Raw genomic sequence first — 230,686 nt, 5'->3', positions numbered from 1 at the left:
GGTGGAAGTCGAACTTGCCCGTCTTCTGGTCGTAGATCGTCACACCCGTGACGTCGGAGGGCAGCAGGTCGGGCGTGAACTGGATGCGCTGCTGCGTGCCCTGGACGCTGGCGGCGATCGCGCGCGCGAGCGACGTCTTGCCGGTGCCCGGGGCGTCCTCGAGGAGGACGTGGCCCTCGGACAGCATGCACGTCAGCACGAGGCGCACGACGTGCGGCTTGCCGAGCACGGCCTGCCCGACGTTGCCGACGAGACGGTCGAAGGTCTGAGCGAACCAGGCGGCCTGCTCGGGGGTCATCGTGGTCATGTCACTGCTCTCTCGTGATGCTGTCGTGCGCTCGTCGCGCCGTGGGTCGTGAGGATGGGGGGTCACCAGGGGACGGGGGTCACCCAGCTCTGCTGGCCTGCGCCCTCCATGCGGACGCGGACCTGGTTGCCGGCATAGCCGTACCAGCAGCCGAGGTCGCTCGTGGTCCCGCTGCCCTCGAGCGTGAAGGGCTCACGGAAGCCGCCACCGACGAGCGTCCAGGACCCGCCCTCGAAGTCCTCGCAGACGAAGACGTAGTTGCCCCGGGGCAGGTCGGTGTACTTCACGCGGAAGTAGTTCATGCCGCTCCCAGCGCTCGAGCCGTGGACCACCCGGAGGTCCGGGTTGGGCGGCGGCGGGCACGCATCCGTCTTGCCGGTGTCGCCGGACCATGAGCTCCAGCCAGCGCTGTTGTGGGCGCGCGCCTGGAGCGTGTAGGTCTTCCCGCACGCGCTCGGCACGCCGACGTTCGACGTCCCGTTGCCCGAGTTGTTCGCATCCCCCGAGAGCTGCCACTGGACCTGGTCGATGGCGTCGCCGCCGTTGCCGTTCTTCGCGATGGTGAAGTGGCCGTCGTTGCCGTTGCGCACCCAGCGGACCGTCGGGGCGTCCGGGATGGTGTACGGCTTCACGGAGCCGGACGGCGCGGTCCAGGCCGAGCACCCGGCCGCGTTGCACGCGCGGACGTCGAACGCGTAGGTCGTGCCGTTCGACAGCCCGGTGAACGTGTACGTGGTGTCCGTCGTCTTGCGCGTGGTGGAGCTGTTCGCGCGCACGTCGTACGTCACGGCGTTGCCGTTCGCGTCGGCGGCCCCGAACGACACCCGCGCCTTGCCGCTCGTGTCACCGGAGATCAGGGACGCCGACGGCCGGCCGGGGGTGCCCGGCTTGCCGTACGGGATGACGTCGTTCGACCGACCGCTGGCACCGCTCTTCCCGGCCTTGTTCTCCGCGACGACGGTGTACGAGTAGCTGGACTCGTTGTCGCGACCGGTGTCCGTGTACGAGGTCTTGCCCGAGACGGCGATGGGCGAGCCGTCGGGAGAGCCGTTGCGGTGGCGCTGGAGGTGGTAGGTCTTCACCGCGTCGCCGTTCTCGAACGGCGCGGACCACGTGACCGCGACGACGCCTCCGTTGACCGCGCTCTCCGTGCGCGCGGCATGAGGCGCGGCGGGCGTGTCGGGGACCCCCGCGGGGATCATCGCCGTGGAGAGGTCGCCCCACTCTGAAGGCTCGGGGGCGTCGTTCACGGCCTGGACCTGGACCTGGTACGAGGTGCCGTTCTTCAGCCCGGTCCACTCGTAGGTGGTGCCCGCGACGCACGTCTTGTCGGTGCCGCCGCCCGCGGTGATGCGCAGGTTGACGCACTTGATGGCGGACCGGTCGGTGTAGGTCGCGTTCTCCCACGTGACGGTGAGGGACTCGTCGCCGAACTCGAGGGTCGGGGCGGCGGGCGGGTCGGGCTTCTCGTCGGGGCGCGCGACGGCCGAGGGCGGGGACGCGGGGCCGTCGTCGACGGCGTTGGTCGCGAACACGGTGAACGTGTACTCGACGTCGTTGGTCAGCCCGTCCAGGGTGCAGGTCGTGGTCCCGCACTGCTTCTCGTAGCCGTTCTGGGAGCGCACGGTGTACCCGGTGATCTCGGCGCCGTTGTTGTTCGGCGGGTCCCAGGACAGCACGACGGTCTTCGACCGGACCTCCTCGACCTGCGGCGTCGGCGGGGCCTCGGGCTTGCCGAGCACGGTGATCTGGATGCGGCCCTCGACCTCGCGGTCGGGGTCCTTCGTCGCGTCCTGCACCCGGTAGCGCACCACCATGACCCCCACGAAGTCGGGCTGAGGGGTCACGGTGACGTCGGAGCCGGCGAACGACACGGACTGGCTCGCTCCCGTCTCGACGATCGCGTCGAGGATCGTGAGCGGGGTGTCGGGGAACGGGTTGGAGTCGTTGGCCAGGACGTCGACCGTGGTCGGCTTGCCCTGGTGGGCGTCGTCCACCGTGTCGTCGTTCGCGCGCACCAACGGCTTGGTGGACGCCACCACGGTCAGCGCCGCGGAGCCGTCGACCGGCGGGTGGTTGGTGTCCGTCACGGTGAGCGGGACCTCGACGACCGTGCCCTTGGGGGTGTCCGGTGCGGCCTGGGCGTGCAGGGTCGCGCCCTCGAGCGTGAGCGTGATGCCGGGCGCCTGACCGGTCACCTGGAAGGTCAGCGGGTCGCCGTCGGCGTCGGTGGCGAACCGGGCGAGATCGACCGACGCCTCCTCCCCCGCCGCGACGTCGAGCGTCGGCGTGCCGATCATCTCCGGGGCCAAGTTCTCGGGCGGCAGCACGGTGATCGGGAGGGTGAGCAGCGCGGTGTTGCCCTCGGGGTCGTCCGGCCCGGAGCCGTCGGTCACCTCGAACGTCACCGCGGCCGGACCGACGTACCCCTCGTTCGGCGTGTAGGTGATCTGGGTGGCGGACGGCACCGCGCGCGACCCCTCGAGCGCGGTCACGGTGTCCTCGGTGGTCAGCCGCGGGGTGCGGCCCTCGACCACGAGGACGTAGTCGGTGATGTCGATCTCCAGCGATTCACCGGAGGTGACCTCCAGCGGGGTGATGCCCGGGCGCAGCGTCGGGACCTGGTCCAGCATGCCCGGGACCTTGACGAACGCCCTGGCGCTGAGCCCGTCGGTGTCGGTCACCGTGTAGGTGACGATCTGCCGCCTCTCGGTCAGGACGACCTCGAGCCCGCCGTCCTCCGTCACCGTCACGCCGGTGGCGTCGGTGGAGACCTCCAGCTCGGTCGCGACCCCGTCCGGGTCGTCGTCGTTGTCCAGCACCGGGACCGGGACGCTCGTCCGGCCGAGGATGCTCTCGACGGGCACGGCGTCGTCGCGTGCGACCGGGGGCAGCAGGGGCGCGTCCGCGGCCACGTTCACGGTGATCGCTCCCGTGGCGCGCGCGCCGTACGTGTCCTGGATGCCGTAGTAGAACGTGTACGCGCCCTCGTCGGCCGGGGACGTGATGACGACACGGTCGCCCACGACCTCGGGCTCCATGCCCTCGGAGTCCTCCAGCTCGGACGGCACCAGGCCGACCTGGTCCCCGTCGGGGTCGGTGTCGTTGACCAGTGCGGCGACGGCCACCGGGCGGCCCGGACGGACCGTGATCTCGTCGTCGACCGCGACAGGAGGCTGGTTGGTCTCGGCCGGGCGCGAGATGCCGACCCGCACGGTCCCGGTCGCCGTCGCGCCGCGCGCGTCGAGCACCGAGTACGTGAACGTGTCCAGCCCCGTCGAGCTCTTCGACGCGCGGTACTCCAGGCTCCCGTCGACCACGCTCGCCGTGCCCTTGCCCGCGGGAGAGGCGACCCCGGTCAGCTGCACCGAGTCGCCGTCGGGGTCCACGCCGTCGAGGGGGACGGCCACCCGGACCGACGAACCTGCCAGGACGCGAGCCTCCACGTCGCGCGGCACGGGGGCGGCGTTGTCCTCGCCGTCGCGGATGCGGATCGTGACCTGGGCGGAGTCCTCCTGCCCGTTCGCGTCGCGCACGCGGTAGATCGCGTAGGCCGTGCCGGCCGCCGATCCGGCCTTGAACCGCAGGGTGTCCTCGGAGACGAACGCCTCGCCCAGCGTCGGGTCGACGTCCTGCTCCAGCTCCGGCTGCAGGAACAGCTCGAGACCGTCCGGGTGCGTGTCGTTCTTCAGCACGGGGATCGTCACGACGTCCCCGGCGTGCACGGTCACCTCGTCGGCCGCCGCCCGCGGGGGCCGCAGCTCCGACGGAGCCGGCACAGGAACCACCCGCACCTGCCCGGTCGACGTCTGCGCCCCGTTCGACACGGTGTACTCGACCGTCACGGGGCCGTCCAACGCCCGCAGCTCGGTGATCCGCAGCATCTGGTGGGCCAGCACCGCGACCGACACGCCCGCGTCGTCGGGCACCGTCACCGACTGCACGACGAGCACCCCGCCCGCCGGGTCGGTGTCGTTCGCGAGCACGTCGACGAGCGTCTTCCCGCCGGTGGGGAGCAGCGCCGTGTCGGCCACCACGACCGGGGCACCGCCGCCCTCGGGGGGCATCACCACGTCGACCCGGACCAGCCCCGCCGTGACGTTCGGCCCGTCCGTCACCTCGTACGTCAGGTCGTAGGACCGCGGCTCGTTCGACAGGAAGGTGAACGTCCCCGCGTCGTAGTTCGCCGTGATCTCGGCGGGCGCGGACTCCGACACCGTCGCGAGCCGCAGCGCGTCCGAGTTCGGGTCGGTGTCGTTGCGCAGCGGCTCGACCGTCACCGGCTGACCGGCGAGCACGACGACGTGGTCGCTCACCGCGACCGGAGGCCCGTCACCCGCGATCACGTCGACGAGCAGCTTGCCCTCCGCGATGCCGCCCTGACCGTCAGCGACCGCGAGCGTCACGACCTTGCGACCGGTCGACCCGCCGCCGTCGCGGAACTCCACCGACCCGTCCGGCCTGAAGCGGACGTCGTCGCCCGCCACCGTCGCCTCCGCCGACGCGAGGTACAGGTCGTCGCCGTCGGGGTCCTTGAAGAACGGCAGCACCTTGATCGTGGCCGCACCACCCTGCCCGACCTTGAGCACCGGGTCACCGGTCTGCTGCGGCGGCTCGTTCTCCGTCATCGGCGAGACCTTCAAGGACACCGCCGCCTCCGCGACACCACCCCGACCGTCGGACACGGCATACCGGAAGTCGAACGTCCCGGCGGCGTCGGGCGGCACCACGACCTGCAGCGCCGCACCGCCCAGCACCTGCTGGACCTCGACGCCCTCGGGCCCCTCACCCGTCACCGTCGCCGTCATGACGTCACCGTCCGGGTCGACGTCGTTCGCGAGGACCGGCAGGATGGTCGAGCGCCCCGGGCGCGCCCCGAGCACGTCGTCCTTCGGCTGCGGCGGCTTGTTCGGCTGCGACCGGTCCGCGATGAACTGGTCCACCTGCTCCGGGTTGGTCAGCTCGGCGTCGGACTCCTCGCCCTCGGCCTCCTCCGGGATGACGACGTCCCAGTCGTCGACCTTCTCGTACTCGTCGGCGGCCATCCACAGCGTCCCGGCCGCCAGGTCGTTGAGCACGATCACGTGCCGGTTCACCCGGTACTCCAGGCGCGCCTGCGGGTCCACGCCCTCCAGCCGCATGTCCAGGTCGCGATCCGTCCCGGCGCAGTCGCGGACCACCTGCGCCGTCGTCGACCACGCCGCGTACGTGCACCCGTCGAGCTGCGCGGGCGCGTTCGCGACACCCTCCGCACGACGCACCTGCGCGTCCCCGCCGCCGAGGGGCTGCGTCACCAGACCGGTCGCCGTCGCCACCACGACGTTCTCCGACGCCTTCGACGCCTGCTGCAGCACAGCGCCGTCCGCGCCGTCGAGCGTGACCGTCTTCCCGCCGGGCAGGACCAGCTGACCGCCCGAGCGGTCCAGCACGACCGGCTCGTCGCCCACCGTCGTCACCGCGACCTCGGCGCTCGCCGCGACGGGCAGCGACGACGTCGTCGGCTCGCCCTCGGGGACACCCCCGACCGTCCGGACCGTGACCAGCTCGCCGCTCGCCGGATCCGCCACGTAGACCGTGCCGTCACGCGAGACCGCCAGCGCGCCGTCACCGTCCAGGTCGGCGACCGGCTCCGTCTCCCCCGGGTCGAACGACGTCGCACCGCCGAAGGGCAGCACCCACAGCAGGCCTTCCTCACCGTCGAGGATCGCCGTCGTGCCGCCACCCGACGCCACGTCTGCGCCCGCCGGGAGCCGGATCTGCCCGTCGAGCGTCAGGTGCGCCACGTCGATCGGCGCCGCGGCCGACGCGCCGTCGTCGTCGAGCAGCACCTGCTCCGCGTCCTGCTGCACGTCGAACGACGCCGAGCCCGCCACCAACGACCCGTCCATGGCCTGGGACTCGTAGTTGAAGCGTCCGAGCAGCCCGGCCGACGTCTTCGTCACCCACACGCCCGAGTCGTTGAGCTCCACGTCGGCCGTGGCCTCGCCCTCGTAGAACCACGCGAGCCCGACCAGCGCCGTCGAGAACACCGACACCGTCGTCACCGACGCCACGGTTCGTCGATTGTGGTTCAGGCGCGCCAGAAAGCCCACTGGTCCTCCGAGATCGGGTCGGTGGCGACCGGTTTCCGTCGTGTCCCCCGCCGCTCCGTGTCGCCGGGCCCCGCACCGATCGCGCACACGAGGATAGCGTCCTCCTGTGTCGGTTTCGTCACTGCTTCATGGGGAGATGTCCCCCGTCCGGTGATCGGGCACCGGCCGCGACGAAACGTCCGGGGCACGCCGACGGGCACCACGGAGGGCATGTTCGCAGGTCATCGGTGCCTATGGCAACAGTCGCGGTGGAGCGGCCGTCCCTCCCGCTGCGGACGGAGCGCCACCGCGATCTCACCCGGCGGAGACGGCCTCGAGCAGTGCCTGCCGCCTCGACCGATCAGGCGGCGCGGTCCGCGAGCGCCTCCGCGAAGGACCGGAGCGCGTCGATGACGGGCCCGGCCGGCAGGCCGTCGAGCTCGCCCGCCGCGTCGCGGGCCCAGCGCACGGCCAGCGCGCGCGTCTCCGCGACCACCTCGTGCCGGCGCAGGGCGGCCACGGCGTCGGCGAGCGCGGCGTCGTCGGACAGGTCGGAGTCGAGGAGCTCGACGAGCGCGACGTCCGCCGGATCGGCCGAGCCGTCCGCGACCCGCGCCCGCAGCAGGAGGACGGGCATCGTCGGGACCTTCTCGCGGAGGTCGGTGCCGGGCGTCTTGCCCGACTCGTCGCCGGTCGACGCGAGGTCGAGGACGTCGTCCGCGAGCTGGAACGCGACCCCGAGTCGCTCCCCGTAGGCCGCGACGGTGTCGACCGTGCGCGCGTCGCACCCCGCGAACATCGAGCCGAGGCGGGCCGACGTGGACAGCAGCGACGCCGTCTTGTCGGCGAGCACCTGGAGGTAGTGCGCGACGGGGTCCTCGCCCTCGCCCGGTCCGACCGTCTCGTGGAGCTGGCCGAGGCACAGGCGCTCGAACGTGCGGGCCTGGATGAGCACGGCCTCGGGACCGAGCGCCGCGACCGTCGAGGCCGCGCGCGCGAAGAGCAGGTCGCCGACCATGATCGCCACGGAGTTGCCGAAGACGGCGTGCGCCGCGGGCGCACCGCGCCGCACGTCCGCGGAGTCCATGACGTCGTCGTGGTACAGCGACGCGAGGTGCGTGAGCTCCACCACGACGGCGGCCTCCACCACCTCGGACCGGTCCCCGTCGCCGAGCTCCGCCGCGAGCAGCGTGAGCAGCGGCCGCAGCCGCTTGCCGCCAGCGTTGACGAGGTGGCGCGACGCCGTGTCGGCGAGCGGGTCGGCGTGCGCGACGGCGTCCCGCAGCCGGGTCTCCACACCCGCGAGCCGCTGCGTGAGGAGGGCGGCGAGCTCGGGGTCCGAGATCGGGATGGCGGTGGTCGTCACGGGGGTCGTCCGCGCGGGCGGCCCGGGAGGAGCGGAGGTCACGGGACGAACTTAACCGCCTCGGCCGCCAGATCGAGAACCGGGGACGGGAACACGCCCAGGACCAGCACCCCGAGCGCGCACAGGGCGATCGCCACGGTGGTCGGTCCGTTCGACCGGACGACCGTCACGCCGACGCCACCGTCGGCCTCGGTGCCCTCGTCGGCCGGGGGCGTGAAGAACATGAGGACGATGATCCGGACGTAGAAGAACACGGCGACCGCGGAGGCGAGCACGCCGACGACGGCGAGCACCCACGTCGACCCGCCGCCCTGCCCGTCCGGTCCGGCGATCGCCGCGCCGAAGGCCGTGAACTTGGCGATGAAGCCCGCGGTGAGCGGGATGCCGGCCATGGAGAGGAGGAACAGCCCGAACGTCCCGGCGAGCCACGGGCTGCGCCGTCCCAGCCCCGCCCACTGCGCGAGGTGCGTCGCCTCGCCGAGGACGGCACCGGCGTCGGGCACGGGAGCACCGGACGGGTTGTCGGGGACGTCCACGGGCTCCCCGCCCGACGCCGGGGCGTCACCGCCCGCGGTGAGCTCGCCCGCCGCTGCGGTCGTCCCGGCCCCCACGCCCGCCGGCACCTCGGCCGGCACTCCGGTCGGCACGGCCACGGGCGACGGGGCCTTCTCCCGCACGAGCGTGACGACGGCGAACGCGCCGACCGTCGCGAGGCCGTAGGCGAAGAGGTAGAACACGGTCGCGCGCAGCGAGAGCTGCGAGAACCCGACCACGCCGACGAGGATGAACCCCGCGTGCGCGATCGACGAGTACGCGAGGAGCCGCTTGACGTCCGTCTGCACGGCGCCGACGGCGGTCCCGATCACCATGGTGAGCAGGGCCACGACCCACAGTGCGACGAAGAGGTCCTGGCGCAGCTCGGGCGCGCCGACCTCGAGCCCGATCGCGACGGAGTAGAGCACGCGCAGCAGCGCGCCGAACGCAGCAGCCTTGGTGCACGCGGCCATGAAGCCCGTGATCGGCGTCGGGGCGCCCTGGTAGACGTCGGGCGTCCACGCGTGGAACGGCGCCGCGCCCACCTTGAAGAGCAGGCCCGCGAGGATGAGCAGCATCCCGGTGAGCACGAGGCCCGGCATGTCGGCGACCGGGCTGCTCCCCGTGGCGAGCGCCAGCTGGATCTCCCCGAGGTCGACCGACCCGGCGTAGCCGTAGATCAGGGCGACGCCGAAGACGAGGAGCGCGGACGCGAACGACCCGAGGAGGAAGTACTTGAACGACGCCTCCTGGGACAGCAGCCGCCGACGCCGCGCCATCGCGGAGAGCACGTAGAGCGGCAGCGAGAGCACCTCGAGCGCGACGAACATCACGAGGAGGTTGCCCGTCGCGGGGAAGATCATCATGCCGCCGACGGCGAACAGCACGAGCGGGTAGACCTCGGTCTGCTCGAGACCCTGGCGGCGCGCGAGGTCCTCGTACGGCGAGCCGGGCACGGCCGCGGCGGTGGGAGCGAACGCGTCCTGCCCGGTCGACGTCCGGTCGGCGATGACGAGCAGCGCGAGGAACGCCAGCAGGACCACCGTGCCCTGGACCGCGAGGCCGAAGTGGTCGATCACCATCGACCCGCCGAGCACCCGCACGCCGGGCATGCCCGACCCGGTGCCCTGCACCGCCGGGTCGCGCCACAGCACGACGATCGCCGCGAACGCCGCCGCGGTGGCGAGCAGCGCGAGCACGACCTGCGTCGTGCGGCGCACGCGCGCCGGGACGAAGGCCTCGACGAGGACGCCGAGCACGCCGGCGCCGAGCACCACGAGGATCGGGACGAGGTAGACCCAGTCGACCGTGGGGGCCACGAAGGAGTCGGTCACGACTCGCTCCCTTCTGCGGTGGTGCGCGTCGCGACGGCGACGGCGGTGTCGGTGGCCCCGGCAGCCGCGGCGTCAGCCGTCGGCTCGGAGGCGAACGGGTCGGTGCGCGGCGGGTCTTCGACGCCGGCGGGCGCGAGGTCGGACAGCGTGACCTCGGCCGGCTCGTCCACGAGGTCGAGCGCCGGCGCCGGGTAGAGGCCGAGCACGAGCAGCAGGGCGATCAACGGGGCGGCGACCCACTTCTCGCGCCCGTTGAGGTCCGGGAGCTGCTCGAGGCCCTCGCGCGTCTGCCCGGTGAACACCTTCTGGTACGTGAGGAGCACGTAGAGCGCGGCGAGGACGACGCCGAGCACCGCGACGAGCGCCGCCCACGGGCTCCGGGCGAACGTGCCGAGGAGCACCATGATCTCGCTGACGAACGTCGACAGGCCCGGCAGCGACAGCGCCGAGAGACCCGCGACGAGGAACGTCCCGGCGAGGACAGGCACGACCTTCTGCAGCCCGCCGTAGTCGGTGAGCCGCTGCGACCGCTCGGGGTGCCGTGCGATCAGGAACCCGGCGAGCAGGAACAGCGCGCCCGTCGAGATGCCGTGGTTGACCATGTAGAGCGACGACCCGGCGACGCTCGTCGTGGTGAACGCGAAGATGCCGAGCACGATGAACCCGAAGTGCGACACCGACGTGTAGGCGATGAGCCGCATGACGTCGCTCTGCCCGATCGCCATGAGCGCGCCGTAGAGGATCGACACGACGGCGAGGACGATGACGACCGGTGCCGCCCACGCGCTCGCGCTCGGGAAGAGCGGGAGGCACAGCGTGAGCATCCCGAAGGTGCCGACCTTGTCGAGCACGCCCACGAGCAGCGTCGACGTGCCCGCCGGGGCGTGCTGCGCGGCGTCGGGCAGCCACGTGTGGACCGGGAACAGCGGCGCCTTGATCGCGAAGGCGAGGAAGAAGCCGAGGAACAGCAGTCGCTCGGTCGTCTCCGGCATCGGGTTCGCGGCGAACGTCTCGACGAGGTTCGCCGTGAGGAACGCGTCGTCGGGACGGAGGCCGGTCGCCTGGTCGACCGGCACCTGCACGTACAGCGCGATGACCGCCGCGAGCATGATGAGCCCGCCCGCGAGCGAGAAGAGCAGGAACTTCACGGCCGCGTACCGCCGCCGGGCCCCCACCCCGAACCCGCCGATCATGAAGTAGACCGGGATGAGCATCGCCTCGAAGAGGACGTAGAAGAGGAACACGTCGCGCGCGACGAACACCGCGACCATGAACGCCTCGAGCAGGAGCACGAGGGCGAGGTAGTGGCGCAGGCGGCGCACGTCGCCCTCCTGCTCCTTCCACGCGGCCCCGACGACGAGGGGCACGAGCACGACGGCGAGCGCGACGAGCGCGAGCGCGACCCCGTCGGCGCCGACCGCGTAGCTCGCACCGATCTGCGGGATCCACGCGTACGTCTCGGCGAGCTGGACCGTGCCGGACGCCGCGGTGTCGAACGCGGTGAACGCGCCGACGAGCAGCGCGACCTCGACGAGCGCCGCGCCGAGCGCGATGCCCCGCACGGCGCGCAGGGCGCCGGAGCCGACGCCGCGCGTGCGGGCGGCGCCGGTGAGCCAGACCGCGGCGGCGCCGACGACGGGCCACGCGACGAGGAGGGTGAGCCAGGGGAAGCCGTTCATCATGAGTCTCCTCAGCTCGCGGTGCCGGTGGTGAGGGCGAGGACGACGGCGGCGATGACGACGAGGCCGCCGAGCATGGTCGCGCCGTAGGAGCGGACGTAGCCGTTCTGCCAGCCGCGCAACCACTCGCCGATCCTTCCGACGAGGCCCGCGAGGCCGAGCCACCCGCCGTCGACCATCTCCTTGTCCGAGTACACGAGCGACCGGGTCAGGTACTGGCCGGGGCGCATGAACACGGTCTCGTTGACGTCGTCCTGGTAGAGGTCCCGACGGGCCGCGCGCGTGAGGACCGTGCCACGCGGGGCGCGGACCGGGACGAGCGAGACGACGTACTGCCGCCACGCGAGCGCCAGGCCCGCGAGGACGAGGAGCAGCGTGAGCGCGATGAGCGACCACACCGGCAGCACCGGCTCGTGGTGCTCGGCGTGCCCCGTCACCGGCTCGAGCCAGTCGACGAACCGCGAGCCCGCGGCGAGGAACCATCCGAGCCCGACCGAGCCCACGGCGAGGACGATCATCGGCCAGGTCATGAGGCGCGGCGACTCGTGCGGGTGCCGCACCGGGCCGTCCTGCGCCCCGAGGCCGTCGACGTCGCCGCGACCGTCGTTCCAGCGCCGACGTCCGAGGAACGTCATGAAGAACAGGCGCGACATGTAGAACGCGGTGATCCCGGCGCCGATCAGCGCCGCGCCGCCGAACACCCAGGCACGCCAGGGCGCGCCGTCGACGGGAACGAACGCGGCCTCGATGATCTTGTCCTTGCTCCAGAAGCCCGAGAACGGCGGGATGCCGAGGATCGCGAGCCAGCCCATCATGAACGTGATCCACGTGACCTTCATGAACCGCGAGAGGCCGCCGAACCGGCGCATGTCGACCTGGTCGCCCATGCCGTGCATGACCGAGCCGGCGCCGAGGAACATGCCCGCCTTGAAGAAGCCGTGGGTCACGAGGTGGAAGATCGCGAACGCGTAGCCGATCGGCCCGAGCCCCGCGGCGAGGATCATGTAGCCGATCTGCGACATCGTCGAGGCGGCGAGCGCCTTCTTGATGTCGTCCTTCGCGCAGCCGACGACCGCCCCGAAGATCAGCGTCACCGCGCCGACGACCACCACGACGAGCTGCGCGGTGGGCGCGCCCTCGAAGACCGGTGCGGACCGGACGACGAGGTAGACGCCCGCCGTGACCATGGTGGCCGCGTGGATCAGGGCGGAGACCGGCGTCGGGCCGGCCATCGCGTCGCCGAGCCAGGCCTGGAGCGGGAACTGCGCCGACTTGCCGCACGCGGCGAGCAGGAGCGCGAGGCCGGTCGCGGTGAGGAGCGCGGTCGACGCCTCCGGCACCTGCTCGAAGACCGTCGTGAAGTCCACCGCACCGAACGTCGCGAACATGAGCATGAGCGCGACGATGAGCCCGATGTCGCCCACCCGGTTCATGACGAACGCCTTCTTGGCGGCCACCGCGTAGTCGCGGCGGTGGTTCCAGAACCCGATGAGGAGGTACGACGCGAGGCCCACGCCCTCCCACCCGACGAACAGCAGTAGGTAGGAGTCGGCGAGGACGAGCACGAGCATCGCCGCGACGAACAGGTTGAGGTAGGCGAAGAACCGGCGCCGGTCGACGTCGTGCTCCATGTACGCGACCGCGTACACGTGGATGAGCGTGCCGACGAAGGTCACGAGCAGCACGAACGTCATCGACAGCGGGTCGATCCGCAGGCCGGCCGCGACGTCGAGGCCGCCGGCGGCGATCCAGTCGAAGAGCCGGTAGTCCACGACCCGCTCGTCCACGGGGAGCGAGAGCATCGACAGGAAGACCCACGCGCCGACCAGGAACGCGGCACCGGACATGGCCACGCCGAACCACGCTCCCCACCGGTCGCTGCGGCGGCCGGCGAGCAGGAGGACCGCCGCGCCGAGCAGCGGGAGCACGATCAGCAGCGGCGCGGCGAGGAACGGGCCGGGGACGACCGTGCTGGCGGGCACGACCGTCGTCTCGAGGGGCAGGAGCATCGTCATCGGTGCCGACCTCTCAGCTCTTCAGGAGGTTGACGTCGTCGACCGATGCCGACCGACGCGTACGGAAGATGGACACGATGATCGCGAGGCCCACGACGACCTCGGCGGCGGCGACGACCATGACGAAGAACGCGAGCACCTGCCCCGTGACGTCGCCGTGGATGCGCGCGAACGTCACGAGCGCGAGGTTCGTCGCGTTGAGCATGAGCTCGATGCCCATGAACACGATGATCGCGTTGCGCCGCAGGAGCACCGTCGCGGCGCCGATCGAGAACAGGATCGTCGCGAGCACGAGGTAGTTCGTGATCTCCATCAGGCCTCATCTCCGAGGGTGCGGGTCCGGCCGGGGTCGTCGGCTCCCGAGACGTCGCCGGCAGGCGGTGCGTCGGCGGGCTCGGCCTGGACCGTCCGCTCGTTCGCGTCGCCCGCGCGCAGCGCCGGCAGGGCCCGGTGCGGCTCGTGCTCGACCAGCACCTCGCGCTCGGCGGCGAGGATGGTCCCCGCCGATCGCTCCTGGCCGCGGATGCGAAGGATGCGGGAGACCGACTCCTCGATCGGGCGCCCCGCGGGGTCGAGCGCCGGGGTGTCCATCGCGTTGTTCTGCGCGTAGACGCCCGGAGCGGCGAGCGGCGTGAGGCGACCGCCCGACGGGAGCGCGGCGACCTTCGCGTCCGCCTGCTCGCGCTGACCCACCCTCGGCACGAGGCGCCGGCGGTGCGTGAGCACGAGGGCCGAGACGGCCGCGGTGACCAGCAGGATGCCGACGACCTCCATCGCGAACACGTAGTCGGCGAACAGGACGCGGGCCAGGGCCACGGGGTTCGTCGCCTCGTTAGCGGCCGCGAGACCGACCGCAGGCGGGAACGTCGCCTGCGTGACCACGCCGACGAGGACGGCGCCCAGCCCGAGCCCGAGGAGCACGCCGATCCAGCGCTGCCCGCGGATCGTCTCGACGAGCGAGTCCGACGCGTCGACGCCCACGAGCATGAGGACGAAGAGGAACAGCATCATCACGGCGCCCGTGTACACGACGACCTGCACGACCCCGAGGAACGACGCCTCCTGGGCGATGTAGAGGATCGCGAGGTCGACCATGACGAACATGACCGCGATCGCCGCGTGGACCGCCTTGCGCGCGAACAGCAGCGAGAGCGCCGCCAGGACCATGAGGGGGGCGAGGACCCAGAACAGGGCCGCCTCGCCCGCGCTCGCGGTCATCGGGCCGCCTTCCGGTGACGGTCGGCGTGCTCGACACGGCGGACCTCGGGCGACGGGCCGGGCGGCTCGGGCGGGAGCGTCGGGTCGTCCGGACGGTGCTCGCGCACCCAGGCCACCTGCTCGGCCACCGGGCCGCTCACCTCCCCGCGGTAGTACTCCGTGTCGGTCGTGCCCGGGACCATCGGGTGCGGCGCGGCGAGCATCCCCTGCTCCAGCGGCGCGAGGAGGTCCTCCTTCTCCCAGATCATCCCCTCGCGCGTCGGGCCGGCGAGCTCGTACTCGTTCGTCATCGTCAGCGCCCGCGTGGGGCACGCCTCGATGCAGAGCCCGCAGAAGATGCAGCGCAGGTAGTTGATCTGGTAGACGCTGCCGTAGCGCTCGCCCGGCGACCTGTGCGCGCCGTCGGGAAGGTCGGCGTTGTCGGCGCCCTCGACGTAGATCGCGTCGGCGGGGCACGCCCATGCGCACAGCTCGCAGCCGATGCACTTCTCCAGGCCGTCCGCGTAGCGGTTGAGCTGGTGCCGCCCGTGGTAGCGCGGCTTCGGCGCGTGCTTCGTGCGCGGGTACTGCTCGGTGACCGTCGGGCGGAACATCGACGAGAACGTCACGCCGAAGCCCGCGACGGGCGCGAGGGCCTCGCGCAGGCCGGAGGCCTGCGGCCGCAGGGGCCGGTACTCCCCCGGTGCTGCGGACTGCTGCTGGTCGTCAGCCACGGTCGACCTCCTTGTCGTGGGGCGTGCCGGTGCCGGAGGCCGTGCCGGCGGGCGAGCGGGCGTCGTCGGGCGAGCGGGCGTCGTCGGGCACCAGGGCACGACGGCGCGGGGACGGCGGGAGCGACTGGCCCGGGAGCGGCGGGACGGGGAACCCCCCGGCGAACGCGTCGAACGGCTCGGCGGCACCGCGAGCGCCCGACGCCGCCGGGCGCCCGGTCCCGGCAGGTCCCGGTGGCGCCTTCTTCTCGGGCCAGAACCACGTGAGCGCGACGACCACGAGCGCGAGCCCCACGCCGACCCCGATCACCGTGCGCGTGTCGACGTCGCCGAACTGGCGCACGCCCTGCACGACGGACAGGAGCACGACCCAGCCGAGCGCGGCAGGGATGAGCACCTTCCAGCCGAACGTCATGAACTGGTCGTAGCGCATCCGCAGGAGCGTGCCGCGGACCCAGACGAACACGAACATGAAGGCCCACATCTTCACGAGGAACCAGAGGATCGGCCACCAGCCCTCGTTGAACATGCCGTCGTTGATCGCCGACAGCGGCCACGGCGCGCGCCAGCCGCCGAAGAACAGCGTCGTCGCGATCGCCGAGACGTTGATCATGTTGATGTACTCCGCGAGGAAGAACCACGCGAACTTCATCGACGAGTACTCGGTCATGTAGCCGGACACGAGCTCGCCCTCGGCCTCGGGGAGGTCGAACGGCAGGCGGTTCGTCTCGCCGATCATCGAGATGATGTAGATGACGAACGCCGGCAGGAGCGGCAGCGCCCACCACAGCGGCGTCTGGGAGTCGACGATCTGCGACGTCGACATCGACCCCGCCATGATGAACACCGAGACCAGCGACAGGCCCATCGCGAGCTCGTAGCTGATGACCTGCGCCGTCGAGCGCACCGAGCCGAGCAGCGGGTACGTCGATCCCGACGACCAGCCGCCGAGCACGATCCCGTACACGCCGAGCGCGGCGCACGCGAGGATGTACAGCACCGCGACGGGGAAGTCCGTGAGCTGCGCCGGTGTCACGAAGTCCGTGAACGGGATGCGCACCTCGGGTCCGAACGGGATGACGGCGAACACGAGCAGCGAGCAGAACACCGAGATCATCGGTGCGAGCAGGTAGACGAACTTGTCCGCGGCCTTGACGGTGATGTCCTCCTTGAGCAGGAGCTTCATCGCGTCGGCGAGCGACTGCAGCAGGCCGAAGGGGCCGTGCCAGTTCGGGCCCGGACGCACCTGCATGCGCGCCACGACCTTGCGCTCGAACCAGATCGCGACCAGCACGCTCGTGAGCAGGAACACGATGATGAGCACGGCCTTGACCAGATAGGTCCAGCCGTTGTCCTGCGAGAAGTCGGCCGCGATGCCGGGCACGCCGGGTGTCTCGAACCTCATGCCCGCTCCCCTCCCTCGGTGCGACGTGTCGTGCCAGGGTCGTCGGCGGGCGCGAGCGTCACGACGTCGCCCGGCACCGCGCCGAGCGTCGCGTGCACCTGCGACCCCGCGGACCGCAGCGGGACCCACACGACGTGGTCGACCATCTCGGTCACGACGACGGGCAGGGTGATCGCCCCGCGGTCCGTGGCGACCCGGACGAGCTCGCCGTCGAACACGTCGACGGCCGCCGCGGTGGTCGCGGACATCCGGGCGACGGGCCGCTTCGCCGTCCCGGCGAGGTAGCGCTCGCCGTCCTGGCCGCGACCGTCGTCGAGCAGCAGGCGCCAGCTCGCGAGCACCGCGGTGCCGGGAGCGACGGCGGGCGGCTCGGCGGCGGGGACGTCCGGGGCGGCGACGCGCTGCCCGTCCCACGCGTCGAGCCGGCCGAGCTCGGCGCGCACGGCGTCCGCCGTCGGCAGGCCGAGGCTGACGCCTGCGGCGTCGGCGAGGGCGTCGAGCACGCGGTGGTCCGTCATGGCGGTCGACGCGAGCGCCGCGGGGAACGGCCGCAGCCTCCCCTCCCAGCTCCAGAACGACCCCGCCCGCTCGACGGGCGGCGCGACCGGCAGCACGATGTCGGCCAGCTCCGTGACCGCCGAGCGGCGCACCTCGAGGCTCACGACGACGTCCGCCGCCTCGAGCGCGCGGCGCGCGTGCGCCGGGTCGGGCAGGTCGGCGAGCTCGAGCCCGCCGACGAGCACGCCCGAGAGCTGGCCGACCGACAGCGCGTCGAGCATCTCGGTGACGTCGCGACCGGTCGTGGCGGGCACGTCCGCGGCGTCGACGCCCCAGAGGCGTGCCACGTCCGCCCGGGCGGCCGCGTCGGTCACCGGTCGAGCACCGGGGAGGAGGTTCGGCAGCGTGCCGACCTCGACACCGCCGCGCTCGCCCGCACGGCGCGGCACCCAGGCGAGCCGGGCCCCCGTCGCGGAGGCGGCGCGCAGGACGGCGCTGTAGCCGCCGGGGGTCGCGGCGAGCCGCTCCCCCACGAGGATCACGGCACCGGGGGCGCGCAGGGCGTCGCTCGCCTCGGCGAGCGCGTCCTCCGCGCCGGCCGCCTCGTCGAGCGTGCGGACCCGGTCGCCCGCGGCGAGGCCGTCGAGCCACTCGGCCTCCGTCCCGGGCGCGGCGGGCAGCAGCGTGCCCTCCATGCGCTCGAGACCTCGCGACGCGTACGGCGCGAGCGAGAACACCCGCACGCGGTGCTGGACCGCGCCCTTGCGCAGCCGCAGGAACGTGACGCCCGCCTCCTCCTCGGCCTCCAGGCCGACGAGCAGGACCGCGGGGGCCTTCTCCAGCTCGGTGAAGGTCACGCCGATCCCGTGCCCGGCGACGGCGTGCGCGAGGAAGTCCGCCTCCTCGGCGCTGTGGGCGCGGGCGCGGTGGTCGACGTCGTTCGTCCGGAGCAGCACGCGCGCGACCTTGGCGTAGGCGTACGCGTCCTCGACCGTCAGCCGGCCGCCCGGCAGGACCCCGACGCCGCCCGCGTCGCGCGCCGCGACGAGGGCCTGCGCCGCGACCTCGAGCGCCTCGGCCCACGACGCCGGCCGCAGCTCGCCGCGAGTGACGGTGCCGTCGGGCGCCACCTCGCGGTCGCGCACGAGCGGGTGCGTCAGACGGTCGGGCGCCGACTGCCACGTGAACGCGAAGCGGTCCTTGTCGGTGATCCACTCCTCGTTGACCAGCGGGTCGTCGCCCGCGAGCCGCCGCAGCACGACACCGCGTCGGTGGTCCACGCGGATCGCGCTGCCGCACGCGTCGTGCTCGCCGACCGACGGGGTCGAGACGAGGTCGAACGGGCGCGAGCGGAACCGGTACGCGGCGCCCGTGAGCGCGCCGACCGGGCAGATCTGGACGGTGTTGCCCGAGAAGTACGACGCGAACGGCTGCCCCGACTCGTCCTCGAGCGCGAGCCCGACCGGACGGTCGCCGGGCATCTCGCCCGCAGGCGGCGCGAAGTCCAGGACGGCCTCGTCGAACCGACCGATCTGCTGCGCGGCCCCGCGCTTCTGGAGGTCGATGAACACGTCGCCCGCGATCTCCTTCGAGAAGCGCGTGCACCGCTGGCACAGGACGCACCGCTCCCGGTCGAGCAGGATCGTCGTCGACACCGAGATCGGCTTGGGGAACGTGCGCTTGACGTCCACGAACCGGCTCGTCGCGCGCCCGTTGCTCATCGCCTGGTTCTGCAGGGGGCACTCGCCGCCCTTGTCGCACACCGGGCAGTCGAGCGGGTGGTTGATGAGCAGCATCTCCATGATGCCGTGCTGCGCCTTGTCCGCGACGGGGCTCGTGCGCTGCGTCTTCACCACCATGCCCGGCGTGACCTCGAGCGTGCACGACGCCTGCGGCTTCGGCATGGGCCGCAGGTTGCCCTCGCGGTCCGGCGTCGCGACCTCGACGAGGCACTGGCGGCACGCGCCGGCCGGGGCCAGCAGCGGGTGGTCGCAGAACCGCGGGATCTGGATCCCGATCTGCTCCGCGGCGCGGATGACGAGCGTGCCCTTCGGCACGGCCATCTCGATGTCGTCGATCGTGAACGACACCTGGTCCGCGGGCGGGGCCGGCGGCTGTGCCCCCGCGGCCGGCTGTGCCGTGCCGGCGCCGGAGGTGGCCGGGGTGGTCGTCGTCATCAGTGCACTCCTGCCGTCAGGGCGCGCGCGGCGGCCGGTCGGGGCGTGTAGTCGAACAGCGCCGCGGCGGACGGGTCGAACGGGCAGCCGTGCCCGGTGATGTGCGCCTCGTACTCGTCGCGGAACAGCTCGATGCTGCTCGTCACCGGCGACGTCGCGCCGTCGCCCAGGGCGCAGAACGCGCGGCCCAGGATGTTGTCGCACGTGTCGAGCAGCAGGTCGAGGTCACCCGGGGTCCCCTGCCCCGCCTCGATGCGGGCCAGCACCTGCTTCATCCAGTACGTCCCCTCGCGGCACGGCGTGCACTTGCCGCACGACTCGTGCGCGTAGAAGTCCGTCCACCGGCTCACTGCCCGCACGACGCACGTGGTCTCGTCGAAGAGCTGCAGCGCGCGCGTGCCGAGCATCGAGCCCGCCTTCGCGACCGACTCGTAGTCCAGCGGGGTGTCGAGGTGCGCGTCCGTGAACAGCGGCGTCGACGACCCGCCGGGCGTCCAGAACTTCAGCGCCTTGCCGCCGCGCATCCCGCCCGCCATGTCGAGCAGCTCGCGCAACGTGATGCCCAGCGGCGCCTCGTACTGCCCCGGTCGGGTCACGTGGCCCGACAGCGAGAACAGCCCGTACCCCGCCGAGCGCTCCGTGCCCATCGACGTGAACCAGTCCGCACCGCGCGCCACGATCGACGGCACGCTCGCGATCGACTCCACGTTGTTCACCACGGTCGGGCGCGCGTACAGGCCCGCGACCGCCGGGAACGGCGGCTTGAGCCGCGGCTGCCCGCGCAGGCCCTCGAGCGAGTCGAGCAGCGCCGTCTCCTCGCCGCAGATGTACGCCCCCGCACCCGCGTGCACCGTGACGTCGAGGTCGAACCCCGACCCGAGGACGTCCTTGCCGAGGAACCCCGCCTCGTAGGCCTCCTCGACCGCGCGCAGCAGGCGCCGGTACACGTGCAGCACCTCGCCGCGCACGTAGATGAACGCGTGGTCGCAGCCGATCGCGTACGACGTGATCGCCACGCCCTCCACGAGCGCCTGCGGGCTCGCCATCATGAGCGGGATGTCCTTGCACGTCCCCGGCTCGGACTCGTCCGCGTTGACGACCAGGTAGCGCGGGCCGCCGTCGGGCGCGGGCAGGAAGCCCCACTTCATCCCCGTCGGGAACCCCGCACCGCCACGTCCGCGCAGGCCCGAGGCCTTGACCGTCTCGACGATCGCCGCCGGCTCCTGGGCCAGCGCCGCACGCAGCCCGTCGTAACCGCCGCGGTCCGTGTACGACGCGAGCGTCCACGACCGGTCCGCGTCCCACGTGTCCGACAGGACCGGCGTCAGCGGGTCGGGTCGTGGTGTGCCGTTCTGCTCGCTCATGCGTCCGTCCCCTTCGACGCGTCGGGCTTCGCCTCGGGCGTGCCGGGCTTGCCGCCCGGGTCGACGTCGGCGTCGGTCGTGGGTGCGCGCTCGGCGCTGGACTGCTCCTCGCCTGGCTCGGGTGAGCCGGCGTCGCCTCCGGCGGGGGAGGCGGCGTCGGGGCTCGGGCTACCATCCGCGCCGCTCGTTCCTCGCGGCGCTCCCGCCAGGCCCGCCACGCCCTTCGCCTCCGACGCCGCCTCCCCCACCTCCGCGTCCGTCTCGCCACCGGTCGTGGGTTCCGTCGTGGCCGACGGCGGGGTGGAGACTTCGGCGGTCGGCTCGTCTGCCGAGGTAGAGCCCTGGTCCGCCGAGGTAGAGCCCTGGTCGGAGGTGGGGGCGGTCCAGCCGTTCTCGCGGGCCAGGCGCAGGCCCGCGAGGGTGGGCTCGCCCGCGCCGACGCCCTCGTCGGCGCGCCCGTCGGAGAAGCCCGCGAGGACACGGCTCATCTGCTTGAACGAGCAGACGCTCGCGGCGCCGCGGGTCGGGGCGACCTGCTCGCCCGCGCGCAGGCGGTCGACGACGTCCGTCGCGGTCTGCGGGGTCTGGTTGTCGAAGAACTCCCAGTTGACCATCATGACCGGCGCGTAGTCGCACGCCGCGTTGCACTCGACGCGCTCGAGCGTGATGGCGCCGTCGTCGGTGGTCTCGTCGTGGCCGACGCCGAGGTGCTCGGAGAGCTCGTCGAAGATCGCGTCGCCGCCCATGATCGCGCAGAGGGTGTTGGTGCACACGCCGACGGTGTAGGTGCCGTTGGGGTGGCGCTTGTACTGGGTGTAGAACGTCGCGACGGCCGAGACCTCGGCGGCCGTGAGGTCGAGCTGCTCGGCGCAGAACAGGATGCCGTCGCGCGAGACGTAGCCGTCCTCGGACTGCACGAGGTGCAGCATCGGCAGGAGCGCCGAGCGGGCCTGCGGGTAGCGCGCGACGATCTGCGCGGCGTCCGCCGCGAGGCGCGCGTGCGTCTCGGAGTCGTAGCCCGGGCGCGAGCGGGGACCGCCCGCGGGCGACCCGTTCGTCGCGGGTCCGGCGTCGATCGTCATCGGTCCACCCCTCCCAGCACCGGGTCCAGGGACGCGACGGCGACGACGACGTCGGCGACCTGGCCGCCCTCGCACATCGCCGCCACGGCCTGGAGGTTGTTGAACGACGGGTCGCGGAAGTGCGCCCGGTAGGGGCGCGTCCCGCCGTCGGACACGAGGTGCACGCCGAGCTCGCCGCGCGGGTGCTCCACCGTCTGCCATGCCTGGCCCACAGGGACCCGGAAGCCCTCCGTGACCAGCTTGAAGTGGTGGATCAGGGCCTCCATCGAGGTGCCCATGATCTCCTTGATGTGCTCGAGCGAGTTGCCCTGGCCGTCGGAGCCGATCGCGAGCTGCGCGGGCCACGCGATCTTGCGGTCGCCGACCATCACCGGCTGTCCTGTGGTCGCCTCGAGACGCTCGAGGCACTGCTCGACGATGCGCAGCGACTGGTAGCACTCCTCGATCCGCAGCACCACGCGGTCGTAGCAGTCCGCGCCCTGCGACGTCGGGACGTCGAAGTCGTACGTCTCGTAGCCGCAGTACGGGTCCGACTTGCGCACGTCGTACGGCAGGCCCGTCGACCGCAGGACCGGTCCGGTGATGCCGAGAGCCATGCAGCCCGCGAGGCTCAGGTGCCCGACGTCGACGAGGCGGCCCTTGAAGATCGGGTTCGCCAGCATGAGGTCGCCGAGCTGGGCCAGGTAGCGACGGATCAGCGGCTCCGCCTCGCGCACCTGGTCCACGATGTCGGACGGCACGTCCTGCGCGACGCCGCCCGGGCGCACGTACGCGTGGTTCATGCGCAGGCCCGTGATCGCCTCGAAGATCTTGAGGATCTCCTCGCGCGCCGTGAACGCGACCGTCATGACGGTCGTGGCGCCCATCTCGTTGCCGCCCGTGCCGAGGCACACGAGGTGCGACGCGATGCGGTTGAGCTCCATGACGAGCACGCGGATCACGCTCGCGCGCTCGGGCACGTAGTGCGTGATGCCGAGGAGCTTCTCCACGGCGAGGCAGTACGCCGTCTCCTGGAAGAACGGCGCGAGGTAGTCCATGCGCGTGCAGAACGTGACGCCCTGCGTCCACGTCCGGAACTCCATGTTCTTCTCGATGCCCGTGTGCAGGTAGCCGATGCCGCACCGCGCCTCGGTGACGGTCTCGCCGTCGATCTCGAGCATCAGGCGCAGCACGCCGTGCGTCGACGGGTGCTGCGGACCCATGTTGACGACGATGCGCTCCTCGCCGAGCGCGGCCGCGGCGACCGCGCTCTCGGCGATCTCCGCCCAGTCGCCGCCCGACGCCTCGAAGCTCGGGACGCCCTGCTCGAAGTCGCCCACGGGCGGTCGCGTCGAACGGGGTGTCGCGTGCGGGCCCGAAGAGGGAGCCCCGGTGGTGTGCGTGCTCACGAGTACGACCTCCTCGTGTCCGGCGGGGGGACGGTCGCGCCCTTGTACTCGACCGGGATCCCGCCGAGCGGGTAGTCCTTGCGCTGCGGGTGGCCGGGCCAGTCGTCGGGCATCTCGATGCGCGCGAGCGACGGGTGCCCGTCGAAGACGATCCCGAAGAAGTCCCACGTCTCGCGCTCGTGCCAGTCGTTCGTCGGGTAGACGGACGTGGTCGACGGGACGTGCGGGTCGGCGTCGGGCACGGCGACCTCGAGGCGAAGTCGCCGACCGTGCGTGATCGACGTCAGGTGGTAGACCGCGTGGAGCTCGCGGCCCACGTCGTGCAGGAAGTGCACGCCGCTCACACCGAGGCTCAGCTCGAAGCGCAGGTCCTGGTCGTCCCGCAGCGCGCGGCACACCTCGACGAGGTGGTCGCGGTGCACGTGGATCGTCAGCTCGGCGTGCTCGCCGGGCGGGTCGACGCTCACGTACTCGACCGCGTCCTCGATCGACGTCCCGCGCTCGGCGAGGGCCTCGTCCAGCACGTCGACGACGTCGTCGAACCACCCCCCGTACGGGCGCGGCGTCGCGCCGGGCATGGCGACGGGCTGCACGAGGCCGCCGTAGCCCGACGTGTCGCCCGAGCCCTGCGCGCCGAACATGCCCGACCGCACCTCGACCACGTCGAGCGTGTGCGGCGCCTCGGCGCCGGTGACGAGCTCGCCCGCGCGCGGTCCCTGCACCTCCTCCGGCTGCGGGACCGGCTTCGCGCCGCCGCCCGGGTCCGTCGTCGCGCTCACCGGAGCAGCCCCTTCATCTGGAACGTCGGCGTGGCCTCGAGCGCGGCCGCCTCGGCGGCGCGCGCCGCCTCCTTGCGGTTCGCGCCCAGGGGCTCGTCGCCGATCTGCTCGTGCAGCGCGAGGATCGCGTTGATGAGCATCTCCGGTCGCGGCGGGCACCCGGGCAGGTAGATGTCGACCGGGACGACATGGTCGACGCCCTGCACGATCGCGTAGTTGTTGAACATCCCGCCGCTCGACGCGCACACGCCCATCGACAGGACCCACTTGGGCTCGCTCATCTGGTCGTAGACCTGGCGCACGACGGGCGCCATCTTCTGGCTCACTCGACCGGCGACGATCATGAGGTCCGCCTGGCGCGGTGACGCGCGGAAGACCTCCATGCCGAAGCGCGACAGGTCGAAGCGCGAGGCGCCCGCGGCCATCATCTCGATCGCGCAGCACGCGAGCCCGAACGTCACGGGCCACAGCGAGGCCTTGCGGAAGTACCCGGCGAGGTCCTCGATGGTCGTGAGCAAGAAGCCTGAAGGAGCTTCCTCGATCCCCATGGTTGTTCTCCTAGCCCCTCGTCGGTCGCGCGTGCGGCTCGTGCCGCGGACAGGTGCAGATGGTCGGTGTCAGTCCCACTCGAGGCCCCCGCGGCGCCACTCGTAGACGAACGGGACGGTGATGAGCGCGAGGAACGCGAGCATCGCGACGAGCCCGAACGTCGCGAGCGTCGCGAAGTCGACGGCCCAGGGGTAGAGGAAGACGACCTCGATGTCGAAGACGATGAACGTCATCGCCACGAGGTAGTACTTGATCGGGAAGCGCCCGCCACCGATGGCGTGGGGGGTGGGCTCGATGCCGCACTCGTAGGCGTCCAGCTTGGCGCGGTTGTAGCGCTTGGGGCCGATCACGGCGCTCGCGGCGACGCCGCCGAGAGCGAGCACTGCGGCCACGCCCATGAGGACGAGAAGCGGCACGTACGGGTTGGTCATCGCGTACTCCTCGAGTGGGGGCTCGGGATCCCCGGACGACGCCGTCCGGGGTCACGGTCAGGTGGTGCGCACGCCGGCACCTTTGCCGGCCCACCAGGTCTGGTCATGACGATGGCACCACCCTCGTCAGCCCCGCGATGACGCGGTCGACCCAGTCGCCGCCGCGGGGCTCGTAGCAGTCGGACAACAGCTTGAGGACGAACCGCATGACGACCGGGCGGGGCAGCCCGTAGCGCGTGCAGATCCGCATGATCTCGGGGTGCTCGATGAGCTTCACGAAGTACCGGCCGAGCGTGTAGTAGCCGCCGAGCTCGCGGCGCATGACCTTCGGGTACGTCTGGAGCGCGCGCTCGCGCCCCGCGTCGGTGGCCCGTGCCCGGGACTGCGCCACGACGTCCGCCGCCGTGCGCGCGGCCTGCATCGCGTACGCGATGCCCTCCCCGTTGAACGGGCTGACCATGCCGCCCGAGTCCCCGACGAGCAGCACGCCGCGCGTGTACAGCGGCGTGCGGTTGAACCCCATGGGCAGCGCCGCGCCGCGCACCGGGCCGATCTGGTTCTCCTCGGTGAGCTCCCACTCGGCGGGCGCGTTGCGCATCCACGTCGCGAACAGGTCCTTGTAGTCGACGTTCGCCGCGGACTGCCGCGCCGGCGACGAGTTCACCGACCCGAGGCCGACGTTGGCCGTGCCGTCCCCGAGCGCGAAGATCCACCCGTAGCCGGGCAGCAGCGCCGACCTGTTCGGTGCGCCCTCCCAGAGCTCGAGGTGGGACTCCATCCACGCGTCGTCATGACGAGGAGTCCGGAAGTACGTGCGGACCGCGACGCCCATCGGGCGGTCCTCGCGACGGCTCAGCCCGAGCGCGAGCGCGAACCGCGACGAGACGCCGTCGGCCGCGATGACCACGGGCGCGCGGTACGTGACCTCGTCGCCTGCGCGGCGGCCCTTGTCGTCCACCGGCCGCGCGGTGACGCCGACGACGCGGCCGGTCCGCTCGTCGAGCACCGGACCGGTCACCGCGGTGCGCTCGAGGAGCTTGGCCCCCGTGCGCTGTGCGTGCTCGGCGAGCGTGCGGTCGAACGAGTGGCGGGCGCGGGCCATTCCGTAGCTCGGGTACGACGCGAGGTCGGGCCACGCGAGCTCCCACGAGCGCCCGCTCGCGACGACGCGCAGGCCCTCGTTGCGGATCCAGCCGTCCTCCGCGCGCGTCGGGACGCCCATGCGCACGAGCTCGGCGACCGCGCGGGGCGTGAGCCCGTCGCCGCAGATCTTGTCGCGCGGGAACGCGGACTTCTCGAGCAGCAGCACGTTGAGGCCGGCGGCGGCGCAGTAGTGGGCCGCCGTCGAGCCCGCGGGGCCCGCACCCACGACGATGACGTCGGCGTCGTCGCGTCCTGCGCCCACGTCCTCACCCCTTCGCCGCTCGTCGGAACACCCTCCGGTGCTCGCGCACCTCACCGTCACCCGTCGTCGAGCACGGTGCACCCACAGTCCTTGTGAAGTCGGTCACAATGGACAACCGTCACTCTAGTCACTCGTGCCGCGCGATGTGTAGCAAGGAGACCCTTCCTCCGCTCACCCGGGACCTTCGCGGGGCATCCGGGACCTCCGTCCTCGCCGGTACGGCAGGATGGCCGCGTGCCCTCCACCTCTCCGCACGTCGCCGCCGTGGCCTCGAGCCCGGACCACGAGTTCAGCAAGCAGGTCAGCGCCTCCGTCCGTGTCGTCGCAGGTCACGGGGTCGTCGGCGACACGCACGCAGGGGTCACCGTCCAGCACCGCAGCCGCGTGCGCGCCGACCCCACGCAGCCGAACCTCCGCCAGGTGCACCTCATCCACGCCGAGCTGTTCGACGAGCTCGCCGCCGCGGGGTTCGACGTCTCCCCCGGCGACCTCGGGGAGAACGTCACGACGCGCGGCGTCGACCTGCTCGGCCTGCCGCGGGGCACGCGGCTCGCGATCGGGCCCGAGGTCGTCCTCGAGGTCACCGGTCTGCGCAACCCGTGCCAGCAGATCAACGACTTCCAGGCCGGGCTGCTCAAGCAGGTCGTCGTGCCCGACGGCGCGGGTGGCGTCGTGCGCAAGGCCGGCGTCATGACCGTGGTCGAGCAGGGCGGGACGATCACGGCGGGGGACGACGTCGTCGTGCACCTCCCGGACGCGCCGCACGAGGCGCTCGCACCCGTCTGACCGGCCCGCACCCGTCTGACCGGACCGAGCCGTCTGACCGGACCGAGCCGGCTCCACGGCCCGAGCCGGCTGTACGGACCGACCGGCGGCGCCCGCCGGACGGACCGGGCGGCTACGCGGCGGGACGCGTCCCGCGGTGCAGCGCGACGATCCCCGCGGAGAGGTTGCGGTAGGCCACGCCCTCCCAGCCGGCGCGCAGCAGCAGCCGGCCCAGACCCCGCTGGTCCGGCCACGCCGCGATGGACTCCGCGAGGTACTCGTACGAGCCGCCCTCGCGCGTCACGGCCGCGGCGATGCGCGGCAGCGCCTGCACGAGGTACTCCTGGTAGAGCACACGGAACGGCTCCCACGTCGGCGTGGAGAACTCGCAGATCACGACACGACCCCCGGGGCGCACGACACGCAGCATCTCGCGCAGCGCGCCCTCGGTGTCGACGACGTTGCGCAGCCCGAACGAGATCGTCACCGCGTCGAACGTCGCGTCGGCGAACGGCAGGTGCGTGGCGTCGCCCGCGACGAACGGCAGGTCGGGCCGGCGCTCCTTGCCGACCTGGAGCATGCCCAGCGAGAAGTCGCACGGCACGACGTGCACGCCGTCGTCGGCGAACGGCTCGGACGACGTCCCCGTCCCGGCCGCGAGGTCGAGCACCTTCTCGCCGGGGAGCGCCCCGAGGGCGCGCACCGTCGCGCGCCGCCAGGAACGGTCCTGCCCGAACGACATGATGTCGTTCGTCAGGTCGTAGCGGCGGGCGATGCCGTCGAACATCGACGCGACCTCGGCGGGCTTCTTGTCCAGGCTGGCGCGGGGCATGGGCCCATGGTTCCACGAGCCGCGTGCTGCGCCGCACCGACCGGGCGCGCTTACGCTGGGTGGCGATGACTGCAGAACCGTCGACGGCCCCGGCCGCCCAGCCCCACCCGCTCGTCGTCCGGACGAGCCGGATCGACGACCTCCCCGGCGGCCCCGCCGCGCTCGTCGACCTCCTGCCCGACGCGCGTCCCCTCAGCTGGGTGCGCCGGGGCGACGGGATCGTGGGCTGGGGCGAGGCCCTGCGCCTCGAGACGTGGGGGCCGGGACGGTTCGCCGACGCCGAGGCGGCGTGGCACGAGACCCTCGCGCGCGCCGTCGTGCGTGACGAGGTCGGTCTGCCGGGCACCGGCCCGGTCGCGTTCGGCACGTTCGCGTTCGACGACTCCGCGCCCGGGGACGACGCGCACGAGCCGCTGCGCGCGGGCGGCGTGCTCGTCGTCCCGCGCGTCGTCGTCGGGCGCCGCGACGGCACGACGTGGCTCACGACGGTCGACACCGCGGGCTCGCTGTCGTCCTCCCCCGCGGCGGCGCTGGCCCGCACGCCCCGCACGCCCGTCACGCCGCCGGGCGAGGTCACCTGGCACGACGGCGCCCTGCGCGCCGACGACTGGGCCGCCGTCGTCGCCGAGGGGGTCGAGCGCATCCGCGCCGGGGCGCTCGAGAAGGTCGTGCTCGCGCGCGACGTCGTGGCCCGCACGAGCGCGCCGGTCGACCCCCGCTGGCTGCTCGCGCGCCTCGCCACGGCGTACGAGGCGTGCTGGACGTTCTCGGTCGACGGCATGGTCGGCGCGACGCCCGAGCTGCTCGTCCGCAGCGAGAAGGGCCTCGTCACGTCGCGCGTCCTCGCGGGGACGATCCGCCGGGCCGGGCTGTCCGACGACGACGCGCTCCTGCGCGCCGCGCAGCTCGCCCGGTCCTCCAAGGACCTCGAGGAGCACGAGTACGCGGTCGCGTCCGTCGCGCAGGCGCTCGCGCCCTTCTGCTCGTCGATGAACGTCCCCGACACGCCGTTCGTGCTGCACCTGCCCAACGTCATGCACCTCGCGTCCGACGTCACGGGCGTCCTCGCGCGCGGTGGCGAGGCCGCCGCGCCGACGAGCCTCGCGCTCGCGGCGGCGCTGCACCCGTCCGCCGCGGTGTGCGGCACGCCGACGGAGGCCGCGCGCGACCTCATCCGGGAGATCGAGGGCATGGACCGCTCGCGGTACGCCGGCCCCGTGGGCTGGCTCGGCGCCGACGGCGACGGCGAGTGGGGCATCGCGCTGCGCTCGGCCGAGCTCTCCGCGTCGGACCCCCGGGACGTGCGGCTCTTCGCGGGCTGCGGCATCGTCGCGGCGTCCGACCCGGCGTCCGAGCTCGCGGAGTCCGAGGCCAAGCTCGAGCCGCTGCGGTACGCGCTCGGCTCCTGAGGTCCGACGGACGCCGCCCCGTCGTGGGCGAGCCGGCGGATGTGGGGAACGTCACCACCACGACCATCTGACCGGGCACCGGACGCCTCTGTCCAGGGGGCTCGGGCCGCTGCTAGGTTCGCGCAGGTGTCCGAATCCTCCCTTCCTTCCGGCCCGTCCGTCACGGATGCCGGCCCCACCGGCGTCCTCGTCCGTCGTGCCACGGTCACGGACCGCGACGCCGTCTGGCCGCTCGTCCCGGAGCTCCGGTCCGCGCCCGACCGGAGGGCGTTCGACCGGTCGTACGGCCCCCTGCTCGGTGCGCTCGACACCTGGTTCGCCGTCGCCGAGCTGCCGGACGAGGGCGTCGTCGGGTACGTCCTGGCGAACCGGTACCTGAGCTTCGCCGCGAACGGCGACGTGTGCCGCGTCGAGGAGGTCGCGGTCGCCCCCGCGCACCGGCGGCGCGGCGTGGGCCGCGCCCTGCTGGCGTCCGCGGAGGACTGGGCCATCGAGGCCGGCGCGCACCAGGCGGCGATCGCGACGGCGGTGTGCCAGGAGTTCTCGACGGCTCGCGGCTACACGCAGACCGCAGGGTTCTTCACCAAGCCGCTCACGCCGCGCGGCTCTGCTCCCGACGCCGCGACGCCGGACGGGGAGCCGTCCGACGAGGCGGGCTGGGCCGGACCCGACGTCCCGGCCGACGGCACGGCCCACCCGGCCTGACGCCGGGCACGCCGAAGGCCGGCACGGAGCGATCCGTGCCGGCCGGGCGGGGCGCGCGGGGGGACGTCCGCGGCGCCCGCGGATCCCGTCGCGCCGGATGGGAGGACGGCGCGACGGGAAAGACGGCGGTGGGTCAGCCCTGCCCGCCGAAGAACCAGTCGAACGGGTTCGGGACGTTGCCCGGGTCGCTGGGGTCGGTCTCCTGACCCTGCTCGCCCTGCTGGCCGTCCTGCCCCTCGGGCACCTGGCCCTGGCCGTCCTGGCCCTCGGGGAGCTGGCCCTCCGGGGCCTGGCCCTGACCGGACCCGTCCGTGGTCTCCTGGTCGGCGGGGCGCGTCGCGAGGGTGACCTCGACCTCGACGGTCTTGCCGTCGCGGACGACGGTGAGCGCCGCGTTCGCACCGGCCGCGCGCTCGCGGACGAACGCGGTGAGGGACTCGGCGCCGCCCACGGCGTCACCGTCGATCGCGACGATCACGTCACCGTTCTCGATGCCCGCCTCCGCGGCGGGCGACCCCTCGGTGACCTCGGCGACCTGCGCGCCGCGGCGCGTCACGCCGTCGGCCGTCGCGGTCGCGTCCGAGAGGGAGACGCCGAGGAACGCGTGCTCCGCGGTGCCGTTCTCGACGAGCTGCTCGCCGATCGTCTTCGCGAGGTTCACGGGGATCGCGAAGCCCAGGCCGATCGAGCCGGACTGGCTCCCGCCGCTCGACAGCGTCGCGATGGACGACGTGATGCCGATGACCTTGCCCTGCGCGTCGAACAGCGGACCGCCCGAGTTGCCGGGGTTGATCGCGGCGTCGATCTGGATGGCGTTGGTCACGACCGACGTGCCGCCCTCGGAGCCGGACGCGGAGACCGGGCGGTCCACAGCCGACACGATGCCGGTCGTCGCGGTGTTCGCAAGACCGAGCGGGTTGCCGACCGCGAGGACGGACTCGCCGACGCTCACGTCGTCGGAGTCGCCGAGCGTCGCGGGCTGCAGGTCGTCCGGGGCGTCCTTGATCTGCACGACGGCGAGGTCCGTCGCCGGGTCGAGCCCGACGATCGTCGCCTCGAACAGGCGGCCGTCGCTGAGGGTCACCTGGACGGTGTCGTCGACGGCACCGGCGACCACGTGGTTGTTGGTCACGACGTGGCCCTGGTCGTCGATGATGACGCCCGAGCCCTCGCCGCCGCCGGACTGCGTCTGGACCTGGATCGCGACGACCGACGGCGCGACGGCCTGCGTCACGGCCTCCCAGTCGGGGTTCTGCGAGGACGAGCTCGAGACGGGCGCCGTCGTGGACTCCTCCTGCTGCTGCCCGACCTGGGAGAGCGAGCCGCTCGGCGAGGCGTCGTCGTCGACCGCGAGGACGAGCCCGGCGGTGCCGAGGCTCGCGACGACGGCGGCCGCGGCGGCGGCGCTCACGACGGGCACCCAGGTGCGACGGCGCTCCGCGCGCGGGCCGGCGGGCTCGCCCTGTACGGGCGGGGCCGGGGGCGGCGGCACGGCACCGTGCCCGCCCGCCGCGGCGCCTGCAGGGTGGTGCCCGGCCGGGGCGCCCGCGGCCTGGGCCGGGCGGGCGTACGGGTTCGCGGGTGCCTGCTGCGGCGCGGCCGGCTGGGCGAAGTGGACGTGCTGGACGTGCTGGGGCGCCGCGAGCGGTGCGGTCGACTGCGTCTGCGGGTGCTCGACGGGCTGCATGGGTGCGGTGGGGGTGTCGTTCGACATGGTGGGCCTCCTCGGTTCTGCCCACTACTTCACACCCTCGGCCTTGAACGACCCTTGAGCCTGCCTGGGAGTTGTCTGCGAATCCTGGAGCTCCGGTCCCGCCGACCGTTCGGCGGTCGATGCGGTCGTCGGCGGTCCGCGTCCGCGGTCGGCACCTCGAGACGCCGATCGGCGCACGACGTGCCGAACCGTCACCGGTCGTGCGAGATCCTCGGTGGGTCAGCCGGCGAGCGCCTGCGCGACGGCGGCCCGCACCGCCGCGCCGAGCGCGGCGGCCTCTGCACGGCGGTCCGTGCGCGGGACGCGGATCTCGAGCACCTGCACGCCGTGGCTCGGCGCGGCGAGCGCGTGTCGCAGGGACGCGACGTCGGGCACGAACTGGTGGTCCACGCCGTACCCGGAGCACAGGTGCGCGAGGTTCGCCCCGTGCGGGGTCGCGAAGACCCGTTCGAACGTCGCGCCGGCGGCCGTCGACGCCTCCCCCAGCGCCCCGGGTTCGAGGCCCGCGAAGATCGACCCGCCGTCGTCGTTGACGACGACGAGCTGGAGGTCCACGTGCGGCTCGTGCGGCCCGCGCAGGAGGCCGCCCACGTCGTGCAGGAAGGTCAGGTCGCCGAGCAGGGCACGCGTGCGCCGTCCGCGCCGGGCCTCGGCGAGCGCGACCCCGACCGCGGTCGAGACGGTCCCGTCGATCCCCGCGAGGCCCCGGTTCGCGACGACGCGCAGCACCCCGCGTCCGGCGCCCGCCGCCGCGTCGGCGCGCTCGTCCGCGGCGTCCGCCACGAGGTCGGTGCCGAGCACGAGGTCCAGGTCGCGCACCGGGTTGGAGGAGCCGACGACGAGCACGTCGCCGGCTCCGCACGCCCCCGCCACGGCGCGGGCGACGGCCGGGCCGGTCGGGCGGTCCCCGGCCGTCACGGCGTCGACGGCGCGTGCGGCCGCCGTCGCTGCCGCCCGCCACCGTGCCAGCCAGCGCAGGTCGGCCGCCCCGGCGTCGGTGTCGGCACCGACGTCGGCAACGTCACGAGCGCCGCCGACCGTGTCGGCATCGTCGGCGGCGGCGGGTCCCTCGTGCGCCGGCACGAGCCACGACGACGGCACGGCGGGGAGCACGGACCGGGCGGCGCGGGCGGCGTCGGGCCACGGCGCACCCGCGGGCGCGACGACGGTGACGGACACGTCGTCGCGACCGAGCAGCCGCTGGACCGGGCGCGTGAGGGTGGGGCGCCCGAGCACCACGACGTGCTCGACGTCGTCCGCGAGCTCGGCCACGCCGAGCACGAGCGACGCCGCCGGCACGGCGTTCGGTCCACCGACGGCACCCGACGAGGGCTCCGCGAGCAGCGGCCAGCCACGCGCCTCGGCGAGCTCACGCGCGACCGGGCCGGCGCCGTCGCCGGCGACGACCACGGTCCTCCCGGCGGGCCACCCCTGCCGGGGAGCAGAGACCAGCGCCGGGACGACCCCTGCGCCACGGACGCCGGTCGCCCGAGGGTCGACGTCGGCGACGCCGAGCGCGGCGACCGGGACGAGCGGCTCGCGGTACGCGAGGTCGAGGTGCACGGGACCGGGGACGCCCGTGCGGGCACCGGTCGCCGCGGCGAGGGCGCGCGTCGTCGCGGCGAGCAGGTCGCGCACCTCGCCGTCCCGGCCGTCGGGGGCCGGCTGGTCGACGACGAGGCGCACCGCCGACCCGAAGATCCCCACCTGGTCGGTGGTCTGGTTGGCGCCCGTACCGCGGAGCTCGTGCGGCCGGTCCGCGGTGAGCAGCACGAGGGGGACGCCCGCGTGGTGCGCCTCGAGCACCGCGGGATGGAGGTTCGCGACGGCGGTCCCGGAGGTCGTGACGAGGGCCACCGGCCGGGGCACGCTCGCCCCGCCGGCCGCGTCGACCGGTTCGCTCCCCCGGGCGAGGCCCAGGGCGAGGAACCCGGCGGTCCGCTCGTCGACGCGAACGTGGAGCGTCAGCAGGCCGGCGTCGGCCGCCGCGGCGACCGCGTACGCGAGGGGCGCGGAGCGCGACCCGGGCGCGAGCACGACGTCGCGCACGCCCTCGGCGACGAGGCGCGCCACGAGCGCGCACGCGGCTCGCACGGCGGGCGGTTGCTGAGCGGTCGGCTGCCGGGCGGATCCCGCACTCGCCGCTGCGCCGCCCGCCGATGCGCCGCTCATCGCCGGGCCGCCGGGGCGTTGGCGGGCCCGAGCGCGGCGACCCGGGCGAGCCGGTCGCGCCAGCGGCGGTCGGTGTCGTCGTCGGGCACGGTCGCGGCGAGCCGGTCGGGCGCGGGCTCCGGTCGCGCGACGCGCAGCACGCCGTCGACCGGGAGGAACGGGGTGTCGGTGACGTCGTCGGCGAGGAGCTGGACCGTGGCGAGCCCGCACGCGTACGGCAGCGCGGGCAGCGCGGCCGCGAGCGCGACGCCTGCCGCGATCCCGACGGACGACTCGAGCGCCGACGAGACGACCACGGGGAGACCGAATTGCTCGGCGAGCTCGAGGCAGGCTCGGACGCCGCCGAGCGGCTGGACCTTGAGCACGACGACGTCGGCCGCGTCGGCGCGGACGACCGCGAGCGGGTCCTCGGCGCGCCGGACCGACTCGTCGGCGGCGACGGGCACGGCGGTGTCCCCGTGCTGCCCGCGCCGGACGGCGGCGAGACCGGCGACGTCCGCGCACGGCTGCTCGACGTACTCGAGGCCGCCTGCGGCCCGTTCGAGGTGCGGCAGACGGCGCAGCGCGTCGTCGGCGTCCCAGGCGCCGTTCGCGTCGATGCGCACCCGGCCGCCGGGACCGAGCGCGTCGCGCACGGCCTCGAGCCGCGCGACCTCGTCCGCGAGCGGTTCGAGGGCGCCGTCGGGCCCGCGCTGGGCGACCTTCACCTTGGCGGTGCGGCAGCCGCCGGACGCGGCGACGATCTCGCGCGCGCGGTCCGGACCTACCGCGGGGACGGTGACGTTCACCGGGACCGTGTCGCGCACCGGGGCGGGCCAGCCGTCGTCGGCGGCCTCGAGGGCAGCGCGGAGCCACGCGGCGGACTCCGCGTCGTCGTAGTCCCAGAACGGCGAGAACTCGCCCCACCCGGCGCCGCCCCGCAGGAGCACGCCGTCGCGTGCGTCGAGGCCGCGGAAGCGGGTGGTCAGGCGGGTGCGGTAGACGACGGCGGGGCGGGGGTCGGGCACGTTCCCAGGCTATGCCACCGCCCGTCGTCGCCCACGGCGGGGGCACGTCCGGCCTGCCGAACGTCACGGACGTCGGCGCAACAACGAGCGCTGTCCGCAATGGTTCGCCGATCAGAACTATAGAGGAGACGCGGACACACGCCTCACCCTCTTATGTCGCCAATCGTTCGGATTCTCGTACAATTGGGGCCATGGTCATCTCCGTGGCTGACGCAGCACGGGCACTCGACGTCTCCGAACGCCGAGTACTCGCCATGCTGCACTCTGGCGAGCTCAAGGGCGAGAAGATCGGCGGACGCTGGGTCGTCAGCCCGCACTCGCTGCGCCACCCCAAGCCGGCCGGGCGTCCCATGAGTCCTCGTAACGCATGGGCGCTCATCTTGAGGACAGATGATTGGCTCGACGCCCAAGCTGCATGGAAGCTCAACAACCGGATGACCCACCTGCGGGATCGCGACGATCCCGCGCTGGTACTCGCCGCGTGGTTGCGTTCGCGCGGCGAGCGACTCGAGATGTCCGCGCCTCACCCCGTCAAGCTGCTCGACGACATGCGTGTCGTGCCCAGTGGCGTCAGCGATCCGCGCTCCCAGATGGCCGTGTCCGATCTGGTCGAGGTCTACGTCCACCAGGACGAAGCCGAGGCCGTCAAGGCTGACCACTGGCTAGTACCCGCACGCGGCAGACCGAACGCCATCCTGCACGTCACTCCCTTCCTCCCACCCAACCCGGTGCCCATCGCACTCGTCATCGCCGATCTGGTGGACAACGGGTCGGAGCGGGACATCCGTCAGGCACGCGAGCTAGCAAGGAACCACCTGTGACCGCCATCGTGCTGCCGGAGATGCTGCCAGCGCAGACTGCCTCATGGCTGGGCCTGTTCGATCTTGCAGACCGCATGCCAGATGGCTGGACACTCGTGGGCGGACAGATGGTCCAGCTGCACTGCTTCGAACGTGGCTTCTCACCGGTGCGCACCACCACCGACGTCGACACGGTCGTGCACGTCCGCGAACAGCCCGAAGCCCTGCGGTCCGTCACCCAGGCGCTGTCGGAGATCGGGTTCGTCACCGACCGAGCCATGTCCGTCAACGACATCAACCATCGGTGGCGACGCGACGAAGCGGTGATCGACGTCCTCATTCCCCGCTTCCTCGGTCCCGTCGCCTCAGTCCGGACCGACATTCATGGTGCCCCCGGGCTCGAGACACCAGGCGCTCAGAAGCAGATCGACCGCAGCGAGCAGATCACCGTCGTCATCGACGACCGGTCCGCGACCATCAACCGGCCGACGATCGTCGGCTCACTGATCGGCAAGGCGTCTGCACTCCTGCTCCACGGCGATGTCCGGCGGCACCTCGAGGACTTCGTCGTCATGGCGGTCCTCGTCCAGCCTGAGGACTTCACGAAGGGCGCCGAGCTGAACCAGCTCGACATCGAGCGGCTGTCGAATGCCATCGGCCGCCTGCGCCGCGATCACCCGACGATCATCGCGCTCGTCGACGGCGGGGCGGTTGCGCTCGACCGCCTGTCCACGTACCTGTCGCGTGGACCGCGGCCCACCCAGCCGGCTCAGCGCAGTATCCCCGCATGGGCGACCCCCACGACGAAGCAGACCTGGGTCGCGCCTCCTCGGACGTCGTAGCGCGCGACGTCCAGCGGTTCGGCCATGTGCTGGGACTCAGACCGACGGCCGTCAGCTGATGCGCTCGGACGGCGAACACAATGTCCAGTCCCGCTCCTGCCTGCGCGGGAGCATGAAGACGCGCCCTAACGTTGCTCGCCGTCGTCGCCCAGCAGGTCGACGACGAGCCGCACGGCGAGGCCCCGGACGTCGCGGCCCTCGCTCAGCGCGCTCACCGCGGCGCCGTCGACGACGGCCACGAGGAGCGCGGGGTTCACGCCGTGCACGCCCAGCAGCGTGAGGAGGTGGGCGACGGCGGCGTCGAGCTGGTGGCGCCCCTCGGCGTACGCGTGCGCGAGGGCCGGATAGCGACCCGCGCCGACGAGGTGCTCGTAGAACCCCCGCACCTCGGCCTCGCCGCCGGGTGGCAGGACGGCGTCGACGACAGCGTCGGCACCGGCGGAGCCCGCGAGACGCCCGGACGCGGTCCGCCGGACGGCGCGCGCCGCGGCGTCGCGCGCGTGGTCGGCCCAGCCTTCGACGATGACCCGCCCCGCGGCGCCGATGAGGTCGTCGAGACCGGTGAAGTAGTAGGTCGTCGCGGCGAGCGGGACCTGGGCACGGGCGGCGACCGCGCGGTGCGTCACGGCCGCGGGCCCCTCGCGCAGGATGAGGTCGGCGGCCGCACGCACGATCGCGTCGCGGCGCGCGGTGCCGCGCGCCTGCCGACGCGGTTCGGCGCGCACGCCCTCGGAGGGCGCGGGCTCGGTCGACGTCTCGGGCATCAGTGACCCCCACCGGACAGGTTGAGCCCGACCACGCCCGCGACGATCAGCACGAGGGAGATGACCTTGAGGACCGTGACGGGCTCGTCGAACAGGACGACGGCGAGGATAGCGGTCAGGGCGGCCCCGATCCCCACCCACACACCGTAGGCGACGCCCACGGGCAGGGTCTTGAGGGCGTAGCTCAGCCCGACCATGCTGAGCACGAGCAGGGCGACGAACGAGACGCTGGGCCAGAGCTTGCTGAGCCCCTCCGACGCCTTGAGGCTGAGGGCCCACCCGGCCTCGAGCATGCCGGACAGGATGAGGACGATCCAAGCGAGCGCCATGAGGACTCTCCGAGGTTCGGCGCACCGGGTGGCAGGTCCCGCCGTCGCGCGCTATCTGGTACTACCGTACCACTATTGTCCGCGCACGGCCCGGACCACGGCGGCCACCGCATCGTCGCGCACCCTCGCGGTGCCGACCACGACGCCGAACCGCTCACCGGGCACCGCGCCCGTCGCGCTCAGTGCGAGCGCCGGGACCCTTGCCCCGGCCAGGACCCGGACGGCCTCGTCCTCGGCCGCGCGCGACGCGAGCTCCACCACCACGTGCAGTCCGGCGTCCACGCCGCGCACGCGCAGGTCCGGCACGTGCGCGCCGAGCGCCTCGAGCAGGACTGCGCGCCGTCGGCGGTAGACCGTCCGGACACGGCGCAGGTGACGGCCGTAGGCCCCGCTGCGCAGCAGGTCCGCGAGCGCCGCCTGCTCGGGGACCGAGCAGCCCAGGTCGGCCCGCGTCTTCGCCTCGACGAGCGGCCCGACGAGCTGCGGCGGCGCCAGCACCCAGCCCAGGCGCAGAGCCGGCGAGAGCATCTTCGACACCGAGCCGAGCAGCACGACCCGGTCAGGGTCCATCGCCTGGAGAGCCGCGACGGGACGCCGGTCGTACCGGAGCTCGGCGTCGTAGTCGTCCTCGAGCACGTACCGGCCCCCGGCCGCCGCCCAGGAGAGCAGCTCCCGGCGTCGGTCCGGTGCGAGCACGACCCCGAGCGGGAACTGGTGCGCCGGCGTGACGAGCACCGCGCTCGCGTCCGGGAGCAGGTCCGCGCGCAGGCCGTCGTCGTCGACGGGGACAGGGTCGACGCCGAGCCCCGCCGCGAGGAGCAGGTCGACTGCTCCCGGTGACGAGGGGTCCTCGACGGCGACGCGCGCGGCGGGCATCGTCCCGCTGCGCGGCGCCGCGAGCGGGCCGGCGAGCAGTCCGGCGAGCAGCGTGAGGCCCTGCGCCACGCCGCTCACCACGACGACGTCGTGCGCCTCGGCCCGCGCGCCCCTCGCCTGCCGGAGGTGGTTCGCGACCGCTTCGCGCAGCGCGAGGAGCCCCTGCGGGTCCGGGTAGCCGAGGTCCGCGTCGGGGAGGCCCGCCGTCGCGGACCGCACAGCGCGCGCCCAGGCCGTGCGAGGGAAGAGCGCCGGGTCGGGCGTCCCCACGCTCGGCGGCCGGGCGGGGCGGGGCGTCGGCATCGCCGCCGGTGTCGGCGCCGGCGTCGCCCCCGGTCCCGTCGGCACGCCGGTGCCCAGAACCGCCGCCACCTCGACCCCGGCACGCGGTCTGCTCACGAGGAGCCCGTCGCCCACGAGCAGGTCGAGCGCCGCCGTGACCGTGCCGCGCGCGACGCCCAGCGCCGTCGCGGCGTCCCGGCTCGAGGGCAGCACCGCTCCGGGGCCCACCCTGCCGTCGATGATCGCGGCCCGCAGCCCGTCCTCGATCCACCGCCCGAGGGCGCCGTCGGGCCGTGGTCCCAGCAGGAGCAGCAAGGCCTCGGGAGGGAGCCGGTCCGTCATCTGGCCCAGTCAACCAGGCGCAAACTGGCTCTGTCTCCTGGACCAACGGATCCCTAGCGTCGGAGGGTGACCACTTCCGCTCGTCCCGCACCGGCAGCGCTCCGCCCGACCCGCCTCACCGACGACGGCCCCTCCCCCGCGGGTGCCGCAGGCCTGTGCGCGGCGGGCATGCTCATCGTCGGCGCGTCGTTCGTCGCGTCGGGCGCCCTCGCCGACTTCCCGCTGCTCGGCGGCCAGGCCGTGCGCTACGCGCTGGCCGCCCTCGTCCTCCTCGGTGTCCTCGCCGGGCGGCGGGTCCCGTGGGTGTGGCCCACCGCACGGCAGGCGGGACGGCTCGCGGCGCTCTCGGCCACCGGGCTCGTCGCCTTCAGCGTGCTCGTCGTGCGCGGCGCCGACCGGGCCGACCCGTCGCTCGTCGGCGCCGTCGTCGGGGCGACGCCCGTCGTCCTCGCCGTCGCCGCGGCGCTCCGCGCGCGGCGTGTCGACGCGCGCACCGGGCTCGCGGCCCTCGCCGTGACCGCGGGCGTCGTGCTCGTCGAGGGTCCGGGTGCGGTCGACCTCGTCGGGCTGGGCCTCGCCGTCGGCGCGCTCGCGTGCGAGGTCTGCTTCTCGCTCCTCGCTCTCCCGCTCCTGTCCACCCTCGGCCCGCTGCGGGTCTCCGCGTTCGCGTGCGTGCTCGCCGTCCCGCAGCTCGCGCTGGGCGGTCTGCTGCTCCCGGGGCCCTTCCTCACGATGCCGACCGCGACCGAGACGGCAGCTCTCGCCTACCTCGCCGTCGTCGTCACGGCCGTCGCCTTCCTCCTGTGGTACTCGGGGCTCGCTCGGCTGGGCGCGGCGCGCGCGGGCCTCTTCGCCGGGCTCATGCCGGTCGCCGCCCTCGCGGCGTCCGTCGGGCTCGGCGTCGAGACCGCGACCTGGCACGCCGTCGCGGGGGTGCTCACGGTCGGTGCCGGGCTCGCGCTGGGCCTCGCCCCGCGCCGTCGTGCACCGCACGAGCACGCGTCCGACCGGGCGCCTCGACGAGCGCCGACCGGATACCGTGGCGGTCGTGAGCAGCCCCACCAGCCCGAGCAGCGATGACCACCCCACGCCGGCCGCGGACCCCGCGACGGCGGCCGCAGGACGGACGCCCGTGCCGCGCCGCGTGTCCGAGACCTTCGACCCTCTCGCCTGGCGCGACGTCGCCGGCTTCGACGGTCTGACGGACATCACCTACCACCGCGGGGTCGAGCGGGCACCTGCCGGTGCCGACGGCACGCCCGGCGAGGTCGTGCGCGACCTGCCCGTCGTGCGCGTCGCGTTCGACCGCCCCGAGGTGCGCAACGCGTTCCGCCCGCACACCGTCGACGAGCTCTACCGCGTCCTCGACCACGCGCGCATGACGTCCGACGTCGGCACCGTCCTGCTCACGGGCAACGGCCCGTCCCCCAAGGACGGCGGCTGGGCGTTCTGCTCGGGCGGCGACCAGCGCATCCGCGGCCGGTCCGGCTACCAGTACACGACCGCGGTCGAGAGCGTGTCCGGCGGCGAGGTCCTGGGCGAGACGGCCGACGCGGTCGACCCGGCGCGCGCCGGCAGGCTCCACATCCTCGAGGTGCAGCGCCTGATCCGGACGATGCCCAAGGTCGTCGTCGCGGTCGTCAACGGCTGGGCCGCGGGCGGCGGGCACTCCCTGCACGTCGTGGCGGACCTGTCGATCGCGAGCCGCGAGCACGCGCGGTTCAAGCAGACCGACGCGAACGTGGGCTCGTTCGACGGCGGTTACGGGTCGGCCTACCTCGCGCGGCAGGTCGGGCAGAAGCGGGCGCGCGAGATCTTCTTCCTCGCGCGCGAGTACTCGGCGCAGGACGCGTACGCGTGGGGCGCGGTCAACGAGGTCGCGGACCACGCGGACCTCGAGGCGCTCGCGCTCGAGTACGCGCGGACGATCGCGACGAAGTCGCCGCAGGCGATCCGGATGCTGAAGTTCGCGTTCAACCTCGCGGACGACGGCCTCATGGGCCAGCAGGTGTTCGCGGGCGAGGCCACGCGCCTCGCCTACATGACGGACGAGGCCGTCGAGGGCCGGGACGCGTTCCTCGAGCGCCGCGACCCGGACTGGGGCCGGTTCGGCTACGCCTTCTGACCCGGCTCCGGGAAGACCTGTCAGCGCATCACGGGTCCGCGGACCGGCACGGTGCTGACAGGTCGAGGGCTGCGGGTCACTGGCCGAGCATGCCCGTGAGCATCTCGATGATGCCGCGGCCCACGAACGCCGCGGCGACGGCGAGCCCGAAGAGCAGGCCGACGGAGACGACGACGGGGACGGCCGAGCGCGCGGCGCCGGGTTCGTCACGCTGCGAGCGCGGAGCGTACGACGGCGGCGCCGGGGTCACGGAGGGGCCCTCACCGGGGGTGCGGGCCGACGACGGGTGGGTGGGGTTCGGGACGACGGTTGCCATGACTCCACGGTGCCGTCCGGGACCCTCCGGGCGCGTCGGCCCGACGGAGGCTCCTGGTCGACGCGTGCTCCTCCCGCGGGGGGAGCGGTCGTCCGCCCGAAGGAGGACGGTCAGCCGATCGCCCAGCTCCCGCTGCCGATCGGTACCAGCTCGATCCACGTCGTGCCGGGCTCGAGCTCCACGGGCGCCCCGTCGGCACCGGTGAGGACGAGCGGCGCGTCGACGGCTCCCTTCGACCAGGTGGCGACGACCTGCTTGCCGCCGCTCGCCACGACGGCGTCCCCCGAACCGACGAGCTGTGTCTCCGGGACCGGCGCCCCCGCAGGGTCCGTGAACCGCGTGTCGACCATCGTCGCGGAGACCAGCACGACGTTCGTCGCGGCGAGCCGTGCGCCGTCGGCCGAGACGGCGGGCTCGTCGCCCTCGCTCCGCAGGTACGCGCCCTGCTCCCCTGCCCACTCCCACACCGCCCTGCTCGCGAACGTCAGCTCGACGTCCAGCCGCGCGGCCGGTGCACCCGCGACCGTCGCCGTGCCACGGCCGGGCTCACGCGCGTGGACGAGCTGCGCCGGGGGCGGCGAGGTGCGCTCGTCGTCCGCCTGCTCCCAGAGGTCCGCGACCCGGCCGTAGACGTTGTGCGGGGCCCGACGGGCGCGGGTCGTCTCGAAGCCGTCGTCGCCGTCGTCCATGACGACGGACTGGATCCCCGCCGCGTCCACCGCGTCCGTGAACGGTTCCTGCCCGCCCGTGTACACGAGGACGCCGTGCAGCGGCGCGACGATCGCGGGGTCCATCGGACGGACCGAGCGGACCGGCCCGACGAGCTCGGGCGTCTGCGAGTGGTAGACCGCGACGAACCGCGTGATCCCGCCCTCGACGACCTCTTCCCAGACGACATCGGCCGACTCGAGCCCGGTCTGGGGGCGTGCCTGGGGTGCGTTCTCGATCTTCACGGCGAGGGCGGGCCGCACCGCGACCTCCTCGACGGCGACGCCCGTGAGCGGCCACACGACCGGCACCACGGGGTCGGGCGGGCCGCCCTTCGCGACGGACGTGTCCGCGTCGACGGTCGCGGTGACGGGCGCGGCGGGCTCGCGGCCCCCGCACGCGGCGAGCGTCAGTGCCGTGACGAGCACGAGAGCGCCGCCGAGGGCGCGGCTCCGGCGACCACCCGGGCGTGCCCGTGGTCCGCGTCGCCCCTGTGGTCCTCCAGCGAGCATCCGCACCGTCGCCCCTCTCGTCGCTCGCCGGACCCCGTCGTCCGCCGTCGTCCCCGTCGCTCTCGCGCGTCTCCCCGGCTGGTTCCCGGACACACTACGTCGCGACCTACCCTGATCGGGTGACCCGCGCCGTCGTCCCCGCAGACCTCGAAGGCCTCGTCCGGGCCGTCGGGGCGGCGCTCGACGGCGACGGCCCGCCCGTCGCGCCCGTGCCGGTGCTCGCGGACGCCGACCCCGGCGACGCCGCGCTCGTGCTGCGCACCTCGGGGTCGACCGGCGCCGCGCGCGAGGTCGTGCTGTCGGCGCGCGCGCTGCGCGCCTCGGGCGACGGCACGCACGCGCGCCTCGGCGGCCCGGGCCACTGGCTGCTCACCCTTCCCGCCACGCACGTCGCCGGGGTCCAGGTCGTCGCCCGCGCGCACGCCGGGCACGGGCTGACCGCGGCGCCGCCCGGCGCACCGTTCACGGCCGACGGCTTCGCCGCGCTCGTCCGCCGCGCGCCGCGCGACGGCCGGCGCTACGTCTCCCTGGTCCCCACCCAGCTCCACCGCCTCGTCGCGGCGGCGGAGTCGGGGACCGACGGCGGCGCGCGCGGGCTCGACGCCCTGTGCTCGCTCGACGCGGTCCTGCTCGGTGGCGCCGCGACACCGACCGCGCTGCTGCGCCGGGCCCGTGCCGCCGGCGCGCGCGTCGTGACGACCTACGGGATGACGGAGACGTGCGGCGGCTGCGTGTACGACGGCGTGCCGCTCGCGGGCGTGCGCGCCCGCCTCGCCGGGGGGTCCGGTGTCGTGGAGCTCGCCGGTCCCGTCCTCGCGGACGGCTACCTCGGGGACGACGCGGCGACGGCGACGGCCTTCCGGACCGACCCCGACGGGTCGCGGTGGTTCCGCACGAGCGACCTCGGCCGGATCACCGGCGACGACCAGCCCCACCTGACGGTGCTCGGGCGCGCCGACGACGTCGTCGTCACGGGCGGCGTCAACGTCGCCCCGGCGGCCGTGGAGGACGTGGTCGCAGGCGTCGAGGGCGTCGGTGAGGTGTGCGTCGTCGGCGTGCCGGACCCCGAGTGGGGGCAGGCGGTCGTCGCCGTCGTGACGCTGCGGGGGCAGGCGCCGTCCGGTCGCCCCGGCGCCCGTCCCTCCGACGCCCCGTCCGCCCGCTCGTCCGAGGCTCCCCCCGACCTCCCTGGCGCGATCCGCCGTCGCGTCGCGGATAGGCTGGGACGGGCCGCTGCACCGCGCCGCGTCCTCGTCGTGACGGACCTGCCCCGAAGAGGCCCCGGCAAGGTGGACCGGGCCGCGGTGGCGCGGCTCGCCGTCGGGCACGACGGCGCCTGAGCACGAGCCGCACGACCGATCGGAGCACCATGGCCAGTCCCGCCGAGTGGGTCGCGGGCGCACGCCTGCGCACCCTCCCCGCCGCCGCGACCCCGGTGATCGTCGGCTCGGGCGCCGCGGCGCAGGTCGACGGGTTCGCCTTCTGGCCGGCGCTGCTCGCGCTGGGCGTCGCGCTCGCGCTCCAGGTCGGCGTGAACTACGCGAACGACTACTCGGACGGGATCCGCGGGACGGACGTCGAGCGCGTCGGGCCGATGCGCCTCACGGCCACCGGAGCGGCGCGACCGAGCGAGGTGCGCGCCGCGGCGTTCACCGCGTTCGGCGTCGCGGCGGTGCTCGGCCTCCTGCTCTGCACGGTCTCGGGGCACTGGTGGCTCATCGCGGTGGGCGCCCTCGCGATCCTCGCCGGCTGGTACTACACGGGAGGCCGCAACCCGTACGGCTACCGGGGCCTCGGCGAGGTGGGCGTGTTCGTCTTCTTCGGGCTCGTCGCCACGCTCGGCACGACGTACACGCAGGCGGACGTCGTGACGTGGCCCGCCGTCGTGGGCGCGGTCGCCGTGGGCCTGCTGGCGTGCGCGCTGCTCATGGTGAACAACCTGCGCGACATCCCCACCGACGTCGTCGCGGGCAAGCGCACGCTGGCCGTCCGCCTCGGCGACTGGCGCGCGCGGCGTGTGTTCGTGCTGATGATCTGGGTGCCGCTGCTGCTCGCGGTCGTGTGCGCGCTCGCCTCGGCGTGGACGCTGCTGACGCTCGTGCTGCTCCTGCCGGCGGTCCTGCTCACCCTGCCCGTGATCGCCGGCGCGCGCGGCCCGCTGCTCGTGCCGGTCCTCGCGGGGACGGGCCTGTTCGAGCTCTCGTACGGGGTGCTGCTCGGCGTCGGGCTCGCCCTGTAGCGACCGGCCGCGCCGGGCCCCCGGCGGATCAGCGCGATCAGCGCGTCGGGTGCCCCTCAGGCCCGTCGGCCGCGTCGATCGCCGCATCCTCCACCGCGGCGTCGTCCTCGATGTCGCGCGAGAACCGCTCGCCCGTCCGCGCGCGGCGCTCGGCCCGCTCCGCGAGATAGCGCGACGCCGCCTCGCGAGGACGGTTCAGCGTGAGGTACGACAGCATGAGCGCGACGACCGCCGCGACCAGCACGAGCAGCCAGCCGCGCATCCCGGCGAGCCAGAGCGCGCCGAGAGCCGCCGCGAACAGCAGGAGGCGCAGGACGGAGTAGACGAGGACGGGCACTCCTCCAGGGTACGGCCCGTAGGCTGGAGGCATGCTTCGCGTGCTGCTGCCCCTCATCGCCGTCGGTCTCGCGGTCTACGCGCTCGTCGACCTCGCCTCGAGCGACGACGAGGACCGCGGCGGGATCCCCAAGGGCCTGTGGGTGGTCCTCATCGTGCTCCTCCCGTTCGTCGGTCCGATCGCCTGGATCCTCGTCAAGCGGTCGCACCGCTCCGTCCCCCGCTACGGCACGGGCGGGCGTCCCGGCGCGGGGTCGACGACGCCCGCACGGCGCCGTCGCAACGCACCGCTCGCGCCCGACGACGACCCCGAGTTCCTCTGGCGCCTCGAGCAGCAGCAGCGCCGTCAGGGCAAGGACGCGTCCGGCACGCCCGAGGCCTCCGGGACCACGGACGGCCCCGGGGCGGACGACGCTCCGGCCTTCGGTACCCCGCCGGCAGCGGGAACCGGCCCGGGCTCGGACGGCCCGAGCCACGGCGTGGACGACGACGCGTCCGGCACCGACCGGGACGAGGACACCGACCAGACGGGCACCGGGCCCGAGCGCGACGGGCCGGGCAGCCGCTGAGAGACACCGCGCCCGACCGCGGACCCCGCACACCGGCTCGTCCGGCGGCCCGCCAGGCCGTCGGCGCGCCAGCACGCGACCGCCTCTCTGCGCGGAGGACGCTGCGGGGAGGCGTCAGTCGCCCGGGTTGAGACCCGAGTACGAGTGCTTGCCGTTGAACAGCAGGTTGACGCCCGTGAAGTTGAACAGCACGCACGCGTACCCGACGACCACGAAGTACGCGGCACGACGGCCGGACCAGCCGCGCGTCGTGCGCGCGTGCAGGTAGGCCGCGTAGACGACCCAGACGACGAAGCTCCAGACCTCCTTGGGGTCCCAGCCCCAGTAGCGGCCCCAGGCGTGCTCGGCCCAGATGGCGCCGCCGATGATCGTGAAGGTCCACAGCACGAACGCCACGGCGTTGAGGCGGAAGCTCAGGCCCTCGAGCTGCGTCGGCGTCTGCGTCGAGTCGAGCCAGCGCCAGCCGCGCCGACCGAGGATCGGGCTGCCCGCGTCGCGCGAGTCGCGCAGGAGCTGCAGGACCGACGTGAGGAACGCGACGGTGAAGATGCCCGTGGCGATGATCGCGACGCCCACGTGGATGACGAGCCAGTACGACTGGAGCGCGGGCTGCACGCCCGTGGCGACGACGAAGAACGCGTTCTGCGCGAGGACGAGGAAGAGCACCGCGAGGCCCGTGACGAACGAGCCGAGGAACCGCACGTCCCGCTTGAGCGAGACGACGAGAAACACGGTGAGCGCGACGAAGCTGCCGACGAGCGTGAACTCGTACATGTTGGCCCACGGCGTGCGGCCGGCCGCGATGCCCCGCGTGACGATCGCCGCGAGCAGCAGCGCCGTGCCGAGCCACGTCACCGAGATGCCGATGTTGGCGGCCTTGCGCGAGACCGGCGCGGGCCCGTCGACGCCACCGTCACCCGCCGGGGCGTCGAGCGGCGCGCCGTCGAGGTCGTCCCCCGGCCCGTACGGCGAGGTGGCCGCGCTCGTGCCCGACGCCGCGGTCCCCCCGGTCGCCGCGAGCGCCTCGGTCCGCTCCGGCGCCGTCGCGCCGTCGCGCTGCCTGACCCGCTCCGCCGCCCGCCCGTCGGCCCGCTCGTCGTCGCGGGCGCCCGCGAGGCGCGCGAGGTCGATCGCGAACGCCACGAGCGCGACGGTCAGCGCGGTCGCCGCCGCCCACACGAGGTCCTGGCTCAGCTCGGCCACGGTCATCGGTCAGCCTTTCGTGCGCGGCCCGTGGCGCGCGCGGTCGTCGCGGTCCCCCGGGCGTCGGAGGACGAGGTCCCGCGCGAGCGCGCCGGACCGGAGGTGAGGTCGCCCTCACTCGATGGTGCCACGCCCGGGAGCGCGGCGAGAAGCGAGTCCACCTCGTTCTGGAGCCCGGCGTCGTCGCCGCGCGCGAGCCCGGCGACCCGGACGACGGTCCGCTCCCGGGGCGTGCCCGGGACCGACCCGGCGTCGTCGGGGACGGGCTCGCGCCAGGCACGCACCCACACGCGACGGCGCGGCGTGAACAGCGACACGGCGAGGCCGCCCAGCGCGCCGAGCGCGAAGACGAGCACCCAGGTGAGCGACGGGTCGTGGCGCAGGTCGAGCGCGACGTAGCGCGGCAGGGACTCGAACGTGATCGAGCCCAGGCCGTCGGGCAGCTCGACCGTCTCCCCCGGGGCGACGAGCACCTTGACGCGCTCGCCGTCGGCGTCGACGGACGGCTCGAGGTCCTCGGTGTCGAGGCGGTACACGTTCTGCGGCAGGCCCTCGTCGAGTCCCAGGTCGCCGCGGTACACCTCGAGCACGAGGAGCGGGTTGATCGGCTGCGGGTAGACCGAGCTCGCCGTCGTGCCGTCCGCGCTCAGCTCGGCCGTCGGCAGGAACGACCCGACGAGCCCGATCTGGTCGAGCCCGGGCGACACGTCCGGGACCTTGATCACGCCGCGCGACGTGTACATCGTGTCCTCGGGCAGGAACGGCACCCGGCCGGCGAACGCGACCTCGCCCTCGGCGTCGCGCACGGTGACCTCGGGCGCGTAGCCGTTGCCCTGGAGGTAGATCTTGGCCCCGCCCGCGGTGAGCGGGTGGTTGACCTTGATGGTCTCGTCGTGGCTCTGCCCGTCCGGGTCCCGCACGGTGACGAACGCGGTGAAGTCGCGCGACTGGGCGAACGCGACGGCGTCGGCGGCGAACTCGGCCTCGAACCGGTCGAGCGTCATGGAGAACGGGACGAGCGACGACGGCCGGAACCACGCGCCGTTCTCGAACGTGTCGTAGTCCACGACGGCGTTCGCGAAGCCGCGGTCCTCGGTGACGATCGCCTGCCCGCGGTAGTGCAGGAGCTGGCCGAGGGCGACGGCGACGAGCAGCCCGAGGAGCGACAGGTGGAACAGGAGGTTGCCCGTCTCGCGCACGTAGCCGCGCTCCGCGGCCACGGTCCGCGCGGCCGGCCGCGCCGACCGCTTGCCGACGGCGGGCGCCGCCTCCTCCGCACTCGTCTCGACCCGGAACGTCGGCAGCCACCGGACGCGCCCGCGCAGGTGCCCCGCAGCGGCCGCCACGACCTCGTCCGGCGACGCGTCGGTCGTGGCGCTCCCCTGCGCGGGAAACCGGTCGAAGCGGCGCGGCGTGCGCGGCGGGCGGCTGCGCAGCGCCTGGAGGTGGGCCTTCGTCCGCGGCAGGATGCAGCCGACGAGCGACACGAACAGCAGGATGTAGATCGCGGAGAACCAGACCGACGCGTAGACGTCGAAGAACCCGAGGCGGTCGAGCCACTCGCCCGTCGTCGGGTTGTCCTGGAGGTAGCGCAGCACGGCCGCCGGGTCCTGGGGGCGCTGCGGCAGGACCGAACCCGGCACCGCCGCGACGGCGAGGAGCATGAGCAGCATGAGCGCGACGCGCATGCTCGTCAGCTGGCGCCACGTCCAGCGCAGCGTCCCGACGAGCCCGAGCCTCGGGACGTTCGGCCCCGTCGCACCCGCCGCACCCGTCGCGTCACCGGCGCCCGCGCCAGACGCGGCCGACGCCTCGGGGCCGCCCTCGGCGAACGCGTCGTGGATGCCCTCGGGCCGGTACCTCGGCTCGGTCTTCTCGTCGCTCATCACACCACCGTCACGAATCCGCCGATCCAGCCCTGCAGCGCCGTCGTCACCGTGCCCCACAGGCCCGTGACGAGCGCGAGGCCGATGAGCACGAGGAGCGCACCACCCACGCGCATGACCGCGAGGCGGTGGCGGCGCAGGAAGCCCAGCATCCGCTGCGAGCTCTGCAGACCGAGCGCGATGAGGAGGAACGGCAGCCCGAGCCCGAGGCAGTACGCGACCCCGAGGACCGCACCGCGGCCCGCGGACGCCTCGTTGAGCGACAGGACCTGGACGGCGGCGAGGGTCGGGCCGAGGCACGGGGTCCAGCCCAGACCGAACACGATGCCGAGGAGCGGCGCGCCCCACAGCCCCGCCTGCGGGCTGAGGTGCAGGCGGCGCTCGCGCTGGAGGAACGGCACGGCGCCCATGAAGGCGAAGCCCATGAGGATCACGACGACGCCGAGCACGCGCGTGATGACGTCCTCCCAGCGCACGAGGTGCACGCCGACCGCTCCGGCGGCGACCATGAGCGTGACGAACACGACCGTGAAGCCGGCGACGAACAGACCGACGCCGGCGAGCACACGGCCACGGCTGGGGGCGACGACGGCGACGCGCGAGCCCGCGGTCCCCGCGTTCGCCGCGGCCATGCCGCTGACGTACCCGACATAGCCGGGCACGAGCGGGAGCACGCACGGCGAAGCGAAGGAGACCAGCCCGGCCAGGATCGCGACGGGGATCGCGAGGAGCATCGACCCGCTGAACACCGTGGTCGAGAACGTGTCGCCGACGTCGGCGGCGAGCGACGTGCCGAGAGGCACGGCCGACGCGAGCGACGAGAGTGAAGACACGGTCAGCCGGCCGCCTCGCCCGCGGACCCGTCCGGGTCCTCGGCGAGCACGTCGTCGACGAGCGCGCCGAGCGTCGTGCCCTCCACGAGGCCGACGACGCGCGCGGCGACCCGCCCCTCGCGGTCGAGCACCACGGTCGAGGGCACGGCCTGCAGCGGCACCGTGCCCGAGAGCGCCGCGACGACCTCGCCGCTGCGGTCGTCGATCGAGGGATAGGGCACCTCGAACGTGCGCTGGAACGCCTGCGCCGCTCCGGCCTCGTCGGTCGTGTTGATCCCGACGACACGGACGCCGTCGGCCTCGCGCTCCTTCGCGAGCTCCACGAGGTCCGGGGCCTCGGCACGGCACGGCGCGCACGCCGCGTACCAGGTGTTGAGCACCACGACGTCACCGAGCCACGTGCTGGTGTCGACGGCCTCGCCCTCGTAGTCCGTGCCCGTGAGGGTGACGGGCTCGCCCCGGTCGTCGGCCTCCCACGTGCGCACGGACCCGTCGCCGGAGACGTAGCCCTGACCCACGACGTCGGTCGTCGCGCCCGAGTCCTGGGCGCACGCGGACAGGGTCACGGCGGCGACCACGGCGAGCCCGGTCGCCGCGAGGGCGCGCACGCGAGGACGGGCGGTCACGACGGCATCACGGGTCGAACTGTCGCGCCCGAACCTGAGCGGAGGCTGAGAGACGGCCCGGTAAAAGGGGCACAACGGGCGTCCTGGCGGCGCAGCATGACCGACGTCACGCCCCGGCGACCTGGGACGCCCCCGGGAGGAGGTCCGCGACGGGCTCGGAGTAGTGGATCCCCACGAGACGGTCGTCCTCGAACGTGAGCGACGTGAGCGACGCGAGCGCGCACTCGCGCTTGCGCGGGTCGTGCCACAGCCGCCGGTTCTCGTAGCTGAGCCGCGTGAGCCAGACCGGCAGCTGGTGGCTCACGAGCAGGGCCTCGTGGCCTGCCGCCTTGTCGCGCGCGTCCGCGACGGCGGCGCGCATGCGCGCGACCTGCTCGACGTACGGCTCGCCCCACGACGGACGGAGCGGGTTCCAGAGGTACCGCCAGTGCTGGGGGTGGCGCAGCGACCCGTCGCCGACGCCGAACGTCATGCCCTCGAAGTGGTTCGCGGCCTCGATGAGCCGCTCGTCGGTGCCGAGCTCGACGCCGAACGCCTCCGCGGCGGGTGTCGCCGTCTCCTGGGCCCGCTGGAGCGGGGAGGCGACGACGACGGTGAGGTCGGCGCGCGGCCGGGACGCGCCGTCGGGCCCGGGCTCGCCCGCGAGGTGGGCGGCGACGCGCCGGGCCATCTCGTGCCCGCGCTCGGACAGGTGGTAGCCGCTGATGCGGCCGTACAGGATGCCGTCAGGGTTGTGGACCTCGCCGTGACGCAGCAGATGGACGGTGGTGGAGACCATGGGTCCAGTATCGGCGATGGCCGGCCCGGTGGGCCGCCACCGGGTGTCAGGCGTCGTCGTCCGCCTTGCACGCCTGGGCGACCGCGGCCATCGCCTCGCCGAGCGCGCGGAACTGCTCGGGCGTCAGGACGTCCACCATGTAGCGGCGCACGGCCGCGACGTGCGCCGGGGCGGCTGCCACGAGGGCGTCGTAGCCCTCCGGTGTCATGGCGCAGTTCACCCCGCGCCGGTCACCGACGCTGGCCGACCGGCGCACGAGGCCCCGCGCCTCCATGCGCGCGACCGTGTGGGTGACCCGGCTCCGGGAGCGCGCGAGACCGTCGGCGAGGGCGGACATGCGCAGCGTGTGGTCCGGGCTCTCGGAGAGCCGGACGAGGAGCTCGTACTCGTTGAGCGAGACCGAGGAGCGCTCCTCGTGGTCGCGGCTGAGCGCCTCGATGAAGCGCACGGTGCCGTCGAGGTAGGCGCGCCACTGCGCCTGCTGCTGGGCGTCGAGCCAGCGCGGCTCGCGCCCTGTGGCGGCGGTGCTGGAGACGTGCTGGCTGCTCATGCGTTCCTCGGGCTGTGCATCCGGTCCTCGGGTGGTTCGGCGGGGCGTCCTGACAATTCTTCCATCCACCGGGAATAGACGTGCACAGGGTCGCGTTGATATCCGCGACTGTGGTTGAATCTTCAACCAATGGACTTCCTCGCGGAACCCTGCGAGGCACTGCACGACCGATCTGAAGGAGCCACCATGGCCACGCCGCTGCCCACCGGCCTCACCGCCGGCACCTACGCCATCGACGCCTCGCACTCGCAGGCCGCCTTCACCGTCCGCCACGCCGGCATCTCGAAGGTCCGCGGGACCCTCGCGATCACCGGTGGGACGATCGCGGTCGGCGACGACCTCGACTCCTCGACGGTCTCCGCCGAGCTCGACGCCGCCTCCGTCAGCACCGGCGACGCGAACCGCGACAACCACCTGCGCAGCGCCGACTTCTGGGACGCGGAGAACAAGCCGACGTGGACCTTCGCGTCGCGCAGCATCCAGGGCGACGGCGACGACTACGTCATCACCGGCGACCTCACCATCAACGGCGTGACCAAGCCGGTCGAGCTCGAGGCCGAGTTCGCGGGCACCGCGACCGACCCGTTCGGCAACGCGCGCGCCGGGTTCGAGGCGAAGACCGAGATCTCCCGCAAGGAGTTCGACCTCACGTGGAACGCCGCGCTCGAGACGGGCGGCGTGCTCGTCGGCGACAAGATCAAGATCACGCTCGACGTCTCGGCCATCAAGCAGGCCTGACGCCGAACCCCGGCCACCCCGGCCGGGCACCCGTCGCCCTCCGGCAGGGGCGGCGCTCCGAGAGGCCGCGTGCACGAGCACGCGGCCTCTCGCCGTGCCCGCCCTCCGCAGGTCGGCGCGCGCCCGGAGCGACGTCACCGGTCGCGGTTCACTCCCTGGCCTCGGCGAGCGCTCGCGCCTGCGAGTGGAACGCGAGGATCTGCAGCTCGCTGCCCACGTCCACCCCGCGCACGTCGACGTCCGCCGGGACCTGGAGCGCGCGCGGCGCGAAGTTGAGGATCTCCTTGACGCCCGCGGCGACGACGCGGTCCGTCACGGCCTGCGCGTGCGCGGCAGGCGTCGCGAGGACGACGATCGTCACGCGCTCGCGGGCCACGACGTCCTCGAGCGCGTCCACGTGCTCGACGACGATCCCCGCCGCGCGCGTCCCGACCACCTGGGGCGAGGCGTCCAGCAGGGCCGCGACGTGGAAGCCGCGCTGCTCGTAGCCCGAGTAGTTCGCGAGCGCGTGCCCGAGGTTGCCGATCCCGACGATCGCGATCCGGTGCTCGTCGACGAGCCCGAGCGCCTCGGTGATGTACTGCGCCAACGAGTCCACGTCGTACCCGACACCGCGCGTGCCGAACGACCCGAGGAACGACAGGTCCTTGCGCAGCTGCGCCGGACCGACGCCCGACAGCTCCGCGAGCTCCACCGACGACGTCGTCGTCACGCCGCGCGCGACGAGGTCGCGCAGCGCGCGCAGGTAGGAGGGGAGCCGCGCCACCGTGGCGCTCGGGATCCCCGGGACCGTCACCTCACCGACAAACTGCTCAGCCACCTGCCACCACCGTCGTCCCGGGACCGTCCTCGTCGACGGTCGCTCGTGCGTACCCGGTGCCGATCATCCCAGGTCGGGGCGCCCGCCCGAAATCCGTCCCACCGCGCGCGCGAGGCGACGCGCGTCCACGCGCCAGAACCCCTGCTGCACCCCGGCCACCGTGACGACCGGGACGTACTCGCCGTACTGCTCGCGCACGGCCGGGTCCGTCGCCGGGTCGTCGAGGTCCACCTCCGCCCACGCCACGCCCGCGTCGTCGCAGACCTGCACGACGACGGCCCGCGCGTCGTCGCACAGGTGGCACCCGGCGCGGCCGTAGAGCAGCACGGGCGGCGGGACGGGGCGGGGCGCGCCGGACGGCTCCGACGGGCCGGCAGGACCGGACGACTGGGCGGCGCTCACCGTCCCAGGGTAGGGGCACGCCCGCCGGGCGCCGATAGAGTGGACGACATGCCGACGTCCCCCGGGCAGCCGCCCGCCCGCCGCACGGCGGCGTTCTTCGACGTCGACAACACGATCATCCGGGGCGCGTCCTCGTTCCACCTCGCGCAGGCGCTGTACCGCCGCGAGTTCTTCTCCACGACGGACCTCGTCCGGTTCGCCGCGCACCAGGCGCGCTACCTCGTCCTCGGCGAGAGCCGCAAGCAGATCGACCGCATCCGGTCCCGCGCGCTCGACCTCATCGCCGGGCGGTCCGTCGCCGAGATCACCGCGATCGGCGAGGAGGTGTACGACACCGTCCTCTCCCTGCGCATCTACCCCGGCACGCGCCGCCTCCTCGACGAGCACCTCGCCGCGGGCGACCAGGTGTGGCTCGTCTCCGCGACCCCCGTCGAGATCGGGGAGCTCATCGCGCGCCGGCTCGGCACCACCGGGGCCCTCGGGACCGTCGCGGAGCACGAGGACGGCTTCTACACCGGCCGGCTCGTCGGCGACCTCATGCACGGGCGCGCGAAGGCCGACGCCGTGCGGGCCCTCGCCGAGCGGGAGGGCATCGACCTCGAGGCCTCGTACGCCTACGGCGACTCGCTCAACGACGTCGCGATGATGAACGCGGTCGGCCACCCGTGCCCGATCAACCCCGACGCGCGGCTGCGTCGCCACGCGCAGGACGTCGGGTGGCCCATCCGCGAGTTCCGCGGCCGACGACGTCGCGTCGCCCGCAGCGGCGTCCGCACCGCGAGCTGGGCCGGCGCCGTGTGGGCGGGGGCGCTCGTGCTGCGGTCCGTGCGGCGCGCCGTCGACCGGCGGATCGCGCGTCTCTAGCGGGACGGCCTGCGGAACGCAGCGAGCCCGGCCACCCCTCGTCGGGGTGCCGGGCTCGGCGGTCGGTGCGCGTCAGGACGCGCGCGACGTCACTTCTTGTTACGACGCTGGTGGCGCGTCTTGCGAAGCAGCTTGCGGTGCTTCTTCTTGGCCATCCGCTTGCGGCGCTTCTTGATGACGGAGCCCATACGGTCCTCGCAATGCTTGGTCGGTGCTGGTCGGCAGCTGGTCGGCGGGTCGGCGGCCGGCGACGGAACGGTCCGAACCGGTCGAGCGACTGCCGCGTGGTCCACGGTTGATCAGGTTTCGTGGACCACGAGCCGACCAACACGAGAGAAATCCGCCCCTTAGCCTACCTGCTCGCGCCGGTGGCCTCGAACGCGGGGCCGACGGGGGCGAGCGGACGTCAGTCGAAGTGCGGGTCGAGGCCGAGGTGGGGGAAGACGGCGCGCCGGGTCGCGAGCACGGCACGGTCGACGGCGTCGTCCGGGTCGAACCCTGCGGCCCAGGGGCGCCAGGCGACGTCGGGGCCGAACGACGGCGGTGCGTCGTACCCCGCGACGTCGGCGACGAGCTCGCGCCACGCCGCCGGCAGCTCGCGGTCGGCCGCCACGGGGGCGTGGACCACCTCCCCCACGACCGCCGACCACACGAGGGGCACGACGCGCGCGATCGCGTAGCCGCCGCCCCCCAGCGCGAGCCACCGCCCGTCCGTCAGCTCGTGCGCGAGCCCGTGCATCCGGGCGGCCGCCGTGCGCTGCGCGGCGACGGACACGTCGAGGTCGGACAGGGGGTCGTCGCCATGGGCGTCGCAGCCGTGCTGGGTGACGAGCACGTCGGGGCGGAACGCGCGCAGCACCGGCGGCACGACGGCGTCGACCGCGCGCAGCCACCGGGCGCCGTCGGTCCGGCGCGGCAGCGCCACGTTGACGGCGCTGCCCTCGGCACCCGGGCCGCCGACGTCGGTCGGGTGGCCGGTCCCCGGGAACAGGGTCGCCCCGCTCTGGTGCACGGACACGGTGAGCACGTCCGGGTCGTCCCAGAACACCTCCTCCACGCCGTCCCCGTGGTGCGCGTCGAGGTCGACGTACGCGACGCGCCCGACACCCTGCGCGCGCAGGCGACGGATCGCGACCGCGGCGTCGTTGTACACGCAGAACCCCGAGGCCGCGCCGGGCTTCGCGTGGTGCATGCCACCGGCGATGTTGACGGCGTGCCGGGCGGCGCCGGAGGCGATCGCGTCGGCCGCGGCGCACGAGCCCCCGACGATCCGCGCCGCCGCCTCGTGCATCCCCGGGAAGACCGGGTCGTCCTCCGTGCCGAGCCCGCGGTGCGGGTCGGTGGTGCCGTGGTCCGACGCCGCCCGGACCGCGGCGACGTACGCGGCGTCGTGGACGAGCGCGAGCACGGCGTCGTCGGCCGGCGCCGGGCCGACCACGTCGACCTCCGCGCCGTCGAGGAGGCCCAGGTCGCGCACGAGCCGCATCGTCAGGTCGAGCCGCGTCGGTGCCATGGGGTGGCCGGGACCGAAGTCGTACCCGAGGAGCTCCGGCCCCCAGGCGACGTGCGCACGGCGGGGTCCGGCGTCGTCGACCGCCTCGGCGGCACGTGAGGGCGGCGTCGGGTCGCTGCTGGGCATGGCTCACGGTATCGCCCGGTGGGGCGACATGACGCGCCCCGGGCCGCATGGCAGAGTTGCGCTCGTGGTGCGACCGAAGCCTGGGTGGGGGGACCGATGCCGTCAGGGCTGAACGGTCGCCTCTTCAAGGGGCGCGAGATCGTCGACCGCCTCGCCCGCCAGTCCCCCGCCCGGCTCGCCGTGACGGTCTTCGCGGCGGTCATCGCACTGTTCACGGCCCTCCTGCTCGCGCCGTGGGCGACGGCGTCGGGCCGCTCGGCGCCGTTCGTCGACGCGCTCTTCACGGCGACGTCCGCGGTGTGCGTGACCGGCCTCGTGGTGGTGCCGACGGGCACGTACTGGTCGTTCTACGGCCAGGTCGTCATCCTCGTCGGGATCAAGGTCGGCGGTCTCGGCGTCATGACCCTCGCGTCGATCCTCGGCATGGCGGTCTCGCGCCGCATCGGCCTCACGCAGAAGCTCCTCACCGCGTCGGAGACGAAGACGACGCGGCTCGGCGAGGTCGGCTCGCTCGTGCGGGTCGTCATCATCACGTCGACGTCGCTCGAGCTGCTCATCGCGCTCCTGCTGCTGCCCCGGTTCATCGTCCTCGAGGAGACGTTCGGCGAGGCGGCGTGGCACGGGATCTTCTACGGCATCTCGGCGTTCAACAACGCGGGCTTCGTCCCCACCGAGCACGGCCTCATGCCGTACGTCGGGGACTGGATGCTGTGCCTGCCGATCATCCTCGGGGTCTTCATCGGCTCGCTCGGCTTCCCCGTGATCCTCAACGTCATGCGCAACCGCCGCCGCGCGGGGAAGTGGAGCCTGCACACCAAGCTCACGCTGACCATGAGCGCCGCCCTCGTGGTCGTCGGCACGGTGCTGTTCGCGGCGCTCGAGTGGGGGAACAAGGGGACGCTCGGCCCGCTCTCCGTCGGGGAGAAGCTGCTCGCGTCCCTCTTCGCCGGCGTCATGCCCCGCTCGGGCGGGTTCTCGACCGTCGACACCGCCGAGATGCACGAGGCGAGCTGGCTCATCACCGACGCGCTGATGTTCGTCGGCGGCGGGTCGGCGTCCACCGCGGGCGGCATCAAGGTCACGACGCTCGCCGTCATGCTCATCGCCATCGTGTCCGAGGCCCGGGGCGACCGGGACATGGAGGCCTACGGCCGGCGCATCCCGCGGGACACGCTGCGCCTCGCCGTCGCGGTGTCGTTCGTCGGTGCGACGGCGGTGCTCCTGTCGAGCCTGCTCCTGCTGGAGATCACGGGCGCGTCGCTCGACGTCATCCTCTTCGAGACGATCTCCGCCTTCGCGACCGTCGGCCTCAGCACCGGGATCACGCCGACCCTCCCCGACGCCGGGAAGTACGTCCTCGTCGCCCTGATGTTCATCGGTCGTACCGGGACCATGACGTTCGCCGCCGCGCTCGCGCTGCGGGACCGGCGCCGCATCGTGCGCTACCCCGAGGAGCGTCCGATCATCGGCTGACGCTCCCTGCCGTGCAGGCCCTACGCTTCGACGACGACTCCACACCCAGGAAGGCCGTACTCGTGACCGACCCCCTCTTCCCGGCGACCGACAAGGACCGGACCCCGGTCGACCCGGTCGCCCGGCGCATCGTCGAGCGCGGTCGTGCCGAGCGCGCCCGCCGCGACGAGGCGAAGGTGCCGCGCAAGGACGCGGGCGTGCTCGTCATCGGCCTGGGCCGGTTCGGGTCGGCGATCGCCGCGACCCTCGACCGGCTCGGCCAGGACGTGCTCGCCGTGGAGCGGGACGAGGACCTCGTCGCGCAGTGGAGCGGCCAGATCCCGCTGGTCGAGGCGGACGCGTCGAACCCCGTCGCGCTCGAGCAGCTCGGGGCGCGCGACTTCCCGGTCGCGGTCGTGGGCGTCGGGACGTCGCTGGAGGCGAGCGTGCTCATCACGGGCAACCTCGTCGACCTGGGGACGCCGCAGATCTGGGCCAAGGCGATCTCCGCGGAGCACGGCCGCATCCTCCAGCGCATCGGTGCGCACCACGTCGTCTTCCCCGAGGCGGACGCGGGGGCGCGCGTCGCGCACCTCGTCTCCGGCAAGCTCCTCGACTACATCGAGGTCGAGGACGGCTTCACGATCGTCAAGATGCGCCCGCCGAAGGAGGTGCAGGGCTTCACCCTCGCCCAGTCCAAGGTGCGCGAGCGCTACGGCGTCACCGTGATCGGCGTGAAGTCTCCCGGCGAGGAGTTCCTCTACGCCACGCCCGAGACCCGCATCAGCGCGAACGACCTGCTCATCGTGTCCGGCCACGCCGAGCTGCTCGAGAGGTTCGCCGCGCGCCCGTGACGGACGGTCAGCGGGCGCCGACGCCGAGGTGCCCGAGGACCTCCGTCAGCGCCCCCGGGAGGGTCGCGCGTCCCGCTACCCACTCGTCGTAGGCCAGATAGAAGGCGGCGATCCCGACCTCGGACCACAGCGCGGCCTCGAGCGGCGCGACGCCCGGCAGCGCCCGTCGGAGCGAGTCCGCGACGAGGTCCCGCATCCGGGCCCGCTTCGCGAGGTCGCGCTCCACGAGCTCGGCGGACCCCGCGATCACCTGCGCCCGGGCCACTGCCTCGGCGCGGGTCGTCGGCCATCGGTCCGCCAGGGCGCGCAGGGCGCGCACCAGCACGTCCCGCGCCGGTTCGTCCGGGGACGCTGCCGCGAGGACGTCGTCGACCACGCCGAGGATCGCCCCCTCGTGCCCGAAGACGAGGTCCGACTTCACGGCGACGTACCGGTGCACCGTGCGCCGCGCGACGCCGGCCGCGTCGGCGATGTCGGCGACGGTCACGGCGTCGTAGCCCCGCTCGAGGAACAGCCGCCACGCGGCGTCGGCCACGTCCTCGCGGCTGCGGGCGAGCTTGCGGGCGCGCAGCGAACCGGGTTCCGCGCCGTCGGTCTGGGCCATGGAGGCATGGTGGCACAGAGAGACATGTGACACTCTGTGCCACATGTCACACGATGCCACTTCGCAGTCGTCCGTTCCCGTGGTCCTCACCGGAGGGACGAGCGGCGTCGGCCTCCGCACCGCCGAGCGCCTCGTGCGAGCGGGCCACCACGTCGTCCTCACCGGCACGCGCTCCAGCGGGGTCGCCCGCGCCGCCGAGGCCACCGGTGCGACGGGAGTCGTCCTCGACCTCGCGTCCCCGGCCTCGGTCGACCGCGCGGCGGACGAGATCCTCTCGCGCACGGGCGACCACCTCGGGGCCGTCCTCCTCAACGCCGGCACCCAGGTGTCCGCGCCGACGACCACGCCCGACGGGCTCGAGATCACCATCGCGGTCAACCACGTCGGCCACGTCCAGCTCTGGGAGCGTCTGCACGCGGCGGCCCGCGTGGACCGTCTGGTCGTCACGTCGTCCGGGACGCACGACCCGGCGCAGCGCACCGGGATGCCCGAGCCGCTCCCTGTCGTCCTGGACGACCTGGTGCGGCCGCCGGCGCCCGGCATCACCGAGTCCCTGCGGCGCTACCCCACGTCGAAGCTCGCGAACGTCCTCACCGCGTACGAGATCGCGCGCCGTTCGCCGGGCACCACCGTCGTCGCGTACGACCCCGGCCTCATGCCCGGCACGGGCCTGGTGCGGAACCAGCCGACCTGGTTCCGCGCGGTGTGGCGCGGCGTCGGCCCGCTGCTCGCCGTCCTCCCGCGCGTCACGACGCCCGCCGCGTCCTCTCGGCACCTCGCCGCGCTCGCCGACGGCAGCCGGCACGTCCCGACCGGTGCGTACGTCAGCGGCGGCCGGGTCGTGGCGTCCTCCGCCGCGAGCCACGACGAGGAGGTCGCCCGGCGCCTCTACGACGACACCCTCGCGCTCGTCGAGCGCCGTCGCGCAGCCGTCGCCTGACGCCCACGAGACCCGGCCCGCACCCCCGAGGGGGTACGGACCGGGCAGGGACCCGGGCGGCGCCGGCACGCCGCCCGGGGGTCTGTGGCGGATCGGGTCAGCCGCAGTCGACGGCGTCGAACGCGACCGTCGAGGTCGAGGTCACCTCCTCGCCGTCGACCGTCGCGCTGCCCGTCACCGTGACGGTGCCCGCGGGGGCGGACGCCGCGCGCACCGCGAACGACTGGTACGCCGCCCGCCCGGGTGCGACGTCGGCGAACGTCCTCTGGCCGTACGGAGTCGACAGGGTCACGTCGACGGGCACGTCCACGACGCCGCCCGAGGTGTTCGTCGCGCGCACGGCCACGTAGGCCTTCCCGGCGAGGCATCGCGGCGACGCCTCGACCACGAGGTCGAGCGACGGCTCCGTGCCGAGCGCCGGCAGGACCACCTGCCCCCGCACCTCCTCGTTGCCCGCCGCGTCGGTCGCCGCGAACTCGATGACCTGCTCCTCCTCGGTGAGCGCGCGCGTGAACGGCTCCGAGTAGGTGCCCCAGAACGTGCCGGGGCCCTCCCACTGGACCTTGTCCACGCCCGAGCCCGCGTCGGTTGCCGCGAGCGTGATCTCGACGCTCGTGCCGAGGTCGCGCACCGTCGCGGTCGTGACGGGCGCGACGGTGTCCACGCGCAGGTCGCGCGAGCCCTCGCCGACGTTGCCCGCGGCGTCGGTCGCCCGCACCGCGACCGCGTGCTCGCCGTCGTCGAGCGTGAACGGGCCGTCGTAGGCGGCCCACCCGCCGTCGTCGACGGAGACCTCCACGACCGGGCTGGCGTCGCGGTTGTCCGTCGCGACGACCGTGACCGTCGGGGCGCCCACGTACCAGCCCGACGTCGCGGGGCCCGGCTGGGCGGAGACGACGACCGTCGGCGGCGTGGTGTCCTCGCCCGTGTCGGGCGCGAGGACGAACACCGTGGCCTCGGCCGCGAGGTCGGTCCCCTCGACGTCGCCCGCCACGAAGAACAGGCCGTCGGGCTCGGCGTAGTCCGCCGGGTCGACCGCCTCCCACGTCACGGGCACGCGGCTGTCCTTCGACGCGTCGTCGTACTCGGCGGTCACGGTCGCCGGCAGCACCGGCGCCGTGCCCGCGAGCGTCACGACGCTCACGTAGTCGACCGTCGCGATCTGGCCCGGGTCGCCGTCGCGCACGTGCACGGTGCCGCTCACGGGCTCGACGAGCTCGGGCGACGTGCCGGTCACGTCGAACGCACCGGGCGCGGCCACGTCGTCGGCCGTGACGTCCTCCCAGTCGACGTCCACGGTCTCGACCCGCCCGTCGGTGAAGATCGCGTCGATCTCCGCCGGAAGGTCCGGCAGCACGCCGACGTCGGTCGGGACGTGGACGGGCGAGTGGTCGATCGGACCGTTGGGGTCGACGGGGTCCGGCTCCTCGACGCCGCCCGTGCCCCACAGCTCCCACTCCGAGACCCCGACGGCGGAGAAGCTCGTCCCGGTCGTGCCGGGCAGCGCCTGGAACGTCGCCCGGACGCGCGTCGTCGTCACCGCGTCGAACGTCGTCTCGTTGGTCTCCAGGCGCGCCGTCGGGAAGCCGCTGGGGTTCGGCAGGTCGACGAACGCCCCGGTGCCCTCGTCCCAGTACTGGATGGTCCAGGACGCCGGGACGCGCACGTTGTCGCCGTTGGGGTCGGTGCCGTCGGACCAGAACCGCAGGACCGAGCGGTCCACGGTGACCGGCGCGGGCCACGAGTACTCGAGCCACTGCGTCGCGGGGCGGTCCCCGCTCCACGTCGCCCACGTCGCGTCGTGCGCGCCGCCCTGGCTCACGCCCGCGCCGTCGTTGACGGCCTCGACCTTGTTCCACGACGCCGTGTAGCTCGCCTCGGGCGTCCCGAGGAGCGCCACGTTCGACGGCTCGGCCTCCGCCGCGGCGACGAGCACGTCGCCGTTCTCGCCTGTCGCGGCGACGGCGCCCACGCTCGCGCCCGTCACCGCGAGGGCGAGGGCCGCGACCGTGGCGACCACGCGGCGTCGGGCACGCGCAGGGTGGCCGCGCTCGCCCTGAGCGTCCAGCGGGATCAGCACGGTGCCGTCTGTCTCTCGCCCTGAGATGCTGCGTCGCGCGCTCATGCCAGCCTCGCCTTCCCCGCCGTGACCAGGACCCTCTGCCCGTCGCGGCGGCTCAGGAGGCCGTCCGCCGTGAACTGCTCCACCGTGCGTTGGACCTTCGCGAGGAAGGCCGCGCGGTCCGCGAACCCGCCGTCGCCCCACACCACGTCGAGGAACGACGTGCCGTTCGCGCGCTGCGCGTTCGTGACCCCGCTGTCCAGGCCCGCGAAGACGACGCGCGGCTCGGACCGCTCGACGTACATGTGGTACTGGGTGTCGTCGCCCGACCACGCGGGCTCGAACGTGGTGGTGCCGAGCCGGAAGTACCCGTCACCGAGGTCCGTGAACGCGCCCTCGAGCGTGCCGTCGAGGCCCATGTGGGCGTAGAGCGACAGCTTCAGGTACTCCCGCGAGGCGCTGCGCGCGAGCAGCACGGTCGGGCCGTGCTCGATGCTCTGGATCGCCGGGTTGTCGATCGTCGGCACCGCGCGGATGCTCAGCGGCATGTCGATCTCGACGACGTCGCCGGGCAGCCACGAGCGCGAGACGCTCACGTAGGTCCCGGGCACCGCGTCGAGGTCCTGCACCGCGCCGTTGACCCGCACCGTGAAGCCCTTGCGCACCCAGCCGGGCACGCGCAGGCGCAGGTCGAGCTGGCCCGACCCGGTCACCGTGAGCCGGCTCGACCCGACCTTCGGGTACTGCGTCTCCTGGACGACCTCGAAGCCCTTCTCCTCCCACGCGAGCGTCGAGGCGAGGTACAGGTTGACGTACAGCGCGCTGCCGTCAACCGTGCGGAAGTAGATCGAGTCCCGGTACTTCACGTGGTTCTCGAGGCCGGTCCCGCCGCAGCACGTCCCCGTGTTCCCGTACTCGCGGCGGGTGCCGGGGTTGACGCCGTACATGTACGTGACGTCGGGGTTGGTGTCCGACTGCGTGTTCTTCTTCGAGCCGACGATCTGGTTGAGCAGGCCGCGCTCGTAGTACTCCATGTACTTCGGGTCGAGCGTGTGGAAGAACAGCAGGCGGCTGAGCTTGAGCATGTTGTACGTGCCGCACGTCTCGGCGTTGCGCGCGCCGATGTCGCCCGCGACCGTGTTCGGCGGGCCGAAGAGCTCACCCTCGCCGTGGCCGCCGTGCGCGTACGTGCGCCCGGGGACGACCATGCCCCAGAACCCCTCGACGGCGTCGAGGTACCGCTGCTCGCCCGTGAGGTCGTGGACCTTGAGGTAGCCGGGGAACTGCGGGATGTGCTGGTTCGCGTGCTTGCCGTTGAGCGTGTCCGTGCCCGCGGCGCTCGCATCGACGAGCGTGTTGAGGTCGAACAGGCGGGCCGTGGCGACGTACGTGTCGTCGCCGGTGACGGCCGCGAGGTCGGCGAGCACCTCGTTCATGCCGCCGTACTCACCCGCGATGTAGATGCCCCACATGCGGTCGAGCTGCGCCTGCGGCAGCACGGAGAGCCGGCTGTGCACCCAGTCCGCCATCGAGGTCGCGATCTCGAGCGCCTGGTCCGAGCCCGCGAGGCGGTAGGCCTCCAGGAGCCCCGCCATGATCTTGTGGCACGTGTAGTACGGCGCCCAGATCTCGCCGTACGGCGCGTACTTCTCGAGCTGGCTGAACTGCCACTCGCCGTAGGCGGCGAGGAAGCCCGGGTGGCTGAACCGCCCCATGGCCGCGAGCGCCGTCTGGACCTCGCCGAGGCCGGCGACGATCTGGTCCACCTTGTCCTGGAACACGGTCTCCCCCGTGCTCGCGAACGCGAGCGACACCATGGACAGGAAGTGCCCGCCGTAGTGGCCGCGCAGGAGGTTGGCGGTCTGGGTGTTCGCGCGGCCCGGGTAGTCGTCGGGTCCCCACGCCTGCTCGTTGGCGTGGCCGAAGCCCTCCCAGCCGCCGGGCGCGCTCGCGCCCTTCGTGTCGAGCCCCGCGTTGCGCCGGAAGACCGCGAGGACGCGGTCGACCGGGTACACGCGGGCGAGGTGCAGCATCTGGTCCTGGGACCGGGTCGCGACGCTCGGCGCGAGCGTCACGTCGGACATCGAGAACGGCTCGGCGGCCCAGCCGTCGAGGGTGGTCGACCGGTCGAGGGACCGCAGGAAGCCGCGGCTCACGGGTGGCCTCGTCGGGACGAACGCGGCGGGGACGGCCGGTGGTGCGGCGGCGGCGCCCCCGGCGAGGGCGACCGCACCGGCGGTCGCGCCGGCGGCCAGCGCGCCGAGCCGCAGGACGGACCGGCGCGAATAGGTCGAGTCGTGCACAGGCATGTCTGCTTCGCTCCTTCTCACTCGTCGTCGAGTGGTGGAAGCGTCGTCGGCGGCAAGGAGGGAAGTCCCGCGTTCCGACGCTCGTGCAGGGTCTGGGGTGCGAGGTGCAGGCCGCGCGCCGAGGGAGAGGGGCTTCCCCTCTCCCTCGGCGCGACCGCTCGACCTCGCGAGGATCAGGCGCAGTCGAGAGCCTCGACCGGCGCCTCGAGCGTGGTCGTCACCTCCTTGCCGTCGAGGGTCGCGACACCGGCCACGGTGACGGTCCCGGCAGGGACGCTCGTCGCGCGGACCGCGAACGACTGGTACGCCGCCCTGCCGGCCGCGACGTCGGCGAACGCCTTCGTCCCGTACGGCGTCGTGAGGGTCAGGTCGACGGGCACGGCCTCGCCGTTCGTCGCGCGCACGGCGACGTACGCCTTGCCCGCGAGGCACCGCGGCGAGACGTCCACCGCGAGGTCGAGCTCGGGCGCGGGCGGCTCGTCGCCGTACGCGGCGAGGAGCGCGGCCTGCTCGGCGGCCGTGATCGGCAGGACGGTCCCGTGGCGCGGGCTGCTCGGCAGGTCCGCGTCGACGGACGTCCACACGCCCGAGTCGAGGTCGGTGGACTCGAGCGGGAGGTATCCCTGGCCGCCGTGGTAGCTGGGCTGGTCGACGAAGAGGTACCACTTCTCCTCGGTGTTCGACTTGAACACCGTCGGCCCCTCGCCCGCCGTGAGCGTTCCGCCCCACGGGTTCGGCTGGCCGTACCCGATCTTCTCGGCGACGAGGTCCCAGTCGGTCGAGCGCAGGTCCGTCGACTTCTCGAGGCGCGGGATCATGTACGCCTCGTCCTTGGTGAACCGGTAGTACGTGCCCTCGTGCTCGACGATCGAGGAGTCGATCATGCCGAGGCCGTCGCCGCGCTTCTCGTCGATCCACACCTGCGGCTCGCTGAACGTCACGAAGTCGCGCGTCGTGGCGTACATCATGCGCTGGTAGCTCGTCGCGATCCGGCGTCCGGTGGTGTCCGTCGTCGGGTACAGCGCCGAGGCCCAGTAGACGATGTACTCGCCGCGCTGCGCGTCGTAGAACGCCTCGGGCGCCCAGGTGTTGCCGGCGTACTCGCTCGAGACCGTCACCATGCGCTGCTCGGACCAGTTCACGAGGTCCGTCGACTCCCAGATCATGAGGGCGCGCGATCCGCGCTCCTGGGCGTTGGCGAAGTTGTTGCCGCCGTAGATGCGGAGGTCGGTCGCGAGCAGGAAGAACCGGTCGCCCTCGGGCGAGCGGATGATGAACGGGTCGCGCAGGCCCTTCTCGCCGAGCTCCGACGTGAGGACCGGCTCGGCGTCGTTGAGCTCGACCCAGTCGAGCGGGTCGTTGCCGTCGCTCACGCTGAAGTAGACCGACTCGCCGTCGGGCGTGCTCTCGCCCTCGAAGTACGGGAAGAAGTAGCCCTCGTAGTCGGCGGCGGCGGGCAGCGGCCGGACGGTCGCGTCGTACGTGTGCGTGGCCGTCGCGCCGTCCTTGGACGCCGTGACGGTGAGCTGCACGACGGCGGCCTCCTCGCCGTGCGCGGGACGCGTCACCTCGCCCGTGGGCGAGATCGTGGCGGGGTCCGACGTGACCCACGTGAGCGACGAACCGTTCGCTCCGGTCGCGGGGAGCGTGAGGTTGCCGCGCACGTCGTCGAGGTGCGGGACCCTCACGTGCTCGGCGTCCCACTGCGCCGCCTCGGCAGGCAGGAGCTGCGCGAGGACCGTGACCTCGAACGTCGCGGTGCGCGCGACCGCGCCGCGCGTCACGGCGGCGGTCAGGGTGACCGTCGCGTCGTCCTCGCCCGCCGCGGGGCGCGTGACCGTGCCGGTCGCCGAGACGACCGCGGGGTCGGACGACGTCCACCTGACGAGCGAGCCCTGCGGGCCCGCCGCCGGCAGCGCGAGGTCGGCGGTGACGGCGCTCGTGTCGCCGAGGTCGAGCGCCGCGAGGTCGGCGTCGGCGGCGGCCGTCGACGTCTCGAGCGCGAGCTCGGCCGCCTCGGCAGCCGTGACGGCGCGGTCGTAGAGCCGGAAGTCGCGGACCTGGCCCTTGAGGTACCGGTCACCGGAGTACAGCGAGCGCCCGACGTAGTTCGCCGTCGTCTGACCGCCGCCGATCTGGCCCGGGTCGGTCGTGACGTTGGTGGCCTGCTTGACCTGGACGCCGTCCTCGTAGAGCGTCGCCGTCGTGCCGGTGAGCGCCCAGGTGAGGGTCTTCCACACGCCGCGCGTCAGGTTGGATCCCTTGGTGACGGTCTGCTCGGTGGACCAGTTGCCCGTCGCGATCGAGGTCCGGTACGCGTTCCCGGTCGTGAAGAGGTAGCCGTTGCCGGCCGTCCCGCTCGAGTTGCCGAGCCCGTAGACGAAGTACGGCGTGGCCTGCGTGGTGTCGACCAGCACGTCGAGGCTCACCGTCGCGTCGGTGAGGCCCGCGAGGAGGTGGTCGGGCAGGTCGACGTAGTCGTCCGTGCCGTCGAGCGCGAGACCGTCGGGGGTCGCCGTCGCGCCGTGCACCGTCGCGGGGCCGAACGTCGAGCCCGCGGCGAGGTTCGCCGTCGTGCCGCCGGTGGTGCTGGCCGCGTCGAGCGGGTACCAGGCGACGAGCCCGTCGTCGTCAGCGCTCACTGCCCCGACGGTCGCGGTGGCGACGGGCGACGCCGTGGCGCCGGCCGTGCCGAGCATCGTCGCGGTGAGCGCGCCCACCAGCCCGACGGCGATCCCCGCCGCCCGCCGACGCCGACGCTCGGGTCGGCGTGTCCTGACTTCTCTCATGGTCGTCCTTCTCCTCGTCGAGATGAAGCGTGAAGCGCCTGCCTGCCGAGGTAGAACCCTGGTCCGCGAGATAGAGCCCTGGTCTCCTACCAGGGCTCTATCTCGCGAACTGCGGTTCTATCTCGCGGTGGTCAGCCGCACGTGGCGGCGTCGTATGCGACCTCGTGCTCCGTCGTGACGGGCTGCGGACCGTCGGGGGTGTCGAGGACCGCGGTGCCCGTGGCCGTCGCCGTGCCCGCCCCTACCGACGTCGCCCGCACCGCGAACGACTGGTAGGCCGCCTTCCCCGGCGCGACGTCGGCGAACGTCTTCGCCCCGAACGGCGTCGCGAGCGTGACGTCGGCGGGCACGTCGCCCGCGTTCGTCGCGCGGACCGCGAGGTAGGCCTTGCCCGCGAGGCACCGGGGGGTGGCCTCGACGGTCAGCTCGACCTCGGGCTGCGGCGCGACGTCGACCGGTTCCACGCTCTCGAGCGTGGGCGTGACCTTCTGGATGAGGCCGTCCTCGCCGAACGTGAGGCGGTCGATCGTCGTCTCGCGGTTGGTGCCGTTGCCGCCGGGGATCGCGAAGCGGTGGTACGCGATGTACCAGTCGTCCGTGCCCTCGACGTTGAGGATCGAGCTGTGCCCGGTCCCGAGGATCCCCTGCGACGCGTCCTTCTCGAGGATGACGCCGCGGTAGGTCCACGGGCCGTCCATGCTCGTCGCGGTCGCGTACCCGACGCGGTAGTTCGGCGACCCGGTGTCGTCGATCGAGTAGGTGAGGTGGTAGATCCCGTCGCGGAAGTTGACGAACAGGCCCTCACGGAAGTCCGTCAGCCCCGGGATGCGACGCAGCGTGTCCTGCTCGATCGACGTCATGTCGTCGGACAGCTCGGCCATGACCGGGCCGTTCGACGGGCCGCCGTTGCCCCACAGGAGCCAGTACTTCCCGGTCTGCGGGTCGTGGAAGGCCGCCGGGTCGATGGCCTGACCCGACGCGATCGACTCGCCGTTGGTGATCATCGCCGTGGGCTCCGCGGTGAACGGTCCCTCGGGGTTGTCGGCCACCGCGACGCCGATGGTCTTGCGGTTGTACGTCGGGTTGTGGCCCGAGAAGTAGAAGTAGTACTTCCCGTCCCGCTCGATGATCGTCGGCGCCCACGCGTTGCCGGTCGCCCACGGGACGTTCCCGTTCGCGCCGTCGAGCGTGAGGAACGGCTCCTCCGAGCGCTCCCAGTCGACGAGGTTCTTCGACGTCCAGACGTAGAAGTCCTTGCCGCCCCAGCCGGGCGTGCCGTCGGTGGTCGCGTACAGGTAGAACGTGTCGCCGAACTGCGCGATGTTCGGGTCGGCGTACCGGCCCGGCAGCACCGGGCTGTTCATCTCCTTCGCCTGGACCGTCCACGTGCGCGACGACCCGTCCGGTCCGGTCACCGTGTACTCGACCGGCTCCGAGAAGTCCTGCGCGGAGCCGTTGGCCGGCGAGACCGTGGCCCGGGACGAGAGGGCGAGCACGGGCGAGAGCGCCGTGAGGTCCGTCCCCGGCTCGACCGGGAGCGTGACCGTGGAGCTCGCGCCGTCGACGATCGCCGGGACCTTCAGCTCCTCGAGCTCCGCGCCCGTGACGGCCGTGTGGTCGGCACCGAGCTGGAACACCTCGTCGGCGGTCAGCGCGCGGTCGTAGACGCGGAAGTCGCGCACCGAGCCCTTGAGGTAGCGGTCGCCCGAGTACACCGAGCGGCCGATGTAGTTCGCGAGCGTCTGGCCACCCCCGATGTCCTTCGGGTCGATCGTCACGCCGGTCTGGCGCCCGACCTCGACGCCGTCCTCGTAGAGCACCGCGGTCGTGCCCTCGAGCGTGTACGTGAGGTGCTTCCAGACGCCGCGCTGCAGGTCGGCGTTCTTGCTCACCGTCTGCTCCGTGGTCCAGTTGCCCGTGGCGATCGAGGTGCGGTAGGCGTTGCCGGTCGTGAAGAGGTAGCCGTTGCCGGCCGTCCCGCTCGTGTTGCCGAGGCCGTAGATGAAGTACGGCGTGGCCTGGTCCGTGGCGATCTTCACGTCGAGGCTCACGGTGACGTCCGTGAGGCCGGCCAGCAGGTGGTCGGGCAGGTCGACGTAGTCGTTCGTCCCGTCGAGCGTCACGCCCTCGCCGGTCCCGGAGAAGACCGCGCCGCCCGTGAGCGTCGCCGCGCCGATCGTGGCGTCGGGCGCCGAGTTGGCCGCCGTCGTGCCGCTCGTCTCGTCGAGCGCGTAGCGCACCACGAGCCCCGGGACGTCGGAGGTCACCTCGACCGCGACGTACGCGGTGCGCGACCCGTCGGCGGTCGTCGCGGTGACCATCGCGTGGCCCTCGCCGACGCCGGTCACGACGCCCTCGGCCGAGACCGTGGCGACGGACTCGTCGTCGGACGCCCACGTGACGGCGCGGGCCGTCGCGTTGGCCGGGGTGACGGTGGCGGTCAGCTGCCGCGTCCCGCCGGTGCCCACCTGGACCGACGCCGGGGTGACGGTCAGGCCCTCGACCGGCACGACGTCGTCGGTCACGGTGACGACCGCGCGGGCACGGACGCTCACCCCGCCGCCGAGAGCGCCTTCGACGACGAACTCACCCTCCTGCGCGTAGGACGCGGGGTCGACCGCGTCCCACGTGACGTCGGCCGGACCGGAGGTCCCGTCGGCGAAGCGCGCGGTGACCTGGGCGGGCAGCACGGGCGCGGAGCCCGTCTGCACGGTGACCGCGACGTCCTCGACGGACTCGACGAACGCGTCGGGCTGGTACGTCCTGAGCAGGCGGTCGTACTCGGCCTGCGTCACGGGGAGCACCGTGCCGTGGCGCGGGCGCGACGGCATCTCGTAGTCGGTCGACATGGTCCACTCGGCGGCGTCGAGCGACGTCGACTCGAACGGCACGTAGCCGCGGCCGCCGAACTCGTCGATGAAGAGGTACCACTTGTCCTCGGTGTTCGACCGGAAGATCGTCGGCCCCTCGCCCTGGTTGATGCCCGGGCCGGTCGAGTTCGCCTTGCCGATGCAGTCGGTGACGTAGTCCCAGTCGGTCGAGAGCAGCTCGTCGGACTTCTCCGCGAGGATGAACTTCGAGCAGGGCGTCGTCGAGGTGTTGTTCCGCTCGTCCTTCGTGAAGCGGTAGAACGTGCCGTCGTCGTCCTGCGCGACGGTCGAGTCGATGACGGAGTAGCCCGGGTCGACCCAGACCTTCGCCTCGGAGAACGTCACGAAGTCGCGCGTCGTCGCGTACATCATGCGGTTGTAGCTGTTGCCGGTGTGGCCCGGGTCGTCCTCGGCGTAGAGCTTCGAGGCCCAGAAGACGACGTACGCGCCGATGCTCTCGTCGTAGTACGCCTCCGGCGCCCACGTGTTGCCCGCGGTGTCCGGAGAGACCTCCACGAGCCGCTGGTCGGTCCAGTTCACGAGGTCCGTGGACTCCCACACCATGATCGACTTCGAACCCTGCCGCTGCGCGGCGTCCCAGCCGTTGCCGTCGTAGATCCGCAGGTCCGTCGCGATCTGGTAGAACTTGTCGCCCTCGGGCGAGCGGATGATGAACGGGTCGCGCAGGCCCTTCTCCCCCAGCTCGGACGTCAGGACCGGCTGGTTGTCGTTGAGGTTCTGGTAGTTGAGCGGGTCGTTGCCCTGGCTCAGGCCGAAGTACACCTGCTCGCCGGTGGCCGTGCCCTCGCCGACGAAGTACGAGAAGAGGTAGCCCTCGAGCTCCTCCTGCTCGGGCAGCGGCGGGACCGTCGCACCGAGCTCGCGCGTCGCGGTCGCCGTGCCGACCGTGACGGTCGCCGTGAGCGTCACGGACTGCGCGTCCTCGCCGTGCGCGGGCCGCGTCACCTCGCCCGTCGGCGTGATCGTGCCCGACGACGACTCCCAGCTCACGCTCGCACCGTGCAGCCCGGTCGTGGGCAGGGTGAGGTTGCCGCGCACGTCGTCGAGGTTCGGGACCTCGAGCGCCGCGGCCGCGGCGTCGGCCTTCGCCTGGTCGCCGTCGCCCGGGAGGACGGTGACCTCGAACGTGCGGGTCTCGGTCGCGCCGCGCAGGGCGGCGGTGGCGGTGAGCGTCGCGGTCGCCGGCTCCTCGCCCGCGGCCGGACGGGTCACCGTGCCGTCGGCCGCGACGACGCCGTCGTCCGAGGTGGTCCACGTGACGGCCGTGCCGCCGACACCCTTCGTCGGGAGGTCGAGGTCGGTCACGACGGCGCTCGTGTCGCCGAGGTCGAGGGCCGCGGCGTCGGCGGTGACGGCGTCCTGCGCGGCGTCGGCGGAGATGTCGGCGACCTCCTGCGCGGTGAGCGCGCGGTCGTAGAGCCGGAAGTCCTTCATGCGGCCCGTGAACAGGTTGTCGGCCGCGTAGGCGGACTTCCCGAGGGCGTTGGCCGTCGTGCTGCCGCCGCCGATCGCGCCGGGCGTGATCGTCACCGCGGTGTTCTGACCGACCTGCGCGCCGTCCTCGTAGAGGCGGGCGGTGCCGCCGCCGAGCGTGTAGGTGACCGTCTTCCAGACGCCGCGGGCCAGCGCGCCCGCGGGGGCCTTCGCGGTGTTCTGCTCACGACCCCAGGCGAGGTCGGAGATCGTCGCGCGGTAGTTCGCGTTGCCGGTCGAGAACAGGTAGCCGTTTCCGGACTGCGGCGTCCCGACGGCCGGGTTGCCGAGGGTGTAGAAGAAGTAGTTGCCGGTCAGCGCCGGGTCGATCCACACGTCCGCGCTGACGGTCACGGCGTCCAGGCCTGCGAGCAGGTCGTCCGGGAGATCGACGTGGTTCGCACCGCCGAACGTCAACCCCTGACCCTCGCGCCAGCCGCCTCCCGACCCGGCGAGCGTCGCGTCGAGCCCGTTGCCCGACGCGTCGTGCGCGACGGTGCCCTCGGTCTCGTCGAGCGGGAGCCACAGCTGGAGGCCGTCGGTCGTCGGCTCGGCGAGCGCTGCGGTCGACGCGGGTTCGAGGGCGGCCGGCGCTGCGGTGGCTGCCGCGGCGGGCGCGAGCGGTCCCACCAGGGCGAGCCCGAGCAGCGCGGCGAGCGCACGCCGTCCGGCACGCGTGTCGGACGGACGCGTGCCGGACGTGCGCGGGTGCAGGGTGGTCGCGGACCGGTGACCGGCCGGCGGCGTGTCGGACGAGCCGGCGGTCCCTCCCGACGTCGTTCGAGAGCTGTCTGGTACGTGGCGTGAGGTCATCGATGACTCCTCGTCGTCGTGCCCCGGCGGCACCGCCGGGCGGCACGTCCGTCGTCGGACGCGCGCGTGTGAACGCTAACATGTGAGCGCAAACATGAATAGGGTGAGCCCTGAGGCGATCACGTTCGAACGTCCCCGCCAGCTCCCGTCCGCCGAGGTAGAACCTGCGGTCGCGAGGTAGAACCCGGCGGGTTCTACCTCGCGGCCTGCGGCTCTACCTCGCGGTCAGCAGGTGGTCGCGTCGTACGCGACGTCGAACGTCGTCGTGACGGGCTGCGGTCCGCCCGGGCCCTCGAGCACCGCGGTGCCCGTGACCGTCGCCGTTCCCGCGGCCACCGACGACGCGCGCACCGCGAACGACTGGTACGCCGCCTTGCCGGGCGCGACGGCGGTGAACGTCCTCGTCCCGGACGGCGTCGCCAGCGTCACGTCCGCCGGCACGTCGCCCGCGTTCATCGCGCGCACCGCGACGTACGCCTTCCCGGCGAGGCACCGCGGCGTCGCCTCGACCGTCAGCTCGACCTCGGGCTCCGGCACCACGTCCCCGGGCACGATCTCCACGGTGTAGGTGGTCGACGTCGTGTGGTCCTGCGCCACGCCGACGACCTCGACGGTCCGGCCGGTCCCGTCGGCCGGGAGCGGCACGACGCGGCCGGCGGTGTCGTCGATCAGCACGCCGTCGACGCGGACGAGGCCGCTCGGCAGGTGCGGGTCGGCGTCGAGCACGACGCTCGTCGTGCCCCCGGGAACCGTCAGGGTGTAGTTCGTCGTCGCCGGGTCGAACGCGGGGGCTAGCGTCCCGGTGTCGAACCCGAGCGCGGACAGCCCCGGCGTCGTGTCGTACGACGCCGCGCGGTCGACCCGGACGCCGAACACGCCGCCCGCCCACCCGCCGGTCGCCTGGAAGCGCACGGTGACGACGGGGATGCGCTCGCCGTCGTCGTCCAGCACGTACTCCCCGGCGCTGTCGACCTTCCATCGCGTGTCCTCGCCGATCTCGAGGTACTTCGCGGGGAGCTGCGTCGAGTCGACGTAGAACCCGTCCTCGTCCTCGTTCGGGGCGCCGTCGACGACCCTGACAGTCTTCAGCCTCTCGTCGTTCACGTACACGTCGAACGTGCGGCCCGCGTCGCCCCCGTAGTACGTGACCCCGAGGTGGTTCGCCGCGGAGTCGGGGTCGATCACGAGGTCGTAGCTGAACCAGCCCGTCCCGTCGGCGTGCCGGAACTGGCGCCCGGAGAACGCCCCGACCGACGACCCGCTCTGCTTCAGGTTCTTCGCGTTCTCGAAGTTGTTGTTGTCGAAGCTGGTCAGCTCGTCGACCGTGCGGTCGGCGTCGCGCAGCTGCTGCTTGGCGCGCAGGATGCGCTCCTGCGACGCCGCGGAGTCCGGCTCGTCGAGGTTGAGGTAGAGCCCGTACGTCACGTCCCAGTTGGTGTGATGGGGCGTGAAGACGAGGCCGTCCCCGTCGGCGGTGTTGCGCAGGCGGAACTGGACCCGCCCGTCGGCGGCGTCCTCGACGCGCACGAGGTTCTCCGTGATGCGTTCCTTCCACTCGTCCGCGCCCATGCCGGCCGCGGTGACGGTGGTCTGCGCGTCCTCGTCGCGCGTGGACGAGCGCACGAGGATGCCCGTGCCCTGCCACGCGGGCTCCGGGATCTCGCCCAGGTTCGCGGAGAGCACGACCGGCCCGTAGCGGAACGCGACGAAGTACGGGTCGTCCGGGGTGTCGACGACGGACACCTCCATCGGCATCGTGTACCGGATCTGGTCGCCCGCCGCGACGGGCAGCACGACGTACCCGCGCGACACCGTCGGCTCGACCGCGGCGCCGTTCACCTCGAGCGACACGTCGCCCGCGGCCCACGACGGCACGCGCAGCCGCAGCGTCGTCCCCTCGGCGACCGCGCCGCCGTCGAGCGCCGCGACCCGGAACGTCACGGTGTCGTCGTTCGGCAGGTTCGCCTCTTGCTCCACGCGCAGGTTCTGCGCCGCGTGGTCGAACGTCGAGGAGAAGAACATGTTGACCCACACGGAGCCCTGGCCCGTGAAGTAGACCGAGTCGCCGAGCTTGGAGAAGTTCTCCATGCCGGTCCCGGTGCAGCACCAGAACTCGGTGAAGGGCAGGTTGAAGACCTTGTGGTAGCCCGAGCCCATGGGGTTGAAGTAGGTCGTCGTGCCCGTCTCGGGGTTCTGCGACGACAGGATCGTGTTGATGAACGCGTTCTCGTAGTAGTCCGCGTACCGCACGTCCTTGCTCAGCTTGAACAGCTCGCGCGACAGCTTGAGCATGTTGTACTCGTTGCACGTCTCGGCCGTCTCGGCGTTGCGTGCGTCGCCCTGCTCGTCAGCGCGCTCGTGCAGCGAGCCGGGCTCGTGGAAGTGCTCCGCCTGGCTGTTCGCCCCCGTCACGTAGGTGTGGTCGTTCACGACGATGTCGAAGAAGTTCTCCGCCGCCGCGAGGTACATCGGCAGCTCGTCCTTCTCCGCCTGTGTGAGCAGCGCGTAGTACTCGGGGTTCTGCGTGAAGACGCGGTAGCGCTTGAGCGCGCCGAGGAGCTTGGGGATCTGCGTGTTGGCGTGCTTGCCCGGCAGCACGTCCTGGCCCGCGGCGAGCTGGCGGAAGAGCGCCACCTCGTCGAACGCCTCCGCAGCCTCCTTGATCCGCACGTCGCCCGTGGTCTCGAAGAGCTCGTAGAGCGCCTCGTTCATGCCGCCGTACTCGGTGCGCAGCATGACGTCCGTGCTCGGCAGCCTCGACACGCGACCCTGCACGTACAGCCCGAAGTCGGTCGCGACCGCGAGCGCCTCGTCCCCGACGGGGCCGTCGACGTGCTCGGCGACGTCGAGCAGGCCGGCGAGCACCTTGTGCAGGTTGTACCAGGGCACGATGACGTTCTCGTCCGACGACCCGGTGCCCTGCACCTCGTCGAGGATCGACTCGCGGAAGGCAGACACGTAGCCCGCCGAGCCCGGGTGCGCCGCGGCGTACGCGTCCTGGACGCGCGAGAGCCCGCCCACGCCCTGCTCGATCTCCGCGAAGAGCGCGTCCTTCGTCGCCTGGTCCGGGGTCGACGACCACGACATCGCGAGCGCCGACAGGTAGTGACCGAACGCGTGACCGCGGAAGTTCACCGCGTTGCTGCGCTCCCAGCCGCCGTACCCGGCGGCCGTCGTCGGGGTCAGCCCGCCGACCTTGTAGAACTCGTAGAGGAACGTCTCGGAGTCGAGGCTGAGCAGGTACTCGTGCTCCTTCGACGCCGCGTTCTGCAGGAAGTCGTCGGAGAGCAGGACCGACGGCAGCGTCGTGTCCTCGAGGGGCGTCTCGTCCACGAGGGCGGGGACGAGGACGTCGAAGGTGCGGGTCACAGGATCTCCGTCGAGGTAGCGAACGGTCGCGGTCAGCGTCACGTGGGCGTCGTCCTCGCCGAGGGCCGGGCGGTTCACGGCGCCGTCGGTCGCGACGACCTCGGGGTCGGACGACCGCCACGTCACCGTCGAGCCGCGCGACCCGGTGTCCGGCAGGACGAGCGCGACGGTCGCGCGCTCGGGCAGCGTCAGTCCGTCGGCGTCGTCGCGCGCGACGGCGTCGCGGTCGATCACCTGTCCGGACTCCTCGTAGAGGCCGACGACGTCCGCGAGGTTCGCGACGCCGTCGTACAGCCGGTACTGGTCGAGCGCCGCCCGGAGGTAGCCGCCGTTGTACTGCGGGCCGTTGAAGCCGATGGTCTTGGGCAGCGCCGGGTCGGAGCCGAGCACGCCGGTCGCGTCACCGCCGATCGCGTTGGCCACCGTGGACGGCACCTTCTCCCCGTTGCGGTAGAACGCGACGTCCTTCGTCGCGTGGTCGTACGTGACGACGACGTGGGTCCACTCGTCCACCGGGAAGAACGACGCGCGGTCGGAGCTCGCGACGCGCACCTTGTACGGCTGGCCGCTCGCGGGGCCGACCGACAGGGCGAGCGGCACCGTGTCGGACTCGGACGACAGGTACCAGCCGTCCGAGTTGTAGGCGCGCTTGTTCCACGTGACGAGGTGCTCGCCTGCGAGCCTCCCGCTCGGCTCGATCCAGAACGACAGCGTGAGGTCCTCGGGCTGCAGCTCGGTGGACGTGCCGAGGTCGAGGTACGTGCTCCCGGTCAGGCGCAGGGCCTGGGACCCGGGGACCACACCGTCCACGTACTCGAAGCCGGCGGGCGCGGACCCGGCGTGGCCGCGCAACGACACGGGGTGCGCGAGCGGGCCGGAGTCGGCGACGTCGCCCTCGAACGCGAGGTCGAGGACGGGGTCGGACAGCGCCGGCTCGACCGCGACGGCGGTCGGCGCCCAGGTGGTCAGGGCCAGCGCGGTGGCGGCGGCGACGGCGGCGAGCCGCGCCGGCCCACCGGGTCGACGGCGCACGCCGTCGGTCGTTCTCGGATGCATCGTTGCTCCTCGGGTCACGCGCGGGCTGCGGTGCCCGGCGACGTCGTGCGGTCGGGGTGGTGACCCTCGTGGCCTGTCGGACCGGCCACGAGGGAAGCGGGCTGCCAGGTCGAGCCCTGGGCCGCCACCGCCGTGGCGACCTGGCGGTCGAGCGGGCGGGGCGGCGTCGGATGCGAAGGGCGTAGAGCCGCGCGCGGAGACCGCCGGCCGAACGCCCGAGGTGACGGCGCGGCAGCCCGAGCACCGAGGCCGCCCCGCCCGCGGAGGCGGGGCGGCCGTCGGTACCCGGGCTCTACCTCACGGTGTTCAGCCGCAGTCGAGCGCGTCGTAGGCGACGTCGACGCTCGACGTGACCTCGTCGCCGTCGACCACGGCCGTGCCCGTCACGGTCGCCGAACCGGCCGGGACGGAGACCGCGCGCGTCGCGAACGACTGGTACGCGTTCTTGCCCGGCGCGACGTCCGCGACCGCCCTGGTGCCGAACGGCGTGGCGAGCGTGACGTCCACGGGGACGTCCTCGCCGTTCGTGGCCCGCACCGCGACGTACGCCTTGCCCGCGAGGCAGCGCGCCTGCGCGGTGACGTCGAGGTCCAGCTCCGGAGCGGCCTGCTCCGCGTGGAGCCGGACGAACGTGATCGAGTACGCGGGGAACTCGTACGAGAAGTCCTCCCCCACGCCGGTGATCGTCCGCTCGACGGGCACCAGGAGCTCGGGGTCCGCCTTGGTGTTGGTGTCCGACGGCGAGCCCACCATCTCGGTGACGGTCGCCTCGTCCGAGATGCCGGCCGAGCCTGCCAGCCCGTCCACGTGGACCTGCGTGCGCGCCGCGGTCGCGGTCGGGTTGACGACCTTGACCACCACGTCGCCGGTGTCCTCGTCACGCGTGACGACCTGGTACAGCGACTTGGTGGTCGCCTGCTCGTAGGTCATCTGCAGCTCGCCGTCGAGGTAGAGCTCGATGGTCGAGCCCTCGACGACGACCTTGATCCGGTACGCCTGGCCGGCCTCGATGCTGTGGTTCTCGACCGCCTTCACCTCTCCGGCGCTGCCGCCCGAGGCCCGCTGGAGGGCCTGGCGCGTGTTGTTCCACCCGCCGAGGTTCCACCAGTAGTAGTCGTTCGGCCCGCCGGCGGCGAAGCCGACGAGGAAGCCCTCGGACCCCGCGCTCTTGCGGGCGTCGAGCTCGAGCGTGTAGCTCGACCAGTCCTTCGCGTAGGCGCCCTCGACGATCGAGCGCGCGTCGGTGACGTTCGTCGCCGACTGGACGTAGGCGCCGTCCTGCGCGGCCCACGTGCCCGCCTGCGGCTCCCACCGGTCCGCACCGGCCTCGAAGTCGTCGGAGAACAGGACGTCGCCGGAGGCGTTGTCCGTGACCCGCACGTTGTCGTACTGCGCTGCCGTGTTCCACGTGGACAGGAAGACGCCGCCGTCGAGCGTCGAGCTCGCCGGCGCAGGTCCGGAGTGCGTGCTGGGCACGACCTGGTCCCCGACGTTCGCGGAGAACATCTGCTGGACGTGGTAGTTGACCGAGCCCCACGACTCGTCGTTGTCGAACCAGATCGCGTCCGGCGACCACTGCACGTACGACTCGTTGGCGAGCAGCGGCGCGTACGACGCGAGCCGGACGACGTCGGAGTTGCGCTCGAGGCCCGTCATGAACGCCGCCTCGGACAGCGCGTTGGCGAACGTGTTGCCGCGCGACGCGTACTCGCCGAGGAACACCGCCGGGCCCTCGCGGTCGTAGGTGTCGTACCGCTCGTCGTTCTCGAGGAACCACTGGGGGTCGTTGTAGTAGTGCTCGTCGACCAGGTCGACGCCCTGCTGGCGGTTGAACTCCCAGAGCTCGTCGAAGCGCGTGCCGGTGTCGTCGGGGCCGGAGTTGGAGATGATCTCGATGTCCGGGTAGGCCGCCGCGATCGCGTCGCGGAAGGCCGGGAAGTTCGCCTCGAACGTCTTCGTGTTCTCCTCGTTGCCGAGCCCGATGTACTTGAGGCCGAACGGCTCCGGGTGGCCGAGCTCGGCGCGCACGGCGCCCCACTCGGTCGTGACGTCGCCGTTGGCGAACTCGATGAGGTCGACCGTGTCCTGCACCCAGCGCTGGATCTGCGCGGGGTCGGTCATCTCGGGGATGGTGCTGCCGCAGCCGTTGGCCCCGACCGACACGACGGGGAGCGGCGTCGCGCCGAGGTCCTCGGCGAACAGGAAGTACTCGAGGTAGCCGATGCCGTACGACTGGTTGTAGCCCCAGAAGTTCCAGTTGGTCGCGCGCTCCTCGACCGGACCGATGGTCTCCTTCCACTGGTACGTGCGGCGACGGTCCGTGAAGCCCGACTCCTCGTACGTCCGGAACGTGCCGACGTTCGTCACGCACCCGCCGGGGAAGCGCAGGAACTGCGGGTCGAGCGCCTCGATCTTCTCCGCGAGGTCCTTGCGCAGCACCGACGGCCCGTTGACCGGGCCGACCCACGTGTCCTGCGGGAAGAGCGACACCTGGTCGACGGCGAGCGTGCCGGCGGCGCCGGAGAGCAGCGCGAGACGGCCGGCGTTGGTCGTCCCGGTCGCGTCGAGCGTCAGCTCGTACTTCTTCCACGTGTTCGAGCCGTCGACGGCGACCTGACCGGTCGCGTAGGCGGTCGTCCCGGCCTCGTCCTCGACGCGCACCGTGAGGGTCTGCGCCGTGGCCGAGCGCGCCCAGACGGAGAAGTCGTACGACTCCCCCACCTCGACGAACAGGCCCGTGTTGTAGCCCGCGTTGCGCACGCCGGCGCCGGCCGCCGTGGTGGTGAGGTTGAGGTAGTTCCGGTTCGTGGCGTTGAGGCGACCGGCGTCGTTCACGACCTGCGTGGTCGCGGTGGCCCCGCCGCGGTTCGCGGCGCTCCACGCGGTGAGCCCGGTGAAGGACGCGTTGTCCTGGTTGGTGAACTCGAAGGACCGGTTGCGCACGAGCTCGGCGTAGAGGCCGCCGTCCGCGGCGTAGTTGATGTCCTCGTAGAAGATGCCGTAGAGCTCGTCGCTCATCTCGGTCCGCTCACCGGCGAGGTCGACCGTGAGCTCGTGGTCGGCGCTCGACGTCGGCGTGAGCGTCAGCTTCGTCGCCTGCGCGCGCGGGCCGAGGACGAGCGCGCCGTCCGAGGCGCGCACGCCGACGTGCTGGTCCGGATCGGCGGCGCTGCGCAGCCACACCGTGCCGCCGCCCGCGTCGGTGATCCGCAGCGCTACGGCGTCCGTGCCCGCGCCCCCGAGGGAGAGGCGGGGCTCCTCGTCGCCCGTCACGACGACGGGACGGTCGCCGACCGCGAGCGTCACCGGGGACGTGCCCTCGGGGGCGCCGTCCACCGGCGTGGCGTCGAGCGCGACGGTCGTGGCGGGTCGCTCGTCGTCGAGCGCGAGCCCGTCGTCGGTGGCGACCAGGTACCGGGCGTCACCCGGTCCGGAGAGCGTGAACGCGCCGTCGGGCACCTGGTCCGTGCCCTCCGCCGCTGCCAGCGCCACGTGGTCGAAGACCGCGGTGTGCGACGTGCCGTCCTGCGCCGCCAGGGCGTAGAGCCCGACCTGCGTCGTCGGGAAGTCGACGTCGACGGAGCCCGCCGGCTGCCACGCCGTGCCGTCCCAGTACGACGTCGTGATCGTGTCGCCCGCGCGCTGCATGCGCAGCGTCTCGCCCGTGGAACCGGGCCGGTCGGTGAACGAGGCGGCGGCGAACACGCCGCCGGACTCGACGTCGTTCTCGATCGCGCGGCCGGACGGCGACAGGTCGCCGACGAAGGTCAGGCCGGAGCGGACGTAGTTGTCCATGTCCTGCCACGCGATGAGGCCCGCGCCCTGGTAGACGCGGTCGACCGGCGCCTCGACGTGCGTGACGACCGTGAAGTCGCCGTCGGGCACGTCGAGCATGACGACGTTCTGGGCGGTGTTGTTGGTCTGCCACGTGTCGCCCGGCTGCGACCGGAGGGTGAGCGCACCGTCGGCGACGGTGAGCGCCTCGGGCACCGGGTTCACGACGGTCCAGTCGGCGCCGAGCTCGGCGCCGTCGAACGTGTCGATCCACGCGCCGTCGGGCAGGTCGGGTTCCGCGGCGGACGCGGGCAGCGACGACGCGAGCGCGACCGTGCCGACGAGCCCGCCGGTGAGCGTCGCGGCGAGCGTGCGTCGCCATCGCCTCGCTCGGGTGTCCAGGGGTGCCTCAGGGTGATCCATGGCCTTCCTCTCCTCGTTGAGAGACGCGGTCCGTGCCATCCGTGTGAGCGTTAACAGGCTCGCGCTCACCGTAGTGTGAGCGCTCACATCTGACAAGGGTCCTCGTCGGGGACGTCGCGGGGCACAGGTGTGCCCTCGCGACCCGGGGTGCCGGCCCCGTCCAGCGCTGCGGTGCCCCCGGGCGACCGGGGGGTCAGACGGGCGCGGGCACCGGGTCGTCCCCCGCGCGCCGGCACCGGCCGACGCACGACGGGACGCACCCGGCGCCCACGCTCACCGCCGTCTGACGACGAGCACGCGCTGCAGGATCACGAAGATCAGGAGCAGCACGCCGATGACGATCTTGGTCCACCAGGAGGACAGCGTGCCCTCGAAGGTGATGATCGTCTGGATCAGGCCGAGCACGAGCACGCCGAGGACGGACCCGAGCACGAAGCCGGTCCCGCCCGTGAGGAGCGTGCCGCCGATGACGACGGCGGCGATCGCGTCGAGCTCCATGCCGACCCCGGTGAGCGAGTAGCCCGACCGGGAGAACATCGCGAACAACAGGCCACCGATGCCGGCGCACGTGCCGCTCACCACGTACACGAGCACCTTCGTGCGGGCGACGGGAAGACCCATGAGCATCGCCGACTGCTCGCCGCCGCCGATCGCGTAGACCGTGCGGCCGAACTGCGTGTAGTGCAGGACGAAGAAGGCGATCGCCACCACGACGAGGGCGATGACGACGGCCGTCGTGATCCGCCAGCCGTCGCCGAACTCCTGGCTCCAGCTCGAGAGCGCGACGAACGACTCGTCCGTGATGGGGATCGACTGGAGGCTGATGACGTAGCACAGGCCGCGTGCGAGGAACATCGCGGCCAGTGTCGCGATGAAGGGTTGGATCTCGAACACGTGGACCATGAGGCCGACCACGAGGCCCAGCACGGTGCCGATCAGCACGGAGATCGCGATGACGACCGCGACGGGCCAGCCGCTCTGCAGGAGCGTCGCCGTCGTGATGCCCGACAGAGCGACGACCGCGCCCACGGACAGGTCGATGCCGCCCGTGAGGATCACGAAGGTCATGCCGACGGCGAGCACGATGAGGAACGAGTTGTTGATGAACAGGTTCGAGATCACGCGCGCCGAGAGGAAGTTCTCGTACCGGCTGCCGCCCACGACGAGCATGAGGACGAGGACGACGAGCGTCCCGAGGACGGGCAGGTAGCGCCGGTCCAGGCGGAACCGGCCGAGTCGCGCTGCCATGGTCGGGCTGCCTCCGCGGCGGGCCGGACCGGCACCGCGGGGGCCGGGCGACGAGGTCGGAGCAGGAGTCTGGACGGCGGCCATCAGGCACCCACCTCCGCGGCGACGGCCGCGTTCGGCGCGGCCCGACGACGGCGGGCTGCGAGCTTGTCACGGACCACCGGGGACTGCGCGAGGCACACCGCGATGACCACGACGGCCTTGAACAGCGGCGTCACGGACGGGGAGATGCCGAGCAGCGTGACGGTGAAGGTCAGCGTCTGGATGATGAGGACGCCGACGAGCGTCCCCGAGAGCGAGAACTTGCCGCCCGCCAGCGAGGTGCCCCCGATGACGACGGCGAGGATCGCGTCGAGCTCGATGAACAGACCGGCGTTGTTCGCGTCGGCCGCCATGGTGCCCGACGAGATCATCAGCCCCGCGAGTCCCGCGAAGAGCGAGCACACCGCGTAGACCGTCCAGATGATGCTGCGCGACCGCACGCCCGCGAGGCGGCTCGCGGCCGGGTTGATACCGACGGACTCGATGAGCATCCCGAGCGCGGTGCGCCGCGTGAGCACGGCCACCGCGGCGAAGACCGCGCCGGCGACGAGCACCGCGACCGGCAGCCCGAGCCAGAAGCCCGAGCCGAGCGTCTTGAACGGCGCGCTCGTCACGGTCGTGATCTGCCCGCCCGTGATGAGCATCGCGATGCCACGGCCGGCCATCATGAGGACGAGCGTCGCGATGATGGGCTGGATGCCGACGACCGCGACGAGGAACCCGTTCCACAGCCCGAGGACGAACGACAGCACGAGGGCGAGCCCCATGGCGACGAGCACGGTCGTGACGCTGCCCGGGTCGGGCGACGAGGCGATGAAGGTCAGCGCGACCGCTCCCGAGATCGCGACGACCGCGCCGACCGAGAGGTCGATGCCGCGCGTGGCGATGACGAGCGTCATGCCGAGGGCGACGAGCAGCAGCGGCGCGCCGTTCTTCAGCAGGAGGACGAGCGAGCCCTCCAGGTGGCCGTCCCGCACGCCGATCGAGAGGAAGCTCGGCCGGTTGATCGTGTTGGCCACCAGCAGCGCGGCCAGCGCGGCCAGCGGCCAGAACAGCCGGTGCTGGGTGACGCGGCGCCAGGTGGGCGTCGTGGCGGTCATGAGTCGGACCCTCCGCTCGCGATGAGCTCGACGACGTCCTCGACCGTGACGTCGTCGTCGTTGGTGATCTCCGCGACCTTCCTCCGGTCGCGCAGGACGGCGATGCGGTGGCTGAGCCGCAGCACCTCCTCGAGCTCGGCCGAGATGAACACGACCGACATGCCCTCGCTCGCGAGCTGCGCCACGAGCTTCTGGATCTCGGCCTTCGCGCCGACATCGATGCCGCGCGTCGGCTCGTCGAGGATGAGCAGCCTCGGCGCCGTCGCCAGCCAGCGCGCCAGCAGGACCTTCTGCTGGTTGCCGCCGGACAGGTTCTTGATGAGCGCGTCGGGGTTGGCGGGCCGGATGGACAGCGCCTCCATGTACTTCGTCACGAGCTCGTCGGCCTGGCGGGTGGGCACCCGGCGCAGCCACCCGCGCTCGGCCTGGATGCCCAGGATGATGTTCTCGCGGATCGTCAGGTCCCCGACGATGCCCTCGGCCTTGCGGTGCTCGGACGAGAACGCGATCTTGCGCTGCATCGCCGCGCGCGGCGTGCGCAGGCGTACCGGCGAGCCCTCGACGACCGTCTGCCCGGAGTCCGCGTGGTCCGCACCGGCGAGGAGCCGCGCGAGCTCGGTGCGGCCCGAGCCGAGCAGGCCCGCGAGCCCGACGACCTCGCCCGGGTAGACGTCGAGGTCGAACGGCTGGACGGACCCCTTGCGGCCGAGGCCCACGGCCTGGACGAAGGGGGTGACGTCGGCGTTGTCGGCGACCGAGCGCTTGGGCGTCTCCTCGAGCGCGGACAGCACCTCGAGGGACGTCCCGATCATCTTCGACACGAGCTCGAGCCGCGGGAGCTCGGCGGTGCGGTACTCGCCGACGAGCTTGCCGTTGCGCAGCACCGTCATGCGGTCGGAGATCTCGTAGACCTGCTCGAGGAAGTGGGAGACGAAGAGGATCGCCACGCCGTCGTCCCGCAGGCGCCGGACGACCGCGAAGAGCTGGGCGACCTCGTCCGCGTCGAGGCTCGACGTCGGCTCGTCGAGGATGAGCACCTTGACGTCGACCACGAGGGCGCGGCAGATGGCGACGAGCTGCTGCACGGCGAGGGAGTGCGACGAGAGGGACGACGCGGGGTCGATGTCGAGGTTGAGCCGAGCGAGCATGTCGCCGGCGCGACGTCGGGTCGTGCGCCAGTCGATGGCCCCGAACCGGCGCGCCTCGTGGCCGAGCATGATGTTCTCGGCGACGGAGAGGTTCTCGCAGAGGTTGACCTCCTGGTACACCGGCGAGACGCCCGCGGACTGGGCCTCGCCCGGTCCGGAGAACGTGTGCTCGACGCCGTCGACGACGATGCGCCCGGAGTCGATGGAGTAGACGCCGGTGAGCGCCTTGATGAGCGTGGACTTGCCGGCGCCGTTCTCGCCCATGAGGGCGTGCACCTCGCCGGCGCGCAGGGTGAGGTCCACGCCGTCGAGCGCCTTGACGCCGGGGAACTCGATGGAGATCCCGGTCATCTCGACGACGGGCGGACCGTCCGGGCTGGGGGTTGTCATCGCTGACCTTCCGTGCGGTCGACGGCGGCCGGTCGACGTCGACCGGCCGTGCCTGGTGGGGCGGCAGCGCGCCGGGGCCTCGGTGGGCGCCCGGCGCGCGGCCGGTCCTCGGGGTGGGGGAACGCTACCGCGCTCTCCCCGGGGCGGGAACCCCGCAGCGTTCCGCGGGCTCCGTCAGGATCAGTACTCGCGGGTCGGCAGGGCCTCGATCGCCTGCTCCTGCGTGAAGGACTGGTCCTCGACCACGATGCGCTTCTCGACCTCCTCGCCGGCGACGACCTTCTTGATGATCTCGGCGAGGTCCGGGCCGAGCAGCGGGTTGCACTCGACGATGAAGTTGATCTTGCCGTCGGCGAGGGCCTGCATGCCGTCCTTGACCGCGTCGATCGTCACGATCTTGATGTCCTCGCCCGGGACCAGGCCTGCGGCCTCGATGGCCTCGATCGCGCCGAGCCCCATGTCGTCGTTGTGCGCGTAGACGAGGTCGATGTCGTCGTGCGCCTGGAGGAAGCCCTCCATGACCGTCTTGCCCTCGGCGCGCGTGAAGTTGCCGGTCTGGGAGTCGATGATCGTCACGTTGGGGTTGTCGGCCGTGGCGTCCTCGAAGCCGGTCTTGCGGTCGATCGCCGGGGCGGCGCCGGTCGTGCCCTGGAGCTCGACGACGTTGATCGGCTCGGTGGCGAGGTTCTCGGAGACCCACTCGCCGGCCATCTCGCCCTCGAGGATGAAGTCCGACCCGATGAACGACTCGTAGAGCGTCTCGTCCTCGGAGTCCACCGCGCGGTCGGTGAGGACCACGGGGATGCCGGCCTGCTTGGCCTCCTCGAGCACCGCGTCCCAGCCGGACTCGACGACCGGGGAGAACGCGATGACGTCGACGCCCTGCGCGATGTAGGACCGGATCGCCTGGATCTGGTTCTCCTGCTTCTGCTGCGCGTCGGAGAACTTCAGGTCGAACCCGTTCTCCGCCGTCAGGGTGTCCTGGATGGACTTGGTGTTCGCCGCGCGCCAGCCGGACTCGGCACCGACCTGCGAGAAGCCGACGGTGATCGTGTCGCCACCGCCGCCGTCGCTGTTCGCCGTGCCGCCGTCGCCCGAGTCGCTGCCGCTGCTGCACGCCGCGAGGGCGAGGACCGCCGCGCCGGCGAGGATCCCGGTCAGGCGCGTGCGCGCCTTCGTCGTGCTGAACATGCTCTCCTCCTTGAGATGCGGCCCCCGGCGCCGTGCCGAGGTCCCGTTCTGGTCGTGCCAGCCCGTCGTCGGACTGTTTACTCTTGTTCGTACGTGTTCAGATGTGTCCTTGTCTAGCGGTGTCACAGCACTCACCGCAACCCGGCGCGCGGCCCGTCGGACCGCCCCGCGCACGCATGTGAGCGCTAACACCCCCCTGGGCTGAGATGTTAGCGCTCACACGTCGTCGAGCGAAAGTCATTCCGGTCACGGTTGGATCACGACCACGGCCAGGGGCGCCCGACATGCCGTCGCACGGCTCGAGGTTCACCCGATCGGCGCCGCCCGGGGCCAGCCGTCGTCGGTCCAGCCGAGCTCGTGCAGGGCGAGCCGGAAGTCGCCGCCCTCCCGCTCGTCGTAGTAGTGGAACGCGAGCACGGCGTCCCCGGCACCGTCGGAGACCGACTGCCCGCCCGGTCCGATCGCCCACCCGTCCGACGCGAGGAGCTCCGTCCCGCCACCGAGCGCCATGTCCTCGCCCGCGGCGTCGAGGAACGGTCCCGAGACGTCGCGCGACCGCCCGACCGCGATCCGGTACGTCGAGTCCGTCCCGCGGCAGCACGAGTCCCACGACACGAAGAGGTAGTACCAGCCGTCCCGCTCGAGCAGCGCCGGCGCCTCGATCGCGTTGTCGGGGACACCCGACCGCGACGCGACGGTCACGGGCTCCGCGCCCTCGGCGGGCTTGCCGCTCGGCCACTCGATCGGCACGGCCTGGATGCCGCCCCAGAACGAGCCGAAGAACAACCACGGGTCGCCGTCCGCGTCCTCGACCACCGTCGGGTCGATCGCGTTGAAGTCGTCCTCCCCCGGCCGCGACCGCACGACGACGCCCTGGTCCGTCCACCCGTAGCCCGGGTCCGCGGGGTCGATCGTCGACCCCGTCGCGACCCCGATCGCCGAGTCGTTCGAGCCGAACGTCGACGCGGAGTAGTAGAGGTACCACGTGCCGTCGTGCTCGACGACCTCCGGCGCCCAGTAGTTCCCGACGCCGTCGATCTCGTCGCGCACCCACTGCGGGTCCCCGCTCGCGTCCCACGCGGTGCCGGCGTCCACCCACGTGCGCCCCGCGTCGTCGGACCGGCGGACCTGCGGCGCGCCGAAGCCCACACGCACGTCGCCGGTCGAGTACACGAACCACGGCTCGCCGTCCTCGCCGGCGACGAGCGCCGGGTCGTGCACCCGCACGTCCCCCGTGGCGGGGATCGCCGTCCCCGTCACCGGCTCCCACGGCCGCACGACGACGAGCACGGCGCCGACCGCCACCACGACGAGCGCGACGATCGCCGCGACGACGACCGTCGCGGGTCGCCGACGACGACGCGCGCCCGGCGTCGCGGCGTCGGTGCCGTCGGTGCCGACCGGTGCGGCGTCGGCGCTCGTCCCCTTGGTCATGCGCGCGCCAGCCGCAGCACGGACCAGGAGACGGCGGGCAGCTCGGCGCGGGCGCGGTCGTCCGCGACCTTCGCCGACGTGTTGACGACCGGGACGACGCTCGTCGCGTCGTCGGCGGTCGCCTGCCACGTGTGGTCCGGGTTGGACAGCGTGAGCGCCTCGACGAGGCGCAGGCCCGGGAACCCGCGCAGGTCGACGTCGAGGTCGACCGCGCGCGTGGTCGAGCGGTTGACCGCGAACAGCACGACGTCGCCGGTCTCGGGGTCGTGCGTCGCCACGGCGTCGAGCACGGGGACGTCGCCGAAGCGCGCAGTCTCCTCCGCAGGCGACTGCACGGCCACGCGCAGCACCTCGCCCGCCGCGTGGCGCGCGGTGAGCGCGAACGGGTGGAACGTCGTCTGGCGCCACGACCGGCCGCCGGGCTCGGTCATGATCGGCGCGATGACGTTGACGAGCTGCGCGAGCGACGCGGCGTGCACGCGGTCCGTGTTGCGCAGGAGCGAGACGAGGAGGTTGCCCACGACGACCGCGTCGGCCACGTTGTAGCGGTCCTCGAGCAGGACGGGCGCGACGGGCCAGTCGTCGCCCGACGGCGGCTTCGACTCGGCGCGCTTCTGGTACCAGACGTTCCACTCGTCGAACGAGATGTTGATCCGCTTGGTGTGCTTGCCGGCAGCGCGCACCTGGTCGGCGGTCGCGGCGACGGACTCCACGAAGTGGTCCATGTCCACGGCCGACGCCAGGAAGGACGCGAGGTCGCCGTCCTCCTCCCAGTAGTACGCGTGGGCCGAGACGTGGTCGACGTGCTCGTACGCCTCGGTGAGCACGACCCGCTCCCACTCGCCGAACGTCGGCATGTCGGAGCTCGACGAGCCGCAGACCACGAGCTCGACGCCCGGGTCCATCATGCGCATCGCCCGCGCGGTCTCGGCCGCGAGGCGCCCGTACTCCTGCGGCGTCTTGTGGCCGATCTGCCACGGGCCGTCCATCTCGTTGCCGAGGCACCACATCCGGATCCGGTACGGGTCCTCGACGCCGTTGGCGCGACGGCGGTCCGACCAGAACGAGCCGCCCGGGACGTTGCAGTACTCGAGCAGGTCGAGCGCCTCCTGGACGCCGCGCGTGCCGAGGTTCACGGCCATCATCGGCTCGACGTCGGCCTTCGCGGCCCACCGCATGAACTCGTCGACGCCGACGGTGTTCGGGTCGCTCGAGTGCCACGCGAGGTCGAGCCGCGTCGGGCGCGCGTCGACCGGGCCGACGCCGTCCTCCCACCGGTAGCCCGAGACGAAGTTCCCGCCCGGGTAGCGCACGGTCGTCACACCGAGCTCGCGCGTGAGGTCGAGGACGTCGCCGCGAAAACCGTCGGCGTCGGCGGTGGGGTGGCCCGGGTCGTGGATGCCCGTGTAGACGCAGCGGCCGAGGTGCTCGACGAACGAGCCGAAGGTCCGGGGGCGGACGGGCCCGACGACGAAGGCGGGGTCGAGCGTGACGGTGGCGGCGTGCATGGGGTCCTCCGGGACGGTGCGGTCGCGACGGTCGGTCGCGGTGGTCGGTCGTGACGGCCCGTCGTGACGGCCCGTCGTGGTCGGGTGCTGGGTCAGGGGTCGAGACGGAGAAGACGCACGCCGTGGGCGGGCACCTCCACGTCGACGAGATGGTCGCCGCCGGTGGCGGCGCTCGGGGGGACGAGCGGGACGCGCTCACCGGTCCAGACGTCCACGAGGACCGGCCGCGCGCCGTCGGACGGACGCGCGCCGTCGTGCGCCCCGGCCGCGCCGGCGCGCGGGCCGACGGCGAGCCCCGCGGAGGCCGCCGGCACGGTGACGCGGCGCGGCGACGACGCGGTCGAGAAGATCCCGGCCCAGCGCACGCCGTCGAGCGTGCGGTCGCCCGCGGCGCCCCAGACGACCGTGTCACCCTCGCGGAGCAGCTCGCGGCCGCCGGTGGACCGGTTCAGCACGTCGAGGACGTCGGTGCGGGTGAGGTCGGCGATCGTCGCCGCGTCGGACGCGGGCAGGTGTCCCCCGACGAACAGCGGCGAGCGCGCGAGGCACCACAGCGAGAGCATCGTGCGGCGCTCCGCCTCGGTGAGGAGGCTGTCGCGGGGCTCTCCCCGCTCGGCGCGCACGCCGATCCGCCCGAGCGGGAGCATGTCGGCGTCGGCCCACGCGCCGGGCCGCTGGTGCGGCGCCCAGCGCGCCAGGCGCGCGAACTGGGACTCGACGTCGTCCCACCGGTCCCACAGGTCGTCGCTCACGCGCCACAGGTCGGCGTGCCGGCGCAGGTGGTCGAGGTGCGCGACGGACAGCGAGGTGCCGGGCGAGAGCGACAGGACGACCTCTCGACCGTGCCGGTCCTCCGCGCGGGCGACCGCGGCGGCGAGGGCCTCGACGGCGTCGGTGTGGTACGGCGCGAGCATGTCGTCGACCTTGAGGAAGTCCACGCCCCACCCGACGACGCGGTCGACCTGGGCGTCGAGCCAGGCTCGCGCCCCGGGGTGGGCGAGGTCCAGGCCGTAGTTGTCGTCGTTCCACGAGCACGTGCTCGACCGGTCGGCGATCTCGCCCGTGCGGTACGGCGTGCCCGGGACGGGGAGGTCGGCGCCGACGGCGCGCCGTGGGATCCCGCGCAGGAGGTGGACCCCGAACCGCAGGCCGAGGTCGTGGACCTGGCGCGCGAGCGGCGCGAAGCCCGCGCCGTCGGCCGCCGACGGGAACCGTGCGGGGACCGGACGCTGGACGCCGAGCTCGTCGAGCAGGACGGGTGCTCCGGGGTTGTAGCCGCCCGCGCGCGCCGTCGGCTCGTACCACTGGATGTCGACGACGACCGTCGACCAGCCGGCACCCGCCATGTGCTCGGCGAGGAAGCGCGCGTTGTCGAGGACCTCCGCCTCGGTCACGGTGGTGCCGAAGCTGTCCCAGGAGTTCCACCCCATGGGGGGCGTCAAGGACGCGGTGCGGTGCATGCGTGGGGCCCCTCTCGGGTGAACGGCCGCCTCTCCACGATGACCGAGGCGACTTCTACAACGATGTAGATCGAGATGGTGCAGGTCCGGACCTCGGTTCGTCAAGCCCGGGTACCGTGAACGAGGACGCGGCTTCTACATCGTTGCAAATCCGTGACGGCGCGCGCTTGACCGTGCGGCGACCGGTGTGCAACCGTGCTCCCCATCGAGATTTTTCATCGATGTAAACGAGAGGTCGACGACGACGTCCGTGGCGGAACGCTCCGCCCCACCGACAGTCGCTCCCTGCGACCACAGGACCGAGAGGAACCGTGATGAGGAAGTCACGACTCATGGCCGGCGTCATGGCCGGGATCATCGTCGCGAGCACGGCGGCGTGCGGCAGCGGCTCCGGCGGGGACGACGGGCTCACGTTCATGTTCCGCGGCGGGCCCGACGAGAAGGCGGCGTACGAGGCCGCGATCGCGAAGTTCACCGAGGAGACCGGCGTCGAGGTGAAGATGATCGTCACCGACGCGGACCAGTACGCGACCAAGCTCCAGGCAGCCGTCTCGGGCAACAACGTGCCCGACGTCTTCTACGTCGAGCAGGCGACGCTCCAGTCGTACGTCGGCTCCGGCGTGCTCATGGACATCACCGACCAGGTCGAGGAGCAGGGCGTCGACCTCGACAACATCTGGGAGTACGGCGTCGACTCCTACCGGTTCGACGGCACGCTCCAGGGCACGCCTGACGGCCGGCTCTACGGCCTGCCCAAGGACGTCGGCCCGTTCGCGTTCGGGTACAACAAGACGATGCTCGAGGCCGCGGGCATCCCGCTGCCCGACAAGGACGTCCCCCTGACGTGGGACGAGTTCGTCGCGATCAGCAAGCAGCTGACCACGGACACGGACGGCGACGGCGCGGTCGACCAGTGGGGCACCGGCCTCAACGTGCAGTGGAACCTGCAGTCGATGGTGTGGAGCAACGGCGGCGACTGGACGAACGAGGACCGCACCGAGGTCACCGTCGACACCCCCGAGTTCGCCGAGGCGCTCCAGGCGTTCGCCGACCTCACCAACGTCGAGGGCGTCACGCCGTCGGCGTCCGACGCCGCGACGCTCGACACCTACCAGCGCTGGATGGCGGGCGAGATCGGCTTCTTCCCCGTCGGCCCCTGGGACGTCAGCGTCTACAACGACCTCGAGTTCGAGTACGACCTCATCCCCTGGCCGTCGATGGGCGGCGAGGAGAGCGCCACGTGGATCGGCTCGCTCGGCATCGGTGTGTCCGCGACGACGTCGGACGCCGAGAACGCGGTGAAGCTCGCGACCTACCTGTCGACGGACCCCGACGCACAGCAGACGCTCGTCGACGCGAACATCCAGGTCCCCAACCTCAAGGACATGGCGCAGGAGTGGGCCGCCGCACCCGACGCGCAGCCGGCGAACCGCCAGGAGTTCCTCGACATCGTCGAGGACTACGGCCGCGCGATGCCCGCCGCCTTCACGTACGGCGCGGAGTGGTACGACGAGCTGTGGGTCAACATCCAGCCCGTGCTCGACGGTGAGCAGAAGGCCGCCGACTACCTCGCCGAGACGCAGCCGAAGATGCAGACGCTGCTCGACGAGTCGAACGCCAACGCCGAGCAGGCCGCGGCCGGGAGCTGACCTCGTCGGTCACGGTCGTCGGGCAGACTGCCCGACGACCGTGCCGCCGACGACCGGCCGTGCCGGCCGCGCCCCGGCACGGTCCGGGCTCACCCGCACCAGCACCGAGAGGAACCCCCCGATGACGCAGATCGCGGACGTCACCGACGACGCCACGAGCCCGCCCGGCGTGACACCGCCGTCCCCGGCGCTGCGCAGCGCGAAGCAGCGCCGGCACCTGCACCGCACGGAGCACCGCTGGGCCATGGCGTTCGTCGCCGCGCCCGTGCTCGGCTTCCTGGCCTTCACGCTGTACCCGCTCTGCTTCGCGGTCTACGCGTCCTTCACGAGCTGGAACGGTCTCGGGCCCATGCGGTTCGTCGGGCTCGAGAACTACTCGACGCTCCTCACCGACGAGTACTTCCACAAGAGCCTGTTCAACACGTTCTTCTACATGATCGGCATCCCGATCGGGATCGTCCTCGCGCTGATGCTGGCCATCGCGCTGAACCGGCGCCTGCCCGGTCGGACGTTCTTCCGCACGGTGTACTACGTGCCCGTGATCTCGTCGCTCGCCGCGATCGCGATCGTGTGGCAGTTCGCCTACAACGGCGACTTCGGCCTCATCAACCAGGTGCTGTCGTGGTTCGGGATCGACGGTCCCGACTGGCTCCAGAACACCGCGACCGTCAAGCCCGCGATCATCATCATGGCCGTCTGGAAGGGCCTCGGGTACTCGATGCTGCTGTACCTGGCGGCGATCCAGTCGGTGCCCGCGTCGCTCTACGAGGCGGCCGCGCTCGACGGCGCCAACGGGTTCCAGAAGTTCCGTTCCATCACGCTCCCGATGGTCCGGCCCGTGACGTTCTTCATCGTCGTCACGAACGTCATCGGCGGCGCCCAGCTCTTCACCGAGGTCAACATCATGACCCCGAACGGCGGCCCGGAGTTCAGCTCCGCGACCGTGGTCTGGTACATCGTGCGCAAGGCGTTCAAGTACCAGCAGATGGGCTACGCGACCGCCATGGCCGTCGTCCTCGGGCTGATCATCCTCGTCATCACGCTCATCCAGTTCCGCCTCAACCGGCGCAACAGCTTCAGCATCGACTGAGGGCAGGAGACCACACCATGAGCACCCCCCTCGCCGGTGGCACCACGCGCTACCGCGTCACCAACATCGTCCTGCTCGTCGTCCTGAGCATCTTCGCCGTCGTGATGATCGCGCCGCTGCTGTGGATGTTCACCACGTCGATCAAGACCAAGGCCGAGGTCTTCGCGCTGCCGCCCGTGTGGTGGCCGTCGGACCCGCAGTGGGACACCTACGTCCGGATGTGGTCGGACGCGCCGATCCTCTCCGGCTTCAAGAACAGCATCATCGTGTCCGTCACGGCCACGGTCGTCGGGTCGTTCACGTCGGCGCTCGCGGCGTTCGCACTCGCGAAGATGCGCCTGCCGGGGAAGAACGCGATCTTCATCGCGCTGCTCACCGGCATCATGATCCCCTTCCCGACGGTCATGATCCCGCAGTTCGTCATGTTCTCCCGGCTGCACTGGGTGGACACCCTGCTGCCGCTCATCGTGCCGCTGCTCTTCGGCAACATCGTCATGATCTTCTTCCTGCGGCAGTACCTCCAGTCGGTCCCGGACTCGCTCGTCGAAGCGGCCAAGCTCGACGGCGCGTCGTACTTCCAGGTCTTCCGCGTCATGATCATGCCGATGATCCGGCCGGCGATCGCCGCGCAGTTCATCCTCTGGTTCATGACGGTCTGGAACGACTACCTCGCGCCGATCCTCTACCTGAACTCCCCGGAGAAGCAGACCATCCAGGTGGTCATCGCCAACCTCAACGTCGAGTTCGCCACGCAACGCGACTACCCGCTGATCATGGGCGCGTCGTTCGTCGCGCTCCTGCCGATCCTCCTCGTGTTCCTGGTGTTCCAGCGCCAGATCATCGAGTCCGTCGCGCTCACCGGGTCGAAGGGCTGAGCGTGCCGGCCCCGACCACCCCGACCGCGTCGGGTACGGCGTCGGGCGCGCCTTCCCTCGGCGCACCCGACGCCCCCCGGCCCGTCTCGCCGGAGACCCCCCACGCCCCGGACACCACGGCGTGGGGCGCGCGCCACGCGCACGACCCGACGGCCGTCGTCGACGACGAGGGCACCTACTGGCTGTTCTCGACCGACGCGTCCGCCGACGGTCCGGTCCCCGGTGGCGTCCAGGTCCGCCGCTCGACCGACCTCGTCACGTGGGAGTTCCACGGCTGGGCGCTGGCCGGTGTCCCGGGCCCGGCGGCGGCGTGGTCCGGCGCGGCAGGGCTGTGGGCGCCCGAGGTCGTGCGCGCCGACGACGAGTGGCGCATGTACTACTCGGCGTCGAGCTTCGGCTCGCGCCGGTCCGCGATCGGTCTCGCGACGGCCCCGCACCCTGCCGGTCCGTGGACCGACTGGGGCGTCGTCGTCGCGAGCGAGCACGTCCCCGCGCCGGAAGGGCTCGAGCACCCGAACGCCATCGACGCGAACGTCGTGACCGAGGCGGACGGGAGCCAGTGGCTCGTGTACGGGTCGTTCTTCGCCGGCATCCACGCCCTCCCGCTCGACCCCGAGACGGGCTTCGTCGTCGACGAGCCCGCGCCCGGCACCCTGCACGACGCCCCCGGCACGCTCCTCGCGCGTCGCCCGCGGTCGGTCGACGGCGCGATCGAGGGCGCGTTCGTCCTCCCCCGCCCCGGCGGCGGCTGGGCGATGCTCGTCAGCTACGGGTCGCTGTTCTCCACCTACCACCTGCGCGTCGCGGTGGCCGACGCCGTCACCGGCCCCTATCGCGACCGCACCGGTCACGACCTGCGCGACCTCGACCCCCCGCCCGACGAGGTCGGCACGGCCGTCCTCGCGGGCCACCGGTTCCCCGGTGGTCCGGGTGTCCTCGCCCCGGGCCACGCGTCCGTCCTCACGGAACCGGACCACCAGGTCCTCGTGCACCACGTGCGCGACGCCCAGGACCCGGCGCAGCACCGCGTCGAGGTGCGCCGGCTCGTGTGGACGCACGACGGCTGGCCCCTCGTCGCGCCGCAGCCCTGGGCCGGTCCGGACCGCGAGGTCGACGACACCGCGCTCTGGCCCACGAGCGTCGACGTGCTCGACGGCACGTGGGAGCTCCTGCACCTGGCCGACCGCCCGGACGCCGTGCAGGACGCCCGGCCCGGCCGCCTCGACGTCGCCCCCGGCTCGGCACGCGCCCTCGGTCACGGCCGCTTCACCTGGACGACGACGGCCGGCACCCCGGTCTCGGCCGTCGCCTTCCCCTCGTGGGACGCCGTGCGGGCACGTCCCGCACCGTCCGTCGTCGCGATCGGGTCCGACGGCCGCGTGGTCGCGGGCACGCGCACCGACGCCTCCGGCCCTGGGACCATCGAGACATGACCGACGCGCCCTCGACCCGGCTCCGCGCCACGGACCCCGACGACACGCAGCGCCGGCCCGCGCCCGACGAGCGCCGACCCTCCGGCGACGAGGTGCCCGGCTGGGCCGGGCGCGTCATGACGGTCCTGCGGTTCGTCACGCAGCTCGTCGCGATCAACCTGCTCATGCTCGCCGGGACCGCCGCCGGGCTCGTCGTCGCCGGGTTCGCCCCGGCGCTGCACGCCGGCGGGATGCTCCTCGCCCGCCTGGTCGACGGCGACCCGTCCGACCACCTGTGGCGCGACTTCTGGAGCGGCTGGGCGGGTTCGTGGCAGCGGACCGTGCTGCTCGGGCTCCCGATCGTCGCCGCAGCGCTCGTCCTGCTGCTCGACGCCCAGGTGCTGCGCGTCATGGACGGACCTGCCGCTGCCGCGCTCCGCACCGGAGGCGTCGTCGTCACGCTGTGGGTCGTCGTCGTGACGGCGTACCTCCCCGCCGTGACCCGCCGCTACGACGAGCCGTGGTCCCCGACCTGGCGCTTCCTCGTCCTGTCCCCCGCGATCGGACCGCTCGTCGCCGTCGCGATGCTCGTGACGTGCGCCGTCGTCGTGGTGGTGCTGATCTACCTTCCCGTGCTCGGCCCGCTGCTGTGCCTCAGCGTCCCCGTCCTCGCGACGGGCCTGCTCGCCGACGGCCGCCTCGACCGCCTTGACCAAGAGACGACCGCCGCGAGCACCGAGTAGCCCACGACTCGTCCGGACGACGTCCCTCCGGCTCCCTTCGGGTCTCCGCCAGAGGGCAGAGCGCGGCTTCGCAGGGCTCTTGAAACTGTGCAACATGGGCGCATGGACCTCTTCAACACCGAGCGTCGCGTCGTGGAAACAGCAGAAGCGCTCGCGGGGCGGCTGGGTGACGATCCCCACCACACCGTCGCTGCGGCCGCAATGGACACCGCCGGCCGGATCCACACCGCGGTGAACGTCTACCACTTCACTGGAGGGCCTTGTGCCGAGCTCGCCGTGCTCGCTGCCGCCGCCACGGCTGACGCCGGTCCGCTGATCACCATCGCTGCCGCAGGGGACCGGGGACGCGGACTGATCCCGCCCTGCGGGCGGTGCCGTCAGGTGCTCCTCGACCTCCACCCGGACGTCCTCGTCGCCGTCCCCACGCCGACGGGCCCGCAGGTACGGCCGATCCGCGCGCTCCTTCCGGACACCTACTTCTTCCCGGATGCCGATGCCCGACGCCTCGTCCGCTTCAACAAGCGCCACTACGATGCGATCGCCTCGGGTCGCAAGACGGTCACGATCCGCTACGACGACCCGATCGCGGTCGGAGCGGCTCTCTTCGTGTTCGAGGACGACGCAGAACATCGAACCCTTGAGGGCACCGTGACCGGTGTCGAACCGCATCGGCTCGACCGACTCACACCCGAACACGCCAGGCTCCAACCGGGAACGACGATGACCGAGCTCCGGGAGAGCCTCATGAGTTATTACCCCGAGATGCCGCCGACCGCGGAGATCCACGTCGTGACCTTCAGCCTTGACCCGGGTGCCGCGCTACCTTCTGTCACCTGAGCAGCGGGCCGCGCCCTTCGGTGACGCGACATCGTCGATCCGTCACGCTGAAGTCTTGGGTGGCCACTCGTCACGGCGTCGCTTGCGGCGAAGCAGCACGAGACGGACCCCCGACACCAGCGCGATCCCGCTCGACGCTCCGGCGACGGCCGGCACGACGGAGCCCTCGGTGCCGACGGCGATCAGCGTCCACCCGGCAACCGCGAGGACCAGGGATGCGGCGCACAGCCACCACAGGCCTCGCGCGCTCTCCGGCCAGCCTCCCGCCATCCGCCCACAGTAGGCGCAGTGCCTTTGACGCGCTCCGCTCAGGCGATCCAGGCGTCGAGGGCGTCGCGGCCTCTCGGCGCTGCAGCGTGCGAGGTCCCTCCGCCCCGGCTCGTCAGCCGGCGATCTGCTCGCGGACGGGTTCGACGGTCTCGACGCGGCCCTCCTGGACGGCGACGATCTTCTCGCCGCCGCCGGCGGGCACGTCGCCGGTCGACTCGCGGCCGACGATCGACGAGTCGGGGACGACGCGACGGAACGGCGCCGGTTCGCCCGCGCCCCGTGCGTCGATCCGCGCGACGAGGAGCTCGACGGCGCGCGCGGCGATCTGCTCACGGCCCGGGGAGACCGACGAGATGGTCGGCACGGAGTAGCGCACGTCGTCGACGTCGTCGAAGCCGATGAGCGCGACGTCGCCCGGGACGTCGACGCGGCGCGCGTGGAGCGCGTGCAGCGCACCGAGCGCCATGGCGTCGTTGAGCGCGAAGACGGCGTCGATCTCGACGCCGGAGTCGAGGAGCCGGCCCATCGTCTCCGCGCCGGTCGCACGGTGCCACAGCCCGGCCTCGCCGACGAGGCGGGGGTCGAACGCGATGCCGGCGTCGGCGAGCCCGTGCTGGTAGCCCTCGAGGCGCAGGGCCGCGGAGCCGACGGCCTCTCCCGCGTGCGCCCCGACGACGGCGATGCGGCGCCGCCCGAGCGCGACGAGGTGGGCCGTGACGGCGCGCGCCGCGGCGACGTTGTTCATCGTCACGTGGTCCGCCGGGGCGCCGAAGACGCGTTCGCCGAGCACGACGAGGGGGAACGTGACGTCGAACAGCGGCAGGTCGGACGGACCGAGGGCGAGCGGCGAGAAGATCACGCCGTCGGTCATGTCCTGGTATCGCCCGGACAGCACCTGGGCCTCGCGCTCGCGCGTCGAGTTCGTCTGCTCGATGAGCACCGTGTACCCGTGGGACTCCGCCGCCCGGATCACCGAGTCGGCGAGCTCCGCGAAGTAGGGCAGCGAGAGCTCCGGCACCGCGAGCGTGATCATCCCGGTGCGTCGCGTGCGCAGGTTGCGGGCCGAGACGTTCATCCGGTAGCCGAGGTGCTCGATCGCCTCCTCGACGCGTCGGCGCGTCTCGGGCCGCACGTGCGGGTAGGCGTTGACGACGTTCGACACCGTCTTGACCGAGACACCGGCGCGGGCCGCCACGTCGTGCATCGTCACCGGCAAGCTGCTCACTCCTTCGGGATTCCGTGCCCTCGCGTGCCCTCACGGGCGCGGATGGGTCAACTGTGCCACGCGCGACCCGTGGCAGGGTGTGCCCACACGGCGACGTGCTGGACGGGTCGTCGACGAGTACTCTACATCGTTGTAAAGTGAGACCGTCGCCATGTCGGACCTCGAGCTCGACCGGTCCCGACCAGCGCGACGGACACCCCGGCTCTCCTGACGCACCGCCGGACCACCACGAGCGAGGATCCCGATGACGCACCCCCGCGCCCGCGTGGCGCTGCACCCCGACTTCCGGGTCGGCCCGATCGACCGCCGCCTGTTCGGCTCCTTCGTGGAGCACCTCGGCCGCGCGGTCTACACCGGCATCTACGAGCCCGGCCACGCGGCCGCCGACGAGCACGGTTTCCGCCGCGACGTCGCCGACCTCACGCGCGAGCTCGGCGTGACGATGCTGCGCTACCCCGGCGGCAACTTCGTCTCCAACTACCGCTGGGAGGACGGCGTGGGGCCGGTCGAGGACCGCAAGCCGTTCCTCGACCTCGCGTGGCGCACCGTCGAGCCGAACCTCGTGGGCACCGACGAGTTCCTGCAGTGGGCCGAGCGCGAGGGCTTCGAGCCGATGATGGCCGTCAACCTCGGCACGCGCGGCGTCGAGGCCGCGGCCGCGCTCGTCGAGTACTGCAACGGCGAGGCGGGCACGCGCTGGGCCGACCTGCGCATCGCCAACGGCCGCACCGAGCCGTACGGCGTGCACCTGTGGTGCCTCGGCAACGAGATGGACGGCCCGTGGCAGATCGGCCACAAGGACGCGCACGAGTACGGCAAGCTCGCGGCCGAGGCCGGCAAGGCGATGAAGCTCGTCGACCCGTCGATCTCGCTCGTCGTGTGCGGGTCGTCGTCGATGCAGATGGACACGTTCGGCGAGTGGGAGCAGACGGTCCTGTCGTACACGTACGACCTCGTGGACCACGTCTCGATGCACGCCTACTACGAGGAGCTCGACGGCGACCGTGCGTCGTTCCTCGGCTCCGGCACGGCGATGGACCGCTTCATCGACCGCGTGGTCGCGTCCGCCGACGCCGTCGGGGCGCGTCGCCGCTCGGACAAGAAGATCACCATCAGCTTCGACGAGTGGAACGTCTGGTACCTCGAGTCCCGGTTCCCTGGCGAGACGAACCTGCCGGTCCAGCGCGACGCGCCCCGCATCATCGAGGACGTCTACTCGGCGCTCGACGCCGTGGTCGTCGGCGACCTGCTCGTCACGCTGCTCAACCACGCGGACCGCGTCCCGGTCGCGGCGCTCGCGCAGCTCGTCAACGTCATCGCGCCGATCATGACCGAGCCCGGCGGGGAGGCATGGCGCCAGCCGACGTTCCACCCGTTCGCGACGACGGCGCGCCTCGCGCACGGCGAGGCGCTCGACGTCCGCGTGGACTGCCCCACGACGACGACGAAGCGCCACGGCGACGTCCCGCTCGTCACCGCTGCCGCGACGCACGACGCAGAGACCGGCGCCCTCGCGCTGTTCCTCACCAACCGCTCGGCGGAGCCCGTCGCGGTGGACGTCGAGCACCTGGGCCTGGGCGTCGAGCTCACCGAGGGCTGGCGCATGGTCGCGGACCACGAGGCCGCCGTCGAGGGTCCCGCGCACGCGCGCAAGGTCGTCGACGCGTGCTGGTCGGCGGTGGACCTCGCGGCCCACGTCTCGGCCAGCTCGCGCACGACGACGGTCACGCTCGCGCCCGAGTCGTGGACCGCGCTGGCCGGGACGGTGCGCACCGCCTGACCCGCGCCGTCGGCATCGCCACCTGCACACCGGCGAGCGCGACGCCGAACCCCGGGTTACGCCCCCATCGACGGTCTGATGGGGGCGTAACCCGGGGTTCGGCACATCAGGTGACACGGACGCGCGGGGGCGTCAGGAGCAGGTCAGTGCCGCGTGCTCCTGGGTGCGGGTCGTCGAGCGCTCCCCCGCCGTCGCCGTCACGGTCGCGCTCCCCGCGGCGAGCTCGGGCGAGCGCACGGCGAACGCCTGGTAGGCGGAGCGCCCGGGGGCGACGTCCACGACCGTGCGCGAGCCGTACGGCGTGGACAGCGTGATCGTCACCGGTCCGGTGTCGGCCGAGGTGGCGCGCACCGCGAGGTAGGCCGACCCGGCGAGGCACCGCGGCTGGGCGACGACGTCACCGAGCGCCACGCCGTCCGCCACGGTGAGCGTCGCCGTCGGGCTCACCACGCTCCCGTGCGCGTTCTGCACGACGGCGCGGACCCGCAGGCCGTCGGCGTCGGCCTGGACCGCGGGAAGCTCGAGCGACGCCGAGCCGTCCACCGCGCGGCGCGCGGGCGCGGCCTGCTCCCAGGTCGCGCCGTCGCGGGAGGTCTCCCACGTGACGACGGGCGCGGGCGTGCCCGTCACCTCGACGGTGAAGGCCGCGTCCTCGCCCGGGGCGACGTCGGCGTCGTGCGGTCCGGAGACCACCGCCGGGACCTCCACCGTGGCGTCGACGACCGGCCAGCCGTCCACCCACGCGAGGCGCTGCAGGCCGAGCGTCGGGAAGTACGGGACCTGCGCGTTCGACGCGTCGTAGTAGTGGAACGCGAGCACGTCGTCGAACACCGACTGCCCGCCAGGGCCGACGACGGCGCCGTGCGTGTCGAGCAGCGTCGTCCCGCCGCCGCCGACCATGTCGCGGCCCTCGGCGTCGAGGTAGGGGCCGGTGACAGAGCGCGAGCGCCCGACGGCCACGTGGTAGGTGCTGTCCGCGCCCTGGCAGCACGCGTCGAACGACACGAGCAGGTAGTACCAGCCGTCGTGCTCGGTGATGAACGGCGCCTCGACGCGGTTGCCCGGGGCGAACCGGTCGACGAGGTGCACGGCGTCCGCGACCGCGCCCTCGACGGGCTTGCCGCTGGGCCACGAGATCTCGACGAGGAAGATGCCGTACCAGTGGGAGCCGATCGCCATGTACGGCGTACCGTCGGCGTCCTCGACGATCCCCGCGTCGATCGCGTTGAACGTCTTGCCGCCGGCGATGTCCTGCGGCGACTCGATCACGAGGCCCTGGTCGACCCACTCGTACTCCGGGTCGTCCGGGTCGAGCGTCGTGTTGGTCGCGAGCGCGGTGAGCGACGTGTTCGTCTCGAAGCGCGACGCGGAGTAGTAGAGATAGTAGGTGCCCTCGTGCTCGTAGACCTCGGGTGCCCAGAGGTTGTCGGGGAGCGCGCCGTCGGCGAAGTGCTCGTCGATCCACGCCGGGATCTCGTCCCAGACCGTGCCCTCGGACTCCCACGTGACGCCCTCGTCGGCGGACGACCAGACCTGGATCGTGCCGCCCTTCTCGCGGTTCACGAGGCCGGTCGAGTACACGTACCACGTGCCGTCGTCGGCCACGACGAGCGCGGGGTCGTGGATCGGGGCCGTCTCGCCCGTGACCGACAGGCCACCGGTGGGCAGCGGGGGCTCGACCCCTGCCGGACCGGCGGCGGGTCCGGCGTCGGCGACAGCCGGTCCGGTGAGGAGTGCCGCGGTGAGCCCGACGACGAGCGCGGCAGCGCCGGCGAGCCGCGCGGCGCGGTGGCGCCCTCCCGTCGGTGCGGTGTGCGTGCGGTGCATCTCGATCCCTTCTACATCGTTGTAAATTTGGGCCGTGAAGAACCCCGGCCCTCAGGGGGTCGGGGTCAGGTCAGGGGTGGAACGCCTCCGCGATCCGGTGCCACTCGTCGTCGTGCAGCGGGAGCACGACGCCGTGCTTGGTGCGGTCAGGCAGGTCGAACCTACCGTCCATGGGCTTCCACGCACCAGAGGTGAGGTCGTCGGTGACGAACGGCCGGTAGCCCTGGCCGGCCTCCCCGTACTGGTCGACGAACAGGTACCAGCGCTCGGCGTCGTTCGCGCGGAACACGAGCGGGCCCTCGACGTGACCGAAGCGGTCGGCGCCGATGCGCTCGGCGAGCACGACCGCGTCGTCGGACAGCGCGTGCGGCACGACGTCCATGTAGAGCTCGCGGCCGCCCGGGCTGTTGTCCTTGTGGAAGCGGAACACGCGGCCGTCGTGCTCGATCATCGTCGTGTCGATCGTCGTGCGCCCCGTGTCGAGCAGCACGCGCGCGGGCGAGAACGTCACGAAGTCTGTCGTCGTCGCGCAGAGGATCCGGCTGTACGACTCCCCGGCGTGCTCCGTGTCGGCCGGGTCGTAGAGCGTCGACGACCAGTGCACGACGTAGTGCCCGCCGCGCGCGTCCCAGAACGCCTCGGGAGCCCACGCCATCCCGGCCTCGGGCGGCGCCACCTCGACGAGCCGCGGCTCGGACCACTGCACGAGGTCCGTCGAGCGCGCGACGACGAGCGAGCGGCTGCCGTGACGCTGCCACGCGTCCCAGCCCGCGTCGTCGCCCCCGAACACGCGCAGGTCCGTCGCGACGAGGAAGAACTCGTCACCGCGGGGCGAGCGCACGACGTGCGGGTCGCGCAGGCCCGTCGTGCCGAGACGCGACTCGACCACGACGCCCAGCCGGTCCCACGCCGTCGGGTCGTCACCGCGGCTCAGCGAGTAGTGGATCCTCTCCTCGTGCCCGTACGGGTCCTCCACGAAGTGCACGAGGAGGTAGCCGAACCGGGCCTGCGCGGCCCGGTCCGGCTCCCGCCCGCCCGCGCTCGCGGGGCGTGCGTCGACCTGGGTCACAGACCCTGGGCGAGGCGGTAGTAGACCTGGTTCCAGCGCACCTGGTCGCGGAACCCGCGGCGCGTCGTGCTCTCGTCGATGACGAGCAGCTCGGTGCCCGCGATGTCGGCGAAGATCTCGAACGCGTCGATGCCGACGGCCGTCGACATCACGGTGTGGTGGGCACCGCCCGCGGTCAGCCACGCCTCGGCGGACGTCGCGAAGTCGGGACGGGGCTCCCAGACGGCGCGCGCGACGGGCAGGTGCGGCAGCGGCGCCGTCGGGGCGACCACGTCCACGACGTTCGCGGTGAGCCGGAACCGGTCGCGCATGTCAGCGAGCGACACGACGACGCCGACGCCCGGGTCCGCGTCGAACACCATGCGGACCGGGTCCTCCTTGCCGCCGATGCCGAGCGGGTGGATCTCGACGCGGGGCTTCGACGTGGTCAGCGACGGGCAGATCTCCAGCATGTGCGCGCCGAGGATCCGCTCGCTGCCGGGCGTGAGGTCGTACGTGTAGTCCTCCATGAGCGACGCGCCGCCGGGCAGCCCCTCGCCCATCACCTTCGCGGCGCGCACGAGCACGGCCGTCTTCCAGTCGCCCTCGGCGCCGAACCCGTAGCCCTTCGACATGAGCCGCTGCACCGCGATGCCGGGGAGCTGGCGCAGGTCGCCCAGGTCCTCGAAGTTCGTCGTGAAGGCCTTCGCCCCGACCGACTCGAGGAACGTCTCGAGCGCGATCTCCTGCCGCGCGGCGTAGCGCAGCGACTCGTGCCGGTCGCCGTCCTTGCGGAGCTCGGGGACGACGTCGTACAGGGTCTCGTACTCGGCGACCAGGGCGTCCACGTCGGCCTCGGAGACGGCGTCGACCGCCGCGACGAGGTCGTTGACGCCCCACGTGTTCACGCTCACACCGAACCGCAGCTCGGCCTCGGTCTTGTCGCCCTCGGTCACCGCGACGTTGCGCATGTTGTCGCCGAACCGGGCCAGGCGCAGCTCGTGCGTCGCGGCCCAGCCCGCGGCGGCGCGGACCCAGGCGCCGACGCGCGCGGTCACCGCGGGGTTGGACACGTGCCCGACGACGGTGGTGCGGGCCACCCCGAGGCGCGTCGCGATGTACGCGTACTCGCGGTCGCCGTGCGCGGCCTGGTTGAGGTTCATGAAGTCGAAGTCGATCGTGTCCCACGGCAGCTCGACGTTCGCCTGCGTGTGCAGGTGCAGGAGCGGCTTGCGGAGCTGGTCCAGCCCACCGATCCACATCTTGGCCGGGCTGAACGTGTGCATCCACGTCACGACGCCGAGCACGCGGTCGTCCGCGTTCGCGTCGAGCATCGCGCGACGGATCGAGACGGCGTCCTTGAGCACCGGCTTCCAGACGACGTTCGCCGGCACGTCCGACGACGCGTCGAGCGCGCGCGCGACCTCCTGCGACTGCTCGGCGACCTGCCGCAGCGTCTCCTCGCCGTACAGGTCCTGGCTGCCGGTGAGGAACCAGATCTCGCGGTCCGCGTAGGGCTTGCTCATGTCTGTCCACATCTCTCGTGTCGGGTGGGGGCGGTCCTCGCGCCGGTGCTGGACCGCTGTGCTGGTCGTACGGGACGCCCGTGCCGGGCGTCGGGTGCTCGTGCGTGCTCGTCAGGCCTCGTCAGTGCTCCCCGGTGCTCGTCAGTGCTGCCCGTAGACGTTCTGGTAGCGCGCGTAGAGCGAGTCGACGTCGGACTGCGCGATGCGTGCCGGCTCGCCGAGCTGGCGGCTGATGTGCACGGTCCGCGCGACCTCCTCGCACATCACGGCAGCCTTGACCGCGGCGCGCGCGTCCTTGCCGATCGTGAACGGGCCGTGGTTGCGCATGAGCACCGCCGGGCTGCGCGACTCCCGCAGCGTCTCGACGATGCCCCGGCCGATCGAGTCGTCGCCGATGAGCGCGAACGGGCCGACGGGGATGTCACCGCCGAACTCGTCGGCCATCATCGTCAGCACGCACGGCACGGCCTCGCCGCGCGCGGCCCAGGCCGTCGCGTACGTCGAGTGCGTGTGGACGACGCCGCCCACCTCCGGCATGTGCCGGTAGACGTACGCGTGCGCCGCCGTGTCCGACGACGGCGACCGGTCGCCCTCGACGAGGGTGCCGTCGAGGTCGCACACGACCATCGCGTCGGGCGTGATGTCGTCGTAGGCGACGCCGGACGGCTTGATGACGAGGAGATCCCGGCTCCCCACCTCGCTGCCGTCCTCGACGGGCACGCGGACGCGCTCGGACACGTTGCCCGCGGTCCACACCACGAGCTCCCACCGCGGCAGCTCCGCGTGCAGCGCGGCGACGCGCTCCTTCGCGGCGTCGACGGCGGCGCGCAGGGCGTCGGGGACGCCGGTGCGTGCGTCGTTGGCGTCAGCGGCGGTGGCCCCGGTGGTGGCGGTCTCGGGTGCGGTGCTCATGAGTTCTCCTGTCGTCGGGGCCGGAGCGCCGCCACGGCGGCACGCTCGGCGGCGAGGCCGGCGTCGTAGCGCTCGAGGTAGGTGGCGAACCCGGTCACGTCCGCGGGGTCGGGGTCGACGGTCGCCAGCTCGGCGGATGCGAACACGCGCTCGCTCAGGTAGGCGCCGAGCTCGAGCGCGACCGGGTTTGCCGCTCCTGCCGGCTCGGCCGCGTCGGCCGGACCGGTCGTCGCGCCCTCGCCGCGCGCGAGGAGGAACGCGGCGAGCACGGCGATACCCCACGCTCCACCCTCCCCGGCGGTCCGACCTACGGTGACCGGTGCGTCGATCGCCGCCGCGAGCAGCCGCTGCGCGACGCCCTCGGTCCGGAAGATCCCCCCGTGGGCGAACATCGCGTCGATGCCGACACCCTCGCCGGCGAGCACGCGCATGCCGAGCGCGAGCGTGCCGAACGCGGAGTAGACCTGGGTCCGCATGAAGTTCGCGAGCGTGAGGCGGCTGTCGGGCGTGCGCACGAACAGCGGACGCCCCTCCTCGAGCCCCGTGATGGGCTCTCCCGAGAGGTAGTTGTAGGCCAGCAGCCCGCCGCCGTCGGCGTCGCCGTCGAGCGCCGCGCGCAGGGTCGCGCCGAACACGTCGTCGGCCGCGGCGGGAGTGCCGAGCGCCGCCGCCACCTCGCCGAAGAGCCCTGCCCACGCGCTGAGCTCGCTCGCGCCGTTGTTGCAGTGGACCATCGCGACGAGGTCGCCGGTCGGGGTCGTCACGAGGTCGAGCTCGTGGTGCACGCTCGCGAGCGGTCGTTCGAGCACGACCATCGCGAAGATGCTCGTGCCCGCGCTGACGTTGCCGGTGCGCGGCACGACGGCGTTCGTCGCGACCATGCCGGTCCCGGCGTCGCCCTCGGGCGGGCAGAACGGGACGCCGGGCCGCAGCGAGCCCGTCGGGTCGAGCCACGCCGCGCCGTCGGCCGTGAGACGACCGGCCTCCTGGCCGGCGACGAGCACCTCGGGGAGCAGCTCCTCGAGCTTCGGCGCCTCGCGGCGGGTCGCGACCCGCGCGTCGAACACGTCGAGCAGGCGGCGGTCGTAGCCGCGCGTCTCCGGGTCGACGGGGAACATGCCCGACGCGTCGCCGACGCCGAGGACGTGGCGCCCGGTCAGGCGCCGGTGCACGTAGCCCGCGAGCGTCGTGAGGGACGCGACGTCGGGCACGTGCGGCTCGTCGTCGAGGACCGCCTGGTACCAGTGCGCGACGGACCAGCGCAGCGGGATGTTGTACCCGAACAGCTCGGAGAGCTCGGCGGCTGCGGGCCCCGTCGAGGTGTTGCGCCACGTGCGGAACGGGACGAGGAGCTCGTCGTGCGCGTCGAACGCGAGGTACCCGTGCATCATCGCGGAGACCCCGAGGGCACCGAACGTCGTGGGCCGCACGCCGTACCGCTCCTCGACGTCGGCGACGAGCTGCGCGTAGCACTCGCGCATGCCCGCCTCGACGGCGTCGAGGGAGTACGTCCACGTGCGCCCGTCGAGCTGGTTCTCCCACGCGTGGCTGCCGCTCGCGAGCGGCGTGCCGTCGGCGGCCACGAGGCACGCCTTGATCCGCGTCGACCCGAGCTCGATGCCGAGCGCGGTCTCCCCCGCGATGACGGCGGCCCGAAGGTCGCTGACGTCGTCCTGCTGCCTCATTGCTGCTGCTCCTCGTCGCTGCGGCGCGCCTCGGTCGTCGTGCATGTTGTCGTGAATGTTAGCGCTCACACGGCGAGAGGCCAACCTCCCGCCACGATCCTGCCCGCCGCGGTCGCCCTACGGCCCGCAGCCCCTCGCGCTGCCAGCTCTCTGCATACGCCTGAGGACCGAGGTTGACAGCCTGGACGAGCGGTATAAGTATTTCTCGCGGAGGACCAACTATGCTTATAAGCGACGTGTGGGCTGCTCTCATGACCGAGGAGGGCCTCGCGGTCGACGCAGGCCGTGACGACGACGGCGATGTCGTGCTGTCGGCTGCCACGTTTCCGCCGACGAGTTTCTCGGTGAAGAGCATGTCTCGGGCGCTCACGCCGAGCGGGGCGCTCCGCCTGGGGCGAAACGCGGCGGGCACCTCCGGGTCGATACGACTCCTTGTTCTCGCACCCTCCGTGAGTGCCGAGGCGGCGCGTGTCGCGCTCAACAACGGAGTCTCCTACCTCCGTGTGCCGGAGGGCGCAGAGCGCGATGTCAGCGGCACGCTGTTGGCGGTCGACGGGACCCTGTTGACGGTGGGAGATCGCGACCGCGATCAGGCGGCGCGTCGGCCCCGCGGGCCCGTCCCGTGGGCGACGTACGACGCCGCTCTTCAGCTGCTCGCCGCGCCGGCACCTACCCAGGCCGAGCTCGCTGCTCGAGTGGGCGTCACACAGCCTCGCGTCGCTCAGATACTCGATCGCCTCGACGGTCGTGTGGTCCGGGGGACCGAGGGATGGATGGCGACCCGCGGGCTGCGTGAGTGGCTCGTCGCCCACTACCCGTCGCAGAGCCCGGTGCGCCTGACCTACCTCACGCTCGTCCCGCTCGTACCGCTGGCGGAGCGTGCCGCGTCTCGTCTGAGGGAGAAGGGCGTCCCGTATGGCGTCAGTGGGGATGTCGCTGCGGGTCGTCTTGCGCCGTGGGCGCGGCCTCAGACGCTGCATCTGTGGGTCCGGTCGGCCATCGACCTCACGAGCGAGGGGGCGACACCAGCACCGAGCGAGGACGCGAACGTCGTCGTCCAGGTACCGGAGGACCCGTACCTCTTGCGGCGCACGCGACGAGCGCGCGACCTGATGGTGCTCGACCCGTGGCGGGTCTGGCTGGACCTTGCTCAGCGCGGACAGGACGAGGCTGCCGACCACTTGGCGGGGGCGATCGCCGACGGGAGGATGCCGTCGTGAGCGACGGACGGTTGGTTCTCGGATCGACATCGGCGGCGACGGACGCTGCGTGGCTCGCCGCAGCGGACATAGCGGACGTCGCACAGCACGCCGAGGGCAGTATCGCCTCGTGGGTGGGATCGCGATCACGCTTCTGGTGCACCACCACGGAGCCGAGTCCCTCGTGCCCGCGCGCGAGACGGCCGACGCCGACATGGGTGTCGCGCTCGACGTCCTCGGTGACGACCGACTCCTGAACGCACTGCTCACGATCGGATACGTGCAGCGGGAGGGCAACCGGTTCGTGCGGGACGTCGACGAGCGTCGGCTCGTGATCGACGTGCTCGCCCCGTCCTACGTAGGACGGCTCGAACCGAACCAGCAGACGGCGGCCATGGTCGTCGACGCCGTCCCCGGCCTGCTCGATGCGCTGCGCGTGGATGCGGTGGTCCAGCCGATCACGGCCGTGCTCTCAGACGGGGCCACCCTCGAGTTCGAGGTCGCGCTGCCTGACGTCCGTGCAGCGCTCATCCTCAAGGCGTACGCCTATTCGGGCCGGTTCACCGCTCGCGACGCGACCGACGTCTGGCGCCTGCTGGAAGCCGCTCATCTCGCGGGCCACAGTGCGGAGACATGGCCCCGCGGGAGCGGGGGCCGCGACGCAGCGCACGCGCTGCACCAGTTCTTCGGTGTGCCGTCCGCCCGGGGCCCAGATCGGTCAGCTCAGATCGTCGGATCCACGCTCGAGTGCGGGCGCTGGTGCAACGTGTGGTGCCGGCGGAACGGGCCGACGCGGGACCCGAGGTGACCAGGTAACCGTCACGAGATCGGCAGTCCCGGCACGAGACCCGTGTCGGGCCGAGCAGTCAGCGCGGGCTCGTGGTGCTCTCGCGCACGACCAGCTCGGGCGGGATGGAGACGGGGCGCACCTGCGCGCCCGCGAACGCGTCGAGCATGAGCGCCATGCAGCGGCGCCCCAGCGCCGCGAACGGCTGGCGCACCGTCGTCAGGGGCGGGATGAAGTGCCCGGCGCCCGCGACGTCGTCGAACCCCACGACCGACACGTCCCGCGGCACGCGCACTCCCGACTCCCAGAACGCACGCAGCAGGCCGAGCGCGAGCTGGTCGTTGCCCGCGAAGACGGCCGTCGGGCCCTTGCCGGCGCGCAGGTCGGCGGCGAGCTCGCGCCCGACGGCGTACCCGCGGTCCGAGGACCAGTCACCACGGATCGGCTCCGTGACGGGCGCGCCGCGGTCCTCCAGGGCACGCCGCCAACCGGTCTCGCGCTCGCGCGCGTCGAACCAGTCGAGCGGGCCGGATAGGTGCACGACGGTCGCGTGGCCGAGGCCCAGCAGGTGCTCGGTCGCGAGGCGGGCTCCGAGGCGCTGGTCGACCGCGATGGGCAGGACGAGGCCCGCGGCACCGGGACGACGTCGCGCGTCCGGGGTTGCCGCGCTCCCGGCCTCGCCGCTCGGATCCTCGTCCTCGGCACCCGGGTGGTCGCGCGCCGCGATCATGATCACGGGGACGGGAGCCCGGAACGAGTCGACCGCGTCCGCGACGTCGGACTGCGGCGCGATGACGACGATGCCCTCGACGCCCTGGTCCATGAAGTGCTCGAGCACGCGGTGCATCGTGTCGGCGTCGTAGCGGCGGATCGTCGCGACGCTCACGAAGTAGCCCTGCTCGCGCGCGGCCTCCTCGACCGCGATGAGGGTCGACGTCGGCCCGTACAGCGCCGAGCCCGTCGTCACCACGCCGACGGTGCCGGACCGCATCGTCACGAGCGCGCGGGCCGCGCTGTTGCGCCGGTAACCGAGCGTCGCGATGGCGTCGAGCACCCGGTCCCGGGTCTCGGGCCGCACGCTGGGGTGCTCGTTGAGGACGCGAGAGACCGTCTGGTGGGACACGCCCGCGAGCCGCGCGACGTCGGCCATCGCGGGCGGGCGGGTGCGCGGGGACGGCCCGGTGTCGCTCACTTCGCGGCCTCCCCGGCGAGGCTCGCCGCGAGCTCGGCCGAGCGGTCGCGCGCGGCCTCCAGCGCGTCGAGGAACGCCGCGCGCACGCCTCCGGCGTCGAGCTGCCGCAGCGCGGCCACGGTCGTGCCGCCCGGCGACGAGACGCGCTCGCGCAGGATCGCGGGGTGCTCGCCCGTCTCGCGCAGCATGGTCGCCGCGCCGTGCACGGTGGCGGTCGCGAGCTCGAGCGCCGTCGCGCGCGTCAGCCCGAGCAGCACCCCCGCCTCCGCGAGCGCGTCGACGACGTAGAATACGTAGGCCGGTCCGGACCCCGACAGCGCGCCGACGGCGTCCTGGTCCTTCTCCGCGACGCGCACCACGAGACCGGTCGACGCGAGGAGCCGCTCGACGAGCGCGACGTCCTCGTCCGTCGCGGCGCTGCCGCCGCTCACCGCGCTGACCCCGGCACCGACGACCGAGGGCGTGTTGGGCATGACCCGTACGACGGCGGTGCCCGCGGGCAGCCGCTCCTCGTAGAACGACGTCGGGAGCCCGACGACGACGCTCACCACGACCACGCCCGGCGCGACCTCGTCGCGCACCTGGGCAAGAAGACCGGCGACGTCCTTCGGCTTCACCGCGACGACCACGACACCGGCGCCACGCACCGCGGCGACGTTGTCCTGCGTGACCTCCACGCCGTGCTGCGCGGCGAGCTCGGCGCCTCGTTCCGGGCGGCGGACCGTCGCGACGACGTCGGCGGGCTCCCACCCGCCCGCGAGCGCTCCGGACAGGACGGTCTCGCCCATGATGCCCGTCCCGAGGACGGCGAGGCGAAGCGAGGAAGGCAGGTCGGTCATGTGCGGTCAGCTCCCGATGGTCGGTGAGGGCATTCTTGCGCATGTGGCGCCACGAGCGGGCCCGGCGCGAACCGGGGGGGTCGCCCCAGCCGGTCGCGGCAGGTCGTCGAGCCCCTCATCCGTCCTTTGATCTCCCTCCGGCGATCAAGCAGCGGCCATCAACTCGATGCGGACACCGAGATCACCCTTGAATGGAGATGCCCGTCCTCAACCCGCCGGTGCGGTCTCGTCGGAGGACGGGACGGGATCATTCCGACGACTTCAGCCCATGCCTCCAGCACGACCTGGTCCTCCCTCTGCTACGGCTCCAGCACCGCTGATGCGCACGAGCTGCTCGAAAGGACTCGGGCCCCGCCAGGCGAAGGTGTCGAACAGTTCGCGGCGTGGCGCGACAGCCATTCGACGGACCGCCTTGTCCGACGTCTCGACCGTCAACAACGAGTGCCCTGCCCTCCCCGCATCGAGAGCGGTGATCGCAAGAGTCTGATCAGGGAACTATCGCTTTCCGATGCCGCTCCGCCTGTAGTCGTCGAGAACTTCGATCATCCACGGCCAGTTGATGTCGTCTCAGAGATCCAGACCCAAGAGTTCGACGCCGTCGACCGTCAGCTCGATCGCGCCCGACACTTACTCACCCTCGCTGTCGTGGCGATCCGCCAAGGCGGTCGGGAAGAGCTCGCAGCCAACTCGGACGTAGGTTGTCTAATCCGCGTGGCCCACGGTAGCGCCCTGGATGGGACTGACCGATTCTCGTGGAAGTGTCGCTCAGTGGCCTGGCGGGTCTCGGAAGCTGGAGTCTGCGGCCCCCGATACAAGGCTCGATGATTCGCCATGCGCCGCCCGTGTGCGCGGCTCACGACCGATAGGCTTCAGCAGCCAGCTCGACAGCCTCCACGAAGTCCGCGGGAGGTTCGTAGCCATGTGCATCGACGTAGTGGACGATGAGCGACGGCGCGGCATAGACACGTCCCTCGCGACCAGCAACATGGATCTCGCCCATTCCCAACGAAACCCATCCGCGTTCCACGGGTGCGGTCATTCGCAGCGGGGACTCCTGGTCGCAGAACTCACAGTCGTGCACTCCCCGCATGATGTTCTGTTGGCGGTCAGCCAAGAACAGCAGGTCCGCAACGAACAACCGTGAAGCCTTTGCTCGAGGGAAAAAATGCCCAGCGGCGAGCCATCCGACATTGACCATCGGAGACTCGGTCGGCGCGTACACATACTCGGAAAGATCGTCGTAGTAGGCCATCGGTCATCCATAGCTCGTGCGGGCGGCACAGTGGCAAGCGCCCATGTTTGATTGGAGGTCGCTTTGCGAAAGCGCCGACAAGCATCGACCCGGACGCATCAGCGGTCGCATATTCGTCCCGGTGGTGGGCCCGCAACAGCACAGCGGTAGACGATGCGGTTCGTCACATCGAGTAGGCCTCGTACACGTCCTCGACGAGGTCGGCGGGACCGGTGGCCTGGAGGACGGCGGTGCCGTTGCGCCACGTGACGGTCGCGGCGCCGTCGGCGCCGGGGACCACGGCGTAGTGCCCCACCACGGCGTCCTCCACGGTGACGTCGCCCTCGACCGTCGGGGTCGCGTCGCCGACGAGGTCCGTCGCCGCGACCTCCGCCTCTGCGTCGGTGGGCCACTGGCCCGCGACGACCGTCACGGTCGTCGCGCCCTCGCCCTCGGCGTCGGCGTAGACGAGCTCGTACGCCTCGAGCGCCCCCGCGGGCGTCCACGCGTCGGTAGCCGCGTCGCTGCGCAGCGCGAGGCCGAGCACCGTGGCGGGGAGCGCCCGGGCGAACGCGGTGGTCGACGTGCGCTCGGCGGGCTCGAGCGTCGGCGTCGGGGACTCCTCGGTCACCGTCACGGTGGGCGCCGGGTCGGCCGACGCGTCCGATCGCGCGAAGCCGGGCCACACGAACGCGAGGAGCGCGACCAGCAGCGCCACGACGAGCAGGAGACCGACCAGGACGACGAGTCGCCGTCGGCGGTAGACCTGCCGGGAGGTCGGCCGCCGGTGCCGGCGGTCGGTGGCACCCACGGCGTCCGACGAGCGGCGGGCCGGGCCGGGCGCGGGGCCGGACGCGCCGCCGCGCCCTGAGCCGGGTGCGGAACTGGGTGCGGAACCGGGCCCCGGACCCGGAGCAGCGCCGGGCCGTACGCCACCACCCTGAGCCCGTGGACCGCCGGCCGGTCGGCTGCTCGTCGGCTGACCCACCACCCTCACCTCTTCCTGCGCCCGCCCTCGACGACCGGGGACTCGTGGGGTCAGCGTAGGACGCCGCGAGCCCTCGTCCCGCGCGGCGTCCCCGGGTGTCGGGAAGTTGCCGCCGGACCCGCGGCGCGGGCACGCACCACAGCGGGCGAGGCGCGTCGCGCGCTCCGCCCGCTGCCGGTCGGGCCCCGCACGCCGCGGTCAGGCGCAGTCGGTCGCCGCGACCGGGGCCACCTCCTCCGTCGTCACCGTCTCGCCCTCGACGGTGCCCGTCGCACGGACGGTCACGGAGCCCTCGCCGACCTGCGTCGCCCGCACCGCGAACGACTGGTAGGCGTTCTTCCCCGGCGCGACGTCCTCGAACGACCGCTTCCCGTACGGCGTCTCCAGGACCACGTCGACGGGGCCGTCGTGGTCGTTCGTCGCGCGGACCGCGACGTACGCCTTCCCGGCGAGGCAGCGCGCCTCGGCCGTGACGGTCACGGGCACCTCCGGGTCGGGACCGCCCGTGCCCGGGTCGTCCGCGAACGCACGCCACTCGGTGACGGCGACGGCCGAGTACGTCGTGCCGTTGCCGTTCGCCTGGAACGTCGCGCGCAGCCGGGACGTCGTCACGGGGTCGAACGTGACGGTGTTGAACGCCGTCGTGCTCGTCCCGTAGGCCGACGGGTTCGTGACCGGTGCCCAAGCCTGCGCGGCCTCGTCCCAGTACTCGAGGACCCACGCGTCCGGCGCGTTGACGCCGTCGCCGCTGCCCGGGGCGGAGTCGCGCCAGAACTTCAGCTCGGCCCCGGTGAGCCGGATCGGGCGCGACCAGTCGTAGCGGGTCCACAGGGTCGCCGGGCGGTTCCCGGACCAGGTGCCCCAGATCTGCGCCTGGCTCGGGTTCGCCGGGTCGGCGCCGTCGTTCAGCGCGCCGACGCTGTTCCAGCCCGCCGTGTACGACGCGCTCACCGTCGCGATCGGTGCGACGTTGCCCGTGAGCGGCCCCGAGATGTCCGCGGGGACCGTCACGCTCTTCGGCGTCTCGACGTTGCCCGCCGCGTCGACCGCGCGGAACGACACGCGGTGCTGGCTCGTGTCGGGCGCGGCCACGGGCTCCTCGTAGGCCGTCCACGGCCCCGTGCCGATCGCGTACTCGACCCGCACCACGCCCGACGTCGCGTCGGTGGCCGTGACCGCGACGGTCCGGGCCTCGGCGTCGAGCGTCCCGGTGCTGACCGGAGCCACGCGGTCGATCCGGACGTCGAGCGACTGCTCGGCGGAGACGTTGCCCGCGCGGTCGGTCGCCGTCGCGACGACGCGGTGCTCGCCGTCGCCCGTGACCGTGACCTCGGTCGTGCGCGTCGGCTCCGTGACGACCGGCGCGCCGTCGTCCACCTGCGTGGACAGGACCACGCGGCCACCCGAGTCGTCCACGCCGTCGGCGCGCACGCGCACGTCGGACCGGAACCAGCCGTCGCTGCCCGCGCTGCCGAGCGGCGTGAGCGCGAGCGTCGGCGCCGTCTCGTCGCCCTCCACGGCCTCCGCCGGGATCACGGTGACCTCGGCGCCCACGCGTCCGGCCGCGTACCCGAGCACGGACCCCTCCACGGTGAACGTGCCGGGCGCCGCGACGTCGTCGGGCGTGACCGCGTCCCAGAACGCCGGGACCTGCAGCGTCTCGCCGCCCGGGAACGTAACCGGGACGGTGGCGGGGAGCTCGGTCTCGCCCACCTCGACGGTCGTCGCGGGCGGGTCGACGGCGTCGGGCTGCTGCGCGAGGACCTTCCACTCCTCGACCGCGACGGCCGAATACGTGCTGCCGTTGGTGGAGGCGTCGAAGACCGCACGGACCTGCGTCGTGGTGACCGGGTCGAACGTCGTGTCCTGGAAGCCGGCCGTCGCGGTGCCGTAGCCGCTCGGGTTCGCGACGTCGACCCACGTGCCGCCGCCGGACGCGTCCCAGTACTGGATGCGCCACGATGCGGGGGCCGCGACGCCGACGCCGGTCCCCTGCGGCTGGTCGTTCCAGAACTCGATCTGCGAGCCGGCCACGCGCATCGGCTGGTCCCACGTGTACTGCACCCACTGCTGCGGCGGGTTGCTGCCCGTCCACGTGCCCCACATGTCCGGGGGCAGCGGGTTGGGGCGGACGATCTCGTCGTTGAGCGCCTTCTTCCAGTACTGCGTCGGCACGGGCTCGTTGGAGACCGTGACCGTCGCCTCCTGCGCGACGTTCGCGCGCGGCGTCGTGTCCTTGGACTTCTCGGGCGTCGTCACGACCTGCTTCATGCGCGGCGGCGACTGCGTGTCGTCCCACTGGACACGGTCGATCGCGACCGAGCGCCGGAAGTGGTTCCCGCCCTCGGCGTCGGCCGTGTGGTACGCGATCCACCACTCGCCGTCGAGCTCGACGATGCCGGGATGGCTCGTCGTGGAGGAGACCGGCGCGAGGATCGTCCCGCGGTACGTCCACGGGCCCTCCGGAGAGGACGCCGTGCCGTACGCGATGCACGCGTGGTAGTTCGCCGGGGTGCACTGCGAGGTGGGGCCGGCGTTGTTGCCCGCGTACGCCAGGTAGTAGGTGCCGTTCCGCTCGAACGCCCAGGCTGCCTCGAAGAACCCCGTGAGGCCGGTGACGGTCCGGACGGTGCCGACCGGCGTCTTCATGTCCTGCCCGAGCTCGAGCATGCGGAGGTTGCCGAAGCTGCCCCACCACACGAAGACGCGTGCGTCGTCCCCCTCACCGTCCACGAGGACCGTGGGGTCGATGTTGTGGATCGTGTTCGCCGTCGGGACGCGCTGGGAGATGATCGGCGCGCCGACGTGGTCCGTCCACGGACCCGTCGGGGAGTCCGAGACCGCGACGCCGATGCCGAAGGCGTCGCTCGCCGGGCTCGCCGCCTCGTGCACCGGGACGTACCAGTAGTAGCGGCCGTCGACGCCCGCCACGACCTGGCCCGCGTAGGCGCGGCCGGGCGTGGCCCAGTCGAAGACCTCCTCGGGCCGCATGAGCGACGGGTGGTGGGTCCACTCCCCCGCGTCGGGGTCGCTCGTGACGAACGCGCCCCACTCGTTCATGATGAAGTCGTTCTGGCGGGGCCCCGCCTCGTCGTGGCCGGTGTAGACGTAGAGCTGGTCCTCCGCGGTGTCGTTGCCGGGCGCGCCGGCCGGGACCACGAGCGGGGCCGGGTCCGCCGAGTAGTAGCTCCCGTCGTCGAGGATCGGGTTCTCCGTGCTCGTGAACGTGTACGGGTCCGCCGCCGACGCCGGGCCCGCCGACACCGCGACGGCACCGAGGGCGAGGGTCAGTGCGAGAGGAACGGCGAGGGGTGCGGTGACGCCGCGCGCCCGTCCTCGCGTCCGCGAGCGCCCTTCCCGGTGATGGATGGTCATCTGGTCTCCTGACGGTCGGCGCGAGACGTCGTCGTCTCGCGCGGAGAGGGTCGTGCGCCCCGGGAGTTCCCTCGGCCCCCGGGACGCACGGTCTGGGTCGCCCGTGCCGGCGGGCGCTGACCGGTGCTCGTCCGGCTCGTGGCGGTGACGTCCCCGCGCCGCGGCGCGGGGGTCGGACACGTCACCGCCGCCGGAGCGGCACCGTCGTGGTGCTCGGCGGGTCGTGTGGTGCGTCGCTGCGTCGCGCTCGCGTCGTCACGGGCGTGCACCTCTCCTCGTCGAGATGGGCTCTCAGGAGCCAACATGCCACAGACAGAAACCAGACCGCAATGGGTTTCGGTATCGAGCTGGACACAGCCCGCCGAGGCGCGGCGACGTCGTGGACTGGCGTTGCTCGCTGCCGTTGGGACCACGCCGATCCGACGCCGCCCGGCGTCGCGCCGAACGCGCTGGTCCTCCGAAATCAGTCGTGCAGGTTTTCGGTGTGGGTCGCGTGCCCCCGGCGCGCCGCGCGGGCACGGGCCCGGCTCGTCGCGACGGAGACGAGCAGCCCGACCACCACGAGGTCGAGCACGATCTGCACCATGGTCACGATCCGCGCGCCCTCTCCGACGGGGTGGACGTCGCCGTACCCGACCGTGCCGAGGGTGACGACGGCGAAGTACAGCGCGTCGGTGCGGTTCTCGATGCCCTCGAACTGGTCGGCCATGAGGTAGTAGGCGAGCGCGAAGAAGACGATGACGGGCAGGAGGAGACCCACGACGGACTGCACGCGCACGCTGGCCTCCTGGCCGGCGATCACCTGGCGCCGGACCTGCGCGGCGAGCACGCCGCACAGGAGCACGAGCCCCGCGACGAAGACGACGACCTGCAGCACGGGGGGCGTCTCGGCGTCGCTCGGCAGGGGCACGCCGTAGTAGACGACGAGACAGGCCGTGATCGAGGCGAGCGTGAGGATCGGCGTCCACCACGGGCTGTCGTGCGGGAGGCTGCGCATGCGCCAAGGATCCCGCTCCGGCGGCCTCCCGTCGCGCGATCTCGCTCGTGGTCCGGTTCGTGTCGGCGGGCCTGGCTAGGTTGAGGCGGTGACATCGTCGACGAGCGCCCCCGCGCGCGGCTCCGCCAAGCGCTCCCGCCCCGCCTACCGCTGCAGCGAGTGCGGCTGGACGACGTCCAAGTGGGTGGGCCGCTGCGGCGAGTGCCAGGAGTGGGGCACGGTCACGGAGGACTCCCCCGCGACGTCGGGCCCGCGCACGACGGCGGTGAACCCCACGCGGTCGCCCGCCCGGCCGATCGGCGAGATCGACGTGGAGGCGGCGCGCGCGACGCCGACCGGCGTCGCGGAGTTCGACCGCGTGCTGGGCGGCGGCATCGTCCCGGGCGCGGTCGTGCTGCTCGCCGGGGAGCCCGGGGTCGGCAAGTCCACGCTCCTGCTCTCCGTCGCGAGCAACGTCGCGTCCGGCGGCTCCGACCTGCCCACCGCGACGCGCGGCGCGTCCCCCGGCCCGACGACGCCGCCGCGCCGGGTCCTGTACGTCACCGGCGAGGAGTCGGCCGGGCAGGTGCGCCTGCGCGCCGAGCGCGTCGGCGCGCTCGCCCCCGGCCTGCTGCTCGCGGCCGAGACGGACCTCGCGACGGTGCTCGGGCACATCGAGGCCACCGATCCCGACCTGCTCGTCGTGGACTCGGTGCAGACGATCGCGTCGGCCGAGGTCGACGGGTCGCCCGGTGGCGTGAGCCAGGTGCGCGAGGTCGCCGCGGCCCTCATCGGCGCGGCGAAGGCCCGGGACCTCCCGGTGATCCTCGTCGGGCACGTGACGAAGGACGGCTCGGTCGCCGGACCCCGCACCCTCGAGCACCTGGTCGACGTCGTGTGCCAGTTCGAGGGTGACCGGCACTCGCGCCTGCGCCTCGTGCGGGCGGTGAAGAACCGGTACGGCCCGACGGACGAGGTGGGGTGCTTCGACCTCACCGAGGACGGCATCGTGGGCCTGGCCGACCCGAGCGGCCTGTTCCTCTCCCACACCGGCGCCGGCGTCCCCGGCACGTGCATCTCCGTGACCGTCGAGGGCCGCAGGCCGTTGGCCCTCGAGATCCAGGCGCTCGCCGTGCCGAGCTCGCTCACCAACCCGCGCCGCACCACGAGCGGCGTCGACTCGAGCCGCCTCGCGATGATCCTCGCCGTCATGCACCGGCACGCCGGCGTCCGGCTCGTCGACCAGGACGTCTACGTCTCGACGGTCGGCGGCGCGAAGGTCTCGGAGCCGGCGGCCGACCTCGCGATCGCGCTCTCCGTGCTGTCGGCGCGCGAGGACGAGGCCCTGCCGCCCGGCACCGTGGCGTTCGGCGAGGTCGGCCTCGCGGGCGACATCCGCCCGGTGACCGGGCTGGACCGCCGGCTCGCCGAGGCCGCGCGGCTCGGGTTCACGCGCGCCGTCGTACCGCGCGGGTCGTTCCCCCGGCCCGTCGACGGCTTGACGGTGCACGCCGCCCGGCACGTCAGCGAGGCGTTCGAGCTCGCCCGGTCCGGCGCGGCGGCACCTCCGCGGCCGTGACCGGATCGTGACCGGTTTCCCGCGCTGCCCCGCGCCTTCCGGGGCCTGACGGGACGCCGCAGCGTAGGATTTCGTCGTGGCCCCCTCTCCCGCGCACCCCGACGAGCTGCTCCGGGAAACCCTTGCCGCCGTGGCACCCGGCACGGAGCTGCGCGACGGGCTCGAACGCATCCTGCGGGGACGGACGGGAGCGCTCATCGTCCTCGGGCTCGACCGGGTCGTCGAGGAGATGTGCTCGGGCGGGTTCGTGCTCGACGTCGGGTTCTCCGCGACGCGCCTGCGCGAGCTGTCGAAGATGGACGGCGCGGTCGTGCTCGACCGCGAGGCGAACCGGATCCTGCGCGCCGCCGTCCAGCTGCTCCCCGACCCGACGATCGAGACCACCGAGTCCGGCACGCGGCACCGCACCGCGGAGCGCGTCGCCAAGCAGGCGGGGTTCCCCGTCATCTCGGTGAGCCAGTCGATGCGGATCGTCGCGCTCTACGTCGGCGGCCAGCGGCACGTGCTCGAGGACTCCGACACGATCCTGTCGCGCGCCAACCAGGCTCTGGCGACCCTCGAGCGCTACCGCGCACGCCTCGACGAGGTCTCCGGGACGCTCTCGGCGCTCGAGATCGAGGACCTCGTCACGGTCCGCGACGTGTGCGCCGTGGTGCAGCGGCTCGAGATGGTCGCGCGCATCTCCGAGGAGATCGCCGGCTACGTCATCGAGCTCGGCACCGACGGCCGCCTCCTCGCCCTCCAGCTCGACGAGCTCATCGGCGGCATCGGCTCCGACCGCGAGTTCGTCATCCGCGACTACGTCGACCTCGGCCGCAAGGACCGCTCCCTCGCCGACGTGCAGAAGTCGCTCGGCGGCCTCGACTCCACGCAGCTCCTCGACCTCGGGCAGATCGGCCGCGTGCTCGACCTCCCGGGCGGGGGCGACGCGCTCGACGCCGCCGTCGCACCGCACGGCTTCCGGCTCCTGTCCAAGGTTCCGCGCCTGCCCGGCACGATCATCGACCGGCTCGTCGCCCACTTCGGCGGGCTGCAGAAGCTCCTCGCCGCGAGCATCGACGACCTGATGGCCGTCGACGGCGTCGGCGAGCAGCGCGCGCGGGCCGTGCGCGAGGGCCTCTCGCGCCTCGCCGAGTCGAGCATCCTCGAGCGCTACGTCTGACGCTGAACCCGGACAGCGCTGTGCCCGCCGCGGTCGGACCGCGGCGGGCACGCTGTCTCCTGGACGGGTGAGGCGGAGTCGGACCCCGCCTCACCCGTCCTCAGGAGCGGATCAGCCGCAGCTGTGCGCGGCGTACTCGGTCTCGACCGTGGCCGTCCCTCCCTCGGCGTCCGTCGCCGTGACGGTGGTCGTCCCGGCGTCGAGCGCGTCGGTCCGGGCGTTGAACGACTGGTAGGCGTTCTTGCCCGGCGCGACGTTCTCGAACGTCTTGCTGCCGTAGGGCGTCTCGAGGGTGATCGTGAGCGGGACGTCCTCGTCGTTGACCGCACGGACCGCGAGGTAGGCGTTGCCGGCGAGGCACCTCGCCTGTGCCGTCACCGCGACCGTGCGCTCGTTCTCCCCGGCCGGCAGGCCGGTGAGGTACTCGAACCCGGTGGTGGCGAAGTCCTCGCCGTCGGGAGCCTGGTCCCACTCCATGACGTAGTACACGACGCCGGCCTCCTGCGCCGCGGCCAGGATCTCCTGGAGCGGCACGTCGCCGTCACCGAGGTTGGTGAACGTCGGGCGACCGCCGGCGTTCAGACCGGTGGCGTCCTTGACGTGCAGCAGCTCGATGCGGTCGCCGTACTCCTCGATGAGCGCCGGCACGTCGACACCCGCATGCGCCGCCCACGCGACGTCCAGCTGGAACGTCACGTACTCGGGGTTCGTCTCGCGGACCAGGATCTCCCAGGCCGAGAGGGTCTCGCCCTCGTGCTCGTACGTCGTGCGGAACTCCTGGTCGTGGTTGTGCCCGAAGAACTTCTCGAGCCCCGCGTCCACGGTCCGCTCACCGAGCCGGTTCATCGCCTCGGCCGTGGCCAGGGTGTTCTCGTAGGTGCCGATCCCCGGTGCGGGGAAGCCACCCGAGCCCACGTACTCCTGGCCCAGCGTCGTGACGAAGTCCAGCGTGGCGTCGAACGTGCCCTCGTTGACGTTGTAGTGCGAGGACTTCACGCTCAGACCGTAGGAGTCGACGAGCGCCCGGAACTCCTCCGCCGTGTAGCCGGCGAAGTTCCCGCCGAACGGCTCGATGTTCTCGAACCCGATCTCGGAGAGCCGCTCCAGCACGGCCGGGAGGCCGACCTCGTTGACCCAGGGGATCAGCGAGAACATCTGGATCGACACCTGGTCCACCGGGACGGTGATCGGCTCGACTGGACCGTCGCCGACGGCGAAGGTGACCTGGTCGACGTCGACGCCGCCGGTGCTCGTCACGACGATCGACCCGGAGCCCTCCGGCACCGTCATCAACGTCTGCGCGACGTCCTGCCAGCCCTCGCCGGTGAACTCGAACTCGGCGAGAGGCTCGGTGGCCTCGGCGCCCTCGCTCGACCAGCCCAGGGAGACCGTGCCCTCGCCGCTGCCGCGGACGGTGATCTCGTCGATCGCCTCACCGGTGGGGGCGTGGTGCAGCGCGATCGGCGCGTAGGTGAACGAGTCACCCTCGTCGAGCGAGGTGACGTAGCTGCCGGCACCGGCAGCCGCGTCGTCCACGACCTCGACGCCCTCGGCCGCGTCGTACCACTCGGCCTGCTGCACCTCGGGCTTGAGGATGTGCGTGGCCTCGCCGGTGATGGCCGGCACCTGACCCTGCGCCTGGTCCGTGTAGGTCACGACGAGGGTGCCGAAGATCTTCTCGCCCTCACCGTGCTCGACCGCGTCCGGGCTCGTCTGGATCGTGAACCCGCAGCCCGCCTCGGTGGCCGCGGCACGTCCGCTCACCTCGGGGTGCGCGTGCGTGTTGTGGCCGAGACCGAACGTGTACTGGATGTTGCGGCACGTCGGCTGGTCGCCGTCCTCGGCGTCGTTCACCGAGACGGTGTACGGGACGGCGTCACCCCAGTCGAAGATCGCGCCGTCCGGCTGGTCCAGCGTGATCTCCGGAGCGGTGTTGCCGACCGTGATCCGCTGGATCGCGAGGCCGAAGTTGCCGCCCGGGTCGGTGACGCGCAGCTGCACGTTGTACTGACCGAGCTCGGTGAACGTGTTCGTCACCGTCTCGCCCTCGGCGTCGTACTCACCGTCGGCGTCGAAGTCCCACTCGAAGGTCAGCTCCGAGTTGGGGCTCTCCGCGTCGCTGGTCGCCGACGCGTCGAACGTCACCTCGAGCGGCGCGGTGCTGCCCGAGATCGGGTCGGCCGAGATGAACGCGCGCGGGGTGCGGTTCCCCGAGCCGTACGTGATCTTGTACAGGCCCGCGTCGGGGTTCTGGCGGAAGAAGCCGTCACCGTACTCGAGCACGTAGAGGGCGCCGTCAGGACCGAACTCCATGTCCATGACGTTGTCCCAGATCGGCTGGTTGACCGTCTCGAGGTGGTCGTTGGGCAGGAAGTCCTCGACCGCGGTGACCTGACCGGCGGACGAGAGCTCGTCCATGGTGAACGCGACCACGTAGTCCTGCGAGAACTCGGCCATGAACGGGTGCCCGTCCCAGTACTCCGGGAACTTGACGTCCGACTCGAGGCTCTCGTCGTAGCGGTAGATCGGGCCGCCCATGGGCGCCTGGCCGCCACCGCCGAGCTCGACCAGCGGGTCGAGCACCTCGGGCTGGTCGCCCGGGTTGTCGCCGTAGTAGACCTGCGGCGCGGTGACCGGCGGGACCTGGTCGAGACCCGTGTTCCACGTCGAGTTGTTCTCGGGTCCGGCCTCGCAGTCGAAGAACTGCGCGCCCGGCGTGCCGGTCGCGTAGTCCCACTCGTTGTACGCGGCGTTCGGGCCGTGGCAGTACGGCCAGCCGCCGTTCATGGGCTCGGTCGTGAGCTGCCACTCCACGTAGCCCATCGGGCCGCGGTCGGGCTGCGCGGCGCCCGCGTCGGGGCCGTAGTCGCCCCAGGACAGCGACGCGGACTCGAGGTCGTAGTCGATGCGGAAGGGGTTGCGCAGACCCATCACGTAGATCTCTTCGCGCACGAGGTCGGACTGCTCGGCGCCGTCGAAGAGGTTGCCCTCGGGGATCGTGTAGGTGCTGTCAGGGCCGACCTCGGTGTCGGCCGCGAGGTCCTCGATCGGGTTGATGCGGAGGATCTTGCCGCGCAGGTCGTTGGTGTTGCCGGCGCCGCGGCGGGAGTCGAAGCCCGGGTTCATGCCGGGCGCGTTGTTGATCGGCGTGTAGCCGTTCGCACCCGGGGTGCTGGCCGGCGTGTTGTCACCGGTGGACAGGAACAGGTTGCCCTCGGCGTCCCAGGCCATGTCCGCACCGACGTGGCAGCACTGGCCGCGCTGGGCGTCGACCTTGATGATCTCGCGCTCGGTGGACAGGTCGAGCGTGCTGGTCTCCGGGTCCCACGTGAACCGGGAGAGCTGGTTGTAGCCGAGCCACTGGTCCCAGTAGCTCGCGTCCGCGCCCGCGGGCAGCGAGTTCGGCGCGCTCCCCTGCGGGGTCGTCTCGGGGTACTCGACTCCCGTCGGCGACGTGCCCTCCATGACGCGGGGCGCGTAGACCATGTAGACGAAGTGGTTCTCCTCGAAGTTCGGGTCGAGGGAGATGCCCTGGAGCCCGTCCTCGGAGTTCGAGTAGACGTCGAGGTCCGCGATCTGCGTGGTCCGCCCGGTCGCCGGGTCGGACAGCCGCACGACGCCGTCGCGGGCCGTGTGCAGGATGCGCGAGTCGGGCAGGACGGCCAGGTCGATCGGCTCGCCCGTGTTCTTCGAGATCAGCGTCTTCTCGTACTGGTTCCAGTCCGTCGCCGGTTCCTCGGCGGACGGTTGTTCCTCATGGCCGGGGTGCGCGCTCGCCGCGCTGATCGTCAGTGGTACGACCACCGCGGCGGACATCGCCGCCGCGATGGTTCGGGACAGCCAGCGGCGGCCCGTGGTTGGTCTGTGCACAACGTCCTCCTTGACGTGGATCGAGGAGCCGGCGGCCCGGATCGTGTGCAAGGCGTCGTGACCGTTCGTCGTGCCGCCCCGCACGGATCGGTGGACCTCCAGACAGGCTGGGAGCGCTCTGCGGCGAGCGTCTCCCACGTGACGGACGGGAGAGTTCTCCCGGGTCACGCGACCGACCCTACCCGGCACTTTTGCCGATGCCAATACCAAAGCCGGTAGGGATCTTCGCAGTTGCGTAGTTGGAGCGTCTGAAGTAAGGCGGGACGTCCCGTCCGCGGGAGGCTGCTCGTGGAGGCTCACGAAGGGCTACAGCACGCGGTTCACGCGGTGGAAACGGTCAGGAGGCGTCCCGCGCGGCGGTGAGAGGCGCGCCCCGCTCGTCGCACGGCGCGTCGACGACGACGCCCGCCGCGTCCGACTCCAGCTCGAGCAGCACGAGGGTGCGTTCCATCGCCGTCGGCCGGAGCTTGCCGACCTCGTGGCCGTGCGGGTGGTCGAAGAACGCGAGGAGGCACAGCAGGAGCGTGATGACGAGGGCGACGCTGCCCATGAGGACACCCTGGGTGGCCGCCCCCTCGGCCGAGTCGGCGAAGAACAGGAGGAGGACGAAGATCGTCGCGGAGACCACGTAGAGGACCAGCCACAGCGGCAGCGGGATGAGGCCCTCGGCGCCGTGCACCCGCGACTGGCGCGCCTCCTCGCGGTCCGCCTCCTGGGCGAGCCACCGGTCGTACGCAGACTGTTCCGTGTCGGAGGCCGGAACGACCCCGCGGATCGTCTCGAAGAGCTCGACGCCCCACGGGTTCACGGCGTCACCGAGCTCCCCGTCCGCCATCTGCTCCCACTCGAGGGAGACCACCGACCGGGCGTAGCACACGAGCTCGCCGGAGAGCTCGGCGGCGTCGGGGTCGGCGAGGAACTGCGCCGTCTCGAGCTGCTGCACGACGATCCGCGCCTCGGCCTGGGCGCCGGTGCGCGCCTCGTCGTACGACTCGAAGGCGAGGAAGACGATGAAGCCGAGGAGCACCGAGAACCCGGTGGCGACGACGCCGAAGACGCCGGCCGCCCGGTCGCCGTCGGCGAACCTGCTGCCGGCCGGCGCGCGGCGACGCGCGAGCAGCATCGCGACGACAGCCAGCGTCGTCACGGCCGCCGTGACGACCGCGCCGACGAGGATGCTCATGCTTCCGCCACCATCACGCCACCCCACCCCGCGTCGGGACGTCCTGCGTCGGGCGCCACCCTACGCGGGAGACGCCGCGCGCGCCGGGGCGGGACGGCGGGAGGACCCGCCGCCCCGCCCCGGTGAACGAGCGCTCAGCCGCAGCTGCGCGCGTCGTACTGCTCGGTGACGGTCGTCGACCTCCCCTCGGCGTCCGTGGCCACGACCGTGACCTCTCCGGCGTCGACGCCCGTCGCCCGCGCCGCGAACGACTGGTAGGCGTTCTTGCCCGGCGCCACGTCGGCCACGGTCCGGGTGCCGAACGCTGTGTCGAGGCGCACCGTGAGGGGCCCGTCGTCGTCGTTGGTCGCGCGGACCGCCACGTAGACCTTGCCCGCGAGGCACCGCGTCTCGGCCGTGACCGAGACCTCGGGACCGACGGGCACGCCGTCGCCGACCGTGAGGGTGAGCGTCGTCGTCGTGGTGCCGGCGGTGCTCACGTAGTCCGGCAGGACGAGGTCGCCCTGGATGACGTAGACGCCCGGCTGGTCGACGACCGACTCGTCGTAGTCCCACTCGACGCCGATCGCCTGGTTGTCGCGCGACCCGTCGTTGTACGACACCTCGACCTTGGTGGGCAGCCAGGGCTGCTCGCCGACGTCGACGCTCTGCTCGAACTGCTGGGCGCCCTGGATCGAGATGCCGCCCTGCGAGCTCTCCGGCCGCACGTAGACCCGCGCCTCGGCGATGAGCCCGTACGTGGTGTTCGTGCCGTAGACGACGAACGGCTCGACGTTGGTCTCCGCCACCATGGCCGGCGTGATCGGCTGCCAGGTGAAGTCGACCGTGCCGCGACGACCGCTCGAGTACACGACGTCGAGAGCCGACGGGAGCGTCGGCACCTCGCCGGTGACCGTGCGCATGATGACCGGGCTGGCCACGGTGTCCACGGTGTCGCCGTTGACGCGCCACCGCAGGACGCCGGTCCCGGCACCCGTGCCCTGCACGCCGGTGATCCGGACCCGCAGGTACTGCGCCTCGACGGCCTCGAACTCGAGGTGGTTGTACGCGTCGCGCTGGAGAGCGCCCGCGTACGTCGAGCCGCCGGTGAGCGTGACGGGCGTCCAGTCGGTGCCGTTCTGCGAGTGCTCGACGACGTACGTGTCCGCGCGCGGCATGCGCGTCCCGCCGTTGTCGTCGTACCAGTAGAGGTCGGTCGACGCGACGAGCACCGGGGACTCCCACGCGTACCGGATCCACGCCGCGTTCTGCGGGCTCGTCCCGTTCGCGGGCTGTCCCCACGTGCCCCAGCCGTTGCCGGCGCCGGGGTTCGAGCTCGCCGGGGTGGTCGCCTCGTTGACGCGCAGCGGGTTCTCCCACGACGCCGACCCGCTCGTCGTGATCGTCGCGAGCGCACCGAACTCGGCCGAGGTGGCCTTCTCGGTGAGCTCGACCTCGACGTCGCGCTCGGTCGTCAGCTCGCCGTCGGTCGCGGTGAGCCGGAAGACGTACGTCCCCGGCTCGGTGCCCGTGACCGTCGTCCGCAGCGCCCCGGCGTCGCCGTAGATCACGCCCGCGCCCTCTGGTGCGGAGACCGTCGACCACGCGGAGGTGAGCACGCCGTCGTCGGGCAGGCCGTCGTCCGTCACCGTGCCGACCAGGCTCGTGGAGAGGTTGCCGTCCTTGGAGCGGTCGACGTTCACCGAGACCGTCGGTGCGTCGTTGACCACCTCGGGGACGTCGCGACCGGAGTCGAAGACCTGGATCTCCGAGATCGCCGTCCAGAACGACGGCGTGTTCGTGAAGGCCACCCGCACGCGGTCCGTCGTGACGGTCTCGAAGAGCGCCTCGTTGAACTTCGGCCCGGGGATCTTGGGTGCCTTGAACGCGTCGGGCACCGTGGCCCAGCCGCCGGAGCCGTCCGGGACCTGGATCGAGTACCGCGACGGCTCGCGGTAGCCGCCCGCCTGCCGGTCGCTGACGAACCACACCTTGACGTTGTCGAACGACGTCGGCTCGCCGAGGTCGAGCTCGACGTACCCGGTGTCTCCCTCGGTCCCGTAGTTGCCCCAGTAGGGCTCGTTGACGGTCGTGCCGTCGGTGACGGCGGCGAGCGACACGGGCTGCTCGGTCGTGCTGATCGCACCCGGGGTGTAGTTCATCGACCCCGTGCTCCAGCCGGGCGTGTGGAACTGGCGCCACGGCGTCGGCCGCGGCCCTTCCTGGGTGGCGGACGACGAGAGCTCGGCGCCGCGCGCGAGGTTCTCCGCGTCCTCGGTGAGGTCGATGCCCGCCGTCTTCAGGTAGGACACGACCCGCTCGTCGTCGATCGGGGTGTCGACGGCCGTGGGCACGTCCGCGCCCGTGTCGTCGACGACCTCCACCGCGAGGCCTTCGTCGGACTCGACGACCGCGTTGGCCGCCGGGTCGTAGACGAACCGGCCGAGCGCGTCGGCGGTCGCCTTGCGCTCGCCGTCGACGAACAGCGAGTAGCCCTCACCGAGGCCGTAGTGCGAGCCGTCCTCGTCCCACACGATCGTGACGTCCTGGCCGTGGTACCGCAGGTTGTTGACCATGAAGTGGTCGTACCCGAGGTCGATCGGCCAGAGCTCGATCTTGTCGTCGGACCGCGGCTGGATGCCGCCCATGTCCTCGACGTAGATGTAGTTCATGTTGCCGAGCATCACGTGGTTCGGGTTGTTGCGGTTGTACGTCTGCGTGGCCGGGTTCCAGTTCGAGTAGTACTCGGCCTGGTTCGGCGCGCGCACGTCGCCGCCCGGGTAGACGCTCCACGCCATCCAGTCGAGCAGCCGTGCGGCGTACTCGGGCGTCACGTACTTCTGCTCGGGGTCGTAGTGCCGCAGCGCGGAGCGCACGGCGCGGTACTGGACGGTGAAGTTGATGTTGGAGAAGTTGTTCGACCCGCCGATGTTGTACTTCGTCTTGTCGTACTGGTTCGCCGTGTAGAACGGGAAGATCGGGAAGTTGTCCCCGTAGCGCAGGAAGCGGAACCCGTCGACGTACTGCTCGGCGTCCTCGACCGGGATGAGGTCCTGGGCGTAGACGTCGTAGAGGTTGGACTCGCGCGCCGGGACGAGGTCGCGCTCGGCCTCCGGCAGCGGGTTCGCCGCGCCGTTGTTCGACGTCGGGGCGGACTGCGCCCCGTGCGACGTGCCCGCGAGGAACATGCGGGCCGACTCGCTCCAGAGCCGGTCCAGGACCGCCGTCCGGATCTCGTCGGCCTTCGCCTGCATCTCGCCGACCTTGGCGTCGTCGGCACCGGACATCGCGTACAGCTGCGCGGCCGCGTCGAAGTCGCCCCAGACGTAGGCCGACTCCGGCCGCTCGATCGTGCGCGCACCCGGCGCCCCGGCGTTCACCTTGGGGAACCCGAACGAGATCGCGTCCGAGTCGTTGCCCGGCATGTAGTTCGTGTCGTAGGCGATGAGGTTGTCGTCGTTGCCGTCGTAGTGCTCGAGCTGGCCCTCGCCGTCGCCCTCGAAGTACGTCGCGAAGCGCTCGGCGACCGCCGGACCGCCGCCGTGCACGTTGTACGCCTCGAGGCCCGCGGTGCCGAGGTACTGCGAGTAGTGATTGTTCCAGCTCGTGTGCCCCGGGCTGTCGAGGAACGCCGACGAGCCGGAGAGCTCGCCGATGTTGAGGATCTGCCCGTACCCGAGGTAGGGGTTGCGGATCCACTTGGTGTCCTGGAGGTGCATCGGCTGCGTGAGCGCGACCGAGTTCTGGTACAGGTTCACGCCCTCGATGGTGGTCGGGTACTGGTACACGTAGCCCGGCTCGTTGGTGTCGAGGCTGTTGTAGCGCTCGCCCCACCAGCGGTAGACGATCGCCTTCTCGATGGCGTCGCTCGGCACGTCGATGTACGGGATGTCCTGCGCCCACTGCCGGTTGAACGCCGTGACGCCGTCACGGAACGCCTCGGCCGGGGCCATCGCCGCGTACTGGTCGAACTGCTCGAACGACTCCGGCAGCGCGTCGGACCCGAGGACGCCCACGACCGACAGCTCGACGGAGCCGCCCGCCGGCACCGTCACGGCGCGGTCCAGGTTGGTGCCCGACCGCTCGAAGCCCTCGGCCTTGAGGCCGACCGTCACCGTCGACCACGGCGTGTCGACCAGGCCGTTGTTCGCACCGCTCGTCAGGGTGCGCGTGCCCGTGAGCTCGTCGGGCGCGTCGGTCGAGGTGGTCGCGAGCGGCGACGCCGCACGGACCGTGAACGACGCGTCGGCCGCACCCGGGTTCGTGAACGTGATCGTCGTGAGCGCCACGTTGTCGTACGTGATGAGCTTCTTGAGGTCGGCCGTGACGCCGGTGGTGCCGACCGTGTACCGCGCCTTGGCGTGGCTCGGGGCGTTGACCCGCTGCGCCCCGACCTCGGTGACCGTCTGCCCCGGGACCGTCACGGTGTAGAGGTTGCCGAGGTTGTTCGGCCCGCCGGCGAACGCGGACCCGGCGAAGCCCATGACGTTCCAGTTGCTGTTCCCCCGCAGGTACAGCGAGCGCCCTCGCGTCTGGAGCACGCCGTTGCCGGACGTCCCGGTCACGCCGAGGACGCGGTCCAGGTAGTAGTCGGTGCCGCCTGCGGCGAGGTCCTTCTCGAAGATCGACCCGTGCATGGAGCCGGCGGTCCACGGGACCCCCGGCGCGAGCGCCGCGCTGGCCGCGGCGACCCCCGTGTACGTCGGGTCGCCGATCTCCATCGAGTCGGTCTCGCCGTTCGTGTACACCCCCACGTCGCTCTCGTTGCCCGGCAGCACGTCGGCGTGCGCGCTCGCCGGGACCAGCGCGACGCCCGTGACGGCGAGCGCGCCCGTCATCGCCGAGGCGACGACCCTTCTCAAGGTTCTTCCCGACATCACTGTGTCCTCTCCATCGGGAACCGGAACGGGACAGGGCACCGCCGCCGACGCGCCGGCGCGGGACGACGACGTCCCGTGCCGCGCCCCGTCGCACCCGCGACGACCACGCACCCCGCTCGCGTCCCGTCCTCGCCACGCCCCTGCCCGGGTCGACGACGCAGCGGGGGTGAGCGCGTCAGCGCGCCACACCCCGTGCCACCGCCCCGTGAGCACCTGGGCCGTCTCGACGACGAGATCGCCAGCCGCTGGCCAGTCAACCAGCCTGATCACAGGAACGCAATGGTTTTCGGTGATCCGTCAAGCCGACACGGAGGCCCGATGCGTCGGTGCGAAACGGCGACTTCGTGCGGATCGGCGCCATTCCGCGGCTCCGGGTGCCCATCGGAAGGGAGCGCGTGCAGCCAAACTTCTCGAGCCGTCTCGAAACCGCGTCGAGCGGTTTTCGGCGCGTGTCGCCACGGCCGGCGGCGCGAGGCGAGGAGCAGGGAGGCGGCGCTACCGGCCCGGGGAGGGCCCGGCGGGCGTCCCGCCTCCGGGCGGCGTGCCGACCGCCGTCGCGGCAGGCTGCTCGGCAGGGGCCTCGCCCTCGGTCGCCGGCTGATCGGGCGGCGTGCCGGCCGGCGGCTCGGTGGGCTCGCCGGTCGGCTGCTCGGTGGGTTCGTCGGTCGGCTGCTCGGTCTCCGCAGGAGCCGGCCCGAGGATCGTGAACGTGGCGGGCTCGCTCGTCGCCCCCTCGACGCCGTCGACGCTCACGAGCACGGTGTACGCGCCCGGCGCGGCCACGGGCTGGTCCGGCGCGCAGCCCTCCACCGAGCGGTGCATGTCCCACCGCACGGTCGTGGAGACCTCGTCGCCGCGGCTCATGAGCAGGAGGTTCTCGCCCGAGGCGCAGTGCGCCGACGACCACACGGGCTCGTCGCCGGACCGGACGAGCACCTGGCGCACCGCGTCGGAACCGTCGACGAGGCAAGGACGCGCCCCGACGTGGCGCATCGTCACCGCGAGGACGACCGCCTCGTTCTCGGTGAACTCGGGCTTCGCGGGAGCGACGGAGAGCTCGAGCGACGCGGCGTCGCAGTCCTGCGGCGGTCCCGCCGCCTCGGGGGTGGGCGGCGCCGTCCGCCCCTCCTGCGGCGCGCCGTCGCCTCCGAGCATCGGCTGGACGGCCCGGACGACGACCTGGCCGAGCAGGACCAGCGCCACGACGAGAGCGGCGAGGAGCGCGAGCGCCACGACGCGGCGGCCCCAGAGGACGCCCCGCGAGGGTCGGGCGTCGGCACCTGTCGGGGTGCTGCGCGTCCGTGGCGTGCTCAACGAGGACCTCCAGGTCAGGGCTGTCGAACGGCTGTCCGGGGGACGGGCCGCATGCCGCCCGTCCTCGCTCGTGCCCACGCTAGTTCCGCGCGCGCCGATGCCGACCGAGCCGCGCCGGGACGCCCCGACCTCGGGGCAGAATGGGTCGATCGCCACCACCGTCAGGAGGGCCGCCCAGGTGCCCGGCACGCTCGACCGCACGCCGTCCGTCGACGCTCACGCCGAGCTGCGCGGTGCCGTCGGGCAGTGGTTCCGACGCACGGCCCGCGACCTGCCGTGGCGCGCGGACGACAGGACCGCGTGGGGCGTCCTCGTGAGCGAGGTCATGCTCCAGCAGACGCCGGTCGTCCGGGTCGAGCCGGTGTGGCGCGAGTGGATGGAGCGCTGGCCCACCCCTGGCGACCTCGCGGCTGCGCCGACGGCGGACGTGCTGCGCGCGTGGGGACGCCTCGGCTACCCGCGCCGCGCGCTGCGCCTGCAGGACTGCGCGCGCGCCGTCGTCGAGCACCACGACGGCGAGGTGCCGACCGGCGAGGAGGCGCTGCGCGCGCTGCCCGGGATCGGCGAGTACACGGCCGCGGCCGTGACCGCGTTCGCGCACGGGCGCCGCGCGGTCGTCGTCGACACGAACGTGCGGCGCGTCCTCGCGCGCGCGGTCGAGGGCGTCGCGCTCCCGGCGCCGTCGTACACGGCGGCGGAGCGGCGCCTCGCCCACGCCACAGCCCCCGCGGACGACGACGCGGCGACCTTGTGGGCCGCCGCGTCGATGGAGCTCGGCGCGCTCGTGTGCACCGCCCGGGCGCCGCGCTGCGGCGCGTGCCCCGTCGCGGACCTGTGCGCGTGGCGCCGAGCGGGCCGGCCCGCCGACGAGCACGCGGGCCGGCGCCGGACGCAGGCCTGGGCGGGCACGGACCGCCAGGTGCGGGGCCGGGTGATGGGCCTCCTGCGCGACGCCCCCGGCCCGGTCCTGCGCGACGTCGTCGCGCAGGCGTGGCCGGACGCCGCCCAGCTCGACCGGTGCGTCGCGAGCCTCGTCGAGGACGGGCTGGTCGAGCAGGACGGCGAGACGTACCGGCTGCCTGCCTGAGCACGGCGGACCGGGTCAGGTCGTCGGCATCCAGACCCGCATCGTCGACGGTCCCCGGCTCGCCCAGTCGTGGTAGGCGACGAGCGGTACGTCGATCGCCGCCTCCCCGTCCACCTGCGCCGTGCGCGAGCCGGGGGTCGCGCCGCCCGGCGCGTACGGCCAGGGCGCGGTCCGCCCGTGGTCGACGACGACGCCCCGGACGACGACGCGCCCGTCCACCTCGCGGGGCGGGACCGACGGGTCGACGCGCAGGTCGGCGACGTCGCGCCCGCCGGGCAGGTCGACCGACTCGACGCACAGGACCTCGGGGCCGCGCTGCACCGCGACGCAGCCGCGGACCGCGTCGATCCGGTCGTCGGGACGCAGGAAGCGCGGCGACGTGTCGAGGTCGAGCACCACGACGCTGCCCGTCCTCAGGTCCGGCACGGCGACGGATCCCGCGGGCACCGTGCGCGCCGTCCCGTCGTCCACGGTCAGCGTCGCGGTCGGCGACCACGCCGGGACCCGCAGCGTCAGCGCCCAGCGGCCCGAGGGCGCCTCGACGATCCGCACGCGCACGCGCCCGTCCGCGGGGTAGGCGGTCTCCACGTCCACGGCGACCGGCGCCCCGGACGGGAGCGTCACGCGGATCTCGCTCGTCGCGTACTGGTGGAGCTGCAGGCCGCCGTGGTCGACGGTCGCGACGTACGCGGCGAGGCTCGCGAACGTCCGGGCGACGTTCGGCGGGCAGCACGAGACGTGGAACCACGGCGCGCGCAGCGACGACTCGGCGCGCGCGCTCGCGACGTCGGTCGCGGCGGGCTCCCCCGGCACGCGCTGGTGGAGGGTGTTCGCGTAGTAGAACGCCCGGCCGTCGTCCGCGGGCGACGTCGCGACGACGTTGAACAGCGCGCGCTCGACGGCGTCGGCGTACCGCGCGTCCCCCCGCGCGAGCAGGAGCCGCCACGCGACCATGACCGATCCCACGGCGGCGCACGTCTCGGAGTAGGCGCGGTCGGGCGGGAGGACGAAGTCCTCGCCGAACGCCTCGTCCTGGTGGTGCGAGCCCTGGCCCCCGGTGACGTACGTCCGGGCCGCGGTCGTCCGTGCCCACTGGCGGGCGACGGCCTCGACGAGCGCGTCGTCCCGCGAGTCCACGCCGACGTCGAGCGCACCGGCCGCGAGGTAGTTCGCGCGCACGGCGTGCCCGCGGAACACCTCGGCGTCGCGCACGGGGACGTCGTCCTGGTAGTAGGACCGCCCCCACTCGATGTCGGCGAGCGTCCCGTGGCCGCGGCGCTCGACGAAGAGCGCGGCCTGGCGCAGGTACCGCGGCTCGTCGAGCGCGCGGCCCAGCTCGGCGAGGCCGACCTCGATCTCGGCGTGGCCGCACACCCCCTGGTTGCCGGCCGGCCCGAACACCTCGCAGACGTGGTCCGCCGACGCGCGGGCGACCTGGACGAGCAGGTCGTCCGGGTGGCCCGTGCGGGCGCGGGCCACGGCCGCCTGCATCAGGTGGCCCTGGCAGTACAGCTCGTGGCCCCACTCGAGGTCGGAGTACCGGTCGCCCTGGCCGGGGCGTCCGAACATCGTGCTGACGTACCCGTCAGGCTCCTGCGCGGCCGCGACGCGCCGCACGATCGCGTGGAAGCGCTCCTCGAGCCCGGGGTCCGGGCGACGACCGAGCTCCCACGACATCGCCTCGAGCAGCTTGTACACCTCGGAGTCGCTGAACTCCCGGCCACGGCGTCCCTCGGGCAGCCCGCCCTGGGTCGCGAGATCGAAGTTCGGGAGCCAGCCCTCGCGCTCGAGCCAGTGCTCGATGTGCCCGAGGGTCGCGGTGCGGTTCACGTCCTGGCGCCGCGCCCAGAACCCGTCCGTGATCTGCACCTCCGCGAGGCCGAGCGGGTGCAGGCGCCCGGAGGCGGGGACGACCGGTCGCCCGCCGTCGCCCGCGGGCACGGCGCCGGTGGGCGGGGTCGCGGCCGGGCGCGACGGGGTCATGGTCATGGCAGAACCTCCGGGGGCGGCGCGTCCGCCCGGGTCGTCGGGGAGGCCGCCCAGGGGCGGCGGGTTCGGGGACGGCGTCGTGGACGCCCGGTCGTCGGTCATCCCTTCAGCGCGCCGGACATGAAGCCGCGCACGTAGTGGCGCTGGAGGAGCAGGAACAGGACGATGCACGGGACCGCCAGCACGACGACGCCCGCCTGGGTCGCGCCGTAGTCCACGATGCCCATCACCTGCTGGCGCATGTTCGCGACGGCGAGCGGCAGCGGTGCCTTGCTGGAGTCGGTGATGAGGATGAGGGGCGCGACGAAGTCGTTCCACGCGGCGAGGAACGCGAACAGCCCGACCGTGATGAGACCCGGCTTGACGGCGGGCAGCAGCACGCGCCACAGCGCGCCGAACGACGAGCAGCCGTCCACGAGCGCGGCCTCGTCGAGCTCGCGCGGCACCGACTCGAACGAGATGCGCATCATGAACGTCGCGAACGGCAGCTGGAACATCGCGAGCACGAGCGACAGCCCGACGAGCGAGTTCTGCAGGCCGATCTCGTTGAGCAGCACGTACAGCGGGATGAGCAGCGTCGCGTACGGGACCATGAGGATCGCGAGCGTCACGAGGAACAGCACGTCGCGGCCCGGGAAGCGGAAGCGCGCGAAGGCGTAGCCGCCGAGCAGCGAGACGCCGAGCGTGAAGAGCACGGTGAGCCCCGAGACGACGACCGAGTTCCACAGGTACTGCACGATCCCGGCCTGGTAGCCCGCGAGCGTCACGTAGTTCCCGAAGCCCCACCCGTCGACCTGGTTGGAGCCGGGCTGGGGCGAGACCGACGCGACGCCCGCCCACACCAGGGGGAAGAGGAAGACGAGCGCGAGCCCGCCGGTGAGCACCCAGTACGGGGTACGCGTGGCGATGCCGGCGATGCGCGCTCGCGGGGCCTGGCCGCGCGGCGTCGACCGGGCGGGGGCCGGTGCGGTGGCGGTTCCGGTCATGTCACTTCTCCTCGGGGGCGCGCATCGCACGGATCTGCGCGAGGTTGATGAGGACGAGGGCGGCGAGCACGATGATCGACAGCGCGGCCGCGACGCCCAGGTCGTTCTGTCCCTGGAAGGCCACGTTGTAGATGAGCTGGACCACGGTGATCGTGCTGTTGTCCGGGCCGCCCTTCGTGAGGATGTAGAACTGGTCGAAGGCCAGCAGGGACCCGGTGACGCACAGGATCGTGCACAGCGCGAGCGACGGTCGCAGCAGCGGGAGCGTGACGCGCGAGAAGGTCTGCCAGCGGCTCGCGCCGTCCATGCGCGCGGCCTCGTACACCTCGTGCGGGATGCCCTGCAGCCCCACCATGAGCAGGAGCATGTAGAAGCCCGCGAAGCGCCAGACGACGAGGAAGACCGTGGACCACAGCGCGCCGTCGGGCGTGCCGAGGAACGACACGGGCTCGTCGACGATGCCGAGCGCCTCCAGCACGGGCGAGATCGGCCCCACCTGCGGCGAGTACAGCGCGTAGAAGAGCAGGGACGCCGACGCGAGGCCGAGCGCGCTCGGCACGAGGACGGCGGTGCGCAGGAAGCTCTTCCAGTGCGTCGACTCCTGGACCAGCAGGGCCAGCCCGAGACCGAGGCCGATGAGGAGGACGGTCGCGATGACGGTGTACTTCAGCGTGAAGACGACCGAGTCCCAGAAGAAGCGGTTGTCGACCGCGTCCTGGAAGTTCTCCGGGAAGTTCAGCCCCTGGTTCCCGGACAGGAGGGGCCAGTCGGAGGCGGACATCTGGCCGACGAGCAGCACCGGCAGGACGAAGAAGACGAGGACGAAGATCGCGGTCGGGGCGGCGTAGGCCCAGCCGCGCGCGGACTGCGAGCGACCGGGGCGCCGGCGCCTCGGCGGTGCGCCGGACCGGGTGCGCGACCCGGTGTCCCCGGTCGGCGGGAGCTGCTGTCCCTGGCGTCGCGAGGACGACGGGGCGGACTGCACGGACATGACGGTCTCCAGGTTCGGGCGGAGGGACGCTCGAGGGTCGCGCCGCCGCCGGACGGCGGAGGGCCGGTCGACGGCGGCGGCGCGGTCCTGCTACTGGGAGAGCACCGCGGTGATCTCCTCGTTGTCCTCCTCGATGCTCGAGGCGTCCTCGAACACGGCGTTGCGGACCAGGGTCATCCACGGGCTGTTCGGCGCGTTGAACGCCTGCTGGAAGTTGCGCGCGACCGGCGTGCGACCGGCCGCGGCGACCTCGTTGATCGTCACGACGCGGGGGTCGGCCGAGGAGTACTCGTTGTCGACCAGGTCGGCGCGCGAGACGACGTCGCCGTTCTGCGCGAGGACCTCGACCTGCGCGTCCTCGGACATGAGCCAGGACAGGAAGTTCCAGGCCTGGTCGGCCTTCTCGCTGTCCTTGGAGATGCCGATGCCGTCGCCGCCGACGAAGGTCGAGCCGCCTCCGTCGGGGCCGGGGATCGGCGCGACGCCCACGTCCACCGTCTCGTCGGCGGTCGACAGGAGCGTCGCCGGGTACGGCATGACGCCGATCTTGCCCTCCTGGAACGGGGCGACCCACGTCGCACCCGTCTCGTCGCGCGAGCCGGCGCCCACCGCGTCGGAGTCGACGAGGTCCTTGTAGGTGGCGTACACCTCCTGCGCGGTGTCGCTCGCGAGCAGCGACTCCGTGCCCTCGGCGTTCATCACGTCCTCGTCAGCGGCCCAGATCATCGGGAACCACGTGAAGACGAGGCACCCGCCGCAGTTGCCGCCGAAGAACGTGCCGTCGACGCCGCCACCGAGCGCGTCGACCGCCTTGGCCTGCTCGGCGAACTCCTCGAGGGACGTCGGCCCGGCCTCGGGGTCGAGGCCGGCCTGCTCGTACAGGTCCTTGTTGTAGAACATCACCGACACGTCGAGGACGAACGGCAGGACGTGCTCGGCGTCGTCGTACGTGCCCGCCTCGAGGTGGCCCGGGTTGATCTCGTCCGCGAAGTCGAGCTGGTCGATGCGGCTGGTGACGTCCTGGAAGAGCCCCTGCTCGACCCAGTTGGGCACGTAGACGATGTCCGCGGCGAAGAGATCGGGCAGGCCGTCGCTCCCGGCGGCCGCGCCCACCTTGGCCACGTAGTCGTCGTTGGGGACGATGGTCAGCTCGACCTGGTTCTCGTGGCTCTCGTTGTAGGCGTCGACGAGCAGCTTCGCCTGCTTCTCGAGGGGTGCTCGCGTCCACAGCGTGAGCGTGCTGCCGTCGTCGACGCCCTCGGCACCTCCGGCGCCGGCGGTCGCGGGGGTGTCGTCGCCCCCGTCGGAGCCGCCGCACGCGGCGAGGCCGAGAGCGGTGAGGCCGATCACCAGCGTCGAGGCCACGGCCTTCGTCGCCGACGTCCTGCGGTGGTTCGTCATCTCGCGTCTCCTGTACTCGTCGTCGAGCCAATGCGCCTCGCCCGGCGGGTCCGCCGGACGTCCGAACGCCTTTTCGGTCCGGGTGTCGCCGCCGGAGCCGTCGCCTGGCCGTCGTGCCCCGCCGACGGCTAGTCTTCGATGCTCCAGGGCCCCACCGGGGCTGTTCTTCTCGATCTCCACTTGACCGAAAGCACCCGAAAAGGTTTTCTGAATCTAGGACAGGCGCACGGACCCGTCAAGCGGTGCGCAGGGTTACAGTTCGATCACGGCACGCGGGCCGACGGCGACCGCGCCGTCGGACCAGGAGGGGGCACGGCCTCATGACCACCCAGAACGGCAGCGCGACGCCGCGCGCCGCGACGCTGACCGACGTGGCGCGCCTCGCCGGCGTCTCGATCGCCACGGCGTCCAAGGCGATCAACGGTCGCGACCAGGTGAAGGCGGAGACGCGTCTGCGCGTCCTCGAGGCGGCGGAACGCCTCTCGTTCGCGCCGAACGCGCTCGCGCGCGGGCTGCTCAAAGGCCGCACGGGCACCGTCGGGCTGCTCACGAGCGACCTCGAGGGCCGCTTCTCGATCCCGGTCCTCATGGGCGCGGAGGACGCCTTCGGCGCCGGCCGCGTCTCGGTCTTCCTGTGCGACGCGCGGGGCGACGCCATCCGCGAGCAGCACCACGTCCGCGCCCTGCTGTCACGACGCGTGGACGGCCTCATCGTCGTCGGCTCGCGCACCGACCCGCGACCGCCGCTGAGCGCGGAGATCCCGGTGCCGGTGGTCTACGCCTACGCGCCGTCGGAGGACCCCGGGGACGTGTCGATCACGGCGGACAACGTGGGCGCGGGACGCCTCGCCGTCGAGCACCTCCTCGCCTGCGGACGACGCCGGGTGGCCCACGTGTCGGGCGACCCCGGCTACCAGGCGGCCCAGGACCGCGCCTCCGGCGCGCAGGCGGCGCTCGCCGCGGCCGGGCTCGAGCTCGTCGGCGGGCACACCTACTTCGGCTCGTGGAGCGAGGGCTGGGGGCGGGGCGCGGCGCGCATGGTCGTCGAGCAGCACCCCGACGTCGACGGGTTCTTCTGCGGCAGCGACCAGATCGCGCGCGGCGTGCTCGACGCGCTGCGCGAGCTGGGGCGCGACGTCCCGGGTGAGGTGTCGGTCATCGGGTTCGACAACTGGGAGGTGCTGACCACGAACGCTCGGCCCCAGCTCACGAGCGTCGACATGAACCTCGAGCGGCTCGGCCGGGTGGCCGCCCAGCGGCTGTTCGCCGCGATCGACGGCACGGTGCGGCCGGGCATCGAAGAGCTCCCGTGCCGGGTGGTGACGCGCGCCTCGACGGCGCCCATCGCCTGACCGGGCGCCCCGGCGGAACTCCGGACCGCAGGCGGACCTCCAGGCCCCCGACGGGTCGAGCTCAGCCGAGCTCGAGGAGCATGCGCGTGTTGCCGAGCGTGTTCGGCTTCACGCGCGCGAGGTCGAGGAACTCCGCGACGCCGTCGTCGTGGGAGCGCAGCAGCTCGGCGTAGACGTCGTGCGTGACGGGCGTCCCGTCGATCGGCCGGAAGCCGTGCCGGACGAAGAAGTCGACCTCGAACGTCAGGCAGAAGACCCGTCGCAGGCCGAGCGCGCGGGCGCGGGCGAGCAGCTCCACGACGAGCGCGTGCCCCACACGGTGCCCGCGCCAGGCGGGATCCACCGCGAGCGTGCGGATCTCGGCGAGGTCGTCCCACATGACGTGGAGCGCCCCGCAGCCGACCACCTCGGGAGCAGCCCCGGGTCGCGCGGCCGGGCGGACGGCGTCGGCCACGACGAACTCCTGCACGGCCTCGTAGTAGCCGACCATCTCCTTCGCGAGGAGGATGCGGGCCTCGGCGTAGGGCTGGACGAGAGCCCGGATCGACCGGACGTCCGCGGGGAGCGCGGGGCGCACGCGGACCCCCGTGGCGTCGGGGCGCGCGTCGTCGACGGGAGGCGTGGGCACGACGTCACTGTACGACGATCCGACGCGCAGTGCATACTCACGCAGGAGAGTGCATACCTGCTCACGCGCTCGCGACGAGCCGCGACGCGGTGATCTCGTCGATCACCAGGTCCGTCACCACGCCGGCGCGCAGCGCCGCCCGCAGCGGCGCGACCTTGTTGTCCCCGGCGACGACGCACACGCGGCGCGGGACGCGGCGCAGCTCGTCCGGCGCCGGACCCGTGGCGCGCTCGTTGAGCGCGATGTCGCGATAGGTCCCGTCCGGTCGGAGGAACACGGTGCACACGTCCCCGACCACGCCCTCGCCGTCGAGCACCGCGATGTCCTCCCGCTCGAGGTAGCCCGCGGAGTAGACGTGCGAGGGCACGCCACCCGCGACCGCCCCCACCGAGAAGAGCGCGATGTCCGCCCGCTGCTGGACGTCCAGCACCCGCCGCACCGACCGCTCGCGCCACATCGCCTGCTTGGTCTCGGCGTAGTCGAAGAACGCCGGCACCGGGAAATGGTGCACGTGGGCGTCGAACGCCGTGCCGAACCCGGCGATGAGGTCGCCCGCGTAGTGGACGCCCGACGTGCGCGTGTTCGCCGCGCCGTTGAGCTGCACGACGGCGCTCCCCCGCGTCGGCTTGCGGGGCAGGTGCCGCGACACGGCGGAGAGCGTCGTGCCCCACGCGATGCCGAGGACCATGTCCGAGTCGAACCACGTCGACAGCAGGCGCGCCGTCGTCATCGCGACCTGCTCGAGGCGGTCGACCTGCAGCGCCTGGTCGGGGACCGGTACGACGTACGCGTCGATCCCCCACGTGCTCGCCACGTGCTGGCCGAGCCCCGGCGCACGGCTCTGCGTCGGCCGCAGCGAGATCTCGACCAGGCCGGTCTCCCGGGCGCGCTTCACGAGCCGCGAGACGGTCGACCGCGACGTGCGCAGGTGCTTCGCGATCGCCTCCATCTTCATGTCCTGCAGGTAGTACATCGAGGCCGCGCGCAGCACGTCCTGCTCTCGGTCCACCATCACGGCTCCGTCCGTCGGGGACCTCCATTCTGCACGTTCGTGCACATGGCTTGCGCGTCCGTTCGCGCCGTGGTGGTGTGAAGGGCGTGCGAGGACGCGACGGTCCGCCCGGACCGGGACGTTTCCGGCTCGCGCACCTCGGCCGTGCGTGGGAACGTCGGCAGTGAGCGTCACCTGAGACGGCGTCCGGCACGCAGGACGACACGGACGGGAAGAGGTTGGACGGATGGCATCCACGAGACTCACGGCGGACTCCCGCCGGCAGGCGCTCGCCGCGCTCGAGGCGAGCACGAGCGCGGACGCCGAGCTCGACGTCCTCGTCATCGGCGGCGGTGTGACCGGGGCCGGCATCGCGCTCGACGCGGTGACCCGCGGGCTGTCGACGGCGATCGTCGAGGCGCAGGACTGGTCCGCCGGGACGTCGAGCCGGTCGAGCAAGCTGGTCCACGGTGGCCTGCGGTACCTCCAGATGCTCGACTTCCACCTCGTGCACGAGGCGCTCACCGAGCGCGACCTGCTCCTCAAGGAGATCGCGCCTCACCTCGTCCGCCCCGTCCCGTTCCTCTACCCCCTCGAGCACCGCGTGTGGGAGCGGGCCTACGTCGGGGCAGGCATCGCGCTCTACGACACGCTCGCGAGCGTCGCCCCCGGCAAGCGCGCCCTCCCGTTCCACCGGCACCTGAGCCGGAGCCGCATGGAGAAGAAGTTCCCCGACCTCGCGCACGACGCCGCGGTCGGCGCGGTGCAGTACTGGGACGCCTCCGTCGACGACGCCCGTCTCGTGAGCACGCTCGTGCGCACCGCCGCCTCGTACGGCGCGCACGCGGCGTCGCGCACCCAGGTGGTCTCCCTGACCAAGGGCGCGACCGGCGCGGTCAACGGTGCGGTGCTCGTGGACCTCGAGACCGGCCACGAGCTCACCGTGCGGGCGCGCTCGGTCATCAACGCGACGGGCGTCTGGACCGAGGACACCGAGGCGCTCGCCGGCTCCGAGGGCGGGCTGCGCGTGCTGGCGTCCAAGGGCATCCACATCGTCGTCCCGCGCGAACGCATCAAGGGACAGGTCGGCCTGATCCTCCAGACCGAGAAGTCGGTGCTGTTCGTCATCCCGTGGTCGCGCTACTGGGTCGTCGGCACCACCGACACCCCGTGGGAGCAGGAGCTGCAGCACCCCGTCGCGACCTCCGCCGACATCGACTACGTGCTCGAGCACGCCAACGCCGTGCTCGCCCACCCGCTCACCCGCGACGACATCATCGGCACGTGGGCCGGCCTGCGCCCCCTGCTGCAGCCCGGCACCAAGGAGGGCACGAGCTCGGCCAAGGTGTCGCGCGAGCACACCGTGGCCTCCCCGACGCCGGGCCTGACCGTCATCGCGGGCGGCAAGCTCACGACGTACCGCGTCATGGCCAAGGACGCCGTCGACTTCGCGATCGGCCAGCGCGCGAGCGCGTTGGGATCCATCACGCACAAGATCCCCCTGCTCGGCGCGGTCGGGCTCGACGCCGTGCGCCGCCAGGCCCGGCCCTGGGCGTCGCGGTACCGCTGGACGCCCGCGATGGTCGACCACCTGCTGCACCGGTACGGCTCGAACCTGCGCGAGATCGTCGAGCTGTGCGAGGAGCAGCCGGACCTCGCGAAGCCGCTCGAGCACGCCCCTGCCTACCTGCGTGCCGAGATCGCGTACGGCGTGTCTCACGAGGGCGCCCTGCACCTCGAGGACCTGCTGCTGCACCGCACGCGGCTCAACTACGAGGTCGCAGACCGCGGGCTCGCCGCCCTCCCGGAGATCGCCGAGATCGCGGCCGGTGTCCTCGGCTGGGACGACGCCACCCGCGACGCCGAGGTCCGCAGCTATACCGACCGCGCGAACGCCGAGGCCGCCGCCGAGCAGGAGCCGGACGACGACGCGGCCGAGCGCACCCGCCTCGCCGTCGACGACGTGGCCCCGCTCCAGCCGCTGCGGGAGAGCTGAGCACGGCGAGAGAAGCATCCCGGGCGCGCCGCGACCGGGCGGTTGAGACAGAGCAGTCCACCACGAAAGAGAGCGCACCATGGATCAACTCCTCATGAACGCCTTCTGGTCCGAGGTCCTCGGAACGGCGACCCTGATCCTCCTCGGCGCGGGCGTCGTCGCGAACGTCGTCCTGCCGCGGAGCAAGGGTTTCAACGGCGGCTGGCTCCTCATCAACTTCGGATGGGGCCTCGCGGTCTTCGCCGGTGTGTTCGTCGCCTTCAAGTCCGGCGCCCACCTGAACCCCGCGGTGACGATCGGGCTCTTCGCCGCGGACAAGCCGTTCGCGGTCCTCACCGGGCCCGAGGGCGCGGTGACTGCGACGATCGAACCGACCGTCGGCAACATGTTCATGTACTTCGGGGCAGAGATGCTGGGCGCCATCATCGGTGCCGTCCTCGCGTACCTCGCCTACAAGAAGCACTTCGACGAGGACGCGCCCGCCGCCACGAAGCTCGCCGTGTTCTCGACCGGCCCGGAGATCCGCTCGTACGGGTGGAACTTCGTCACCGAGGTCCTCGCGACGTTCGTGCTGGTGTTCTTCGTCGTCGTCTCGGGCAGGACGCCGTCGGGGCTGGGTCCGCTCGCCGTCGCGCTGATCGTCGTCGGCATCGGCGCGAGCCTCGGTGGCCCCACCGGGTACGCCATCAACCCCGCCCGCGACCTCGGTCCGCGCATCGCGCACGCGCTGCTGCCCATCCGGGGCAAGGGGTCGAGCGACTGGTCCTACTCGTGGGTGCCCGTCGCCGGACCGCTCGTGGGCGGCGTCCTCGCCGGTCTTCTCGGCGGCGTCTACGCCTGACCGTCGGTCGCGTGACCGGGGTGACAGGGGCCACCCCGGTCAGGCGACCACGCGGCGTCGGGCGCCGGGCCCGAGGCCGCGACCCTGACCACCCACCCGCACCACCTCTCTGCACACCACACCGACGTGAAGGACTGAGCACACCATGGCCGACTACGTTCTCGCCATCGACCAGGGAACCACGAGCTCCCGGGCCATCGTCTTCAACCACTCCGGGGAGATCGTCTCCACGGGACAGCTCGAGCACGACCAGATCTTCCCCCGCGCCGGGTGGGTGGAGCACAACCCGGAGCAGATCTGGAACAACGTGCGCGAGGCCGTCGGCCTGGCGCTGACCCGCGCGAACGTCACCCACAACGACATCGCCGCCGTCGGCATCACCAACCAGCGCGAGACCGCCGTGGTCTGGGACAAGACCACGGGCAAGCCCGTGTACAACGCGATCGTCTGGCAGGACACCCGCACGCAGAAGATCGTCGACGAGCTCGGCGGCTCCGACGGCCCCGAGAAGTACAAGTCGATCGTCGGTCTGCCGCTCGCCACCTACTTCTCCGGGCCGAAGGTCAAGTGGATCCTCGACAACGTCGAGGGCGCACGCGAGAAGGCGGAGGCGGGCGACCTGGTCTTCGGCAACACCGACACGTGGACCCTGTGGAACCTCACCGGTGGCGTCAACGGCGGCGTGCACATCACCGACGTGACGAACGCGTCCCGCACCATGCTCATGGACCTCGACACCCTGTCGTGGCGCGAGGACATCGCCGCCGACATGGGTATCCCGATGTCGATGCTGCCCGAGATCCGGTCGTCGTCCGAGGTCTACGGCGAGGGTCGCCAGCAGGGCCTCCTCCCCGGCGTCCCGATCGCCGGCATCCTCGGCGACCAGCAGGCCGCGACGTTCGGCCAGGCGTGCTTCGAGGTCGGGCAGGCCAAGAACACGTACGGCACCGGCAACTTCATGCTCCTCAACACGGGCACCGAGAAGGTCATGAGCGAGAACGGCCTCCTCACGACCGTCTGCTACAAGATCGGCGACCAGCCGCAGCGCTACGCGCTCGAGGGCTCGATCGCCGTCACCGGGTCCCTCATCCAGTGGCTGCGCGACAACCTCGGCATGTTCGAGGACTCGCCCGACGTCGAGTGGCTCGCCGGCAAGGTCGAGGACAACGGCGGCGCGTACTTCGTGCCCGCGTTCTCCGGCCTCTTCGCGCCGTACTGGCGACCCGACGCGCGCGGTGCGCTCGTCGGCCTCACCCGGTACGTCAACCGCAACCACATCGCGCGCGCCGCGCTCGAGGCCACGGCCTACCAGACGCGCGAGGTGCTCGACGCCATGAACGCCGACTCCGGCGTCGACCTCACCGAGCTGCGCGTCGACGGCGGCATGGTCGCCAACGAGCTGCTCATGCAGTTCCAGGCCGACCAGCTCGGCGTCGACGTCGTGCGCCCGAAGGTCGCCGAGACGACCGCGCTCGGCGCCGCGTACGCCGCAGGCATCGCCGTCGGGTTCTGGAAGGGCGAGCAGGACGTCATCGACAACTGGGCCGAGGACAAGCGCTGGACGCCCGCCGTCGAGGAGGGCGAGCGCGAGCGGCTGTACCGCAACTGGAAGAAGGCCGTGACGAAGACGTTCGAGTGGGTGGACGAGGACGTGGAGCAGTAAGCCCGTACTCGACGGAGGTCCCGCCTTCTCGTCCGGAGGGGGTGGGATGGGATCGCCGGTCTACCATCCGCGCGCTCGTTCCTCGCGCGCTCCCGCCAGACCCGCCACGACCGGCGATCCCATCCCACCCCCTCCTTTCGTGTCGTCCTTCGCGGGGGTGCGGCCGGGCTGCTGGCCGACGTGGGCGAGGGCGAGGTGTGGGTGCGCTCGCTCCGGGGCGACGGAGTCCCTACGGTGGTCGGGTGCGCGCGTGGGTGTACGAGCGGTACGGGTCGGTCGACGAGCTGCGGTTCCGGGAGGTGCCGACGCCGGCGCCGGCGCGGGGCGAGGTGCTCGTCGAGGTCGTCGCGACGTCGGTGAACCTGTCGGACTGGGAGGCGCTGCGCGGCAGTCCCGGGTACACCCGCCTCGACGGTCTCCGCGCGCCGCGCACGCGGGTCCTGGGGTCCGACGTCGCGGGGCGGGTCGTCGCGATCGGCGAGGGGGTCACGCGCTTCCGTCCGGGTGACGACGTCTACGGCGACAACCTCCCGCGCCGCGGCGGGTTCGCGGAGTACGTGGTGATGCCCGAGAAGGCGCTCGCGCACAAGCCGCCGACGCTGACCTTCGCCGAGGCGTCCACGATCCCGCAGTCAGGCGCCATCGCCCTGCAGGCCCTCGCGTCCGGTGCTCCGGGTCGACGTCTGCTCGTCAACGGCGCCGGCGGGGGCACGGGGAGCTTCCTCGTCCAGCTGGCGGTGGCGCGGGGCATGCACGTCACGGGCGTCGACGCCGAGGGCAAGCTGGACTTCGTCCGCCGGTTGGGCGCACAGGAGGTGATCGACTACCGCCGGACCGACTTCACGCGGACCGGTCGGTACGACCTCGTCGTGGACCTGGTCGCGGACCGGTCGGTCTTCGCCTACCGGCGCGCGCTCGCCCGCCACGGTCGGTGCCTCATGGTCGGCGGCACGCTGCGGACGCTGCTCCGCATGCTCACCGTCGGGCCCGTCGTGGGGGCGCTGACCGGCGCGCGGCTCGGCGTCCTGCTCGTGCGTTCGGGTCCTCGACACTTCGGACCTCTGGCCGACCTGTGCGCCGCCGGCGAGGTCGCGATCCACATCGACCGCACGTTCCCCCTCGCGGAGGTGCCCGAGGCCCTCACCGTGCACGGGACGGGAAGGGCTCGGGGCAAGGTCGTCGTCGTGCGCGACGTCTGACCGCTCGCCGACCCCGGCCTCGGCGAGCGAGCGCGGCGAGGGCTACCTAGCGTCGAGGACGGGTCGCACGACCGCGGTCCGACATCCACGGGAGGCGTCATGACCGACACGCACCACGAGCTGCCGCACGCGGGGTCTGACGAGGTCGCGAAGGTCCGCGAGCTCATCCAGGACGAGAACATCGCGATGCTCACGACCGTCGCCGAGGACGGGAGCCTCGTCAGCCGGCCCATGGGCGTCCAGGCCGTCGACTTCGACGGGGACCTGTGGTTCTTCGCGGCCCAGGACTCGCACAAGGTCGCGGAGATCGCGCACGACTCGTCGGCCAACGCCGCGTTCTCCGGGTCGAGCTCGTGGGTCTCCCTGTCCGGCCGCGCGAGCGTCGTCCGGGACCGCGCGAAGATCCGCGAGCTGTGGAACGCCGTCGCCGACGCGTGGTTCCCCGACGGCCCCGACACCCCGGAGGTCGTGCTCATCCGGCTGCACGCGGACACGGCGGAGTACTGGGACTCCCCCGGCGGTCGCGTCGCGACGCTCTTCAGCCTCGTCAAGGCCAAGGTCACGGGCACGCCCTACGACGGCGGCGAGAACGAGACCGTCCAGCTCTGAGCGGACGCCTCTCACGTCGTGGGCGGTGGCTAGGGTGGCGGCGTGAGCACCACGCGCGAGAGCAGCTATACCGTGCCCGGGATGCACGTCACGGACCGCGAGGTCGAGGTGCCGCTCGACTGGTGGGACGACGCCGACCCCCGTCGCCTCACCGTGTTCGTCCGCGAGGTCGTGGACCCGGCCCGACGCCGCGACGACCTCCCTCTGCTCGTGTTCCTCCAGGGCGGGCCCGGCGGGAAGGGTCCACGGCCCACGGGCCCCGACGGCTGGCTCGGCGAGGCGCTGAAGACCTACCGCGTCGTCCTGCTCGACCAACGCGGCACCGGGCGGTCGTCCGCGGTGCGCGGCGCGGCGCTCGTCGCGCGCGGTGCGGCAGGCGCCCAGGCGGGGCACCTCTCGCATTTCCGTGCCGACGCGATCGTCGCCGACGCCGAGCACGTGCGCCGGACGGTCTACGGCGGTCGGCGCTGGACGTCGCTCGGGCAGTCGTACGGCGGGTTCCTCACGATGACCTACCTGTCGCGCGCGCCCGAGGCCCTCGCCGCGTGCCTCGTCACCGGCGGCCTGCCCGGGCTGCGCGCCGACGCGCGCGAGGTCTACCGCCGGACCCAGCCGCGCGTCGTCGGGAAGAACGCCCGCTACCTGTCGCGGTACCCCGAGGACGAGGCGCGCCTCGCGCGCATCGCCGACCGCCTCGCCGTCGGCGACGTCCGGCTGCCCGACGGCGACCCCCTCTCCGTGCACCGGTTCCAGTCGGTCGGCATGGACCTGGGCATGAAGCCCGGCGCGGAGCGGATCCACTGGATCGTCGACGAGGCGTTCGACCCGGGCGCCCCGGACGAGCTCACCGACACGTTCCTCGCCGAGGTCGCCGCCGCGACGTCGTTCCGCACCAACCCGCTGTACGCCGTGCTGCACGAGTCGATCTACGCGCAGTCGCACACCGGCCCCACCGCGTGGGCGGCGCAGGACGTGCGCGACGACGACCCCGCCTTCGCCGCCGACGCGCGGCCTCTGCTGCTCACGGGCGAGATGATCTACCCCTGGATGCTCGACGAGGTCGCCGCGCTGCGACCGTTCCGCGCGGCGGCCGAGGCGCTCGCGGTGTGGGAGGACTGGCCCGACCTCTACGACCTCGACGTGCTCGCCCGCAACGAGGTTCCCGTCGAGGCCGCGGTCTACCACGACGACATGTTCGTCGATGCCGGGCTGTCGCTCGAGACGGCCGCGCACGTCGGCAACGTCGAGACGTGGGTGACCAACGAGTTCGAGCACGACGGCCTGCGCACCGGCGACGTGTTCCAGCGGCTCGCCGATCGCCTCACGGCACGCGGCGGCCCCCTCCCCACCCGCTGAGACTCGCCGACCCCCCCGGGCTCGTTGCCGAACCCCGGGTTACGCGCCGATCAGGCTGCTCATGGGCGCGTAACCCGGGGTTCGGCAGGCCCAGGTCCGTCACAGCGCGCCTCGTCGGCGAGCTGCGCGAGAACAGAGCTCTCCCGTAGCTCGCGGAGTGCCGCCGGGTCGCCGGCGAGCCGCGCAGCGATGGCGTCGTCGAGCTCCGGCGCGCGGTGCGGGGCGATGTCGAGCAGGACGTCCAGGAGCGTCCAGGCCCGGATGCCGGGACCGTCCGGCATCCCCGACGCACGCCGGCGGTACAGGTCTGCCACGCCGTCGAGCAGGTCGTCGCCCGGTCCGCGCGGGTCGGTCAGCCGGCACGCCGCGTCGGCCTGCAGCGCTGCCGCGGGGTCGTCCCACCCGGAACGGTGCGCCGCGACGAGCGGATGCAGTGACGGGTCACCCAGTGCGCCCGCTGCGACGACCTCCAGCTGCCAGACGTCACCGCTCCGTCGGGTCAGGGCTCGCCGCACGTGCGGCAGCGCACGCGGGTCGCGTCGGTACGCGAGTCCGACGAGCGCTTCCTGCCGCGTCTCGCGGTCGTCGTCGTCGAGCCGAGCCGCGAGCGCGTCCCGCAGCTCGGGCGTGTCGACCTCGCGGAACTGTTGCGCCAGCACGAACGTCGCCCAGTCGCGCACCCGCGGCACGGGATCGGTGGTGAGCCGGACGGCCAACGCCACGACCTCCGGTGTCGGCAGGTCGTCCGCGTCGAGGAACGGGAGCTCGGCCATCGCCCTGACCCGGAGGTCCGGGTCCTCGTGGGACGCGAGCGCGAGGACGTCCATGCCCGGAAGCATGCCACGCACGACACTGCTGAGTGCTGGGTATTTGTCGTCTGACGGCTCGTCCGACGACATATACCCAGCACTCAGCGGGTGGATGGGCCCGGGGCGTGCTTGTCGAGGAACGCGTAGACCTCGGTCGCGTCGACGCCGGGGAACGCGCCGGTGGGCAGCGCGGAGAGCACGTGCTGGTGCATGCGCGCGCTCGGCCACGACACGTCCTGCCACTGCGCCGCAGCGGCCGCTGCGGGGCGGCGGCAGCACGACTCGTCGGGGCAGCCGGACTGCCGGCGCACCGTCGTGTCGCGCCCGCGGAACCACTTGGCCGAGGCGAACGGGACCCCGACGGCCAGGGCGAACTGGCCGTTCGTCGTCGTCCCGGTCTGGGTGGAGCACCAGAACGTGCCGGCCGGGGTGTCGGTGTACTGGTACGACTCCTGCGCGCGGTCGCGGCGCGTGAACGCCTCCCGGACGGCCCAACGCCGGCACACCATCTGTCCCTCGATCGCGCCGGTGACGTCGGCGGGCAGCGGGAGCCCGTCGTTCGCGTACCCCCGGAACAGGGCGCCGTCGTCGCCCACGCGCAGGAAGTGCAGCGGGATGCCGAGGTGCTCCGTCGCGAGGTTGGTGAAGCGCTGCGCGGCGGCCTCGTGCGTGACGCCGAACGCGTCGCGGAAGTCCTCGACGGCGAGGTCCTTCTCGCGCTTGCGCCGCTCGAGGAAGTCGACCGCGGCCGACTGCGGGATGAGGCAGCACGCCGCGAAGTACGTGATCTCGACGCGCTGGCGCAGGAACTCCGCGTACGAGCGCGGCCGCTCGTGGCCGAGGACGCGGTGCGCGAGGGCCTGCAGCGCGAGAGAGCGCAGGCCGTGCCCGCCCGGGATCGACGCCGGGGGGAGGTAGATGCGCCCGTGGCGCAGGTCGGTCACCGTGCGGGTCGAGTGGGGCAGGTCGTCGACGTGCCAGATCGTGAACCCGAGCTGCTCGGCCATGCGGGCCACGGTCCGGTGCGTGAGGGCACCGACCGTGTACCCGGCCCGGCGGGTCATGTCCTCGGCGAGCTCCTCGATCTCCGGGTAGTAGTTGTTGCGCGCCTGCCGTTCGAGCCGGAGCTCGGTGTTCGCGCGGCGCGCCTCCTCGGGCGTCGCGATCGCCTCGGTCGCGCGGCGCTGGAGCTCGGCGTGCAGGCCCACGAGGTTCTCGAGGACCGGCAGGGGAAGCTTCTGGCTCGCCTTCACGGACGGCAGCCCGAGCGCGGCGAACAGCGGCCCGCGCTGCGCCCGGTCGAGCTCGATCTCCAGCGCGGCCCGGCGCGACGGCGGTTCGTCCGTGAGCAGGTCGGCCACGGACACGTCGAGCACCTGGGCGAGCTGTTGGAGGAGCGACAGTCGCGGCTCGCGGCGCCCGTTCTCGATCATCGAGAGCAGGCTCGGCGCCGTGCCGACGGCGTCGCCGAGCGCGTCCAGCGTCAGGCCCCGGGCGGTACGGAAGTGGCGGACCCGGCGGCCGAGGGTGATGAGGTCGGCGTGCGGCTCCCCGGTCGACGAGGAGGAGTCCCCGTGCGCAGGGTCGGTCGGACGTGGCATTCCTTCACGGTACGTCAAGAACGCTCGATCTTCACAGGGCTCCGCTGAGGAATCTCACCGAGATGAGCGGCAGGCTCAAGGTATCGACCGGAATTCCCTCGACCCCGGGAGCCTCCCATGACCGCGACCACCCCCCGCCGCAGCCGTCTCGCCGCCCTCCTGGACGACGTCGACACCGAGCTCGCCGGCCTCACCTCGTCGACGGGCTCTCCCGCGCACACCACAGACCCGCGCCCGCGCGACGCCCGCGCCTGGGTGCGGGAGATCGCGAACCTCACCGAGCCCGACGCGATCGTGTGGTGCGACGGCTCCGCCGAGGAGAAACAGCGCCTGGTCGACCTCATGGTCGACGCCGGGACCCTCCTGCCCCTGAACCCCGAGCTCCGCCCGGGCAGCTACCTCGCACGGTCCGACCCGAACGACGTCGCACGCGTCGAGTCCCGCACGTTCATCTGCTCGCGCGACGAGGTCGACGCGGGCCCGACGAACAACTGGCGCGAGCCCGAGGCCATGCGTGCCGAGCTGCGCGGCGTCTTCGAGGGGGCGATGCGCGGCCGCACGATGTACGTCGTCCCGTTCTCGATGGGCCCCGTCGGCGGGCCGATCTCGCAGGTCGGCGTCCAGGTCACCGACTCGCCGTACGTCGTGGTGAGCATGGGCGTCATGACGCGCGTCGGTCAGGACGTCATGGATTTGATCGACGGCGGCACCCCGTTCGTCCCGGCCGTCCACTCGGTCGGCGCGCCGCTCGTCGACGACACGGGCGCCGTCTCCGAGGACGTCCCCTGGCCCTGCAACGAGACGAAGTACATCGCCCACTTCCCCGAGACGCGCGAGATCTGGTCCTACGGGTCGGGCTACGGCGGCAACGCGCTGCTCGGCAAGAAGTGCTTCGCGCTGCGCATCGCGTCGGTGATGGCGCGCGACGAGGGCTGGCTCGCCGAGCACATGCTCGTCATCCGCGCGACGTCGCCCGAGGGGCGCCGCTACCACCTCGCCGCAGCGTTCCCTTCGGCGTGCGGCAAGACCAACCTCGCGATGCTGCGCCCGACGATCCCGGGCTGGACGGTCGAGACGATCGGCGACGACATCGCGTGGCTGCGCACGGGCCCCGACGGTCGGCTGCGCGCCATCAACCCCGAGGCGGGCTTCTTCGGCGTCGCACCGGGCACGGGGATCGAGACGAACCCGGCCGCCGTCGAGACGTTCGACCGGGACACGATCTTCACCAACGTCGCCCTGACCGACGACGGTGACGTCTGGTGGGAGGGACTGACGCCCGAGCCGCCGAGCCACCTCGTCGACTGGACGGGCCAGGACTGGACGCCCTCCGACGGCGACGGCGGCCGCACCGCCGCGCACCCCAACTCGCGCTTCACGGTCGCGGCGGCGCAGTGCCCGACGATCGCCGACTCGTGGGAGGACCCCGACGGCGTCCCGATCGACGCGATCATCTTCGGCGGCCGGCGCGCCAGCAACGTCCCGCTCGTCGCACAGGCGTACGGCTGGGAGCACGGCGTGTTCATGGGCGCGACGATCTCCTCCGAGCAGACCGCCGCCGCCGAGGGCACCGTCGGCGAGCTGCGCCGGGACCCCTTCGCGATGCTGCCGTTCTGCGGCTACAACATGGCCGACCACTGGGCACACTGGCTCCGGGTCGGGGCGTCGATCGACGCCGACAAGCGGCCCAAGATCTTCCAGGTCAACTGGTTCCGCAAGGACGCCGACGGGCGTTTCCTCTGGCCCGGGTTCGGCGAGAACTCGCGCGTCCTCGCGTGGATCGCCGCGCAGGTCGACCGCGCCCACGGCGTCCGGACCGACTGCGGCGCCGTGAAGAGCCCGGTCGGCCTCCTCCCGGCCACCGGCGCGCTGGACACCACGGGCCTCGACCTGCCCGACGGCGCCCTGGACGCCCTGTTCGACGTCGCGCCCGAGCCGTGGCTGGCCGAGGCGGAGCTCACCGCCGAGTTCTTCGACACGTTCGGCAACCGCGTGCCGGACGAGCTGTGGGCCCAGCTCGCGCGCCTGCGTGACCGGCTCGAGGCCTGAGCAGCGCATCCTTCGTCGGGCGGGGACGTGGGCGGGCAGCACGCACGGTGCTGCCCGCCCACGTGCGTGTGCACGCCACGCTCGGCACGCTGGAGACGTCGGCTCCAGCAGGCGGGCCTCTCGATCGCGAGCCACTGCGGCAGCACGAGAGATCGAAGGACCCACCATGATCAGCACGGACCAGATCGAGAGGCTTCTCCGCGGGGGGTCGGTCGTCTCGAGCACCGGGGAGAAGATCGGCAAGGTCGGCCAGGTCTTCCTCGACGCCCGCACGGGAGACCCCGAGTGGGTGACCGTCAAGACGGGCTTGTTCGGCACCGCGGAGTCGTTCGTCCCGCTCGCCGACGCGGACGTGGCGGGTGACGAGATCCGCGTCCCGTTCGGCAAGGACCAGGTCAAGGACGCCCCGCGCGTGGACGACTCGGAGGGCCACCTCTCCCCGGAGGAGGAGGCGGAGCTCTACCGGTACTACGGACGCGCGCAGACCGACGTCGGCGAGGGTTCGGCCGGCGGCATCCGGACCGACGAGCGCGACCACGACGGCGACGACCCGCGCGGTCAGGACGGTCGGGGCGACGACGCGCGGGACGACCGCACGGACGAGGCGGGCGCCGTCGGCAGGCACGCCGCCGGTCCGCCCGACGACATGTCGGCGTCGTCCGACGACGCGACGGGCCGGGTCCGGCTGCGCCGGTACGTCGTCACGGAGTACGTCACGCAGACCGTCCCGGGAGAGGGGCCCGGGACGGGGAGCGAGAGCTCCGGTGAGGAGCGCACGGTCACGGAGCGCGTCCGCGAGGAGATCGTCGAGACCGACGGAGAGGAGAACCGGCCATGAGCACCAGCTACGGGGCGACCCGTCCCGAGAACGAGCCGACCCCGCGAGGCGCCGACGACGCCCGCGTCCCGGCGGACCGCGAGGCCGTCGCGCACGACCGCGAGACCGTGGTGGCGCGTGAGAAGGAGGAGCACGGGGGCATCAAGATCGGCTCGGCCTTCTTCGGGTGGCTCACCGCCACCGGGACGGTCGTCCTGCTCACCGCGCTGGCCGCGGCCGCCGGCGCCGTCTTCGGTCTCAACACGTCGACCGACCTCCAGGACGCCGCCGACCAGGCGACCGAGAACGCCGAGACGATCGGCGTCGTCGGCGGCATCGTCCTGCTCGTCGTCCTGTTCGTCGCCTACTACTGCGGCGGGTACGTCGCCGGCCGCATGGCGCGGTTCGACGGCGCGAAGCAGGGTCTCGCGGTCTGGCTGTGGGCCGTCGTCATCGCGATCGTGCTCGCGCTCGTGGGGCTCGTCGCCGGCAGCCAGTACAACGTGCTGTCGGAGCTCAACGCGTTCCCGCAGATCCCGGTGAGCACGAGCGACCTCACGACCGGGGGCGTCATCGCGCTCGTCGCCGCCGCCGTCGTGAGCCTGGTCGGGGCCGTGCTGGGCGGGCTCGCGGGGATGCGGTTCCACCGCAAGGTCGACCGGGCCGGGCTGGGCGCCTGACGCGCGGCTGCGTGGCGGCGCCGGCCGGCGCCGCCACGCGCTCAGTACCGCATACCCATGAGGTCGCGGACGTCGTCGAGGGTGCGGTCCGCGATCTCGTTCGCGCGCGCGTTGCCCCGGGCGAGCACGTCGAGAGGGTCGGGTCCGTCGCCCGCGGCGAGCGCGCGTCGTCGGGCACGGAGCGGGCGCAGGTGCTCGACGAGCGCCTCGGTCACCACGTGCTTGAGGCGCCCCGCTCCCCCGGCACCGATCTCGTCCGCGAGCGCCTCGGGCGTCGTCCCGGCGGCGAACGCGCCGAGCGTCAGGAGGTTGGCGACCTCCGGGCGACGGTCCGGCTCGTAGGTGACGTGCCGCTCGGAGTCGGTCTTCGCGCGCCGCACGAAGCGTGCTGTGGCGTCCTCGTCGTCGCGCAGCTCGAGCGCGTTGCCCGCGGACTTGCTCATCTTGCGCCCGTCGGTGCCGAGGATCGTCGGCGCGGGTGCGAGCAGCACGTCGGGCTCGGGGAAGTACGGGCTGGCCGCGGCGTAGCGCTGGTTGAAGCGCCGCGCGACCGTGCGCGTGAGCTCGACGTGCGGGAGCTGGTCCTGACCGCCCGGGACGAGGTTGCCGTGGCAGAACAGGATGTCGGCGGCCTGGTGGACCGGGTAGGTGAACAGCAGCCCGCTCATCGGCCGCCCCTGCCGCCGCGCCGCCGCGAGCGCCTCGGCCTTGACGGTCGGGTTGCGCTCGATCTCGGCCGTCGTGACGAGGCTGAGGAACGGCAGGAGGAGCTGGTTCAGCGCGGGGACGGACGAGTGCGTGAAGATCGTCGTGCGCTCCGGGTCGATGCCCGCGGCGAGGTAGTCCAGGACGATCTCGCGCACGGTGCCGCGCAGGTCGCCCGTCTCGTCGCGGTCGGTGATGACCTGGTAGTCGGCGATCACGAGCACGACCTCGACCCCGGCGCGCTGCAGGCGCACGCGGTTCGCGACGGTCCCGACGTAGTGGCCGAGGTGCAGCGCCCCGGTCGGTCGCTCCCCGGTGAGGACGCGGAAGCGTGACGGGTCGGCGGCGATCTGCGCCTCGATCTCGGCGCTGCGGGCGCGCGCCGCGGCGACGGACGCGGTGGAGGACGGCGCGGATGCGCTCTCGCGGCTCGGCGCGGCGGGCGGGGTGAGGGTGACGGTCATGGGAGCTCTCCTTCGGGGAGGGGAGCCGCGCGGCGCAGGTCCGGTGGTCCGGCACGGACCGGTCGGACTCGGGATCGCCGCACATGACGACGTCCCGGCTGCGGAGCGCAGCTCGGGACGTGGGCACGACAGGTCACGGCTGCGGGGGCAGCCACCACCAGTCGCGCGTGAACATGCGCCCAGGGTACGCCGCGCGACCCACGGTGCGGGAGATCGGTCCCGTCACGCCGCCGGCCGGCACGGTGCGGTGGTCAGAGCGACAGGACGTGGTTCGCGGCCCCCGCACCGGCGAGCCCCAGGGGGACGGTCGCGGCGAGGGCGAGCGGCACGAGCCACCGTTGTCGCGGCGTGCGGGCGAGGAGCACGGCGGCGACCAACCCGACGGCGCAGAGGATCGCGCCCGACGCGCCCTGCCACGGGAACAGGAGCCAGCGCACGAGGCCCTCGCTCACGAGCACGCCGCAGAGGAGCGCCAGGCCCGTGACCTGGCGCCAGACGACGTCCGACCGCCACCACGAGCCCGCGAGGCCGAACACGATGCCACCGACGACCGCGCCGCCCACCCAGAACAGGAGCGTGCCGAGATCGGACGGGACGTCGTGCACGGTGCGTGCGACGTAGTACCCCGCGACCAGCAGGAGCTCCGCACCGACACCGACGAGTGCCGCGCGGGCACCTCCGCGCACGAGCGCACCGGCGGCGAACGCGACGACGACCCACGCCGCGATCGAGTTGGCCCACATCGCCCACGGGTCGACGAGCACGCCCTGGAGCCACTCCGTGAGCACGCCGAGACCGGCCGCCGCGCCGAGCAGCGCCAGGACGAGTGCAGCCCGCGGGCGAGGGGACGTCGGCCCGGGACCGGCCGCCGGCGAGGCGGTAGCCGATGGATCGACAGCCACCGCACAGGCCGCTGCAGGAGGTGTCGTCGGGCGGTCCGCCGCCGTGAGTTCGCTGGTCACCGATCCAGCCAACACCGCGGCAGGCTGGTCGCGCGTCCTCCTCAGGAGGGGTCCACGCCTCAGCCTCCGGGTGGACGCAGCGTCGCCCGCCCGGCGAGCGGACGGCCCACGGGCGAGGATGGGTCCCGTGCCTGAGCCCCACGTCGAGAACGTCACCGGTCCCGTTGCCTACCACGCGGAGGGGCCCGTGTGGTGGCCCGGCTGGGGCGGGCTGCGCTACGTGGACATGCTGGCCGGAGACCTCCTCACGCTGCAGCCCGACGGCGGCGTCGACCGCCTGCACGTGGGTGACCACGCGGCCGTGGTGCGGCCGCGTGCGGGCGGTGGGTTCGTCGTCGGGCTCGAGCGGTCCGTCGCGGTCGCGGACGCCGACGACGCCCCGGTGCGCGTGCTCGCGACGCTGTGGGACGACCCGACGGTCCGGCTCAACGAGGGCGCCGCGGCGCCCGACGGGGCGTTCTACGTGGGCGGCATGGCGCAGGGCGAGCGGCCGGGCGCTCTGTACCGGGTCGAGCCCGACGGCAGCGCGCGCGTGGTCCTCGAGGGGATCGAGGTGTCGAACGGGCTGGGCTTCTCCCCCGACGGCTCGCTCGCGTACTACGTGGACTCGGCCACGCAGCGGATCGACGTGCTCGACGTCGTCCCGGCCGAGGAGGACCCGCGCGGGCTCAGGGACCGGCGGCCGTTCGTCGAGGTCGACCCGGACGACGGGATGCCCGACGGGCTGACCGTCGACGCCGAGGGCGGTGTGTGGGTCGCGCTCTGGGGCGGTTCGGCGGTGCGGCGCTACTCCCCCGAGGGCGTGCTCGACGCGCAGGTCCGGCTCCCGGCGAGCCAGGTGAGCGCGTGCACGTTCGGCGACGACGCCCTCGACGCGCTGTACGTCACGACGTCGCGGCAGGACCTCGACGCCGACGACCCGGACGAGCGCGAGGCGGGGTCGGTGTTCCGTGTCGACGTGGGCGTGCGCGGGCTGCCGGTGCTGCCCTTCGCGGGCTAGTTCTACTGACCCGCTGTGCTGTCCTGCGCGCGCCGGCGCCGCGGGCCGCGTGCGTCGCGAGCCCTCCGCCGCGGGAGCGTCGCCAGCGCGACCCCCGCGAGGCTCAGCACGCCGCCCGCGAGGGTCAGCCCCGCGGGGACCTCCGCGAGCAGCGCCCACGACAGCACCACCACGAGGGGCGGCACGAGGTAGGTCGACGCCGCGAGCCGGCCCGCGCTCGTCCGCGAGAGCGCGTAGCCCCACGTGGTGAACGCGACGGCCGTCGGGAAGAGCCCGAGGTAGACGACGGCGAGCGTGGACGACCCCGCGGCGGCCGACGCCTCGCGGACGAACGCGGGGGCGAACGGCAGGCACGCGACCGTGCCGGCGAGGCACCCGACCCACGTCATGGTGAGGGCGTCGACGCCCGCCAGTAGCCGTTTCTGCGCCGTGGCCGACCCGGCGTAGAGCGCCGCGGCGGCGAGCCCGAGCACGACCCCGAGCACGTCGGCGTCGCCCGTCGACGTGGTGACCGCGATGACCGCGACGCCGGCGAACGCGACGGCCATCCCCGCGAGCAGGCGTCGCGGGAAGCCCTCCCCGAGGAGCAGCCCGGCGAGCACCGCGACGAGGACGGGCGCGACGTTGACCAGCAGCGCCGTCGTCCCGGCGTCGAGGTGCTGCTCGGCCGCGTTGAGCGCGACGTTGTAGAGCGCGAACCACGCCACGCCCCACGCCGTGACGGCGGCGAGCGTGCGTCCCCGCGGCAGGGCGGGGAGGGCTCCCACGAGCTGCGCGATGCCGCGAGATCCGGCCGCCGGCACCCGGCTCGCGACGCGGGCCGCCCGGACGAGCACGATGGCCGTGAGGCCGACCGATCCGGCGAGCTGGCGGCCCAGCGCCAGGGCGCCGGGCGAGTAGTCGTGACCCGCCGCGCGGACACCGACGAACGCCGACGCCCACAGCACCACCGTCACGGCGGCCGCGAGCACGACGAGACCTCCCGCGCGTCGCGCCGTCGCCGCCGACGTCTCCTCCGTGACCACCATGCGTCGATCGTCGCCGCTCGGACGATGAAGCACCAGCACGTATTGCTACCGCTCGATGCAGTACCGCTGTACGGTCAGAAGATGCTCGACGTGCACCGGCTCCGCATCTTCCGCTCCGTCGTCGCGAGCGGCTCCGTCCAGGCCGCCGCCGCGAACCTCGGCTACACGCCGTCCGCCGTGAGTCAGCACGTGGCCGCGCTCCAGCGCGAGACGGGCCTCGTCCTGCTCGAGCGCGCGGGTCGCGGCGTCCGGCCGACGGCCGCCGGACTGACGCTCGCCGCCCAGGCCGACGGCGTGCTCGCGCGGCTCGGCGAGGTCGAGGCCGTCGTGTCCGACCTGCGCGCGGGCCGCACCGGGTCGCTCTCGATCGCCTACTTCGCGTCCGTCGGCGCGGCGTGGCTGCCCGCCGTCGTCCGCCGGCTCACCGACGAGCTGCCGGGCGTCCGGCTCGACCTGTCGCTCGCCGAGACGATCCCGGACGACCCCGACCGACGCGCGGACGTGCAGATGGTCGTCGCGCCGCGCGGCTTCGACCCGGGCCCCGGCTTCCGCGCGCACCACCTCCTCGACGACCCCTACGTCGTCGTCCTGCCGCCCGGGCACCGCCTCACGGACGAGGCGCACGTCGACCTCGCCGACCTCGCGGGCGAGCGCTGGGTCGACAACGACTTCGCGCGCGGGTGGTGCCGGCGCAACGTCCTCGAGGCGTGCACCGCGGCCGGGTTCACCCCACCGTTCCACGTCGAGGCGCACGACTACCCCACGGCGCTCGCGTTCGTCGCCGCGGGGATCGGTGTCACCGTGCTCCCCGCTCTGGGAGCAGCGCACCTGCCCGACGGGCTGACCGCCGTCCCCGTCGTCCGGCCCACGCCGGTCCGGTCGATCCACGCCGTGGTGCGCGACGCCGTCGCGCTCACCCCGGCGGCACGGACCGTGCTCGACGAGCTGCGCCGTGCGGCGTCCGCCCCCGGCGCCGACGCGCCGCACGACCGTGCGTCGCGCGACCACGCGCCGTCGCGCGCCTACTCCGCCGCGGCCGTGTAGGGCTTGCCCGGCCAGTACGCCCACTCCTCGAAGTGCGCGACACGGCCGTCGGCGGCGAAGCGCAGGAGCCACAGATCGCGGTACTCCTGCTCCTCCGACCCCGTGTACCGCACCTCGAGCCGCACGACCGCGGAGTCGCCCTCCACCGCGACCGGTTCCGCGCTGACGGTGAACGTCGCGCCCTCGTCGGCGGTCCAGAAGCCGCGGATCGCGTCGTGCCCGTGGAGCGGCTCGTCGTCGTACGGCGACCGCAGGTACGTCGCGTCCTCGGTGAACAGCCGCTCGACGGCGCCTGCGTCGCTCGCCCGCCACGCCCGCTCGTACCGGTCCACCCACGTCATCACCGCGTCGCGGTCCATGCGTCCCCACCTCGCTCGCCGGCCTCCCTCGGCGGGCCGCTCGCGGCCCGCCGGCCCTCGACCACCCTGCCCGAGCCTGCGCCGCCTCGCCCGCCGGACGCCGCAGGCCGACGAGGCCGGTCCCGGTGTCGATCTGGGTGTCGATCTCGCACTGTCCCGTTCGACCTGTGGATGAGAGGGTCGGAAGGACCGGCCCACCGACACGGGGAGTCAGCGATGAAGTACATGCTCATCATGCGCAGCACCGACGAGGGCCAGGCCGCGTTCGAGAGCGTCTCCTTCGACGAGATGCTCGAGACCATGGGCCGGTTCAACGACGAGCTCATCCGGGCGGGCGTGCTGCTCGCCGCCGAGGGGCTCGACGACGCGGCGGAGGGCGTCGTCGTCGACCTCTCGTCCGACGTGCCCGTCGTGACGGACGGCCCGTACGGGGAGACCAAGGAGCTGTTCGGCGGCTACTACGTCCTCGACGTCGCCTCGAAGGAGGAGGCCGTCGAGTGGGCCAAGCGGCTGCCGTACTCGGGCCCCGGGACGAAGGTCGAGGTCCGCCGGGTCCCGACGATCGACGAGTTCCCGCAGGACAACGAGTGGATCCGCAAGGAGCGCGCGTGGCGCGAGGCGACCGGTCAGCTGTGACCTCACCCGACGGCCGCCGGGCCGTCGAGGCCGTGTGGCGCATCGAGTCGGCGCGGATCGTGGGCGCCCTCGCCCGGTACACGGGCGACTTCGCGCTGGCCGAGGACCTCGCGCAGGAGGCGCTCGCCGAGGCGCTCGTCTCCTGGCCGCGCGACGGCGTGCCGCGCAACCCGTCGGGCTGGCTGCTCACGGTCGGCCGACGTCGCGCGATCGACACCTACCGCCGCCGCTCCGCCCTCGACGAGCGGTACGCCGCCCTCGCCCACCACCTGGGCGAGGGCGGCGCGACGTCGGGCGGGCCGCCGTCGGGCGACACCGGTCCCGGGGACGCGGACGGCGTCCTGTGGGACCCGGACGAGGTGCACGACGACGTGCTGGCCCTGATGTTCGTCGCGTGCCACCCCGTGCTGTCGCCCGAGGCCCGTGTGGCGCTCACGCTGCGGGTCGTCGGCGGGCTGTCGAGCGAGGAGGTCGCGCGTGCGTTCCTGGTGCCGACGGCGACCGTGCAGGCCCGGATCACGCGGGCGAAGAAGACCCTCGCGGCAGCGGCCGTGCCGTTCGGGGTGCCCCCGGCCGACGAGCGCCGCGAGCGCCTCGGCTCCGTCCTGGGCGTGCTGTACGTGATCTTCACGGAGGGGTCCACCGCGACCTCGGGCGACGAGTGGCTCCGGCCGGACCTCGCGCACGAGGCGGTCCGGCTCGCGCGCGTGCTCGCCGGGCTCGTGCCCGACGAGCACGAGGTGCACGCGCTCCTCGCCCTGTTCGAGCTCACCGCCGCACGCTTCCCCGCAAGGACCACGCCCGACGGCGACCCCGTCCTGCTCGCGGACCAGGACCGGCGGCGGTGGGACCGGTCCGCCGTCCGGCGCGGCCGGGCCGCGCTCGCGCGCGCCGACGCGGTCGGGCCGCCGGGTCACGGACGCGGTCCGTACGGGCTCCAGGCGGCGATCGCGGAGTGCCACGCCGTCGCGCCCTCCGTCGACGAGACCGACTGGGACCGCATCGTGCTCCTCTACGAGGCGCTCGGTCGCGTCGCCCCGTCACCCGTCGTCGAGCTCAACCGCGCGGCGGCCGTCGCGATGGCGCACGGCCCGGCGGCAGGGCTGCGGATCGTCGACGAGCTCGTCGCGACGGACCGGCTGCCCCGGTTCCACCTGGTGCCGAGCGTGCGCGCCGAGCTGCTCGGACGCCTCGGCCGGGTGGACGAGGCCCGGGCGGAGTACGCGCTCGCCGTGCGGCTGTGCCCCACCGTGCGCGAGCGCCACCTGCTCGAGCGCAAGGCGGCCCTCCTCCCGCCATGACCGCTCCCGCACGTCCCGCGCGCCGTCAGCGCTCGTCGCGCAGCACCACGTCGAGCATCTCGAACCCGTGCAGCGCCCCGCCGTCGAGCCCGGTCCGCCGGACCAGGTCCGGGTCGGCGAGGAATCGGACGGTCGTCCCGGTCCCGGGAGACGGCGGGAGCTCGACCAGCTCCGTCGCCGGCACGCCGTGCTCGTACCGCTGCGTCCACGACCCGTCCCGGCGACGGTTGGTGTGCTCCAGCCACGTGCTCAGGGCCGCGACGGTCGACATGCCGCGCCGCGCGAGCCCGTCGGGCAGCGCCGGCGGCTCGGCCGCGTCGAAGAACCGCACGTCCTTCGTCGCCATGACGGGCTTGCGGACCGGACGCCCGGCGTCGTCGAACCGCGTGTCCGTGCCGCGGCCGTCGTCGGCGACCGACACCGAGCCGTCGTCGTGCCGCGTGACGACGACGTGGCCGACCCGCCCCTGGCTCTCCGCCTCCTCGTCGGCGTACGCGAGGACTTCGAGCACGAGGTGCTCCACCCCGCCTGCGGCGTACCTGGGGTCCGCCCGCACGTGCGCGAGGTGCGTCTCGTCGACCGCGAGAGCCCAGTCGTGCGTCGTGGTGGCCCAGCGCTCCGGCGTGCTCGGCTTGCTCGCTGACATGCTCCGACCCTACCGACGGACGGCCCGCTCCGTGAGGGAGAATCGACCGCGTGAGCCTCTCCCCCGACCCGGGCACCGACTGGCGTCCGCACGTCGCCGACCCGGCCGCTCGACCGCCGTCGACCCTGCCGCACGTCGTGTTCTTCGAGCCGCGCATCCCGGGGAACACGGGGAACGCGATCCGGCTCGCCGCGGTCACGGGCGCACGCCTGCACCTCGTGGAGCCGCTGGGCTTCGACCTCGACGAGCCGAAGCTGCGCCGTGCCGGGCTGGACTACCACGACCTCGCGGCGGTCGAGGTGCACGCGGACCTCGACGCCGCCCTCGCCACGCTCCCCGGACGGGTCTTCGCCTTCACGACGCGCGCGACGACGTCGTTCACGGACGTGACCTACCGGCCCGACGACGTGCTCCTCTTCGGCCCGGAGCCCACCGGCCTGCCCGACGACGTGCTCGCGCACGCGCGGATCACCGACCAGCTGAAGATCCCGATGCTCCCGGGCCGACGCTCGCTCAACCTCACGAACGCGGCGTCGATCGCGGTCTACGAGGCGTGGCGCCAGACCGGCTTCGCGGGCGGCGCCTGACCGCCGCCGCCCGCTGTGGGCATGAAGAGGGCCCGGTCCTGAGGTCAGGACCGGGCCCTCTTCATGCCCACAGCGGTGGGTCAGGTGAGGTCGCGGACCTCGGCGTAGCGCTCGCGGATCGCCGGGACCGGTACCGCCTCGGTCACCGTGCCCGACGACGCCGCCCAGGTCGGCGGGTCGACGTCGCCCGGTCCGGTGGAACCGTCGGCAGCACCTTCGGCGGCCCGGTGCGCGGCGAGGACCCACGCGGCCTGGCGCGCCGCGCCGTCGGCCACGTACTCCCCCGGCTCCGGGACCGCGACGGGCAGCCCGAGGACCTGGGGCGCGATGCGCCGCACTGCCTCCGACTGCGCGCCGCCACCGATGAGCTGCACGCGCTCGACCGGGACGCCGAGAGCGCGCAGCGCGTCGAGCCCGTCGGCGAGACCGCACAGCATGCCCTCGACGAACGCGCGGGCCAGGTACTCACGCGTCGCCGTGCCGAGCCGGATCCCGTGCAGCGTGCCCGACGCGTCGGGCCGGTTCGGCATGCGCTCGCCCTCGAGGTAGGGCACGAGGACGAGCCCGTCCGCGCCGGGCGGCGCCTCGAGCGCGAGCCGCGACAGCTCCTGGTGGTCGACCCCGAGCACCTCGCGCGCCGCGTCGAGCACGCGGCTCGCGTTGAGCGTCACGGCGAGCAGGAGGTACCGGCCCGTCGCGTCCGAGAACCCGTTGACGAGCCCCGAGCCGTCGGCGGTGCGGGCGTCCGCGACGGCGGACACCACGCCCGACGTCCCGATCGACACCGCGACGTCGCCCGCCGTCATGCCGAGCCCGAGCGCCGCACCGGCGTTGTCACCGGCTCCCGGGCCGAGGAGCGCACCACCCTCGACGCCCGCCCCGGCCACGGTCGGGTGCGCGACCCCCGCGACCGCCGACGGCGCGAGCACGCGCGGGAGCACGACGTCGGTCCGACCGAGCGCGAGCTCGAGGAGGTCGAGGCGGTAGCCCTCGCGACCGTCGCCCCGAGCGGGTTCGTTCGCGGACGGGCCAGCCCGGGTCGCGTCCCAGTACCCCGTGCCCGACGCGTCGGACGCGTCGGTCACGAGCGCGTCGAGGTCCGGGCCGAGCGGCGCCGTCGGGTCGTCCGCAGGGCCGTACCCGGCGATGCGCCACGTGAGCCAGTCGTGCGGCAGCGCGACGGCCGCGACGCGGGCCGCGTTCTCCGGCTCCGCGTCGCGCAGCCAGCGCAGCTTCGTGACGGTGAGCGACGCGACCGGCACGGAGCCGATCGCGTCGGCCCACGCCTGCGCGCCGGCCTCCTCGGCCGACGCGACCCGCACGCGCGCGTCGGGCACGCCCTCGGCGAGGCGCGCCTCCCCGAGCTCACGGATCAGGTCGCGGGCCGCGGGCGCGGACCGGGTGTCGTTCCACAGCAGCGCCGGGCGGATCACCCGGCCCTCGGCGTCGAGCGCGACCATCCCGTGCTGCTGACCGCCCACGGCGAGCGCCGCGACGTCGTCCAGGCCGCCCGCCGCCGCCACCGCGGCACCGAGGGCGTCCCACCACGCGGCGGGGTCGACCTCGGTGCCGTCGGGGTGCTTCGCCGCGCCGAAGCGCCGCAGCGCCCCCGTCTCGGCGTCGCGCACGACGACCTTGCACGACTGCGTCGACGTGTCGATCCCGGCGACCAGGGTCCGGGCGGCGGGTCCGCCCGCCGCCCTTTCCACGGAGTCTTCGTGCGTCGACACGTCAGCCGATGAGGTGCTCGAGCGCGAGCTGGTTGAGGCGCACGAAGCCGAAGTCGCGGTTCGCCGCGGCGTCGACGTCGAAGTCCTCGTAGGCGCTGCGGTCCGCGAGGATGTCGGCCACGGTCTCGCCCGCGGCGAGGGTGGGCTCGCCCAGCTCGAAGACGCCGGAGTGCGCGAACGCCTCCTGGACGCGGCTGTCGGCGCGGTATGCCGCGGCCTTGCGCGCGAGCAGGCGGTAGGTGTCCATGTTGGCGCGCGCGGAGTCCCACACGCCGACCTCGTTCTCGGTGCGCGACGGCTTGTAGTCGAAGTGGCGCGGACCGGTGTACGTCGGACCGCCGTTCGGGAAGCCGTTCTCGAGCAGGTCGACCGTGAAGAACGCGGAGAGCAGGTCGCCGTGGCCGAACACGAGGTCCTGGTCGAACTTGATGGACCGCTGGCCGTTGAGGTCGATGTGGAAGAGCTTGCCCGCCCACAGGGCCTGCGCGATGCCGTGCGTGTAGTTCAGGCCGGCCATCTGCTCGTGGCCCGTCTCGGGGTTGAGGCCCACGATGTCGCCGTTCTCGAGCTGCGCGATGAGCGCGAGCGCGTGGCCGATCGTCGGGAGGAAGATGTCGCCGCGGGGCTCGTTCGGCTTGGGCTCGAGCGCGATCTTGAGGTCGTAGCCCTGGTCCTTGATGTAGCCGGCGACCGTGTCGATGCCCTCGGCGTAGCGCTCGTGGGCCGAGTGCAGGTCCTTGACGCCGTCGTACTCGGTGCCCTCGCGGCCGCCCCACATGACGAACGTCTTCGCGCCGAGCTCGGCGGTCAGGTCGACGTTGCGCAGCACCTTGCGCAGCGCGTAGCGGCGCACGCCGCGGTCGTTCGACGTGACGCCGCCGTCCTTGAAGACGGGGTGGCTGAACAGGTTGGTCGTCACCATCTCGATGACGAGGCCGGTCTCCTCGGCCGCCTTGCGCACCGAGTCGAGGCGCCGCGTGCGCTCGGCGTCGTCGGACCCGAACGGCACGACGTCGTCGTCGTGGAACGTGAAGCCCCACGCGCCGAGCTCGGCCAGCTTGCGGACCGAGTCGGCGGGGTCGAGCGCGGGGCGGCTCGCGCTCCCGAACTGGTCCTGCGCGGTCCAGCCCACGGTCCACAGACCGAAGGAGAAGTTGATGTCCTGAGTGGGCTCGTCGGCCACGATGGTCTCCTCGTCGAGAGAGTCGCGACGTGCTCGGCACGCCGACGACGTATTTTTGTCGTATGACTGAACTTATGCGCCGGAGTCGGTAAGGTCAAGACCGTGAACCGCAGCGTCGCGACCCGGACGGGTCCCCCAGCAGCCCGGCAGGCCACGCTGCGCGAGCACAACCTGGCCCTCGTCGCCCGCGCCGTCTTCGAGGCGTCCGTCCCGTGCTCGCGCGCCGACATCGCGGCGGCCAGCGGGCTCACCCGGGCGACCGTCTCGACGCTCGTCGACCGCCTCGTCGCCGCGCGCATCGTCGCGGAGCTCCCGCCCGCGACGCCGCAGCGCGCCGGCCGACCCGCGGTCCCCCTAGCCCCCGCGGCGCGCACGATCGTCGGCCTGGGCCTCGAGGTGAACGTCGACTACCTCGGCGGACGCGTGCTCGACCTCTCGGGCGCCGTGGTCGCCGAGCACGTCGACCCCGACGACCTCCACGACAGCGACCCGGGCGAGGTGCTGGCCCGCCTGGGCCGCATCGCGCGCGACCTGGTCGAGCGCGTCCGGGCCGACGGCATGACGGTCGCGGGGGCCCGTCTCGCGCTGCCGGGCCTCGTCGACTCCCGCGCGGGACGCCTCGAGGTCGCGCCCAACCTGGGGTGGTCCCGCCTCGACCCCGCGCCGCTCCTCGGCCTCGACCCGGAGCTGCCCGTCGAGATCGGCAACGAGGCCAAGCTCGCCGCCCTCGCCCAGTCGAGCCGCGGCGTCGTGCCCGACGGCGCGGGGCACGGCGAGGAGGACGGCTCGCCCCAGCCGGTCCCGTCCACCTACCTGTACGTCTCGGGCGACGTCGGCATCGGCTCGGCGATCGTCGTCGACCGCCGCCTGTTCCACGGCCGGCACGGCTGGGCGGGCGAGATCGGGCACGTCGTCGTCGACCCGCGCGGCCCGCGCTGCCGGTGCGGCGCGACGGGCTGCCTCGAGCAGTACGCGGGCAAGGACGCGCTCCTGCGCGGCGCCGGCCTCGACGTCGGCGCCGACACCGCCGAGCTCGTCGCCCTGCTCGACGCAGGCGCGCCCGCCGCGCGGGAGTCGGTCGCACGCGCGGGCACGGCACTGGGCAGCGCGCTCGCGGACTACGTGAACCTCGTGGACATCGACACCGTGCTGCTCGGCGGGATCTACCCGGCGCTGCTGCCGCACCTGCGCGCGCCCGTCGAGGCGGAGCTCCAGACGCGGGTCCTCGCCGCGCCGTCGGTCGACCTGCACGTCGCCGCCGCGCCCGTGGGCGACCACGCCGCCCTCACGGGCGGCGCGCGCGAGGTGCTCCGCGGCGTCGTGGAGAACCCGAGCGCCTGGGTCGAGGGCGACTGACGGACCCGCCCGCGCGAGGTAGTACGCCGGTCTCGGCGCGAGAGCACCCACTGGCCTGACGTTCTACCTCACGGGATCGCCTGGGTTCGCCTGCCCGTGGCGAGCCGAGACACGGGCGAGACGACGCCAGGAGGGGTGGATGGGGGCGCCGCGTCGTGGCGGGTCTGGCGGGAGCGTCGCGAGGAACGAGCGACGCGGATGGTAGACGCGGCGCCCCCATCCACCCCGACACCCAGGGCGACCACGCGGCGCCCCACCCACCCCGACACCCGGGGCGACCACGCGCCGTCGGGCGCGACCGGGGTACTACCTCGGCGGCGGCGCCGTGCTCGCGCGGGCGACGAGACGCGTCGGGACGAGGCGCGTGCCTGCCTCGTGCACCCCCTCGCGCACCTGCCGCAGCACCTGCTCGACGCACCGCCGCCCGACCTCCGCGAAGTCCTGGTGGACAGTCGTGAGCGGCGGCAGGAACTCGCTCGACTCGGGCAGGTCGTCGAACCCGACGACGCTCACGTCCTCCGGCACGCGCAGACCCGCGTCGTGCAGGGCGCGCACGAGCCCGAGCGCCATCTGGTCGTTGGCGACGAACACGGCGGTGACGTCGTCGCGCGCGGCGAGTCGACGACCGGCCTCGTACCCGGACGTCGGCGACCAGTCGCCGCGCTCGACCGGCGGCACGTCGCGCCCCGCCTCCTCGAGCGTCGAGCGCCACGCCGCGGTGCGTCGCTCGGCAGCGAACGAGTGCGCAGGCCCGGCGAGGTGGTGCACGGTCTCGTGGCCCAGGTCGAGCAGGTGCCGCACGGCCTGCCGCGTGCCGTCGGCCTGGTCGGTGTCGACGACGGCGTAGCTCTCGCCCGCGTCGGAGTCCGCGACGACGACCTGCACGCCGGGCGGCAGGCTCACCTGCGCGACGTCGAGGAGGTGCACCTCCATGAGCAGGATGATCGCGTCCACGGCGAGCTCGCCGAGCCGCGTGAACGCGCCGCGGACGCCGTCCTGCGTGGGAGCCGCGACGGGGATGATCGTGATGGCGTAGCCCTCGGCTGCGGCAGACGTCGCGATCGCCTCGAGCGTGCGGACGTTGCCCGTCGTCGCGAGCGAGAAGAGGATGACGCCGATCGTGCGGAAGCTGCCGCTCTTGAGCGCGCGGGCGGCGCTGTTCGGCCGGTAGCCGAGCTCGGTCATCGCGGCGAGCACCCGGGTCCGCGTGGACTCGACGACGCCGGGGTGGCCGTTGGACACGCGCGACACCGTCTGCGCCGAGACGCCGGCGACGCGCGCGACGTCGGCCATGGACACGCGTCTCGGCGTCAGCAGGCCGCCCGCCGGGCTCGCGTGCCGGCGCGAGCCGTCAGGCGGCGTCGCCGTCAGCGTCGTGGCGGCGGGGGCGTCCTCGTCGAGCCCGTCGGTCATCGTCCTCGTCCTCGTGGTCCGGTCGTGCGGGAAGGTGCGCGGCAAGCATGCCGTGCGAGATCACCCTAGGCGATGTTTGCGCAAACACCGAGCGTCGTGCATGCTGATGTTTACGTAAACACCCGGGGACGACCGACGTCCCCCGCCCCCGACGACGAGGAAGCAGCATGACGACGACGTCCCCACCCGTGGTGGTCTCCGACGTGCCACCGGTCGACGGCCCCTCCTCCCGGCCCGCGCGCCGCCGACGGCGCTCGTGGATCGGCTGGGGCTTCGTGGGCCCGTTCATGGCCGTCTTCGCGCTCGTCTTCCTCGCGCCGATCGCGTACTCGATCTACCTGAGCCTGTTCCGCACGCAGATGGTCGGCGGCACGCAGTTCGTCGGGTTCGAGAACTACGCGCGCGCCTTCTCCGACCCGCAGTTCTGGTCGGGCGTCACGCGCGTCGGGCTGTTCCTCCTCGTGCAGGTGCCGATCATGCTCGGCATCGCGCTGCTCGTGGCGCTGGCGATCGACAGCGGCCGCCTCTACGGGAAGAACTTCTTCCGCATCTCGATCTTCCTGCCGTACGCCGTCCCCGCCGTCGTCGCGACGCTCATGTGGGGCTTCATGTACGGCACGCGCTTCGGCCTCGTCGGCAACCTCAACGACGCGCTGGGGACGTCGATCCCCAACCCGCTGTCGCCCGAGTGGGTGCTCCTGGCGATCGGCAACATCGTGACCTGGGAGTTCGTGGGCTACAACATGCTCATCTTCTACTCGGCGCTGCGCGTCATCCCGACGTCGCTCTACGAGGCGGCCGAGCTCGACGGCGCGAGCCAGTGGCAGGTCGTGCGGTCGATCAAGATCCCCGCGATCCGCGGCTCGCTCGTCATCGCGACGATCTTCTCGATCATCGGCTCGTTCCAGCTCTTCAACGAGCCGAGCATCCTGCAGAGCCTCGCGCCGAACGCCATCACGACGTACTTCACCCCGAACCTGTACGCGTACTCGCTGTCGTTCTCCGGCCAGCAGTACAACTACTCGGCGACCGTCGCCATCATCATGGGCGTCCTCACGATGATCGTGGCCTACGTCGTCCAGCTGCGCGGCATGCGCAAGGAGGCCTGACCGTGACTGCGACGACTCCCACCAACCCGCACCCGTCCGTCGTGCCCGTCGTCGGGCCGTCGCGCCGCAAGCCCGTGCGCCTGCGCTCGCGCGCCGCGCACAGCGTCTCGACGCCGCGCCGCAGCACGCTGCTCACGATCCTCAGCGGCGTCGTGCTCCTCTACGCGCTCGTCCCGCTGTTCTGGCTCTTCGTCAACGCGACGAAGACCCAGTCGAGCCTGTTCTCGTCGTTCGGGCTGTGGTTCAGCGGCGACTTCGCGCTGTTCGACAACATCGCCCGGACCCTGACCTACGACGGCGGCATCTTCGGCCGCTGGTTCGCCAACACGGTCCTGTACGTGGTGGTCGGTGCGGGCGGCGCGACGTTCCTCGCCGTGCTGGGCGGGTACGCGCTCGCCAAGTTCGACTTCCCGGGCAAGCGCGGGGTGTTCGCGACGGTCATCGGCGCGGTCGCCGTGCCGGGCACCGCGCTCGCCGTCCCGACGTTCCTCATGTTCAGCCAGATGGGCCTGACGAACACGCCGTGGGCCGTGATCATCCCGTCGCTCATCTCGCCGTTCGGGCTCTACCTCATGTGGGTCTTCGCGGCCGAGGCGATCCCCACCGAGCTGCTCGAGGCCGCGCGCGTGGACGGGTCGAACGAGTTCCGCACGTTCTTCCAGGTCTCGCTGCCGCTGCTCGCGCCCGGGATCGTCACCGTCCTGCTCTTCACGATGGTCGCGACGTGGAACAACTACTTCCTGCCGCTGATCATGCTCAAGGACCCCACCTGGTACCCCCTGACGCTCGGCCTCAACGCGTGGAACGCCCAGGCCGCGACGGCGGGCGGCGAGGCGATCTTCGACCTCGTCATCACCGGGTCGCTGCTCACGATCCTGCCGCTGATCGCCGCCTTCCTGCTCCTCCAGCGCTACTGGCAGTCCGGCCTCGCGGCCGGGTCCGTCAAGGAGTGAGCACGCCCGTCTGCACCCACCCCCGCACCACCATCCGTCTGACGACGAAGTGAGAGGAACCCTCATGTCCATCCGCACCCCCCGCACCCTGCGGGCCGTCGCCGCCACCGGCGTCCTCGCCCTCGGCCTGGCCGCCTGCAGCTCCGGCAGCGGCGACGACGCCGGCTCCGGTGCCGACGCCGGTTCCGCCGACGACGTCGCCGCGGCCCTCGAGGAGGGCGGCTCGCTCACCGTGTGGGCGTGGGAGCCCACGCTCGAGCAGGTCGTCACCGACTTCGAGGCCGAGTACCCGAACGTCGACGTCGAGCTCGTCAACGCCGGCACCGGCAACGACCAGTACACCGCGCTCCAGAACGCGATCGCCGCCGGCTCGGGCGTGCCCGACGTCGCGCAGGTCGAGTACTACGCGCTCCCCCAGTTCGCGCTGTCCGAGGCCGTCGCCGATCTCTCGGCGTTCGGCGCCGCCGACCTGGACGGGACCTTCACGCCCGGCCCGTGGAACGCCGTCCAGCAGGGCGAGGGCGTCTACGGCCTGCCGATGGACTCGGGCCCCATGGCCCTGTTCTACAACGAGGAGGTCTTCACGCAGCACGGCATCGAGGTGCCGACGACGTGGGACGGCTTCGTCGAGGCCGCGCGTGCCCTGCACGCCGCGGACCCGAACGTCTACATCACCAACGACACGGGCGACGCGGGCTTCACGACGTCGCTCATCTGGCAGGCCGGCGGCCAGCCGTTCCAGGTCGACGGCACCGACGTGACGGTCGACCTCGCGGACGAGGGCAGCACGCAGTTCGCCGAGACGTGGCAGACGCTCATCGACGAGGACCTCCTCGCCCCCGTGAGCTCGTGGAGCGACGAGTGGTACCAGGGCCTCGGCAACGGGACCATCGCGACGCTCGCGATCGGGGCGTGGATGCCCGCCAACCTCGAGTCGGGCGTGCCCGACGGCGCCGGCAAGTGGCGCGTCGCCCCGCTCCCGCAGTGGGAGGAGGGCGCGTCCGCGAGCGCCGAGAACGGCGGCTCCGCGCTGTCCGTGCCCGCCGCGAGCGAGAACCAGGCGCTCGCCTACGGCTTCCTGGAGTACGCGAACGCCGGTGACGGCGTGCAGGCCCGCGTCGACGGCGGCGCCTTCCCGGCCACGACGGCCGAGCTCGAGTCCGACGAGTTCCAGGGCTACGAGTCCGAGTACTTCGGCGGCCAGAAGATCAACGAGGTCCTCGCGCAGTCGGCGGCCGACGTCGTCGAGGGCTGGTCCTACCTGCCCTTCCAGGTCTACGCGAACTCGATCTTCAACGACACGGTCGGCCAGGCGTACGTCTCGTCGACGACCCTGACCGAGGGCCTGCAGGCTTGGCAGGACGCGTCCGTGAAGTACGGCGCGGAGCAGGGCTTCACCGTCAACGAGTGAGGCACGCCGGTGGCCGGGCCTCCCGGCCCGGCCACCGGTCCCCGCCCGGCCTGCACGAGCGGCCTGCACGAGCCCTGCCTGCGCGAGCACAGCGCGTCTCGCGCCACCCGAGCACCATCCGAGGAGCACCCCGTGTCGACCACGACCGACCGACCCGTCCCCCACCGCTGGCTGCGCCGCCCCGGGCCGCACGCGCCGTCGGGCACGCCCGCCGCGACCGGAGCCGACGGCACGACCGACGACCACGCGCCGTCGGGCCTGTCCTACGGCGCGGACTACAACCCGGACCAGTGGCCGCGCGAGGTGTGGGACGAGGACGTGCGGCTCATGCGCGAGGCCGGCGTGACGGTCGTGTCGCTCGCGATCTTCTCGTGGGCGCGGATCCAGCCGACCGAGGACGCGTGGGACTTCGCGTGGCTCGACGAGATCATGGACCTGCTCCACGAGAACGGCATCACCGTCGACCTCGCGACGGCGACCGCGTCGCCGCCGCCGTGGCTCACGACGAAGCACCCGGAGATCCTGCCGCAGACCCGCACGGGCGAGACGCTGTGGCCCGGGGCGCGCCAGCAGTGGCGCCCGACGTCGCCGGTGTTCCGGGAGCACGCGCTGCGCCTCGTGGAGCGCATGGCCGAGCGCTACGGCGACCACCCCGCGCTCGTCGCGTGGCACGTGTCGAACGAGCTCGGGTGCCACAACGTCTACGACTTCAGCGACGACGCGGCCGCCGCCTTCCGGTCCTGGCTGCGCGCGCGGTACGCGACGCTCGACGCGCTCAACGCCGCGTGGGGCACCGCGTTCTGGTCTCAGCGCTACAGCGCGTGGGAGCAGGTCCTGCCCCCGCGCCTCGCCGCGTCGCACCCCAACCCCACGCAGCAGCTCGACTTCAAGCGGTTCTCGTCCGACGCGCTGCAGGACTACCTGCGCGCCGAGGCCGCGATCCTGCGCCGCGCGACCCCCGACGTCCCCGTGACGACCAACTTCATGGTCATGGGCGAGACGAAGGGCATGGACTACGCGGCGTGGGCCGACGAGCTCGACTTCGTCTCCAACGACCACTACGTGCTCCCCGGCCCGCAGGCGCTGGACGAGCTGTCGTTCTCCGCGAACCTCACGGGCGGCATCGCCCGGCACCGCCCGTGGTTCCTCATGGAGCACTCCACGAGCGCGGTGAACTGGCAGCCGGTGAACGTCGCGAAGAAGCCCGGCGAGCTCGCGCGCGACTCCCTCACGCACGTCGCGCACGGCGCGGACGCGGTCTGCTACTTCCAGTGGCGCCAGTCCGCCGCGGGCGCCGAGAAGTACCACTCGGGGATGGTCCCGCACGCGGGCGAGCACTCGCGCCTGTTCCGCGACGTCGTCGCGCTCGGCGCGACGCTGCGCGACCTCGCGCCCGTCGCCGGCAGCGAGCAGAAGCCCTCGCGTGCCGCGATCGTCTTCGACTGGGACTCCTGGTGGACGTCCGAGCTGGACTCGCACCCGACCGACCGCCTGCGGTACCGCGCCGAGGCGCTCGACTGGTACTCCGCGTTCCTCGCCCTCGGTGTGCGCGCGGACGTCGTGCCGGTCGCGTCCGACCTCACGGGGTACGACGTCGTCGTGGCGCCCGTGCTGCACGTGGTCCCGGCCCCGCTGCGGGACCGCCTCACGACGTACGTGGAGGGCGGCGGGCACCTCGTGACGACGTACTTCTCGGGCGTCGTCGACCAGGACGACCACGCGTGGCTCGGCGGGTACCCCGGTGCGCTGCGCGACCTCCTCGGCATCCGCGTCGAGGAGTTCTCCCCGCTGCTGGACCACGAGTCCGCGACGGTCGAGCTCGGCGGCGAGCAGCTCGAGGCGACGCTGTGGACCGAGCCGGTCGACGTCGTCGACCCCGACGTCGAGGTGCTCGGCTGGTACAAGACCGGCGAGCAGGCGGGACGCGCCGCCGTGACGCGCCGGGTCGTGTCGTCCGGCGAGCGCGCCGGGTCCGCCGCGTACGTCTCGACGCGCTTCGGCCGCGAGGGCCTCGTGCCCGTGCTCGCACGCCTGCTCGACGACGCGGGCGTGCGCAGCGAGCTGCCTGCCGCGGTGCGCGGCCACGTGGAGCTCGCGGTCCGCACGAACGGCACCGACGACTTCTGGTTCCTCGTCAACCGCACCACGCAGCCGGTCGAGGTGCCCGACGTCGCGGGCGACGTCCTCGAGGGCCGCCGCCTCGCGCCGTCGGGCACGACGAGCCCGGCGGGCACGGCGGGCACGGACGCCGTGGCCGCGAGCGACGCGACCGGCGCGCTCCTGCTGGACCCGCGCGGTGTGGCCGTCGTCCGCCGCCCGGCAGAGAGATAACCCCTCTCGCGGAGAGAGAGCCGTAGTCGCCGAGGTAGAGCCCTGGTAGCCCTCGTCCCCCGTGGGCACGAGGACCAGAGCTCTACCTCGGGGACCAGGGCTCTACCTCGCGCCACCACCGTTCTACCTCGGCACGAAGACCCCCCGCGGGAACGACCCGCACCCGGCGCCCCGGCGCCGGATCGCAGCGACGCGAAGGAGGTGGCTCAGGGATGAGCCGAACACCTGACGAGCGACAGCACGACGACTCGACAGCACGAGGAGGCCCGGCCGGCCGGTCCGCCCGACGGCGCGGTACCCGGCTCGGTGCGGGGATCGGGGCCGGGGCGCTCGTCGCCGGCTGCGCGCTCGCCGCGCTGCCCGCCCAGGCCGCACCTCTCGCTCCCGCCACGGGTCTGACGGGCGCCACGACGACGGCCGCCGCGGACGTCCCCGGCGTCACCGTCACCCCCGACCCGTCCTACGCCGGTGAGCCGTTCGAGGGCTGGGGCACGAGCCTCGTGTGGTTCGCCAACGCGACCGGCGACTACCCGGACGAGATCCGCGAGAAGCTGGCCGACATGGTCTTCGGCGACGAGGGCCTCAACCTCAACATCGCGCGCTACAACGTGGGCGGCGGCAACGCGCCCGACGTCCCGCCGTACCTGCGCGCGGGCGGCGCCGTCGAGGGCTGGTGGAAGGCGCCCGAGGGCACGACGCGCGAGGACGTCGACTGGTGGGACCCGGAGAACCCCGACCACTGGGACGCAGACGCCGACGCGACGCAGCGCTGGTGGGTCGACCGCATCAAGGACGAGGTCACGCACTGGGAGACCTTCAGCAACTCCCCGCCGTGGTTCATGACGGTGAGCGGCTACGTCTCGGGCGGGTTCGACGCGAACACCGACCAGCTCAAGACCGAGAGCATCGACGACTTCGCCGCGTACATGGTCGGCGTCACCGAGCGCCTCGAGGACGCCCACGGCATCCAGGTCGACACGATCGACCCGTTCAACGAGCCGAACACCAACTACTGGGGCACGCAGCTCGGCGCCGACGGCAACCCCACCGGGGGCCGCCAGGAGGGCGCCCACATGGGCCCGGAGCTGCAGCAGCAGGTCATCCCCGCGCTCGCCTCCGCGCTCGACGGCTCGGACACCGACGCCGTCATCTCCGCGATGGACGAGACCAACCCGGGCACGTTCGCGCGCAACTGGAACTCCTACCCGCAGTCCGTGCGCGACCAGGTGTCCCAGCTCAACGTGCACACCTACGGCACCGGCCAGCGCACGACGGTCCGCGACATCGCCAAGGGCGAGGACAAGCCGCTGTGGATGAGCGAGGTCGGCGGCAACTGGAGCTCCACCGGCCAGGACTTCGAGACCATGGAGTCGGGCCTCGGCAGCGCGCAGCACATCGTCGACGACCTGCGCGAGCTCGAGCCGTCGGCGTGGGTGTTCTGGCAGCCCGTCGAGGACTACACCAACATGGCGCCCGGTGGCGAGAGCGCGAACGGCATGAACTGGGGCGAGATCCAGATCCCGTTCGACTGCACCGCCGACGACACGCTCGAGACGTGCCCGATCTACACGAACACGAAGTACTGGGCGACCCAGAACTTCACGCACTACATCGAGCCGGGCGACTCCCTCGTCCGCTCGGACGACGCGAGCAGCACGGCCGCGGTCTCCGCGGACGGCGAGTCCGCGACCGTCGTGCACGTCAACGCCACGAAGGCCGAGCGCGCGGTCACGCTCGACCTGTCGAAGTTCGGTGCGGTCGAGTCCGATGCGACCGTCACCCCCGTCGTGACCAGCACGGCGGGCTACCTCGTCGAGGGCGAGCCGGTCGCCGTCACGACCGACGACCGGGGCGCGAGCGCCACGCTCACCGTCCCGGCCGAGTCCGTGACGACGTTCGTCGTCGACGGCGTCTCGGGCGTGGCGGACGACGCCGCGCTCGTCCAGGACGGCCACGTCTACCGTCTCGACGGCGTGCAGTCGAACCGCTCGCTCGCCCCGGCGGCGACCGGGGACGGCCTGGTGATCCGCACCGACGCCGCCGTCGCCGAGCAGGCGTGGGAGCTCACGGCCCTGGGCGCGCCCGAGGGCTCGGGCTCGCACCGCACGCGCTACGCGGTGACGAACGCGGCGACGGGCGAGCAGCTCGCGGTCGCCGCGGACACGTCGCCCGTGCTCACCGCGGCCCCCGCCGACGTCGCGGACACGCCCCTCGCTGCGCAGTGGATCCTGTCCACGACCGGTGACGGCACCTACACGCTCGTCAACGCGTCGTCGAAGACCCTGCTCGAGGTGGGCGGCCAGGCGACGGCCGACGGCTCGCCCGTCGGCACGTACCTCGCCAACTCCGGGATCAACCAGCGATGGCGGGTCGTCGACGAGACGGTCCTCGGAACCGAGCCCGTCGAGGCGTTCACCACGCCGGGCACGGCCCCGGAGCTGCCCGCGACCGTCACGCCCGTCTACCGCGACGGCGCGCGCGGCTCGCTCCCCGTGACGTGGGACCTGCCCGGCGACGACGCGTGGGCCGAGGCCGGGACCGTCGAGGTGACGGGGACCGTCGCGCTGCCCACGGGCGGCACGCTCGGGGCCACGGCGACGGTCGTCGTCGACACGCTCGACCGCACGCTCCCGGCGCGCGCGAAGGCGTACGCGGGCGGCACGCCCGAGCTCCCGACGACGGTCACCGCCGTCGCCGCGGGCGGCGCCGAGGTCCAGCGCCCCGTGACGTGGGACGCGGCCCCCGAGGGCGCGTTCGACACGGTCGGCGTGGTCGAGCTCACCGGCACGGCGGACGCCGGCACCGTGGACGGCACCCCGACGACCCTGCCCGCCGTCGTGCGGGTCCAGGTCACCGAGGCCGCGTCCGCCAACGGCGCTCTCGCCGCCGGCACGACCGCGTCCGCGACGTTCACCGAGCCGGGCTACTCCGTGGCCGGGGTCGTCAACGGCAACCTCACCGACAAGGCGTGGTCGAACTGGCTGTCCGGCACCAAGCGTGCCTCCGACACGCTCACCGTGACGCTGCCCGCCGAGCGCGACGTCACCGGCGTCGTGACCCGTTTCTGGAAGGACGGGTCGAGCGCGACCTGGGCGCAGTCCGTGCAGCTTCAGGCCCTCGTCGGCGGGACGTGGACGGACGTCGGCGGGCCGGTCGCCGTGGACGCGTCGCCCGACGGGCCCGCGCCCGTCGTCGAGGTCCCCGCGGACGTGCGCACGTCGTCCGTGCGCGTGGTCCTCACGGCGCGCCCGAACACCCACATGGTGGTGTCCGAGATCGAGGTGCTGGCCAAGGTGCCGGGCACGGGGTCGGACGCCGCGGCGTCGGGCATCACGGTGGACGGGGAGCCGCTCACGGGCTTCGCCCCCGAGGTCACCGCGTACGAGGTGCCGGTCGAGGGCGGCGTGCCCGAGGTCGCGGCCACCGCGCACGACCCGTACGCGAGCGTGGCGGTCGAGCCGGCGGACGCGGTCCCGGGCGTCACGACCGTCCGCGTGACCGCCGAGGACGGCACCGAGCGCGCCTACACGCTGTCGTGGACCGACGGCGCGCAGGTGCCCGTCACCGCGACCGCCGAGGTCCGGTGCCTCGCCGGGAAGGCGTACGTCGCCGTCCGGGCGACGAACGACGGCGCGGCGCCGGTCGACGTGACGATCACGACGCCGTACGGGTCGCGGTCGTTCGCCGACGTCGCCCCGGGCGCGAACGCGTACCAGTCGTTCGCGGCGCGCTCCGCGGCCGTCCCCTCCGCGACGGCCCAGGTCGTCGTCGACGGTCTCCAGCCGGTCGACGTGGCCTACGACGCGCGCTCCTGCTGACACCCGCACCACCGGCGGGCCGCCGGGGACGAGACGTCCCGGCGGCCCGTCGTCGTCCTCCGTCAGGGCCCCGAAGGACACGGTCCGGACACGGTCGGGGCTCGGACGGCGGGACCCCCGCGCGGGGGAGGCAGACATTGCGTAGCGTAGGCACTTGCGCCCTGGACCGTCCGGGGCGTGCTGAAGGAGGCGCGTCGGTGGCCGAGAGCGGTGTACGGGTGCAGGACGACGGGACCCTGTGGGTCATGTACGGCGAGATCGACGCCGCGGTCCAGGCGCGGCACGAGGACGACCTGCAGCGTCGCGCACAGGCCGCGACCGCTCAGATCCGCATCGACCTGACCGACGTGACGTTCATGGACTCGGGCGGGCTGCGCCTGCTCTACCACGCAGCGACCGCGGGCCCGACGCCGCCCGCCCTCCTCGGTACCCCCCGACGCGTCCGTGACCTGCTCGAGCTGAGCGGAGTCGACTCGTTGTTCGAGGTCGAGGACCCCGCGTGAGCATCGCCGCCGCGGACGTCCCGGCCCGCTTCGTCGAGATCGGCTCGTGGCGCCTCGCCACCCTGGCCGACCTCGGAGAGCTGCGCGGGCAGGTGCACCGCACCCTGACGGGCGCGCCCCTGCCGCCCGACCGTCACCTCGACGCGACGCCGGAGCGCATCGTGCTCGTCGCGAGCGAGCTGGCCACGAACGCGCTCCGCCACGGACGGCCGCCGGCGCGCGTCCGACTGCTCAGCGACGGGCGCGAGTTCGTCGTCGACGTCGTCGACCACTCCCCCGAGCGCCCGCCCGTCATCGACCCGCACCGACCGCCCGGCGCCGGCGGCTTCGGCCTGCAGCTCGCGCGTCGCGCGGCCCGCGAGGTCGGCTGGTTCACGACGGCGACGGGCGAGAAGCACGTCTGGGCCCGGTTCGAGGTTCCGGTCTACCGGGCCGGTACGGGGGCGCGGAGCGCGCTCGCGCTCCTGGCCTGACGTCGACGTCGAGCGCTCCCCGCCGGTGCGGCGGGGAGCACCGACACGTCAGGGCTCGCGGCGGAGCACGAGGAGCGTCGCGTCGTCGGCCGACTGCGGGTCACGAGCGGCGGCCAGGATCGCGTCGGCACCCGCCCCGGCGCCCCCGGCGAACACCGCGGCGAGGCGCTCGAGCCCTTGCCGGATCGACTCGTCTCGTCGCTCCACGAGCCCGTCGCTGTAGAGCACGAGCGCTCCACCGCGCGGCACCTCGAGGACGCGCGTCGCCGGCGCGCGGTCGACGAGGCCCAGCGGGGGCGCGCTCGCCCCCTCGGCCCAGCGCGGCGTGCCGTCCGCCTCCACGACGAGCAGGGGCGGGTGCCCGACCGACACGTGCTCGACGACGCCGCTCGCCGGGTCCAGCAGCGCGACCGCCACGGTCGCCACCTCGCCGGGGAGCGTCCAGCGGGCGAACTGCTCCAGCCGCTCGACGGCCTCGGCGGCCGACGACGTCCCGACCAGGGCCGCCCGGAGGGTCGTGCTCAGCTGACCCATCGTCGCGGCCGCCTGGAGCCCGTGCCCCGTGACGTCGCCGACGACGAGGGCCACCCGGCCCGACGGCAGGTCGAGCGCGTCGTACCAGTCCCCGCCGACGAGACCGGTACCCGCCGACTCGTAGCGCGACTCCAGCGTCCAGCCCTCGATGCGCGGCAGCAACGCGGGCAGCAGGCTGCGCTGCAGCTCCTCGGTCGCGCGCAGCGCCTTGCGCCCGCGCACGTAGAGCGCCTCGACGAGGTGCCCCCGCAGCGACGCGGCGAAGTCCGTCTGGTCCGGCGTCCACGGGCGGCTGTGCCCGCGCACGACCTCGCGCCACCGGTCGAACGACTTGCGCGGGCTCAGCCGGACGTCGCCGCCCTCGCGGCGGGCGATGGCCTTGTTGTGCGGGTCGCCGCCCCAGTCGACGTGCCGGAGCACCTCGTCGCGGACCCACAGCACGACCTGACCCTCCGGCAGCACGATGCCCATGACCCCCGCCACGTCGGGCATGAGGGCGGCGACCTCCGGCGCGTCGTGCGCGAGCCGGTCCGTGGACACCAGCTCCTCGCCGTGGGACAGCACCCACGCGACGAGGGCGCGGCACGCGTCGTCGTCGGGGACGTTCCCGACCGACGTGAGCCGGCCCTCCGCGACGACCACCGCGCCGTCGGCGCGCACGAGACGGCGCAGCCACCCGGACCGGGTGATCGCCGTGCCGAGCGGGGCCGCCTCGTCGCGGCTGTCCGCGGCGAGGTGCGCGAGCACGCTCTCCGCGCGCCGCACCTCGGCGTCACGCTCCGTCTCGGACTGAGCCACGAGCCGGACCGACAGCGCCGAGCCGAGGAACTCCGCCGCCGTGCGCACCTCGAACGGCGGCTCGTGCGGCCCCGCGTAGTGGTGGCACGCGATGAGGCCCCACAGCCGCCCCTCGCGCAGCAGCGAGATCGACATCGACGCCCGCACTCCCATGTTCCGCAGGTACTCGAGGTGGATCGTCGAGACGCTGCGCAGCGTCGAGTACGTGAGGTCGAGGGGGGCACCCGTCGTGGGCAGCACGGTGGGGACGATCGGCGTCGGCTCGTAGTCGACGTCGGCGATGAGCCGGATCCAGTTCTTCTCGTACAGGGCCCGTGCCTGGGGCGGGATGTCCGACGCCGGATAGTGCAGCCCCAGGAAGGAGTTGAGGTCCGCGCGGCGCGCCTCCGCGACGACCTCGCCGTTGTGCTCGGCGTCGAAGCGGTAGATCATCACGCGGTCGAACCGCGTGAGCTCACGGACGTGGCGGGCGGCGTCGTCGTACAGCTCGCCGAGGGTCGCGGCCCGCTCGAGGTCACGCAGGGAGCGGCGGACCGCGAGGTACGTGTTGGGGAACGTCAGGGGCCGCGCGCCGGCGGCCGGCTCGAGCTCGACGACGAGCACGGGCTCGGCGCCAGGGCCGTCGTCGGGCAGCGGCGGCCGGTGCAGCACCGCGTCGACGACGCGCGCCGTGGCCTCGAGCTGCAGGCTCAGCGGGTTGCGGTCGGCGAGGTCGCCCGGCGCGGACGCGTGCGTGAGGATCCGCGCTGCCGTCTCGGGTCCCACCGCCGCCGCGAGCGGTCCGCCGAGCAGGTCCTGCGGCGCCGCGCCGAGGAACTGGTCGCTGTTCTGCGAGACCTGGAGCACCGTGTGGTCCGACTCGCGCACCACGAGCAGCGCGCCGCGCGGCTGGATGAGGCCCGGGACGTGGATCGGCTCCCGGGCGCAGTTGTCGAGGTCGACGGGCTCTCCTGGTGCGAGCAACCCGTCAGGGTCGACCGTGCTGGTCACGCCTACCTCCGTCCGCCGCCGTCGCCGTGGCCGGTCGGGCACAGCGCGGAAAGATCGACGGATCACCTGGGCTCGACGATCCGGGTCGAACGGCTCAGGCTACCGCCTGCGGCGGCGTCCCCGCGCCGCCCACCCCCGGCGCTCCTCGGCGCGGCGCTGCGGGGACCGCCGAGCGCGTGAGCCATCACACGGAACTCCGCGGTAGCGTCGTACGTCGGACGGACGGGAGCACGGAGCGCCGTCCGCCCACGAGCCGAACCTGAAGGTGACCATGAGCACGCCAGCCGACCTGCCCGAGCCGATCCTGCGCGCGACGGACCTCTCCGCGGGGTACGCGGGACCGGACGTCGTCCACGGCATCGACCTCGAGATCGTCCCGGGTTCGGCACCCGTGGGGATCGTCGGCGAGTCCGGTGCGGGCAAGTCGACCGTCGTGCGAGCCCTCGTCGGGCTCGTGAAGCCCACCCGCGGGCACGCGACCTACCAGGGACGCACCGTCTCGAAGCTCTCGCGCCGCGACAAGAAGACGTTCAAGGCCGAGGTGCGCCGCGTCTCCCAGGACGGGCTCGCGGGCGTGGGGATCGACCCCCGCTGGACCGTCGACCGGACCCTGTCGGCAGCGCTCACCGAGGCACGCAAGGCCGGCCGGGCGAACGGGCGTCCCGTCGCCGACCTCCTCGCCGACGTCTCGCTCGAGCCGCGGTACGCGCCGCGCACCATCCACTCGCTCTCCGGGGGCGAGAAGCAGCGCGTCGCGCTCGCCGTCGCGCTCGCCACCCGGCCCCGGGCGCTCCTGCTCGACGAGCCGCTGACGGCCGTCGACCCGGCGATGCGCGGCGACGTCGTGCGCCGGCTCGGCGAGGCGACGCAGCAGCTCGGGACCGCGGTCCTCCTCGTGTCGCACGACCTCGAGCTCGTCGAGCGCCTGTGCGCCACGGTGCACGTGCTCGCCGACGGCACGTTCGTCGCGTCGGGCGCGCTGCAGGACGTGTTCGCGGGCACCGTGCCCGGGTCGGACCACCCGGCCGTCCGCGGGCTCGCCGAGGCCGCCCCGCTCGCGGTCCAGCGCTTCCGCTGACCCGCCCGGGAGAAAGTTCTCGACCGGTGTCGAAATCCGGTGCCCGCCGTTCGACGTCCTGGTGAACCCGCCCCCACGGCACTACGGTCGAGGGGCACTCACCGAGGAGGAACATCATGCGCGTCATGGTCCTGATCCACGGCACCGGAGCCGACGAGGACAAGATCGCCCCCACGCAGGAGATGCTCGCCCAGATGGGCGAGTACAACGAGCAGCTCGTCAAGGCGGGCATCATGCTCGACGGCCAGGGTCTGCACCCGAGCGCGAAGGGCGCGCGGGTCGTGTTCGACGCTTCCGGCACGTCCGTCGTCGACGGCCCGTTCACCGAGTCGAAGGAGCTTCTCGCCGGGTACTGGATCTGGCAGGTCTCCTCGCTCGAGGAGGCCGTCGAGTGGGCGAAGCGGTGCCCGTCCGACCCCGACCTCGGCAGCACGCAGGTGCTCGAGATCCGGCCCGTCTTCGAGGCCGAGGACTTCGGCGCTGAGTACACGCCGGAGCTCCGCGAGAAGGACGAGCGCCTGGCCGAGGAGATCAAGGCCCAGCACGGCGGGGCCTGAGCGATGACCGACGCACCGACGACGGAGCCCCCGGACGGGTCCGCCCGCGGGTCGGTACGAGGGTCGGTGCGAGGGTCGGTGCGAGGCGCGGACGAGGTGCGCCGGACCGTCGAGGCGGTCTGGCGCATCGAGTCGGCGCGCCTCATCGCGGGGCTCGCCCGCACCCTGCGCGACGTCGGGCTCGCCGAGGACGTCGCGCAGGAGGCGTTCGTCGCCGCGCTCGAGCAGTGGCCGGAGCAGGGCGTCCCCGACAACCCGGGCGCGTGGCTCACGACGGTCGCGCGCCGCCGCGCCGTCGACCTGGTCCGCCGCGAACGGACGCGCGACGCCAAGTACGCGCGCCTCGCGGCAGACCTCGTCGCGCCCGGCGCGAGCACCCGCGGCGGCACGACGGCGCGCGCGACGGACGGAGGAGCGGTGCTCGTGGGCAGCGTGCCCGCGCCGGACGCCGTGGTCGAGGCGCCCGTGGACGACGACCTCCTCGCGCTCGTGCTCGTCGCGTGCCACCCCGTGCTGCCGCGCGAGGCGCGCGTCGCGCTGACGCTCCGGCTCGTCGGCGGGCTGACGACCGAGGAGATCGCCCGCGCGTTCCTCGTCCCCTCGGCGACGGTCGGCCAGCGCGTCTCGCGCGCCAAGCGCACGCTCGCCGAGGCCCGGGTCGCGTTCGAGGTGCCGCAGGCGGACGAGCTGCCCGCCCGGGTGCCCGCGGTGCTCGAGGTCGTGTACGTCGTCTTCACCGAGGGGTACGCCGCGACGTCGGGCGACGCGTGGGTGCGCCGCGACCTCGCCGAGGACGCGATGCGCCTCGGCCGCGTGCTCGCCGGCCTGCTGCCGACGGAGCCGGAGGTGCACGGGCTCGTCGCCCTCATGGAGCTCCAGGCGTCACGCTTCGCGGCGCGCACGGGGCCCGACGGCGAGCCCGTCCTCCTCGCCGACCAGGACCGCTCGCGGTGGGACCGGCTCCTGGTCCGGCACGGTCTCGCCGCGCTCGACCGGGCGTTCGCACTCGGCACGCGGGGCGGGAAGGTCCTCGGGCCGTACACGCTCCAGGCGGCGATCGCCGCGTGCCACGCGCGCGCGGCGACGTTCGCCGAGACCGACTGGGAGGCGATCGTGTCGCTGTACGACGCCCTCGCCGCCGTGGCGCCGTCACCCGTGGTCGAGCTCAACCGGGCGGTCGCCGTGCTCATGGCCGACGGACCGGAGCGGGCGCTCGAGGTGCTCGACGCCGTCCACGGCGACCCGCGCCTCGAACGGCACCATCTCTACGGCGCGGTGCGCGGCGACGTCCTGTCGCGCCTGGGGCGGCACGCGGAGGCCTCCGTGGCCTTGGAGCAGGCGGCCGGGCTCGCGCCCACGAAGCGCGAGCGACGGCTCCTGCTCGGCCGAGCCGCAGCGGCGTCCTCAGTGGCCGAGGGCGGCGGCACGGCCGGCCGGACCTGACGGCCGGCGGGTCCGACGATCCCTAGGATCGGGGCGTGACCACGAGCCCTGCGCCCCTCGACGACGCCCGCCCCTCGCTGCGGGAGACGGCGTACGCGACGCTCAAGGCACGCATCATCGGGCTCGACCTGCACCCGGGCCAGCGGCTCGTCGAGCGGGACATCGCGACCGAGCTCGGCGTCTCGCGCGTGCCGCTCCGTGAGGCGCTGCACCAGCTCGAGAGCGACGGCCTCGTCGTCCTCGTGCCGCGTCAGGGCGCGCTCGTCGCGCCCTTCACGCGGGCCGACGTCGAGCAGCTCTTCGAGGTGCGCGAGACCGTGGAGGTGCTCGCGTTCCGGCTCGCCGCGCTGCGCCGCTCGGCGGCGGACCTCGCGACGATGGCCGCCGCCGTGGACGCGGCCCGCACCGCGCTCGCCGCGCACGACGACGCCGCGACGGCGGCTGCCAACGCCGGGTTCCACGCCGCCGTCGTCCAGGCGTGCGGCAACCCGCTGCTGCAGTCGATGCTCGCGCCGCTCGACGCGCGCGTGCGCTGGCTGTTCCACCTCACGAAGCAGCGCGACACGCGCGAGCAGTGCGAGGAGCACGCCGCGATGCTGGCGGCGATCGAGGCGCAGGACGGGGACGCCGTGGCGGACCTCGCCCTGCGGCACGTGGCGTCGGGGCGCGGGCCGAGCCTCGCGCTCGCGGAGACGTGGGCGTCGGCGCCCATCGACCCCGTCGAGGCGACCCGGACGCGGAACCGGGCGCGCTCGCGCTGACCGACCGCACCTCGGTCACGCACGTTTTACGGCCGGGTGACGCGCCGGAAACACGGGGTCCCCACACTCGGGCTTAGTGGTATACCACTAACTCGACCAGGAGGACCCATGCGCAGCTCCCGTTCCGCCACTCCCCGCTCGCCCCGTCCGTCCCTCGCTCCGCGGCGCGCCGCGGTCGGCGCGCTCCTCGCCGGGAGCCTCGTCGCCCTCACGGCGTGCAGCACGACGACCGCCGCCGGCGACGACGCCCCGGCGGACGGCGACGAGCCGCTCGTCGTCGGCGTCTTCCTCCCCGGGTCCACCTCGGACACGGGCTTCATGGAGTCCGCCTACCTCGGCTACCAGCGCCTCGAGGAGGAGCTCGGCGACGAGGTCGAGCTCTCGTTCGTCGAGGAGGTCGCCGCGGCCGACTACGAGCAGACGCTCGTCCGCTTCGCCAGCACGTCGGACCTCGTCATCTCCGTCGGCGGCCAGACCGACGCCGACCTGCGCAAGGTCGCGCCGCAGTTCCCCGACGTGACGTTCGTCGAGATCGGCGGCCCCGCGGACGCGGAACCCCTGGAGAACCTCGCCTACTACGACCCGCAGCAGGCCGAGGCGGAGTACCTCTCGGGCGCCGTCGCCGCGCTCAGCTCGGACACGGGCAAGGTCGGGTTCATCGGCGGCGTCGAGCTCCCGGCGATCGTCAACGCGTCGGTCGCGTTCGCGAACGGCGCCGAGGCCGCGGTCCCGGGCACCGAGGTCGTCACGCCGCAGTTCCTCGGCGACTTCAACGACCCCGCGAAGGCCAAGCAGGCCGCGGCGGCCAACTTCGGCGTCGGGGTCGACGTGGTCGGGCAGATCGTCAACCTCGGCAAGCAGGGCATCGAGCAGGCCGCGAAGGACGCCGGGGCCTCGATGGTCGGCGGGCCGATCCCGGGCGAGTGCACCGACGGTGGTCCCTACGTGGGCTACGTCCGGACCGACATCGGGACCGCGGTCGAGCACGCCGTGCACTCGGTGCTCGACGGGACGTGGGAGGCCGCGCAGGTGCCGTTCGGCCTGACGAGCGACCTCGGCGGCACCGAGTTCGTCCTGTGCACCGACGACCCCGCGACCGTCGCCGCGCTCGACGAGATCACCGAGTCGGTCGCGACCGGCGCCGTCGAGACGTACTGAGACGTCCTGAGACGTCCTGAGACGTCCTCGCACCCCGAACGGAGATCTCATGCCCACGACGCTCCCCTCCGCCCCGACGACGCACGACGCCCCCGGCGTCCCGACCGGCGCGCCCACGCTCGCCCTGCGGGGCGTGACGCGCGTCTTCGGGGCGCACACCGCGCTCGACGCGGTGGACGTCGAGATCGCCGCCGGGGAGGTGCACTGCGTGCTCGGCGAGAACGGGGCCGGGAAGTCCACGCTGTGCAACATCGTGTTCGGGACGCTCCCGGCGACGTCCGGCGAGGTCCTGCTCGACGGCGAGGCGTTCGCACCCGCATCGCCCGCCGACGCTCTCGCGCGGGGCGTCGCGATGGTCCACCAGCACTTCTCTCTCGTCCCGACGCTCACCGTCGAGGAGAACCTCCTGCTCGGCCGGGGCGTGCGCCGCCTGCGCCCCGACCGGGTAGGCCTCGCCGCGCGTCTGGCGGCGATCGAGGAGACGCTCGGCCTGCGGGTCGACCCGACGGCACGGGTCGGGACGCTCACGGTCGGCGCCCGGCAGCGCGTCGAGATCGTCAAGGCGCTCCTCGACGAGCCCCGCCTCCTCCTGCTCGACGAGCCCACCGGCGTCCTCGGGCCGGACGAGGTCGACGGCCTGCTCGCGACCTGCCGCCGCGTCGCGGCCACGGGCACGGCCGTCGTGCTCATCACGCACAAGCTCGCCGAGGTGATGCGCGTCGGCGACCGCGCGACGGTGCTGCGGGGCGGGCGCGTCGTGGGCGGCGGGCCGCTCGCCCGCGAGGGCGGCAGCGCGTCGGGCCCCGGGCTCGGTGCCGCCGAGCTCGTGGGCCTCATGGTGGGTCGCGACGCGTCGAGCCTCGACCCGGTGCTCGCCGCGAGCGTGGGCGTGACCCGTCCCGTCGGCAGGTCGTCGGTCGGCAGGTCGCCGGTCGGCGGCTCGTCGGTCGGCGGCTCGTCGGTCGGCGCCGCACTGCCCGACGCCGCAGCGGCCCACGCCATAGCAGACGGTCACGGGGAACCGGCCCCGGCGCCGGACGAGGCACCGCCCGTGCTCGAGGTGCGTGGCCTCGTCGTCGACCGGCCCGACGGCGCCCGCGCGCTCGACGCCGTCGACCTCCTCGTGCGGCCCGGCGAGATCGTGGGGATCGCGGGCGTCGAGGGCAACGGCCAAAGCGAGCTCGTCGCCGCCCTGTCCGGCGCGGTGCGTCCGGCGGCGGGGCAGGTCGTGCTGGCCGGGACGGACGTGACCCGCGCCGGGCCGCGGCGACGGACCGCGCTCGGCCTCGGCGTCGTCCCGGAGGACCGTCACCACGAGGCGGTCGTGACGAGCCTGAGCGTCACGACGAACCTGCTCCTCGGCCGCCTGCGCCGCTACCGCCGGTTCGGCCTGCTCGACCGGCGCGCCATGGACGCCGCGGCGACCGACCTCGCGCGCCGGTTCGACGTCCGGGCCGCGAGCCTCGACGCCCCGCTCTCCGCGCTGTCGGGCGGGAACCAGCAGAAGGCGGTCCTCGCGCGCGAGCTCAGCCTCGACCCGCTGCGCTGCGTCGTCGCGGCCCAGCCCACGCGGGGCCTGGACCTCGGAGCCGTGGACGACGTCGTCGCGCACCTGCGGTCGGCGGCGCGTGCGGGCGTCGGCGTGCTCGTCGTGTCCAGCGAGCTGTCGGAGCTCCTCGTCCTGTGCGACCGCGTGCACGTCGCCTACCGGGGCGCCCTGCGCGGCCCCGTCCTCACCGCCGACCCCGACGCGCGAGACCGCGTCGCCCACCTCATGACGGGAGCCTCGGCATGACCGCCCCGATCTCGACCGCTCCGCCCGCGACGCGCTCCGCGCCGCCGCGCCCGGCGTCCCCGGCGTCCCCGGGGACCCACCGTGGTGGGGCCTCGCTGCGCGACCGGCTGCTCGCCGCGCGTCCCGTCCTCGTCCCGCTGGCCGCGGTGCTCGGGGCGCTCGCCGTGAGCACCGCGCTCGCCGCGCTCGCGGGTGCGACACCCGCCGAGGCCGCGACCGCCCTGTGGGAGGGCATGGTCGGCACGCCGTACGCGATCGGGTCGTCCGTCAACGTCGCGGCCGTGCTCCTGCTCGTCGCCACAGGCTTCCTCGTCGCGCACCGGGCCGGGCTCGTCAACGTCGGGGGCGAGGGCCAGATCTGCGTGGGCGCCGTCGCCGCGACGGCCGTGGGCACGACGCTCCCGCCCGCGCTGCCGTCCGTCGTCGCGCTGCCGCTCGTGCTGCTCGTCGCCGCGCTGGGCGGCGCCGCGTGGGCGTCGGTCGCGGCCTGGCTCGCGGTCCGGCGCGGCGTGAGCGAGGTCATCACGACGCTCCTGCTCAACTTCGTCGGCGCCGCCGTCCTCGTGCTGGCGGTCCACGAGGAGGCGCTCCTGCGCCAGCCCGTGACGAGCTCGGAGACGCTCCCGCAGTCGTCGCCCCTCGTCGACGCCGCGCACCTCCCGCTCCTCGGCGTGCCCGGCTCGCCGGTCACCGTGGCCGTCGTGCTGGCCCTGGGGGCCGCCGTGGCCGCGGCGGTCGTCCTGCGGCGCACGGCGACCGGCGTGCGGCTCGCCGCCGTCGGGCAGTCCCGTCCGGCGTCGCTGCGCCTCGGTCTGCCGGTCGACCGGCTGCGCTTCTCGGCCCTGGCCACCGCGGGCGCCGGGGCAGGCCTCGCCGGCGGCGTCCTCGTCGCCTCGGCGCCGCACGTGCTCGACGACGGCCTGTCGTCCGGGTACGGGTTCTCCGGCCTGGTCGTGGGCCTCCTGGCCCGCGGCTCGTTCACCGCGGCCGTCGGCATCGCGACCGGGCTCGGCTTCCTCGTCTCGGGCGGCATCAACCTCCAGCTCGCCGCGGGCGTCCCCGCGTCGATCACCCAGATCACGGAGAGCCTCATCATCCTCGGCGTCGCCGGGACGGCGATCTGGTCCGTGGGCCGTGTCGGTGCACAGGTGCGCCGTGCGCACCGCGGACGCCTCCGCCGTCCGCAGCCCTCCCCCACCACCCGGCCGACCACCACGGAGGTCCCGTCGTGATCCTCACCCTCACCGACCTCCTCGTCGCGACCGTCGCGCTCGCGATCCCCGTCCTGGTCGCCGCGTCGGGCGAGCTCGTCGGCGAGCGCGCCGGCGTCCTCACCATGAGCGTCGAGGGCATGATGCTCACCGGCGCGTTCGCCGCGGTCGTGGGGGCGACGTCGAGCGGCTCCGCGCTCGTCGGCGTCGCGTGCGGCGCGCTCGCCGGGCTGCTCGTCGGCGTGCTGCAGGCCGTGCTCAGCGTCGTCCTGCGCGCCGACCAGATCGTCACGGGCATCGCCGCCAACGCGCTCGCGCTCGCCGGCACGACGTTCGGCGCGCGCCTCCTCCTCGAACGAGGGACCGAGGTGCCGGGGTTCGACCGGGTCGCGATCCCCGTGCTGTCCGAGATCCCGGTGATCGGGCCGGCCCTGTTCCGCCAGACGGGCCTCGCCTACGCGCTCGTGGCGCTCGTCGTCCTCCTCGCCGTGCTGACGTCGCGGCGCACCGGCTGGGGCCTCGCCGTCGACGCCGTCGGCGAGGACGCCGCGAGCGCCGACCGCTCCGGGATCCCCGTGCTGCGCGTGCGCTTCGCGGCGGTCCTCGTCGTCGGGCTCCTGTCCGGCCTCGCGGGGACGCAGCTCGCGCTGTCGGAGGTGCGCACGTTCACGGACAACATGACGGCCGGCGTCGGGTACCTCGCGGTCGTCGCCGTCATCGCGGGCAGCTGGCGCCCCGTCGGGGTCGCCGTCGCGGCGCTCGCCTTCGGTCTCGCGCAGGCGTTGCAGTTCACGCTGCCGGCCCTCGGAGTCGACGTGCCGTTCGCGCTGCTCGTCATGCTGCCCTACGTGCTCGCCCTGCTCGCGGTCGCGGGCTTCGTCACCCACAGTCGGCCACCCGGCGGCCTCACCACGCCGTTCGTCCGGCTCGGCCGGTCGTCGTGACCCCGCACGCCCCGGACACCTGCCCGGACACCGGCTCGCCACCCGCGCGCACCACGACCCGCGCGCCCCGCACCGCCCGACCGCCCAGCGCCGCCCGCTCGCACTCCACCGTCCGCCCGAATCCTGGAGGCCCCGTGCCCCTCGTCCTCACCCGCAGCGACCTGACCGGACTCGTCACGCCCGCACAGGTGGTCGAGGCCGTCGAGCACGCGTTCGCCGACCTGGCCGACGGCACCGCTGCGCAGGCCCCGCTCACCGTGGCCGCCGTGGACGACGCCGCGCACTTCCTCCCGATGACGGCCGTGTCGCCGCGCGCGGGGCTCGCCGGCTCGAAGCTCCTCGCGGACGTCCCGGGGAACCGCGCGCGCGGGCTGCCCGCGCAGCGCTCGGTGCTCGTGCTCGCGGACGCCTCGGACGGCGCGCCGGTCGCCGTGCTCGACGGCGGCCTGCCGACGCGCCTGCGCACCGCGGCGGCGAGCGCCGTCGCGACGCGGTGGCTCGCCCGGGACGACGCGCGCGTCCTGGGGCTCGTCGGCGCGGGCGGTCTCGCGCTCGAGCACGTCAGCGCGATCGCCGAGGTGCGCCCGATCGAGCACGTGCTCGTGTGGTCGCGGTCCGCCGAGACGGTCCGGACCTTCACCGAGCGGACCGGGGAGCGCCACCCCCACCTCAAGGTGACGCGCGTGGACTCCCCGGCGAGCGCCGTCGGCTCGGCGGACGTGGTGTGCACGCTCACGCCCTCCCGAGAACCCGTCGTCCGCGGCGCGTGGTTCCACCCCGGGCTGCACGTCAACGTCGTGGGCGCGCCCCCGCGGCCCGACCACCGCGAGGTCGACGGCGAGGCGATGGCCCGCTCGCGCGTCGTCGTGGACTCGGTGTCGACCGCGCTGCACGAGTCCGGCGACACGCTCCTCGCCATCGCCGAGGGCGCGATCGACGAGTCCGCGTGCCGGCTCGAGCTCGGAGACGTGATCACGGCTCGGGCCGCGGGCCGGCGGACCGCCGACGAGGTCACGCTGTTCGACTCCGTGGGCCTCGGCATCCTCGACGTCGTGATCGGGCGGCTCCTCGTCGACGCCGCGCGGGCGGTCGGCCGGGGGCTCTCCGTAGAGTTGTCGGCATGAGCGCGACGACGCCCGACGGCACCTCCGCGACGACCGGCCCCGCGCCGGGATCCCTCTCGGCGACGGACCGTGCGCACCTTGCCGAGGCGCTGCGGATCGCGCGCGCGACGCTCGTCGACGGGAACCGGCCGTTCGGCGCGGTGCTCGTCGCGGCCGACGGCCGGGTGCTCGCGACCGGTCGCAACGCCGCCGCGCAGACGGGGGACCCGACGTCGCACGCCGAGCTGGACGCGGTCCGGGCGGTGGCCGAGGCCGACCGCCGCGCGGTCGCCGGCGCCACGATGTTCGCGAGCGGCGAGCCCTGCCCGATGTGCGCGGCCGCGCTCGTGTGGTCGGGCGTCGGCCGCATCGTGTTCGGCACCGCCGCACCCGACATCCGCGGCGTCATGCCGGGGTCGCCGTCGTTCACGCTGCGCTGCGCCGACGTGGTCGCCGCGTCCGACGCGACGGTCGAGGTGGTCGGCCCGGCGCTCGGCGACGAGGGCCTCGCTCCCTTCCGCGAGGTAGAGCCAGGGTTCGCGAGGTAGAGCCAGGGTCCGCGAGGTAGAGCCAGGGTCCGCGAGGTAGAGCCAGGGTCCGCGACCAGGGCTCTACCTCGGCGACCTCGGCTCTACCTCGCGAGGGCGGTCTCGATCGCGTCCTGCTCGTCGGCGGGCAGCACGGGCGCGGAGAGCGCGGCGACGCTGTTCTCCAGCTGGCGCACGCTGCTCGCGCCGACGAGGGCCGACGTGACGCGCTCGTCGCGCAGCACCCACGCGAGCGCGAGCTGCGCGAGCGACTGCCCGCGGCCCTGCGCGATCTCGTTCAGCGTCCGCGCCGTCGCGAGGTAGTCCTCGTCGATGCTGTCCGCCGAGAGGAACGGCGAGTCGGGACGCGCGGCCCGCGAGCCCTCGGGCGCGGAGCCGGAGAGGTACCGGTCGGTGAGCAGGCCCTGCTGGAGCGGCGAGAAGACGATGGTCCCGATGCCGAGCTCGCCCACGACGTCGAGCAGCGACTCCGACTGCACGCCGTCGTAGCGGTCCTCGTGCGACGGATCCTCGACGTGGCGGTTGAGCATCGAGTAGCTCGGCTGGTGGATGAGCAGCGGCGTCCCGAGGTCGGCGAGGATGCGCGCGGCCTCGCGCGTGCGCTGCGGCGAGTAGTTCGAGACGCCGACGTACAGGGCCTTGCCCTGCTGGACGGCGTCGTGCAGCGCCCGCATGGACTCCTCGAGCGGCGTGCTCGGGTCCGGGCGGTGGTGGTAGAAGACGTCGACGTAGTCGAGCCCCGTGCGCTGCAGCGACTGGTCGAGCGAGGACAGCAGGTACTTGCGCGACCCGCCGTCGCCGTACGGGCCGGGCCACATGTCGTAGCCGGCCTTCGACGAGATGACGAGCTCGTCCCGGTACGCCCCGAGGTCCTGCGCGAGGTGCCGCCCGAAGTTCTCCTCGGCCGAGCCGTACGGCGGGCCGTAGTTGTTGGCGAGGTCGAAGTGCGTGATCCCGAGGTCGAACGCGCGCCGCAGGACGGCGCGCTGGGTCTCGAACGGGTTCACGTCCCCGAAGTTGTGCCAGAGGCCGAGCGAGATCGCGGGCAGGTCGAGGCCGCTGCGCCCCGTCCGCCGGTAGGTCATCGAGTCGTAACGGTCGTCGGCAGCGACATAGCGCGGAGCGAGGGACATGGCCCCCATTCTGCCCGGCGACCGTCGGACCCGACCACGGCAAGGTCCTCCGTGACGCGTCACCCGACCGTCACGACAGAGGACGAGATGCGAGTCGTTGCCCTCCCGCAGGCGGAAGAACCGACAACGACTCACATCTCGTCGTTCGTGCGGCGACGCTCGCGCGGACTGCTCGATGCGCGGCGGATACGAGGTGGGGCGGCTACGAGGTGGGGCGGGTCGAGGTGACATGGCCGACGAGGCCGGGGTCGGATCGAGCGGTGGGGCGGGTCGAGGTGACATGGCCGACGAGGTCGGGGTCGGATCGAGCGGTGGGGCGGGTCGAGGTGACATGGCCGACGAGGCCGGGGGCGGAGCGAGGGGTGGGGCGGGTCGTGGTGGGTCTGGCGGGAGGACCCGAGGAACGAGGGTCCGGATGGTAGACCCGCCCCGCCCCTCGCGCAGCCCCCGGCCGGACCCGCACCGTCGACCCGCCCGCCCTCGCGCAGCCCCCGGCCGGACCCGCACCGTCGACCCGCCCGCCCTCGCGCAGCCCCCGGCCGGACCGGACCACGGACCGGCCCGACCGGGATCACGGACGGCTCAGCGCGACGGCGTCTCCACGACCTGGCCCGCCCAGGCGAACCCGCCGCCGAAGCCGAACAGCAGCGCGGGCGCCCCGGCGGGGATCTTGCCGGCGTGCCACCACTTGGAGAGCCCGAGCGGGATCGATGCGGCCGACGTGTTGCCGGACTCGACGATGTCGGTGACGACGACGCGCTCCTCCATGCCGAGCGCCTTGGCGAGCGGCTCGATGATCCGCAGGTTGGCCTGGTGGGCCACGAGGACCTCGATGTCGTCGAGCGCCACGCCGGACCGCTCGACGACGAGCTTCGCCCGCTCCGCCGCGCGCGTGATGGCCCACTTGAAGACGGCGCGGCCGTCCTGGGCGAACTTGTCGGCCGGTGCCTCGATGAGCACGGCGGGCGTGAGGTCGGGCTCGGAGCCCCAGGTCACCGGGCCGACGCCGGGGGTGTCGGTCGCCTGCAGGACGGCGGCCCCCGCGCCGTCGGCGGTGAGGATGCAGGTGCTGCGGTCGGTCCAGTCGGTGAACGCCGTGAGCTTCTCGGCGCCGATCACGACGGCGGTGCGTGCGGACCCGGCGCGGATCGCCTGGTCGGCGAGCGCGACGGAGTGCGCGAAGCCGGAGCACGCGACGTTGACGTCGAGCACGGCAGGCCCGACGACGCCGCGCAGGTCGAGCTCGGACGCCTCCTCGGGCGTCGACTGCCCGGGCATGACGCCGGTGCGCAGGTGGTAAGCGACGCGGCCGGCGGTGTTGGGCGAGCGGTCGACGGCGGTCGCGGTCGCGACGATCACGAGGTCGACGTCGGCGGCCGCCACGCCCGCGTCGTCGAGCGCGTGGCGGGCGGCCCCGACGGCCATGTCGGCGACGGTCGTGTCGTCGTCGGCGACGTGCCGGGTGATGATGCCCGTCCGCGACCGGATCCACTCGTCGTTCGTCTCGACGAGCTGCGCGACGTCGTCGTTGGTGAGCGTCTTCTCGGGCTGGTGGTGTCCGAGGCCGACGATGCGCGATCCGGCCGCGCCGGTGGCAGGTGTGAGCATGCGTCGATCATTCACCGTGCCCGGCGGATCGTCCAAGCCGCCCGGGCGCCAGCCCGTTCGCACGGCTCAGGTGACGGTGCCGAGCTGCCACGGGACGAACTCCTCGCCGCCGATGTCGAGGTCCTCGCTGGAGGTCTGCTCCCCGGACGCGACGGCGAGGATGCGCGCGAAGATCTCGTCGGCGACGGCCTCGAGCGTGGCGGTGCCGTCGACGATCCGGCCGCAGTCGATGTCGACGTCGTCGCCCATGCGGGCGTAGAGCTCGCTGTTGGTCCCGAGCTTGATCGACGGCGTGGGCTTGCACCCGAACACCGAGCCGCGCCCCGTCGTGAAGCACACGACGTTCGCCCCGCCGGCGACGAGTCCCGTCACGGAGACCGGGTCGTAGCCCGGGGTGTCCATGAACACGAAGCCCTTCGTCGTCATGGGTTCCGCGTACTCGTGCACCGCCGCGAGGTCGGCCTGACCACCCTTCGCGACCGCGCCGAGCGACTTCTCGAGGATCGTCGTGAGGCCGCCCGCCTTGTTTCCGGGCGACGGGTTGTTGTCGAGGCTCCCGCCGCCCGCGGCGGCGTAGTCCTGCCACCACGCGAGGCGGTCGAGCAGGCGCTGACCGACCTCGGGCGTGACGGCCCGGCGGGTCAGCAGGTGCTCCGCACCGAAGACCTCCGGGGTCTCGGCGAGGGCGGACGTGCCGCCGTAGGCGACGAGGCGGTCGGACGCGATCCCGAGCGCGGGGTTCGCGGTGATGCCGGAGTACCCGTCGGAGCCCCCGCAGTTGAGACCGAGGACGAGCTCGGACACGTCGCACTCGGTGCGCTCGAAGCGGCCGTCGATCTCCTCGACCATCTCCCGGACGGCCTGCACGCCGGCCTTGACGGTCGCGCGCACGCCTCCCGAGTCCTGGATCGTCAGGGTCCGCACGACCGTGTCCGGGGAGAGCTGCGCCCCCGCGAGGACCGTGTCGACGGCGATCATCTCGCAGCCGAGGCCGAGCACGAGCACGCCCGTGACGTTCGGGTGCCCCGCATACCCGCGCAGGGTCCGCAGCAGCACCTGGGCGCCCTCGCTCGTCGGGACGAGCCCGCACCCGGACTGGTGGGTGAGGGCGACGACGCCGTCGACGTGCTCGTACCCGTCCATCGCGAACCCGCGGAACTGGTCGGCGATCATCTTCGCCGTGCTCGCCGAGCAGTTCACCGACGTGAGGATCGCGACGTACGAGCGCGTGCCGACCCGACCGTCGGCGCGGCGGTAGCCACGGAACGTGGGCCGCGGTCCCGCGGGCGCCTCGAGCGGGGTGTGGACGGTCGCGAGCTCGTGCTCGCGCTCGCCCTCCTCGAAGCCCAGGTTGTGCACGTGGACGTGGTCGCCCGGCTCGATCGGCGCGGACGCGACCCCGATGACCTGCCCGTACTTGCGCACGGGCTCGCCCGTCAGCACGGCGCGCAGCGCGACCTTGTGTCCGCGCGGGACGTCGTCGCGGACCGTGACGGGCTCGCCGCCGTCGGCCGCCACGACGTCACCGGGGACGAGGTCGCGCGTGGCGACCGCGACGTCGTCCTCGGCACGCAGCACGAGGAGTGCGGCGCGCTCGTGCGTGGACGCGGTCATGCCCGCACCGCCTGCGCGCGCCCCGCCTCGTGGGGGACGGCCGGTGCGCGGTGCGCTCCCCCGACCGCCTCGGCCAGCCGGACCGGCAGGCCCGTCTCGAGCGACCTGTTCGCCGCGATCCCGACACCGGCCGCGAGCAGCCCGTCGCGCCAGCCCGCGGGGCGGCCCAGCGGGTCCTCGCCCGGACCGCGGAAGACGTCTTGGAGGAGCATCGCGTCACCGCCCCCGTGAGCCCCCTGCCCCCTCGGGATCGGCACCTCCCTCGCCTCCTCCCAGTGCCGCTGCACGACGAGCCGCTCGCCGCGCGGGCGCGTCGGGCCGGTGGCCAGCGCCTCCTGCGCGGACGGGTCGAGGACGGGCCGACCGTTCTCGTCCGTGAGGACCGCGCCGCGCTCGACGACCTCGAGCTCGGCACGGCCGCGCGTCCCGGTGACGCTCACGCGGTACCCCTCCCAGGGCCCGTACGCGGTCAGCGAGTAGGTGAGGACCGCGCCGCGGCGGTACTGGACGATCACGGCGGCGGTGTCCTCGATCGTCACGCCCGGCGCGAAGGGGTCCTGGTCGCGCCGGTACCCGTCGTGCGCCTCGGCGTCGAGGTACAGGTCGGCCAGGCGCTGGTCGTCGGCGAGGTCGAGCAAGAACAGGTCGCGCGGCGCGTCGGCCGCAGGGCCGTCCGGGGCGCCGCGCGTCCCGCGCGCGGGACGGCTCCCCGCCGCCGCGCCCGCTGCCCCCGCGCCGTCGGCGCCGTAGAAGCGCAGGCCGCCGCGTGCGAACACCAGCTCGGGCTCGTCGTCGACCCACCAGTTGACGAGGTCCGCGTGGTGGCTCGACTTGTGGACGAGGAGCCCGCCGGAGATCTCCTTCTCGCGGTGCCAGCGGCGGAAGTAGTCGGCGCCGTGCACGGTGTCGAGCACCCACTCGAAGTGGACCGCGGTCACCTCGCCGATCTCGCCGCTCGCGATGACCTGCTTGAGCGCGGTGTTGCGGGGCGAGTAGCGGTAGTTGAACGTCACCACGACGTCGCGGCCGTGCTCGGCGACGGCGTCCGCGATCTGGCGGCAGCCCCGTCCGGTCGTGGTCATCGGCTTCTCCAGCACGACGTCGGCCCCCGCGGCGAGCACGCGCGCGACTACGTCGGCGTGGGTGCGGTCCGGCGACGTCACGACGACCGCGTCGACGTGCTCGCGCGCGATCATCGCCTCGAGGTCGTCGGGCGCGTACGTCGGGACGGGTGCCTCGCCCGCGGCCGCCACGCGCTCGTCGTAGTACCCGGAACGGACCGGGTTCGGCTCGCACCAGGCGACGAGCCGCGCGACGTCGCGGTGCGGCCCGAGGATCGCGTCGACGTACATCTGGGCCCGGTGCCCGGTCCCGACGACGGCGTAGCGGCGACGGGTTCCGGTGTCTCGGGGGGACTCGGCGAGGGGAGGCAAAGCGGTCCTTCCGTGGGTGGTGTCGCGCCCGCCGACGGGTGGCGGGCGGTCGGCCGGACCGTCCCCGTGGGGCGACGGGGACGGTCCGGCCAGTCGTGCCCGGGTGCCGTCGGCACCCGGTGGATCAGGCGTCAGCCGCCGATGGCGGCCTCGACCTCGGAGGTGAACTGGCTCGCCGCGTCCGCGGGGCTGAGCCGGCCGAAGATCAGCTCGGTGTTCACGCGGGTCGTGATCTCCGGGACGTCAGCGGCACCCTCCGGCGGGACCGGCGGGCCGTCGACGATCTCGGTCTCCAGGCCCGCCAGGAACTCGGCGGACTGCTGGTCCGCGGGCTCCAGGTCGGCCTGGATGGCCTCGCGCACGTCCGTGTTGGCCGGCAGGCCGCGGTCGGCGAGGATCAGCGCGCCGGCCTCGGGGTCGTTGAGGAGGAAGTTCACGAACTTCGCCGCCGCCTCGGGGTGCTCCGTCGTCTTGGAGATCGAGTAGTACATCGCGGGCTTGAAGTACATGCCCGTGCGGTCGAACTCCGACTCGCCCGGCACGCGGAGGAGCTGGAGGTCACGGCCGGCCGCGCTCGAGATCGCGGGCAGCTGGTTGGACCACCAGAAGCCCATCGCGCCGGTGTTGGTGCCCAGGAGCGACTGCTCGGGACCGCCCTCGGCGATCTCGATGCTGCGGGCCGGGTCGGGCTGGCCGCCACCCTCGATGAGGTCCATCGTGATCTGGTTCCACTCGGCGAGCAGCTCGTCGTCGTAGCCGACGCCGCCGTCCTCGCCGTAGAGCGACTGGCCGTGCTGGCGGGCGAAGATGTTGAAGCCCGCCTCGTTCCCGCCGAACTCCTGGACGCCGTACACGCCCTCGGGGGCCTTGGCCGAGATCTCGTTGGCGATCTCGACGAAGTCGTCCCAGGTCCACGTGGTGTCGTCGGGCATCTCCACGCCGGCCTGCTCGAAGATCGCCGGGTCGGCGATGATCGAGTACGCGTTCACGCCCGTGGCCACGCCGTACAGGCCGCCCTCGGTCGTGCCGGACTCGAGGACCGACTCGTCGATCTTGCTCGTGTCGACACCGAGCTCCCCGAGGTCCGCGATGACGCCGCGCGCGGCGTAGTCGGCGAGGTAGCGCTCCTCCTGGGTGATGACGTCGGGGGTGTCGCCACCGGCGACCGTCGTCGCGAGCTTGTCCCAGTAGCCGCCCCAGTCCGTGAAGTCGGGGACGACCGTGATGTCGGGGTTCTTCTCCTCGAACAGGTCGATGACCTGCTGCGTGGTCTCGTGCCGGGTGTCCGAGCCCCACCACGAGAAGCGGATCTCCACCGGTCCGGAGTCGGTCGTCTCCACGGGGTCGTCGTCCGGCGCGGCGCCGGAGTCACCGCTGCAGGCGCTGAGGGCGAGGGTCCCGGCGGCGAGCAGCGCGCCGACGCGCAGCCAGGTGCGGGTCGATCGGGTCGAGCTCTTCATCGTGCTTTCTCCTTCGGTGGAACGTCGTCGTTCTACGGGTGTGCTGCGATGTGGTCCGGTCACGGCTGCGACGGACTACTTGAGGCCAGTGGTGGCGATGCCCTTCACGAGGTACTTCTGGCCGAACAGGAAGAGCAGGAACAGGGGCAGGAGCGAGACGATCGACATCGCGAACAGCGGGCCCCAGGAGCTCTCGCCGGTGGAGTCGATGAACGTCCGCAGTGCGACCGGCACGGTGTACATCTCCGGGCGCGTGAGGAAAACGAGCTGGCTGAAGAAGTCGTTCCAGGTCCAGATGAACGTGAAGATCGCGGTGGTCGCGAGCGCCGGCACCGACAGCGGCAGCATGATCCGCAGGTAGATGCGGCCGTGGCCGCACCCGTCGATCCGCGCGGCCTCGTCCAGCTCCGTGGGGATGCCGCGGAAGAACTGGACCATGAGGAAGATGAAGAACGCGTCGGTCGCGAGGAGCTTCGGCACGATCAGCGGCAGGAACGTGTTGATCCACTCGAGCTCGGAGAACAGGATGTACTGCGGGACGATGATCACGTGGATCGGCAGCATGATCGACATGAGCATGATCGCGAACCACAGGTTCCGGCCGCGGAACTTCAGCCGGGCGAACGCGTAGGCCGCCATCGAGCAGGAGACCAGGTTCCCCAGCAGCGAGCCGAGGACGATCATCGCGCTGTTGAACAGGTAGTGGTTGAACGGGTGGAGCAGCGCCGTCCAGCCGGCCGTGTAGTTCTCCAGGGTGAACTCGCTGGGGATCAGGCCGGGCTCGCGGAAGATCAGGTCGTTCGGCTTGAACGAGCTCGCGAGCATCCAGAGCAGCGGGTACAGCATCGTCAGCCCGAAGAGGATCAGGGCGGTGTGCTTGAGCACCGTGCGGACACGTCCGCGCCAGCGGACGGGCCGGCGAAGAGGGGCCGGGAAGTCGGCCGCGACCTCGGTGAGCGTGGGCTTGGTGGGGGGCGCGTCGTCGCGCACGGAGACCTCAGTCATTGTAGAAGACCCAGTACTTGGAGGCGAAGAAGTTCACGGCGGTCATCCCGGCCACGATGGCGAGCAGGAGCCACGCCATGGCGGAGGCGTACCCCATGTCCAGGGAGCTGAAGCCCTTCTGGTAGAGGTACAGCGTGTAGACCATCGTCGAGTCCGCGGGACCACCGGTGCCGCCGCTGATGATGTTGGCCTGCGTGAAGGTCTGGAACGCGTTGATGACCTGGAGCACGAGGTTGAAGAAGATGATCGGGGTGAGCAGCGGCACCGTGATGGAGCGGAACTGCCGGAACTTGCTCGCACCGTCGATCGACGCGGCCTCGTAGTACATCTGGGGGATCTGCCGCAGGCCGGCGAGGAAGATCACCATCGGCGCCCCGAAGGTCCACACGTTGAGGACGATCAGGGTGTCGAGGGCGTAGTCGGGGTGCGAGACCCAGCCCTGCCCCTCGATGCCGAAGATCGCGAGGAACTGGTTGACCAGGCCGTCGGCACCGAAGACCTGGCGCCACAGCAGGGCGACGGCGACGCTGCCGCCGAGGAGCGACGGCAGGTAGAAGACCGAGCGGTAGAACGCCAGGCCGCGCAGACCCTTGTCCAGCAGGAGCGCGAGCCCGAGGGCCGCGGCGAGCTGGAGCGGGACCGACACGAAGACGTACCGGAACGTCACCTCGAGCGAGTTGAGCAGACGCGGGTCCTCGAACATCCGCGTGTAGTTCTCGAGCCCGATCCACTGCGGAGCCTCGAGGAGGCTGTAGTCCGTGAAGGACAGGTACCCCGAGGCGACCATCGGGCCCGCGGTGATGACGATCAGCCCGACGAACCACGGGGCGAGGAAGATCGCGGCGGCCCTGCCGTCGTGGCGGTGGGCCGCAGACTTTCGCCTCGCCGTCCCGCGCGGCGTCCTGCTCGACGTACGGACACGTCGCAGCTCATCGACGACAGCCATGCCACACCTCCTCGCGCAGCTCGACGCCACAGCGTCGATGCCGATGCGTTCCCGCCATTGGGACACCTCCGGATCTTCGTCGGCCCTGCCGGAGCCCCGTCAGTGGGAAACCGGTTGCACGTCGAGGACCGTACCACATGAGCAACCGGTTTCCCATGGTGTACCGTCATGCCATCGCGACCGGTCCGAGGCCGGGAGTGCGTGCCCGCGACGACGCGGGGGGCGCCGAGGACGCGCGCCCGACGACCTGAGGGAGAACGATGGCGAGCGTGAGCACACGCCGAGACCAGACCACCATCGCCGACGTGGCGACGGCGGCTGGCGTCTCGCGCGCGACGGTGTCGAGGGTCATGAACGGCCGGTCGACCGTCGACCCCGAGATCACCGAGCGTGTGCGCCGTGTCGCCACCGAGCTGAGCTACCGCCCGAGCAACGTCGCGCGCAGCCTCTCGATCGGACGCACCCACACGATCGCGCTCGTCGTGCCGGACCTCGGCAACCCGGTCTTCCAGCAGATCCTGCGCGGCGTGACCACGGCGGCAGCGCCGTCGGGCTACCGCGTGCTCGTCGCGGACAGCGCGGAGGACCCGAGCGAGGAGGCCGCGATCGCCCTCGAGGCACGGCTGCGGTGCGACGCGCTCGTCCTCGTCTCGCCCCGCATGCCCGACGCCCTGCTCGCCGACCTCGTCCCCCAGGTCACGCCCGTCGTCCTGGTCAACCGCTCGCTCGCCGGCGCGGACGTCCCCGCGCTCGTCGTCGACTACGCCCACGCCGCCGAGCAGGTGCTCGAGCACCTCGTGAGCCTCGACCACCGCCGCGTCGTCTACCTCGCGGGCCCGGCGGGCAGCACGTCGGACGCGCAGCGCCGCGAAGGGCTGCGCCGCGTGCTCGACCGCCGCCCCGACGTCGAGGTCGTCGAGCTCCTCGGCGGCTCCGACATCGCCGCGGGGCACGCCGCCGTCGACGAGGTGCTCGCCGCCCGCCCGACGGCCGTCATCGCGTTCAACGACCTCGTCGCCTTCGGTCTGCTCGCAGGCCTCAACGAGGCCGGTGTCGCGGTCCCGGCCGACCTCTCCGTCGCAGGGTTCGACGACATCGACCTCGCGCGGTACGCCACCCCGTCACTGACCACCGTCGCGGTCCCCCAGGCCGAGCTCGGCCGGCACGCGTGGAAGGAGCTGTCGGCCTTGATCGACGCGAACCAGGGCGCCTCGCACGCGACGCGCTTCGACCCCTCTCTCGAGGTCCGGGCGAGCACCGGCCCCGCGCCTCGCGGCGTCGTGCGGTCGCAGGCCGCCCGGACGGAGCCCAGGGCACCCGAGACCAGCGGCCTCGCAGCACCCGCGCCCGGCGACGTCGTGCGCTGGGAGACGGACGGCGACGCCGTCGGGCTCCGCTACGGGGACCTGCGTCTCGCGCGCTACCAGCAGGGCGACCGGCTGCCGCAGGTGCACGCACCGCGCAGCTTCCTGCACCCGGTCCACACGCTCGCGGGCGTGCCGCTCACCGACTCGGGCCCCGTCGACCACCGCCACCACTACGGCGTCTCGGTCGCCGTCCCCGACGTCAACGGCACGTCCTACTGGGGCGGGCGCACGTTCGTCACCGACGTCGGTCCGACGCTCCTGCCGAACCACGGTCGCCAGCTGAGCCGCGCCCTCATCGTCGACCCTGTCGAGCCCCACCTCCTGCACGACCGCGTCCGCTGGCACGACGAGCACGGCGTGCCCCAGCTCGAGGAGGACCGCCGGCTCGACGCCTGGCTGCTCGACACGGACGCCTGGGTGCTCGACTGGAGCTCGACGCTGCGCGCCGAGCGCGGGGCGCTCGTCATCGGGTCGCCCGCCACCAACGGGCGGCCGGGGGCCGGCTACGGCGGGCTGTTCTGGCGCCTGCCGATCGCCGCGCGCACCGAGGTCCTCAGTGCCGCAGGCGCCGGCGAGGAGCTCGCGCACGGGAGCACGTCCCCGTGGGTGGCGTACGTCCAGGAGCACGGAGAGCGCCGGACGACCCTCGTCCTCGTCCAGCCCGGCGAGCCGCTGCCCTGGTTCGTCCGCGCGGCGGAGTACCCGGGCACGGGGCCCGCCCTCGCCTGGGAGACGCCGCGGACCGTCCCCGCCGGCGGGACGTTCGAGACCGGGGTGCGCGCGGTCCTCGTGGACCGGGCGCTCGACCTCGACGAGGCGGCCTCGTTCGCAGGGCGCGTCCGATGATCGGCGGGACGCCGGTCGCGGTCGTCGGCATCCACGGTCACGGCGGCTCCCACCTGCGCGCCGTCGCGGCCCTGGCCGAGCGGGGCCTCGTGCGCCTCAGCGCGGTCGTCGACCCGCGCCGCCCCGAGGACTCCACCGCGCCCTGGTTCCCGACGCTCGGCGACCTGCTCTCGGCGTCCGAGCCGGAGGTCCGGCCCGAGGTCGTGATCCTGTGCACCCCGATCCACACGCACCTCCCCCTCGCCCGCGTCGCGATGGAGGCCGGGCTGGACGTCCTGCTCGAGAAGCCGACCGCGGCGTCGCTCGCGGAGCACGCCGCGATCGTCGAGACGGCGGAGCGGACGGGGCGCCTGTGCCAGGTCGGCTTCCAGTCGTTCGGGTCGCACGCGATCGACGCCGTGACCGAGCTCGTCGGGGACGGGGAGATCGGCGAGGTCGTCGGGTACGGCGCCGTCGGCACCTGGGTGCGCACGGCGGGCTACTGGGGTCGCGCGGCCTGGGCGGGCCGACGTCGCCTGGACGGGCGCGACGTCGTCGACGGCGTCGTGACGAACCCGCTCGCGCACGCGGTCGCGACGATGCTGCGCGTCGGCGGGGCGAGGACGTCCGCGGACGTGGCGCACGTCGTCGTCGACCTGTACCGCGCCAACGCCATCGAGTCCGACGACACGTCGTCGCTGCGCGTCGTGACGGCGGACGGCAGACGTTTCGGCGCGGGGCTCACCCTGTGCGCGCAGGAGCGGACGCCCGCGCGGGTCCTCGTGCTCGGCACGGACGGGGAGATCACGCTCGAGTACGAGCACGACCGTGTCACGCTGCGCACGCCGCGGCTGCAGGTCGAGAAGACCTACGGGCGCACGAACCTGCTCGAGGACCTGCTCGCCGCGCGCGAGGACCCGGAGCGGCGCCTCGCGTGCGACGTCCGCGACACCGGCGCGTTCATGCGGGTGCTCGAGGCCGTGCGCACGGCGCCCGCGCCGCGCGCGATCCCCGACGACGGCGTCACCTGGCTCGGCGAGGGCGACGACCGCCACCCCGTGGTCTCCGACGTCGCGCGCTGGTGCGAGGACGCGGCCCGGAGCGCTCGGACGTTCACGGAGCTCGGCGTCCCCTGGGCGCGCTGAGCGGTCCCGACGCTCGAGGGCCCGGTCGCTGAGCGGTCTCAGCGACCCAGGAGCCAGTCCACCTCGCGTCGCAGGAGCTCGCGGCGCGACGGCGACGCGTACGACTCCACGCCGTGACCGAGCGCGTCGTAGACGGCCCGGGCACCGGCGCTCACCCAGACGACGGGCTGGTCCGTCCCGTCGTGCCGCGCCGTGAGCAGGACTTGCGACGACGGCTCGACGACGAGGTCGCGGTAGCGCTCGTCGTCGGCCACGACCGGATCGAGGCCGTCGACGACGGGGTGGTCGCCCGCCGGGGTGAACGTCGCGACGTCCTGCGGCGGGTGCCAGGACGTCCCGGGCACCCAGCGCCCGCCGAGGAGTCCCGCCCAGTGCGGGCTGTCGGCGAACGTGTTCGCCGCCTGGTGCAGGCCGAGCAGCGCGCCGCCCGTGGCCGCGTACGCCCGCACCGCCTCGTGCGCCGGCGCCCACGCGGCGTCGTCGCCGTCGAAGCCCGGGTCGGTCCGACCCCGACCCGCGTTGACGACGACGAGGTCGAACGACCCGAGGTCCCCGAACGCGTCCGGGAACGTGGAGCGCACGTGCGCCTCGACCCCCTGCTCGCCGAGCAGTCCCGCCACGACGTGCGACGTCGCGGCGTGGTCGTGCCACGGGTCCTCGTACCGCCCGCGACCGGCGAGGACGAGGGCGCGACTCGGCGGGGTCATGCGGGCAACCTACTCCGCCGAGGCGAGGAGCCCGTCGAGGAGCTCGGTGCTCAGGGCGTTCGTGGGGTCCGGCACCAGCCTCGCGATCGGCAGGTCGCCGATCATGACCCGGACCACCGGGTTCGTGAGGAACCCGGTCGTCGCCCCGGAGGGGTCTGCGGCGGCGGCGGCGGAGAGGAGCCGCGGGCCGAGGACGTCGTCCTCGACCCACTCGCGGAGCGTCGACCGGAGCGTCGGGCGGGCGCGCGGACCGTGCGCGGCACGAGGCACGACGACGCGTGCCCGCAGGTCGCGCGACGACGCCCCCACCTCGACCGCGTGGTCGCCGGCCGTCACGGTCCAGCCCCCGGCGGCCTGGTCCCACGTCGCGAAGCCTCGCCGGTCCACGGTCAGGTCGACCTCGACGGAGGCGCCGGCCGCGAGGTGCACCCGGCCGAACCCCACCAGCCGCCGGACCGCTTCCGTCCGGTCCGCCCCCTCCCGTCCCACGTACGCCTGCCAGACCTCGGCGCCCGCGCGGTCGCCGGTGTTCGAGAGCGTGAAACGCAGGCCGACGCGCTCGTCGTCCTCCGCGGCGACCTCCAGGCCCGAGTACGCGAACGTGGTGTAGCTCAGGCCGTGCCCGAAGGGGTACGCGACGTCCTTCTCGGCGCGGTCGTACCAGCGGTAGCCGACGAGCGTGCCCTCCGCGTGGAAGGCCCTGCCGCCGGTCGCGGGGAACCCGGGCCATGTCGGGGTGTCGTGCAGCGCGAGCGGGAACGTCTCCGGCAGCCTGCCCGACGGGTTGACGGCGCCCGTCAGGACGTCGACGACCGCGCGGCCGCCCGCCCCGCCGGGGAGCCACATGTGCACGACGGCGCCCACGGACCGGTCCCACGGGGTCGTGCGGACGACCCCTCCGGCGTTGATCACGACGACGGTCGGCGTGCCGGAGGCAGCCACCGCGTCGATCAGCCGCACCTGCTCGGCCGGGAGGTCGATCGTGTCGCGGTCGTACCCCTCGGAGTCGCTCCCGGCGCGCGGCCCCACGACGACGACCACGGCGTCGGCCGCCTGCGCCTGCCGACGGACCGCCGGAGACCCGGGCTCGAACCGCACCTCGCCGTCCCACGCGACGCGCAGCGCGTCGAGCGGCGTGTCGCCGGACGCCTCGGGGGCGTCGGTCCCGACGTGCGCGCTACCGCCGCCCTCGCGGTGCGGAGCGCGGGCGAGCTCGCCGACGACGAGCAGCGTCCCGTCGCCCCGGAGCGGCAGCGTGCCGCCCTCGTTGCGCAGCAGCACGACCGACGACTCGGCGACGCGGCGCGCCAGCGCCTCGTGCGCGACCCGGTCCACCGGTCGTGCGGGCCGACCGGCCCACCGCCGCGCGACCGATCCCAGGCGGCCCGCGGCGTCGAGCACGCTGTGTGCGTCGAGCCGCCCGTCGGTCACCGCGTCGAGCACGGCGTCGCGCGCGGCGTCGGCCGGCCCCGGCATCTGGAGGTCGAGCCCCGCGGCGACGGCCGCGACCGGGTCGTCGACCGCGCCCCAGTCGGAGACGACCGCGCCGTCGAACCCCCACTCCTCGCGCAGGACCCGGGACAGGAGCCAGGGGTCCTGAGCGGCGTGCACGCCGTTGACCCGGTTGTACGACGCCATGACCATCGCGGGGCGGCTCTCCCGGACGACGTGCTCGAACGCCGGGAGGTAGATCTCGCGGAGGGCGCGCTCGTCGACCTCCGCGCTCACGCGCATCCGGTCGGTCTCCTGGCTGTTGACCGCGAAGTGCTTGACGCAGGCGCCGACACCCTCGCTCTGCACCCCCCGTACGAAGGCCGCACCCGCCCGGCCGGCCAGGTGGGGGTCCTCGGAGTAGTACTCGAAGTTCCTCCCCCCGAGCGGTGAGCGCTTGATGTTGACCGACGGGCCGAGCAGCACGTCGGCCCCCGCCGCGCGTGCCTCCGCGCCGATCGCCGCGCCGACCTGCTCGACGAGCCCGACGTCCCACGTCGCGGCGAGCGCCACGGGGGCCGGGAAGCTGGTCGCCGGCACCTTGCCCGCGAATCCCGGCAGGTTCATCGCGAGCCCGCTCGGCCCGTCGGACAGCACGAGCCGCGGGACGTCGTCGGACGACCGGGTGGTGGCCATGTCCGCACCGAACAGCAGCCCGGCGGCGTCCTCGGGTCCCTCTCGACGCGTGGAGATCGTCATGTCAGGCAGCTCCTTGCTCCATGAGGGCGCGGTCTTCGGGGTCGTGGATGTTCCAGCGACGCGGCATCGGGGGGTCGTCCGACGCCGCACGCCAGGAGCACGTGAGGTGCGTCGTGCCGGGACCGGCCTCGACCGGTGCGCTGCCGTCGGGCAGGTGCACGGTCGCGCGGGCGCCCGGCGGGACCTCGACGTCCAGCTCGAAGCGGTCGCCCTCACGACACCACTCCACCCGGATCAGGCCCTGCGGGGACAGGTGCGAGGCGGAGGCGTGGGTGAGGCCGCCGCCCGGCCGGGGCGCGACGTCGATCTCCCGGTAGCCCGGCGCCGCGGGCGCGAGACCGGCGACCACGCGGTGCATGAAGTCGACGACCGCACCCAGCGCGTAGTGGTTGAACGAGGTCATCTCCCCCGGGTTGACGCTCCCGTCCGGGAGCATGCTGTCCCAGCGCTCCCACACGGTCGTCGCGCCCATCGTCACGGGGTACAGCCACGACGGGCAGCGCGTCTGCAGGAGCAGGTGATAGGCCGTGTCGACGGCGCCGACCCGCGTCAGCGCGTCGCAGACGAGCGGTGTTCCGACGAAGCCGGTGCTGATGAGGTGGTCGCTCTCGCGGACCAGCTCGACCAGGCGCTCCCCGGCGACGCGGACCTGCGCCTCGTCGTCCAGGAGGTCGAAGCAGATCGCCACGGACAGCGCCGTCACGGTGTCGCTGACGACGCGTCCCGCCGGCGAGACGAACGTGTCCCGGAACGCGCTACGGGCGCGCGCGGCGACGGCTGCGGCCGCCTGCCCCCTCTCGGCGTCGCCCAGGACGTCCCAGGTCCGCGCGAGGAGCGCGGCGCTGCGAGCGTGATAGGCGGTCGCCACGAGGTGCGGGTCGGTCCGCGACTCCGCCGGGTTGTCCGGGGGCGCCGCAGGGTCAAGCCAGTCCCCGAGCTGGAACCCGGTGTCCCACAGCCCGGTGCCCGCGGTGGCACGGTCGACCTGGTCGACCCACGCGGCCATGCTCTCGACGTGGTCGCGCAGGACGTGCACGTCGCCGGTGCGCTCGTACAGGGTCCACGGGACGACGACCGCGGCGTCGCCCCACGCGGCGGACGGCTCCGCCGGGAAGCCGCACTCGAGCCACGGGTGGAAGTTGCGCATCGTGCCCTGGTCGCGCTGCTCGGCCTTCACGTCGCGCAGCCAGCTCAGCAGCACGCCGGTGCTGTCGTGCAGGAAGGACGCGGCGGGGGCGAACACCTGGATGTCGCCCGTCCACCCGAGCCGCTCGTCGCGCTGCGGGCAGTCGGTCGGGAGGTCCACGAAGTTGTCGCGCATGCTCCAGACGACGTTCTCGTGGAAGCGGTCGAGGAGGTCGTGCGACGAGCGGAACCAGCCGGTGCGGCGCATCGCCGAGTGCACGACGAGCGCCTCGACGGTCCCGAGGTCCTCCCCCGGAGGCCAGCCCTCGAGCTCGACGTAGCGGAACCCGTGGACGGTGAACCGGGGCGTCCAGGTCTCGGGCCCGCGACCCGCGAACACGTACTCGTCGACCGACGTCGCGGAGCGCAGCGGACGCACGGACAGCTCGCCGTCCTCGAGGACCTCCGCGTGGTGGAGCCTCAGGACGTGGCCCGCCGGGGCGGACGCCGTGAACCGGATCGTGCCCGAGACGTTCTGGCCGAGGTCGAGGCGCACGCGACCGTCGGGACGGTGCTCGATCGACACCGGTGCGAGGGCCTCGACGACCCGGACCGCGGGACCGGGGGACGACTCGAGCACGTGCGAGAAGGAGCGACGCGGCAGGACGGAGGGACGCTCCCAGCACGCGTCGTCGAAGCCCGGCCGGGACCAGCCCGGCTGCTCGAGCCGCGCGTCGTAGGTCTCGCCCTCGTAGAGCCCGGACGCCGTGACCGGCGCCGGGGCGGTACGCCAGCGCAGCGGGAGCCGTGCGACGGTGCCGTCGGCGAACCGCGCCTCGACCTGGACGAGCGCGGCGACATCGGTGCCGTAGACGTCCCAGAGGCCGCCGTTGAAGCCGATCCGCCCGCGGTACCAGCCGTCGGCGAGCCAGACGCCGAGCACGTTCTCGCCCGGCGTCACCGTGGGACCGAGGTCGAGGGTCTGGTACCGCAACCGGTGGCCGTAGCTGCTCCAGCCCGGAGCGAGCACCGCGTCCGACGCGGAGGTCCCGTTGACCTCGAGGTCGTAGACACCGTGCGCGGTGACGTAGGCACGCACCCGGACGGCGGACGTCGGGACGCTGAAGGTGGCGCGCAGCACCCATCCGGGCCGGGGCCCGGACGTCGGCGCCGCGAGGGAGGGCGACACGAAGTCCTCGACCCAGTCCTCCGCGTCGAGACCGGCCTCGACGACCAGCGGCTCGGACCACGCCGTGGTGCTGTCGTCGCTCAGCGTCGCCCGGACGCGCACGGACGCGCGTTCCCGGGGCGCGAGCGGGACGCCGGGCCACGGCACGAGCGAGACGTCCGGGGATGCTGCGCGCACGGTGGACGGGTCCTGCGTGTCCCGGTCGACCGAGATCTCGTACGCGCGCTGCACGAGGCCCGGGTCCCCACCCTCGAGGCGCCAGCTCAGACGGGGGGTGCGCTCGTCCATTCCCAGCCCGTCCGTGCGGTGCTCTGCGCGGAGGTCGACGACGGCGGCGCCCATCAGCCCTTCACCGAGCCGGCGGTGAGGCCCTTCATGACCCGCTGGTTGAGGAAGAGGTAGATCGCCAGCGTGCCGAACACGTTGAGGCAGATCGCGGCGAACGTCGGCCCGTAGTCCACCTGGCCGAACTGGCCGCGGAAGTTCAGCAGGCCGACCTGGATCGTGCGCAGCTCGTCGCGGTTGGTGAAGGTGAGGGCGATGAGGAGGTCGTTCCAGATGAAGAAGAACTGCACGAGCGCCACGGTGAAGATCGCGTTCCGTACGAGCGGCAGGCCGACCGAGAAGAACATCCGCAGTACGTTCGCGCCGTCGAGCGTGGCGGCCTCGAAGATCTCACGCGGCACGCTGCGGAAGAACGTCGCCATCATGAACACCGTGAGGGGCAGCCCGATCGTGGTGTAGGTGATGATGAGCGGCCAGAGCGAGCCGGTGAGTCCGATCTCGAAGTAGATGGTGAACAGCGGCAGCAGGATCATCTGGCCCGGGATCATGATCCCGGCGAGGAACAGCAGCAGCGTCGTCGAACGCCCCTTCCACACCATGACCTCGAGCGCGAACCCGGCGGCGACGCCGAGCAGGATCGTCAGGAACAGCGAGGGCACCACGGCGAGCACGCTGTTGCGGGCGTACGTCCCGAGGTTGCCGTCCGTGACCGCCGTGACGTAGTTGTCGAAGTTCGCCCAGTTCTCCGGCAGGGCGAACGTCGGGTTGTCGAGGAACTCCGGCTGGGACTTGAGCGAGCCGAGGACGAGCCACACCAGCGGGTAGACGACGATCACGAGCACGAGGGCGGTGACCAGGCCGGTCCAGACCGAGTGCCAGACGCGTCGTGCGGGGCGACGGCGCCGCGGCGCACGCGTCGGCGTGGACGGGGCGGTGGTGGGAGCGAGGGTGGTGGTCATGGTTCAGGCCTTCGTCAGGTCGCGGCGGCTCGAGCGGAAGATGAAGAGGGTCACGACGAGGCACAGCATCGTCAGCAGCAGCGCGAGGGAGCTGCCGTACCCGTACTCGCCGTAGCTGAACGAGGTCTGGTACATGTACAGCGTCAGCGGCGTCGTCTGGCTGCCTGGCCCGCCGTTCGTCAGCGCGAGCACGGAGTCGAAGACCTTGAGCGTGCCGTTGATCGAGAAGATCACGGACGAGAGCAGCACGGGCAGGGAGAGCGGGAGCACGATGTGCCGCACGAGGCGTGCGCCCGACGCGCCGTCGAGGCGCGCGGACTCGAGCGTCTCCTCGGGGATGTCGACGAGGCCGGCGTAGAGCAGCACGGCGTAGAACCCCATCGAGCGCCAGGCCTCCATGAGGATGATCACCCAGAACGCGCTCGAGCCGCTCGCGAACCAGTCGACGGCGCCGATGCCGACAGCTTCGAGGAACGCGTTGACGGGGCCCGTGCGCGGCGCCGACTCGAAGAGCTGCTGGAACATCAGGGCCACCGCGACCGTCGGCAGCACGACAGGGAAGAACACGAGCGTGCGCACGACCCCGGACGACCGCCGCAGGACGAAGACGTACAGCAGCGAGAGCAGGTACCCGACGGCGACCTGCACGACGGTCAGGACGAGCGCGAACCGGACCGTGAACCACAGCGCGTCGCGGACGGCGGGGTCGGTGGCCAGGCGGGTGAAGTTGTCCGCGCCCACGAACGTGAAACCGCTGATCGCGTTGCCCTCGAAGAACGTGTAGCCGAGCGACCACACGACCGGGACGAGCAGGATCAGGGTGTAGAGGGCGAGGGCGGGCCCCAGGAGCAGGGCGATCGCGCGCCGATCACCGAGTACGTGACGCATGGAGTGTCTCTCCGTCGTGAGGGGTCCACCTCGGGACCCGCGTGCTGATGGGTCCGCGGGGCGTGGCCGGCGTCCGGCGCACGCCCCGCGGGGAAGGTCAGCCGGTCAGGGCTGGTCGGCCGGCTCAGGTCAGCCGAGGTCGGCCTGGACGTCGGCCATGAAGTCCTCGGGGCTCATCTGCCCTGTGACGAGGAGCTGCGCGTTGGCCGTCGCCGTCGTGGTCGCCTTGGGGTTGAACAGGGCCTCGAACCACAGGACCGTGGTGTCGGCGGCCGCGATCTGGTCCTGGACGGTGCCGGTGAGGGGCGCGACGTCGAGGGCGTCGTCGGCCGCGAAGCCCGTGATGACGCCCTGCTCCGCGAGCGACTGCGTGCCGAAGCTGTCCGCGATGCAGCCGAGCCACTCCTTCGCGCCGTCGTCGAACGCGCTCTGGGACATCGCGAGCGGGACGCCGATGTTGGCCGCGAGCTGGGTGGAGTCTCCTGCCCCGCCCTCGACGTCCGGGAACGGGACGAAGCCGATGCCGTCCTCGCCGAGCTGGTTCTGGGCGGAGTCGTTGAAGTTGGCGAGCGCCCAGGAGCCCATGTAGTACATGCCGGCCTTGCCCGTGAGGAACTCGTTCATCGCGGTCGTGTAGTCGATCGAGCCGACGGACGGACCGAACGCTCCCGCCTCGCCGAGCTCGGCGATCTTCGCGGCGCCCTCCACGTACTCCGGGTCCGTGAGCTTCGCCTCGCCGTCGGCGACCTTCTGCAGCGCGTCGGGGCCGACGGAGCGGTAGATGTAGTTGCCGATCAGGCGCGTGAGCGGCCAGCCGTCCTTGCCGGCGGCGGACATCGGCGTGACCCCCGCCGCCGCGAGCTGCTCCGCCGCAGTGACGAGCTCGTCGAACGTCGTCGGGATGCTGATCCCGTTCTCCTCGAAGAGCGCCTTGTTGTACCAGATGCCCTCGACGTTGAACTCGGACGGGAGCACGTAGACCTCGCCGTCGTAGAGCGCCTCGATCGTGGAGCGGGCCGCCGGGATGATGGCGTCAGACTTGCCCAGCTCCTCGAGCTCGGCGTCGATGTCGACGAGCTGGTCGGCCTCGTGGATGTCCTTGATCACCTGGGGCGAGTTGCCGGTCGCGAACAGCGAGGGCAGCGCGTCCTGGCCCGCGAGGAGCTGCAGCTGCTGGTCGAAGCTCGCCTGCGGTTGCGTCGTCACGGAGAGCGGGGCGCTCTCCTCGGGCGCGGCGCACTGGTCCTCGCTCAGCGCGGTCAGGGTGTCCTTGACCGCCGTGTTCTCCGCCAGGGAGAGGTACTCGAGCTCGCCGCTCGCGCTGCCGCCGCCCTCGCCACCGCCACCGCCGCCGCCGGACGAGCACGCGGCCACCAGCAGCATCGTCGACACCGCCGACGCCGTGAGCAGCGCTCGGCGCCGCTGTCCCTGAGTGTTCATCACTTCCTCCTCGAAGTCGTTCGCCACGCCTTTGAAGCGCTTCAATCGTGGAGGCTAGAGTGTCGGTCGCGGTCGTGGCAAGTTCCGTGACAGGACTGTTATCCGGGCCTGACGGCACATAGCCCTCGCGCTGCGGCTATTCGCGCAGTCGATGAAGCGGATCAACGAGCGCTATGCTGCGGACCTGATCGACGGAGAGGTGAGGATGGCTGAGAACGGCGAGGCAGGGGGACGGTCACGACCGTCCATCGGTGACGTGGCGGCACTGGCCGGGGTGTCGTCGGGGACCGTGTCGAACGTGCTGAACCACCCCGGGCGCGTCTCGGCCGCGACGGCCGACAAGGTCGTGCGGGCGATGGCGATGCTCGACTACGTCCCGGACGCGAATGCCCGCTCACTGGCAGCCGGGACCAGCAGGACGGTCGGCATCGTGCTGCCCGACCTGAGCAACTCGTTGTTCGTCGACGTGGCGCGCGGCGCCGAGGCAGCGGCGGAAGATGCCGGGTACTCGTTGATGATCGCCAACAGCGACACCCGCCTCGACCGCGAGACCCGACACCTGCGCACCTTCACCCAGGCTCGTGTCGCCGGCGTGCTCCTGACGCTGAACGACAGCGACCACTTCGCGGCGATCGCGGGCCAGACGCCGCGGACGGCACCGACCGTGATGCTCAATCTCGCCGTGCCGTCGACCCGGTTCTGCAGCGTGGCCGTCGACAACGAGCACGGAGGATGGCTGGCGACCAACCATCTGGCCGACGTGGGGCGCGAGCGCCTTGTCTTCGTCGGTGGTCCAGCGGGCCTCGAGCCGGTGCGGCACCGGGCGCAAGGTTTCGCTCGTGCCGTGAGCGAGCGCGGGGTGCGCCACGTGCGGACCGTCACGCCGTCCGGTGTCAACCGGGCTGACGGCTGGGAGGCCGGCCGCGCGATCGTCGACGACGTGCGCGCGGGGCTGGTCGACGGTGTGGTCGCGGCAACCGACCTGCTCGCGGCGGGGATCGTCCAGGCTCTGGAGTCGACGCTGGACGTCCGCGTCCCTGACGACGTCGCCGTCGTGGGCTACGACAACAACCAGGCGGCCTGGGACAGCCCGATCCCCATCACGACCGTCGCCCAGCCGGGCGAGAAGATGGGGCGCGAGGGCATGCGACTGGTGATCCAGGAGGGACGCGACGCGCAGGGCCACGAGCACGAGGCCGTCGTGCTGGCGCCCACGCTCGTCGTGCGCGCCAGCACCGAACAGGCCCGCCGGGTCAACGCCTAGCGGCGCCGTCCCGGCGGACCTGGACCGCCTCACACGGTCGACGGAAGACGCTCCCGCACCTGCACGGGCAGATCCTTCCACCGAGCTCCGTTGTCGAGGTCGAGGGCCGCCAGCCACACCTCCCGTGCTCGCAGCCACGGGGTGCGCGAGACCTTCTCGGCGCCGGACTCCGGGACCGTGACCACCCGCTCCCAGCGTTCGAGCGGAAGGTCGCGCCACTCGACGTTCAGATGGACCGCGGCGTGTGCGTGCAGGTTGCGCAGCGCGCTGGGTGGCAGCGTGGCGCCGAAGTCCACCGTGTCGGGTCCGTACGCCACCTCAGGATCCGAGCGCGCGCCCGTGCGTGCGAGCTCGATGGCACCGGCCAGCTCGCGGGCGTGGTAGCCCACGTGCGCGACGACGTGCGCTCTGCTCCAGCCGGGCACGCGAGACGGGCCGTACAGTTCGGCGTCGGAGAGCTCGTTGAGCTTGCGGGAGAAGTACGCGGTCCCGCGTCGCGCCAGCAGGAGATCGGATCGGATGCCGGGGTCGGTGACGAGGTCGGTGCGTGCGACCATCGCTCAGCCTCGGCTGCCCGGCACGAGGCGGCCCGACTCGGTGAGGTAGGTCCGCTGGAACTGCAGCCGCTCGACGATGGGTGCGTCGGAGAACCGGAAGAGGTCGAACTCGTCCTGCGCCTCGAGCGACCACTCGGTCCACGACGGCACGACGAACAGGTCACCCTTGTGCAGCTCGCGCTCCTCCCCGTCGAGCACGACCGTCCCTGAGCCCTCGAAGACCTGCCAGACGGACGAACCGACCTCGCGACGTGCGGCCGAACGGGCACCGGGCCGCAGGCGGTGGAACTCGCAGCGCATCGTCGGCAGGACGTCGCCTCCCGTGGTGGGGTTGGTGTACTTGATCGCCGCGTGCCCCTGCTCGACCGTGGCGGGGTGGCCCTCGTCCTCGAGGGCGAGCTGCTCTCGCAGCGCGGCGTCGGTGTGCTCCCACCGGTAGGCGGCGATCGGCGTGGAGACCTGCGGGCCCGGGGATGACAGGGGCGTGAGCCCAGGGTGAGCCCACAGCCGCTCGGACCGCGAGAACGGCGGGGATGCCTCGTCGGTGACCCGCTCCGAGCCGTACTCGAAGAAGCCGAAGTCGACGTCGTGGACGAAGGGGACGTCGAGGCCGTCGATCCACGCCATGGGCTGGTCGGTGTCGTTGTGGTGCCCGTGGAAGTTCCACCCCGGCGTCAGCAGCAGGTCTCCTCGACTCATGCGGACCGGGTCCCCGTTGACGACGGTCCAGACGCCCTCGCCCTCCACGACGAACCGGAACGCGTTCTGTGCGTGTCGATGCTCGGGCGCGGTCTCGAACGGTCCCAGCCACTGGATGGCGCACCACAACGTGGGGGTGGCGTACGCGGTGGGTGCGAGCCCCGGGTTGGCCAGCCCGATGGCGCGGCGCTCACCGCCACGCCCGACCGGCACGAGATCGCCGGCTCGGCGGGCGATGTCGACCAGCTCGCTCCACCGCCACACGAACGGCACCGCCGCCGGCTTCGGGACCATCGGCATGAGGTCGTTGGTCTGGGTCCACAGCGGCGCCATGCTGTTGCGCTCGAAGTCCGCATACAGACGGTCGAGCTCGGGGCCCGGTTCGGGCTGGCCGTCGTGGGCCTCGGGAAGGGTCTCTGGCTGCGTGCTCATGGCTGACCTCCTGAAGTAGTCGACGTCACGGTCCCGACGGCCTGTCCCGTCGGAGCGGGGCTCGCCACGGTGGCGTCAGGGGTGGCGAGGAGAACGCGGCGCAGCAGTGCGATCGCCGCTGCGCCCACGAGCATGGGGATGACGAACAGGTAGTAGAGCTGGCCCGGGTCCCAGCCGGTGTCGAGCAGACGGCCCGCGACGATCGGCGACACGATCGCACCGACCCGGCCGAGCCCGATGATCAGCCCGACCCCGGTCGCCCGGGTGGCGGCGTCGTAGGACATCGGCCCGATGGAGAACATGCCGGCCATCGCGGCGCTGGTCATCGCCCCGAGCGCGGCGGCGAGAGCGAAGGCCACGGCGAGCGATCCCATCGACGACGCGTAGCCGGCGAAGGCTGCGCCGGCGAGCACGAAGGCCGCCACCAGCGTCGGCCGGACACCGAGCCGTGATGCGACAGGGCCGAAGATCAGCGATCCGGCGATGCCGCCCAGGCTGAACATGACCCCCGCCTGGACCCCGTCTCCCGGCTGGAAGCCGTTCAGGACGATCAGCTGCGGCGTCCACGAGTTCGCGAAGTAGAAGCCCGCCATGAGCATGAAGAAGGCGAGACCCAGTGCCAGGGTGACCAGGCCGGCCCGGCCCGTCAGGACGGCGCTCCAGCGTGCCCTCGTCGTACGGGCCGCCGCCGGTGCGGGCAGCTCCGTCACGGGTGGGTGGCCGATGCGGGCGAGGATCGCGTTGAGGCGCTCGAGGGCTCGGGGTGGCCGACGGCTGGTGAGGTAGTCGATCGACTCGGGCAGCACGCGCCAGACCACGAGCATCAGCACCCCGGTCGCCACGGCGCCGAAGGCGAAGACCGAGCGCCAGCCGAGGGTGGCGAGCAGGACGCCGGCGAGAATGCCCCCGAGGGTCCCGCCGATCGGCTGGCCGGCCGTGTAGAAGCTGATCGCCGTGGGCCGGTGGCGTGCGGAGGCGTACTCCGAGACGAGCACGTTGAGGCACGCCTGCAACGTGCCGATCGCGAGCCCGGTCAGTACGCGCACGGCCAGGAGCATCTCGTAGCCGGTGGCGGCCGCCGACAGAGCCATCCCCAGGGTGATCACGGCGCCGCACGCCAGGACGGTGGTGCGACGTCCGATGACGTCGGCGACCTGGGAGACCAGGGCCGAGCCGATCGCCATGCCCAGCAGTGCGCTGCTCAGCAGCACGCCCAGCTGCCCTCCCGAGAGCTGCCACTCGTCCGCGATGGCCGAGCTGCTGAAGGCCAGGGCCAGCACGTCGAAGCCGTCGAGCATGTTCATCGCGACGCACAGAGCGACGACCGCATATTGCGTCCGGCTCATCGGTGCCGACTGCACGCGTTGCGTGAGGCTCATCGGCTGCCCTCCCCAGCCAGTGAGCCGATCCGCCCCTGGGGTCGGGTGTCGTACGCGACGGCGTGACGAGCCGTCACGCCGACCTCGAGCGAACCGACCGACTCGATCTCCACCTGAACACGATCGCCGTCGGCGAGCGGGCCGACGCCTGCCGGGGTCCCCGTCAGGACGACGTCTCCGGGCTCCAGGGTCATCACCGACGAGGCGTAGGAGATGAGCTGCGGCACCGAGAAGAGCAGCTCGGCCGTGCTCGTCCTCTGCCGCAGCTCGCCGGAGACCCAGCACCGCAGGTCGAGGTCGTCGGGGTCGGAGATCTCGTCGGCGGTCACGAGCCAGGGGCCGAGCGGCGTGAAGGTGTCGAACGACTTGCGGGTGGAACGGTCCTCGGTCGAGCGGAGACTGATGTCGAGCCCGCACGTGTACGCGAAGACGTGGTCCAGGGCGTCGTCCGTCGAGACGTGCCGGGCGGTGCGTCCGATGACGAGGGCGAGCTCCCCCTCCTGGTCGGTGCGCTTGTCGTGATACGGCAGCTCGACGTCCTGGCCCGGCCCGACGACCGAGGTCCCGGCCTTGAGGAAGACGCCGTAGTCCGCGATGGACTTCTGCTCGGCCATCTCCACCTTGTGGTCGAGGTAGTTGACCGGCGCAGCCACGATCTTGCGGGGCCGGCGCAGCGGCGCCGACAGACGCCCGAGATCCAGGGCGGCGCGAGGGAACGCCTCCAGGTCGAGGGCTGCGAGCTCGTCCACCCCGCGCCCTGCCTCCAGGAACGCTCCCCATGGTCCGGCGGGCCCTTGCTGCGGGCCGACGACGTCGCTGACGTCCACTGCCTCGTCACCGACGACGACGACCGGGATGGTGTTGTCCAGCACTGCGAGTCTCATGGTGATCTCCGTCGATCGGGCTCAGGCGAGCGTCAGGGGTCGGGTGGGCGCGAGGCGCTCGGCGGCGGTGCCCGCGTAGAGCCAGTCGGTGTACTCGCTGAGGTCGTCCGCGTGCTCGAGCAAGGCGTTGCGCAGCACCCGGGCCGCGCCGTCGGCATGACAGACCTCGCCGAAGAACCGGGCGCGTCGCTGGACCTCGGCGGTCCGCGGGATCCTCGCCCGCGTGAAGCGCTCGACGACCTGTGGCCAGTCGGTGGCACCGAGCGTCTGCTCGGCCAGGAGCTCCTCGATCGTGCGGGCGTCCTCCAGCGCCTGGCAGCAGCCCTGCGCCAGGTACTGCAGCATCGGGTGCGCGGCATCGCCGGTCAGCACGACCCGACCTGCCCCCCAGTGGTCCGCGGGCTCGCGGTCGAACAGGGGCCAGCGACGCTGGCGCCCCACGTGGGACACGGCCTCGCGCACGCGGGGATCGCACGCGGAGAAGACCTCTTCCAGCTCCTCGGGCGTGCCGTAGTCGGGCTCGCCACGGTCGAAGCCCGGCGAGCGGAACGTCGCGACGACGTTGAGGACGCTGCCGCCCCTGAGCCGGTACTGGACCACGTGCGCCCCGGGCGCGACCCAGCACACCACGTCGTCCAGCGCGCGGGCGTCGGGGACGTCCTCGACGGGCACGGTTCCCCGGTAGGCGACGAAGCCCGAGGGGACTACCTCGTCGCCGACGATGTCCTGCCGCAGCACGGAGTGCAGGCCGTCCGCGCCGAAGGTCACGTCTGCGCCGAAGGTCCGGCCGTCGTCGGTGCGCGCCAGCGTGCCCGCCTCGTCCTGGGTGACGTCGGCGACACGCGTCGAGGTCTCCAGGTCCACTCCCGCGTCCTGGCAGGCACGCAGCAGGATGGCGTGCAGGTCGGTGCGGTGGATGACCACGTACGGCGAGGCGTACCGGTCCCGGAAGCTGCCCGTGAGGTCGAGGGCCGCGAGCTCCTCGCCGGTGATCGCGTCCCGCAGGACGAGACGGCGGGGCTCGACGCCGACCGCGCGGACCTCGTCGAGCACGCCCCAGTCGGCAAGGATGCGGGTGGCGTTCGGGCCCAGCTGCAACCCCGCGCCGATCTCGCCGAAGGCAGGCGCCTGCTCGACCACCGTGACCGCTCGGCCGCTGCGCCTGAGGGCGAGGGCGGCGGCGAGGCCTCCAATACCTCCGCCGACCACCAGGGACGTCTCTGTCGGGACCACCACGTCGTGAACCATGCCGGGGACCGTAAGCGTGACCGCGTCGCCTGCGCGAGAATGTTCCGCTGTGAGGAATCTCCGAACCCACCCGCCCCTGCCGGAACGCCCGTCGACCGCCGTCGAGTCCCTGGACCGTGGCCTGAGGCTGCTCCAGCTCCTGCGGGACTACGGCGCGCTGCGCGTCGCGGACGCCGCCCAACAGCTCGGCGTCTCGCGGTCCAGCGCTCACCGTCTGCTGCAGACCCTGGTGTTCCGCGGCTTCGCCGTGCAGAACGAGGCTCATGTCTACCTCCCGGGGCCGTCCATGGACGCGGGGCCGGCGCGCCTGGAGTGGACGCGCGACTTCCGCCGGCTGTGCCAGCCCCATCTCGAGGTCCTGTCGCGGCGCAGTCGAGAGTCGGCGAACCTCATGATCCGGGTGGGGACCAACGTCCGCTTCCTCGTCACGGTCCGGGCTCGCACGGTCGAGGCGACACACGACCGGGACGGCGTCGTCATGCCCGCCCACGAGGCATCGGGAGGAAAGGCGCTCCTGGCCGAGCTCACCGACGACCAGATCCGAGAGATCTACACGGCCGGCCCTGCAGCAACCCTCACCGAGGCCGCCATGGCGAAGCTGCTCGGCGACGCGAAGAGGGCCCGTGCTCACGGCTACGCGGTCAACGTCGAGGAGACGGAACGTGGGGTCGCAGCGGTCGGGACGGCCGTCCACGACCGTTGGGGTGCACCCGTGGGCGCCGTGACCCTCTCCACCCGGGCGGACCGGTTCGCGGAACGGCTGCCGTCGACGTTGCTGCCGCTGCTGCTGGACTCCCGCGCACAGATCGAGCGCGACCTCTCCGACGTCGACCTGACCTGACCCGACGTCGGCGGAGCGCGACTACCGGTGGTCCAGGGTCCGTGCCGCGCGTCGGACCGCGTCGCGCAGGAACTCGTGCTCGGCGTCACGCGTGTTCACCGGGTGCCACCACATCGCCTCGACCAGCGACCCGAGGTCGACGGCGGACCGCACCGTGCGTACGCCGGAGTCGGGCGCGAGCCGCCGCGCCAGCCGTTCCTGCAGCACGGCGACCCTCCGACTGCTCGCGACGAGCGCAGGGACGGTGAGGAAGTGCTCGGTCACGACCTCGACCCGGGGCTCGACGCCCGCCATCCGGAGTCGGCGCGCCGCCGGCGTGGAGGCCGTCGGGCTGTGGAAGGTCATGACCCAGGGGAGGCTGGCGAGCTGTTCGTGCGTGAGCTCGTCGCCGACCTCGTCGTTGGAGTCCGCGACGATGCACACCCACCGGTCGTCGTGCAGATCGCTGTGCGGAAGATCGGTGATGAAGCCGTGCGGCAGCAGGATCAGGTCGACGCCCACCAGGGCTTGCTCCGCGTCGTCGATGATGCTCGGCGTGTTCGCGGAGAAGTGCACGCGCATCCCCGGAGCGTCGCGCTCCAGCAGCTCCGTGAGCGGGGCTCCCAGGACCGCGACGCTGTAGTCGCTCGCGACGATCGTGATCTGGCGCGTTGAGGAGGAGGGGTCGAACACCGGCTCCGCCGCGAACACCCGCTCCACGCCGGCGAGGACCGTGTGCGTCCGTTCGCGCAGCAGCTGGGCGAGCGGGGTCAGGAAGTACTCGTTCCCCCGGCGGCTGAGCAGAGGGTCGTCGAAGTGCCGTCGGAGCCTGGCCAGCGATGCCGAGAGGGCCGGCTGGCTCAGGCCCATCGCGGCCGCCGCCTTGGTGACGCTGCGGTTCTGCAGCAACGCGTCCAGCGCCACCAGGAGGTTGAGGTCGAGATTCGTCAGGCGCGATGACGACACCGTCCCGTTCGCTGCGCGACCGGTATCCACGTCGTCGATGGGCACCATAGCGACATCATGCCTTGTCATGCCCGAGCCCCACCAGAACAGTGGTGGCCATGACCTCGCGCCACGACGCGCCCCAGCGGGCTCGCACGGATCACGCCGGGCACGGCGACGGGCTCGCAGGAAAGGTCGTGCTCGTCACGGGCGCCGCACGTGGTCAGGGGGCCGCCGAGGCCCGGCTGCTGTCCGGCCGAGGCGCCCAGGTGATCGCGCTCGACGTCGGCGACCGCCCGTCCGAAGACCTGCACCGCGCCGTGTACCAGCAGCTGGACGTGACCGATGCGGACGCATGGGCTTCGCTCGTCGCCACCGTGAGGCGAACCCGCGGCCGCATCGACGCCCTCGTCAACAACGCCGCCGTGACGTGGAGAGCGCGCCTTGGTGACGTCGACCCCACGGACGTCGAGCGCGTGCACCGGGTCAACGTCGTCGGTCCGCTCCTGGGGATCCAGCACTGTTCCGCTCTCATGGGCTCCGGGGCGTCGATCGTCAACGTCGGCTCGGTCGCGGCGCTCACCGCCCACGTCCCGCTCGCGTACACGACGAGCAAGTGGGCGCTGCGTGGGCTGTCCAAGGTCGCGTGCCTCGAGCTCGGACCACGTGGCATCCGGGTCAACACCGTCCACCCCGGATACATCGACACACCGATGATGGCCTCCGCGCCGGAGTCGTTCCGGACCGCCAACATCGCCGAGACCCCGCTGGGGCGGACGGGCACCGTCGACGAGGTCGCCCACGTCGTCGCGTTCCTGGTCAGCGATGCCGCGTCGTTCGTCAGCGGCGCCGAGATCGCCGTGGACGGTGGGATGACCGCTCATGGCGGCGTGAAGTCGATCGCCGATGTCCTCGGGCAGTCAGGACCGGACGGGACGCTATAAGCGTCGTCGATGGACGATATCGAGAACATCGTCTTCCCTGATGTGTGACCGGCGTCCAGAGTGGTTCCAGGCCGCGCGGCGTAGCGCAACTCCTCAGGTGCGACGGCGCCGCGCGGACCGGTGATGACCGACCCGAGAGGACGACGTTCGATGACGAGCACGCACCTGGCACACCTGGCCCACCTGGAGATCGCCTCCCCGGACGTGGAGGCGACGGCCACCTTCTTCGAGAAGCAGTTCGGCCTGCGCCCTGTCGCGCGCGACGACGACGGCACCACCTACCTCCGGTGCTGGGGCGACTACTACCCCTACAGCCTCATCGTCTCTCCCGGTGCCGAGCCGGCCCTGGTGAACATGGCGTGGCGCACCACCAGTGCCGACGCGCTCGAGTCCGCGGCCGCCCGTGTGCAGGCCAAGGGCGTCGAGGGCACCTGGCACGACAAGCGCCAGGGGCACGGCCGCTCGTTCCAGTTCACAGGCCCGTTCGGGCACACCATGGAGCTCTACTGGGACGTTCCCCAGCACTCGGCGCCTGCCGAGCTCGCCTCGGTCTTCCCTGACCGTCCCGAGCGGCGCAGCTCGCACGCCGCCGCCCCGCGGTTCCTGGACCACGTGACGATCGCCGCGAGCGACGTCAAGGGCTTCGCAGCCTGGTACAGCGAGGTCCTCGGCTTCCGCGTGATGGCGTTCACCGAGCTCGACCACGCCGAGATCACGGTCTTCAGCGTGCTCACGACCAACGAGAAGTCGCACGATCTCGGGGTCGTGCTCGACTCCTCGGACCGTGGCGGTCGCGTGAACCACATCGCCTTCTGGACCGACTCCGTCCAGGAGCTTCTCGTCGCCGCCGACGTGCTCATGGAGAACGGCGCCCACATCGAGTACGGGCCGTCCATCCACGGCATCGGCGAGCAGTCCTTCCTGTACTTCCGCGAGCCCGGCGGCATGCGGATCGAGCTGAACACCGGCGGCTACCGCAACTACGTCCCCGACTGGCAGGCCAGCACGTGGCGGCCCTCGCTCGGCTCGAACAGCATCTACCGCAACTCCGCGATGCCGATGTCGATGACCGAGTGCTTCCCGCCCGACCCGGGCAAGCCCTCGGCCACCGAGGAGGGCGTGCTGCCCGGGACCGAGGACGCGCTCGTCAACCCGTACGCCCGGCACGGCCAGGGCTGAGGCGGCATCGTGTTCCAGTACTTCCCCGGAAACTACGTGTGGAACCTGTCGGTGAACCTCGCCCTCCAGATGGGCGGGCAGATCGGCGAGATCGACACCATCTGCCGTCCCCTTCTCGAGGCTGCCGCACGCGGCGAGGACGCGGGCACCGTCGAGCTCAAAGCCGCATGGGAGGCCAAGGGCGACACGCTCGTCGAGCTCGCGGACGAGGACGAGGCCGCCGGGCATCTCCTGTCCGCCGGTGAGAAGCTCTCGCGCGCCGCGACCTACTTCCTCACCGCGGAACGAATGCAGGCAGCCGGTCACGCACCGCGCGCTGCGTTGTACGCCAAGTTCCGCGACACGTTCGACCGCGGCACGCACCTGGCGCGCGAGAACGCCGAGCGGGTGGAGATCCCCTACGCAGGGACGCACCTCGCGGGCATCCTCACCCACGCGCTGGCTCCGGACGGGACCAGGCTCCAGGGACCGAGTCCTCTGCTCGTGCAGGTGAACGGCCTCGACAGCACCAAGGAGATGCTCTACCGCACGGGGCCGGCCGCGAAGCTCGCCGCCCGAGGCATCTCCAGCCTGTGCCTGGACCAGCCCGGGACCGGGGAGGCGCTGCGCCTGCAAGGGCTGCATGCCGTCCCGGAGGCCGAGAAGTGGGCGTCCGTGGTCTACGAAGCGGTGGCGGGCCGTGACGACGTGGACGCCGACCGGGTCGGCCTCCTGGGCGTCTCGCTGGGCGGCTACTACGCGCCCCGAGCGGTCGCGTTCGAGCCGCGCTTCGCCCTCGGCGTCGCCTGGGGTGCCAACCACGACTGGCGCGCGGTCCAGAAGGCACGGCGCGCCCGTGAGGGCGAGCGACCGGTCCCCCACTACTGGGAGCACGTGCAGTGGGTGTGGGGCGCCCGGGACCTCGACGACTTCTTCGCGATCGCGGAGAACGTCCACCTCGACGGTGTCCTGGACCGGATCCGTGTGCCGTTCCTCGTCACGCACGGCGAGCACGACCGGCAGATCCCGCTCGAGTTCGCCCACCGCACGTACGACCAGCTCACGTCGTCGCCCGACCGCGAGCTCGTGGTGTTCACGGACCGCACCGGAGGCACCGCCCACTCCAGCGTCGACAACGGGTCCGTCGCCACGGATGTCATCGCCGACTGGGTCGCCGACCGGCTGGGCGGGAGAACACGATGACCACGGTCGTGCAGACACGCGGCGGGGTCGCCGACGGCCTGCCTCACGGGCTCGACCGGGCCGACCCGGAGGGTGCGATCGCTGCGGCTGCCGCCCGGTGCTCGAACTGGGGCCGGTGGGGCGAGGACGACGTCAAGGGCACGCTCAACCTCGTGACGGACGAGCACCGCCGTCGTGCCGCCGCCCTCGTCCGGCGCGGGGCGAGCTTCTCGCTGGCGCAGCGCTTCGACATGGACGGGCCGCAGAAGGGCTGGCGCCGGCGCACCAACCCGGTGCACACGATGCTCGACACGGGGGTCGAGGCGGAGCTCGGCGACCAGGGTCTGCCACACGGCATCGGCGGAGCCGACGACGTGGTGGCCATGCCGCTGCAGTGCTCGACCCAGTGGGACGGCCTCGGGCACATCTTCGACCACGGCCGCGCCTGGAACGGACGTCGCGCGAGCGAGGTCGTCACCTCGGCGGGCGACTCCGTCACCGGCATGGAGACCGTCGCCGCAGACTTCGCCGGACGCGGGGTCCTGCTCGACGTCGGGCGGCACCTGGGCGCAGCGGCGGGCGGTGAGCTGCCGGACGGCTTCGCGATCCTGCCCGAGCACCTCGACGCCACGATCGCCGCGCAAGGCTCGACGTCTCAGGTCGGTCCCGGCGACTTCCTGGTCGTCCGGACCGGGCACTACGGACGGACCCGCCGCGAAGGGTGGGGCGCCTACGCGGGCGGACCTGCCCCGGGACTGTCCTTCACGACCATCGACTGGCTCCGGGAGCACGACGTGGCCGCCGTGGCCACGGACACCTGGGGCGTCGAGGTCAGGCCCAACGAGTTCGAGGACGCGTTCCAGCCGTTCCACCAGGTCGTCATCCCCCATCTCGGCCTGTTCCTCGGCGAGATGTGGGCACTCGAGGAGCTCGGCGCGGACTGCTCCGACGACGAGATCTACGAGTTCCTGCTCGTCGCACCACCCCTGCCGATCACCGGTGCCGTCGGTTCGCCCCTGAACCCCGTCGCCCTGAAGTGAACGCCTGATCCCCTCCATCGAACCACCCGGAAGTGAGGCAACGATGCCTGCAGTACGTTCCGCCCTGATCGTCGGCGGCGGCGCCGCCGGCACGGCAACCGCCATCTTGTTGGCCCGAGAGGGAGTGGCCGTCGAGCTCGTCGAGGAACGCCCCGACGTGCCCGACGTCGGTTCCGGCATCACCCTGCAGGGCAACGCCCTACGGATCCTGCGCGGGCTGGGGGTGTGGGACGACGTCCTCGCGGCCGGCTACCCGTTCGACTCCCTCGGCATCCGTCTGCCCGACCCCGCGGCGACCCTCGTGGCCGAGATCCCCGACGTGCGCACCGGCGGGCCCGACCTCCCGGCCACCCTCGGGATGCCCCGGCCAGTCCTGGCACGCGTCCTCCTGGACCGTGCGGCGGAGACGGGGGTCAAGATCCGCTACGGCACCGTCCCGACGGCCCTCAGCCAGGACGCCTCGGGGGTCGACGCCGCGTTCGCCGACGGATCGAGCGGACGATACGACCTCGTCGTCGGCGCTGACGGCATCCACTCGTGGACGCGACGCGAGCTCGGCATCGACGTCGAGCCGACCAGCGCCGGGATGGGGATCTGGCGCGTGCACGTGCCTCGCCCGGCCGCGGTCGAGCGCACCGACCTCACCTACGGCGGCCGGTGCTACATCGCCGGCTACTGCCCCACCGGTGCGGACACGATGTACGCCTACCTCGTCGAGGACGTGCAGGACCGGTCGGGACTGGACCACGCCGACCAGCTCGACGTCTTCCGCGACCTCGCGTCGTCGTACCACGGCGCCTGGGACGAGATCCGGGACAGCCTCTCTCCGGACACCTTCATCAACTACGCGCGCTTCGAGCACCACGTCGTCCCGGACGACTGGCACCGCGGGCGCGTGGTCCTCGTCGGCGACGCCGCACACTCCTGCCCGCCGACGATCGCCCAGGGTGCCGCGCAGGGGTTCGAGGACGCCCTCGTCCTCGCCGAGCTCCTCGTCGCCGCGGACGCCTTCGACGAGTCGCTCCTCTCGTCCTACGCGGACCGGCGCCGACCTCGCGCCTCGACGGTCGTCGAGGCGTCGGTCCAGGTCGCCCGGTGGATGCTCGACCACACCCCGCCAGCCGAGGCCGACGTCCCCGGCCTCATGCGACGTATCTCGACTCTCGTCACGGATCCCGCATGAGGTTCGCGCGGTACGCGCTTGCGGGCGCGGAGCATCACGCGCTCGTCGTCGGAGCGCCGGGCGAGGAACGCCTGCACGATCTGCGGCCGGGGACCACAGTGCTCGACCTCGCGGGAGCGGGCCTGCCCGCCGCCGTCGAGGCGGCGTCGTGGGCACGGGCGAGCTCACCGCTCGTGCCGATCTCCGACGTCCGTCTCCTGCCGCCCCTGCAGCCGCCGTCGGTGCGCGACTTCGTCGCGTTCGAGGAGCATGTCGAGGGGGTCGTACGGAGCGTGTCCGGAGGTGGTTCCGTGCCGTCGGCCTGGTACGACGCCCCGACGTTCTACTTCGCCAACCCGCACTCGATGGTCGGCGCCCACGACGACGTCCCCGTGCCGCCCGGTTCCACGCAGCTCGACTTCGAGCTCGAGGTAGCCGTCGTGGTGTCCCGCGCGGGCACGAACCTCTCCCCTCGTGCGGCGCGCGACCACGTCTTCGGGTACACGGTGTTCAACGACTGGTCCGCTCGGGATCTTCAGGGCCGTGAGATGCAGGTCGGTCTCGGCCCCGCCAAGGGCAAGGACTCCGCCAGCACGCTCGGGCCGTGGATCGTCACGGCCGACGAGCTCGAGGAGCACCGTGACGCCGACGGGTACCTCGCCCTCGGGCTCGACGCGGCGATCGGAGGTCGAGCGGTCGGCCGCGACCTGCTGTCGAACGCGGCCTGGACGTTCGACGAGATGATCGCGTACGCCTCCCGCGGGACCTGGGTCCGGCCCGGCGACGTCCTCGCGTCCGGGACCTGCGGCAACGGAGGATGCCTCGCCGAGCTCTGGGGCCGCGGGGGTGTCCAGGATCCGCCCCCGCTCGTGCCTGGTGACGTCGTCAGGCTCGAGGTCGAAGGGATCGGCGCCGTCGAGAACCGCGTCGTTCCGGGACCCTCCCTCAGCGACCTTCCTCTCGTACCGCCCGCACGCCCCCGAGACCGACGGCGCGACAGAGTGTCGGACACCGCGACCCACGCGCCGCAGGAGGTGCGATGACCACGCTCGCGCGTGACGCACACCAGGCCCTCGCCGGTGTGCTCCGTGACGGCATGACCATCGCCGTCGGCGGGTTCGGCCTCTGCGGAGTGCCCTACGACCTCGTCGACGCCGTCCGCGCCTCCGGCGTCCGCGACCTCACCATCGTCTCCAACAACATGGGAGTGGACGGTCAGGGTCTCGGGGTTCTCCTGGAGAACGACCAGGTCCGCCGGGTCCTCGCCTCGTACGTGGGCGAGAACAAGCTCTTCGCCCGCCGCTACCTGGACGGCGAGCTGGACGTCGAGCTCGTCCCGCAGGGCACGCTCGCCGAGCGCCTCCGGGCGGGTGGGGCGGGCATCCCGGCCTTCTACACTCCGACGGGCGTCGGGACAGCCGTCGCGGACGGCAAGCCCACCGCCGAGCTCGACGGCCGTACGTACCTCCTCGAGCACGCGATCCGTGCCGACCTCGCGCTCGTGCACGCACACACGGCGGACGCGGCCGGCAACCTGCGGTACCGGCTCACGGCGCGGAACTTCAACCCGGTCGTCGCGACGGCCGCCCCCTTCACGGCAGCATCCGTCGAGCACCTGCTCGATCCGACGGTCGAGGGCTACCTCGACCCGGACGACGTCGTGACGCCCGGCGTGTTCGTGAACGCCGTCGTGACGACCACCCACGGCAGACCGATCGAGAAGCGCACCGTCCGCGAACGCGCTCCCCGGAACGCCGCCGTCCCCACGCTCCGCGGAGGTGCCTGACGTGCCCTGGACCCGTGACCAGATGGCCGCCCGAGCCGCGTGCGAGCTTCGTGACGGCGACTACGTCAACCTCGGGATCGGCATCCCCACGCTCGTCGCCGGCCACGTGCCGAGCGACGTCAGCGTGACCTTGCAGAGCGAGAACGGACTCCTCGGGATCGGCCCGTTCCCCTTCGACGGCGACGAGGACCCCGACCTCGTCAACGCCGGCAAGCAGACGGTCACCACGCAACCCGGTGCCAGCTGCTTCGACTCCGTCACGTCCTTCACCATGATCCGCGGTGGGCACATCGCGGTCGCGATCCTCGGCGCGCTCCAGGTCTCGGCCTCCGGTGACCTCGCCAACTGGCAGATCCCCGGGTCCATGGTCAAGGGCATGGGAGGGGCGATGGACCTCGTCGTGGGTGCGCGCCGCGTCGTCGTCCTCATGGACCACCTCACCCGAGACGGCGCACCCAAGATCGTCGAGGAGTGCGACCTGCCGTTGACGGCCCAGGGCGTCGTCGACCGCATCATCACCGACCGTGCCGTGCTCGACGTCTCGCCGAACGGGTTGATCCTGCGCGAGCTCGCGCCCGACGTCACCGTCGACGACCTGCGGACGTCGACGGGACCAGCGTTCCTCGTCGACCCCGACCTCACACGTCTCGCTGCCGCGGACTCAGGCGCATGAGCTCGACCGGCTCGACCAGGGCGCAGGAGGTCGTCGTCGTCGGCGCCGCACGTACCCCCCAAGGGCGCCTTCGAGGCCAGCTCGCACCGCTACCCGCCACCGAGCTCGGCGCGCTCGCTCTCCGCGGCGCACTCGCCCAGGCCGACGTCAGCCCCCGTG

Annotated in this window: 177 protein-coding genes (2 of these 177 only partly in view); 73 read left to right on the top strand and 104 right to left on the bottom strand. The window is 72.9% G+C overall.

Annotation, left to right across the window (positions count from 1 at the left end; translation table 11 throughout):
* The 18 genes from V5D56_RS09090 to V5D56_RS09005 all read right to left on the bottom strand — a co-directional run.
* Positions 1–307: the 5' portion of an AAA family ATPase gene (locus V5D56_RS09090; protein ID WP_435738714.1), read on the bottom strand. It extends 668 nt beyond the left edge of the window; 307 of the gene's 975 nt are visible here — the first part of the coding sequence; it begins with the start codon at positions 305–307; its stop codon lies beyond the left edge, outside the window.
* 62 nt (positions 308–369) lie between these two features.
* Complete coding sequence (locus V5D56_RS09085; RefSeq protein WP_435738713.1) at positions 370–6,351, bottom strand: Ig-like domain-containing protein; 5,982 nt, start codon at positions 6,349–6,351, stop codon at positions 370–372.
* A 388-nt stretch (positions 6,352–6,739) separates the two neighbouring features.
* Complete coding sequence (locus V5D56_RS09080; RefSeq protein WP_435738712.1) at positions 6,740–7,744, bottom strand: polyprenyl synthetase family protein; 1,005 nt, start codon at positions 7,742–7,744, stop codon at positions 6,740–6,742.
* 38 nt (positions 7,745–7,782) lie between these two features.
* Complete coding sequence (gene nuoN, locus V5D56_RS09075; protein ID WP_435738711.1) at positions 7,783–9,612, bottom strand: NADH-quinone oxidoreductase subunit NuoN; 1,830 nt, start codon at positions 9,610–9,612, stop codon at positions 7,783–7,785.
* The gene (locus V5D56_RS09070; protein ID WP_435738710.1) at positions 9,609–11,294 is read right to left on the bottom strand and encodes an NADH-quinone oxidoreductase subunit M; all 1,686 of its coding nucleotides are present in this window, start codon (positions 11,292–11,294) and stop codon (positions 9,609–9,611) included. The genes nuoN and V5D56_RS09070 overlap by 4 nt, the downstream gene beginning before the upstream one ends.
* Before the next feature lie 8 nt (positions 11,295–11,302).
* Complete coding sequence (nuoL, locus tag V5D56_RS09065; RefSeq protein ID WP_435738709.1) at positions 11,303–13,306, bottom strand: NADH-quinone oxidoreductase subunit L; 2,004 nt, start codon at positions 13,304–13,306, stop codon at positions 11,303–11,305.
* A 13-nt stretch (positions 13,307–13,319) separates the two neighbouring features.
* On the bottom strand, positions 13,320–13,619 hold the full coding sequence (gene nuoK / locus V5D56_RS09060) for an NADH-quinone oxidoreductase subunit NuoK (protein ID WP_435738708.1): 300 nt from the start codon (positions 13,617–13,619) through the stop codon (positions 13,320–13,322).
* Positions 13,619–14,524 carry an NADH-quinone oxidoreductase subunit J gene (locus V5D56_RS09055; RefSeq protein ID WP_435738707.1) on the bottom strand — a complete coding sequence of 302 codons (906 nt, stop codon included), beginning with the start codon at positions 14,522–14,524 and terminating at the stop codon, positions 13,619–13,621. Before V5D56_RS09055 ends, nuoK begins: the two co-directional genes overlap by 1 nt.
* A complete protein-coding gene (nuoI, locus tag V5D56_RS09050; protein WP_435738706.1) occupies positions 14,521–15,237 on the bottom strand; it encodes an NADH-quinone oxidoreductase subunit NuoI in 717 nt (238 codons plus the stop codon). Before nuoI ends, V5D56_RS09055 begins: the two co-directional genes overlap by 4 nt.
* Complete coding sequence (nuoH, locus tag V5D56_RS09045; protein WP_435738705.1) at positions 15,230–16,639, bottom strand: NADH-quinone oxidoreductase subunit NuoH; 1,410 nt, start codon at positions 16,637–16,639, stop codon at positions 15,230–15,232. The genes nuoI and nuoH overlap by 8 nt, the downstream gene beginning before the upstream one ends.
* Positions 16,636–19,314 (bottom strand): NADH-quinone oxidoreductase subunit G, encoded by a 2,679-nt coding sequence (locus tag V5D56_RS09040; protein ID WP_435738704.1) that lies wholly within the window; start codon positions 19,312–19,314, stop codon positions 16,636–16,638. The genes nuoH and V5D56_RS09040 overlap by 4 nt, the downstream gene beginning before the upstream one ends.
* Positions 19,314–20,678 carry an NADH-quinone oxidoreductase subunit NuoF gene (gene nuoF / locus V5D56_RS09035; RefSeq protein ID WP_435738703.1) on the bottom strand — a complete coding sequence of 455 codons (1,365 nt, stop codon included), beginning with the start codon at positions 20,676–20,678 and terminating at the stop codon, positions 19,314–19,316. Before nuoF ends, V5D56_RS09040 begins: the two co-directional genes overlap by 1 nt.
* Entirely contained in the window at positions 20,675–21,760 is a 1,086-nt protein-coding gene (gene nuoE, locus V5D56_RS09030) for an NADH-quinone oxidoreductase subunit NuoE (protein ID WP_435738702.1), read from the bottom strand. The genes nuoF and nuoE overlap by 4 nt, the downstream gene beginning before the upstream one ends.
* Positions 21,757–23,079 (bottom strand): NADH-quinone oxidoreductase subunit D, encoded by a 1,323-nt coding sequence (locus V5D56_RS09025; protein WP_435738990.1) that lies wholly within the window; start codon positions 23,077–23,079, stop codon positions 21,757–21,759. Before V5D56_RS09025 ends, nuoE begins: the two co-directional genes overlap by 4 nt.
* Before the next feature lie 65 nt (positions 23,080–23,144).
* Positions 23,145–23,870 carry an NADH-quinone oxidoreductase subunit C gene (locus tag V5D56_RS09020; protein ID WP_435738989.1) on the bottom strand — a complete coding sequence of 242 codons (726 nt, stop codon included), beginning with the start codon at positions 23,868–23,870 and terminating at the stop codon, positions 23,145–23,147.
* Positions 23,871–23,923: 53 nt separating this feature from the next.
* Positions 23,924–24,475 carry a NuoB/complex I 20 kDa subunit family protein gene (locus V5D56_RS09015; protein ID WP_251153475.1) on the bottom strand — a complete coding sequence of 184 codons (552 nt, stop codon included), beginning with the start codon at positions 24,473–24,475 and terminating at the stop codon, positions 23,924–23,926.
* A 69-nt stretch (positions 24,476–24,544) separates the two neighbouring features.
* Positions 24,545–24,907, bottom strand: a complete 363-nt coding sequence (locus tag V5D56_RS09010) for an NADH-quinone oxidoreductase subunit A (protein WP_047234407.1) — start codon at positions 24,905–24,907, stop codon at positions 24,545–24,547.
* A gap of 103 nt (positions 24,908–25,010) precedes the next feature.
* Positions 25,011–26,312, bottom strand: a complete 1,302-nt coding sequence (locus V5D56_RS09005) for a geranylgeranyl reductase family protein (RefSeq protein ID WP_435738701.1) — start codon at positions 26,310–26,312, stop codon at positions 25,011–25,013.
* 234 nt (positions 26,313–26,546) lie between these two features.
* On the opposite strand from V5D56_RS09005, the gene V5D56_RS09000 reads away from it, so the two are divergent.
* Positions 26,547–27,098: an MOSC domain-containing protein gene (locus V5D56_RS09000; RefSeq protein WP_435738700.1), complete on the top strand. Its 552-nt coding sequence runs from the start codon at positions 26,547–26,549 to the stop codon at positions 27,096–27,098.
* 112 nt (positions 27,099–27,210) lie between these two features.
* Here the strand turns inward: V5D56_RS09000 and V5D56_RS08995 are convergent, their stop codons facing one another.
* The gene (locus V5D56_RS08995; RefSeq protein WP_435738699.1) at positions 27,211–27,909 is read right to left on the bottom strand and encodes a demethylmenaquinone methyltransferase; all 699 of its coding nucleotides are present in this window, start codon (positions 27,907–27,909) and stop codon (positions 27,211–27,213) included.
* A 65-nt stretch (positions 27,910–27,974) separates the two neighbouring features.
* Between V5D56_RS08995 and V5D56_RS08990 the strand changes: the two genes are divergently transcribed.
* Together V5D56_RS08990 and V5D56_RS08985 are read left to right on the top strand one after the other, a co-directional pair.
* Positions 27,975–29,318, top strand: coding sequence for an isochorismate synthase (locus tag V5D56_RS08990; RefSeq protein WP_435738698.1), 1,344 nt, complete (start codon positions 27,975–27,977; stop codon positions 29,316–29,318).
* A 126-nt stretch (positions 29,319–29,444) separates the two neighbouring features.
* Positions 29,445–30,023: an N-acetyltransferase family protein gene (locus tag V5D56_RS08985; protein WP_435738697.1), complete on the top strand. Its 579-nt coding sequence runs from the start codon at positions 29,445–29,447 to the stop codon at positions 30,021–30,023.
* A 133-nt stretch (positions 30,024–30,156) separates the two neighbouring features.
* Here V5D56_RS08985 and V5D56_RS08980 read toward each other — a convergent pair whose 3' ends face one another.
* From V5D56_RS08980 to V5D56_RS08970, 3 genes are all read right to left on the bottom strand, one after another.
* Positions 30,157–31,737, bottom strand: a complete 1,581-nt coding sequence (locus tag V5D56_RS08980; protein ID WP_435738696.1) for a S1C family serine protease — start codon at positions 31,735–31,737, stop codon at positions 30,157–30,159.
* A 219-nt stretch (positions 31,738–31,956) separates the two neighbouring features.
* Positions 31,957–33,909: a 2-succinyl-5-enolpyruvyl-6-hydroxy-3-cyclohexene-1-carboxylic-acid synthase gene (menD, locus tag V5D56_RS08975; RefSeq protein ID WP_435738695.1), complete on the bottom strand. Its 1,953-nt coding sequence runs from the start codon at positions 33,907–33,909 to the stop codon at positions 31,957–31,959.
* A complete protein-coding gene (locus V5D56_RS08970) occupies positions 33,906–34,916 on the bottom strand; it encodes an o-succinylbenzoate synthase (RefSeq protein ID WP_435738694.1) in 1,011 nt (336 codons plus the stop codon). The genes menD and V5D56_RS08970 overlap by 4 nt, the downstream gene beginning before the upstream one ends.
* A gap of 191 nt (positions 34,917–35,107) precedes the next feature.
* On the opposite strand from V5D56_RS08970, the gene V5D56_RS08965 reads away from it, so the two are divergent.
* Both V5D56_RS08965 and V5D56_RS08960 read left to right on the top strand, forming a co-directional pair.
* The gene (locus tag V5D56_RS08965; RefSeq protein WP_435738693.1) at positions 35,108–35,737 is read left to right on the top strand and encodes a helix-turn-helix domain-containing protein; all 630 of its coding nucleotides are present in this window, start codon (positions 35,108–35,110) and stop codon (positions 35,735–35,737) included.
* Positions 35,734–36,558, top strand: a complete 825-nt coding sequence (locus V5D56_RS08960; protein WP_435738692.1) for a hypothetical protein — start codon at positions 35,734–35,736, stop codon at positions 36,556–36,558. The genes V5D56_RS08965 and V5D56_RS08960 overlap by 4 nt, the downstream gene beginning before the upstream one ends.
* Positions 36,559–36,683: 125 nt before the next feature.
* Here V5D56_RS08960 and V5D56_RS08955 read toward each other — a convergent pair whose 3' ends face one another.
* The 3 genes from V5D56_RS08955 to V5D56_RS08945 all read right to left on the bottom strand — a co-directional run bounded on the left by V5D56_RS08955 (position 36,684) and on the right by V5D56_RS08945 (position 39,151).
* Positions 36,684–37,322 carry a TetR/AcrR family transcriptional regulator gene (locus V5D56_RS08955; protein ID WP_435738691.1) on the bottom strand — a complete coding sequence of 213 codons (639 nt, stop codon included), beginning with the start codon at positions 37,320–37,322 and terminating at the stop codon, positions 36,684–36,686.
* Positions 37,322–37,651 carry a DMT family transporter gene (locus V5D56_RS08950; protein ID WP_435738690.1) on the bottom strand — a complete coding sequence of 110 codons (330 nt, stop codon included), beginning with the start codon at positions 37,649–37,651 and terminating at the stop codon, positions 37,322–37,324. Before V5D56_RS08950 ends, V5D56_RS08955 begins: the two co-directional genes overlap by 1 nt.
* A gap of 72 nt (positions 37,652–37,723) precedes the next feature.
* Entirely contained in the window at positions 37,724–39,151 is a 1,428-nt protein-coding gene (locus V5D56_RS08945; protein ID WP_435738689.1) for a PLP-dependent aminotransferase family protein, read from the bottom strand.
* Between the two features lie 66 nt (positions 39,152–39,217).
* Here V5D56_RS08945 and V5D56_RS08940 point away from each other — a divergent pair, with 66 nt between their 5' ends.
* The gene (locus V5D56_RS08940; protein WP_435738688.1) at positions 39,218–40,231 is read left to right on the top strand and encodes a DMT family transporter; all 1,014 of its coding nucleotides are present in this window, start codon (positions 39,218–39,220) and stop codon (positions 40,229–40,231) included.
* Between the two features lie 52 nt (positions 40,232–40,283).
* Entirely contained in the window at positions 40,284–41,276 is a 993-nt protein-coding gene (locus tag V5D56_RS08935) for a 1,4-dihydroxy-2-naphthoyl-CoA synthase (protein WP_435738988.1), read from the top strand.
* A gap of 76 nt (positions 41,277–41,352) precedes the next feature.
* On the opposite strand, the gene V5D56_RS08930 is transcribed toward V5D56_RS08935, so the two are convergent.
* Together V5D56_RS08930 and V5D56_RS08925 are read right to left on the bottom strand one after the other, a co-directional pair.
* The gene (locus V5D56_RS08930) at positions 41,353–41,592 is read right to left on the bottom strand and encodes a hypothetical protein (RefSeq protein WP_435738687.1); all 240 of its coding nucleotides are present in this window, start codon (positions 41,590–41,592) and stop codon (positions 41,353–41,355) included.
* Positions 41,593–41,702: 110 nt separating this feature from the next.
* A complete protein-coding gene (locus V5D56_RS08925; protein ID WP_435738686.1) occupies positions 41,703–42,728 on the bottom strand; it encodes a DUF3048 domain-containing protein in 1,026 nt (341 codons plus the stop codon).
* 203 nt (positions 42,729–42,931) lie between these two features.
* Between V5D56_RS08925 and V5D56_RS08920 the strand changes: the two genes are divergently transcribed.
* Positions 42,932–44,152: an AMP-binding protein gene (locus V5D56_RS08920; protein WP_435738685.1), complete on the top strand. Its 1,221-nt coding sequence runs from the start codon at positions 42,932–42,934 to the stop codon at positions 44,150–44,152.
* 29 nt (positions 44,153–44,181) lie between these two features.
* Positions 44,182–45,051, top strand: a complete 870-nt coding sequence (locus tag V5D56_RS08915; RefSeq protein WP_435738684.1) for a 1,4-dihydroxy-2-naphthoate polyprenyltransferase — start codon at positions 44,182–44,184, stop codon at positions 45,049–45,051.
* Positions 45,052–45,088: 37 nt separating this feature from the next.
* Here the strand turns inward: V5D56_RS08915 and V5D56_RS08910 are convergent, their stop codons facing one another.
* Positions 45,089–45,388 carry a DUF4229 domain-containing protein gene (locus V5D56_RS08910; protein WP_435738683.1) on the bottom strand — a complete coding sequence of 100 codons (300 nt, stop codon included), beginning with the start codon at positions 45,386–45,388 and terminating at the stop codon, positions 45,089–45,091.
* Positions 45,389–45,419: 31 nt separating this feature from the next.
* On the opposite strand from V5D56_RS08910, the gene V5D56_RS08905 reads away from it, so the two are divergent.
* Complete coding sequence (locus tag V5D56_RS08905; protein WP_435738682.1) at positions 45,420–45,956, top strand: PLD nuclease N-terminal domain-containing protein; 537 nt, start codon at positions 45,420–45,422, stop codon at positions 45,954–45,956.
* Between the two features lie 114 nt (positions 45,957–46,070).
* Here the strand turns inward: V5D56_RS08905 and ccsB are convergent, their stop codons facing one another.
* The 6 genes from ccsB to V5D56_RS08875 all read right to left on the bottom strand — a co-directional run bounded on the left by ccsB (position 46,071) and on the right by V5D56_RS08875 (position 51,832).
* Positions 46,071–47,165 (bottom strand): c-type cytochrome biogenesis protein CcsB, encoded by a 1,095-nt coding sequence (ccsB, locus tag V5D56_RS08900; protein ID WP_435738681.1) that lies wholly within the window; start codon positions 47,163–47,165, stop codon positions 46,071–46,073.
* Positions 47,162–49,045 carry a cytochrome c biogenesis protein ResB gene (resB, locus tag V5D56_RS08895; RefSeq protein WP_435738680.1) on the bottom strand — a complete coding sequence of 628 codons (1,884 nt, stop codon included), beginning with the start codon at positions 49,043–49,045 and terminating at the stop codon, positions 47,162–47,164. Before resB ends, ccsB begins: the two co-directional genes overlap by 4 nt.
* Complete coding sequence (locus V5D56_RS08890) at positions 49,045–49,779, bottom strand: cytochrome c biogenesis CcdA family protein (protein WP_435738987.1); 735 nt, start codon at positions 49,777–49,779, stop codon at positions 49,045–49,047. Before V5D56_RS08890 ends, resB begins: the two co-directional genes overlap by 1 nt.
* A gap of 101 nt (positions 49,780–49,880) precedes the next feature.
* Positions 49,881–50,504 carry a TlpA family protein disulfide reductase gene (locus tag V5D56_RS08885; protein WP_435738679.1) on the bottom strand — a complete coding sequence of 208 codons (624 nt, stop codon included), beginning with the start codon at positions 50,502–50,504 and terminating at the stop codon, positions 49,881–49,883.
* A gap of 106 nt (positions 50,505–50,610) precedes the next feature.
* Positions 50,611–51,282 carry a histidine phosphatase family protein gene (locus V5D56_RS08880; protein WP_435738678.1) on the bottom strand — a complete coding sequence of 224 codons (672 nt, stop codon included), beginning with the start codon at positions 51,280–51,282 and terminating at the stop codon, positions 50,611–50,613.
* Positions 51,283–51,328: 46 nt separating this feature from the next.
* Positions 51,329–51,832, bottom strand: a complete 504-nt coding sequence (locus V5D56_RS08875) for a MarR family winged helix-turn-helix transcriptional regulator (protein ID WP_435738677.1) — start codon at positions 51,830–51,832, stop codon at positions 51,329–51,331.
* A 186-nt stretch (positions 51,833–52,018) separates the two neighbouring features.
* Between V5D56_RS08875 and V5D56_RS08870 the strand changes: the two genes are divergently transcribed.
* Positions 52,019–52,570: a YceI family protein gene (locus tag V5D56_RS08870; RefSeq protein ID WP_435738676.1), complete on the top strand. Its 552-nt coding sequence runs from the start codon at positions 52,019–52,021 to the stop codon at positions 52,568–52,570.
* A gap of 148 nt (positions 52,571–52,718) precedes the next feature.
* Here V5D56_RS08870 and V5D56_RS08865 read toward each other — a convergent pair whose 3' ends face one another.
* Both V5D56_RS08865 and V5D56_RS08860 read right to left on the bottom strand, forming a co-directional pair.
* Positions 52,719–53,390, bottom strand: a complete 672-nt coding sequence (locus V5D56_RS08865; RefSeq protein WP_435738675.1) for a redox-sensing transcriptional repressor Rex — start codon at positions 53,388–53,390, stop codon at positions 52,719–52,721.
* A 63-nt stretch (positions 53,391–53,453) separates the two neighbouring features.
* Complete coding sequence (locus V5D56_RS08860; RefSeq protein WP_435738674.1) at positions 53,454–53,792, bottom strand: glutaredoxin family protein; 339 nt, start codon at positions 53,790–53,792, stop codon at positions 53,454–53,456.
* Between the two features lie 48 nt (positions 53,793–53,840).
* Here V5D56_RS08860 and V5D56_RS08855 point away from each other — a divergent pair, with 48 nt between their 5' ends.
* Positions 53,841–54,656, top strand: coding sequence for an HAD family hydrolase (locus tag V5D56_RS08855; protein WP_435738673.1), 816 nt, complete (start codon positions 53,841–53,843; stop codon positions 54,654–54,656).
* A gap of 89 nt (positions 54,657–54,745) precedes the next feature.
* On the opposite strand, the gene V5D56_RS08850 is transcribed toward V5D56_RS08855, so the two are convergent.
* Positions 54,746–54,844, bottom strand: a complete 99-nt coding sequence (locus V5D56_RS08850) for a 30S ribosomal protein bS22 (protein ID WP_003792170.1) — start codon at positions 54,842–54,844, stop codon at positions 54,746–54,748.
* A gap of 218 nt (positions 54,845–55,062) precedes the next feature.
* The gene (locus tag V5D56_RS08845) at positions 55,063–56,295 is read right to left on the bottom strand and encodes an acetoin utilization protein AcuC (RefSeq protein ID WP_435738672.1); all 1,233 of its coding nucleotides are present in this window, start codon (positions 56,293–56,295) and stop codon (positions 55,063–55,065) included.
* A 96-nt stretch (positions 56,296–56,391) separates the two neighbouring features.
* Here V5D56_RS08845 and V5D56_RS08840 point away from each other — a divergent pair, with 96 nt between their 5' ends.
* Both V5D56_RS08840 and V5D56_RS08835 read left to right on the top strand, forming a co-directional pair.
* Positions 56,392–57,768, top strand: coding sequence for a TrkH family potassium uptake protein (locus tag V5D56_RS08840; RefSeq protein ID WP_435738671.1), 1,377 nt, complete (start codon positions 56,392–56,394; stop codon positions 57,766–57,768).
* Between the two features lie 176 nt (positions 57,769–57,944).
* Positions 57,945–58,601: a potassium channel family protein gene (locus V5D56_RS08835; RefSeq protein ID WP_435738986.1), complete on the top strand. Its 657-nt coding sequence runs from the start codon at positions 57,945–57,947 to the stop codon at positions 58,599–58,601.
* Positions 58,602–58,608: 7 nt separating this feature from the next.
* Here V5D56_RS08835 and V5D56_RS08830 read toward each other — a convergent pair whose 3' ends face one another.
* Complete coding sequence (locus tag V5D56_RS08830) at positions 58,609–59,205, bottom strand: TetR/AcrR family transcriptional regulator (RefSeq protein ID WP_435738670.1); 597 nt, start codon at positions 59,203–59,205, stop codon at positions 58,609–58,611.
* A 43-nt stretch (positions 59,206–59,248) separates the two neighbouring features.
* Here V5D56_RS08830 and V5D56_RS08825 point away from each other — a divergent pair, with 43 nt between their 5' ends.
* Positions 59,249–60,145, top strand: a complete 897-nt coding sequence (locus tag V5D56_RS08825) for an SDR family NAD(P)-dependent oxidoreductase (protein ID WP_435738669.1) — start codon at positions 59,249–59,251, stop codon at positions 60,143–60,145.
* 97 nt (positions 60,146–60,242) lie between these two features.
* Here V5D56_RS08825 and V5D56_RS08820 read toward each other — a convergent pair whose 3' ends face one another.
* The 13 genes from V5D56_RS08820 to V5D56_RS08760 all read right to left on the bottom strand — a co-directional run bounded on the left by V5D56_RS08820 (position 60,243) and on the right by V5D56_RS08760 (position 90,595).
* Positions 60,243–62,225 carry an Ig-like domain-containing protein gene (locus tag V5D56_RS08820; protein WP_435738668.1) on the bottom strand — a complete coding sequence of 661 codons (1,983 nt, stop codon included), beginning with the start codon at positions 62,223–62,225 and terminating at the stop codon, positions 60,243–60,245.
* Between the two features lie 41 nt (positions 62,226–62,266).
* Positions 62,267–64,516, bottom strand: a complete 2,250-nt coding sequence (locus V5D56_RS08815) for a glycoside hydrolase family 127 protein (protein WP_435738667.1) — start codon at positions 64,514–64,516, stop codon at positions 62,267–62,269.
* 173 nt (positions 64,517–64,689) lie between these two features.
* On the bottom strand, positions 64,690–67,305 hold the full coding sequence (locus V5D56_RS08810; RefSeq protein ID WP_435738666.1) for an immunoglobulin-like domain-containing protein: 2,616 nt from the start codon (positions 67,303–67,305) through the stop codon (positions 64,690–64,692).
* Between the two features lie 131 nt (positions 67,306–67,436).
* Positions 67,437–72,482: a family 43 glycosylhydrolase gene (locus V5D56_RS08805; protein ID WP_435738665.1), complete on the bottom strand. Its 5,046-nt coding sequence runs from the start codon at positions 72,480–72,482 to the stop codon at positions 67,437–67,439.
* A gap of 225 nt (positions 72,483–72,707) precedes the next feature.
* A complete protein-coding gene (locus tag V5D56_RS08800; protein ID WP_435738664.1) occupies positions 72,708–76,907 on the bottom strand; it encodes a beta-L-arabinofuranosidase domain-containing protein in 4,200 nt (1,399 codons plus the stop codon).
* A 306-nt stretch (positions 76,908–77,213) separates the two neighbouring features.
* On the bottom strand, positions 77,214–81,104 hold the full coding sequence (locus V5D56_RS08795; RefSeq protein ID WP_435738663.1) for an alpha-L-arabinofuranosidase C-terminal domain-containing protein: 3,891 nt from the start codon (positions 81,102–81,104) through the stop codon (positions 77,214–77,216).
* 273 nt (positions 81,105–81,377) lie between these two features.
* Positions 81,378–82,352, bottom strand: a complete 975-nt coding sequence (gene yjfF, locus V5D56_RS08790; protein ID WP_435738662.1) for a galactofuranose ABC transporter, permease protein YjfF — start codon at positions 82,350–82,352, stop codon at positions 81,378–81,380.
* An 83-nt stretch (positions 82,353–82,435) separates the two neighbouring features.
* A complete protein-coding gene (locus tag V5D56_RS08785; protein ID WP_435738661.1) occupies positions 82,436–83,494 on the bottom strand; it encodes an ABC transporter permease in 1,059 nt (352 codons plus the stop codon).
* Positions 83,491–85,032, bottom strand: coding sequence for a sugar ABC transporter ATP-binding protein (locus tag V5D56_RS08780; protein ID WP_435738660.1), 1,542 nt, complete (start codon positions 85,030–85,032; stop codon positions 83,491–83,493). Before V5D56_RS08780 ends, V5D56_RS08785 begins: the two co-directional genes overlap by 4 nt.
* 180 nt (positions 85,033–85,212) lie before the next feature.
* Complete coding sequence (locus tag V5D56_RS08775) at positions 85,213–86,223, bottom strand: ABC transporter substrate-binding protein (RefSeq protein ID WP_435738659.1); 1,011 nt, start codon at positions 86,221–86,223, stop codon at positions 85,213–85,215.
* A 306-nt stretch (positions 86,224–86,529) separates the two neighbouring features.
* Positions 86,530–87,657 (bottom strand): arabinan endo-1,5-alpha-L-arabinosidase, encoded by a 1,128-nt coding sequence (locus V5D56_RS08770; protein WP_435738658.1) that lies wholly within the window; start codon positions 87,655–87,657, stop codon positions 86,530–86,532.
* Entirely contained in the window at positions 87,654–89,165 is a 1,512-nt protein-coding gene (locus tag V5D56_RS08765; protein ID WP_435738657.1) for an alpha-N-arabinofuranosidase, read from the bottom strand. Before V5D56_RS08765 ends, V5D56_RS08770 begins: the two co-directional genes overlap by 4 nt.
* A gap of 92 nt (positions 89,166–89,257) precedes the next feature.
* Positions 89,258–90,595, bottom strand: coding sequence for a glycoside hydrolase family 27 protein (locus V5D56_RS08760; RefSeq protein ID WP_435738656.1), 1,338 nt, complete (start codon positions 90,593–90,595; stop codon positions 89,258–89,260).
* A 344-nt stretch (positions 90,596–90,939) separates the two neighbouring features.
* On the opposite strand from V5D56_RS08760, the gene V5D56_RS08755 reads away from it, so the two are divergent.
* The 6 genes from V5D56_RS08755 to V5D56_RS08730 all read left to right on the top strand — a co-directional run bounded on the left by V5D56_RS08755 (position 90,940) and on the right by V5D56_RS08730 (position 97,231).
* The gene (locus V5D56_RS08755; RefSeq protein ID WP_435738655.1) at positions 90,940–92,274 is read left to right on the top strand and encodes an ABC transporter substrate-binding protein; all 1,335 of its coding nucleotides are present in this window, start codon (positions 90,940–90,942) and stop codon (positions 92,272–92,274) included.
* 121 nt (positions 92,275–92,395) lie between these two features.
* On the top strand, positions 92,396–93,364 hold the full coding sequence (locus V5D56_RS08750) for a carbohydrate ABC transporter permease (RefSeq protein ID WP_435738654.1): 969 nt from the start codon (positions 92,396–92,398) through the stop codon (positions 93,362–93,364).
* Positions 93,365–93,381: 17 nt separating this feature from the next.
* Positions 93,382–94,239 carry a carbohydrate ABC transporter permease gene (locus tag V5D56_RS08745; protein ID WP_435738653.1) on the top strand — a complete coding sequence of 286 codons (858 nt, stop codon included), beginning with the start codon at positions 93,382–93,384 and terminating at the stop codon, positions 94,237–94,239.
* A gap of 2 nt (positions 94,240–94,241) precedes the next feature.
* Positions 94,242–95,672 (top strand): arabinan endo-1,5-alpha-L-arabinosidase, encoded by a 1,431-nt coding sequence (locus V5D56_RS08740; protein ID WP_435738652.1) that lies wholly within the window; start codon positions 94,242–94,244, stop codon positions 95,670–95,672.
* On the top strand, positions 95,669–96,394 hold the full coding sequence (locus V5D56_RS08735) for a YesL family protein (protein WP_435738651.1): 726 nt from the start codon (positions 95,669–95,671) through the stop codon (positions 96,392–96,394). The genes V5D56_RS08740 and V5D56_RS08735 overlap by 4 nt, the downstream gene beginning before the upstream one ends.
* Positions 96,395–96,496: 102 nt before the next feature.
* The gene (locus tag V5D56_RS08730) at positions 96,497–97,231 is read left to right on the top strand and encodes an ASCH domain-containing protein (protein WP_435738650.1); all 735 of its coding nucleotides are present in this window, start codon (positions 96,497–96,499) and stop codon (positions 97,229–97,231) included.
* 382 nt (positions 97,232–97,613) lie between these two features.
* On the opposite strand, the gene V5D56_RS08725 is transcribed toward V5D56_RS08730, so the two are convergent.
* Complete coding sequence (locus V5D56_RS08725; RefSeq protein WP_435738985.1) at positions 97,614–98,705, bottom strand: LacI family DNA-binding transcriptional regulator; 1,092 nt, start codon at positions 98,703–98,705, stop codon at positions 97,614–97,616.
* A gap of 265 nt (positions 98,706–98,970) precedes the next feature.
* Here V5D56_RS08725 and V5D56_RS08720 point away from each other — a divergent pair, with 265 nt between their 5' ends.
* Complete coding sequence (locus V5D56_RS08720) at positions 98,971–100,506, top strand: alpha-N-arabinofuranosidase (protein ID WP_435738649.1); 1,536 nt, start codon at positions 98,971–98,973, stop codon at positions 100,504–100,506.
* A 132-nt stretch (positions 100,507–100,638) separates the two neighbouring features.
* On the opposite strand, the gene V5D56_RS08715 is transcribed toward V5D56_RS08720, so the two are convergent.
* The 5 genes from V5D56_RS08715 to V5D56_RS08695 form a co-directional block, all read right to left on the bottom strand.
* Positions 100,639–102,333 (bottom strand): family 43 glycosylhydrolase, encoded by a 1,695-nt coding sequence (locus V5D56_RS08715; protein WP_435738648.1) that lies wholly within the window; start codon positions 102,331–102,333, stop codon positions 100,639–100,641.
* A gap of 70 nt (positions 102,334–102,403) precedes the next feature.
* Positions 102,404–103,402 (bottom strand): glycoside hydrolase family 43 protein, encoded by a 999-nt coding sequence (locus V5D56_RS08710; RefSeq protein ID WP_435738647.1) that lies wholly within the window; start codon positions 103,400–103,402, stop codon positions 102,404–102,406.
* Positions 103,399–104,907, bottom strand: coding sequence for an L-arabinose isomerase (gene araA / locus V5D56_RS08705; RefSeq protein WP_435738646.1), 1,509 nt, complete (start codon positions 104,905–104,907; stop codon positions 103,399–103,401). The genes V5D56_RS08710 and araA overlap by 4 nt, the downstream gene beginning before the upstream one ends.
* Positions 104,908–105,048: 141 nt before the next feature.
* Positions 105,049–105,819: an L-ribulose-5-phosphate 4-epimerase gene (locus tag V5D56_RS08700; protein WP_435738645.1), complete on the bottom strand. Its 771-nt coding sequence runs from the start codon at positions 105,817–105,819 to the stop codon at positions 105,049–105,051.
* Positions 105,816–107,504 (bottom strand): xylulokinase, encoded by a 1,689-nt coding sequence (locus V5D56_RS08695; protein WP_435738644.1) that lies wholly within the window; start codon positions 107,502–107,504, stop codon positions 105,816–105,818. The genes V5D56_RS08700 and V5D56_RS08695 overlap by 4 nt, the downstream gene beginning before the upstream one ends.
* A gap of 221 nt (positions 107,505–107,725) precedes the next feature.
* Between V5D56_RS08695 and V5D56_RS08690 the strand changes: the two genes are divergently transcribed.
* Both V5D56_RS08690 and V5D56_RS08685 read left to right on the top strand, forming a co-directional pair.
* Positions 107,726–108,724, top strand: a complete 999-nt coding sequence (locus V5D56_RS08690; protein WP_435738643.1) for a hypothetical protein — start codon at positions 107,726–107,728, stop codon at positions 108,722–108,724.
* 49 nt (positions 108,725–108,773) lie between these two features.
* Entirely contained in the window at positions 108,774–109,511 is a 738-nt protein-coding gene (locus tag V5D56_RS08685; protein WP_435738642.1) for a hypothetical protein, read from the top strand.
* 58 nt (positions 109,512–109,569) lie between these two features.
* Here the strand turns inward: V5D56_RS08685 and V5D56_RS08680 are convergent, their stop codons facing one another.
* The 6 genes from V5D56_RS08680 to V5D56_RS08655 form a co-directional block, all read right to left on the bottom strand.
* Positions 109,570–110,640 carry a LacI family DNA-binding transcriptional regulator gene (locus V5D56_RS08680; RefSeq protein WP_435738984.1) on the bottom strand — a complete coding sequence of 357 codons (1,071 nt, stop codon included), beginning with the start codon at positions 110,638–110,640 and terminating at the stop codon, positions 109,570–109,572.
* Positions 110,641–110,678: 38 nt separating this feature from the next.
* Positions 110,679–111,521: a pyrroline-5-carboxylate reductase gene (gene proC, locus V5D56_RS08675; RefSeq protein WP_435738641.1), complete on the bottom strand. Its 843-nt coding sequence runs from the start codon at positions 111,519–111,521 to the stop codon at positions 110,679–110,681.
* 853 nt (positions 111,522–112,374) lie between these two features.
* Positions 112,375–112,773 (bottom strand): hypothetical protein, encoded by a 399-nt coding sequence (locus tag V5D56_RS08670; protein WP_435738640.1) that lies wholly within the window; start codon positions 112,771–112,773, stop codon positions 112,375–112,377.
* Positions 112,774–112,936: 163 nt separating this feature from the next.
* A complete protein-coding gene (locus tag V5D56_RS08665; RefSeq protein ID WP_435738639.1) occupies positions 112,937–113,563 on the bottom strand; it encodes a hypothetical protein in 627 nt (208 codons plus the stop codon).
* A gap of 375 nt (positions 113,564–113,938) precedes the next feature.
* Positions 113,939–117,115, bottom strand: a complete 3,177-nt coding sequence (locus V5D56_RS08660; RefSeq protein WP_435738638.1) for a family 43 glycosylhydrolase — start codon at positions 117,113–117,115, stop codon at positions 113,939–113,941.
* Positions 117,116–117,578: 463 nt separating this feature from the next.
* Positions 117,579–118,112 carry a potassium channel family protein gene (locus V5D56_RS08655; RefSeq protein WP_435738637.1) on the bottom strand — a complete coding sequence of 178 codons (534 nt, stop codon included), beginning with the start codon at positions 118,110–118,112 and terminating at the stop codon, positions 117,579–117,581.
* Positions 118,113–118,200: 88 nt separating this feature from the next.
* Between V5D56_RS08655 and radA the strand changes: the two genes are divergently transcribed.
* Both radA and disA read left to right on the top strand, forming a co-directional pair.
* Positions 118,201–119,670 carry a DNA repair protein RadA gene (gene radA, locus V5D56_RS08650; protein WP_435738636.1) on the top strand — a complete coding sequence of 490 codons (1,470 nt, stop codon included), beginning with the start codon at positions 118,201–118,203 and terminating at the stop codon, positions 119,668–119,670.
* A 76-nt stretch (positions 119,671–119,746) separates the two neighbouring features.
* Positions 119,747–120,832, top strand: a complete 1,086-nt coding sequence (gene disA, locus V5D56_RS08645) for a DNA integrity scanning diadenylate cyclase DisA (RefSeq protein WP_435738635.1) — start codon at positions 119,747–119,749, stop codon at positions 120,830–120,832.
* 111 nt (positions 120,833–120,943) lie between these two features.
* Here disA and V5D56_RS08640 read toward each other — a convergent pair whose 3' ends face one another.
* The 4 genes from V5D56_RS08640 to V5D56_RS08625 all read right to left on the bottom strand — a co-directional run bounded on the left by V5D56_RS08640 (position 120,944) and on the right by V5D56_RS08625 (position 132,058).
* The gene (locus V5D56_RS08640) at positions 120,944–124,702 is read right to left on the bottom strand and encodes a PQQ-dependent sugar dehydrogenase (protein WP_435738634.1); all 3,759 of its coding nucleotides are present in this window, start codon (positions 124,700–124,702) and stop codon (positions 120,944–120,946) included.
* 337 nt (positions 124,703–125,039) lie between these two features.
* Positions 125,040–125,885: a hypothetical protein gene (locus tag V5D56_RS08635; RefSeq protein WP_435738633.1), complete on the bottom strand. Its 846-nt coding sequence runs from the start codon at positions 125,883–125,885 to the stop codon at positions 125,040–125,042.
* Between the two features lie 134 nt (positions 125,886–126,019).
* Positions 126,020–130,741 carry a galactose-binding domain-containing protein gene (locus V5D56_RS08630; RefSeq protein ID WP_435738632.1) on the bottom strand — a complete coding sequence of 1,574 codons (4,722 nt, stop codon included), beginning with the start codon at positions 130,739–130,741 and terminating at the stop codon, positions 126,020–126,022.
* Between the two features lie 498 nt (positions 130,742–131,239).
* Positions 131,240–132,058, bottom strand: coding sequence for a hypothetical protein (locus V5D56_RS08625; RefSeq protein ID WP_435738631.1), 819 nt, complete (start codon positions 132,056–132,058; stop codon positions 131,240–131,242).
* 178 nt (positions 132,059–132,236) lie between these two features.
* Here V5D56_RS08625 and V5D56_RS08620 point away from each other — a divergent pair, with 178 nt between their 5' ends.
* A complete protein-coding gene (locus tag V5D56_RS08620; protein WP_435738630.1) occupies positions 132,237–133,145 on the top strand; it encodes an A/G-specific adenine glycosylase in 909 nt (302 codons plus the stop codon).
* A gap of 15 nt (positions 133,146–133,160) precedes the next feature.
* Here the strand turns inward: V5D56_RS08620 and V5D56_RS08615 are convergent, their stop codons facing one another.
* From V5D56_RS08615 to V5D56_RS08600, 4 genes are all read right to left on the bottom strand, one after another.
* On the bottom strand, positions 133,161–135,134 hold the full coding sequence (locus tag V5D56_RS08615; RefSeq protein WP_435738629.1) for a glycoside hydrolase family 127 protein: 1,974 nt from the start codon (positions 135,132–135,134) through the stop codon (positions 133,161–133,163).
* Between the two features lie 98 nt (positions 135,135–135,232).
* Entirely contained in the window at positions 135,233–136,120 is an 888-nt protein-coding gene (locus V5D56_RS08610) for a carbohydrate ABC transporter permease (protein WP_435738628.1), read from the bottom strand.
* 1 nt (position 136,121) lies between these two features.
* Positions 136,122–137,111, bottom strand: coding sequence for a carbohydrate ABC transporter permease (locus tag V5D56_RS08605; protein WP_435738627.1), 990 nt, complete (start codon positions 137,109–137,111; stop codon positions 136,122–136,124).
* Positions 137,112–137,201: 90 nt separating this feature from the next.
* Positions 137,202–138,512, bottom strand: coding sequence for an ABC transporter substrate-binding protein (locus V5D56_RS08600; protein ID WP_435738626.1), 1,311 nt, complete (start codon positions 138,510–138,512; stop codon positions 137,202–137,204).
* Between the two features lie 320 nt (positions 138,513–138,832).
* On the opposite strand from V5D56_RS08600, the gene V5D56_RS08595 reads away from it, so the two are divergent.
* The gene (locus V5D56_RS08595; protein ID WP_435738625.1) at positions 138,833–139,864 is read left to right on the top strand and encodes a LacI family DNA-binding transcriptional regulator; all 1,032 of its coding nucleotides are present in this window, start codon (positions 138,833–138,835) and stop codon (positions 139,862–139,864) included.
* 61 nt (positions 139,865–139,925) lie between these two features.
* On the opposite strand, the gene V5D56_RS08590 is transcribed toward V5D56_RS08595, so the two are convergent.
* Together V5D56_RS08590 and V5D56_RS08585 are read right to left on the bottom strand one after the other, a co-directional pair.
* Positions 139,926–140,492, bottom strand: a complete 567-nt coding sequence (locus tag V5D56_RS08590) for an amino-acid N-acetyltransferase (RefSeq protein WP_435738624.1) — start codon at positions 140,490–140,492, stop codon at positions 139,926–139,928.
* A 61-nt stretch (positions 140,493–140,553) separates the two neighbouring features.
* Complete coding sequence (locus tag V5D56_RS08585; RefSeq protein ID WP_435738623.1) at positions 140,554–141,507, bottom strand: sugar-binding transcriptional regulator; 954 nt, start codon at positions 141,505–141,507, stop codon at positions 140,554–140,556.
* A 223-nt stretch (positions 141,508–141,730) separates the two neighbouring features.
* On the opposite strand from V5D56_RS08585, the gene V5D56_RS08580 reads away from it, so the two are divergent.
* From V5D56_RS08580 to V5D56_RS08555, 6 genes are all read left to right on the top strand, one after another.
* Positions 141,731–143,479, top strand: a complete 1,749-nt coding sequence (locus V5D56_RS08580) for an FAD-dependent oxidoreductase (protein WP_435738622.1) — start codon at positions 141,731–141,733, stop codon at positions 143,477–143,479.
* Between the two features lie 79 nt (positions 143,480–143,558).
* Entirely contained in the window at positions 143,559–144,320 is a 762-nt protein-coding gene (locus V5D56_RS08575; RefSeq protein WP_435738621.1) for an MIP/aquaporin family protein, read from the top strand.
* 145 nt (positions 144,321–144,465) lie between these two features.
* Entirely contained in the window at positions 144,466–145,983 is a 1,518-nt protein-coding gene (glpK, locus tag V5D56_RS08570) for a glycerol kinase GlpK (RefSeq protein WP_435738620.1), read from the top strand.
* A gap of 242 nt (positions 145,984–146,225) precedes the next feature.
* The gene (locus V5D56_RS08565; RefSeq protein ID WP_435738619.1) at positions 146,226–147,182 is read left to right on the top strand and encodes an NAD(P)-dependent alcohol dehydrogenase; all 957 of its coding nucleotides are present in this window, start codon (positions 146,226–146,228) and stop codon (positions 147,180–147,182) included.
* A gap of 99 nt (positions 147,183–147,281) precedes the next feature.
* Positions 147,282–147,791, top strand: a complete 510-nt coding sequence (locus V5D56_RS08560; RefSeq protein WP_435738618.1) for a pyridoxamine 5'-phosphate oxidase family protein — start codon at positions 147,282–147,284, stop codon at positions 147,789–147,791.
* Positions 147,792–147,872: 81 nt separating this feature from the next.
* Positions 147,873–149,147, top strand: a complete 1,275-nt coding sequence (locus V5D56_RS08555; RefSeq protein ID WP_435738983.1) for an alpha/beta fold hydrolase — start codon at positions 147,873–147,875, stop codon at positions 149,145–149,147.
* Positions 149,148–149,206: 59 nt separating this feature from the next.
* On the opposite strand, the gene V5D56_RS08550 is transcribed toward V5D56_RS08555, so the two are convergent.
* Positions 149,207–149,974 carry a HEAT repeat domain-containing protein gene (locus V5D56_RS08550; protein ID WP_435738617.1) on the bottom strand — a complete coding sequence of 256 codons (768 nt, stop codon included), beginning with the start codon at positions 149,972–149,974 and terminating at the stop codon, positions 149,207–149,209.
* An 83-nt stretch (positions 149,975–150,057) separates the two neighbouring features.
* Complete coding sequence (locus V5D56_RS08545) at positions 150,058–151,557, bottom strand: helix-turn-helix domain-containing protein (protein WP_435738616.1); 1,500 nt, start codon at positions 151,555–151,557, stop codon at positions 150,058–150,060.
* 117 nt (positions 151,558–151,674) lie between these two features.
* Here V5D56_RS08545 and V5D56_RS08540 point away from each other — a divergent pair, with 117 nt between their 5' ends.
* The 3 genes from V5D56_RS08540 to V5D56_RS08530 all read left to right on the top strand — a co-directional run bounded on the left by V5D56_RS08540 (position 151,675) and on the right by V5D56_RS08530 (position 155,103).
* On the top strand, positions 151,675–153,606 hold the full coding sequence (locus V5D56_RS08540) for a phosphoenolpyruvate carboxykinase (GTP) (protein WP_435738615.1): 1,932 nt from the start codon (positions 151,675–151,677) through the stop codon (positions 153,604–153,606).
* 166 nt (positions 153,607–153,772) lie between these two features.
* Positions 153,773–154,444 (top strand): PRC-barrel domain-containing protein, encoded by a 672-nt coding sequence (locus V5D56_RS08535; RefSeq protein ID WP_435738614.1) that lies wholly within the window; start codon positions 153,773–153,775, stop codon positions 154,442–154,444.
* On the top strand, positions 154,441–155,103 hold the full coding sequence (locus V5D56_RS08530; protein ID WP_435738613.1) for a DUF4153 domain-containing protein: 663 nt from the start codon (positions 154,441–154,443) through the stop codon (positions 155,101–155,103). Before V5D56_RS08535 ends, V5D56_RS08530 begins: the two co-directional genes overlap by 4 nt.
* A 41-nt stretch (positions 155,104–155,144) precedes the next feature.
* On the opposite strand, the gene trpS is transcribed toward V5D56_RS08530, so the two are convergent.
* Complete coding sequence (trpS, locus tag V5D56_RS08525) at positions 155,145–156,272, bottom strand: tryptophan--tRNA ligase (RefSeq protein WP_435738612.1); 1,128 nt, start codon at positions 156,270–156,272, stop codon at positions 155,145–155,147.
* Between the two features lie 251 nt (positions 156,273–156,523).
* A complete protein-coding gene (locus V5D56_RS08520) occupies positions 156,524–157,174 on the bottom strand; it encodes a DUF6518 family protein (protein ID WP_435738611.1) in 651 nt (216 codons plus the stop codon).
* A 187-nt stretch (positions 157,175–157,361) separates the two neighbouring features.
* On the opposite strand from V5D56_RS08520, the gene V5D56_RS08515 reads away from it, so the two are divergent.
* Positions 157,362–158,234: an SMP-30/gluconolactonase/LRE family protein gene (locus V5D56_RS08515; protein WP_435738610.1), complete on the top strand. Its 873-nt coding sequence runs from the start codon at positions 157,362–157,364 to the stop codon at positions 158,232–158,234.
* 2 nt (positions 158,235–158,236) lie between these two features.
* Here V5D56_RS08515 and V5D56_RS08510 read toward each other — a convergent pair whose 3' ends face one another.
* On the bottom strand, positions 158,237–159,262 hold the full coding sequence (locus V5D56_RS08510) for a DMT family transporter (protein ID WP_435738609.1): 1,026 nt from the start codon (positions 159,260–159,262) through the stop codon (positions 158,237–158,239).
* Between the two features lie 81 nt (positions 159,263–159,343).
* Here V5D56_RS08510 and V5D56_RS08505 point away from each other — a divergent pair, with 81 nt between their 5' ends.
* Entirely contained in the window at positions 159,344–160,306 is a 963-nt protein-coding gene (locus V5D56_RS08505) for a LysR family transcriptional regulator (protein ID WP_435738608.1), read from the top strand.
* Here V5D56_RS08505 and V5D56_RS08500 read toward each other — a convergent pair.
* The gene (locus V5D56_RS08500) at positions 160,285–160,665 is read right to left on the bottom strand and encodes a YybH family protein (protein ID WP_435738607.1); all 381 of its coding nucleotides are present in this window, start codon (positions 160,663–160,665) and stop codon (positions 160,285–160,287) included. The two genes, V5D56_RS08505 and V5D56_RS08500, sit on opposite strands and share 22 nt — an antisense overlap.
* A gap of 216 nt (positions 160,666–160,881) precedes the next feature.
* On the opposite strand from V5D56_RS08500, the gene V5D56_RS08495 reads away from it, so the two are divergent.
* Together V5D56_RS08495 and V5D56_RS08490 are read left to right on the top strand one after the other, a co-directional pair.
* Positions 160,882–161,301 carry a YciI family protein gene (locus V5D56_RS08495; RefSeq protein WP_435738606.1) on the top strand — a complete coding sequence of 140 codons (420 nt, stop codon included), beginning with the start codon at positions 160,882–160,884 and terminating at the stop codon, positions 161,299–161,301.
* Positions 161,298–162,602, top strand: a complete 1,305-nt coding sequence (locus V5D56_RS08490; RefSeq protein WP_435738605.1) for an RNA polymerase sigma factor — start codon at positions 161,298–161,300, stop codon at positions 162,600–162,602. Before V5D56_RS08495 ends, V5D56_RS08490 begins: the two co-directional genes overlap by 4 nt.
* A 25-nt stretch (positions 162,603–162,627) precedes the next feature.
* Here V5D56_RS08490 and V5D56_RS08485 read toward each other — a convergent pair whose 3' ends face one another.
* A complete protein-coding gene (locus V5D56_RS08485; protein WP_435738604.1) occupies positions 162,628–163,248 on the bottom strand; it encodes an ATP-binding protein in 621 nt (206 codons plus the stop codon).
* 125 nt (positions 163,249–163,373) lie between these two features.
* Between V5D56_RS08485 and V5D56_RS08480 the strand changes: the two genes are divergently transcribed.
* Positions 163,374–163,835, top strand: a complete 462-nt coding sequence (locus V5D56_RS08480; protein ID WP_435738982.1) for a tRNA (cytidine(34)-2'-O)-methyltransferase — start codon at positions 163,374–163,376, stop codon at positions 163,833–163,835.
* Between the two features lie 80 nt (positions 163,836–163,915).
* Here V5D56_RS08480 and V5D56_RS08475 read toward each other — a convergent pair whose 3' ends face one another.
* Together V5D56_RS08475 and xylA are read right to left on the bottom strand one after the other, a co-directional pair.
* Positions 163,916–165,544 (bottom strand): xylulokinase, encoded by a 1,629-nt coding sequence (locus V5D56_RS08475; protein ID WP_435738603.1) that lies wholly within the window; start codon positions 165,542–165,544, stop codon positions 163,916–163,918.
* A 22-nt stretch (positions 165,545–165,566) separates the two neighbouring features.
* Positions 165,567–166,748: a xylose isomerase gene (gene xylA / locus V5D56_RS08470; protein WP_435738602.1), complete on the bottom strand. Its 1,182-nt coding sequence runs from the start codon at positions 166,746–166,748 to the stop codon at positions 165,567–165,569.
* Between the two features lie 102 nt (positions 166,749–166,850).
* On the opposite strand from xylA, the gene V5D56_RS08465 reads away from it, so the two are divergent.
* The gene (locus tag V5D56_RS08465; RefSeq protein WP_435738601.1) at positions 166,851–168,104 is read left to right on the top strand and encodes an ROK family transcriptional regulator; all 1,254 of its coding nucleotides are present in this window, start codon (positions 166,851–166,853) and stop codon (positions 168,102–168,104) included.
* 306 nt (positions 168,105–168,410) lie between these two features.
* On the opposite strand, the gene V5D56_RS08460 is transcribed toward V5D56_RS08465, so the two are convergent.
* A complete protein-coding gene (locus V5D56_RS08460; RefSeq protein WP_435738600.1) occupies positions 168,411–169,517 on the bottom strand; it encodes a LacI family DNA-binding transcriptional regulator in 1,107 nt (368 codons plus the stop codon).
* A 167-nt stretch (positions 169,518–169,684) separates the two neighbouring features.
* Between V5D56_RS08460 and V5D56_RS08455 the strand changes: the two genes are divergently transcribed.
* From V5D56_RS08455 to V5D56_RS08425, 7 genes are all read left to right on the top strand, one after another.
* Entirely contained in the window at positions 169,685–170,626 is a 942-nt protein-coding gene (locus tag V5D56_RS08455; protein ID WP_435738599.1) for a carbohydrate ABC transporter permease, read from the top strand.
* Positions 170,627–170,628: 2 nt separating this feature from the next.
* Positions 170,629–171,579, top strand: coding sequence for a carbohydrate ABC transporter permease (locus V5D56_RS08450; protein ID WP_435738598.1), 951 nt, complete (start codon positions 170,629–170,631; stop codon positions 171,577–171,579).
* A gap of 64 nt (positions 171,580–171,643) precedes the next feature.
* A complete protein-coding gene (locus V5D56_RS08445) occupies positions 171,644–172,990 on the top strand; it encodes an ABC transporter substrate-binding protein (protein ID WP_435738597.1) in 1,347 nt (448 codons plus the stop codon).
* Between the two features lie 132 nt (positions 172,991–173,122).
* Positions 173,123–175,321 (top strand): beta-galactosidase, encoded by a 2,199-nt coding sequence (locus V5D56_RS08440; RefSeq protein ID WP_435738596.1) that lies wholly within the window; start codon positions 173,123–173,125, stop codon positions 175,319–175,321.
* Between the two features lie 212 nt (positions 175,322–175,533).
* On the top strand, positions 175,534–179,139 hold the full coding sequence (locus tag V5D56_RS08435; protein WP_435738595.1) for an Ig-like domain-containing protein: 3,606 nt from the start codon (positions 175,534–175,536) through the stop codon (positions 179,137–179,139).
* Between the two features lie 197 nt (positions 179,140–179,336).
* Positions 179,337–179,642 (top strand): STAS domain-containing protein, encoded by a 306-nt coding sequence (locus V5D56_RS08430; protein ID WP_435738594.1) that lies wholly within the window; start codon positions 179,337–179,339, stop codon positions 179,640–179,642.
* A complete protein-coding gene (locus V5D56_RS08425; RefSeq protein WP_435738593.1) occupies positions 179,639–180,115 on the top strand; it encodes an ATP-binding protein in 477 nt (158 codons plus the stop codon). Before V5D56_RS08430 ends, V5D56_RS08425 begins: the two co-directional genes overlap by 4 nt.
* A 48-nt stretch (positions 180,116–180,163) precedes the next feature.
* Here the strand turns inward: V5D56_RS08425 and V5D56_RS08420 are convergent, their stop codons facing one another.
* The gene (locus V5D56_RS08420; RefSeq protein WP_435738592.1) at positions 180,164–182,437 is read right to left on the bottom strand and encodes a SpoIIE family protein phosphatase; all 2,274 of its coding nucleotides are present in this window, start codon (positions 182,435–182,437) and stop codon (positions 180,164–180,166) included.
* A gap of 271 nt (positions 182,438–182,708) precedes the next feature.
* Here V5D56_RS08420 and V5D56_RS08415 point away from each other — a divergent pair, with 271 nt between their 5' ends.
* From V5D56_RS08415 to V5D56_RS08370, 10 genes are all read left to right on the top strand, one after another.
* Positions 182,709–183,515: an ABC transporter ATP-binding protein gene (locus V5D56_RS08415; RefSeq protein WP_435738591.1), complete on the top strand. Its 807-nt coding sequence runs from the start codon at positions 182,709–182,711 to the stop codon at positions 183,513–183,515.
* 125 nt (positions 183,516–183,640) lie between these two features.
* Entirely contained in the window at positions 183,641–184,072 is a 432-nt protein-coding gene (locus V5D56_RS08410; RefSeq protein WP_435738590.1) for a YciI family protein, read from the top strand.
* Positions 184,073–184,150: 78 nt separating this feature from the next.
* Complete coding sequence (locus tag V5D56_RS08405; RefSeq protein WP_435738589.1) at positions 184,151–185,515, top strand: RNA polymerase sigma factor; 1,365 nt, start codon at positions 184,151–184,153, stop codon at positions 185,513–185,515.
* Between the two features lie 35 nt (positions 185,516–185,550).
* Positions 185,551–186,276: a GntR family transcriptional regulator gene (locus tag V5D56_RS08400; RefSeq protein ID WP_435738588.1), complete on the top strand. Its 726-nt coding sequence runs from the start codon at positions 185,551–185,553 to the stop codon at positions 186,274–186,276.
* A gap of 108 nt (positions 186,277–186,384) precedes the next feature.
* Positions 186,385–187,434: a BMP family protein gene (locus V5D56_RS08395; RefSeq protein ID WP_435738587.1), complete on the top strand. Its 1,050-nt coding sequence runs from the start codon at positions 186,385–186,387 to the stop codon at positions 187,432–187,434.
* A 49-nt stretch (positions 187,435–187,483) separates the two neighbouring features.
* Positions 187,484–189,229 (top strand): ABC transporter ATP-binding protein, encoded by a 1,746-nt coding sequence (locus V5D56_RS08390; protein ID WP_435738586.1) that lies wholly within the window; start codon positions 187,484–187,486, stop codon positions 189,227–189,229.
* Positions 189,226–190,461 (top strand): ABC transporter permease, encoded by a 1,236-nt coding sequence (locus V5D56_RS08385; RefSeq protein WP_435738585.1) that lies wholly within the window; start codon positions 189,226–189,228, stop codon positions 190,459–190,461. Before V5D56_RS08390 ends, V5D56_RS08385 begins: the two co-directional genes overlap by 4 nt.
* Positions 190,458–191,384, top strand: coding sequence for an ABC transporter permease (locus V5D56_RS08380; protein ID WP_435738584.1), 927 nt, complete (start codon positions 190,458–190,460; stop codon positions 191,382–191,384). Before V5D56_RS08385 ends, V5D56_RS08380 begins: the two co-directional genes overlap by 4 nt.
* Before the next feature lie 134 nt (positions 191,385–191,518).
* Entirely contained in the window at positions 191,519–192,508 is a 990-nt protein-coding gene (locus V5D56_RS08375; RefSeq protein WP_435738583.1) for an ornithine cyclodeaminase family protein, read from the top strand.
* Positions 192,505–193,035: a nucleoside deaminase gene (locus V5D56_RS08370; protein WP_435738582.1), complete on the top strand. Its 531-nt coding sequence runs from the start codon at positions 192,505–192,507 to the stop codon at positions 193,033–193,035. The genes V5D56_RS08375 and V5D56_RS08370 overlap by 4 nt, the downstream gene beginning before the upstream one ends.
* Before the next feature lie 83 nt (positions 193,036–193,118).
* On the opposite strand, the gene V5D56_RS08365 is transcribed toward V5D56_RS08370, so the two are convergent.
* The 7 genes from V5D56_RS08365 to V5D56_RS08335 form a co-directional block, all read right to left on the bottom strand.
* Positions 193,119–194,168 (bottom strand): aldo/keto reductase, encoded by a 1,050-nt coding sequence (locus tag V5D56_RS08365; RefSeq protein ID WP_435738581.1) that lies wholly within the window; start codon positions 194,166–194,168, stop codon positions 193,119–193,121.
* A 582-nt stretch (positions 194,169–194,750) separates the two neighbouring features.
* The gene (locus V5D56_RS08360) at positions 194,751–195,776 is read right to left on the bottom strand and encodes a 3-oxoacyl-[acyl-carrier-protein] synthase III C-terminal domain-containing protein (protein ID WP_435738580.1); all 1,026 of its coding nucleotides are present in this window, start codon (positions 195,774–195,776) and stop codon (positions 194,751–194,753) included.
* 66 nt (positions 195,777–195,842) lie between these two features.
* Positions 195,843–197,390, bottom strand: a complete 1,548-nt coding sequence (locus tag V5D56_RS08355; RefSeq protein WP_435738579.1) for a UxaA family hydrolase — start codon at positions 197,388–197,390, stop codon at positions 195,843–195,845.
* A complete protein-coding gene (locus tag V5D56_RS08350; RefSeq protein WP_435738981.1) occupies positions 197,387–198,742 on the bottom strand; it encodes a Gfo/Idh/MocA family protein in 1,356 nt (451 codons plus the stop codon). Before V5D56_RS08350 ends, V5D56_RS08355 begins: the two co-directional genes overlap by 4 nt.
* Positions 198,743–198,954: 212 nt before the next feature.
* The gene (locus V5D56_RS08345) at positions 198,955–200,283 is read right to left on the bottom strand and encodes an ABC transporter substrate-binding protein (protein WP_435738578.1); all 1,329 of its coding nucleotides are present in this window, start codon (positions 200,281–200,283) and stop codon (positions 198,955–198,957) included.
* 75 nt (positions 200,284–200,358) lie between these two features.
* A complete protein-coding gene (locus V5D56_RS08340; protein WP_435738577.1) occupies positions 200,359–201,288 on the bottom strand; it encodes a carbohydrate ABC transporter permease in 930 nt (309 codons plus the stop codon).
* Positions 201,281–202,234 carry a carbohydrate ABC transporter permease gene (locus V5D56_RS08335; protein ID WP_435738576.1) on the bottom strand — a complete coding sequence of 318 codons (954 nt, stop codon included), beginning with the start codon at positions 202,232–202,234 and terminating at the stop codon, positions 201,281–201,283. The genes V5D56_RS08340 and V5D56_RS08335 overlap by 8 nt, the downstream gene beginning before the upstream one ends.
* A gap of 260 nt (positions 202,235–202,494) precedes the next feature.
* Between V5D56_RS08335 and V5D56_RS08330 the strand changes: the two genes are divergently transcribed.
* Positions 202,495–204,447: a DUF6807 family protein gene (locus V5D56_RS08330; protein ID WP_435738575.1), complete on the top strand. Its 1,953-nt coding sequence runs from the start codon at positions 202,495–202,497 to the stop codon at positions 204,445–204,447.
* The gene (locus V5D56_RS08325) at positions 204,444–205,571 is read left to right on the top strand and encodes a Gfo/Idh/MocA family protein (protein WP_435738574.1); all 1,128 of its coding nucleotides are present in this window, start codon (positions 204,444–204,446) and stop codon (positions 205,569–205,571) included. Before V5D56_RS08330 ends, V5D56_RS08325 begins: the two co-directional genes overlap by 4 nt.
* A 38-nt stretch (positions 205,572–205,609) precedes the next feature.
* On the opposite strand, the gene V5D56_RS08320 is transcribed toward V5D56_RS08325, so the two are convergent.
* From V5D56_RS08320 to V5D56_RS08295, 6 genes are all read right to left on the bottom strand, one after another.
* Complete coding sequence (locus tag V5D56_RS08320; RefSeq protein WP_435738573.1) at positions 205,610–206,278, bottom strand: ThuA domain-containing protein; 669 nt, start codon at positions 206,276–206,278, stop codon at positions 205,610–205,612.
* A gap of 9 nt (positions 206,279–206,287) precedes the next feature.
* Positions 206,288–208,468 (bottom strand): glycoside hydrolase family 3 C-terminal domain-containing protein, encoded by a 2,181-nt coding sequence (locus tag V5D56_RS08315; protein WP_435738572.1) that lies wholly within the window; start codon positions 208,466–208,468, stop codon positions 206,288–206,290.
* A 1-nt stretch (position 208,469) separates the two neighbouring features.
* Complete coding sequence (locus tag V5D56_RS08310; RefSeq protein ID WP_435738571.1) at positions 208,470–211,124, bottom strand: family 78 glycoside hydrolase catalytic domain; 2,655 nt, start codon at positions 211,122–211,124, stop codon at positions 208,470–208,472.
* Positions 211,124–212,026 carry a carbohydrate ABC transporter permease gene (locus V5D56_RS08305; protein WP_435738570.1) on the bottom strand — a complete coding sequence of 301 codons (903 nt, stop codon included), beginning with the start codon at positions 212,024–212,026 and terminating at the stop codon, positions 211,124–211,126. The genes V5D56_RS08310 and V5D56_RS08305 overlap by 1 nt, the downstream gene beginning before the upstream one ends.
* A gap of 3 nt (positions 212,027–212,029) precedes the next feature.
* Entirely contained in the window at positions 212,030–212,914 is an 885-nt protein-coding gene (locus V5D56_RS08300; RefSeq protein WP_435738569.1) for a carbohydrate ABC transporter permease, read from the bottom strand.
* Positions 212,915–213,043: 129 nt separating this feature from the next.
* Positions 213,044–214,354, bottom strand: coding sequence for an ABC transporter substrate-binding protein (locus V5D56_RS08295; protein WP_435738568.1), 1,311 nt, complete (start codon positions 214,352–214,354; stop codon positions 213,044–213,046).
* A gap of 151 nt (positions 214,355–214,505) precedes the next feature.
* Between V5D56_RS08295 and V5D56_RS08290 the strand changes: the two genes are divergently transcribed.
* The gene (locus V5D56_RS08290) at positions 214,506–215,618 is read left to right on the top strand and encodes a LacI family DNA-binding transcriptional regulator (RefSeq protein WP_435738567.1); all 1,113 of its coding nucleotides are present in this window, start codon (positions 214,506–214,508) and stop codon (positions 215,616–215,618) included.
* Between the two features lie 29 nt (positions 215,619–215,647).
* On the opposite strand, the gene V5D56_RS08285 is transcribed toward V5D56_RS08290, so the two are convergent.
* Genes V5D56_RS08285 through V5D56_RS08265 form a run of 5 tightly spaced genes read right to left on the bottom strand, consistent with a single transcriptional unit; the run spans position 215,648 to position 220,817 of the window.
* Positions 215,648–216,175 carry a maleylpyruvate isomerase N-terminal domain-containing protein gene (locus V5D56_RS08285; protein ID WP_435738566.1) on the bottom strand — a complete coding sequence of 176 codons (528 nt, stop codon included), beginning with the start codon at positions 216,173–216,175 and terminating at the stop codon, positions 215,648–215,650.
* A 3-nt stretch (positions 216,176–216,178) separates the two neighbouring features.
* Complete coding sequence (locus V5D56_RS08280) at positions 216,179–217,306, bottom strand: cupin domain-containing protein (protein ID WP_435738565.1); 1,128 nt, start codon at positions 217,304–217,306, stop codon at positions 216,179–216,181.
* Positions 217,303–218,685 carry an MFS transporter gene (locus V5D56_RS08275; protein ID WP_435738564.1) on the bottom strand — a complete coding sequence of 461 codons (1,383 nt, stop codon included), beginning with the start codon at positions 218,683–218,685 and terminating at the stop codon, positions 217,303–217,305. Before V5D56_RS08275 ends, V5D56_RS08280 begins: the two co-directional genes overlap by 4 nt.
* Positions 218,682–219,569, bottom strand: a complete 888-nt coding sequence (locus V5D56_RS08270; RefSeq protein ID WP_435738563.1) for a fumarylacetoacetate hydrolase family protein — start codon at positions 219,567–219,569, stop codon at positions 218,682–218,684. The genes V5D56_RS08275 and V5D56_RS08270 overlap by 4 nt, the downstream gene beginning before the upstream one ends.
* 21 nt (positions 219,570–219,590) lie before the next feature.
* Entirely contained in the window at positions 219,591–220,817 is a 1,227-nt protein-coding gene (locus V5D56_RS08265) for an FAD-dependent monooxygenase (RefSeq protein ID WP_435738562.1), read from the bottom strand.
* 49 nt (positions 220,818–220,866) lie between these two features.
* On the opposite strand from V5D56_RS08265, the gene V5D56_RS08260 reads away from it, so the two are divergent.
* Complete coding sequence (locus V5D56_RS08260) at positions 220,867–221,658, top strand: IclR family transcriptional regulator (RefSeq protein WP_435738561.1); 792 nt, start codon at positions 220,867–220,869, stop codon at positions 221,656–221,658.
* 21 nt (positions 221,659–221,679) lie between these two features.
* Here the strand turns inward: V5D56_RS08260 and V5D56_RS08255 are convergent, their stop codons facing one another.
* Positions 221,680–222,651 (bottom strand): LysR family transcriptional regulator, encoded by a 972-nt coding sequence (locus V5D56_RS08255; protein ID WP_435738560.1) that lies wholly within the window; start codon positions 222,649–222,651, stop codon positions 221,680–221,682.
* 50 nt (positions 222,652–222,701) lie between these two features.
* Here V5D56_RS08255 and V5D56_RS08250 point away from each other — a divergent pair, with 50 nt between their 5' ends.
* The 9 genes from V5D56_RS08250 to V5D56_RS08210 form a co-directional block, all read left to right on the top strand.
* Positions 222,702–223,526, top strand: a complete 825-nt coding sequence (locus V5D56_RS08250) for an SDR family NAD(P)-dependent oxidoreductase (protein WP_435738559.1) — start codon at positions 222,702–222,704, stop codon at positions 223,524–223,526.
* Between the two features lie 150 nt (positions 223,527–223,676).
* On the top strand, positions 223,677–224,705 hold the full coding sequence (locus tag V5D56_RS08245) for a VOC family protein (RefSeq protein ID WP_435738558.1): 1,029 nt from the start codon (positions 223,677–223,679) through the stop codon (positions 224,703–224,705).
* Between the two features lie 9 nt (positions 224,706–224,714).
* Positions 224,715–225,887, top strand: a complete 1,173-nt coding sequence (locus V5D56_RS08240) for an alpha/beta hydrolase family protein (RefSeq protein ID WP_435738557.1) — start codon at positions 224,715–224,717, stop codon at positions 225,885–225,887.
* The gene (locus V5D56_RS08235; RefSeq protein WP_435738556.1) at positions 225,884–226,906 is read left to right on the top strand and encodes a cyclase family protein; all 1,023 of its coding nucleotides are present in this window, start codon (positions 225,884–225,886) and stop codon (positions 226,904–226,906) included. Before V5D56_RS08240 ends, V5D56_RS08235 begins: the two co-directional genes overlap by 4 nt.
* Before the next feature lie 43 nt (positions 226,907–226,949).
* Positions 226,950–228,089, top strand: coding sequence for an FAD-dependent monooxygenase (locus tag V5D56_RS08230; protein WP_435738555.1), 1,140 nt, complete (start codon positions 226,950–226,952; stop codon positions 228,087–228,089).
* A complete protein-coding gene (locus tag V5D56_RS08225; RefSeq protein WP_435738554.1) occupies positions 228,086–229,111 on the top strand; it encodes a fumarylacetoacetate hydrolase family protein in 1,026 nt (341 codons plus the stop codon). The genes V5D56_RS08230 and V5D56_RS08225 overlap by 4 nt, the downstream gene beginning before the upstream one ends.
* Positions 229,108–229,854 carry a CoA transferase subunit A gene (locus V5D56_RS08220; RefSeq protein WP_435738553.1) on the top strand — a complete coding sequence of 249 codons (747 nt, stop codon included), beginning with the start codon at positions 229,108–229,110 and terminating at the stop codon, positions 229,852–229,854. Before V5D56_RS08225 ends, V5D56_RS08220 begins: the two co-directional genes overlap by 4 nt.
* A 1-nt stretch (position 229,855) precedes the next feature.
* Complete coding sequence (locus V5D56_RS08215) at positions 229,856–230,527, top strand: CoA transferase subunit B (protein WP_435738552.1); 672 nt, start codon at positions 229,856–229,858, stop codon at positions 230,525–230,527.
* A protein-coding gene (locus tag V5D56_RS08210) for an acetyl-CoA C-acyltransferase (protein ID WP_435738551.1) crosses the window boundary here: on the top strand, positions 230,524–230,686 show its beginning. The gene runs 1,040 nt beyond the window's last position; only the first 163 of its 1,203 coding nucleotides appear in the window; it begins with the start codon at positions 230,524–230,526; its stop codon lies beyond the right edge, outside the window. Before V5D56_RS08215 ends, V5D56_RS08210 begins: the two co-directional genes overlap by 4 nt.

The organism is Cellulosimicrobium sp. PMB13, assembly GCF_051294865.1.
In the GTDB taxonomy this organism is placed as follows: domain Bacteria; phylum Actinomycetota; class Actinomycetes; order Actinomycetales; family Cellulomonadaceae; genus Cellulosimicrobium.
This window is presented reverse-complemented; position numbering and strand designations above follow the sequence as displayed.

Coding starts and splice junctions, on each gene's coding strand:
- V5D56_RS09070 (WP_435738710.1), bottom strand. CDS start 11,294: ATGATGAACGGCTTCCCCTGGCTCACCCTCCTCGTCGCGTGGCCCGTC.
- nuoL (WP_435738709.1), bottom strand. CDS start 13,306: ATGACGATGCTCCTGCCCCTCGAGACGACGGTCGTGCCCGCCAGCACG.
- nuoK (WP_435738708.1), bottom strand. CDS start 13,619: ATGGAGATCACGAACTACCTCGTGCTCGCGACGATCCTGTTCTCGATC.
- V5D56_RS09055 (WP_435738707.1), bottom strand. CDS start 14,524: ATGACCGCGAGCGCGGGCGAGGCGGCCCTGTTCTGGGTCCTCGCCCCC.
- nuoH (WP_435738705.1), bottom strand. CDS start 16,639: ATGAGGTTCGAGACACCCGGCGTGCCCGGCATCGCGGCCGACTTCTCG.
- V5D56_RS09040 (WP_435738704.1), bottom strand. CDS start 19,314: ATGACGACGACCACCCCGGCCACCTCCGGCGCCGGCACGGCACAGCCG.
- nuoF (WP_435738703.1), bottom strand. CDS start 20,678: ATGAGCGAGCAGAACGGCACACCACGACCCGACCCGCTGACGCCGGTC.
- nuoE (WP_435738702.1), bottom strand. CDS start 21,760: ATGACGATCGACGCCGGACCCGCGACGAACGGGTCGCCCGCGGGCGGT.
- V5D56_RS09015 (WP_251153475.1), bottom strand. CDS start 24,475: ATGGGGATCGAGGAAGCTCCTTCAGGCTTCTTGCTCACGACCATCGAG.
- V5D56_RS09010 (WP_047234407.1), bottom strand. CDS start 24,907: ATGACCAACCCGTACGTGCCGCTTCTCGTCCTCATGGGCGTGGCCGCA.
- V5D56_RS08995 (WP_435738699.1), bottom strand. CDS start 27,909: ATGCCCCGCGCCAGCCTGGACAAGAAGCCCGCCGAGGTCGCGTCGATG.
- V5D56_RS08990 (WP_435738698.1), top strand. CDS start 27,975: ATGACTGCAGAACCGTCGACGGCCCCGGCCGCCCAGCCCCACCCGCTC.
- V5D56_RS08980 (WP_435738696.1), bottom strand. CDS start 31,737: ATGTCGAACGACACCCCCACCGCACCCATGCAGCCCGTCGAGCACCCG.
- menD (WP_435738695.1), bottom strand. CDS start 33,909: ATGAGCGGCGCATCGGCGGGCGGCGCAGCGGCGAGTGCGGGATCCGCC.
- V5D56_RS08965 (WP_435738693.1), top strand. CDS start 35,108: ATGGTCATCTCCGTGGCTGACGCAGCACGGGCACTCGACGTCTCCGAA.
- V5D56_RS08955 (WP_435738691.1), bottom strand. CDS start 37,322: ATGCCCGAGACGTCGACCGAGCCCGCGCCCTCCGAGGGCGTGCGCGCC.
- V5D56_RS08950 (WP_435738690.1), bottom strand. CDS start 37,651: ATGGCGCTCGCTTGGATCGTCCTCATCCTGTCCGGCATGCTCGAGGCC.
- V5D56_RS08945 (WP_435738689.1), bottom strand. CDS start 39,151: ATGACGGACCGGCTCCCTCCCGAGGCCTTGCTGCTCCTGCTGGGACCA.
- V5D56_RS08930 (WP_435738687.1), bottom strand. CDS start 41,592: ATGGCAACCGTCGTCCCGAACCCCACCCACCCGTCGTCGGCCCGCACC.
- V5D56_RS08915 (WP_435738684.1), top strand. CDS start 44,182: ATGGCCAGTCCCGCCGAGTGGGTCGCGGGCGCACGCCTGCGCACCCTC.
- V5D56_RS08905 (WP_435738682.1), top strand. CDS start 45,420: ATGCTTCGCGTGCTGCTGCCCCTCATCGCCGTCGGTCTCGCGGTCTAC.
- ccsB (WP_435738681.1), bottom strand. CDS start 47,165: ATGACCGTGGCCGAGCTGAGCCAGGACCTCGTGTGGGCGGCGGCGACC.
- resB (WP_435738680.1), bottom strand. CDS start 49,045: ATGAGCGACGAGAAGACCGAGCCGAGGTACCGGCCCGAGGGCATCCAC.
- V5D56_RS08890 (WP_435738987.1), bottom strand. CDS start 49,779: ATGCTCCTCGCGATCCCCGTCGCGATCCTGGCCGGGCTGGTCTCCTTC.
- V5D56_RS08880 (WP_435738678.1), bottom strand. CDS start 51,282: ATGGTCTCCACCACCGTCCATCTGCTGCGTCACGGCGAGGTCCACAAC.
- V5D56_RS08875 (WP_435738677.1), bottom strand. CDS start 51,832: ATGAGCAGCCAGCACGTCTCCAGCACCGCCGCCACAGGGCGCGAGCCG.
- V5D56_RS08870 (WP_435738676.1), top strand. CDS start 52,019: ATGGCCACGCCGCTGCCCACCGGCCTCACCGCCGGCACCTACGCCATC.
- V5D56_RS08855 (WP_435738673.1), top strand. CDS start 53,841: ATGCCGACGTCCCCCGGGCAGCCGCCCGCCCGCCGCACGGCGGCGTTC.
- V5D56_RS08850 (WP_003792170.1), bottom strand. CDS start 54,844: ATGGGCTCCGTCATCAAGAAGCGCCGCAAGCGGATGGCCAAGAAGAAG.
- V5D56_RS08845 (WP_435738672.1), bottom strand. CDS start 56,295: ATGCCCAGCAGCGACCCGACGCCGCCCTCACGTGCCGCCGAGGCGGTC.
- V5D56_RS08840 (WP_435738671.1), top strand. CDS start 56,392: ATGCCGTCAGGGCTGAACGGTCGCCTCTTCAAGGGGCGCGAGATCGTC.
- V5D56_RS08830 (WP_435738670.1), bottom strand. CDS start 59,205: ATGGCCCAGACCGACGGCGCGGAACCCGGTTCGCTGCGCGCCCGCAAG.
- V5D56_RS08825 (WP_435738669.1), top strand. CDS start 59,249: ATGTCACACGATGCCACTTCGCAGTCGTCCGTTCCCGTGGTCCTCACC.
- V5D56_RS08815 (WP_435738667.1), bottom strand. CDS start 64,516: ATGCCTGTGCACGACTCGACCTATTCGCGCCGGTCCGTCCTGCGGCTC.
- V5D56_RS08810 (WP_435738666.1), bottom strand. CDS start 67,305: ATGAGAGAAGTCAGGACACGCCGACCCGAGCGTCGGCGTCGGCGGGCG.
- V5D56_RS08805 (WP_435738665.1), bottom strand. CDS start 72,482: ATGACCTCACGCCACGTACCAGACAGCTCTCGAACGACGTCGGGAGGG.
- V5D56_RS08800 (WP_435738664.1), bottom strand. CDS start 76,907: ATGCATCCGAGAACGACCGACGGCGTGCGCCGTCGACCCGGTGGGCCG.
- V5D56_RS08795 (WP_435738663.1), bottom strand. CDS start 81,104: ATGGATCACCCTGAGGCACCCCTGGACACCCGAGCGAGGCGATGGCGA.
- yjfF (WP_435738662.1), bottom strand. CDS start 82,352: ATGGCAGCGCGACTCGGCCGGTTCCGCCTGGACCGGCGCTACCTGCCC.
- V5D56_RS08785 (WP_435738661.1), bottom strand. CDS start 83,494: ATGACCGCCACGACGCCCACCTGGCGCCGCGTCACCCAGCACCGGCTG.
- V5D56_RS08780 (WP_435738660.1), bottom strand. CDS start 85,032: ATGACAACCCCCAGCCCGGACGGTCCGCCCGTCGTCGAGATGACCGGG.
- V5D56_RS08775 (WP_435738659.1), bottom strand. CDS start 86,223: ATGTTCAGCACGACGAAGGCGCGCACGCGCCTGACCGGGATCCTCGCC.
- V5D56_RS08770 (WP_435738658.1), bottom strand. CDS start 87,657: ATGACCAAGGGGACGAGCGCCGACGCCGCACCGGTCGGCACCGACGGC.
- V5D56_RS08765 (WP_435738657.1), bottom strand. CDS start 89,165: ATGCACGCCGCCACCGTCACGCTCGACCCCGCCTTCGTCGTCGGGCCC.
- V5D56_RS08760 (WP_435738656.1), bottom strand. CDS start 90,595: ATGGGGTGGAACTCCTGGGACAGCTTCGGCACCACCGTGACCGAGGCG.
- V5D56_RS08755 (WP_435738655.1), top strand. CDS start 90,940: ATGAGGAAGTCACGACTCATGGCCGGCGTCATGGCCGGGATCATCGTC.
- V5D56_RS08750 (WP_435738654.1), top strand. CDS start 92,396: ATGACGCAGATCGCGGACGTCACCGACGACGCCACGAGCCCGCCCGGC.
- V5D56_RS08745 (WP_435738653.1), top strand. CDS start 93,382: ATGAGCACCCCCCTCGCCGGTGGCACCACGCGCTACCGCGTCACCAAC.
- V5D56_RS08735 (WP_435738651.1), top strand. CDS start 95,669: ATGACCGACGCGCCCTCGACCCGGCTCCGCGCCACGGACCCCGACGAC.
- V5D56_RS08730 (WP_435738650.1), top strand. CDS start 96,497: ATGGACCTCTTCAACACCGAGCGTCGCGTCGTGGAAACAGCAGAAGCG.
- V5D56_RS08725 (WP_435738985.1), bottom strand. CDS start 98,705: ATGCACGACGTGGCGGCCCGCGCCGGTGTCTCGGTCAAGACGGTGTCG.
- V5D56_RS08720 (WP_435738649.1), top strand. CDS start 98,971: ATGACGCACCCCCGCGCCCGCGTGGCGCTGCACCCCGACTTCCGGGTC.
- V5D56_RS08715 (WP_435738648.1), bottom strand. CDS start 102,333: ATGCACCGCACGCACACCGCACCGACGGGAGGGCGCCACCGCGCCGCG.
- araA (WP_435738646.1), bottom strand. CDS start 104,907: ATGAGCAAGCCCTACGCGGACCGCGAGATCTGGTTCCTCACCGGCAGC.
- V5D56_RS08700 (WP_435738645.1), bottom strand. CDS start 105,819: ATGAGCACCGCACCCGAGACCGCCACCACCGGGGCCACCGCCGCTGAC.
- V5D56_RS08695 (WP_435738644.1), bottom strand. CDS start 107,504: ATGAGGCAGCAGGACGACGTCAGCGACCTTCGGGCCGCCGTCATCGCG.
- V5D56_RS08690 (WP_435738643.1), top strand. CDS start 107,726: ATGCTTATAAGCGACGTGTGGGCTGCTCTCATGACCGAGGAGGGCCTC.
- V5D56_RS08680 (WP_435738984.1), bottom strand. CDS start 110,640: ATGGCCGACGTCGCGCGGCTCGCGGGCGTGTCCCACCAGACGGTCTCT.
- proC (WP_435738641.1), bottom strand. CDS start 111,521: ATGACCGACCTGCCTTCCTCGCTTCGCCTCGCCGTCCTCGGGACGGGC.
- V5D56_RS08670 (WP_435738640.1), bottom strand. CDS start 112,773: ATGGCCTACTACGACGATCTTTCCGAGTATGTGTACGCGCCGACCGAG.
- V5D56_RS08660 (WP_435738638.1), bottom strand. CDS start 117,115: ATGACCATCCATCACCGGGAAGGGCGCTCGCGGACGCGAGGACGGGCG.
- V5D56_RS08655 (WP_435738637.1), bottom strand. CDS start 118,112: ATGCGCAGCCTCCCGCACGACAGCCCGTGGTGGACGCCGATCCTCACG.
- V5D56_RS08635 (WP_435738633.1), bottom strand. CDS start 125,885: ATGAGCATCCTCGTCGGCGCGGTCGTCACGGCGGCCGTGACGACGCTG.
- V5D56_RS08630 (WP_435738632.1), bottom strand. CDS start 130,741: ATGTCGGGAAGAACCTTGAGAAGGGTCGTCGCCTCGGCGATGACGGGC.
- V5D56_RS08615 (WP_435738629.1), bottom strand. CDS start 135,134: ATGACCATGACCCCGTCGCGCCCGGCCGCGACCCCGCCCACCGGCGCC.
- V5D56_RS08610 (WP_435738628.1), bottom strand. CDS start 136,120: ATGACCGGAACCGCCACCGCACCGGCCCCCGCCCGGTCGACGCCGCGC.
- V5D56_RS08605 (WP_435738627.1), bottom strand. CDS start 137,111: ATGTCCGTGCAGTCCGCCCCGTCGTCCTCGCGACGCCAGGGACAGCAG.
- V5D56_RS08600 (WP_435738626.1), bottom strand. CDS start 138,512: ATGACGAACCACCGCAGGACGTCGGCGACGAAGGCCGTGGCCTCGACG.
- V5D56_RS08595 (WP_435738625.1), top strand. CDS start 138,833: ATGACCACCCAGAACGGCAGCGCGACGCCGCGCGCCGCGACGCTGACC.
- V5D56_RS08580 (WP_435738622.1), top strand. CDS start 141,731: ATGGCATCCACGAGACTCACGGCGGACTCCCGCCGGCAGGCGCTCGCC.
- V5D56_RS08575 (WP_435738621.1), top strand. CDS start 143,559: ATGGATCAACTCCTCATGAACGCCTTCTGGTCCGAGGTCCTCGGAACG.
- glpK (WP_435738620.1), top strand. CDS start 144,466: ATGGCCGACTACGTTCTCGCCATCGACCAGGGAACCACGAGCTCCCGG.
- V5D56_RS08560 (WP_435738618.1), top strand. CDS start 147,282: ATGACCGACACGCACCACGAGCTGCCGCACGCGGGGTCTGACGAGGTC.
- V5D56_RS08555 (WP_435738983.1), top strand. CDS start 147,873: ATGCACGTCACGGACCGCGAGGTCGAGGTGCCGCTCGACTGGTGGGAC.
- V5D56_RS08550 (WP_435738617.1), bottom strand. CDS start 149,974: ATGGACGTCCTCGCGCTCGCGTCCCACGAGGACCCGGACCTCCGGGTC.
- V5D56_RS08545 (WP_435738616.1), bottom strand. CDS start 151,557: ATGCCACGTCCGACCGACCCTGCGCACGGGGACTCCTCCTCGTCGACC.
- V5D56_RS08540 (WP_435738615.1), top strand. CDS start 151,675: ATGACCGCGACCACCCCCCGCCGCAGCCGTCTCGCCGCCCTCCTGGAC.
- V5D56_RS08535 (WP_435738614.1), top strand. CDS start 153,773: ATGATCAGCACGGACCAGATCGAGAGGCTTCTCCGCGGGGGGTCGGTC.
- V5D56_RS08530 (WP_435738613.1), top strand. CDS start 154,441: ATGAGCACCAGCTACGGGGCGACCCGTCCCGAGAACGAGCCGACCCCG.
- trpS (WP_435738612.1), bottom strand. CDS start 156,272: ATGACCGTCACCCTCACCCCGCCCGCCGCGCCGAGCCGCGAGAGCGCA.
- V5D56_RS08510 (WP_435738609.1), bottom strand. CDS start 159,262: ATGGTGGTCACGGAGGAGACGTCGGCGGCGACGGCGCGACGCGCGGGA.
- V5D56_RS08505 (WP_435738608.1), top strand. CDS start 159,344: ATGCTCGACGTGCACCGGCTCCGCATCTTCCGCTCCGTCGTCGCGAGC.
- V5D56_RS08500 (WP_435738607.1), bottom strand. CDS start 160,665: ATGGACCGCGACGCGGTGATGACGTGGGTGGACCGGTACGAGCGGGCG.
- V5D56_RS08495 (WP_435738606.1), top strand. CDS start 160,882: ATGAAGTACATGCTCATCATGCGCAGCACCGACGAGGGCCAGGCCGCG.
- V5D56_RS08485 (WP_435738604.1), bottom strand. CDS start 163,248: ATGTCAGCGAGCAAGCCGAGCACGCCGGAGCGCTGGGCCACCACGACG.
- V5D56_RS08460 (WP_435738600.1), bottom strand. CDS start 169,517: ATGACCGACGGGCTCGACGAGGACGCCCCCGCCGCCACGACGCTGACG.
- V5D56_RS08455 (WP_435738599.1), top strand. CDS start 169,685: ATGACGACGACGTCCCCACCCGTGGTGGTCTCCGACGTGCCACCGGTC.
- V5D56_RS08445 (WP_435738597.1), top strand. CDS start 171,644: ATGTCCATCCGCACCCCCCGCACCCTGCGGGCCGTCGCCGCCACCGGC.
- V5D56_RS08435 (WP_435738595.1), top strand. CDS start 175,534: ATGAGCCGAACACCTGACGAGCGACAGCACGACGACTCGACAGCACGA.
- V5D56_RS08415 (WP_435738591.1), top strand. CDS start 182,709: ATGAGCACGCCAGCCGACCTGCCCGAGCCGATCCTGCGCGCGACGGAC.
- V5D56_RS08410 (WP_435738590.1), top strand. CDS start 183,641: ATGGTCCTGATCCACGGCACCGGAGCCGACGAGGACAAGATCGCCCCC.
- V5D56_RS08395 (WP_435738587.1), top strand. CDS start 186,385: ATGCGCAGCTCCCGTTCCGCCACTCCCCGCTCGCCCCGTCCGTCCCTC.
- V5D56_RS08390 (WP_435738586.1), top strand. CDS start 187,484: ATGCCCACGACGCTCCCCTCCGCCCCGACGACGCACGACGCCCCCGGC.
- V5D56_RS08385 (WP_435738585.1), top strand. CDS start 189,226: ATGACCGCCCCGATCTCGACCGCTCCGCCCGCGACGCGCTCCGCGCCG.
- V5D56_RS08370 (WP_435738582.1), top strand. CDS start 192,505: ATGAGCGCGACGACGCCCGACGGCACCTCCGCGACGACCGGCCCCGCG.
- V5D56_RS08365 (WP_435738581.1), bottom strand. CDS start 194,168: ATGTCCCTCGCTCCGCGCTATGTCGCTGCCGACGACCGTTACGACTCG.
- V5D56_RS08360 (WP_435738580.1), bottom strand. CDS start 195,776: ATGCTCACACCTGCCACCGGCGCGGCCGGATCGCGCATCGTCGGCCTC.
- V5D56_RS08355 (WP_435738579.1), bottom strand. CDS start 197,390: ATGACCGCGTCCACGCACGAGCGCGCCGCACTCCTCGTGCTGCGTGCC.
- V5D56_RS08350 (WP_435738981.1), bottom strand. CDS start 198,742: ATGTACGTCGACGCGATCCTCGGGCCGCACCGCGACGTCGCGCGGCTC.
- V5D56_RS08345 (WP_435738578.1), bottom strand. CDS start 200,283: ATGAAGAGCTCGACCCGATCGACCCGCACCTGGCTGCGCGTCGGCGCG.
- V5D56_RS08340 (WP_435738577.1), bottom strand. CDS start 201,288: ATGACTGAGGTCTCCGTGCGCGACGACGCGCCCCCCACCAAGCCCACG.
- V5D56_RS08335 (WP_435738576.1), bottom strand. CDS start 202,234: ATGGCTGTCGTCGATGAGCTGCGACGTGTCCGTACGTCGAGCAGGACG.
- V5D56_RS08330 (WP_435738575.1), top strand. CDS start 202,495: ATGGCGAGCGTGAGCACACGCCGAGACCAGACCACCATCGCCGACGTG.
- V5D56_RS08325 (WP_435738574.1), top strand. CDS start 204,444: ATGATCGGCGGGACGCCGGTCGCGGTCGTCGGCATCCACGGTCACGGC.
- V5D56_RS08320 (WP_435738573.1), bottom strand. CDS start 206,278: ATGACCCCGCCGAGTCGCGCCCTCGTCCTCGCCGGTCGCGGGCGGTAC.
- V5D56_RS08315 (WP_435738572.1), bottom strand. CDS start 208,468: ATGACGATCTCCACGCGTCGAGAGGGACCCGAGGACGCCGCCGGGCTG.
- V5D56_RS08310 (WP_435738571.1), bottom strand. CDS start 211,124: ATGGGCGCCGCCGTCGTCGACCTCCGCGCAGAGCACCGCACGGACGGG.
- V5D56_RS08305 (WP_435738570.1), bottom strand. CDS start 212,026: ATGACCACCACCCTCGCTCCCACCACCGCCCCGTCCACGCCGACGCGT.
- V5D56_RS08300 (WP_435738569.1), bottom strand. CDS start 212,914: ATGCGTCACGTACTCGGTGATCGGCGCGCGATCGCCCTGCTCCTGGGG.
- V5D56_RS08295 (WP_435738568.1), bottom strand. CDS start 214,354: ATGAACACTCAGGGACAGCGGCGCCGAGCGCTGCTCACGGCGTCGGCG.
- V5D56_RS08290 (WP_435738567.1), top strand. CDS start 214,506: ATGAAGCGGATCAACGAGCGCTATGCTGCGGACCTGATCGACGGAGAG.
- V5D56_RS08285 (WP_435738566.1), bottom strand. CDS start 216,175: ATGGTCGCACGCACCGACCTCGTCACCGACCCCGGCATCCGATCCGAT.
- V5D56_RS08280 (WP_435738565.1), bottom strand. CDS start 217,306: ATGAGCACGCAGCCAGAGACCCTTCCCGAGGCCCACGACGGCCAGCCC.
- V5D56_RS08275 (WP_435738564.1), bottom strand. CDS start 218,685: ATGAGCCTCACGCAACGCGTGCAGTCGGCACCGATGAGCCGGACGCAA.
- V5D56_RS08270 (WP_435738563.1), bottom strand. CDS start 219,569: ATGAGACTCGCAGTGCTGGACAACACCATCCCGGTCGTCGTCGTCGGT.
- V5D56_RS08265 (WP_435738562.1), bottom strand. CDS start 220,817: ATGGTTCACGACGTGGTGGTCCCGACAGAGACGTCCCTGGTGGTCGGC.
- V5D56_RS08255 (WP_435738560.1), bottom strand. CDS start 222,651: ATGGTGCCCATCGACGACGTGGATACCGGTCGCGCAGCGAACGGGACG.
- V5D56_RS08250 (WP_435738559.1), top strand. CDS start 222,702: ATGACCTCGCGCCACGACGCGCCCCAGCGGGCTCGCACGGATCACGCC.
- V5D56_RS08245 (WP_435738558.1), top strand. CDS start 223,677: ATGACGAGCACGCACCTGGCACACCTGGCCCACCTGGAGATCGCCTCC.
- V5D56_RS08235 (WP_435738556.1), top strand. CDS start 225,884: ATGACCACGGTCGTGCAGACACGCGGCGGGGTCGCCGACGGCCTGCCT.
- V5D56_RS08230 (WP_435738555.1), top strand. CDS start 226,950: ATGCCTGCAGTACGTTCCGCCCTGATCGTCGGCGGCGGCGCCGCCGGC.
- V5D56_RS08225 (WP_435738554.1), top strand. CDS start 228,086: ATGAGGTTCGCGCGGTACGCGCTTGCGGGCGCGGAGCATCACGCGCTC.
- V5D56_RS08220 (WP_435738553.1), top strand. CDS start 229,108: ATGACCACGCTCGCGCGTGACGCACACCAGGCCCTCGCCGGTGTGCTC.